170 protein-coding genes, 1 tRNA gene, 1 rRNA gene, 2 pseudogenes and 1 other annotated feature (1 of these 175 cut by a window edge) are annotated in these 230,686 nt (G+C 49.7%); of the genes and pseudogenes, 155 read left to right on the forward strand and 19 right to left on the reverse strand.

Annotated elements, in window-relative coordinates:
- Together AC6B99_RS06275 and AC6B99_RS06280 are read left to right on the forward strand one after the other, a co-directional pair.
- Positions 1-110: ribosomal RNA gene (locus AC6B99_RS06275) — 23S ribosomal RNA — on the forward strand; the annotation flags it as partial.
- Between the two features lie 360 nt (positions 111-470).
- Positions 471-1,742, forward strand: coding sequence for an MFS transporter (locus AC6B99_RS06280; protein ID WP_496663015.1), 1,272 nt, complete (start codon positions 471-473; stop codon positions 1,740-1,742).
- Between the two features lie 34 nt (positions 1,743-1,776).
- On the opposite strand, the gene AC6B99_RS06285 is transcribed toward AC6B99_RS06280, so the two are convergent.
- Positions 1,777-2,556 (reverse strand): YheC/YheD family protein, encoded by a 780-nt coding sequence (locus AC6B99_RS06285; RefSeq protein WP_496663016.1) that lies wholly within the window; start codon positions 2,554-2,556, stop codon positions 1,777-1,779.
- Positions 2,557-3,347: 791 nt separating this feature from the next.
- Here AC6B99_RS06285 and AC6B99_RS06290 point away from each other — a divergent pair.
- From AC6B99_RS06290 to AC6B99_RS06325, 8 genes are all read left to right on the forward strand, one after another.
- Positions 3,348-4,367 (forward strand): beta-ketoacyl-ACP synthase III, encoded by a 1,020-nt coding sequence (locus tag AC6B99_RS06290; RefSeq protein WP_056037527.1) that lies wholly within the window; start codon positions 3,348-3,350, stop codon positions 4,365-4,367.
- A complete protein-coding gene (locus AC6B99_RS06295) occupies positions 4,357-5,568 on the forward strand; it encodes an ATP-grasp domain-containing protein (protein WP_496663017.1) in 1,212 nt (403 codons plus the stop codon). Before AC6B99_RS06290 ends, AC6B99_RS06295 begins: the two co-directional genes overlap by 11 nt.
- Before the next feature lie 17 nt (positions 5,569-5,585).
- Positions 5,586-6,584, forward strand: a complete 999-nt coding sequence (locus tag AC6B99_RS06300) for an NAD-dependent epimerase/dehydratase family protein (protein WP_081418895.1) — start codon at positions 5,586-5,588, stop codon at positions 6,582-6,584.
- On the forward strand, positions 6,581-7,426 hold the full coding sequence (locus AC6B99_RS06305; protein ID WP_496663018.1) for an MBL fold metallo-hydrolase: 846 nt from the start codon (positions 6,581-6,583) through the stop codon (positions 7,424-7,426). The genes AC6B99_RS06300 and AC6B99_RS06305 overlap by 4 nt, the downstream gene beginning before the upstream one ends.
- Entirely contained in the window at positions 7,423-8,736 is a 1,314-nt protein-coding gene (locus AC6B99_RS06310) for a F390 synthetase-related protein (RefSeq protein ID WP_496663019.1), read from the forward strand. The genes AC6B99_RS06305 and AC6B99_RS06310 overlap by 4 nt, the downstream gene beginning before the upstream one ends.
- Positions 8,737-8,767: 31 nt before the next feature.
- On the forward strand, positions 8,768-9,925 hold the full coding sequence (locus AC6B99_RS06315) for a GNAT family N-acetyltransferase (protein ID WP_496663020.1): 1,158 nt from the start codon (positions 8,768-8,770) through the stop codon (positions 9,923-9,925).
- Positions 9,926-10,051: 126 nt separating this feature from the next.
- Entirely contained in the window at positions 10,052-11,065 is a 1,014-nt protein-coding gene (locus AC6B99_RS06320; RefSeq protein ID WP_056037515.1) for an HD-GYP domain-containing protein, read from the forward strand.
- A gap of 61 nt (positions 11,066-11,126) precedes the next feature.
- Entirely contained in the window at positions 11,127-12,212 is a 1,086-nt protein-coding gene (locus tag AC6B99_RS06325; RefSeq protein ID WP_056037512.1) for a GGDEF domain-containing protein, read from the forward strand.
- A gap of 64 nt (positions 12,213-12,276) precedes the next feature.
- On the opposite strand, the gene pdxR is transcribed toward AC6B99_RS06325, so the two are convergent.
- Positions 12,277-13,722 carry a MocR-like pyridoxine biosynthesis transcription factor PdxR gene (gene pdxR / locus AC6B99_RS06330; RefSeq protein ID WP_496663021.1) on the reverse strand — a complete coding sequence of 482 codons (1,446 nt, stop codon included), beginning with the start codon at positions 13,720-13,722 and terminating at the stop codon, positions 12,277-12,279.
- Positions 13,723-13,913: 191 nt separating this feature from the next.
- Between pdxR and AC6B99_RS06335 the strand changes: the two genes are divergently transcribed.
- From AC6B99_RS06335 to pckA, 23 genes are all read left to right on the forward strand, one after another.
- On the forward strand, positions 13,914-14,870 hold the full coding sequence (locus tag AC6B99_RS06335) for a nitrilase-related carbon-nitrogen hydrolase (RefSeq protein WP_494862283.1): 957 nt from the start codon (positions 13,914-13,916) through the stop codon (positions 14,868-14,870).
- A gap of 38 nt (positions 14,871-14,908) precedes the next feature.
- Entirely contained in the window at positions 14,909-15,043 is a 135-nt protein-coding gene (locus AC6B99_RS06340) for a hypothetical protein (RefSeq protein WP_257790757.1), read from the forward strand.
- 270 nt (positions 15,044-15,313) lie between these two features.
- Complete coding sequence (locus tag AC6B99_RS06345; RefSeq protein ID WP_496663022.1) at positions 15,314-15,880, forward strand: nucleotidyltransferase family protein; 567 nt, start codon at positions 15,314-15,316, stop codon at positions 15,878-15,880.
- Positions 15,881-16,001: 121 nt separating this feature from the next.
- On the forward strand, positions 16,002-16,586 hold the full coding sequence (locus tag AC6B99_RS06350) for an LmrA/YxaF family transcription factor (RefSeq protein ID WP_494862278.1): 585 nt from the start codon (positions 16,002-16,004) through the stop codon (positions 16,584-16,586).
- A gap of 66 nt (positions 16,587-16,652) precedes the next feature.
- Positions 16,653-18,110, forward strand: a complete 1,458-nt coding sequence (locus AC6B99_RS06355) for a DHA2 family efflux MFS transporter permease subunit (RefSeq protein WP_056037554.1) — start codon at positions 16,653-16,655, stop codon at positions 18,108-18,110.
- Positions 18,111-18,221: 111 nt separating this feature from the next.
- Positions 18,222-18,303: transfer RNA gene (locus AC6B99_RS06360), tRNA-Leu, on the forward strand.
- 192 nt (positions 18,304-18,495) lie between these two features.
- Positions 18,496-19,545: a LacI family DNA-binding transcriptional regulator gene (locus tag AC6B99_RS06365; protein WP_496663023.1), complete on the forward strand. Its 1,050-nt coding sequence runs from the start codon at positions 18,496-18,498 to the stop codon at positions 19,543-19,545.
- Between the two features lie 31 nt (positions 19,546-19,576).
- Entirely contained in the window at positions 19,577-19,771 is a 195-nt protein-coding gene (locus tag AC6B99_RS06370; RefSeq protein ID WP_056037493.1) for a hypothetical protein, read from the forward strand.
- Positions 19,772-19,808: 37 nt separating this feature from the next.
- Positions 19,809-21,218, forward strand: a complete 1,410-nt coding sequence (locus tag AC6B99_RS06375; protein WP_496663132.1) for an ABC transporter substrate-binding protein — start codon at positions 19,809-19,811, stop codon at positions 21,216-21,218.
- A gap of 161 nt (positions 21,219-21,379) precedes the next feature.
- The gene (locus AC6B99_RS06380; RefSeq protein ID WP_496663133.1) at positions 21,380-24,244 is read left to right on the forward strand and encodes an extracellular solute-binding protein; all 2,865 of its coding nucleotides are present in this window, start codon (positions 21,380-21,382) and stop codon (positions 24,242-24,244) included.
- 115 nt (positions 24,245-24,359) lie between these two features.
- Entirely contained in the window at positions 24,360-25,232 is an 873-nt protein-coding gene (locus AC6B99_RS06385; RefSeq protein WP_442952539.1) for a carbohydrate ABC transporter permease, read from the forward strand.
- A gap of 5 nt (positions 25,233-25,237) precedes the next feature.
- Positions 25,238-26,101 carry a carbohydrate ABC transporter permease gene (locus tag AC6B99_RS06390; RefSeq protein ID WP_056037486.1) on the forward strand — a complete coding sequence of 288 codons (864 nt, stop codon included), beginning with the start codon at positions 25,238-25,240 and terminating at the stop codon, positions 26,099-26,101.
- Positions 26,102-26,120: 19 nt separating this feature from the next.
- On the forward strand, positions 26,121-27,569 hold the full coding sequence (locus tag AC6B99_RS06395) for an SMP-30/gluconolactonase/LRE family protein (protein WP_162241909.1): 1,449 nt from the start codon (positions 26,121-26,123) through the stop codon (positions 27,567-27,569).
- Positions 27,547-28,170 (forward strand): YIP1 family protein, encoded by a 624-nt coding sequence (locus AC6B99_RS06400; protein WP_494862273.1) that lies wholly within the window; start codon positions 27,547-27,549, stop codon positions 28,168-28,170. Before AC6B99_RS06395 ends, AC6B99_RS06400 begins: the two co-directional genes overlap by 23 nt.
- Before the next feature lie 16 nt (positions 28,171-28,186).
- Positions 28,187-30,748, forward strand: coding sequence for a DUF5696 domain-containing protein (locus tag AC6B99_RS06405; RefSeq protein WP_496663024.1), 2,562 nt, complete (start codon positions 28,187-28,189; stop codon positions 30,746-30,748).
- Positions 30,745-31,644 (forward strand): ABC transporter permease subunit, encoded by a 900-nt coding sequence (locus tag AC6B99_RS06410; RefSeq protein ID WP_494862266.1) that lies wholly within the window; start codon positions 30,745-30,747, stop codon positions 31,642-31,644. The genes AC6B99_RS06405 and AC6B99_RS06410 overlap by 4 nt, the downstream gene beginning before the upstream one ends.
- Positions 31,645-31,664: 20 nt before the next feature.
- On the forward strand, positions 31,665-32,681 hold the full coding sequence (locus AC6B99_RS06415) for a carbohydrate ABC transporter permease (RefSeq protein ID WP_496663025.1): 1,017 nt from the start codon (positions 31,665-31,667) through the stop codon (positions 32,679-32,681).
- Between the two features lie 9 nt (positions 32,682-32,690).
- Complete coding sequence (locus AC6B99_RS06420; RefSeq protein ID WP_496663026.1) at positions 32,691-34,361, forward strand: glycoside hydrolase; 1,671 nt, start codon at positions 32,691-32,693, stop codon at positions 34,359-34,361.
- Between the two features lie 254 nt (positions 34,362-34,615).
- A complete protein-coding gene (locus tag AC6B99_RS06425) occupies positions 34,616-35,251 on the forward strand; it encodes a spore coat protein (protein ID WP_056037540.1) in 636 nt (211 codons plus the stop codon).
- 118 nt (positions 35,252-35,369) lie between these two features.
- Positions 35,370-37,043: a ribonuclease J gene (locus AC6B99_RS06430; RefSeq protein ID WP_496663027.1), complete on the forward strand. Its 1,674-nt coding sequence runs from the start codon at positions 35,370-35,372 to the stop codon at positions 37,041-37,043.
- A gap of 452 nt (positions 37,044-37,495) precedes the next feature.
- Positions 37,496-38,527 (forward strand): type I glyceraldehyde-3-phosphate dehydrogenase, encoded by a 1,032-nt coding sequence (gene gap, locus AC6B99_RS06435; protein ID WP_496663028.1) that lies wholly within the window; start codon positions 37,496-37,498, stop codon positions 38,525-38,527.
- Positions 38,509-38,730: a hypothetical protein gene (locus tag AC6B99_RS06440; RefSeq protein WP_496663029.1), complete on the forward strand. Its 222-nt coding sequence runs from the start codon at positions 38,509-38,511 to the stop codon at positions 38,728-38,730. Before gap ends, AC6B99_RS06440 begins: the two co-directional genes overlap by 19 nt.
- A gap of 5 nt (positions 38,731-38,735) precedes the next feature.
- Positions 38,736-40,304, forward strand: coding sequence for a phosphoenolpyruvate carboxykinase (ATP) (pckA, locus tag AC6B99_RS06445; protein WP_081418896.1), 1,569 nt, complete (start codon positions 38,736-38,738; stop codon positions 40,302-40,304).
- Between the two features lie 87 nt (positions 40,305-40,391).
- On the opposite strand, the gene aroC is transcribed toward pckA, so the two are convergent.
- Entirely contained in the window at positions 40,392-41,447 is a 1,056-nt protein-coding gene (aroC, locus tag AC6B99_RS06450; protein WP_056037458.1) for a chorismate synthase, read from the reverse strand.
- Positions 41,448-41,466: 19 nt separating this feature from the next.
- The gene (gene aroA / locus AC6B99_RS06455) at positions 41,467-42,819 is read right to left on the reverse strand and encodes a 3-phosphoshikimate 1-carboxyvinyltransferase (protein WP_056037455.1); all 1,353 of its coding nucleotides are present in this window, start codon (positions 42,817-42,819) and stop codon (positions 41,467-41,469) included.
- 105 nt (positions 42,820-42,924) lie between these two features.
- Between aroA and AC6B99_RS06460 the strand changes: the two genes are divergently transcribed.
- From AC6B99_RS06460 to AC6B99_RS06505, 10 genes and pseudogenes are all read left to right on the forward strand, one after another.
- A complete protein-coding gene (locus AC6B99_RS06460; RefSeq protein WP_496663030.1) occupies positions 42,925-43,836 on the forward strand; it encodes a LysR family transcriptional regulator in 912 nt (303 codons plus the stop codon).
- Between the two features lie 208 nt (positions 43,837-44,044).
- Positions 44,045-45,328, forward strand: a complete 1,284-nt coding sequence (locus AC6B99_RS06465; protein ID WP_496663134.1) for a cellulase-like family protein — start codon at positions 44,045-44,047, stop codon at positions 45,326-45,328.
- Positions 45,329-45,513: 185 nt separating this feature from the next.
- A pseudogene (locus AC6B99_RS06470) lies at positions 45,514-46,047 on the forward strand (TerD family protein); the annotation flags it as partial.
- A 147-nt stretch (positions 46,048-46,194) separates the two neighbouring features.
- Positions 46,195-46,857 carry a VWA domain-containing protein gene (locus AC6B99_RS06475; RefSeq protein WP_494862337.1) on the forward strand — a complete coding sequence of 221 codons (663 nt, stop codon included), beginning with the start codon at positions 46,195-46,197 and terminating at the stop codon, positions 46,855-46,857.
- 287 nt (positions 46,858-47,144) lie between these two features.
- Positions 47,145-50,036 carry a cellulose binding domain-containing protein gene (locus AC6B99_RS06480; protein WP_496663135.1) on the forward strand — a complete coding sequence of 964 codons (2,892 nt, stop codon included), beginning with the start codon at positions 47,145-47,147 and terminating at the stop codon, positions 50,034-50,036.
- A 196-nt stretch (positions 50,037-50,232) separates the two neighbouring features.
- Positions 50,233-51,375, forward strand: a pseudogene (locus AC6B99_RS06485) (glycoside hydrolase 5 family protein); the annotation flags it as partial.
- Positions 51,361-52,146: a cellulose binding domain-containing protein gene (locus AC6B99_RS06490; RefSeq protein WP_496663136.1), complete on the forward strand. Its 786-nt coding sequence runs from the start codon at positions 51,361-51,363 to the stop codon at positions 52,144-52,146. The pseudogene AC6B99_RS06485 and the gene AC6B99_RS06490, both read left to right, overlap by 15 nt.
- A 195-nt stretch (positions 52,147-52,341) precedes the next feature.
- Positions 52,342-55,431 (forward strand): hybrid sensor histidine kinase/response regulator, encoded by a 3,090-nt coding sequence (locus AC6B99_RS06495; RefSeq protein ID WP_496663031.1) that lies wholly within the window; start codon positions 52,342-52,344, stop codon positions 55,429-55,431.
- A 16-nt stretch (positions 55,432-55,447) separates the two neighbouring features.
- A complete protein-coding gene (locus tag AC6B99_RS06500) occupies positions 55,448-56,575 on the forward strand; it encodes a response regulator (RefSeq protein WP_496663032.1) in 1,128 nt (375 codons plus the stop codon).
- 1,093 nt (positions 56,576-57,668) lie between these two features.
- A complete protein-coding gene (locus AC6B99_RS06505; RefSeq protein ID WP_496663033.1) occupies positions 57,669-62,264 on the forward strand; it encodes a rhamnogalacturonan lyase family protein in 4,596 nt (1,531 codons plus the stop codon).
- Between the two features lie 367 nt (positions 62,265-62,631).
- Here AC6B99_RS06505 and AC6B99_RS06510 read toward each other — a convergent pair whose 3' ends face one another.
- Complete coding sequence (locus AC6B99_RS06510; protein WP_494862247.1) at positions 62,632-63,327, reverse strand: uracil-DNA glycosylase; 696 nt, start codon at positions 63,325-63,327, stop codon at positions 62,632-62,634.
- An 824-nt stretch (positions 63,328-64,151) separates the two neighbouring features.
- On the opposite strand from AC6B99_RS06510, the gene AC6B99_RS06515 reads away from it, so the two are divergent.
- From AC6B99_RS06515 to AC6B99_RS06695, 37 genes are all read left to right on the forward strand, one after another.
- Positions 64,152-65,498, forward strand: coding sequence for an extracellular solute-binding protein (locus tag AC6B99_RS06515; protein ID WP_494862245.1), 1,347 nt, complete (start codon positions 64,152-64,154; stop codon positions 65,496-65,498).
- 198 nt (positions 65,499-65,696) lie between these two features.
- Positions 65,697-66,641: a carbohydrate ABC transporter permease gene (locus AC6B99_RS06520; protein WP_496663034.1), complete on the forward strand. Its 945-nt coding sequence runs from the start codon at positions 65,697-65,699 to the stop codon at positions 66,639-66,641.
- A 3-nt stretch (positions 66,642-66,644) separates the two neighbouring features.
- On the forward strand, positions 66,645-67,487 hold the full coding sequence (locus AC6B99_RS06525; RefSeq protein WP_056035437.1) for a carbohydrate ABC transporter permease: 843 nt from the start codon (positions 66,645-66,647) through the stop codon (positions 67,485-67,487).
- Between the two features lie 39 nt (positions 67,488-67,526).
- The gene (locus AC6B99_RS06530) at positions 67,527-69,332 is read left to right on the forward strand and encodes a cache domain-containing sensor histidine kinase (RefSeq protein ID WP_496663035.1); all 1,806 of its coding nucleotides are present in this window, start codon (positions 67,527-67,529) and stop codon (positions 69,330-69,332) included.
- Positions 69,333-69,334: 2 nt separating this feature from the next.
- Positions 69,335-70,954, forward strand: coding sequence for a response regulator (locus AC6B99_RS06535; RefSeq protein ID WP_056035431.1), 1,620 nt, complete (start codon positions 69,335-69,337; stop codon positions 70,952-70,954).
- Between the two features lie 131 nt (positions 70,955-71,085).
- Complete coding sequence (locus tag AC6B99_RS06540) at positions 71,086-71,379, forward strand: hypothetical protein (protein ID WP_155973143.1); 294 nt, start codon at positions 71,086-71,088, stop codon at positions 71,377-71,379.
- A 542-nt stretch (positions 71,380-71,921) separates the two neighbouring features.
- Complete coding sequence (locus AC6B99_RS06545; RefSeq protein ID WP_496663036.1) at positions 71,922-74,597, forward strand: YhgE/Pip domain-containing protein; 2,676 nt, start codon at positions 71,922-71,924, stop codon at positions 74,595-74,597.
- A gap of 17 nt (positions 74,598-74,614) precedes the next feature.
- Complete coding sequence (locus AC6B99_RS06550) at positions 74,615-75,208, forward strand: hypothetical protein (protein ID WP_496663037.1); 594 nt, start codon at positions 74,615-74,617, stop codon at positions 75,206-75,208.
- A gap of 260 nt (positions 75,209-75,468) precedes the next feature.
- Positions 75,469-76,167, forward strand: coding sequence for an RNA polymerase sporulation sigma factor SigK (gene sigK, locus AC6B99_RS06555; protein WP_056035418.1), 699 nt, complete (start codon positions 75,469-75,471; stop codon positions 76,165-76,167).
- 553 nt (positions 76,168-76,720) lie between these two features.
- Positions 76,721-78,508 carry a sensor histidine kinase gene (locus AC6B99_RS06560; protein WP_056035416.1) on the forward strand — a complete coding sequence of 596 codons (1,788 nt, stop codon included), beginning with the start codon at positions 76,721-76,723 and terminating at the stop codon, positions 78,506-78,508.
- The gene (locus AC6B99_RS06565; RefSeq protein WP_496663038.1) at positions 78,508-80,106 is read left to right on the forward strand and encodes a response regulator transcription factor; all 1,599 of its coding nucleotides are present in this window, start codon (positions 78,508-78,510) and stop codon (positions 80,104-80,106) included. The genes AC6B99_RS06560 and AC6B99_RS06565 overlap by 1 nt, the downstream gene beginning before the upstream one ends.
- Positions 80,107-80,252: 146 nt before the next feature.
- Positions 80,253-81,767 (forward strand): ABC transporter substrate-binding protein, encoded by a 1,515-nt coding sequence (locus AC6B99_RS06570; protein ID WP_056035410.1) that lies wholly within the window; start codon positions 80,253-80,255, stop codon positions 81,765-81,767.
- 90 nt (positions 81,768-81,857) lie between these two features.
- Complete coding sequence (locus AC6B99_RS06575; RefSeq protein WP_056035407.1) at positions 81,858-82,784, forward strand: ABC transporter permease; 927 nt, start codon at positions 81,858-81,860, stop codon at positions 82,782-82,784.
- 24 nt (positions 82,785-82,808) lie between these two features.
- Positions 82,809-83,699: an ABC transporter permease subunit gene (locus AC6B99_RS06580; RefSeq protein WP_494862227.1), complete on the forward strand. Its 891-nt coding sequence runs from the start codon at positions 82,809-82,811 to the stop codon at positions 83,697-83,699.
- Positions 83,700-83,750: 51 nt separating this feature from the next.
- Positions 83,751-85,289: a glycoside hydrolase family 43 protein gene (locus AC6B99_RS06585; protein WP_496663039.1), complete on the forward strand. Its 1,539-nt coding sequence runs from the start codon at positions 83,751-83,753 to the stop codon at positions 85,287-85,289.
- A gap of 429 nt (positions 85,290-85,718) precedes the next feature.
- Positions 85,719-86,750: a hypothetical protein gene (locus tag AC6B99_RS06590; RefSeq protein WP_056035396.1), complete on the forward strand. Its 1,032-nt coding sequence runs from the start codon at positions 85,719-85,721 to the stop codon at positions 86,748-86,750.
- Between the two features lie 196 nt (positions 86,751-86,946).
- Positions 86,947-87,789, forward strand: a complete 843-nt coding sequence (locus tag AC6B99_RS06595; RefSeq protein WP_235533158.1) for a class I SAM-dependent methyltransferase — start codon at positions 86,947-86,949, stop codon at positions 87,787-87,789.
- A 2-nt stretch (positions 87,790-87,791) separates the two neighbouring features.
- The gene (locus AC6B99_RS06600) at positions 87,792-88,031 is read left to right on the forward strand and encodes an acyl carrier protein (protein ID WP_056035458.1); all 240 of its coding nucleotides are present in this window, start codon (positions 87,792-87,794) and stop codon (positions 88,029-88,031) included.
- Positions 88,028-89,362, forward strand: coding sequence for an ATP-grasp domain-containing protein (locus tag AC6B99_RS06605; RefSeq protein WP_056035390.1), 1,335 nt, complete (start codon positions 88,028-88,030; stop codon positions 89,360-89,362). Before AC6B99_RS06600 ends, AC6B99_RS06605 begins: the two co-directional genes overlap by 4 nt.
- Positions 89,363-89,392: 30 nt before the next feature.
- Positions 89,393-90,523: a UDP-glucuronosyltransferase gene (locus AC6B99_RS06610; protein WP_496663040.1), complete on the forward strand. Its 1,131-nt coding sequence runs from the start codon at positions 89,393-89,395 to the stop codon at positions 90,521-90,523.
- 35 nt (positions 90,524-90,558) lie between these two features.
- Complete coding sequence (locus AC6B99_RS06615; RefSeq protein ID WP_235533156.1) at positions 90,559-91,668, forward strand: radical SAM protein; 1,110 nt, start codon at positions 90,559-90,561, stop codon at positions 91,666-91,668.
- A gap of 79 nt (positions 91,669-91,747) precedes the next feature.
- Positions 91,748-92,938: a radical SAM protein gene (locus tag AC6B99_RS06620; protein WP_496663041.1), complete on the forward strand. Its 1,191-nt coding sequence runs from the start codon at positions 91,748-91,750 to the stop codon at positions 92,936-92,938.
- Positions 92,939-92,952: 14 nt separating this feature from the next.
- Positions 92,953-93,999: a Gfo/Idh/MocA family protein gene (locus AC6B99_RS06625; protein ID WP_496663042.1), complete on the forward strand. Its 1,047-nt coding sequence runs from the start codon at positions 92,953-92,955 to the stop codon at positions 93,997-93,999.
- Positions 94,000-94,013: 14 nt separating this feature from the next.
- Positions 94,014-95,006, forward strand: coding sequence for an ATP-binding cassette domain-containing protein (locus AC6B99_RS06630; RefSeq protein ID WP_494883289.1), 993 nt, complete (start codon positions 94,014-94,016; stop codon positions 95,004-95,006).
- Positions 94,993-95,802 (forward strand): ABC transporter permease, encoded by an 810-nt coding sequence (locus AC6B99_RS06635; RefSeq protein ID WP_496663043.1) that lies wholly within the window; start codon positions 94,993-94,995, stop codon positions 95,800-95,802. Before AC6B99_RS06630 ends, AC6B99_RS06635 begins: the two co-directional genes overlap by 14 nt.
- Before the next feature lie 5 nt (positions 95,803-95,807).
- The gene (locus AC6B99_RS06640; protein WP_056035370.1) at positions 95,808-96,611 is read left to right on the forward strand and encodes an ABC transporter permease; all 804 of its coding nucleotides are present in this window, start codon (positions 95,808-95,810) and stop codon (positions 96,609-96,611) included.
- 151 nt (positions 96,612-96,762) lie between these two features.
- Complete coding sequence (rfbF, locus tag AC6B99_RS06645) at positions 96,763-97,545, forward strand: glucose-1-phosphate cytidylyltransferase (RefSeq protein WP_496663044.1); 783 nt, start codon at positions 96,763-96,765, stop codon at positions 97,543-97,545.
- Positions 97,546-97,562: 17 nt separating this feature from the next.
- Entirely contained in the window at positions 97,563-98,657 is a 1,095-nt protein-coding gene (locus AC6B99_RS06650) for an NAD-dependent epimerase/dehydratase family protein (RefSeq protein ID WP_496663045.1), read from the forward strand.
- Positions 98,654-99,949 carry a nucleotide sugar dehydrogenase gene (locus AC6B99_RS06655; RefSeq protein WP_494883297.1) on the forward strand — a complete coding sequence of 432 codons (1,296 nt, stop codon included), beginning with the start codon at positions 98,654-98,656 and terminating at the stop codon, positions 99,947-99,949. Before AC6B99_RS06650 ends, AC6B99_RS06655 begins: the two co-directional genes overlap by 4 nt.
- Positions 99,936-100,202: a phosphopantetheine-binding protein gene (locus AC6B99_RS06660; protein ID WP_494862213.1), complete on the forward strand. Its 267-nt coding sequence runs from the start codon at positions 99,936-99,938 to the stop codon at positions 100,200-100,202. The genes AC6B99_RS06655 and AC6B99_RS06660 overlap by 14 nt, the downstream gene beginning before the upstream one ends.
- 5 nt (positions 100,203-100,207) lie before the next feature.
- Positions 100,208-101,266 carry an LLM class flavin-dependent oxidoreductase gene (locus AC6B99_RS06665; RefSeq protein WP_494862211.1) on the forward strand — a complete coding sequence of 353 codons (1,059 nt, stop codon included), beginning with the start codon at positions 100,208-100,210 and terminating at the stop codon, positions 101,264-101,266.
- Complete coding sequence (locus AC6B99_RS06670; protein ID WP_056035357.1) at positions 101,250-102,293, forward strand: hypothetical protein; 1,044 nt, start codon at positions 101,250-101,252, stop codon at positions 102,291-102,293. The genes AC6B99_RS06665 and AC6B99_RS06670 overlap by 17 nt, the downstream gene beginning before the upstream one ends.
- Entirely contained in the window at positions 102,290-103,345 is a 1,056-nt protein-coding gene (locus AC6B99_RS06675) for a phosphotransferase enzyme family protein (RefSeq protein ID WP_496663046.1), read from the forward strand. The genes AC6B99_RS06670 and AC6B99_RS06675 overlap by 4 nt, the downstream gene beginning before the upstream one ends.
- A gap of 40 nt (positions 103,346-103,385) precedes the next feature.
- Complete coding sequence (locus AC6B99_RS06680) at positions 103,386-103,646, forward strand: phosphopantetheine-binding protein (RefSeq protein WP_494862207.1); 261 nt, start codon at positions 103,386-103,388, stop codon at positions 103,644-103,646.
- Positions 103,643-104,527 (forward strand): cysteine peptidase family C39 domain-containing protein, encoded by an 885-nt coding sequence (locus AC6B99_RS06685; protein ID WP_494862205.1) that lies wholly within the window; start codon positions 103,643-103,645, stop codon positions 104,525-104,527. The genes AC6B99_RS06680 and AC6B99_RS06685 overlap by 4 nt, the downstream gene beginning before the upstream one ends.
- A gap of 195 nt (positions 104,528-104,722) precedes the next feature.
- Positions 104,723-106,732, forward strand: a complete 2,010-nt coding sequence (locus tag AC6B99_RS06690; protein ID WP_496663047.1) for an amino acid adenylation domain-containing protein — start codon at positions 104,723-104,725, stop codon at positions 106,730-106,732.
- A gap of 187 nt (positions 106,733-106,919) precedes the next feature.
- A complete protein-coding gene (locus AC6B99_RS06695; RefSeq protein WP_056035342.1) occupies positions 106,920-107,843 on the forward strand; it encodes a nicotianamine synthase family protein in 924 nt (307 codons plus the stop codon).
- Between the two features lie 174 nt (positions 107,844-108,017).
- On the opposite strand, the gene AC6B99_RS06700 is transcribed toward AC6B99_RS06695, so the two are convergent.
- The 4 genes from AC6B99_RS06700 to AC6B99_RS06715 all read right to left on the reverse strand — a co-directional run bounded on the left by AC6B99_RS06700 (position 108,018) and on the right by AC6B99_RS06715 (position 118,530).
- Positions 108,018-109,334, reverse strand: coding sequence for a hypothetical protein (locus AC6B99_RS06700; RefSeq protein WP_496663048.1), 1,317 nt, complete (start codon positions 109,332-109,334; stop codon positions 108,018-108,020).
- Positions 109,331-115,567, reverse strand: coding sequence for a CLIPPER-2 domain-containing protein (locus tag AC6B99_RS06705; protein ID WP_496663049.1), 6,237 nt, complete (start codon positions 115,565-115,567; stop codon positions 109,331-109,333). Before AC6B99_RS06705 ends, AC6B99_RS06700 begins: the two co-directional genes overlap by 4 nt.
- Positions 115,568-115,762: 195 nt before the next feature.
- A complete protein-coding gene (locus AC6B99_RS06710; RefSeq protein WP_496663050.1) occupies positions 115,763-116,551 on the reverse strand; it encodes a class I SAM-dependent methyltransferase in 789 nt (262 codons plus the stop codon).
- A gap of 251 nt (positions 116,552-116,802) precedes the next feature.
- Complete coding sequence (locus AC6B99_RS06715) at positions 116,803-118,530, reverse strand: glycoside hydrolase family 2 protein (RefSeq protein ID WP_496663051.1); 1,728 nt, start codon at positions 118,528-118,530, stop codon at positions 116,803-116,805.
- Positions 118,531-118,690: 160 nt separating this feature from the next.
- On the opposite strand from AC6B99_RS06715, the gene AC6B99_RS06720 reads away from it, so the two are divergent.
- The 5 genes from AC6B99_RS06720 (at position 118,691) to AC6B99_RS06740 (ending at position 123,629) form a co-directional block, all read left to right on the forward strand.
- The gene (locus AC6B99_RS06720; protein WP_494862193.1) at positions 118,691-119,554 is read left to right on the forward strand and encodes a helix-turn-helix domain-containing protein; all 864 of its coding nucleotides are present in this window, start codon (positions 118,691-118,693) and stop codon (positions 119,552-119,554) included.
- Positions 119,555-119,638: 84 nt separating this feature from the next.
- On the forward strand, positions 119,639-120,652 hold the full coding sequence (locus AC6B99_RS06725; protein WP_496663052.1) for a LacI family DNA-binding transcriptional regulator: 1,014 nt from the start codon (positions 119,639-119,641) through the stop codon (positions 120,650-120,652).
- Between the two features lie 290 nt (positions 120,653-120,942).
- Positions 120,943-121,455, forward strand: coding sequence for a VOC family protein (locus tag AC6B99_RS06730; RefSeq protein WP_496663053.1), 513 nt, complete (start codon positions 120,943-120,945; stop codon positions 121,453-121,455).
- Between the two features lie 63 nt (positions 121,456-121,518).
- Positions 121,519-122,403 (forward strand): TolB family protein, encoded by an 885-nt coding sequence (locus tag AC6B99_RS06735; RefSeq protein ID WP_496663054.1) that lies wholly within the window; start codon positions 121,519-121,521, stop codon positions 122,401-122,403.
- Between the two features lie 83 nt (positions 122,404-122,486).
- A complete protein-coding gene (locus AC6B99_RS06740) occupies positions 122,487-123,629 on the forward strand; it encodes a Gfo/Idh/MocA family protein (RefSeq protein WP_056035320.1) in 1,143 nt (380 codons plus the stop codon).
- 98 nt (positions 123,630-123,727) lie between these two features.
- On the opposite strand, the gene AC6B99_RS06745 is transcribed toward AC6B99_RS06740, so the two are convergent.
- On the reverse strand, positions 123,728-124,276 hold the full coding sequence (locus tag AC6B99_RS06745; protein WP_496663055.1) for a GNAT family N-acetyltransferase: 549 nt from the start codon (positions 124,274-124,276) through the stop codon (positions 123,728-123,730).
- A 399-nt stretch (positions 124,277-124,675) separates the two neighbouring features.
- Between AC6B99_RS06745 and AC6B99_RS06750 the strand changes: the two genes are divergently transcribed.
- Positions 124,676-125,749: a hypothetical protein gene (locus AC6B99_RS06750; protein ID WP_056035312.1), complete on the forward strand. Its 1,074-nt coding sequence runs from the start codon at positions 124,676-124,678 to the stop codon at positions 125,747-125,749.
- Between the two features lie 122 nt (positions 125,750-125,871).
- Here AC6B99_RS06750 and AC6B99_RS06755 read toward each other — a convergent pair whose 3' ends face one another.
- Positions 125,872-127,173 carry a hypothetical protein gene (locus AC6B99_RS06755; protein ID WP_494883322.1) on the reverse strand — a complete coding sequence of 434 codons (1,302 nt, stop codon included), beginning with the start codon at positions 127,171-127,173 and terminating at the stop codon, positions 125,872-125,874.
- Between the two features lie 245 nt (positions 127,174-127,418).
- Between AC6B99_RS06755 and AC6B99_RS06760 the strand changes: the two genes are divergently transcribed.
- The 8 genes from AC6B99_RS06760 to thiM all read left to right on the forward strand — a co-directional run bounded on the left by AC6B99_RS06760 (position 127,419) and on the right by thiM (position 137,169).
- Positions 127,419-128,306, forward strand: a complete 888-nt coding sequence (locus tag AC6B99_RS06760) for a glycoside hydrolase family 43 protein (protein ID WP_056035308.1) — start codon at positions 127,419-127,421, stop codon at positions 128,304-128,306.
- Between the two features lie 255 nt (positions 128,307-128,561).
- Entirely contained in the window at positions 128,562-130,490 is a 1,929-nt protein-coding gene (locus AC6B99_RS06765; protein WP_056035305.1) for a beta-glucoside-specific PTS transporter subunit IIABC, read from the forward strand.
- A gap of 32 nt (positions 130,491-130,522) precedes the next feature.
- Positions 130,523-131,359: a BglG family transcription antiterminator LicT gene (gene licT / locus AC6B99_RS06770; protein ID WP_056035302.1), complete on the forward strand. Its 837-nt coding sequence runs from the start codon at positions 130,523-130,525 to the stop codon at positions 131,357-131,359.
- A 38-nt stretch (positions 131,360-131,397) separates the two neighbouring features.
- Positions 131,398-132,855, forward strand: coding sequence for a glycoside hydrolase family 1 protein (locus AC6B99_RS06775; RefSeq protein WP_496663056.1), 1,458 nt, complete (start codon positions 131,398-131,400; stop codon positions 132,853-132,855).
- Positions 132,856-132,890: 35 nt separating this feature from the next.
- Entirely contained in the window at positions 132,891-133,163 is a 273-nt protein-coding gene (locus AC6B99_RS06780; protein ID WP_496663057.1) for an HPr family phosphocarrier protein, read from the forward strand.
- Positions 133,156-134,868 (forward strand): phosphoenolpyruvate--protein phosphotransferase, encoded by a 1,713-nt coding sequence (gene ptsP, locus AC6B99_RS06785; protein ID WP_494862156.1) that lies wholly within the window; start codon positions 133,156-133,158, stop codon positions 134,866-134,868. The genes AC6B99_RS06780 and ptsP (AC6B99_RS06785) overlap by 8 nt, the downstream gene beginning before the upstream one ends.
- 98 nt (positions 134,869-134,966) lie before the next feature.
- Positions 134,967-136,139 (forward strand): benzoate/H(+) symporter BenE family transporter, encoded by a 1,173-nt coding sequence (locus AC6B99_RS06790; RefSeq protein ID WP_496663058.1) that lies wholly within the window; start codon positions 134,967-134,969, stop codon positions 136,137-136,139.
- A gap of 193 nt (positions 136,140-136,332) precedes the next feature.
- Positions 136,333-137,169: a hydroxyethylthiazole kinase gene (gene thiM, locus AC6B99_RS06795; protein WP_056035291.1), complete on the forward strand. Its 837-nt coding sequence runs from the start codon at positions 136,333-136,335 to the stop codon at positions 137,167-137,169.
- Between the two features lie 134 nt (positions 137,170-137,303).
- Here the strand turns inward: thiM and AC6B99_RS06800 are convergent, their stop codons facing one another.
- A complete protein-coding gene (locus AC6B99_RS06800) occupies positions 137,304-137,441 on the reverse strand; it encodes a hypothetical protein (RefSeq protein ID WP_200931617.1) in 138 nt (45 codons plus the stop codon).
- A 169-nt stretch (positions 137,442-137,610) separates the two neighbouring features.
- Here AC6B99_RS06800 and AC6B99_RS06805 point away from each other — a divergent pair, with 169 nt between their 5' ends.
- The 8 genes from AC6B99_RS06805 (at position 137,611) to tyrS (ending at position 152,513) form a co-directional block, all read left to right on the forward strand.
- The gene (locus AC6B99_RS06805; protein WP_496663059.1) at positions 137,611-140,187 is read left to right on the forward strand and encodes a glycosyl hydrolase; all 2,577 of its coding nucleotides are present in this window, start codon (positions 137,611-137,613) and stop codon (positions 140,185-140,187) included.
- Positions 140,188-140,363: 176 nt separating this feature from the next.
- A complete protein-coding gene (locus AC6B99_RS06810; protein ID WP_496663060.1) occupies positions 140,364-143,162 on the forward strand; it encodes an endo-beta-N-acetylglucosaminidase in 2,799 nt (932 codons plus the stop codon).
- Between the two features lie 119 nt (positions 143,163-143,281).
- Positions 143,282-145,120, forward strand: coding sequence for a sensor histidine kinase (locus tag AC6B99_RS06815; RefSeq protein WP_056035282.1), 1,839 nt, complete (start codon positions 143,282-143,284; stop codon positions 145,118-145,120).
- Complete coding sequence (locus AC6B99_RS06820; protein WP_056035280.1) at positions 145,095-146,657, forward strand: response regulator transcription factor; 1,563 nt, start codon at positions 145,095-145,097, stop codon at positions 146,655-146,657. The genes AC6B99_RS06815 and AC6B99_RS06820 overlap by 26 nt, the downstream gene beginning before the upstream one ends.
- Positions 146,658-146,791: 134 nt before the next feature.
- On the forward strand, positions 146,792-148,306 hold the full coding sequence (locus AC6B99_RS06825; protein WP_496663061.1) for an ABC transporter substrate-binding protein: 1,515 nt from the start codon (positions 146,792-146,794) through the stop codon (positions 148,304-148,306).
- A gap of 96 nt (positions 148,307-148,402) precedes the next feature.
- A complete protein-coding gene (locus tag AC6B99_RS06830) occupies positions 148,403-149,344 on the forward strand; it encodes an ABC transporter permease (protein ID WP_056035275.1) in 942 nt (313 codons plus the stop codon).
- Between the two features lie 51 nt (positions 149,345-149,395).
- Positions 149,396-150,274 carry a carbohydrate ABC transporter permease gene (locus tag AC6B99_RS06835; protein WP_235533157.1) on the forward strand — a complete coding sequence of 293 codons (879 nt, stop codon included), beginning with the start codon at positions 149,396-149,398 and terminating at the stop codon, positions 150,272-150,274.
- 235 nt (positions 150,275-150,509) lie between these two features.
- Positions 150,510-150,732: a binding site (T-box leader), on the forward strand.
- Positions 150,733-151,253: 521 nt separating this feature from the next.
- Positions 151,254-152,513 (forward strand): tyrosine--tRNA ligase, encoded by a 1,260-nt coding sequence (gene tyrS / locus AC6B99_RS06840; RefSeq protein ID WP_099521102.1) that lies wholly within the window; start codon positions 151,254-151,256, stop codon positions 152,511-152,513.
- Positions 152,514-152,837: 324 nt separating this feature from the next.
- Here tyrS and AC6B99_RS06845 read toward each other — a convergent pair whose 3' ends face one another.
- On the reverse strand, positions 152,838-153,065 hold the full coding sequence (locus AC6B99_RS06845) for an HIT family protein (protein WP_496663062.1): 228 nt from the start codon (positions 153,063-153,065) through the stop codon (positions 152,838-152,840).
- Between the two features lie 440 nt (positions 153,066-153,505).
- Here AC6B99_RS06845 and AC6B99_RS06850 point away from each other — a divergent pair, with 440 nt between their 5' ends.
- From AC6B99_RS06850 to AC6B99_RS06865, 4 genes are all read left to right on the forward strand, one after another.
- Positions 153,506-154,201 carry a DNA alkylation repair protein gene (locus tag AC6B99_RS06850; RefSeq protein ID WP_496663063.1) on the forward strand — a complete coding sequence of 232 codons (696 nt, stop codon included), beginning with the start codon at positions 153,506-153,508 and terminating at the stop codon, positions 154,199-154,201.
- An 84-nt stretch (positions 154,202-154,285) separates the two neighbouring features.
- On the forward strand, positions 154,286-155,104 hold the full coding sequence (locus tag AC6B99_RS06855) for an SPL family radical SAM protein (RefSeq protein WP_496663064.1): 819 nt from the start codon (positions 154,286-154,288) through the stop codon (positions 155,102-155,104).
- Positions 155,105-155,794: 690 nt separating this feature from the next.
- The gene (locus tag AC6B99_RS06860) at positions 155,795-156,313 is read left to right on the forward strand and encodes a matrixin family metalloprotease (protein ID WP_496663065.1); all 519 of its coding nucleotides are present in this window, start codon (positions 155,795-155,797) and stop codon (positions 156,311-156,313) included.
- Positions 156,314-156,329: 16 nt separating this feature from the next.
- Positions 156,330-156,893: a hypothetical protein gene (locus AC6B99_RS06865; RefSeq protein ID WP_496663066.1), complete on the forward strand. Its 564-nt coding sequence runs from the start codon at positions 156,330-156,332 to the stop codon at positions 156,891-156,893.
- 1,000 nt (positions 156,894-157,893) lie between these two features.
- Here the strand turns inward: AC6B99_RS06865 and AC6B99_RS06870 are convergent.
- Positions 157,894-159,888: a DUF4832 domain-containing protein gene (locus AC6B99_RS06870; RefSeq protein ID WP_496663067.1), complete on the reverse strand. Its 1,995-nt coding sequence runs from the start codon at positions 159,886-159,888 to the stop codon at positions 157,894-157,896.
- A gap of 667 nt (positions 159,889-160,555) precedes the next feature.
- On the opposite strand from AC6B99_RS06870, the gene AC6B99_RS06875 reads away from it, so the two are divergent.
- The 6 genes from AC6B99_RS06875 to AC6B99_RS06900 all read left to right on the forward strand — a co-directional run bounded on the left by AC6B99_RS06875 (position 160,556) and on the right by AC6B99_RS06900 (position 167,841).
- Positions 160,556-161,656 (forward strand): Gfo/Idh/MocA family protein, encoded by a 1,101-nt coding sequence (locus AC6B99_RS06875; RefSeq protein WP_496663068.1) that lies wholly within the window; start codon positions 160,556-160,558, stop codon positions 161,654-161,656.
- A gap of 8 nt (positions 161,657-161,664) precedes the next feature.
- Positions 161,665-162,558, forward strand: coding sequence for a carbohydrate ABC transporter permease (locus tag AC6B99_RS06880; RefSeq protein ID WP_496663069.1), 894 nt, complete (start codon positions 161,665-161,667; stop codon positions 162,556-162,558).
- A 10-nt stretch (positions 162,559-162,568) separates the two neighbouring features.
- Positions 162,569-163,411 (forward strand): carbohydrate ABC transporter permease, encoded by an 843-nt coding sequence (locus tag AC6B99_RS06885; protein WP_496663070.1) that lies wholly within the window; start codon positions 162,569-162,571, stop codon positions 163,409-163,411.
- A gap of 58 nt (positions 163,412-163,469) precedes the next feature.
- Entirely contained in the window at positions 163,470-164,834 is a 1,365-nt protein-coding gene (locus AC6B99_RS06890; protein WP_496663071.1) for an ABC transporter substrate-binding protein, read from the forward strand.
- A gap of 238 nt (positions 164,835-165,072) precedes the next feature.
- Entirely contained in the window at positions 165,073-166,578 is a 1,506-nt protein-coding gene (locus AC6B99_RS06895) for a right-handed parallel beta-helix repeat-containing protein (RefSeq protein WP_496663137.1), read from the forward strand.
- A gap of 222 nt (positions 166,579-166,800) precedes the next feature.
- Complete coding sequence (locus AC6B99_RS06900; RefSeq protein ID WP_494862129.1) at positions 166,801-167,841, forward strand: substrate-binding domain-containing protein; 1,041 nt, start codon at positions 166,801-166,803, stop codon at positions 167,839-167,841.
- A 116-nt stretch (positions 167,842-167,957) separates the two neighbouring features.
- On the opposite strand, the gene AC6B99_RS06905 is transcribed toward AC6B99_RS06900, so the two are convergent.
- Complete coding sequence (locus AC6B99_RS06905) at positions 167,958-168,863, reverse strand: AraC family transcriptional regulator (RefSeq protein ID WP_496663072.1); 906 nt, start codon at positions 168,861-168,863, stop codon at positions 167,958-167,960.
- A 172-nt stretch (positions 168,864-169,035) separates the two neighbouring features.
- Between AC6B99_RS06905 and AC6B99_RS06910 the strand changes: the two genes are divergently transcribed.
- The 8 genes from AC6B99_RS06910 to pflA all read left to right on the forward strand — a co-directional run bounded on the left by AC6B99_RS06910 (position 169,036) and on the right by pflA (position 178,564).
- Entirely contained in the window at positions 169,036-169,677 is a 642-nt protein-coding gene (locus AC6B99_RS06910) for a carbohydrate-binding family 9-like protein (protein ID WP_496663073.1), read from the forward strand.
- 164 nt (positions 169,678-169,841) lie between these two features.
- Positions 169,842-170,690, forward strand: coding sequence for a sugar phosphate isomerase/epimerase family protein (locus AC6B99_RS06915; protein ID WP_496663074.1), 849 nt, complete (start codon positions 169,842-169,844; stop codon positions 170,688-170,690).
- A gap of 42 nt (positions 170,691-170,732) precedes the next feature.
- Positions 170,733-171,743 carry a Gfo/Idh/MocA family oxidoreductase gene (locus AC6B99_RS06920; RefSeq protein ID WP_494862119.1) on the forward strand — a complete coding sequence of 337 codons (1,011 nt, stop codon included), beginning with the start codon at positions 170,733-170,735 and terminating at the stop codon, positions 171,741-171,743.
- Positions 171,744-171,938: 195 nt separating this feature from the next.
- Positions 171,939-174,365 (forward strand): nitrite reductase large subunit NirB, encoded by a 2,427-nt coding sequence (gene nirB, locus AC6B99_RS06925; RefSeq protein ID WP_496663075.1) that lies wholly within the window; start codon positions 171,939-171,941, stop codon positions 174,363-174,365.
- A 15-nt stretch (positions 174,366-174,380) separates the two neighbouring features.
- Entirely contained in the window at positions 174,381-174,749 is a 369-nt protein-coding gene (gene nirD, locus AC6B99_RS06930; RefSeq protein WP_099521083.1) for a nitrite reductase small subunit NirD, read from the forward strand.
- Between the two features lie 37 nt (positions 174,750-174,786).
- Complete coding sequence (locus tag AC6B99_RS06935) at positions 174,787-175,416, forward strand: hemerythrin domain-containing protein (RefSeq protein ID WP_056042018.1); 630 nt, start codon at positions 174,787-174,789, stop codon at positions 175,414-175,416.
- A 69-nt stretch (positions 175,417-175,485) separates the two neighbouring features.
- Positions 175,486-177,759, forward strand: coding sequence for a formate C-acetyltransferase (gene pflB / locus AC6B99_RS06940; protein WP_496663076.1), 2,274 nt, complete (start codon positions 175,486-175,488; stop codon positions 177,757-177,759).
- A 16-nt stretch (positions 177,760-177,775) separates the two neighbouring features.
- Entirely contained in the window at positions 177,776-178,564 is a 789-nt protein-coding gene (pflA, locus tag AC6B99_RS06945) for a pyruvate formate-lyase-activating protein (RefSeq protein ID WP_496663077.1), read from the forward strand.
- Between the two features lie 128 nt (positions 178,565-178,692).
- Here pflA and AC6B99_RS06950 read toward each other — a convergent pair whose 3' ends face one another.
- Entirely contained in the window at positions 178,693-179,091 is a 399-nt protein-coding gene (locus AC6B99_RS06950) for an SET domain-containing protein (RefSeq protein WP_430162813.1), read from the reverse strand.
- A gap of 288 nt (positions 179,092-179,379) precedes the next feature.
- Here AC6B99_RS06950 and AC6B99_RS06955 point away from each other — a divergent pair, with 288 nt between their 5' ends.
- Positions 179,380-179,640 carry a hypothetical protein gene (locus AC6B99_RS06955; RefSeq protein ID WP_496663078.1) on the forward strand — a complete coding sequence of 87 codons (261 nt, stop codon included), beginning with the start codon at positions 179,380-179,382 and terminating at the stop codon, positions 179,638-179,640.
- 67 nt (positions 179,641-179,707) lie between these two features.
- Here AC6B99_RS06955 and arfA read toward each other — a convergent pair whose 3' ends face one another.
- Positions 179,708-181,219: an arabinosylfuranosidase ArfA gene (arfA, locus tag AC6B99_RS06960; protein ID WP_099521075.1), complete on the reverse strand. Its 1,512-nt coding sequence runs from the start codon at positions 181,217-181,219 to the stop codon at positions 179,708-179,710.
- A gap of 161 nt (positions 181,220-181,380) precedes the next feature.
- Between arfA and AC6B99_RS06965 the strand changes: the two genes are divergently transcribed.
- From AC6B99_RS06965 to AC6B99_RS07000, 8 genes are all read left to right on the forward strand, one after another.
- Positions 181,381-182,283, forward strand: a complete 903-nt coding sequence (locus AC6B99_RS06965; protein ID WP_056042007.1) for an ArsR/SmtB family transcription factor — start codon at positions 181,381-181,383, stop codon at positions 182,281-182,283.
- Between the two features lie 49 nt (positions 182,284-182,332).
- Entirely contained in the window at positions 182,333-183,904 is a 1,572-nt protein-coding gene (locus AC6B99_RS06970) for a response regulator (protein WP_494880519.1), read from the forward strand.
- A gap of 3 nt (positions 183,905-183,907) precedes the next feature.
- A complete protein-coding gene (locus AC6B99_RS06975; RefSeq protein ID WP_494880521.1) occupies positions 183,908-185,710 on the forward strand; it encodes a histidine kinase in 1,803 nt (600 codons plus the stop codon).
- Between the two features lie 420 nt (positions 185,711-186,130).
- Positions 186,131-187,426, forward strand: coding sequence for an ABC transporter substrate-binding protein (locus AC6B99_RS06980; protein ID WP_056042002.1), 1,296 nt, complete (start codon positions 186,131-186,133; stop codon positions 187,424-187,426).
- Positions 187,427-187,557: 131 nt separating this feature from the next.
- Positions 187,558-188,454, forward strand: coding sequence for a carbohydrate ABC transporter permease (locus AC6B99_RS06985; protein ID WP_046233756.1), 897 nt, complete (start codon positions 187,558-187,560; stop codon positions 188,452-188,454).
- The gene (locus AC6B99_RS06990; protein ID WP_046233755.1) at positions 188,447-189,271 is read left to right on the forward strand and encodes a carbohydrate ABC transporter permease; all 825 of its coding nucleotides are present in this window, start codon (positions 188,447-188,449) and stop codon (positions 189,269-189,271) included. The genes AC6B99_RS06985 and AC6B99_RS06990 overlap by 8 nt, the downstream gene beginning before the upstream one ends.
- A gap of 93 nt (positions 189,272-189,364) precedes the next feature.
- Positions 189,365-192,400 carry a beta-galactosidase, LacZ type gene (gene lacZ, locus AC6B99_RS06995; protein WP_496663079.1) on the forward strand — a complete coding sequence of 1,012 codons (3,036 nt, stop codon included), beginning with the start codon at positions 189,365-189,367 and terminating at the stop codon, positions 192,398-192,400.
- A 229-nt stretch (positions 192,401-192,629) separates the two neighbouring features.
- On the forward strand, positions 192,630-193,040 hold the full coding sequence (locus tag AC6B99_RS07000) for a hypothetical protein (protein WP_494862098.1): 411 nt from the start codon (positions 192,630-192,632) through the stop codon (positions 193,038-193,040).
- A gap of 111 nt (positions 193,041-193,151) precedes the next feature.
- Here the strand turns inward: AC6B99_RS07000 and AC6B99_RS07005 are convergent, their stop codons facing one another.
- Positions 193,152-193,700, reverse strand: coding sequence for a GNAT family N-acetyltransferase (locus tag AC6B99_RS07005; RefSeq protein ID WP_056041996.1), 549 nt, complete (start codon positions 193,698-193,700; stop codon positions 193,152-193,154).
- Positions 193,701-194,070: 370 nt separating this feature from the next.
- Between AC6B99_RS07005 and AC6B99_RS07010 the strand changes: the two genes are divergently transcribed.
- The 14 genes from AC6B99_RS07010 to AC6B99_RS07075 all read left to right on the forward strand — a co-directional run bounded on the left by AC6B99_RS07010 (position 194,071) and on the right by AC6B99_RS07075 (position 209,393).
- Positions 194,071-194,859, forward strand: a complete 789-nt coding sequence (locus AC6B99_RS07010) for a DeoR/GlpR family DNA-binding transcription regulator (protein ID WP_235533312.1) — start codon at positions 194,071-194,073, stop codon at positions 194,857-194,859.
- 4 nt (positions 194,860-194,863) lie between these two features.
- Positions 194,864-195,805 (forward strand): 1-phosphofructokinase, encoded by a 942-nt coding sequence (gene pfkB / locus AC6B99_RS07015; RefSeq protein ID WP_496663080.1) that lies wholly within the window; start codon positions 194,864-194,866, stop codon positions 195,803-195,805.
- Positions 195,806-195,847: 42 nt separating this feature from the next.
- Positions 195,848-197,227 carry a PTS fructose transporter subunit IIC gene (locus AC6B99_RS07020; protein ID WP_056041993.1) on the forward strand — a complete coding sequence of 460 codons (1,380 nt, stop codon included), beginning with the start codon at positions 195,848-195,850 and terminating at the stop codon, positions 197,225-197,227.
- A 25-nt stretch (positions 197,228-197,252) separates the two neighbouring features.
- Positions 197,253-197,708 carry a PTS sugar transporter subunit IIA gene (locus AC6B99_RS07025; protein WP_056041992.1) on the forward strand — a complete coding sequence of 152 codons (456 nt, stop codon included), beginning with the start codon at positions 197,253-197,255 and terminating at the stop codon, positions 197,706-197,708.
- 31 nt (positions 197,709-197,739) lie between these two features.
- The gene (locus tag AC6B99_RS07030; protein WP_056041989.1) at positions 197,740-198,009 is read left to right on the forward strand and encodes an HPr family phosphocarrier protein; all 270 of its coding nucleotides are present in this window, start codon (positions 197,740-197,742) and stop codon (positions 198,007-198,009) included.
- A complete protein-coding gene (gene ptsP / locus AC6B99_RS07035; protein ID WP_496663081.1) occupies positions 198,006-199,748 on the forward strand; it encodes a phosphoenolpyruvate--protein phosphotransferase in 1,743 nt (580 codons plus the stop codon). The genes AC6B99_RS07030 and ptsP (AC6B99_RS07035) overlap by 4 nt, the downstream gene beginning before the upstream one ends.
- 351 nt (positions 199,749-200,099) lie before the next feature.
- Positions 200,100-200,768: a deoxyribose-phosphate aldolase gene (gene deoC, locus AC6B99_RS07040; RefSeq protein WP_494862082.1), complete on the forward strand. Its 669-nt coding sequence runs from the start codon at positions 200,100-200,102 to the stop codon at positions 200,766-200,768.
- A 152-nt stretch (positions 200,769-200,920) separates the two neighbouring features.
- Entirely contained in the window at positions 200,921-202,102 is a 1,182-nt protein-coding gene (locus tag AC6B99_RS07045; protein WP_056041983.1) for a NupC/NupG family nucleoside CNT transporter, read from the forward strand.
- 116 nt (positions 202,103-202,218) lie between these two features.
- Complete coding sequence (deoB, locus tag AC6B99_RS07050; RefSeq protein WP_496663082.1) at positions 202,219-203,424, forward strand: phosphopentomutase; 1,206 nt, start codon at positions 202,219-202,221, stop codon at positions 203,422-203,424.
- 30 nt (positions 203,425-203,454) lie between these two features.
- On the forward strand, positions 203,455-204,162 hold the full coding sequence (gene deoD, locus AC6B99_RS07055) for a purine-nucleoside phosphorylase (protein WP_046233744.1): 708 nt from the start codon (positions 203,455-203,457) through the stop codon (positions 204,160-204,162).
- 54 nt (positions 204,163-204,216) lie between these two features.
- Positions 204,217-205,518: a pyrimidine-nucleoside phosphorylase gene (locus tag AC6B99_RS07060; protein ID WP_496663083.1), complete on the forward strand. Its 1,302-nt coding sequence runs from the start codon at positions 204,217-204,219 to the stop codon at positions 205,516-205,518.
- Between the two features lie 278 nt (positions 205,519-205,796).
- Positions 205,797-207,305: a DHA2 family efflux MFS transporter permease subunit gene (locus tag AC6B99_RS07065; protein ID WP_494862069.1), complete on the forward strand. Its 1,509-nt coding sequence runs from the start codon at positions 205,797-205,799 to the stop codon at positions 207,303-207,305.
- 154 nt (positions 207,306-207,459) lie between these two features.
- On the forward strand, positions 207,460-207,822 hold the full coding sequence (locus AC6B99_RS07070) for a BlaI/MecI/CopY family transcriptional regulator (protein WP_056041975.1): 363 nt from the start codon (positions 207,460-207,462) through the stop codon (positions 207,820-207,822).
- A gap of 2 nt (positions 207,823-207,824) precedes the next feature.
- A complete protein-coding gene (locus tag AC6B99_RS07075; protein ID WP_496663084.1) occupies positions 207,825-209,393 on the forward strand; it encodes a M56 family metallopeptidase in 1,569 nt (522 codons plus the stop codon).
- Between the two features lie 357 nt (positions 209,394-209,750).
- On the opposite strand, the gene AC6B99_RS07080 is transcribed toward AC6B99_RS07075, so the two are convergent.
- Positions 209,751-210,635, reverse strand: coding sequence for a helix-turn-helix domain-containing protein (locus AC6B99_RS07080; RefSeq protein WP_496663085.1), 885 nt, complete (start codon positions 210,633-210,635; stop codon positions 209,751-209,753).
- A gap of 175 nt (positions 210,636-210,810) precedes the next feature.
- Here AC6B99_RS07080 and AC6B99_RS07085 point away from each other — a divergent pair, with 175 nt between their 5' ends.
- From AC6B99_RS07085 to spoVAD, 12 genes are all read left to right on the forward strand, one after another.
- Positions 210,811-213,132, forward strand: coding sequence for a beta-galactosidase (locus tag AC6B99_RS07085; RefSeq protein ID WP_494880549.1), 2,322 nt, complete (start codon positions 210,811-210,813; stop codon positions 213,130-213,132).
- A 256-nt stretch (positions 213,133-213,388) separates the two neighbouring features.
- Positions 213,389-215,797: a glycoside hydrolase family 95 protein gene (locus AC6B99_RS07090; protein ID WP_496663086.1), complete on the forward strand. Its 2,409-nt coding sequence runs from the start codon at positions 213,389-213,391 to the stop codon at positions 215,795-215,797.
- Between the two features lie 57 nt (positions 215,798-215,854).
- Positions 215,855-218,752 carry a glycoside hydrolase family 3 C-terminal domain-containing protein gene (locus AC6B99_RS07095; RefSeq protein WP_496663087.1) on the forward strand — a complete coding sequence of 966 codons (2,898 nt, stop codon included), beginning with the start codon at positions 215,855-215,857 and terminating at the stop codon, positions 218,750-218,752.
- Between the two features lie 367 nt (positions 218,753-219,119).
- Positions 219,120-220,928, forward strand: coding sequence for a histidine kinase (locus tag AC6B99_RS07100; RefSeq protein WP_494880555.1), 1,809 nt, complete (start codon positions 219,120-219,122; stop codon positions 220,926-220,928).
- Positions 220,921-222,489, forward strand: a complete 1,569-nt coding sequence (locus AC6B99_RS07105) for a response regulator transcription factor (RefSeq protein ID WP_496663088.1) — start codon at positions 220,921-220,923, stop codon at positions 222,487-222,489. Before AC6B99_RS07100 ends, AC6B99_RS07105 begins: the two co-directional genes overlap by 8 nt.
- A gap of 37 nt (positions 222,490-222,526) precedes the next feature.
- Complete coding sequence (locus tag AC6B99_RS07110; protein ID WP_056042099.1) at positions 222,527-223,174, forward strand: cyclase family protein; 648 nt, start codon at positions 222,527-222,529, stop codon at positions 223,172-223,174.
- Positions 223,175-223,484: 310 nt separating this feature from the next.
- Positions 223,485-224,447 carry an ABC transporter permease gene (locus tag AC6B99_RS07115; RefSeq protein WP_056041968.1) on the forward strand — a complete coding sequence of 321 codons (963 nt, stop codon included), beginning with the start codon at positions 223,485-223,487 and terminating at the stop codon, positions 224,445-224,447.
- A 12-nt stretch (positions 224,448-224,459) separates the two neighbouring features.
- Positions 224,460-225,350 (forward strand): carbohydrate ABC transporter permease, encoded by an 891-nt coding sequence (locus AC6B99_RS07120; RefSeq protein ID WP_056041966.1) that lies wholly within the window; start codon positions 224,460-224,462, stop codon positions 225,348-225,350.
- Positions 225,351-225,453: 103 nt separating this feature from the next.
- Positions 225,454-227,148, forward strand: coding sequence for an extracellular solute-binding protein (locus tag AC6B99_RS07125; RefSeq protein WP_494862057.1), 1,695 nt, complete (start codon positions 225,454-225,456; stop codon positions 227,146-227,148).
- Positions 227,149-227,259: 111 nt separating this feature from the next.
- Positions 227,260-229,290: a beta-galactosidase gene (locus AC6B99_RS07130; protein WP_056041961.1), complete on the forward strand. Its 2,031-nt coding sequence runs from the start codon at positions 227,260-227,262 to the stop codon at positions 229,288-229,290.
- Between the two features lie 426 nt (positions 229,291-229,716).
- Entirely contained in the window at positions 229,717-230,208 is a 492-nt protein-coding gene (gene spoVAC, locus AC6B99_RS07135; RefSeq protein ID WP_056041958.1) for a stage V sporulation protein AC, read from the forward strand.
- 1 nt (position 230,209) lies between these two features.
- Positions 230,210-230,686, forward strand: the 5' portion of a protein-coding gene (gene spoVAD, locus AC6B99_RS07140) for a stage V sporulation protein AD (RefSeq protein WP_056041955.1). Its footprint extends 537 nt past the window's final position; only the first 477 of its 1,014 coding nucleotides appear in the window; it begins with the start codon at positions 230,210-230,212; the stop codon falls past the right edge of the window.

Genomic DNA, 230,686 nt, shown 5'->3' on the forward strand with positions numbered 1-230,686 from the left:
ATTTCCCAATTTAGTAAGACCCCTTGAAGACGACGAGGTTGATAGGTTCGGGGTGGAAGCGCAGCAATGCGTGCAGCTGACGAATACTAATCGGTCGAGGGCTTATCCTAATAACACGCTAAAGTTTCAGACTTTGTCTTTCGCATCCAGTTTTCAGTGTGCAACACACATAGGAAACTTTAGCTTCATATTACAAGCCTGCCACTAATCATGTGGCAGGCTTGTTTATTTTTACACAAAAACGAATATACCATTTGCCTAACTTTATACATAGCCGATATTGTATGAAAACACTCGTTAACGTTCAATAAATAGCTTAAACCCCCTTGAAACGGGCGTACAACAGCATTTAAGGCTGTTTTCCAAACCGTTAACGCTTTCAGGCAACGGCTGACCGTCTAGCCCTTGTGCTAAAATGAACGGGAAAGATGAAGTTCATGTAAATAGAGAGAGGCAGGGGCAGTATACATATGCGAACATGGCCGAGATTGGACTATTTTTTCAGCAGGGGAGCGGCTATTCCACCAGAGAGAAGGCTAGGCAGGGAGGCTATTATCTCGATTGTCATTCATGGTTGTTTTCAATTTGGTGCATCCATGTCTGGATTGTTTCTTAATTTGTACTTGTGGCGGTTAACGCAGGATTTAACGGTAAATGCGCTCTACAACATTATTGTATTTCTAATGACACCAATTACGTTTGCAGTTGGGGGTTGGATCGCGAAACGCAAAGACCGAATGGTGACGTACAGGATTGGCATCGTTTTAATAGCTGTCTTTTATTTAATGGTCGTTATTACGGGTGAGCAGGTCGTTAATTATTATGTTTTGTTCGCCATATGTAATGGTATTGCAGGGGGACTATATTGGACCGGATATTTAATCATCCAATATGATGTTTCTACAGAGGCGAATCGGATTCGTTTTCTAGCGCTGAATATGATTGTGTTCAACACGGCGGGATTGCTGGGCCCGGCGCTGGCCGGATTTATTATTTCTCGTAATGAAGGGCTGCAGGGATATGTTATTATTTTTTTACTCGCCTTCGTTATGTTTGTTATAGCGGCCATCGTGAGCTTCCGGATTCCCATTGTGAAATCGCATCACCGTGCTTATTATTTAAAATTTATGGGGCTTGCGATGAATAAAAACAGGCGGTGGTTCAAGGCGCTCGTCAGCTTTTTTATACTTGGGCTTTTTCAAGGGATTATGTTGTTTTTACCGAATATTTTATTGTTTCAGACGGTGGGGCGTGAGGATCGGGTCGGTTACTTAGGCGTAGCCTTTTCAGCACTTACCGTTATGACGGGGTATGTCATATCTAGGAAAGCACAGAAGGAGCAAGTCCAGAAATATGTGCTATTTTCTACAACAGGAGTCGCCATAGGGGCTGCGCTGCTGCTAATTGCAGTTGATTTTTGGTCCGTGCTTTTGTTTATGATTTTGTTCTCCATCTGTAATCCGCTTGCAGTCAATACATTGACCTCTTATTATTATCGGCTAATTGGCACACTTCCTCTTAAAGGACAACTGCGTGTAGAATGCGTCGTTATGCGTGAGTTGTTTCTGAATGTCGGCAGAGTTGTGTCGATTGGCTGCTTGATCTTGTTTGCTGGCGATGTGACGTCTGTCTGGCTGCCGGTCGTACTGTTCGGGGCTGCACTCGCACAATATTTGCTATCTTTATTAATTAGCGAGAAGCAGCCCGATCAAGCAAAGGTATCTGAACGCGCAGGAGGCTAGACTGCCTTTCAACAACAGGCAAACGTAGCATAAGCTAATCGTCCTTTCGGCCATAGCTTTGGGCAAATCGCATAATCCGGTTGTAGGCGCGGCGATCAATCCATTTTAACGGACGGAATTGGGGATGGTTGGAATTGACCTCCAATATCCACAGGTGCGTGTTGCGGTCCAAGGCAAAATCGATGCCCATTTCAAACATGCCCGCTTTACGCTTGCTGAGGGCACGGGCTACTGTCAATGAGTGCTGTGTCAAATGGCCAATGAGCTCGCTGCTTTTGGCATCTTCATATCCTTTGCGCTGCACCAGCTTATGCATCGTCCAAATTTCGCCGCCCTGATGGTAGTTGGTGACGATTTTACCTTTGGCGCCTACTTTAATAAGGAAGCCGGTAAGATGCCATATGCCGCCCGGTTTTCGCTGAACCATGGCACGAATATCGTAGGGACGATTTTCGACTTGATCGAGGCTGACTGCTTGTTGAATAATAAGGCGGGAAGGCTTGGCAGGCAGCAAATGCTCATAAACGTCATCTAGACTGTGAAAAAATTTGGAAAGCTGCTTTTTGCTTTTTGTATAAAGGAGCTTGTAGCCGTCGTTTAGGGGCTCAAGCTTATGCACACCGACGCCAAGCGAGCCGATATTTGGCTTAATGTATAGCGCGTGATGGGCAGCAGCCATCATCTTCAGATTGGATAAGGTGAAGCTGGTGGTGCTTGGTATGAGCGGTTTAGTTGAAGCATTTTTTTGCAAAAAACGGCACACCTTCAGCTTGCCACGAATGGTCGCGCTGCGATACGTTTTCGTATACATCATTGTCACCTCGTAGCCAGTGTATGATAGCAGGAAACAACGAAATTGTACGGATAACTAGAATGTTTACGAAAAATAATGAAATCAGCAAAAGCCCTCAATCGCTTGTATCAAGCGGCGGAGGGCTTTTGCCTGAAGGGAGAAGGGCCCAAGGCTCATCCTTATATAGGCCGAATGACGAAAAGCTCACTCGAGGTTGTTGGAAATATGAGCTGCCCAGCAGTCGATTTAGGGTTGGAGATGAAAAGTTAAGCGCTTAGCTCCAAATCCACCTTAAGCATGAGCACATGGCTGACAATCGTTGCGCCGAATAGAGGAACGGAAAGTATTTCCTCGGCAATATTTTTGATTGCAAACAGTTGCTTAAATTCGGCGCTGTCTTCTGGCTGGACTAGGGAATATCAATTATGTAGCTGAGCCGTTCCTCGAAACAAAACGTTTGGTTCATCACCTAGCTGCTCATGATTTCAATTTCCTCAGCAAGGGTAATAATAGGCTGCTTGAGTTTAATGGATGAGCTTAGTAGAGCACAACTATGAGAGTGATTAATATAGAAAGCTTGGTATAGGCTCGAAGCCGCGCGTGCATAGCGGTAAAGCTCGTAAAGCTCGTAAAGCTACATTCCAGTAATAAGTGGCAATAGATTGGATTTTAAAAGAAAATATGTAAATTAAATGTAATTTAAAAGGGTACTAATAAAATTTGGTACTATGTCCAGCTATGCACCATCTAGTAAGATAAAGTAGCAATACACATTAAGATAGACAACAAGCTAATAGATGGCGGTGAGGGTTATGCATGCAAGAAACAAGCATAAGCAACAACGGAATGTACGAATATGGGGGACAGGCTCCTACTTGCCATCCCAAATGGTGACAGCGGAGCAGTTGGACGAAAAACTGAATAAGCCGCAAGGCTGGGTATATAAGAAATCAGGCGTGAAAATCAGGCATTACGCAGCTGGCGAAGCCGCGTCAGTCATGGGCGCAAAGGCTGCCTTTGCGGCTTTGGAGGATGCAGGACTTGAGCTTGACGACATGGACTGCATCATTTGTGCCAATGCGATTCCTGAGCAGCTTATCCCGTGCACAGCGGCGCTCATCCAAGATGAGATGTGGGCAGGCGAATCAGGTATTCCTTGTTTCGACATTAATACGACCTGCTTGTCGTTTCTAGCGGCGCTTGATATGGTGTCTTATATGATAGAAGCGGGCAGATATGACACAGTGCTGCTTGTATCGCCGGAAATTGCATCAAGCGGCCTTAATGACAAGCATCCCGAAAGCGCGACGCTGTTCGGCGACGGGGCAGCAGCGGTAGTCATTGGCAGAAGTGGTGAAGGCGAAAGCTCATCCATTATCGCCTCCCGTATGGAGACGTACGGATCGGGACGCGAGCTGTCGGAAATTCGCGGAGGCGGCTCAGGATTGCCTTCCACACAGTACGGGGCGGCAAATGCGGAGCAATATTTGTTTGCAATGCAGGGCGAGGCGCTGTTTCGCAAAACGTCTAAGCTGCTGCCCGACTTTATCAAGCGGCTGTTTCAGGAGGCGAGCATCGACATGTCCGAGCTGAAGCTCGTAGTTCCGCATCAAGGCAGCGCCCTTGCCATGCGGCTGCTTCAGAAAAAGCTTGGCATTGCGCCCGAGCAGTTCATGAACATTATTGAAAATCACGGCAATATGATTGCGGCTTCTCTGCCGATGGGCATTCATCTGGCCATCCAGCAGGGCCGCTTGCAGCGTGGTGACCGCTTTGCGCTCATTGGCATTTCAGCGGGCATTTCGTTAGGCGGGATGATTATTGAATATTAAAACAGGCCAAGAGCAGGGAATACACACCGGGCGGCGCATCCTTATTACGGGAGGCAGAGCGCCAGCTGCGCTGGATTTAGCCCGTCAGCTGGCGGAGCAGGGTTATGAGGTTTATGCAGCGGACAGTATGGCGAGTCCGCTCATTCGCTTTTCAACCTGCATTAAGCGTTATGAGATGCTTCCAGCGCCACGAGTGGACGAGGCAGCATTTGGCACAGCGCTTGCGGTAATGGTGGAAAAGTACAGCATCGAGCTGCTTATTCCAACCTGCGAGGAAATTTATTATATTGCCAAGCTGCGCGGCAAGCTTGGAAGCTGCATGGTTTTCACCGATGAAGCGGAGAAGCTCACCGCCCTGCATAGCAAATGGGCGTTCATTGAAATGGTTCGGGAGGCGGGGCTTGCCGCCCCAGAGACAAAGCAGCTGCGTTCCTACACTGAGCTAAAACAGCTGCATAATCCCGCTTCAGAGCAAATATGGGTGCTGAAGCCGGTCTATTCCCGCTTTGCAACGAAAGTGCATATATGGCATGCAAACGAGTCGCCGCCTCCTGCTGCGGAACTGCAGCTATCCGCAGATTCCCCTTGGGTAGCCCAAGCATTCGTAGCAGGACAGGAATATTGCACGTATTCAATTGCAAAGGATGGCAAGCTGCTTGCCTATTCCGATTATGCAGTCGACTTTACTGCTGGACGGGGAGCCAGCACCTTCTTTAAGCCATGCCATCAGCCGCAGCTGCGGCAATGGGTGGAGACGTTTGCCGCACATACGCAGTTTACAGGCCAAATCGCTTTTGATTTTATAATAGACGAGAGCGGCGCGGTATGGCCGCTTGAGTGCAATCCGCGAGCGACGAGCGGATTGCATCTGTTCGACAGGCGCGACCGGCTCGGCCGCGCCTTGTGGGGGACTGGCCAGCCCAGCAGCATCATTATGCCGCAGCAATCGCGGGGCAAAATGATCGCGGCAGCGATGCTGGCCTATGGGCTTTCGCAGCAGCGGCGCCAGCGTGGGCTATGGCGGGGCTCTTGGCACTGGCTGGCGAGCATGGCAGGCGGCCGGGATGTTATTTTCAGCTGGAAGGACCCTGGTCCATTTCTGATGCAAGGTTATGTTTGGTTTGATTTATGGCGGCGGGCACGCAAGGCGGAGCAGCCGCTTATTGCTTTTACAACTGCTGATATTGAATGGAATGGATGAGAAAGGAGAAGGCGAGGATGAACATACTGGTAACAGGGGCTACCGGATTTTTAGGAGAAAATGCGGTATATCGACTGCTGAAGGAAGGCCATACGGTGACCGCGGCCGGGCGTAATCAAGAGGCAGGCGGGCGGCTCAGCGAGGCGGGGGCGGCATTTTTACAGCTGGATTTAGCCTCCAGTGCAATGAGCGAAGCGATTGCCGGTCATGACGCCGTGTTTCATTGCGGCGCCTTGTCTTCGCCTTGGGGCAAGTATCGCGACTTTTATGCATCCAATGTCAGGGGCACGCGCCATGTCATACAAGGCTGCCTTGAGCACGGCGTCCAGCGGCTGGTGCATGTGTCGACGCCTTCGATCTATTTTGACTATCGCCATCGCTTTAATATTGCAGAGCATGAGCCGCTGCCGAAAGCAGCGGTCAATCATTATGCGGCGACGAAGCTGCTTGCCGAGCAAGAGGTTGACCACGCTTATCGTGAGCAGGGGCTGCGCGTTGTGACGATCCGGCCGCGAGCGTTGTTCGGACCTGGCGATAAGGCGATTTTTCCAAGGCTGCTGCGGGCAAATGACAAACGGTTTATACCAGTGTTCGGAAGCGGTCAGCCGCTTGTCGATATTACGTATGTGGATAATGTGACGGAGGCGCTCATGCGCTGTCTGTACGCCGATCCGATTGTGCTTGGACAGAAATACAATATTACGAATGGCGAGCCTATTCAGCTGTGGGAAGCTATGGCGAGGCTGTTTGAAATGCTGAATAAACCGATCCGGACCAAGAAGATTGCATACCCCGCGGCGTATAGTGCGGCCTCTTTGCTGGAGCTGGCGGCGAAGCTGCCGGGGCTTGCCAAAGAACCGCTGCTGACCCGTTATACGGTCGGCATTCTTGCGTTCAGCCAAACGCTTTCTATTGAGAAGGCGCAGCGGGAGCTGGGTTATCGGCCTCTCGTGAGCGTCGAGGAAGGGCTTAGGAGGTTCGCGGCCTGGTGGAAAGAGCAGGAGGAGACACGATGAAAATTACCTTTCATAATACGGGCTACTGCAAGCAGTTGGAGGCGCTAGCGATTAGCGGGGGGCGCTGGCGGCAGCAAGCATTTCCAGGTATTTTTGCTATAATGGAACATCCTGTGCTAGGGCCGGTATTATTTGATACCGGCTATTCGCCGCGCTTTCTCGAAGCGACGAAGCGGCTGCCTTATGCGCTTTACCGCTGGACGACCCCCGTTACGCTTGCCGGGGAACGCTCTGCGGCGGAGCATGTGCATGCGGCAGGCTATTCGCTGCGCGAGGTTAAGCATATTATCGTCTCGCATTTCCATGCCGACCATGTTTGCGGCTTGCGAGATTTTTCCGAGGCGACGTTTATTTGCTCGCAGCAGGCATATGAGGCTGTCCAGCCGCTGAACGGATTTGCAGCGGTGAAAAAAGCTTTTTTGCCCGAGCTGCTGCCGCCTGATTTCGCCAAGCGGGCACGCTGGATCGAGCAGTCGAACGAGGTGGACCTGCCAGCGAAATATGCCCCCTTCCATAAGGGGTACGATTTATTTAATGATGGAAGCGTAACGGCTATCCGTTTGTCTGGCCATGCGGCCGACCAATTCGGACTGCTGCTGCAGGGAGATACGGGGCAGGAGCTGCTGCTCGGCGCAGACGCTAGCTGGTCGGAGGCGGCGGTGCGGGAAAATCGCCCTCCTCATGCGCTAGCCTCCATTGTGTTCGACAACCGGGTGGAGTTTAAGGAAACGTTCGACCGTCTCGTCGAGCTGAAGCGGAGAAATCCGGAGCTCCAGCAAGTTTTCACGCATTGCGGGGAAACGTGGAAACGCTGCACCGCGTGGCAGGGGGCGAGAGCATGAGAGTATTAAGGCTGCTGGTTTATTATGTGCTGACACGGGTGCGCGCCCGGCGCTTTCGCAGCCGGAAGGCGCTGGAAGCCTGGCAGCACCGCAAAGTTGTGGCACTTGTGAGGCGGGTACGCCAGCAATCGCCCTTTTACCGAAGCTATTATCAAGGGCTGGATGCACAAAATTGGCGCAGCTTCCCGACGATCGATAAAGCGTTAATGATGGACCATTTTGACCGGCTGAACACAGCGGGTATTACGAAGGAGGAAGCATTCCGAATCGCGCTGCGCGCCGAGCGGGAACGGGACTTCTCCGCGCAGATCGGCGATATTGCGGTCGGACTGTCGTCAGGCACATCAGGCAGCCGCGGCTTGTTTCTGGTCAGTGCCAAGGAACGCGCAGCGTGGGCGGGAACGGTACTGGCAAAGGCGCTGCCAGCCTCGCTGCTTGTGCGGCAGCGGATCGCTTTTTTTCTGCGGGCGGACAGCCATTTGTACCAAAGCGTGCGTTCCAAGCGGCTGCAATTCCGTTTTTACGACATGATCCATCCAGTAGAGGACAATGTGCGATTGTTAAGCGAGCAGCAGCCGACGCTGCTGGTTGCACCGCCGTCCATGCTGCGACTGCTCGCTGAAGCGCAGCTTGCCGGAGAGCTGTTCATTGCGCCGGGTAAAGTGATCTCGGTTGCAGAAGTGCTTGAGCCGCTGGACAAGCGGCTTATCGAGCAGGCTTTTGGGGTGCGCGTCGATCAAATTTATCAATGCACAGAAGGCTTCCTCGCTGCCACCTGCTCACAGGGCACCCTGCATCTGAACGAGGATATACTCGTCATTGAGAAGGAGTATGTGGACGAGGAGCAGCGTATCTTCTCGCCAATCATCACTGACTTTTCACGGGAAACCCAGCCTATCATGCGATATCGGCTTAATGATTTGCTGACGGAGGCGACGCAGCCTTGTGCCTGTGGCTCCACTTTTACGGCGATTGCCTCCATTGAAGGCAGGACGGATGATTTATTTTATGGACGCGATGCGGATACACAGCGGCTTGTGCCGATTTTTCCCGATTTTATAAGGCGGGCGGTCATTATGTCCTCGGAGCGTATAAAGGAATACAAGGTCGTTCAGCAATCGGATCGGCAGCTGGAAGTAGCTCTGCGCGTCGATGGAGCGCCTGAGGAGCTGCAGCCGGAGCTTGCCGCTGCGCTGTCCAAGCTGTTTACTTCACGCGGCTGCATGGCGCCGCTGATTGCATTTGTCCCGTATGAAGCGGATGAGGGGCTGCGCAAGCTGCGGCGGGTGGAGCGAAAGTGGAAGGTTTAGAACAGATGAAGGAAAGAAAGGAGGGTCAGCTTTGCCCCTATCTAAGACGGTCGTTAAAGAGCTGAACCTTACAGAATTAACAGAGCTTGATGCAATAAAAAAGGGGAAGCGAAATAAAGCGGCTGAATATATGCTTCCTTTGATGCAAAATGGGGTAAATTTATTTATCCGCAACGTGCGCACGGAGCTGCGACTGCTGCAGGCGGGCCAAGCATGGCTGCCCATGACGGTTAATGAGCAGGAATATGATAATTCCTATGTGTGCTCCCCTTATGGAACGTATGTCAAGTATGCGGAAGAAGAGCTTTATTTGTTGGAAAATCCACTGCTGCGCTTCCTGTGCGGCTCCTTGCTTAAGGCAATTGCACCGCTGCTCCGCTGGGCTCAAATTGATCGAAACGTTCATGTGAACAACTGGCTGCTTTCAACGAATTTGTATACCGAAATAAGCGCGGATGAGCTGGAGGGGGCTACAAATACGTTAACAGCAAGCTATCCGAAGCATGCGATTATTTATCGTTCGCTTAACCGGCGCACGAATGGGGAGCTGCTTACGCAATTGCTGCAGCAGGGCTATGTGCTGGTCCCGAGCAGGCAGGTTTATTTTTTCAATGGAGCCGCTCCGTTGTACTTGAAGAAAAAAAATACGAAGTGGGACGGCAAGCTGCTCGCCCAGTCTGACTATCGTATCGTACCGCATGCTGAACTTGGCGAGCCGGACTATGAGCGTATTGCAGAGCTGTATGACCTGCTGTATGTAGGCAAATATTCGGCGCTCAATCCCCAGTTTACCGCTGAATATATTCGCCACTGCCATCAGAAGGGGCTGCTGGAAATGACCGGACTCCGCGATGAGCAAGGGGTTTTGCAAGGCGTGATGGGCTGCTTTATTCATGGCGAGGTCATATCGGTACCGCTGGTCGGCTACAATACGGCGCTTGCCCAAAGTAACGGCCTCTACCGGATGCTGATGCATTTGGCGATGCAGGCTGCAGCGGATCGCGGACAGCTGCTGCATCTCAGCTCTGGCGCAGCTGAATTCAAGCGCGTTCGCGGGGCAGAAGCGGAAATTGAATACAGCGCAGTGTACATTAAGCATCTGTCGGCAGGGAGGAGAGCGGTTTGGCGCGGACTTAGCAAGCTTTTATTGACGGCTGGCGTTCCGCTTATGAGAAAATATAAACTGTAAGAAGAAATTTTTCGCTGTTTGAGGAGATAATACAATAAAATTCAAAAAAGTTTCAAACCTGTAAAGTATAATGGAAGAGTACGTATAAATACATATTCTTCATTTGAGAGCGCAGGTGTTTTGAGGGTGGACAACGGCAATCAATTGTTTTTGGGAAAACAGCTGGCTCAGGATTTGTTTAATCATAACGGAGTGCTTGTTGCTCCTGCCCATACCGTATTGGATCAGGAACAGCTCGACTTGATTTATCGCCATGCGATCGAACTGGAAGAAAGGGAGATTAAGCGGGATAAGGAGAAATCGCAGGCACAGGAAAAAATGGACGGCTGTACGCTGTACATGGCGGAGCTGTTTGAGCAAATTCGTTATGCCAAGCAAATTCCAGTGCTGCAAATCCGTGAAAAAATTATTCCTTCGATTAATGAGCTGACGGAGCTTCCTGATTTTTACGAATTGCTGGGCGCTTTGCAATCCAAAGATGATTATTCTTACCGCCATAATATAGGGGTAGGTGTATTATCTGCTTTAATTGGAAAATGGATGGATATGGATGAGCGCGATCTCATGCAGCTTACGATGGCGGCTACTCTCCACGATATTGGCAAAACGAAAATTTCAAATGAAATTTTGAACAAGCCGGCATTGCTTGATCCGAAAGAGTTTGACCTGATGAAAAAGCATACGATTTTTGGCTATGAGCTGCTCAAAGGGACCGTTGGCATTAATCATGTCCAAGCTTTGGTAGCGCTTCAGCATCATGAACGGCAAGATGGCAGCGGATACCCGCTCGGCTTGCGCTCTGAGCAAATCGCCCCGCTTAGCAAAATCGTAGCGGTAGCTGATGTTTTTCATGCGATGACCTCAGATCGGCCATATCGCAAAGCACTGCCCTTTTATGAGACGCTTATCCAAATGAACAATAATATTTTTGGCGAGTTTGATCCGCAAATCAGCAAGCTGTTTATGGACAAAATGATGCAGTCGATGCTTGGGCATCAGGTGCTGCTCACCAACAATCAAATCGGCTCCATCGTATTGATCAATCCGCAAAATGCACTTAGGCCGTTAGTGAAAATGAATGACAACTTTATTGATTTAAGCAGAGATACGAGTTTGCATATTCTCAAAGTTGCGCCTTAAGGCAAGCCGCATGCTATTTCTATGGAAAACGCCGTTGCAGCAAGGCAGGTAAAGGACATTTATGATAATAATAATAACGATTTTATCCGTTACATTCACATTATTTTTTTTCAGCAAGCAGCTCATAAATGCTCTGCTTCGTTTGAATTTATTGCGCTTCGAAGTTAGAAAGAAACTTTTGTTTGGCGTGGTATACGGCGTTTGCGGCATCTTAATCATGTGGTTTGGAGTGCCGGTATCCGATCACGGCATCATTGATTTTAGATATTTCTTTATTATAATTGCTGCGTACTACGGGGGCCTGCATGCTTCTATGCTGGCATCTGCTCTTATTGCAGGGGGACGAATACTGCTGTTTGGCGGCTTAAATGACGCCTCCATCGCCTCTGCGGCATTTATTTTGTTGCTAGGGGTATTATCAGGCATTATTTTTGTGAACAAGCGCCTAGGTGGATTTTGGACAAAATGGAGCGTTTCTTTGCTGGTGTTAATGGCATTGCTTTATGGAAATGCTTGTTATACATATGGTATGGAATGGTCCAGCCCGACTATAAAATTTCTATTCCCGCCGCTGCTTGCCAGCGGCCTTGTCGTCGCATATTGCGTGCGTAATTTGACGCAGCGCGACGAAATGTTCCAGCAAAAGGAACAGGAAGCGACAACGGATTTTCTTACTCAGCTGGCTAATGTCAGAGCTTTCGATGCGGCGTTTAACCGCTTGTTTATTCAGGCAGAGAGTGGAAAGGAGCCGCTTGCTCTCCTGTTTCTGGATATTGATTATTTCAAAAAAATAAATGACACCTACGGCCATCCCGCAGGAGATGCTGTTTTGCGCGAGCTAGCGGCTATTGTAAGGCGCACGGTTAGGGCAGAGGATGTTGCCTCGCGCTATGGCGGTGAGGAGTTTTCCATTTTGCTGCCTAATTGTTCACCGTCCGGCGCTTATGCTTTGGCTGAAAATTTACGCAGCAAAATTGAGAATTGCCAAATTGCCGTTAATGACAAGCAAAAGGTAGGCGTGACCGTCTCGATCGGCATTGCCTGCTATCCGGAGGTTGAGCAGGAGTTTCTAATTGATTATGCCGATCAGGCTTTGTATCAGGCTAAGCTCTCTGGCAGAAACAAGACGATATTGTGGCGCTCTTAAAGCAGCATGGCTTTATGTTTACCGTCTTGTTGCAAGCTTGCTTCATGGCGCCAGCCTTATGGCTTCAGTTTTTCGAGGCCAAGCTGGCGCGCAGTGCGGCTGCTAATCTTTCGATTCCTATTTCTATTTGCTCCGGCTCCGGCCGGGCATAGCTTAGACGAATGAAACCTTCCTCCGAGCCATACACACTGCCAGGAACGAACACGAGCCCTCTCTGAATACTTTCTTCCAGCAGGCGATGATCGCTGATGTTCTCTTTGGATTTACACCATAGATTAAGCCCTCCTGGGTGCGCGGTAAATGAAAGTTTTTCTGAAAAATAATGCTCCAGCGCACCGATCATTCGCTGCTGCTTGGCCTCGAGCGCCTTTCGCAACATTTGCAAATGCAGCGGAAATTCGTTTGAAGCGAGCAGGCGGCCAGCCAGCCACTGAGGCAAAATGCTAAGGCCAAAGTCCATTTGCTGCCTGGCATCGGCGAGGCGGCTCACGACCGTTTGCGGTGCGACCAGCCAGCCGATTCGCAGGCCCGATGCGGCGATTTTGGATAATGTGCCAATATAGAGCACGATATCCTCCTTGTCCAGCGCCTTTAGTGATGGCAAAGCCTGATTGTGAAAGGAAGTCAGGCTGAACGGGTCGTCCTCTACAATCGGAATACGCAGCTCGGCAGCTATGGCTAATACGCGCTGCCTTTTTTCCATGCTCAAAGAAGTGCCTGTCGGATTTTGATAGTTCGGATTGAGAAAAAGCATGCGAATGCGATGCTCGCGGTACAATCGCGTTATATCATCCGGATCAATGCCGTCATGATGAACCGGAAGACGGCAAATACGCAGTCCTGCAGATTGGAACATCGGCAGCGAATAGCAGTAGGAGGGATCTTCGATCGCAACGGCATCTCCTGGGGCAAGCAAACATTGCGTTATTAAATAGAGCGATTGCTGCGAGCCGGAAGTAACGAGAATAGAAGCTTCAGGAGCCGCAATGCCCTGTTTCCGCAAAAAAGCGCTTAGCTCCACCCGCAGCTGCGGATTGCCCTGTGGATGATCATAGCCGAGCGGCTCCATGAATGGCTGCTCCTGCATAATGGACTGGAGGAGCCGGCTCGGAAACAGCGGCTCCGCCAGTTCGCCGCTCGCCATGTCAATCATTTGGCCATGGTGGCGCATGGATGAACGAATGCGCCTCATAAAGGGCAAATTAGGCAGGAAGCTGCCTCCTTCTGCATATTGCCGCCAATTCGGCGTATGCGAAGGGGATATCCCCCATTTACTGCGGCTCACGGTTGTGCCGCTCCCTACTTTGCTTTCCACCAAGCCGGCTGAGCGCAGCTCGGCATACGCCTGTACAATCGTGCTGCGATTAACGCCTAATTGCTCCGCCAGTTTGCGTTCGGAGGGAAGCGGGCTGCCTGGCGGATATTCGCCGGAGGCAATGCTGCGTTCCAGCAGCTCGGCAATTTGCAAGTAAACAGGCGTTTTTAATGTTCGATCCAGCTTCCACGTCATACGTACACCCCGTTCATTATCGATTTGTCTAATTCGGATTATTCCATTCATTATAGTACATTTTAGCGAATTGGATGGTCATTTTAGTGGATAAATGGATGGTTACATGATCAGCCAATCCATTTATGATTGTTAATAAGAGAGGTGGCTGCCCATGTAAGGGCAGTTGTCTTAGGGTGGGGGATGAACATATGGAGCACCGCAAGGTGAAAGTTGGTGTTGTGCAGGCTGCGCCTAGTTTATTGGATAAGCAATCGGCGTTCAAGCAAATAGCTGCCTATGCCGGCGAAGCAAGCAGACAAGGGGTCAAGCTGCTGGTGTTTCCTGAAGTATTTATCTCCGGTTACCCGCGCGGCATGACGTTTGGGAATCGCGTTGGAAGCCGAACAGCGGAGGGACGGGAAGACTTTCGCCGTTATGCGGAAAGTGCAATAACGATTCCGGGCGAGGATACCGACCTGTTAGGGGAAATTGCTGCCGCACATGGCTTATATCTAATCGTTGGTGCACTGGAGCGCGATCAGGAATATAGCGGTGCGACTTTATATAATTCAATCGTGTATGTAGGTCCTGATGGCAGGCTGCTTGGCAAACATCGAAAGCTTATTCCTACAGCTGCGGAGCGTCTGCTCTGGGGGCAAGGCGATGGCAGCACATTAACGGTTATCCAAACCCCTTTTGGACGAATAGGCGGCTTGATATGCTGGGAAAACTATATGCCGCTAGCTCGGACCGCCATGTATGCGAAAGGTATAGACCTTTTTATAACGCCTACAGCGGATGCCCGCGATACATGGCAATCGACGATTCGTCATATTGCCTGCGAAGGCCGCTGCTATGTGCTGTCGAGCAATCAGTTTGCTACAAAGTCTTTATATCCGAAGGATTTGGCGAGTTTTGCCGAGCTGGAGCAGATGGATGAGGTGCTGAGCAGGGGCGGCAGCGCTATCGTTGGGCCGCTAGGGGAATATATAGCAGAGCCTGTTTATGGGCGGGAGGCGCTGCTCGTGGCAGAGCTGGATATGTCGAAAATCGCCGAAAGCCGATTTGACTTTGATGTGGTCGGGCATTACAGCCGGCCGGACGTGTTTCAGCTGCATGTTAATGAATCCACGCAGTCTAATGTATTTTTTAAGAGCACATTGTAAAGGGAAAGAGCAGCTGTACAGCAGAAGGGAGCATTATAATGGATGTACCAGTTGGCGTATGGATTTCAGCGGTTGTTATCGTTGGCATTTTAGCATGGATTACTTTTTGGATTACGAACAAGGCTTACTCCAGAAAATGGGATGAAAATGACGAAGACAAGCTGAAAAATTAAAGCAGTGCAGTTAAAGCTTCAGCAGAACATGGTTTCCTATATTTCAAGTTTTTCGAACGCTTTGCCGGGGTGTGGTCAGCCTGGCAAGGCGTTTTTTTGCATTTATGAAATATAGGAAAGTATAGCATTGCGCGATACCTTCCCTATATTTCTCGGAATGAAACGCGCCGCCAAAGGACGATCCCAGCCGTTTCATCTTGTAAAAGCTCTTCCCAATAAGCGGTTTTTCAGTTAATATGAGAATATATGTTCGATATTGGGGGCGGATTGATGAATCAAGAGTCATACATAATGGATATTATTCGGGGAGACGATTGGATGATGGACATCTTGCATACGGTGAGGGGGCTCGATTTGCCGGACTGGTGGGTATGCGCCGGGTTTGTGCGTTCTAAATTGTGGGATGTGCTGCATGATTTTAAGAAGCGGACGCCGCTTGCGGATGTGGACGTTATTTATTACGATGCCGCTTCTCTAAGTGAGCATATCGAGAAGCAGCTGGAGCAGCAACTGCGGAGTTTGAGACCTGAAATTCCTTGGTCAGTGAAAAATCAGGCGAGAATGCATGTCGTCAGCGGCTTGCCGCCTTATTCCTGCTCAGTGGATGCGATTTCCAAATTTCCTGAAACGGCGACTTCGCTTGGCGTGGCACTGGATTCGAACGACGAGCTTCAGCTGGCGGCTCCATGGGGAGCAGCTGATGTCCTACAAGCTGTGCTTAGGCCTACCGCTTATTATGAGCAGGGGACGGACAATTACCACGTATACGAACAAAGAATCGTTAAGAAAAATTGGCAGGCGACATGGCCAAAGGTTCATAAAGCAGAGCAGCAGTAGTAACGTCAACATCAAATCTTCACAAAAAATAGTGCTGCCAATAAGAGATTTTGCATTGACAGCCTGCCTTTTTTCACGTTTAATTAAATAGACCGTTCTCTATAATTAAGGTGGTGAAAAGGTGGCTTCAAAGCCGAATGCCCGCCAGCAGATCATAGATACAGCAATGAAGCTGTTTTGTGTGCAAGGGTATCATGCAACGGGGTTAAATCAAATTATTAAGGAAAGCTCTTGTCCGAAGGGGTCCTTGTACTACTATTTTCCTGAAGGCAAGGAGGAACTGGCGGTTGAATGTATTTCAACGATTAAGAATTTTGTGCTGGAAAAATGGCGGATGAATTTTGAACAGACTTCTAGTCCTGTAGCAGCCATCCAGGCCCATATTTCCGACATCATTCACGATGGGAAGCAATCGCAGTTTAGAGGATTTATGCCATTCAGCTTTTGGATGGCTGCTGAGACATGCCTGATTAGCGAAAGACTGAGAGCAGCGTGCCAAGTCGTTTTTATTGAATGGCAGCAGTATATTGCCCAGCAGCTCGTTGCCAATGGAGCGAATGACAACAGCGCTGCTGAAATAAGCAATGTGATTCTTTCCTTAGTGGAAGGTGCGCTTATTTTGGCCATCACTCATGGCGATGAGAAGCCGCTCGTCCATATTTCGCGTCTCGTGCCGTCAATTGTTAATGGTGGCCCAGCAAGCTAGAACAACAGGTTACAGCAAAATGAATTTTTAATTCGCAGGAGGATGACATAAGTGCAAGCAGGAACGATGCAAGAGACTTCAACATCACCCAATAAGACTTACAAAGTAATGCCGATTATGATTTCGCTATTGCTTAGCGGATTTATCGGTTTTTTTAGTGAGACCGCTCTAAATGTAGCATTGACTGATTTAATGAGAGATTTGAGCGTTAACGAGGCCACTGTACAATGGCTTACGACTATATTTTTGCTGACGCTGGGAGTACTGGTGCCGGTTTCAGGCATGCTGCTGCAATGGTTTACAACACGGCAACTGTTTGTATGGTCATTGATTTTTTCTATTATAGGAACATTCGTAGCGGCTCTTGCACCGAACTTTGAAACGCTGCTTATTGCGCGTGTGCTTCAAGCAACGGGAACAGGGCTGCTGCTGCCGTTATTATTTAATACGATTCTCGTCATTATCCCGATTGAGAAGCGTGGCGCAGCGATGGGGATTATCGGCCTCATTATGATGTTCGCACCAGCAACGGGGCCCACTTTTGCCGGTATTTTGATCGCAAACTTAAGCTGGCACTGGATTTTCTGGGTGTCCTTGCCGTTTTTGATTATTTCGTTATTTGTAGGGCTTGTCTATTTGCAAAATGTTTCTACCTTGACTAGGCCGCGTATCGACATATTGTCGATTTGCTTGTCTACCCTCGGCTTTGGCGGTGTCGTTTACGGCTTTAGCAGCGCGGGAGAAGGAGAGGATGGATGGGGCAGCGCGAAGGTCATTATCGCGATGACCGTAGGTATCGTTGCACTCATTTTATTTGTTATCCGCCAGCTTAAAATGAAAGAGCCAATGATTAATTTGACGACGTTTAAATACCCCATGTTTACGATCGGCTTAATTATGGTGTTTATTTGCATGATGGTTATTTTGTCCTCCATGCTGATATTGCCTATGTATTTGCAGCGCGGCCTAATGATGAGTCCGTTGACCGTTGGGCTTCTTCTCCTCCCAGGTGGGCTTATTAATGGCTTCTTGTCTCCTGTAATGGGAGGACTGTTTGATAAGTATGGACCAAAATGGCTCGTTCTTCCGGGCCTGTTGGTTGTAGCGGTTGTACTATGGTTTTTCTCTGATATTTCTACCGCGTCGACGACTGCATTGATCATCGTGCTGCATTCCCTGCTAATGATTGGGATTTCGATGATTATGATGCCTGCGCAAACGAATGGTTTGAATCAGCTTCCGCCTGAGCTGTATCCGCATGGAACAGCGATTATGAACACCTTGCAGCAGGTTGCGGGTGCCATTGGTACAGCGCTGGCAGTAAGTATTATGACAGCAGGAATGGAAAAATTCCTCAAGACAGCAGAAGGAAACCCGGAATCGCCAGCCAACTTGGTTAGCGGATTGACCGTTGGCGTGCAAAATGCTTTTATATTTGCCATGGTGCTTGCCCTTGTTGGGCTTGCCATTGCTTTCTTTATTAAGCGAGTGAAGGTGACGGCAGCAGGTGAACAAGGAGCTTAATTTCGGCTCTAAATAGAAGCCCAAATTATTTTTGAAACTTTTTTTGAAAATTGCTTGCGTGTTGCGATGTTTTCTGATATATTATGTTTATTCGCTGTTAGCGAACATCGCGCGCGTGTGGCGGAATTGGCAGACGCACTAGACTTAGGATCTAGCGTTTCACGACGTGGGGGTTCAAGTCCCTCCACGCGCATTATGAATGGAAGAGTAAGGACTGTTTCAAGTAGTTTTTAACTACTGAGAAACAGTCCTTTTCTTTTATGTTTGTTTATTTGTTATCCGCCCCTTTTTTCTCTATTAGCAGCAAGGGATGTCATCTATTACATAACATGTCCGATTTTGCTATAATGGGACGATATATGATAGCAGAAGGGAAGCGTTGGGCTTGAAACAGGTCACCATTTATGATATTGCCAAAGAGGCCAAAGTATCGGTTGCCACCGTATCCAGGGTATTGAACGATACCGCCCCGGTAAAGGGATCTACACGAGCCAAGATTGAAGAGCTTATTCAAAAATACAACTTTCAGCCTAACGCAATGGCCAGAAGCTTACTAAAAAAAGAAACCGGCATTATTGGTGTCATTGTTCCTGACCTAACCAATCCCTTTTTCCCGGAAGTGTTCGCTGGAGCGGAGGAGGAGGGACAGCAGTCGGGGCATACTTTTTTGCTTAGCAATTCTATCGGGGATTACGCGAAAGAATCGGAGTATCTCAGCATTATGCGGGAGAAACGCGTCGATGGTGTTATTTTTTTAGGGGGAAGAATTAATTTAAAAAACTGCGATGAGCATTTGGTGCAGGAGCTCGTGCAGCATGCCAGCATCATTCCGACTGTGCTCGTTAACGGCGGGCTGCGCAATACGAACTTGATTAGAGTTGCTACGGACGAAGCGGTAGGTACTGCTCTCGCAGTCCGGCACCTGATCGAACTGGGTCATACCGAAATCGGCTTCATTGGCGGGGAAAGCCATATGACGACAACTTCAATCAAGCTGCGGGCCTTCCGAAAGACGATGAAGGATGAGGGGCTTAGAATTCGGGACTATTGGCTGCTGCCGGACAGCTTCTCCATCGATTCGGGCAAGCGCCAAATGCTGAAGCTGCTCGACATGGAAGAGAGACCAACCGCTGTTTTCTGCGTCAACGATTATACCGCGATCGGGGCAATTAAGGCGGCGACGGAGGCTGGACTTACCATTCCAACTGACATTTCGATTGTTGGATTTGATGATATTCCGCTGGCGCATCATTTTATCCCTGAGCTCACTACCGTTTCCCAGCAGGCGCATGAGCTTGGGCGAATGGCGGTTCAAGTGCTTAAAGCGATCATGAAGAAGGAAAAGGTCAAACAGCTTACTTCTTTGGCACCACAGCTTATTGTTCGGCAAAGTACGGAAGCGCGGAGCGGCCAAAAGAAGGTCAGCTCGAATTAGAAGGCTGCATGAGGGGAGCTTTCCGCGCCTGATGCAAGAACGCCCTGAAAGAGCAGCAAGCCAGATGTTTATGGCTTGCTGCTCTTTTTTTAGGCCTAATGGAATGAGCGAGACAGCGATTATTCGCATCGATCCATATCTGGAAGATCTAAACTTTAATGTTGACCATAGTAAGGATGCGAGCTATACTGAAATGGGTTTCATGAAAGCCTTTACATTTAATTGACCATCAATTAAGGGGAGCGTGCTGAACAGTGAAACAGATGAAAAAGATGAAATCGATGTTGCTTATTTTATTAACGGCTGGATTGATGATTCTGTCTGCTTGCAGTAGCAACAATGCGGGAAATGCAATAGCTACCCAAGCGCCTGCCGCAACGGCAACGGCAACAGATGCGGAGGAAACGATTGCTCCTAGCCAGGAGCCTGAGCCTCCAGCCGCCGATTTGGGCGGCAGAGAAATTCGCATCTCGCATTGGTGGGATGCTGCCCCTGACGGAGATTCCGAAGCGGATGAATTGGCACGTGAAAGAATCAAAAAAGTGGAAGAAAAATATAACGTGAAAATCAAATACTTAAATACGGAATATTGGTCGACTACAGAGAAGCTGTCTTCCTCTGTGATGTCCAACGATCCTTTCGCTGAAATTGTCCGACTGCCTGACGGCTTCATATGGGGCCTGATGCAAGGGGGATTTTTGACGCCATTGGAAGATTACCTTAAAGATACGCGAATTGCACCGGATGTCGTTGAAGCGATGCGCTTTGGCGGGGATCATGTATTTGGACTAGAAAGCTGGTATAACCCGAATGACACCGGGATGTTCTATAACAAAAGGATTTTCAAGGAAGCGGGCTTAAAAGATCCGCAGCAGCTAATGGACGAGGACAATTGGAGTTGGACGACGATGCTGGATGCCGCGAAGAAGCTGACCGTAGACAATAATGGTGACGGAAAAGCAGACCAATATGGCCTTGCCGGTGCGCATTATGTGTTCTCGGAGCTGCTCATTGCCAGCAACGGCGGCATTATTTACGACGAGGCGAACAAAAAAGTAGCTTTTGATTCACCCGCTTCTATGGAAGCGCTTAACTTCCTGTATAGCCTGTATAACGAGCATAAAGTTGTGAAGAAAAATGAAGGAAACGACTGGGAGGATCCGGCGAAATATTTTGCAGAAGGTACGATTGCGATGTATCCGGGCGGCTTGTGGGAAATCGAAGGACGCCTCCAGGATAAGATGAAGGATGAGTGGGGATACGTTTATCTTCCTAAGGGACCGCAGGCAGATACCTATTTAGATCCGCTTGGTCAAACGGCAGCTTACGTCATACCTAAAGGGGTCAAGGATGCCGATGTCATCGTGAAAATTTGGGAGGAGCTTCAGGATTTCGATAACTGGCAGGAAAATCGCAGGTTATGGCAGGAAAATGTGCTGCCGGATGAAAGCTCCATCGCTAACGCCATGAATGACGATGGAAAGGTACAGCGTGTGTTCGGCGGACGCTTCGGGGGGCTCGGTATTAAGGATCAGCTCGACTCCGTAACCGGCAAATTCGTCAAAGGCGAAATTACGCCGGCAACAGGCGTCGCCCAAGTCATTGGGCCTGCGCAAGCGGCTGCTGAAAAAGTGCTTAGAGGCGAGCAAGACAAGAAAGACGACAAAAAGTAAATGCCGAAAGCTTTGCCCATAAAAAAGCGGCCTGCCCGGCTTTCCGATTGGGAAAACCGGGCGGTTGCCGTCAAACAAAATTTCGCCAGTTTATAAAAGGGGGGAATTAGGTGGAAATCGTATTTACCAGAAAAACGGCCGCTAGGATAATAGTTATCGCTATGCTGATTTCGATATTGGTTTTCCCTATATCTCAGTCCGGCGCAGCGAGTGTTCAAGCTGACTCAACGACAGCAGCCGATCCAAACGGCGACCAGAGCTTTTTGACAAATGAATCGGAAAACAGCTACGGCCATTACATGCAGCGCTACAAGGACGAAGAACGGCCTCAAGAGGAGATTGTCATTCAAGGGGCGGATTATACAAGAGCAAGCGAAATGGAACCTGAGATCATCCATGAGCTCGGCGGCGTATCGGGCGACTTCGTCAAGACGGGAGAAAGCGGCTCCATGGAGTGGGAACTTGAGGTGCCGAAATCCGGCCTGTATCATATCGCCATTCGCTATTTTCCAATCGAAGGAAAAAGCTCGGCAATCGAGCGGGAGCTGTTGATCGACGGAGTGCTGCCGTTCGCCAGCGCCAGAAATTTGACCTTTCAGCGCATATGGAAAAATGAAAGTGATCAGATTTTGCAGGATAACCGGGGAAATGAGCTGCGGCCGCGCCAGGTAGAATCGCCGATGTGGCAGGAAGCGCTGCTGCGGGATACAGAGGGCTATTACGAGGAGCCGTATGTCTTTTATTTTTCGGCTGGCAAGCACACGATGACGCTGGTATCTTCCAGAGAGCCGATGGCGATCGACTATTTGAAAGTGTACCGCTATGATGAGCCTTCATCTTACGAGGAGGTAGAGCTGGGCTACAAGTCCAAGGGCTATGCGGAGACTAGCGGACATTTGATTAAGCTGCAAGGCGAATATGCCGCTTACAAATCGTCTCCGACCTTATATCCAATTTCCGACCGTTCAAGCCCGTCTACAGAGCCTTATGACGTATCCAAGATTAAGATGAATACGATTGGCGGCAACAATTGGCGGGTGCCGGGCCAATGGATCGCATGGGATGTTGAAGCGCCAGAGGATGGATTATACCGGATTGCGATCAAGAATAGGCAAGAATTGCTGCGGGGCATTTATTCCACTCGCTCGCTATGGATTGATGGGGCCATTCCGTTTCAAGAAATGACGCAAATTCCGTTTTATTATGATTCGGACTGGCAGATGAATGTGCTCGGCAGCGAGGAAAAGCCCTATTTATTTTATATGACGAAAGGGAAGCATGAGTTGAAGCTTGAGGTGAGCTTAGGCGCAATGGCTCCTTTGATTCGCCAAGTAGAAGCAAGCCTGCTCGACATCAATGCGATGTATCGCAAAATCCTGATGATTACCGGCAATGTGCCCGATCCTTATAGGGATTATCAATTAGATAAACAAATACCCGACATGGTCGGCGTGTTTCAGGAGCAAAGCGACATTTTGTATGCCGTGTCGCAGGAGCTAGTACGCTTGACAGGAGAGAAGAGCGACAAGACGGCCATATTGGACAAAACCGCCTATCAATTAGCAGATTTGGCCAAAAAACCGGAAACGGTCCAGAAGCGGCTGTCTCAATTCAAAATCAATGTTGGCAGCGTCGGGGCTTGGATTTTGCAAGTGAGGGAGCAGCCGCTTGAAATCGATTACCTCGCCTTGGCTTCTTCTGATGTAGAGCTGCCCGATGCGAATGCTTCAGCTTCTAAAAAAATCGTTCATGAGGTATCTTCCTTCTTTCATTCCTTCTTTGAAGATTACGATACGATTGGAAACATGGCGCAGGATGAGCAATCGATAACAGTATGGATTGGAACCGGCCGCGATCAGGCTCAAGTGCTGAAAGCGATGATCGACGATACCTTTACGCCGCTAACCGGTGTGGGAGTGAACCTTAAGCTTGTCAATCAGGATGTGCTGCTGCGTGCGTCTCTGGCGGGGGAAGGACCCGATGTAGCTATGCAGGTCGGCAACGATGTGCCGGTAAATTTCGGCATGCGGAACGCAGCGGAGGATTTGTCGCAATTTTCAGGCTATAGGGCGGTCGTGCAGCAGTTCAGGGACAGCGCTATAGTGCCTTACCGCTATGAGGACAAGGTGTTTGCTCTGCCTGAGCAGCAAATTTTCAATATGCTTTTTTACCGGAAGGATATACTCGAGGAGCTGAAGCTTGAGCCGCCGCAAACGTGGGATGATGTGTACGCCATGATTCCGGTGCTGCAAAAGCATCATATGGATTTCGCGCTGCCGATTGCCCAGACGACGGGTGTTCCTGTGCTGGAAGCGAATCGGGCGTTTGCCATGCTTTTGTACCAGATGGACGGCTCCTTCTATTTGAACAACGGGGCAAAAAGTGGACTCGATACAGAGGTCGGGCTAGATGCATTCAAAAAATGGACCGACTTCTATACAAGCTACAAGCTGCCGCTCATCTTTGATTTTCCAATGCGCTTTCGCACAGGCGAAATGCCGGTAGGCATACAGGATTACACCTTCTACAATTATTTGAGCGTATCCGCGCCAGAAATTAAAGGCTTATGGGAGTTTATTCCCGTTCCGGGCACCGTGCAGCAGGACGGTTACATTCGCCGGGATGTGGCTAGCGGCGGGACGGCCGCCATTATGCTTAAGCAGGCTAAAAACAAGGACGCAGCCTGGGAATTTATGAAATGGTGGGTGGGCAAGGATGCCCAGGTTCGTTTCGGCAGAGAGATGGAGGGATTGATGGGCGCTGCAGCGCGTTATCCGACCGCCAATATCGAAGCGCTCAAGGAGCTGCCATGGCCGGCTCGCAATTATCGCAGCCTCGAAGAACAATGGCAATGGGTGCAGGGCGTGCCGGAGGTGCCGGGGGGGTATTTTACAGGAAGGCACTTAGACAATGCTTTGCGGGAAGTCATTAACAATGGAACGAATACAGCCGACTCCTTATACGATTATGTCCAAGAAATCGACTATGAAATTGAGCAAAAAAGAGACGAATTTCATTTGAAATGAGGGGACTTAAGGAGGAACTCTTTTGCAGAAAACGAAAATCGCGGCTGAGATCATGCTCCAGCCGAAGGGCCGCCTTGCTAGGCCGCAGCGGAAATGGGAGCTGTTCATCAAGGATATGAAGCGGGATAAGCATTTGTTTGTTCTGCTGGCTCCTTATATGGTGCTGTTTCTGTTATTTACGGTGCTGCCGGTCGTCATTTCAATCTTTTTCAGCTTTACGCATTTTAATATGCTTGAATTTCCGCGCTGGGTCGGATGGGAAAACTATTCCAAGCTGCTTTGGAACGACGATGTATTTCTCATTGGACTTAAAAATACGCTTATTTTTGCAGTCATAACCGGCCCGGTCAGCTATATTGCTTGTTTTGTATTCGCGTGGCTTATTAATGAGCTTAATCCGAAAATTAGGGCATTTATGACGCTCGTGTTTTTTGCGCCTTCGATTTCGGGCAACGTCTTCTTTATTTGGCAAATTATTTTTTCGAGCGATTCGTATGGCATTATGAACGGCTTTCTGATGAAGATCGGGTTTATTTACGAGCCGATTCAATGGCTGCAGAATCCTGACTATATGCTCAAAATTATTATTATCGTCCAGCTGTGGCTCAGCCTTGGAACCAGCTTTCTCGCGTTTATTGCCGGCTTGCAGACGGTTGACCGCACATTGTATGAGGCAGGGGCGGTGGATGGCGTGAAAAATCGCTGGCAGGAGCTGTGGTTTATTACCCTTCCTTCCATGAGGCCGCAGCTGATGTTTGGCGCCGTCATCCAGATTACGTCTTCCCTTGCAGTAGCCGACGTGGCGATGGCTTTGGCTGGCTTTCCAAGCGTGCAGTACGGAGCACATACGGTCGTGACCCATTTGGTCGATTACGGGACAATTCGTTTTGAAATGGGCTATGCGTCTGCTATCGCAACGGTATTGTTTATGCTCATGCTGGGCACCAATCTGGCCGTTCAAAAGTTGCTGAAGAGGGTGGGGGAATAGGCGAAATGAAGCTGGCCATGCGTCTGAAAAAAAGAGTGAACCGGTCCTGGCAGGTGGATATAATGCTGCTCCTCGTACTGGGCTTGTTCGGTTCCTTTATGGCAGTTCCGTTGATTTATGTCATGAATAATGCTTTTAAGCCGCTTGATGAGTTGTTTATATTCCCGCCTACGTTGTTCGTCAGGAATGCAACGCTTGAAAATTTCGCGGATTTGTTTCAAGTTATGAAAAACTCATGGGTTCCATTTTCCAGATACATTTTCAATACCGTTTTTATTACGGCGGCAGGAACGGCAGGACATATTTTGCTGGCATCGGCGGCGGCTTACCCGCTGGCCAAGCATAAGTTTCGCGGACATAAAGTGCTGTTCACGGTTATTGTCCTGTCGCTGATGTTTTCCCCGCATGTGACGGCGATTCCCAATTATATGATTATGTCCGTGCTGGGATGGATGGATTCGTACCAAGCGGTAATCGTTCCGGCGTTTGCTTATCCGCTTGGCCTGTACTTAATGAAGCAGTTCATGGAGCAAATACCGGATGCTTTGCTGGAGGCTGCCAAGATCGACGGCGCCAGCGAATACCGGATATTTTGGCAGGTTGTTATGCCGCTCGTCAAGCCTGCCTGGCTGACACTGTTAATTCTAATGATGCAAATGCTTTGGGGAACGGATGGAGGCAGCTTCATTTACAGCGAACAGCTCAAGACGATGCATTATGCGATGGGGCAAATCATTCAAGGCGGTATTGCCCGCGCAGGGGTAGGCGCCGCAGTTGCAGTCATTATGATGACCGTGCCGATCGTGACGTTTGTTTTTTCACAGAGCAATGTCATTCAGACGATGGCTTCATCTGGAATGAAGGACTAAAGCGATGGGGGCGTATGGATTGAAAATAAAGCGAGCGATTCTGTTTTTGGCAGCTGTGCTGCTTTTCGCCGGCTTAAGTCCGAAGCTGGCCCACGCGTCGCCGTATGAGGGGTATACCTATTCCTATTGGGGGGAGACCGTTCATTCGCCAATTGCGTATCTTCCATCCAAGACGATAACGGGGCAAGAAATAGGGGTAGGGCCATGGAGCTCTCCCGCTGATATGTTTGTTGCGCCTGACGGCCATTTGTACGTTCTGGATTCAGGAAACGGGCGAATTGTCGTGCTTGACAGCCAGTGGAAGGCAGTCCGTCAAATTAAGAGCTTTCAGAATAACGGCAAGCAGGACGGTTTCAATAATCCGGAAGGCCTTTTCGTAACGGAGGGCGGTCATATTTTTGTGGCGGATACTGAAAATAGGCGTGTCGTCGAGCTGGACGGCAGCGGATCGTTCGTCAGAGAAATTTCCGCTCCAAAGTCGGAGGTCATCAGCAGCAATTTTGAATATTTCCCGCGAAAGGTCATCGTGGATAAAGCCGGACGTATTTACGTTGTCGCCAGAGGCGTCTTCGAGGGCATTATCGAATTTGACAGCGAGGGCGGCTTTACTGGATTTATGGGGACGAACCGGGTGCAGTTTGATCCTGTAGATTTATTCTGGAAGACGGTATCGACTAAAGAACAGCGGGAAAAGCTCATCCGGTTTGTTCCCATTGAATTTAACAATGTAGATGTTGATTTGGATGGTTTCATCTTTACGACTACAGCCGACAAGCAAACCTCGGCCCCTGTCAAAAGGCTGAACCCATCCGGCATTGACGTTATTCGGATAAATGGGAATATAGGTCCGGTAGGCGATTTGAGCAGAAATCGCTCGGCCTTCATTGACATCGATGTTAGCGGCAATGGCGTTTACCGGACGCTTGATTCGACCCGGGGACGGATTTTTACTTATAACGAAGACGGCAATTTATTATATGTATTTGGCCAGCTGGGCAATCAGCAGGGCACGTTTAAAAATCCGGTTGCGGTTGAAAGCTCCGGCAATCGGGTGTTTGTTCTGGACCGCGATCAGGGGAGAATTACCGAGTTTGCAGCGACCAAATTCGGAAGCCTCGTTAATGAAGCCAACGGATTATACAGCATAGGCAAGCACGATGATGCAGCAAAGCTGTGGAAGGAAGTGCTTCGGCTCGATGCGAACTACGAAATGGCCTATATCGGCATTGGCAAGTCGATGCTGCGCCAAGGCGAATATAAGCAAGCGATGACTTTTCTAAAACTGGGCAACGACAGGGAATATTATTCCAAAGCATTAACGAAATATCGCAGGGAATATATGCGTGAGCACTTTGGGATCTATATGACGGTACTGATCCCGCTGATTTTGGTCGTTATCGCCGTTCGCCGAAGCATGAGGCTCAGAAAGGGGGAACTGAAACAGGATGCAGTTTCTCAAGGAGGCTAGGTACTCGCTGCACGTTGCATTCCATCCCTTTGACGGGTTTTGGGATCTGAAATACGAGAATAAAGGAAAGCTCCGGATCGCGCTTGCCATTTTGCTCGCGGTGACGGTTACGATGATTCTGAAACGCCAGTATGCTGGCTATGTCGTCAACTATAATCATCCGCTGGAATTAAACAGCTTTGATGAATTAAAGTACATTGTGCTTCCTTTCCTTCTGTGGTGTGTCGCGAACTGGTCGCTCACTACGCTGATGGACGGAGAAGGGAAATTCAAAGAAATCGTCATCGCTACTGGCTATGCGCTGCTTCCTTTGATTTTGATTTATTTGCCCAATATGCTGCTCAGCAATGTGATTACGCTGCGCGAGGCTTCATTCTATTACTTGCTGGAATCGGCGGCAGCGCTATGGTTCGTTTGGCTGCTGTTTATTGGAACGATGACGGTTCATCAATATACGGTTACGAAGACGATCATGACGATGCTGTTAACGGTTGTAGTGATGGGCGTAATTATTTTTCTTGGGCTGCTCTTCTTCAGCTTGATCCAGCAAATCGTTAGTTTTGTGTACACGATTTATCAGGAACTATCATTGCGAGCCTAAGAAAGGGGGCCAAACGGTGAAGCGGAAGCTTGCGATCATCATGACGGCAGTCTTTATTGGCTGCTTGCTTATAGCTCAAGGCACCAATTTCGCGGAATATGCGTCCGAGGTTGTAGCCGAGCCAGTACCAAGCAATGGACAACATAGCGGGCTTGCAGCCGCAAGCGGCCAGTCCGGCAAGCTGTCTGCATTGCCTGAAGGGATGGAATCGGCGGCTGAAAATGAATTTTTAGTCTTGTACGTCAATCCCGAAACGACGGAAATTGCCGTTCGGGACAAGCGCAGCCAAGCGATTTGGTATTCCAATCCGCAAAATCGCGAAGACGATCCGGTCGCAACCGGCTATAACAAGACGAAGCTGAGCGTGCAGGTCGAGATCGCTTATTTTGACAGCGCGGGAAATGCATTGAAGTATGACAATTACACCCATAGCGTTCAGAACGGCCAATATGCCATAGAGAAGGCAAGCGGTGGATTGGACATCGTCTATACGCTAGGGGAGGTCAAAAGCGATATGGATGCGATCCCTAAATATATTAGCGCGGATCGCTTTCAAACCGTCATTTTGGATAAAATCGAACAGTCTGTGGACAAAAGAGAAGTTGAAAAGCGCTTTAAATTTGATGAGGAAAAGCAGCGTTACGAACGAAGGGACTCCTCCTTGAAAGGAATCGGATTAGCAAAGGTTACCGAAATCTTTAATCGGATCGGCTATGACGAGGAGCAGAAAGCAATCGATAAGGCGGCATATGGCGAAGCGTCCACTGGCAGCGCCAATGTTCGGATTCCTTTGCATTATCGGCTGGATGGTGAGCATCTGACGGTGACAGTTGCGGCGGGCGAAATCGAATATCCGGCTAGTATGAAAATTCAGACGCTGTCGCTGCTACCGTTTTTTGGCGCAAGCGGACGCGAGGATGAAGGTTATACGTTCGTGCCGGATGGATCGGGTTCGCTGATCCGTTTCAACAATGGAAAAACCTACGACGCGCCGTTCCGGACGGCCCTTTACGGTTCCGACGCATCCATTAGCCAGCTCATTAAAATTCAGAAAGAGGAAGCTGCGCGCTTGCCTGTATTCGGAATGAAATATGAGAACCGGGCATTTGTTGGGATTATAGAAAAGGGTGATGCGGTCGCCGCGGTTGAAGCGGACGTAAGCGGCAGGCTGAACGATTACAATACCGTATTTCCCAGCTTTACGCTGACTAATTTGGAGGAGGTTACCTTGACGAACGGGTGGCGCTCCAGCACGGTCAAAAAGTTTCAAGCGGAGCCTTTTGCCGGGGAAATGACGGTTCGTTACGGCTTTCTCGGCACGGGGGAGGCTAGCTATTCGGGCATGGCGGCGCATTACCGCCATTATTTGATCAAGCAAACGGGCCTAACGAAGCTGCCGGATGAAGGGGATGTGCCGATCTATGTCGAGCTGATTGGCGGCATACCGAAAAAGAAATTTTTCTTGGGCATTCCTTATAACGCCTATGAGCCGCTTACGACTTTCGATCAGGCGGAGTCTATTATGAGCCAAATGCTGGATAAGAAAATCAGCGGCATCAAGCTGCGTTATACGGGTTGGTTTAACGAGGGCCTAAACCATAATCTGCCGAAGTCGATTGCCGTTGACAAGCAGCTCGGCGGAAGCAAAGGTTTAAGCGAGCTAAAGGCATATGCCGATGCCAATGGCATATCGCTGTTTCCTGATGCGGCTTTTCTTGAGGCAGCTCCGCAAGCGGAAGGTTTTAAAAAGTCGAGCGAAGCTTCCCGATTCATTACGGGCAGGCTGGCGGAAATTTATCCTTACAGCGCGGCCAGCTTCAGTCAAGAGGATGAACGCGAGCCCGGTTATGTAGTCAGTCCGAAGTCGCTGCCGAAAATGACAGCAGCATTTATGGACGATTACGGGAAGCTGCAGCTATCTGGTTTGTCACTGCGGGATCTTGGCAGCGAGCTGAACTCCGATTTCAATCGTTCCGAGGTCATCGATCGGGAGGAAGCGAAAGAGATCGTAAAGCAACAGCTGAAGCAAATGAGCGGCTCCGTCCAGGAAGTGCTGGTGGAAGGCGGAAACGCCTATTCGATCCCCTATGCGCGGCATATTGTGAATGCGCCGTTAACGAGCAGCGGCTTTAATATTACCGATGAGAGCGTTCCTTTCTTTCAACTGGTTTATCACGGTTATGTGCATACCGCTGGAAGCGCCTGGAACATGGCAGATGACCAGGATTCCACCTACAACTTTCTAAAAGCGCTCGAAACAGGCTCTTCATTGCATTACACGTGGTTTTTTGCTGATTCATCCGCGATCAAAATGACGGAGTTCGACTATTTGTATTCCGCCGATTACCGGGGCTGGATCGACGAAGCAGCGCAAAGATACGGAGAACTTAACGACGTTCTCCATGATGTGCAAGACCAAGCGATTATTGATCATCGGGCACTGGCAGATGGGGTGTACCAGACCACGTTCGAACAAGGGAAAACCATTATCGTCAATTATACCGATGCGCTAGCTCAAGTAGGCGGAATTACAGTTAAGGCAAAGGATTATTGGGTTGGGGGTGAAGCACAGCGATGAGGTTCAGGAAGCTTTCGCTTGAACAAAAAAACAGGTATTACGGACTGTATTTCATTCTTCCCTGGTTTGCAGGCTTTGTGTTCCTGTTTATGGTGCCGCTGCTGTCATCGCTCAGGTACAGCTTTAGCAATCTGCAAGTTACGAATGACGGCTTTAGCCTGGACTTTATCGGACTGTCCAATTACCGGGAAGCGTTGTTCTCGCATGAATCGTACGTCAGAATATTGACGGAATCGGTCGTAGATATCGCCGTTAATACACCGCTCATCATCATATTCAGCTTGTTTTTTGCGGTGCTGCTTAATCAGCGGTTTAGAGGACGGGTGCTGGCCCGGGCGATCTTCTTCCTTCCCGTTATTTTGGCATCGGGCATTATCGCCAGCATTGAGAACGGAGATTTGATGCAATCCGTCGTTCGCAGCGCAAACGATACAACCGGCGGCGGCTTGTCCATTATGAAAAATCTAGAGCTCGCTGCCCTGCTCATCGAATCAGGGGTGAGCATCACCTTTGTGGAGTATTTGACAGGTGCCGTCAGCCGAATTTATGAAATCATCAGCCAATCGGGTGTCCAAATTTTGATTTTTCTGGCGGGTCTGCAGTCGATTTCTCCTTCTTTGTACGAGGCGGCTAAAATCGAAGGCTCAACTGGCTACGAGGCGTTCTGGAAAATTACATTTCCGATGATCAGCCCGTTAATTTTGACGAATCTCGTTTATACGATTATTGACAGCTTCATTAGTGATGAAACGAGCCGGCTTGTTGTAGATACGGCATTCAAAAGCTATGATTTTGGCCTCAGCGCGGCGATGGCGTGGATGTATTTTGCTGTCATTGCACTTGTGCTGTGGATTACGACATCGATTGTTTCACGCAAGGTGTTTTATCAAGATTAGCGGTTTGAAGGAGGAAGGACATGGAGAAGGAAACCGCTGCGGTGGGGCAGCGAGCCAAAGGGAAATTGCAGCATCGAATGGCGTTCGCTGCCTACTGGTTTGAATTTGCAAAAAAATGGCTGTGGATGGCCGTCCGATTCGTACTCATTTTTGGCATATCGTTTGTCATCGTCTACCCGATTCTATTAAAGCTGTCGATTGCATTCAAAAGCATGGATGATTTGTATGACTCTACAGTCATTTGGGTGCCGCATACGCTGACGCTTGACAATTTCAAGCTTGTATTCCAAGCGATGAACTACCCGCAAGTGCTGCTCAATACGCTGCTGTTATCTTCTGCGGTCATGCTGCTGCAGACGGTTACATGCGTGCTTGCTGGCTATGGCTTTGCCCGGGTGAAATTCAGAGGAAGCGGCCTTTTGTTCGCAGGCGTTATTTTTACCATTTTGGTGCCGGCCCAAACGATTATGGTTCCGCTTTATTTGCAATTTAAAAATTTTGATCTTTTCGGGCTGATGAAGCTGATTCAAGGCGAGCCCGCCAATCTGATCAACACCTACTGGCCGTTTATTATTTCGGCAGCGCTAGGCATGGGCGTCAAGACCGGCTTGTATGTGTATATTTTTCGCCAATTTTTCAAAGGGATTCCGCGAGAGATTGAAGAAGCCGCCTATGTGGATGGGGCTGGCTACTTTACAACCTTCAGAAGCGTCATCTTGCCTAATGCGCTCCCGTCCATGGTGACCGTCATGCTGTTCTCGTTTGTGTGGCAGTGGAACGACTCTTTTTTTACAAACATGTATTTGAATGAGCCTAAGGTGATGTCGTCGATGATGGCTTCTTCCGGCTATGCGATTGCTACTTTCCTTAGCGGAGGGGGGCAGGCGGAAACGGCTTCCTATGTTCAGGATCCGTTCTTTATGTCCATGATGATGAATACCAGCGTCCTGATGGCTATACTGCCGCTTATTATTTTGTATTTGTTTGTGCAAAGGCATTTTGTAGAGAGTGTTGAACGATCAGGCTTGGTCGGATAGGAGAGGCGGATGAAAAAGAAATTGACAGTTGTAATCGTTTTGGCGTTCACGTCAGCTGTAGGCTTGTATTTCAATTTCGCATCGAATCGTTCGGATAGCGCAGGCAGCCCGAAAAAGGAGGAAGCACAGGTCCAGCAGCTGACGCCGCCGGATGTAAATGTATCGCTCGACGCAGCGGTCCGCTATCAAACGATCGATAATTTCGGGGCGTCCGACGCATGGTCGATGGAGCCCTTGGGCAAGCATTGGACGGAAGAAAATAAAAATCGCGTTGCGGATTTGCTTTTTTCAAGAGAGAAAGGAATTGGCCTGTCGGCCTGGCGCTTCAATATCGGTGCAGGCTCGATTGACACGGACCAGACGCGTATTCCAGATCCATGGAGGCGGGCGGAATCGTTCAAGCTTGCGGAGGAAGGGGAATATGATTGGAGCAGCCAGTCGGGTCAGCAATGGTTTCTTCAGGCGGCAAAGGATCGGGGCGTGGACACATTAATCGCATTCGTGAACAGCCCGCCGGTCTGGATGACAAAAAATGGTCATGCCCAGCCGGATTCAGAAGTCGGCTCTACCAATCTGAAAGAGGGTTATGAGGAAAAATTTTCGGCATTTTTAATCGATGTTTTGGAGCATTTTAGAAAGGAAGGCTTGGCATTCCAATATATAAGCCCGATTAATGAGCCGACCTGGGATTGGAATTTGGCCCAGCAAGAAAGCAACCGTTATAACAACGACGATCTTAAGCGTGTCATCCTTGAATTGCACCGGCAGTTGAAAGCAAGCGGCCTTGAGGCGCAAATCAGCGCCCCAGACGGCGTAGAAATTACAGCGCTGCTGGATGATGAATATTATGGGCAGTATGCAGGGAGCGGGACCTATTCGGGCGGGGCCAATAGTCTCGGAACAGGGAAATACCGGGAATATATTAAGGAGTTGCTCGGCGATCCCGTACTCCAGGAAGCGATTGGGAATAAAATCGCTTCGCATTCCTATTGGTCTGATTACAGCAAGCCGGGCGACGACCGGCTGGGCAAGCTGAGGCAATTGCTGGCTGCCAATCTGAAAAAATACGACGAAAAGGCTAAATATTGGGTAACGGAATATTGTATTCTTGGCGAATATGGTCCGGGGCGTGACCTTGGCATGGAGCCTGCATTGCATGTGGCGCGTACGATTCATTTTGATTTGACGGAAGCAAATGCAGCTGCTTGGCAGTGGTGGACCGCAGTGTCCAAGGTCGATTACAAGGATGGCCTGATCTATACGGATTTTAGCGAAGCGGGTGACGAGCAAAATATTCTGACCTCCAAAATGATGTGGGCGCTCGGCAATTACAGCAAATTTATTCGTCCCGGTGCGCAGCGCATCTCGCTTGCAGGACTGGATGAAGAAGCGCGCAGCGGCTTGCTGGGATCAGCTTATGTACATGAAGGAGAGCAGACGGTTACGGCTGTATTCGTCAATGACAGCGAGGATGACAAGCGCGTTCGGGTTTCATTGAATGGCGTGGATCAGCACCATTCCATTGCATTCATGGAACCGTATATTACGTCGGCGGGTCGAGATCTTGTCCGAGGGGAGAGCATTCCTGTACAAGGCGATTATTCGTTTGAAGCGATTATTCCAGCGAAGTCTGTCGTCACGTTGACGGGAGGCGGGGCAGAAGGCACGGCCGAACATTAAGTCAAAATAATAATCAAAACAATAAGTGAAATCAATAAGCAGGAAGCAGTAGGCGTTGATGGCCGATCATCAACGCTTTTTTTTGTTGTACGCCCAGCATGATCGTCATCTCTAGGGTGGAGTTCCCGAACGGGGCTGGAAAACAGCCATTGAGTTGGTAATATGTCTCGTAGAAATCTGGGATGTATAAATTCAGCCTCCAGCTTTCATATTAACAATTATAAATGGAGAAATAACAAGGAGGAGAATTGATGATGCAGCAGCAAACTACAGCGAATAACGATACACAGAATTCAATGAACAAAAATCACGGAGGACATGAGCTTTTTGATTTGCAGGAGGTATTGAATTGCAGCATTAGCGCAATGGATCAATTTATGATTTTCAGACAATATGCACAGGATCAGGAACTGCTTAATCTTATCGACAAGCAATATCAATTTATGCAATCGCAATATAATTTGACGGCCGAATGCTTTAAGACCGGGCAGGAGCCAAGCCAAAAAACTTCAACCTATTTGATTAAAGAGGTAACACCGACCATATTCGGCATGAAGCAAAGCTCGCCGAAAAAACCGATACAATCACTAGCCGATGTCAACGATGCCGGAGTATGCGGTTTTATGCAAGGCATCGTTAAAAGCCATGCTTCGCTGTTAACGACGTCTGCTCTTGAAGCAACGAACCCGGTTGTCCGTCGTGTACTCGCTTCCCAAGTGCAAAATTTTATTGAAATGTCCTATGAGCTCTTTCTGTATCAAAATAAAAATGCTTATTATCAGGTGCCGCAATTAAATGATGCTGATATGCAGCAAATTTTGAATACATTTTCACCAACCTCCGAAACACCGCAAATGCCAGAGCCTAATAAAGGAACAGCCCTTCATTAACAGCAACATTTAGAAAAAAATAAAAGTTTACTGTTGAATTAAGTTCCCCTATGCAACTAAAAAGACGCCCGGTCCCCATTCCGGGCGTCTTTCTACTAAATAGAACTGGAGGCTGATTGTGGTGAAAGAGCGGAATAAACTATCGGTTGCTGCATTAGGCGGGGTTAATGAGATCGGCAAAAATATGTACATTTTACAATACGCGGACGATATCATCATTATTGACTGTGGATCTAAATTTCCTGATGAGAGTTTTTTGGGTATTGACCTCATTATTCCGGATGTAACCTATTTGTTAAATAATACAGAAAAGGTAAAGGCTCTAATCATAACACATGGACATGAGGATCATATTGGCGGCATTCCTTATTTTTTGAAACAACTGAATATCCCGATTTATGCCTCAAGATTAACCATTGGCCTGATTGAAATAAAGCTGAAGGAGCATGGCCTTCTTCGTACAACGCAGCTAAATTTAATTGATTCGAATTCGCGTATCGCCTTTGGTCCGATTCAGGTGTCATTTTTCAGCACTAACCATAGTATTCCGGATTGCTTGGGAATTGCCCTGCATACACCTGAAGGAACAGTTGTACATACAGGCGATTTTAAATTTGATATGTCACCTGTCAATCATCAATATCCTGATCTTCATCGAATGGCTGATATTGGTAAAAGTGGCGTGCTGCTGCTGCTGTCAGAAAGCACGAATGCCGAACGGCCTGGTTTTACGCCATCGGAACGGCTTGTTGGGGATCACATTACAGAAGCATTCAGCAAAGCTCAGCAGAAGGTGTTTATTTCAACTTTCGCGTCTAACGTCCATCGGGTTCAGCAAATCGTTGACGCGGCCGCTAAAACGGGCCGAAAGCTTGTCCTGCTTGGCCGAAGCATGGTGAATGTAACTTCTGTAGCCAAGGAGTTAGGCTATTTAACCATTCCAGAGGATATGCTTATAGATGCTGGAGATACGGATCGTTATGCCCCTGAAAATATTGCTGTCCTATGTACAGGAAGCCAGGGAGAGCCTATGGCTGTACTCTCGCGTTTGGCAAGCTCGAATCATCGGCAAATCGAAATTATGCCGGGCGATACGGTTATTATTGCCGCAACCGCTATTCCGGGTAATGAGCGCAATGTTGCGCGCATCATTGACAATCTTTATTTGCTTGGCGCGAATGTTATATATGGCTCGGGGAGCGCAACAGGTATGCACGTATCCGGTCACGGTAACCAAGAAGAGCTGAAATTAATGCTTACCTTAATGAAGCCCAAATATTTTATTCCGGTTCATGGCGAATTCCGCATGCTTTATCAACACCAGCAGCTTGCGAGGTCGGTGGGAGTTGCCGAGGAGAACATTTTTATCGTGAACAATGGAGAGACCGTGGAAATCGAAAACCAAATTGCACGTAAAGGTAGTAAAATCCCTGTGGGCAATATGTTGGTGGACGGATTAGGGATTGGAGATATTGGGAATGTTGTACTCCGCGACCGCAAACAGCTCTCGGCTGACGGCATTCTTGTTATTGTCATCACGCTTAGTAAAACGGAAGGGCATATTCTTTCTGGTCCGGACATCATTTCCCGGGGATTTGTTTATGTTCGGGACTCCGAAGCGCTCATGCGAGAGATCAATCAACTTGTGGAATCGACAGTTGAAAAACTGCTGGAGGAGCACGGAAGCCAGTGGAATATGATGAAGAAGACGTTAAGAGACACCTTGGGACGGTTCTTATTTGCCCAAACCAAAAGAAGGCCAATGATTCTCCCGATCATTATAGAGGTGTGAATAATAATGCTTGTTTTGTAAATCATATAGGGATGTTTTTCGAAAGGAGGGATATGAATTGGCTAAGCAGCAAGGGCATGGCGCGCAAAATACAACTACTCGCACCTCGGACAAGCAAGGCAGTAAAGCGAGCAAAGGCGGAAATAAATCATAGTAAAAAGAGTTTAGTTGCTATCGACCATTAATCAACCATTGTAGCCTTTGGATCAGCGATGATCTAAGGGCTAATTTGTATTTCATAAATACAGGTGCGTAAGGGCAAGAGATTGGTGGCCATCGAAAGCTTTATCTCTGTGATGCATCATATAGCGGTATTCCCTGATTAATTCGACATATATGTGACAATTAAAGGTGATAAAAATTTATTTAGTGCGTCATAAAAATATTTATGTTGTATTATAAAAGTGTAATGATGTATGCTATTAGCAAATAAGCGAAGGGGGAATGAGGAAATGCACCGCGGGGTTGGCATTAGCGGAATGGGGAGAATCGGACGGCTGCTCGTTAGGAAAATGTTGTCTGATCCGAATCCAGCAGTTGAGTTGAGGGCGATTAACAGCGTTTATCCAGTGGAGACCATTGCTCATCTATTGAAATACGATTCGGTACATGGGAGCTGGAAGGCAGATATACGGACTCGCGATCAGCAGCTGGTCATTAACGGACATCCCATACAGGTCGTATATGAAAGAGCGCCGGAAAACATTAAGTGGCATCGTTATGGCGTCGAGCTGGCCATTGACGCAACCGGGAAATTCAATGATCGGCAAGGTGCGCTGAAGCATATTGCTTCAGGGGCTGATCGGGTGCTGATTACAGCGCCTGGCAAGCAAATGGACTTGACGATTGTGATGGGTGTTAATGAGCACCTTTATCGCCCGGAGGAGCATCAGCTGTTATCAGCCGCCTCCTGTACGACAAACTGTGTGGCTCCGGTCCTTCATGTACTGGATCAAGCGTTCCGTGTCCAGTCTGGCTGGATGACGACGGTGCATTCCTATACTTCTGATCAAAATCATTTGGACAATCCGCACGAGGATTTGCGCAGAGCTAGATCCTGCACCCAGTCTATTGTGCCTACGACGACAGGAGTCGGCAAGGCGCTTGCAGATGTGCTGCCGCATTTGTCCTCGCGCATTCAGGGCATGTCGCTGCGTGTTCCGACGCAGGATGTATCGTTAATTGACCTCACCGTTCAAACGGAGCGCCATACGACAGCCGCGGAAGTAAATGCAGTTTTGAAAGCGGCTGCAGAAGGCAGCAAGTCTTCTTATATCGGCTTTGCACAGGAGCCGCTCGTATCGGCCGACTATATTGGCTGTTCGAAATCGGCTATGGTAGACGGGCTTTCGACGATGGTCATGGACAATCAGATTAAAGTAATTGCTTGGTATGACAATGAATGGGCATATGCATGCCGCGTAATGGATGTAGCCAATCTAATGATGGAAAGGGTGAAGGATTCATGCGAAATCACGGTATAGAAATGGGAGCCATTTATTGCAAGCACTGCATGACGCTGATTGATACACAACCAACGAAGAAGGTAACTAATTATTATTCGGAATGCAAGGAAGAGGCATGTGTGGTGTCGAGGTCTGGGGGCGGACTAGTCAGCTGGGGGCACATGCAAGTAAGTGGAAATGGGGCAGGCGGATACACACAGACGGGAGGAAGTCAGGCATGAGCATCATGGAGTCGAGACTGCGTCAGCAAGGCGTACATTATCAAATGACGACAGAGCAGCTAATGGAACAAGCGATTAAACGCGGCGAAGGAACGAAGCTGGAATCGGGAGCGCTTCGGGTGCTGACAGGGCAATATACAGGCCGTTCGCCCAAAGACAAGTTTATTGTATGCGAGCCGTCTTCGCTGCCGCAAGTGGCTTGGGGCAAAGTGAACCAGCCGCTTTCGCCGGAGCATTTTAACCAATTGTATGAAAAAGCAAAGCGTTATATGGAGCAGCAAGAGCTGTTCATCTTTGACGGCTATGCTGGTGCGGATGAAGCGTACCGCCTGCCGATTCGCGTTATTAATGAATATGCCTGGCATAATCTATTTGCCCGCCAGCTGTTTATTCGTCCAAGCGAGGAGCAGCTTGCCTCCCATAAGCCTGAATTTACCGTCATCGCCCTTCCGGGGCTCAAGGCAGATCCTGCATGTGACGGTACAGCGTCCGAAACGTTTATTTGCATCTCTTTTGAGCAAAAAATCGTGCTGATTGGCGGAACGGAATATGCGGGCGAGATGAAAAAGTCGATTTTCAGCGTGCTTAACTACTTGCTGCCTCTGCAGGGCGTCCTGTCGATGCATTGCTCGGCGAATGTAGGCGAGCAGGGCGATACGGCGCTGTTCTTCGGCCTATCGGGCACGGGCAAGACGACGCTTTCTGCCGATCCTTCGCGCCGCCTCATCGGAGATGACGAGCATGGCTGGTCGGAGGATGGCGTGTTCAACTTCGAAGGCGGCTGCTATGCGAAATGCATTGGGCTGAGCGAAGAGAAGGAGCCGCAAATTTGGCAGGCCATCCGCAGCGGAGCTGTGCTGGAAAATGTAGCGCTAGATGCGCAGACAGGGCAGCCTGATTATAACAGCAATATTCTGACGGAAAATACGCGTGCTGCTTATCCATTGGAGCATATTCCAGGAGCGGTGCTGGCCGGAAAAGCAGGCCATCCGAACGTTATTTTGTTTCTGACCGCCGACGCTTGCGGCGTATTGCCACCGATCTCCAGGCTGACGAAGGAGCAGGCTATGTATCATTTTCTATCGGGCTATACGTCCAAGCTTGCGGGTACGGAGCGTGGTGTAACGGAGCCGGAAGCGACGTTTTCCGCTTGCTTCGGAGCGCCGTTCCTGCCGCTCGAGCCAAGTGTATATGCAGAAATGCTCGGTGAAAAAATCGCCCAGCATGATGCCAAAGTGTATTTGGTAAATACAGGCTGGTCCGGTGGGCCGCACGGCATAGGGCAGCGGATGAACCTGCGATATACGCGGGCGATGGTAACGGCCGCGATTAATGGCAGCATTGAGCAGGCTGAATTTATCGCCGATCCGGTGTTTGGCCTGAGCTGCCCGCTCACGGTAGAAGGCGTGCCGGATGCGGTGCTCCTGCCCCGTGAAGCATGGCAGGATAAGGCGGCCTATGATCAGCAGGCGGCCAAGCTTGCCGCACAATTTGAGAATAATTTCCGCAAATTCGTTGGCGTAAGCGCGGAAATTGCCGCCGCTGGTCCAGTGGGACTGCCAGACGAGCGCTGATAGAAGAACGGGATAGTGGTAAAACGAGGGACTGCTTTTAGGCTGTAGAAGCCTTGAAGCAGTCCCTTGTTATTTTTCAGTTAAGTTCTACCCTAGCATGGCGGCTTGCCGCTTGTACTGATCCTCTAATACGAGGCAGACCATCGCTTCCACAACGGGGACAATTCTCGGACAAATGCAAGGGTCGTGCCGCCCCTCGGTTCTAATTTCCTGCTCCTCGCCGTGAATGTTGACCGTTTGCTGCGGGACCGAAATGGAGGAGGTCGGCTTAACGCTTATACGAAAAATAATATCCTGTCCCGTGCTGATGCCCCCTATGATGCCGCCCGAATGATTGCTGAGAAATCCGTCGCCGCTCATCCCGTCATTATGCTCGCTGCCGAGCATGGAGGCGGCAGCGAAGCCAGCGCCAAATTCAATGCCTTTCACGGCGCCAATCGATAGCATCGCTTTCGCAAGCTCCGCATCCAATTTGTCAAATACCGGCTCTCCAAGACCAGGCACTACGCCACGAATCCGGCATTCTACAATGCCGCCGCAGCTGTCGCCAATGGCTGCGAGCTGTTCAATCTTGCTGATCATTTTCGCTCCGGCGGTGGCGTCACAGGCACGCACGGCATTTTGTTCTATGATGCTCTCATCGAAGGTTTCGCATTCAATGCCTCCGATAGCCTGCGTATAGGCAAGCACCTGCACGCCCCTTTGCTCCAGCAGCTTGCGGGCAATGGCGCCGCCCGCTACTCTTCCCGCCGTTTCTCTGCCAGAAGCCCGTCCACTTCCTCTGTGATCGCGAATGCCATACTTTTGCAAATAAGTGAAATCGGCATGGCCCGGGCGAAAGGAATGCTGGATATCGCTATACGCATCCGGCCTCATATCCTGATTATGCAAAATAACGAAGAGCGGCGTTCCAGTCGTTTTTCCCTCGAACATGCCCGACAAAATATGAACGATATCATATTCCTTGCGCGGGGAAGTGACGGACGATTGCCCGGGCTTGCGCCGGTCCATTTGCCGCTGAATGTAGGCTTCATCAAGTTCGATGCCCGGCGTTACGCCATCGACAATGACACCAACCGCCTCGCCATGGGACTCGCCAAAGGTTGTGATTTTAAAAGCTTCTCCGAATGTGTTTCCTGCCATAATGGATCATCCTCTGCGTCTATTCGTTTATTTGAAAGCCTAGTGCAGCCAATTGCTCAAAATAATTCGGGTTTGTTTTGGAGACACAGCCCGGATCGGAAATTTGTAGATTAGAAACTTTCGAAGCCATTAAGGAAAGGGCCATAGCCATGCGATGGTCATCATGGCTATTTAATAAAGCGGCTTGCGGCTTGCCGGGAAAAACGGTTAGGCCATCTTCATATTCCAATACGCGAATGCCTAGTTTACCCAATTCCGTGCAAATAGCAGCTATCCGGTCACATTCGTGATGTCTAATATGAGCGGCATCTTTAAGTGTAATGGGGCCATCTGTAAAAATAGCAAGGACAGCGAGCGTCAGCGTTTGATCCGACCATTTTTGCATGCTGACGGTAAAGCCGCCCTTCAAACGCTCTGGTCCTTGGACTTCAATAAAGCTTGCGCCGCGGACAATCGTACAACCCATCTGCTCCAGCACGCCGAGCATTGCAATATCTGGCTGGCTTGTACGGCTGGCGTCAATGCCTTCCGTTCTTATGCGCCCTGCGGAAAGCGCGGCGAGAGCCCAGAAATAACAGCAGGTCGATACATCAGGCTCCAGAAGGACGGAGCGCGCTTCATATTTTCCCGTAGGTATCGTAATGCAGGGGGCGTCTGTGTCCAGAGATGCAACAGGTGCTGCACCAAACAAAGCCATCATCGCAAGGGTCATTTCGACATAATCTTTTTGCACGACTTCCCCATCTATGCGCACTGTAATCGGCGCTTTCGCATAAGGGGCGGCTAACAGCAAACCGCTTATGAATTGACTTGATGTAGAGCCAGGCAGCAGCACCGTCCCGCCCTGCAATCCGTTTGCCCGAAGGACGAAGGGGAGTGAACGCTCGGCTTGCTCGTATTCAAACGCTGCTCCTAAATGCGTCAGTGCATCCAGCAAGGGAGCCAGCGGCCGCTCGTGCAACCGTCTAGTGCCTTTGATCGCCCAAACGCCGTCTCCAATGGCTAAAGCTCCGGGCAAAAAACGCGCAATCGTGCCGGCAGCTCCGACGTACAGCTCGCCAGATGAGATAGGCCAGTTTCCTCCGCAGCCATCGACATAAGCGGTGTCTCCTTCGATAGTGATCTTAACTCCGAGCTGCTTTAATGCGGCAATGCACCAGTAGGAATCATCGCTTAATAATAAACCGTCAATTTGCGATTTTCCTACGGCAAGCGCGGCTATAATGAGGGCACGGTTAGTTAAGCTTTTGCTTCCCGGTATGCGCACCGTTCCTTCCAATGCTCCGCTTGGAGGATTCAGGGTCACCTGCTGTTTATCGCTATGGGCCGACCATGGGGAGCGTGCAGCTAGATCGGGCTGGAATCCGTCCATATTTCCACCTCTTTTGTTTTCTTGTCTAAACCCGATTATAATGAAGAAAGTGAAATAAGTGAAATCGGATTTTATCGAAAATGATATAGAGGTGATCTATACCAAATGTTCAATCTGGAATGGTATCGCATTTTTCTGCATACAGCACGCTGCAAAAATTTAACAAGAGCGGCGCAGGAGCTGCATATTACGCAGCCATCGGTCAGCTATGCGATTAAGCAGATGGAGGAGGCTTTGCAGCTCAAGCTTTTTCATCGGCTGTCGAAGGGCGTCGAGCTTACCGAAGAAGGGCAAGCGCTGCTGGGCTATGTAGAGCAATCCTTTTCCATGCTGGATTCTGCGCAAAAGCATTTGCAAAATATGAAGCTGCTGAATGAGGGGGAAATCCGCATCGGAGCGAGCGATTCGCTGATTAAGCATCTTTTGCTGCCGCAATTAAATACCTTTCATCGCGATTATCCGGGTATCCGAATCCGGCTTTCGCATGGGAAAACGCCTGATATTACGCAGCGCTTAAGGGAAGGCGAAATCGATTGTGCCATTATCCATCTGCCCATAAACGATTCACAGCTGAATATTCAGACGCTGGCGGTACTGGAGGATTGTTTTGTAGTTGGGGAGGCTTATGCAGATCTAGCCCGCCGTTCGGCCGCATGTGAAGCTTTGTCGATGCAGCAGCTGGCTGAGCTGCCGCTCCTGTTATTATCTCCGGGCAGCAGCACGAGGGAGTTTATTGAACAATGGTTCGCGGGCAAGGGACAGGTGGTAAAGCCTGATATCGAGCTTGGCAGCATTGATTTGCTCGCCCAGTTCGCCAGGCTCGGTTACGGGGCCGCCTTCATTAGCCGTTCTTTTGTGCAGGAAGAATTAAATAATGGCATGTTGTTTGAATTATTAGTAGAAGACCCGCTTCCACCGCGCAGCATCGGACTTGCCGTACGTCAGGACAGAAAGCTGTCGGTTGCGGCTGAACGCTTCGTCGAGCTGTTTATGCCAGCTGGCGATGAGGGAAATTAAATAAGTTCTGATCAGATTAGACTTGCCAAGCTTACTCGGTACATCACTCGGTAAATCCGAATATGTTCCATCAGCATCCGTACATTGTTCATGGCGCCTGCTGGTGTGAACCATGTACCATAAAGAAAAAGCGTTCTCTGCACAACCTAGTGTGGTAGCGGATGATGAGATGATCACCCTATCCATAGAGGACAGAAAAGGTGGCCATATGAGCACAGCGAGCAGGCAGCTGCCCCGTAAACTGACAATTACAATGTGGGATTTCTCTTGGTATACGATGACGACGCCGGGGGAGCCTTACAGCGATTTAGCTGCAAGATATAAAGAAGCGGTAGAGCGGGGCTACAATACGATTCGCATTTGTGCAATGCCACTCATGCTGTTTACGGAATCGGGCGTTCGCCCTGGACCGCTGCGCTTCGGCAATTTGGGCGAGGTGGGGCAGCGGACGCGCTGGTACAATTGCAAAGGCGGAGCAGAGCTGGACGGGCATGCGCAGCTATTGGAGCTATTCAAGCAAGCGAAGGCTCACAACTGCTATATTATTCTTTCCTCGTGGGAATACCAGCAAAGTCCGAGCTTTCTGGCGGAGCCCTATTTGCGCGATTTGCTGGCGGATATTCCGCCGGACCAGCGGTTTATGGCACTGGCGAAGTCGATGGATCAGCTCATTTCATATGTGAAGGCAGCGGGCTATGGCGAGCAAATCGCTTATGCCGAGCTGCATAATGAGGTCGAATTTGGACAATTGACCGACATTGCAACTGAGCAGGGCGTTGCTGGCTCCAATACGCCGGGCCTTGTGCAAATTATGCAGCCCTACATCGAAGAAGCGGTTGCGTTTTTGCGCGAGCAGCATCCTGAGCTGTTAATGACGGCAAGCTATACGCTGAATGAGGCTTACCCGAAAGCTTATGTGGCGCGAAATATGCAGGTGGCCCATTTTCATCTGTACATTAAAGGCGTGCTGCAGGAGCTGATGGATCAGGCAGGAATCGACAATGAAGCGGTGCCGTTTCCAAATGAGCTGGTGCAATCGCTGCTGCGGGAGGACGCGCCGCCGTTCGAGAGCTGGCAGCTTCCGGCAGGGCAGGAATGGCGGATGCAGGGCAATCCGGTCGGCATGAAGCTGCTTTATCTGCATGATTGGGCTGATCCGGATCAATGGGATTTGTATTTGTACGACCATTATGGCAGCCACAAGCTGGCGATGCTCCAGAAGGCGGATTTTCGTTTTGAGGAGCTGCATGAATGGGCGGGGCAAACGGAGCTGCCTATTGTCATTGGCGAAGGTTATGTGGGCTACACGCCGCTGCATGCGGGCTTTGAGGAAGGGCCGGTCGGCAAATTTATTGCCGAATATGCGATTCGCAAAGGGATGAAGCTGGGCTTCTGGGGGATGGTGCTCTGCTCCAATTGCGCGCCCCATCATCCGTTCTGGGACGATATAGCGTGGCAGCAAAAGTGGAACCGGTTTATTTTGGAATCGTAAATAAATTCATGAGGCAATGATAGCGCAAGCAAAAATCACATAGAGACGAGATAAAGCTTCTTTTTCGAGCATGCCGATGGCGTGCGGGGAAAGAGGCTTTTTCTCTCCATTCGCCCGCCCTATTTGCTATAATCGGTATAGATGATCTTATTTACCAATCTAATAGGCGAGAGGAAGATACATATATGCCATTGCTGAAAGGGCAAAAAGCGGACGTGACCAAGGGGAAAAGCTTCGGCAAGCTGGCTGTGCAGTTTGGCTGGATAGCTGGAAAAAGCGAGCTTGGCATCGATGCTGCGGCGTTTCTGCTGTCAGAGCGCGGCCGCTGTGAGCGGGATGAGGATTTTATTTTTTATGGCAATCCATTGGCGGCGAATGGCGCGGCCGAGCATAAATCAAGCAGCCAGCAGCATGGCATGGAAGCGGGCGATCAAGAAGGAATCGAGCTAGTGCTTGGGCGCCTGCCAGAGCAAATAGCGAAAGCGGCCTTTACGGTGACGATCTATGATGGCGAGCAGCTCGGACATGCTTTTCAGGATGTAACGGGGCTTTATGTGCGGCTGGTTAACCTGGACACGGGGGAAGAGCTGCTGCGCTACGAATACGGTGCGGATTTGGTGAAGGAGACGGCGGTCGTAGCTGGGGAGCTGTATCGTCACAATGGCGAGTGGAAGTTTAGCGCGATTGGCAGCGGGTTTTACGGCGGACTTGCTGCATTATGCTTGAATTATGGGCTGGAGCTGGAAGGAAATGCGTCGGCGGGCGAGAATGAGTCATCCCAAGCTCTAGCTCATGACCAAGCTCGGGCAGAGGCAGCTGCGTCGGCGACATTGGAAGCACCTGTACAAACCGCCTCCCTTAGCAAAATTGATTTCCGCAAAAAGCTCGTGCAATACACACTGGAGAAAAAGCAGCTGACGAACGTCGTGGCCAGAGTAGGCATCGTGCTGGATATTTCCGGGTCTATGCAGACGCTGTATAAAAACGGCACCGTTCAGGAAGTCGTGGAGCGGATTTTGGCCGTTGCCAGCAAGTTCGATGATAACGGCACGCTCGACGTGTGGGTATACGATAATGAATACAGCCGTTTGCCGTCGGTAACGGAGCGCGATTTTGGCCAATATGTCGATAAAAATATTTTAAACAATGACCTTATTCATAAGTTTGGACGCAATAATGAGCCTCCGGTGATGGAGGATGTCATTCGCAAATATACGGTAGAGGAAAATGATCCTACACCTGTGTTCATTATTTTTATTAACGACGGCGGGGTAGTCAAGTCGATTAAGCATACGATTACCCATTCGGCGGTGCAGCCGATTTTCTGGCAGTTTGTCGGCATCGGAAACTCCAATTTCGAAGTATTAAAGCGGCTGGATACGATGGAGGGGCGAATCGTAGATAATGCGAGCTTCTTCCATTTGGATGATATTGCAGCTGTTTCGGATGAGAATTTGTATGATCAGCTGCTGAATGAGTTCCCGATGTGGATAAAAGCGGCGAAGGAACAACGCATTATTCGGCCATAACCAAAAGGGAATTATGCACTGCTCTGAACCAGGACGAAGCGACTCAAAGGCTATTGCAGCTGGCTAGAGCGCCCGGGTTCAGAGCTTTTTTTGCGTGCGGCGAGTTTCAAATAACTGATTTTCATATGAAAATATATCCATTTTATATAGTGCTTGGCTTAAAATTTATGTGCTAAAATGAAAGCGTATACATTTGGGAGAGAGTGGGTGCTCATCCATATTTATATTTTAGGTGTTTGCGTTATATCATTCCAATTGAGGAGGGTATTCATTTGATCAAACATTCAATGCGCAAGCTGGGCACGCTGGCCCTAGCGATCACAGTTGTCGCCGGCACCGTAATAATCGGCAACCCGCTAGAGGCGCAAGCGGCACCAAGTGAAGCGTACACGTGGAAAAATGTAGTGACTGGCGGGGGCGGAGGTTTCGTTCCGGGATTTGTTTTTAATAAAAAAGAGCCTGGGCTGCTGTATGCCCGTACGGATGTGGGCGGTGCTTATCGTTACAACGCAGCAACTGGCAGCTGGAAGGCGCTGCTGGACCACGTGAGCTGGGATGAGTGGAATAAGACCGGCGTGGATGCGCTGGCAACCGATCCGATTGATCCGAATCGCCTGTATATTGCGGCTGGCTCCTATACGAATGAATGGGACCCGCATAACGGCTATATTATGCGTTCCACGGATAAAGGAGACACTTGGCAGGAAACGCAGCTGCCTTTCAAGGTTGGCGGCAATATGCCAGGGCGATCCATGGGCGAGCGGCTGATGGTAGACCCGAATAAAAACAATATTTTGTATTTTGGCGCACGCAGCGGCAACGGCCTGTGGAAAAGTACCGACTATGGCGTAACGTGGAGCAAAGTAACGGCATTCCCGAATCCGGGCAATTTTGTGGAGGACCCGACGTATCCTTATTTGGCGGATAAAATGGGGCTCGCCTGGATTACGTTTGACGAATCGACGGGCTCGCCTGGAACGGCGACGCAAACGATTTATGTCGGTGTAGCAGATACAGCGAGCAGCATTTACCGCAGTACGAATGGCGGCACAACCTGGTCTGCCGTGGCAGGACAGCCGACGGGCTATTTGCCGCATCATGGCGAGCTGGATTCAAATGGACAGCTGTATGTTACATATAGCAACGGCACAGGTCCATATAACGGTTCGAAGGGCGATGTTTGGAGGTTGAATACAGCCACTGGCGTATGGACGAACATTAGCCCAGTCCCTTCAAGCAGCGCGGATAATTATTTCGGCTATGGCGGCCTTGCGGTTGATGCCCAACAACCTGGCACGCTGATCGTCGCAACGCTAAATTCATGGTACCCGGACGCCAACCTTTATCGCAGTACGGATAGCGGCGCAACGTGGAAGCCGATTTGGCAGTATGGCTCTTACCCGAACCGCACTTTCTCCTACACGCAGGATATTTCGGCTGCTCCATGGCTCGATTGGGGCGTAAGTTCTGCGCCGCCGGAGGTATCGCCTAAGCTTGGCTGGATGATTGGCGATATTGAAATTGATCCTTTCAACTCTGACCGCATGCTATATGGCACAGGCGCTACGGTGTACGGCACGACGAACTTGACGGCTTGGGATAGCGGCGGCAAAGTGGCATTGTCTGTTATGGCCAAGGGCATTGAGGAAACGTCAATCAAAGAATTGATTAGCCCGCCGACTGGCGCTCACCTGTTAAGCGCCATGCTTGATGTATCAGGCTACCGACATAATGATTTAACGGCGGCACCTGCAAAAATGTTCATCAGTCCAAGCAGCTCCACGAGCATAGACTTCGCTGAACTAAACCCTGGATTCATTGCGCGCGTTGGAAATGCAGATAAGGCGAAATATCCTAATGAAAAATCGATTGCTCTGTCCTACGATGGCGGAACGAACTGGTATAGCCCGAATGCAGAGCCATCCAATACAACGGGCGGCGGTTTCATAGCCGTTGCGGCTGATAACAGCTCGCTCGTATGGAGCACCTCTGATGTCGGCGTTTATTATTCCAAAACGACCGGTAACTCATGGACAGCAAGCACAGGCGTTCCAGCCGGTGCGAGAGTGGTTTCAGACCGCGTCAACAAAAACAAATTTTATGCGGCAGCGGCAGGCAAGTTCTATGTCAGCACCGACGGCGGCGCGACGTTCACGATGTCGGCAGCAGCAGGGCTTCCAGCTGAAGGCAATATGAAATTTAAAGCGCTTCCAGGCGTGGAAGGCGATATTTGGCTGGCTGGCGGCAACGAGGACAGCGGCGTGTATGGATTGTGGCATTCGACGAACTCGGGCGCATCGTTTACGAAGCTTAGCAACGTCGAGGAAGCAGATGTCGTTGGCTTCGGTATGGCAGCGCCGGGCCAGACGTATCCTGCACTTTATGTATCCGCGCAAATCGATCAGGTCAGAGGATTTTTCCGCTCCGATAATGGCGGGGCAAATTGGGTGAGAATTAATGATGACCAGCATCAATATGCGTTTACAGGCGAAACGATCACGGGCGATCCGCGCATCTTCGGACGCGTATATATCGGCACGAATGGCCGTGGTATTGTCTACGGCGATACGGTGAATGGTCCAACGCCAACACCTACGCCGACAGCTACACCAACACCAACAGTGACACCAACGCCAACACCAACGCCGACAGCGACACCAACAGCGACGCCAACACCAACAGTGACACCGACGCCGACGTCAACGCCAACACCGTCCCCAGCAGGCAGCTTTAAAGTGCAGCTGTTTAACGGCGGTACAGCGGCAACGACAAACACGCTAAGTCCAAAAATCAAACTGGTGAACACAGGCACAAGTTCACTCAATCTGGCTGATGTAAAGCTCCGTTATTATTACACGATTGACGGCGAGCAAGCCCAAAGCTTCTGGTGCGACTGGTCGACCGTTGGCAGCGCCAACGTTCTCGCTTCCTTCGTCAAGCTGCCGACGGCCGTAACGGGAGCAGACTATTATGTAGAAATTAGCTTTGCCAGCGCTGCGGGCTCAGTGGCAGCAGGCCAAAGCATCGAGCTGCAAACGCGGATTTCGAAGGACAATTGGAGCAACTATACACAAACAGGCGATTATTCGTTCAATTCCAGCGCGACAAGCTATGTAGACTGGAACAAAACAACCGGCTATGCAGCGGGCAGCCTGCAATGGGGCGTAGAGCCATCTTAATTTAAAAAAAAGCAAAGGGCTCATGCACCAGTTTGTAAGGTGCATGGGCCTTTTATGCTGGCGCTGCCGTCGTTTTTGGTCACCAAAGTGATATTAAAGAGGTAACGATTCGACTAGTTTCGAGGCGGCTCCTTGCTTGATAATATAAGTAAGCGTTTCCATTGCAGATAAAAAAACGAAAAGGAGGCTATTACGCATGAAGCAGCAGCTCAAACGGTTCATGATTTTTTCACTGGCGCTAGCTATCGTTTGCGGGTGGATGACAGCCGATACGAAGGCCAGCGCCGCAGATAGCAATGCTTTCGTTACGACATCAGGAAGCAAGTTTCAGCTGGACGGCGAGGACTTTTATTTTGCCGGAACGAACAACTATTATTTCCACTATAAGTCGCAAAAAATGGTCGATGACGTGTTTGCGGACATGGTGGCGATGAATCTCAAGGTGATCCGAATTTGGGGCTTCCATAATGGACAGCCGCAGGATAATGCCGTCCTGCAGCCGACTCCCGGCGTATATGACGAATCGGGATTTACCAAGCTGGATTATGCGATTTATAAGGCTGGACAATCGGGCGTTAAGCTGGTTATTCCATTCGTAAACAACTGGGATGATTTTGGCGGCATGAATCAGTATGTTGCATGGTTTAATGCTGGCTCGCATGATGCTTTTTATACGAATGCTTCTATTAAACAAGCTTATAAAAACTATGTAAACTACATGCTCAACCGGGTGAATACGTACACAGGCGTTAAATATAAAGATGATCCTGCCATTATGGCATGGGAGCTGGCGAATGAGCCGCGGGCCCAATCCGACACAACGGGCAACAAGCTTGTTAATTGGGCGGATGAGATGAGCACCTACGTCAAATCGCTCGATGCGAATCATTTGGTCGCTGTAGGGGATGAAGGCTTTTATAACATTCCGGGGCATTCGGATTGGATGTATGGCGGCGGGGAAGGCGTTGATTGGGAAAGGCTGATTGCGCTGCCGAATATTGATTACGGCACGTTTCACCTATATCCGGATCATTGGAACCGTACAGCGCAGTGGGGCACGCAGTGGATTATCGACCATATCGAGGACGGCAATGCGGCGCAGAAGCCAGTCGTGCTGGAGGAATTCGGCTATCAAAATCAAGCGACCCGCAATCAGGTTTATGCTGCTTGGCTCGGTGCGGTTGAGCAATATGGCGGTTCGGGCAGCCAGTTTTGGATTTTAACAGGCATTCAGGATGATAATACGCTGTATCCCGATTATGACGGCTTCCGCATCATATATCCAAGCGCGACGGCTACACTGCTGACTAATCACGCAAATGTGATGAATGCCAAATCGGGCGGGGGTACTGGGCCGATACCGACAGTGCCGGCAGCGCCGCAAGGCGTAACAGCTACGGCAGGCAATAGCCAGGCGGCGCTGTCCTGGCAGGCGGTCAGCGGAGCGACCAGCTACAACATTAAGCGCGCAGCTTCAAGTGCGGGCCCCTTTGCCACAGTAGGCACGACAAGCAGCACCAGCTATGTGAACACGGGGCTGGTCAATGGGACGACTTATTATTATGCCGTTAGCGCGGTGAACACCGTGGGCGAATCGGTAAATTCCTTGCAGGCAAGTGCAACGCCAGCCCTCCCGAATACAGGCCCAAGCGAGCTTAAGGTCCAATACAAGAACGGCGATTCTGCCGCTCTGGACAATCAATTAAAGCCGCAATTCCGCATCATCAATTCGGGTACATCAGCGGTGCCGCTTCATGAGCTCACTATTCGTTATTGGTATTCGGCAGATGGCTCGCAGCCGCAAATTTTCGATTGTGACTATGCAACCGTAGGCTGCTCCAATCTTAGTGGCAGCATTGCCGCGTCAGGCAAGACGAGCGCAAATGCCGACACTTATTTGGAAATCAGCTTTGGTACGGGAGCTGGGAATATTTCAGCTGGCGGCGGCCATACCGGCGAAATGCAGAACCGCATCCATAAAAATAGCTGGACCAACTATGATGAGACCAATGACTATTCGTATAATGCGGCGAATACAGCTTTTGCCGATGCCAGCCGTGTCACCTTGTATCGCAGCGGGGTGCTCGTATGTGGGGAAGAGCCGTCGTAATGACGGCTCTTTCTTTTCTATTTTTTCTTCGAAATATGTTCAGAAAAGGTTCAGAATAGAAGTTATAATAGGAGATAGAAACGAAAACGATAGCTTGCACGAATAAGCAGTGCCTGGTGAGTACGACTCAGCAGGCTTTTATATTGTATAGACGATACATAAGAGGCATCGTAACGCTGCGGGGAGAGACTATGAATGCTTAATCGAAAGAACATCGGCATGTTCCTGATGATTTTAGGAATTACGGGCACGATTTTTGTGCTTATGTTCCTTAAGCTGGCGGATAAACAGGATGTACGTGCTGTAAATGGCGTATTGGACTTGAGTAATTGGAGTTTTGTAGAAAATGGGGCAGTCAAGCTGGATGGCGAGTGGGAGTTTTATCCGAACCAGCTGCTGACGCCGAAAGATTTTGCGATTGCTAGCCAGCTGCCAGCGGAGCAGGCTCTACCGAGCAAGCTGGTGAATGTACCGGGGAAATGGAATGCTTATTTGTCTGGAGAAGGCAGCAGGGCGGGCATTGGCTACGGCACTTATCGTTTGAAAATTCAGCTCCCCAGCCATTTGCGCGAAATATATGGAATCTACACCTCGAACATTCGCATGGCCAATCGCATTTATTTAAACAATCAAATGATTGGTGCCAGCGGTGCCCCAGCTGCCAATGAATACGATGGCGTTCAAAACAATGTGCCTTATATTGCTCTTGGCACCGTTGCGGGCGATTCGGTCGAGCTTATTGTGCAGGTAGCCAATTACAGCTATGCTACAGGCGGCATCATTTATTCCATTACCTTCGGAGATCAGCATACGATTATTAAAAACCGGGAAATGGATATTTTACGTGGGGCGTTGATTATTTCCGGATTTCTAATCCCTGGCCTCTTTTGCCTGCTGTTATACGTGCTTAGAAGGCAAGAGAGGGGGCTGATGTTTCTCGGGCTTTTTTGCCTCTCGTCAATGATTTTTATGATGACTCAAGGGGAACGAATCATTGTCCAGCTGTTGCCTGATCTGCCTTATTCCTTCGTGCTGAAGCTGCAGCCCATCTCATCGGTGTTTGTGTATTATTTTTTATTATGCATCGTGAATGAAATGCTGCCAGGCATCGTGCATTCCAAAGTGATGCGGTTTTTAAAATGGTTTGCGGGATTTACGATTGTGCTGGAGCTCGTGGCAACGCCGTTATTTATTTCGAAGCTGGAAATTTTAATTATGGCTCAAGGTCTTGTGATGATTGTTTATTATATTTATGTTATTATCCGGGGTGTCGGACGCAAGGTGTATGCGGACCCTTACTGGTTTTTGAGTCTTCAGAGCATCGTCATGATGATGCTGGCTTCCATGATGCGGGCATACGGATTTATGGAAAGCGCAATGTTGATTTCTTTCGAAATGCTGCTGTTTGTGTTCGCCCATGCGGGCTTGTTCGCGAAACGCTTTACAAAATCGATCCGCGAGGTGGAGCAGCTGTCGGAGAAGCTGCTGACGCTTGATGGGCTCAAGGATGAATTTATGACGATGACCTCGCACGAGCTGAGGACGCCGCTGCATGGCATTATTAATATGGCAGCCTCCATGCTGGAAGGCGCTGCCGGACCGCTCAACAATACGAAGCAGGCGGAGCATTTATCAATGATTGTTTCGACCGGAAAGCAGCTGTCCGCCCTTATTCAGGATATTTTGGAGTTTGCGGAGCTGCGGGGCGGTGTAATGAAGCTTGCGAAGCGAAAGATTTATTTTCAGCCCGTGCTTCATGCGGTTGTAGAGGTTGTGGAGCATTTGCTCATCGACAAGCAAGTTCAGATTCAACAGCGGCTGCCTGCCAATTTGCCTTTGCTTGATGCGGATGAAGATCGGCTGCGGCAAATTTTGTACAATTTGCTTGGAAATGCGGCGAAGGCGACCATTCAGGGGAAAATAACCATCAGTGCGGTGACGCAGGAAAATAAGGTGAGGGTGGACATTGCGGATACGGGTATCGGTATGCCGCCCGAGCAGCTCGAAACGATTTTTTTATCTGAACGAAAAACAAAGGCGGGGCAGGCGATCTTTCAAGGCTCGGGCTTCGGACTGCGTATTACAAAGCAGCTTGTGGAGTTGGGTGGTGGAACCATCAGCGTCCATTCTATTGCCGGACAAGGGACAACGTTCAGCTTTACCATTCCGATCGCCCAAGGCCAGCAAATAGACGAAGCTGATATCGCCTACCAGGAGCAGGCCGCCGCAATCGAGCTTACCGCTATGCTGAATGTGCCGCCGCCAGCAGCTGAATTCCGCGTGCTCGTCGTTGACGATGATCCGATTAATTTGCAGGTGCTCATTAATTTGCTTTCCATTGAGCGCTGCGAGGTAACGGCGGTAAGAAGCGGAGATGAAGCGCTGGAAGAGGCGTTTGCTGCTCCGGCCAGTTACGATTTGGTCATTACGGATTGGATGATGCCGAAAATGTCGGGTATTGAGCTTTGCCGCAAAATTCGCGAACGCTTCCTGCTGTCGGAGCTTCCGGTGCTGCTGCTCACGGCCAGAACGAAGCCGGAGGACATTAAGCTCGGCTTTGAGGCAGGGGTCAACGATTATATAGGCAAGCCCGTTGATGCCGGCGAGCTGCGTGCCCGCGTTCAGACGCTGCTGGCACTGCGCAAGTCAGTTAAGCTGGCCGTACAGGCGGAAATGGCGTTTTTGCAGGCGCAAATCAAGCCCCATTTTTTATACAATGCCTTGAATACGATTATAGCCATTTGTCCGGTAGATCCGTATAAAGCGATGGAGCTGCTCATTGAATTAAGCCAGTTTTTGCGCAGCAGCTTTGATTTCCATAATCGCGACAAAATGACGACGATCGAGCGCGAGTTGGAGCTGGTCAAGTCATATTTGACGCTGGAAAAAGCGCGTTTTGATGAAAGGCTGAAAATTGAATACGAAATTAGCTGCGATGCGCTTGCGCTTATTCCTCCGCTAACCATTCAGCCGATAGTGGAAAATGCAGTTAATCACGGTGTCATGAAAAAAGAAGAAGGCGGCACGATTAAGCTGAAAATTTCTGAAATAGACAACTGTATTATGGTTCTTGTAGAGGACGATGGTGTAGGCTTTACTCCAGAACGATTATCGCAGGTGCTCTCGGACAAAGGGACAGGCCGCGTAGGCTTGAGCAACATTCACCAGAGGCTGGTTAATTTGTACGGCAGCGGCTTGGTCATTGATGGGCAAAGGCAGCTCGGGGCAGAGGTAAGCTTCCGCTATCCGAAGGAGCTGCGGGCAGGCACGTATAACGAAGCATAAAAGGGAGTCGGTGGCGATGAGAGTCATTTTAATTGATGATGAAAAGCCGGCGCTCGCTCACATTGAATGGTTGTTCGAGCGGGACGGACGCTTGCAGGTGGCAGAAAAATTCACTTCGGCCAGGGATGGCATTCAAAGTGTACGGGCTACGCCCGTACACATCGTTTTTCTGGACATTAATATGCCGGGGCTCAACGGTCTTGAGGCGGCGGAGCATATCCGCAGCATTAACCCTGACATACGCATCGTATACATAACGGCCTATTCGGAATACGCGATTGAAGCGTTTGAGCTCAATGCACTCGATTATTTGCTGAAGCCGGTTCATCCGGAACGGTTTAAGAAGACGATTACTCGCATTATAGAAGATTACAGTCGGGGCAAGCCGGAGCAGCAGAAGCTGCCCGGCAGGCAGGTGCTCTGCTTCAAGCGGCTGGCATTTCATGACGATGGAAAAACGAATACGAGCCTCCGGCTGCGGACGCTGAAAGCGCAGGAGCTGTTTGCTTTTTTACTGCATTATAAAGATCAATGGGTCGCCAAGCAGCAGCTTCTGGACACGTTATGGCCTGATTCGGATTATGAGAAAGCGATGATGCTGCTGCATACGTCCGTCTATCAAATTCGCAAGCTGATGAAAGATTGGAAAGTAGTGGCGCTCGTTGAGTTTGCGCTCGACAGCTATCGTCTGACAAGCAATGGATTAAAGCTGGATGTCGAGCAGTTTGAGCAGGGAGCTGCCGCGATCCGCGCCATTGAGACGGAGCAGCAGCGTATTGCGGCGGAACAGACGCTCAGCCTGTATGCGGGAGACTATTTTGAAGAGCATGATTTTCTGTGGGCGAGGCAGCGCCGGGATGAGCTTAGAGCGAAATATGTGCGGCTTGTCCGCAGCCTTATCCATTATGAGATGAATGCTGGTCACGAGCAGGAGGCGCTCAAAAGGCTGCTGCTGCTGCATGAGCAGGAGCCATATTCGGATGAGCTGTGCCGGCAAATATTAAATCTGCTAGGCCAGATGGGCGACCAGGAGGCACTTGTTCTCTATTACGATGATTTTGCAAGATTGCTTCATGAAGAATTAAATTGCGAGCCGGAGCCGGAGACACAGCTTGTGATGAAGCATTTTAAAGGCACTATATAAAAGAAAACGGTGGTTCAGCTGGATTTGCCTTTCCTTTTTTTGGAGGGCAGTGCGGCTGGGCCGCTTTTTTTAATTTGAACTAGGAGGTGTATGCAAACGGGAGCCCTTCCTGATGCTGCACCTAGCTTGGCGCTAATTCGAGGCGACTTTCAACTGTTTATTTAAGTCATAAGACACAAGTTCATGCAATTGTTACGGAGTTCGTTGTGGCTGGGAAGACTGCTGCTGATACTGTCGTTGTTGATACTGCCGTTGCAGAAACTGCCGTTGCTGATACTGCTGTTGTTGAGACTGCCGTTGCTCAGAGTACTGTTGGCTGAGTCCACAGTTGCTGAGAACACGCAGCTTGGGACGCACAACTCCATTTTTTAGGACAGAGATTCCGCTATTTTGGCTTTTGCTTCGATTTTGGGCCTTAAGCGGACAGGAGATCCGCTATTGCCTTCGTAATCCCTTCAAAATGACGACTTTCAGCACATTAGCGGCTCCTGAGTCCGCAGCCTGTGCAAAACCCTCGATTCTGTTGAAATAGCGGCTGCTGTGTCCGCCGAATTGTGTCCACGAAGTCTACCTTTCGTCTTGGTCTTCGTCTTTGTGTTTTGTGTCTTTCTGTTTTTGTGTCCTAGGTGCAGGGAGCGAACCATTGAACGAAGTGCATGAAGCAGACCTTCGGTAGATAGTTTTAGATTCATAAGTTGTGACATTCCCGGTAGTAGAAGGAGAATGTTTGACGCAGGCATCTATCGGGTTCAGGTTCGGGCGCGGACTCGCTTACGTTTGCATACACGCCCTAGGACGGAGTTGGAATCGGTACAATCCAGATAAAAATTTAAATGCAATTGGATAAAATGTCTAGTTTTTAATCAAACAGCTCTGTTTTTTGGCGTGGTTTATTTCGGGAAATTCCCTATAATTGGAGAAGTATTCTCCAGACAGGCAATGGTGGGTAGCTTTGCCGCCAGATGACGGCGAAAGCCGTTTACGCTTGGCAGGTTTGCCTATTTTGGAAAGCGTTTTATTTCCGCGTGGGAGATAGCAGCCCTGCTGGAGAAAGGCGGAATACAAACCTAATTTCAGGGAGGTCATAACGGTAATGCTCATGCGCAAGAAGGGGAAAGGAACCGCAGCGATGTCGAAGTTCCTGTCATGTCTTTTAGCACTTACTCTCTTAGTCCCAGCCTTTTCTATGCCTGCCGCAGCAGCTGATTCGGTGCTTGTAGCCGATGATTTCAGCAGCTATGCGCTTGGCGATTTAACAATTGGAAGCGGTAACACTTGGACGAAGGAAGGCGCTGCGCCAGCTTTTATAGTTAAGCAGGATTCCGTTACAGGTTCTACTTATGGGGCGGTTACGAATGAATCGACTGGCTCCTCTTATATTGGCCAACGTTTTGCCGGAGAAAGCGGCGGTTTAATCGTCGAGTTTGATGTCAATCTGCCAACGGGGAAAGGCGGCTCGCTATGGGTAATGGATGGCAAGGTGAATGCAACCAATGCAGCCGCTGCTCGCTACCAGCTTGATGCTGGCGTTATCAAGCAGCATAACGCAGCTGCGGATAAGCAGATTGCTTATGATGTGACGCATTGGTACCGTTTCAAAATGGTATTTAATGTGCCAAGCAAGCAATATCATGTAAGCGTTACCGATTTGACGACGGACGAGACGGTGAATTGGCCATCCGCTTTTTACAGCAATCGGGAGCGGATCAGCAGCTTTGGCTTCTATGTCAACCCGAATGGCGGTCAAATCAATGTGACGAATGTGCGTGTAACCGCGCTTGACGTGAAGCTCGCTAGCCTAGTGCTTGGCTCAGGCGACTTTGCACCTGTGCTTAATCCGCCATTTGATCCAGGCGTGTACGATTATTCGGTAGAGGTGCCGTATTCGGCGACTTCGCTGGATGTAACACCAACGGCAAGCAACGCTGGATTTGTTGGACTGAAATTGGATGCCAATTCGATAGCCAGCGGACAGCAGAGCACCATACCTTTGACAGGCGACGAGACGGAGTTTGGCATTTCGGTAGGCTCGTCTGCTTTTACAGACATTAGCCGTACGTACAAGGTGAAAGTCAATAAGCTGGAAAAGTCACCTAATGTGACGTATGTCGTCACCGAAGCACATGATCAAACAGTCAAAATCGGCTGGGAACAGCCTCAGGACCCTGCTTTTAAGGAAACTCGCGTTTATTTGAAAAATGAAGACGGTTCCTTGACACTGGCCGATACGGTGCCAGCGGGCAAATACATTTCGACTATAGCGGGGCTATCGAATGGAACGACCTATTCATTCGTGGTCAAAGGCGCTTATGAATATGCGGGTGAAGCGGTTAGCGAGGCAAGCGGCGTGGAAATAAGCGAAACGCCAATCAAGCTGGCACCTCGCCAAATGGAAGCGCTCGACCGCGGCCTCGTTGCTGTAAAGGAAACCGATCATGTGTATGTAGGCTGGCGCCTGCTGGGCACCGATGCAGAGGATATTGCCTTCAACCTGTACCGTGATGGCGCGAAGCTGAACAGCACGCCAATTACAGGCAGCACGAACTACGCGGATGCGAGCGGAAGCAGCAGCTCAACGTATTATGTGCGGGCCATTACAGGTGGAGTGGAGCAGCCGCAATCGGAATCGGTTGACGTATGGGATACGAATTATTTGAATATTCCGCTTGAGAAGCCGGAAGGCGGCGTAACCCCAGATGGCGTAGCTTATACGTATTCGGCGAATGATGCTTCCGTTGGCGATTTGGACGGAGACGGGCAATACGAAATTATTATGAGCTGGATGCCTAGCAATGCGAAGGACAATTCACAGGCTGGCTATACAGGCAATGTGTATGTTGATGCTTATAAGCTTGACGGCACACGTCTGTGGCGAATGGATTTAGGCAAAAATATGCGCGCAGGCGCCCACTATCTCGACATAATGGTCTACGATCTGGATGGTGACGGCAAAGCCGAGGTGACGTTCCGCACAGCGGATGGCACGATTGACGGAAGCGGCGTTGTCATTGGCGATGCCAATGCGGATCACCGCAACGCCAGCGGATATATTTTGACCGGACCGGAGTTCCATACGGTGTTTGAAGGTGCGACAGGCAAAGCGCTGGCAACGGATGCTTATGAGCCGGAGCGGGGCAATGTCGCGGATTGGGGCGATGCTTACGGCAATCGCGTTGACCGTTTCCTAGCGGCGATTGCCTATCTCGATGGCGAGCGTCCAAGCATCGTCATGCAGCGCGGTTATTACACGCGGATGGTGCTTGTCGCGTACAACTATCGCGATGGCGAGCTGACGAAGGTATGGACGTTCGATTCCAAAACGCCAGGCAATGAAGATTATTACGGCCAAGGCAATCACCAGCTAAGCGTTGCTGATGTGGATAATGATGGACGGGATGAAATTATTACAGGCGCGGCAGCTATTGACGATAATGGAAAGGGGCTGTGGAGCTCCAAGCTTGGTCATGGCGATGCGATGCATCTGAGCAATCTTAATCCGGATCGACTGGGACTTGAATTGTTTGCGGTGCAAGAGGATACCGCCGTTAAATATTCCTACGATATGAAGGATGCGCGAACAGGCCGTGTATTATGGGGACAGCTGCAGCTCGGCATAGATGCTGGACGCGGTTTGTCAGCCGACATTGACCCAAGGCATAAAGGCGCGGAATCATGGGCAATCGACGGCGCATGGAACAGCTCGACAGGTGGCCTGTTTAATGCGAAAGGGGAAAAGCTGTCCGCGAGCATTCCAACGTCCAACTTTGCGATTTGGTGGGATGGCGACCTCAGCCGCGAGCTGCTTGATCATAATTGGCTCGGCGATCCTCGTGTAGGCGTGCCAAAAATCGACAAGTGGGATTATGAGAACGAGACACTCGTTAACTTAGAAACATTTACAGGCACTTATTCCAATAATGATACGAAAGGCAATCCGAACCTGCAGGCCGATCTACTTGGAGACTGGCGCGAGGAGGTGGTGCTGCGGACGGAAGACAGCAGCGCGCTGCGCATTTATACCACGACTGCTGTAACGGAGCATCGGATTCATACGCTCATGCATGATCCAGTGTACAGACTCGGCATCGCCTGGCAAAATACGGGCTACAACCAGCCGCCGCATACAAGCTTCTATCTAGGCACAGATATGGAGATGCCAGCAAGACCGAATATTCGTACGAACGCGATTGCAGCAACCGGCCTTAGTATTTCCGCTCCTTCGCAGGAGGTAACGGCAGGACAACAGATGCAGCTTAGCCCGGTATTCTCGCCTAGCGGAGCGACGAACAAGTCGGTAACGTGGGCCGTTGCAAATGAAGATGGCTCAGCCACAACGCTTGCAACGATTCATACAAATGGTTTGCTGTCGGCAGTGGCGGCAGGCAAAGTGAAGGTGACGGCGACCGCAAATGACGGCTCAGCAGTGAGCGGCGAGCTCGTTGTAACGATAAAGGCGGCTGGAACGGTGAACCCTGGATCAGGCTCTGGATCGGGTGGAACGGGGACAACGACTCCACCGACGTTAGCTCCGGCTCCTGCCCATGTTGAGCTTAAGCCTGTCGTAACGGTAGATGCTGGCGGCAAAGCATCGGCAGAAGTGACTTCGGCTGAGCTGACGAAAGGACTGGACGAAGCAGCAGGCAAAAAACTTGCGATTACCGCTGTGCCAACTGGTGAAGCAAGCTCCATTCAAGTAACGCTTCCAGCGCAGGCGCTGAAAGCGGCTTCCGGCAAACAAGTGAGCCAATTAGAAGTGAATCTAGGGCTAGCGAGTTTTGTGCTGGATACAGCTTGGCTTTCCGGACAAATAGGGGCTGGTGCAGGGAAGCTGGAAATATCCGCCGCTGAGGCCGATATAAGCAATCTTTCCTCCGAAGCGAAAGCTCAGCTCGGGAATGCAAAAGTGTATGATTTGACGTTGACGATTGATGGCAAAGCGATTTCCTCTTTCGGGGGCCATGTTAAAGTGGCTTTGGACTACAGCCTGAAAGCAGGAGAAAGTCCGAATAAAGTGGTCGTCTATTACATCGATGCTAATGGCGAATTGCAAATTGTGAAAAATAGCAAATATGATGCATCGGCAGGCCTCGTCACCTTTAGACCCGAGCATTTCAGCAAATATGCAGCAGCGCACGTCAACATTCAATTTAAAGATATTGACCGTGTAGCATGGGCAAAGGACAGCATTGAATCGCTTGCTGCCAGAGGCATTATTGATGGCATGGGCAATCAGGCCTTTAAGCCGGATCAGCAAGTAACGCGTGCGCAATTTCTGAAAATGCTGCTGCAAACGTTCGATTTGGAGCAGGTGGATGCAGCGAGCACGTTTAGCGATGTGCAGCCAGGCAGCTGGTATTACAGCTCCGTGGCAAGCGCCCAGGCGCTCGGAATTGTTGAAGGCAAAGCCAATGGCACCTTTGGCTTTAATGATGAGATTACGCGTGAGGATATGGCCGTTATGGCCCACCGCGTCATTCAGAAGCTTGAGCTGAAGCTGAATGCACAAGGTCAGCTAAGTGAATTCAAAGACAGTTCGGCGATTTCCAGCTATGCGAAGCAGGCAGTAGATGCGATGCAAAGCGCAGGCATCATTAAAGGAACAGGCAATGGCAGCTTCGAGCCGAAGAGCCATGCAACGAGGGCGCAAGCGGCGGTTATCATTAACCAGCTACTTGGGGCGAACAATTAAGCAGACTGCGGACAGGGAATAACAGGAAACAGGATATGGATGGTAGAAAGTAGAAAAGGGGAAGAGGCGGCGCAGCGATGCGCAGCCTTTTCCCTTTATTTGCAAAATAGCTTAAATCGATTGAAGGAGAGGGGATGGGGAGATGAGCGTAGGATTCGGAACCCAGCTGTTGATGGTGCTGGTTATTTTTGCTGCGCTGCTGCTTGTGCTGTCTATATGAAGGCGGTGTGCGGTTATTCATGATAAGCAGCAATAGTAATGTAAACACAAAGCAGACGCTCCATCTGGCTGTACGGCCGGACGAGCGCCTGCTTTATGTTTTTTAGGCATGTTGTTGTTGAAGCTGTTCGTTGTGCTGGCGAAAAGCCTATCCCTCCAGCTGCTCCGCCGTCATGGGCAGCTGCCAGTCAATTTCCTCGCTGCCGATGCTGCGAAGGAAGGCGTTGGCGCGGGAAAAGGGCTTGCTCCCGAAAAATCCACGCTCCGCCGAATAAGGGCTTGGATGGGGAGAAGCGATGAGGTGATGCCGGGAACGGTCAATACGAGATGCTTTATCCTGAGCATGCTTGCCCCACAGTATAAATACGATGGGCTGCTCCCGCTCGTTCAGCACCTCAATGATTCGGTCGGTAAATCGCTCCCAGCCCATGCCTTGATGCGAACCCGCGCTGCCGGCTCTTACGGTGAGCACGGCGTTAAGCAGAAGTACACCCTGCTTGGCCCATGAGGCGAGATAGCCGTGGGCGGGAGGCGTGCAGCCGAGATCATTTGCCAGCTCCTCATAAATATTTTGCAGCGATGGGGGAATGCGCACGCCGGGTTGGACGGAGAAGCTGAGGCCATGCGCCTGGTTGGCGCCATGATAAGGGTCCTGTCCTAAAATGACGACCCGCGTATTTTCAAAAGAAGTATAATGAAGGGCATTATAAATATGATGCATATTAGGATAAATGGTAGTGGTACGGTATTGCTGGGCGAGCTGTGAGCGCATTTCCCGGTAATAGGGCTCCGCAAGCTCAGCGTTCAGCAGCTCCGCCCAATCATTATGAAAAATAGCCACCATGGTAAAATCCTCCTTAATTACGTATGATTCTTATTCTAGCATAAATGAATAATTGCATAAAAATAGCGATTGAAGAGTGTGTATGTAAACCAAAGTCTGCCTGATGCGGCTTGCTTAGTACTTATTTGAGGACAGTCTCATCTGACGATTCAAGACTTGGGAACCGCAGCATACGGTTGTTGCTGGGATCATTGTTGCAGAGATTCCTGTTGCGGAGATTACTGCTGCTGAGATTGCTGTTGCAGAGATCGCTGCTGCGGAGATTGCTGTTGCAGAGATCACTGCTGCTGAGATCACGCAGCTCGGCACGTTCCCTCGTGCTTTTTTGACGGACTGAGATTCCGCTATTCTGGCTTTTGATCCGATTTCGGGTCTTACGCGGACAGGAAATCCGTTATTGCCCTCTTTTTCCTGTCAAAATGGCTTTTGGCAGCGCATTAGCGTCTCCTGAGTCCGCCACCCCTCCCTTAACCCGTGATTTCGTTAAAATAGCGTCTCCTGAGTCCAGCAAATCTTTCTGTGTGTGGTGAGAATACTTCTGAAACGAAGAGCATGAAGCTGCCTTTCGGTATGTAGGTACACATTGTGGAATGACATTCCCGGTAGCAGAGGAAATTCGTTTGACGCTGGCTTCGATAAGGAACTGGAATTGGATCAGCAGCTGGCTCCCTAACATTTGCAGACACGTCTTAGTAGGGCAACTGGGAAAGGGGCATTACCTTTTTGATGATTTAGATTACCATAGTTAATTCTTTGTTGCGGAAAAATCGTCTACAATGGTTTTTGTAAGCACTTACAAAAAGAATGGTTACAGGAGGTCAAGCATGATTAAAAACAAGTTTGGTATCGTAATGGTCCTTTCCCTGTCGCTAATCTTTGGGGGATGCTCGGCACAAGGCAGCAAGGAACAGCCAGGGGCTCAGGCCAGCACAGATAATGGAAGCGGAAGCAGCAGCAACTCGAAGAAGATCGAGCTGAGAATGACCTGGTGGGGCTCGCAAACCCGTCATGATCTGACCATTAAAGCGCTTGAGCTGTTCCAGCAAAAACATCCTGATATCGTCATTAAGCCGGAGTATTCCGGATGGGATGGGTATTTTGACAAGCTGTCCACGCAGGTGGCTGGAGCGAACGCGCCTGATCTCATTCAAATGGATTACGCTTTCCTGACTGATTATGCGAACCGCGATGCGCTTCTTGATTTGGATACGTATACGCAAAGCGGAGACCTGAAAATTGACAAGCATGATCCGAGCATGATTACAGCCGGTACGGTAAATGACAAGCTTTACGCGATCACGCTTGGGGTGAATGCGCCAGGTGTCGTATATAGCTCAAAGGTTTTCAAGGAACTGAATATTGCAGACCCGGATACAAGCTGGACGTGGGAGGACTTCGCGAAAATCGCACAGCAAATTAAAGATGCCAAGGGCGACGGTTACGTCGGGGCGGCTGACAATTCCGGCACTTTTAATATTTTTCAAATTATGGTTCGCCAGAACGGACGCGCTTTGTTTGAAGACGGCAAGTTCGGCGCGACGAAGGAGGATTTCACAAGCTGGTTCCAGCTATGGAACGATTTGCGGGCGGGCGGGGCTATTACTTCACCGGAAGCAACGGCAACCATGACGACGGCTTTGGAGACGAGGCCGCTGGCACTTGGCACGGGGGCAATGGACTTTACATGGTCAAATCAGTTAATCGCGTTCCAGAAAGCGATGAAGGATGCGGATGATGTGTTGAAAATTCAAGTGCTGCCCCATTTGAAGGGCGAGGTGAAAAGCGGAGAATACCTCAAGCCAGGCCAATTTATGTCCGGTTACTCCAAAACCCAGCACCCGAAAGAGGTAGCTATGGTTATTGATTTCCTGGTGAATGACCCGGAAGCGACGGCTATTCTTGGCTCGGAGCGCGGCGTTCCTGTCAACTCGGATATTCGGACACAGATGGCGTCCACGCTGTCGGAAACTGACCAAATGATTTTCAACTTCGTCGATACGGTAGCAAAAGATAAAAGCGACATTGACCCGCCTTATCCGCAAGGCTTCTCGGAAGTGGATAAAAGCTTTAGAACGCTTAGCGAGCAGATTGCCTTCGGCCAAGGCGAGCTCAGCAGCAACATCGACGAGTTTATGACCAGCTCCAATGCGGTGCTCAGCAAAGCTAAATAACAAGTAAATGAAGCGATAACGCAAAATAGCAGCAGCCAAGGAGGCCGCCCGCAAAAGAGGCGGCCTTTCCTTGGATATAAAAGCCATTATAGGCTTCATGCCCGATAATCGGCGTATCTTTCACCGCGAAACGTGTGTTTGCCGCCCAACGATGGCGATAGCCGTTTACGCATGAAGCAAGGGAAGAGGGGAAACGCGATGACAGCAACATCGATGACGAAGCTGCAAAAACGCAGCAAACGAGCTAAAAAATCGGCAGCCAGCCAAAATAACCGCGCCGCCTTATTTTTTCTCGCGCCATGGCTGATCGGCCTCATTTGTCTTACGCTCGGCCCTGTGCTGGCGTCGCTCTATTTTTCACTGACGGATTACAGCATTCTAGCAAGCCCCAATTGGGTGGGACTCAGCAATTATAAGGAAATGCTTACGACTGATAAGCTGTTTGGAACGTCGCTCAAGGTTACTTTCACATATGTATTCGCATCGGTGCCGCTTAAGCTGATTTTCGCACTCGGCGTGGCGCTGCTGCTTAACAAAGGAATCAAAGGTTTGGGCATCTACCGGACCATCTATTATATCCCGTCCTTGCTGGGGGGCAGCATTGCCATTTCCATGTTATGGCGGAAAATGCTTGGCGGCGACGGCCTGGTGAATCAGGTGCTGCTTAAGGTAGGCATTCACGCACCGGATTGGGTCGCGAACCCGAAATATGCGCTTTATTCCATCGTGTTGCTCTCGGTATGGCAGTTTGGCTCCTCGATGATTATTTTTCTATCGGGACTTAAGCAAATTCCAACCGATTATTACGAGGCTTCCTCGGTCGATGGAGCGGGAAAAACCCGCCAGTTTTGGAGCATTACGCTGCCCATTTTGACGCCGGTTATTTTCTTCAATTTGGTCATGCAAATTATTACGTCGTTTCAATCGTTTACGCAGGCATTCGTCATCAGCAACGGCTCTGGCGGCCCGCTGAATTCGACGCTCATGTATTCGCTCTATTTGTACAAAAAAGGCTTCGCTTTTTTCCAAATGGGCTACGCATCGGCGATGGCCTGGGTGCTGCTGCTCATTATCGGCTGCTTCACCTTCATTATATTTCGCTCCAGCAGAGGCTGGGTGCATTACGAGGACGGGGGGAAATAAGCGATGGCAGAGACGCTGCGCAAAACGGTATGGCTCAAGCATTTGGCGATTATGCTGATCGCCTTCGTCATGTTATATCCGGTATTATGGATGGTCGGCAGCTCGTTTAAGCCCAATAATGTGATTTTCACGGAAATCGGCATTTGGCCTCAGCAGTGGCAATGGAGCAATTATTTAGCGGGCTGGAGCGGCATTCAGGGCAATCCATTCTCGCGCTTTCTCGGCAACTCGATGATCGTCTCAATCGGGGCGGTTCTTGGAAATGTCCTGTCCTGCTCGATGGCGGCCTATGCGTTCGCCCGCCTAAGCTTCCGATTTAAGGCGGCCGCTTTCGGGCTGATGCTGCTGACCATTATGCTGCCGCATCATGTGACGCTCATTCCGCAATATATTTTGTTTAATCAGCTTGGCTGGGTCAACAGCTTCCTGCCGCTGATTGCGCCAAAATGGCTGGCGACCGATGGCTTCTTTATTTTTCTGACAGTGCAATTTATTCGCGGCTTGCCGAAGGAGCTGGATGAAGCGGCGACGATTGACGGCTGCGGGCTCATTCAAATTTATTGGCGCATTGTGCTGCCGCTCGCAGTACCGGCGCTCATTACGACGACCATTTTCACCTTCCTTTGGACGTGGGATGACTTTTTCAGCCAATTGATTTATTTGAGCGATGTGACGAAGTTCACGGTTCCGCTCGGCCTGAGGCTGTTCCTTGATTCCAGCTCGCAATCTGACTGGGGTCCCATGTTTGCGATGTCGGTGCTGTCGCTGCTGCCTTGCTTTATCATTTTCATCATCTGTCAAAAATACTTTGTTGAAGGTATTGCGACCTCCGGCATTAAAGGGTAAGCTTCATTTACTCCAAACGGTCAGGGTGATGACATTACGATGCGTACGATAGATTTTTCATTACGGCAATCGATTTTGCGAAGAAGCAAGCTGTCCACTTTGATGGTCGCTTGCTTCGTGCTGTTGAACCTATTGTTTTTACTTGTGATTATTTGGCTGTCCTACCGTTCCTTCTCGGATGTGACCTTTAGCGAAATTAGCAAGGCGCGGCTGGCTTTGCTTAATGAAAGCACGAATCGCGGCTTCGATTTCATGACCGATATGACGAATACGGCCTATTCCGTCGTCAGCAACAAGGATGTGAAGGAAATGCTGGAGGCTGGCGCCATATCCAAATACGATATGCTCGTCAAACGGCGGGCCATTTCGGATTTGCTGCATCATACGCTGGTCGTCAATTCCGGCATCAGCTCGATTGAAATTTACACGGATAAATTTAATGATGTTCCGTATAGCTCAACCGATTTAGTGTTTCCCGTCAGCAAAATCGCTGATCAAAACTGGTTTTCAGCCTTAGAGAAGGCGGATGCTATTTGGATTCCGGAAGAAGAAAACGCTTCCTCGAAATCGTTGATCGGGTATGCCCAGCATATGTTCGACAGCAAAGGACGGACGATGGGCTATCTGGTCATCAGCATGTCGCAGCAGGATGTATTGCGTAATTTTGCCGATGTGCCGATGGTGCTGGAGGGGCAAGTGCTCGTTGTGGATACGGCGGGCAACATTATTGTGAAGGTGAACGACTCGCAGGTGGAGGGCGAGGAGGTCATCCTCGATGCCGAATGGCTGGGTGACCGCTCGAAAACGCTCAGTGATGGATATGAGCTGCTGCGCAGGGATGATCAATCGTATTTGGTCGTGTTCTCCAAGCCTAGCTCGGTGCAGTGGCGGCTCGTACAGACGATCCCGACCAGAACGCTGCTGAAGGCGACCTATCAGGCGGGCTGGTATGTGCTAGGCATCGGAATATTAAGCTTATTGCTTTCTGCGATTTTGACCTATTGGTTTGTGAAAAGCATCATCAAGCCGCTGCGCCGATTGATGGCGGAGATGAAGCGGCTGGAGCGCGGCGACTTCCAGGCGAAAGCGACAAGCGCCTTCACCGAGGAATATGTGCAGCTTTCCTACAGCTTCAACCATATGGTGTCGCGCCTGAAAGAGTCGATGGACGACGTGAAGACGGAGAGCAAGGCGAAGCGAGATGCGCAGACAAGCTTGCTGGAAGCGCAGATTAAGCCGCATTTTCTGTATAATACGCTCGATATGATTCATTGGCGGGCGCTTGATTATAAAGCTGAGGATATCAGCTTTATGATTACCCAGCTCGGCAAGCTGCTGCGAATTGGCCTGAGCGGCGGCAAGCTGTTCATCCGCGTGCGCGATGAGCTGGAGCATGCCCGCTGCTACCTAAGCATTCAGAAGGAGCGGATGACATTTCCGATCGCTTATACCGAGCAGGTGATGGACCCGCAAATGCGCGGTTATTATATTCCGAAAATTATTTTGCAGCCGCTAATTGAGAACGCGGTCATTCATGGCAGCCCTGCGGACAGCTCGTCGGAGCTGGCGCTGGCACTGGATATTCGCGAGCAGCATGTGCCGGGGCAAGCACCTTATTTGGAGATTAGCCTGACCGACAATGGGCGGGGCTTGCCAGACGATTGGCATATGGACAAGGCGACAGGCATCGGCATTCGCAATGTGCATACGCGCTTGCAGCTTTATTGCGGGCCATGGTATGGCTTGCAGCTTGCAAATAGCGAGCAGGGAGGCGTGAAGGTGACAGTAAAGCTGCCGATTATTGAAACGGAAGCCCAATTAAAACGGTTGCTGGACGGTGAATAAGGATGAAATCAGTGCTTCTTGTAGACGATGAGCCGCATATTATTGCGGCGCTGACGCGGCATGTGGGCTGGGAGAAGCTGGGGCTGCGCATTGCAGGAACGGCCGCGAATGGCGTGCAGGCGCTGGCGAGCTACCGCGAGCTTCAACCGGATCTGGTTATTACCGATGTGAATATGCCGCAGATGAACGGACTTGCGCTTGTCGAAGCGCTGCGGCAGGAGGATGCGGGCCTGCCGATCGTTATTTTGAGCGGCTTCGATGAGTTTGAAAATGCGCGGCAGGCGATGCGCTGGGGCGTTCATCATTTTTTGCTGAAGCCGGCTGCTGTAGCGGAAATTGAAGGCGTGCTCGCTGAAATTATAGGCGAGCTCGATTTGCAGGCGGAGAAGCTGCGGCTGGAGGAGCATTACAAGTTGGAGCTCGACCGGCTGCTGCCGTATTTGCGCGAGCGATTATTCACCGAGCTGCTGACGACGCGCTATCAGCCGCATGAGCTGCATGAGGAGCGGCTCGCTTATTTGAACATTCCTTCGCCAAAGCACGTGGCGGCGGTAAGCTTGCAAATGACGCGCCCTGCGCTGCTTACGAAGCTGAAGGAGCGAGACTGGCAGCTGCTTAAATTCGGCGCGAACAACATCATTCGCGAAATGCTGGCAGGCAAAATGGGCGGCTCGCCCATCTACGGCTACGCGATTGATTATTCCGACCGGCTGTTCGTGCTCGTTCTGCTGTCGGAGCAGGCGCAGGAGGGCGAGCTGTACCAGGCATGTGAGGAGCTTGCTTACAGCGTAACGGAGAAAATAACGGCGCTGCTCAAGCTGGAGGCTACCGCAGGCATCGGTTCAGTACGCAGCAGCTTGCATGAGCTGATCGATTCGTATTTGGAAAGCCGCGTGGCGCTGGAGGCAGCGGAATTTCAAGGGACGAGCCAGGTGTATCCTTATGCGGAATGGGCACAGCTGGATACGACGTATGACCAATATGCACCGCTGCTCAAGCAGTGGAATGAGGCGCTGTCAGACAAGGATTTGGAGCGGGCAGCCCAGCAGTGGGAAGCGATTTATAATCAGCTGCAAAAGGAAGCGAGCGGCTCGCTCACGGATATTCAGACGATTTGCGTCGGCTTGTTCAGCTCGCTGACTTTTTTCTGGAATGAGGCGTTCGCCCAGCATCAGCTGCCGCGTACGCTGTCGCAATTTTTGCAGGGCATCCAGCAGCATTTGACGCTTGGCGACTTGGCACGCTGGATGAATGAGCTCGTAGAGGAATGGCTGCAAAGCGCGGCACAGGAAATTTCCGGCCGGAAAAGCAATCGGCTTGTCGATAGCGTGAAGCAGTATGTGGCGGCGAATTTCAGCCAGGAAATCAGCTTTGCGGCGATTGCCAAGGAGCTGTTCGTGCACCCGAAATATTTAAGCCAGCTGTTCAAGCGGGTAACAGGGCAAAACTTTGTGCATTATTTGAACGATTACCGCATTCATAAAGCCATCGACTATTTGCAATCGGGCCATCATATGGTGTACGAGGTCAGCGAGATGGTCGGCTTCAATAATCCGACCTATTTCAGCCAAGTGTTCAAAATGAGCACGGGCAAAAGCCCTTCGGATTATTTTCGGATGTGAGGGGATAGGAGACGTGTAGCCTAAAGAAAGCAGAAAGGCCCACATCGTTATTGTGGGCTGTTTTTGCTTTTTTCCTAATCCATTGGGTTAACGGGCAGTTGTATACAGCTACACAACAGGATATTTGGATAATGATGTGGAATTTTATGCACTTGTTTAAGTATGAACCATTCGAATATCCTACTATAATAAACAAGTTCATTCAAATGGATATGGTGCTGATATTAATCCAATTACATGGTGGAGTGATACCTCAACAGTGGCATGGGTTAATCTATGAGGCAATTAATATAAAGCGGCTTCGTCCTGACCGCTGTTATTATTCAAATGAAAAGCGATTGGCTGACCTAGTAGCATTGCTTCGTTACATTCATCTAGAAGCTAATCGGATTTTTGATGATTCGATTGATTTGATGAACGAATGAATAGCAGCAGTACAATGCATAAAGAGAAATTTGGCGGACACAGCAGCAGCTATTTCAACCGAATTACGGGTTAAGGGAGATGTGGCGGACTCAGAAGCCGCTTTTATGCTGCAAAAAGCCATTTTGACGAGCTGATGAGGGCAATAACGGATTTCCTGTCCGCTTACGGCCTAAAATCGGGTAAATAGCCAGAATAGCGGAATCTCAGTCCTCGAAAAAAGGAGTGAGCATGCCGAGCTCCGTCGCCTCAGCCGCAGTGGTCTGTTTCTGCAACAATCACATGACGTTAAAGAGTGGGCATCCATTCATAACGCTAAAGAACCTTCCACAATGAATGGAAGAAATAATGGATGTAATCCGTACGTAATATCCCCCACAATTTCCTGCCCCTTTTATATGCTATTCCAAGCCATACTCCCCGAAAAAAATCATCATGATATTTCTTCTTTTCCCTGTTAATGCTAAACTAAGGTCTGATTAGCGGCAATCGGGTGTTGCAAAGGCCGCTCCACAACTTCTGATATAGCAAAGGCGGTCTACTTATGCGCAATATTTGGCATATTTATAAAACAGATTGGCTCCATATTTTACGTGTGCCTACCGGCATTTTTCTTATTTTAGCGATTATATTGCTCCCCGGCTTGTACGATTGGGTCAATATTAAATCGGTGTGGGACCCTTACAACAACACGCAGGGCATTAAAATTGCAGTCACGAGCCTCGATGCGGGAGCGAGCGTGCAAGGCAAGACGGTTAATATCGGTGAGGACCTAGTGACAAGCCTGCAAACGAACGAGAAGCTGGGCTGGACGTTTGTAAGTGAGCAGGAAGCGATGGATGGCGTTGAAAAAGGCACCTATTATGCAAGCCTGCTTATTCCAGCTGATTTCTCTGCCAAAATAACTGGCATTATCGAAGGCAAAATCGAGCGGCCGGAAGTGGTTTATACGGTCAATGAAAAGGTGAATGCCATTGCGCCGAAAATAACCGGCTCCGGCGTTTCCGCCATCACGAAGCAAATTAATGAAGGCTTCACAGAAGCTGTAAGCGAAACGGTGCTGACGAAGCTGAAGGAAGCGGGCGTAGAAGTGGAAGCGGAGCTGCCGACGATACGCAAGGTCGAGAACGGCATTTTCAGTCTGGAAAGCCATTTGCCTGAAATTGAAGCGGCTGGACAGAAGGTGCTGGAAGTCGAGAGCAAGCTGCCGGAAATCAACGAGAAGGCGCAAAAAATAATCGAGCTCCAGCAGAAGCTGCCGGAGATTAATCAAGCTGCGCAATATGTGCTAAAGCTGCAGCAATATTGGCCGAAAATCAGCGATGCCGCTTCGGAGGTGCTCATCATTCAGGAGAAGCTCCCTGAAATCCAGAAAGCGGCGCAGCGCATTCAGGAGGTCGATGCCAATTTCGACCGCGTGAGCGAGGTGGTCGACACGGCGCTGGACAAAACGAATACAGCGCTTGGCATTGTGACGACGGCTGAGGAGCAGCTGCCGAAGCTTGAGGCGCTGGGGGGAGACGCGATCGCTTTCGCGGATGGACTGAACGAATTTTTAGCGTCGAGCCAGGAGGTATTTCAGGCGATTAGCCCGACTTTGAAGCAAAATTTGCTGCTGGTCAAGCAAATTGCTGATGCTGCCGAGCTGCTGACAGCAAGGCTGCAGGAGGCTGATCTTACCAAGCTGCCGACCGCGGCGGAAGTTCAGACGCTCTCTGAGCGGCTCAGTACAGCAGCAGGCGTAATCGGCAGCATAACCAAGGTGATGTCGACGATTAACAGCCATCTGCCGGATGGGCAGCTAAGCGGGACCATTCAGCGGCTGAGCGGTCTCACCGAAAAGCTGAATACGCAAATTCAGCTGCTTGGCATCATTAAGGATGCGATGGACCGAGGAACCGCGCCGCCAGAGGAGATTGTAGCGCGTCTGCATGCGGTAACCGAGCAGGTGAACAGCGATCTTGGCTATGTGCTGGAGCATTACGACAGCGATATTGCGCCTGCGATTACCGAAGGCTTGAGCAAATTGCAGCAGCTTGGAGCGGCATCGTCCGATGTGCTGCAAACGGCCAAGAGCAAGCTGCCGGATATCGCCGAGCTGCTCAAGGCTGCGCGTGAAGGACTGACGTTCGGGCAGCAGGAGCTGACCCGCATTCAGGCAGAGCTACCGGAAATCCGCACGAAGGTGCATGAAATAGCGACGACTTTGCAAAGCAAGACGGACGCCTTCGTGAACGCGATTAACACGGCAGCGCCGTTTATCCGCAATGACTTGCCAGCCATCGGCAAAAAAATCGACGCAGCTGCGGCTTTTGTCCAGAACGATTTGCCTGAGGCGGAAAAAGAGCTGGCAAAGCTGGCCGATTTCGTCAAATACCAGCTCCCGGAGCTTACGGACAGCGTGAAACGCGTTGCCGGACTTGTTCGCGACGACTTGCCGCAGCTGGAGGAAGCGATTCGTAAAGCGGCAGACAAACTGCGCGAAGTGAAGGCTGATAACAGCTTTGCCGAGCTTGCGAAGCTGCTGCGCGGTGATATTGAGAAGGAAAGCGAGTTTTTGGCGAGCCCCGTGCTTATTAAGGAAAATCAGCTGTATGCGATTCCTAACTATGGCTCGGCGATGTCGCCATTTTACGGTGTGCTGTCGCTTTGGGTTGGAGCCACGCTGCTCATCTCGATGCTGCGCTCGGAGGCAGACAATCCGAATGGAAGCTATCGCGGCTACCAGCTGTATTTGGGGCGCCTCGGCACCTTTTTAACGATTGGACTATTGCAGGCATTATGCGTAACGCTGGGAGACTTTTTTATCTTAGGCGCATACGTCGCAGATAAGCTGTGGTTTGTTTTATTCGCGATGCTCGTCAGCATCGTATTTGTCACCATTACGTACACGCTGCTGTCTGTGTTCGGCAATGCGGGCAAGGGAATTGCGATAATTTTCATGGTGTTTCAATTTTCCAGCTCAGGCGGGACCTTTCCGATCAGCATGACGTCGCCTTTTTTCCAGGCGCTGAATCCGTTTATGCCATTTACGTATGCGATTAGCTTGCTGCGCGAAGCGGTTGGCGGCATTTTATGGGAAACGGTGCTGAAGGATATGCTGTTCCTGCTCGGCTTTATTGCCATTAGCCTTTTCATTGCCCTCGTGCTCAAACGCCCGCTTAGCGGCATCATTAAGCGCTCGTCCGACAATGCGAAGAAGACCAAAATTATAGCATAGAGATTAAGGGGAAACGTATGAAAACGTATGAACAGTTCGTGGGAGAAATTATTGCGGCGGCGCAGGCTGCGGGGCTGCATATTTATCAAAATAAAAACCGACTGGAAACAAGGTCGCTGGATCGCGAGTTTTCATTTTTTTGTACGCCAAGGGCACACCAGCAGCCATATCAGACGAGTGCCTATATGTATTTTGAATGGAGCAGCGTGCTGACGGCGGAATCGCTGCGTGAGCGGGAGGAGGAGCCACTGTCTCCGGTGCTCAGCATATCTCGTAACGCTGATGAGGCCGCTGAGGATGAGCCTTGTACACAGCTGCATATTCAGTACGAGTTCGAGGTGGCAGAAAATTTTCAAACGATGACGGATGAAATCAATCAGCAGCTGCTGACGATTTTTCGCAAGTCTATGGGCCACACCAACGTTCCGGTTATAAAATGGGAGCTGATTATTCAAGCCAGCGGCGAAAACCATATTTCTAAAATATCGGCGCAGCAGCACTGGAGCATTCCCCTGCTGTCGGATTCGGGTATTGGCCCGATTATGGCTGAGGTTAATGATGTTTTGATCGCAATAGGCGAGCTGCCGTTTATCAAAAAGGATTCAAAGTAGCCTGCGGCATGGTTGTAGTGCCAGACGGTTAAGGTTGAAGGAACTAACCATATTGGTTTTATTCATACCAATTTTCGAGGCAAAGAGAGCTATGTGCTGACGAAGCAATATTAAGCTATTGCGAGTTCCAACTGGTTTATTTATTCTAATTCCTTGTACATGCACATATAGGCCCCCGCCTACATAGAATGTAAAATTGATGTTGGTGTACGCTGAGGCTGATTAGGATGCCCGGTAATACAGCATAGGGGGGCCAGACGATGGGATTATTTGCTGCAATCGCTTTGTTTATTAAACAGTTAACGCTACTTGTATCGTACGTGAAAAATAACGCTTTTCCACAGCCACTTCGCGAAGAAGAAGAAGCGAAGCATCTCGCACTAATGGCCGAAGGCAATACACATTCTCGCAATTTACTTATTGAACATAATTTGCGCCTTGTTGCACATATCGTCAAAAAATTTGATAACACCGGCGAAGATTTGGAGGACTTGATTTCTATTGGTACAATCGGGCTGATCAAAGCCATTGAGAGCTTCCAGACGGGCAAAGGCACGAAGCTGGCGACATTTGCTGCCCGTTGTATTGAAAACGAGATTTTAATGCATCTACGTTCCTTGAAAAAAACGCGCAAGGACGTATCGCTGCATGATCCAATCGGCACCGACAAAGAAGGCAATGAAATTACGCTCGTCGATATTCTGGGAAGCGATCCAAATGAAATTGTGGAAACCGTGCAGCTAAAAATGGAAAAAAGTAAAATTTATAAAAATTTAGTCATTCTTGATGAACGTGAAAAGGAAGTCATCATGGGCAGATTTGGCTTGGAGCATGGCGGGGAAGAACGGACTCAGCGAGAGATTGCTAAGGAGTTGGGAATTAGCCGCAGTTATGTATCGAGGATTGAGAAAAGGGCGCTGATGAAGCTTTATCATGAGTTTTATAAGGTGAAGAAATAGGTGCCTTACCTGAAGGCTTTTTGATTCAGTAATGGATTGTCAACATTATAAAATGTACTTCTCGCGATTTGCAGGATGTCGCACATGGCTGATACCGAGTATTTATCACGGTTGCTGTGGATGATAGCTACTTTCGTCCCATGATCGATGTGGATGGCGTATCAGAAGCTCAGCAGAATGACTGGAGAAGCTTTTGATAATCAAATTTAAGGTACGTAATGCACGAAAGGGCTGGGGACGAATTTTGTCTCCAGCCCTTTTGAATTTTACCCGTACCTCTAGGTTTCGATTACTTGATTATATATTTGCTTACGCATACTTACAATTCTAGAGTATGCTCTCACTCCTATCCGGCATGTGTGCATGCTAGATTGGACGTCAGGAGCTGATTTATTAACGGTCTTTTTTTTATTGCAATGCTATTAATGGGGTATTAATATCGAGATTTCCCGATAAATGCAAAAGGTTTTATTCATCTTGGATCTGAAGTACAATAGCTCTCATAGTAATTGTGAATTTGAATCATGGATAGTAAGGAAAGGAGATATACGAAATGAATCGTTCTTTGCAAATAGACCGATGGGGCAGCATACACTCCATTAGGATGAAGATGATAGCAGGCTTGTTTCTTATCGTTTTGCCGCTGATTGGATTCCTGATTTATATGAATGGCTATGCAATCGACGTCGTCCGCAACCAGGTGGCTGCCTCTAGCAAGGACTTATTAACGCTGTATCGTGACCAGGTGGACGCACGCCTTGTCGAAGCAGATAATTATTTAATCGGGCTCATGCAGGACCCGGATCTCTCGAACATCGATTTTTCCCCGCAGCCCGAGGATCGCATTTTCGCGTCGCAGCGTATCGCGTCGAACTTAACAAATTCTATCCTTCGGTATCCCGTTTTGGACGGGTTATTCGTCTATCTACCCTCAGATGATCAATACTTATACTCCTTCCGCGACCGTTCCACCATGATCGACCGCATGTACATTAAATCCTATATATCGGATAACGTAAGTAAGAATTCTGACATGAGGATGATCACCCAAAAAAGGATGTGGTATGTTCAAAAGAATGGCGACCGCGTTTACCTTCTCCGCTTCTTTGTGCTCGACAACGACTCCATCGTCGGTGCGTGGACTAACGCGGAGTCGCTGCAGACACCGCTTGATCTGCTAGGCATCGGCGAAGAAGGAGCGGCGCTGCTAGGCGACGGGCGCGGCAACGCGATTGTCAATCAAGGTTTTGTCAGTGAACACGGCATTACGATTGAGCCGCAAGCGGAAAGCTATTATCTCACTGGCTCGACGGAGAAATTCCTAGCAGTTAGCGAAGATTCCCGCGAAGGAGAGTTCAGCCTACATGCGTTTATCCCGGAGGATGTGATGCTCCAGCATCTCTCCACATACAAGCTTATTTCCTACTCCCTTCCGTTCGTCGCGGTCCTGATTCTGGCAGCGGCGTTGCTCTTGCTTCGGAAGACGCTCTTACTTCCGCTCAATCGCTTGCTCAAGGTTATGAACCGAATTCAGCAAGGCAATCTCGACACTCAGATCAAGGATTATCCAACTTCTTTGGAGTTCAAGGTCGTTAATGATACGTTCAACAACATGATGGAGCAGATCAAGCATTTGCGAATCAGCGTGTATGAAGAGCAGCTGAATAAGCAGAAAGCGGAACTTCAGCATCTTCAGTTGCAGATTAGGCCGCATTTTTTTATTAATACCCTTAACATGATGTATATGCTAGCCCGTACGAAGGACGTTACGCGCATGGAGGAAATGTCACTGTGTCTGGTGAGGTACTTCAGGTACATGTTCCAAAGCAATCTGAGCTTCGTTGCGCTTAAAGACGAATTGCAGCATATTCGCAATTACTTGCGAATACAAGAACTACGGTATCCCGACCAGTTGACATACGAAATCGAAGCCCCTTCTTTTCTGTTGTCTACACCGGTTCCGCCTCTGATTGTGCACACCTTTGTTGAGAATGCCATCAAACATGCCATGACAATGGATGAACAGTTGTCCTTATCAGTAACAATTGAGATGCTCGAGACGCCACAAGCTGCCCTTCATATTGAAATAAGGGATAACGGTCCCGGCTTCAGCCCTACTGTGGTGGAGAGTATAGATCGTGGTGAGCGAATCGTGGACGACGAAGGGGATCATATCGGCATTTGGAACGTGAAGAGACGGTTGCAATTGATATATGGAGAGCGGACGCAGGTTGTCTTAAGAGACGGGGAGCTGTGTGGCGCCGTAGTGGACGTGACGATTCCTCTCTCGCCCCGAAATGACAAAGAGAAGGACAAGCTTGACCCAGGAGGTATGGACTAATGCTTACGCTGATCATCGTAGATGACGAGAAACTGCTTACAGATTCATTGAAAGGTGACATAGATTGGACTTCTCTCGGATTCGATAAAGTATTCACTGCTTATAATTCGCGCCAAGCAAAAGAGATCTTCGAGCGGGAAAGAATCCATCTTATGGTATGTGATATCGAGATGCCTCAGGGAAGCGGACTAGAGCTTCTAGCTTGGGTGCGCGAGAATCATCCCGACACAGAGACAGTTTTCATGACCTGCCATGCCGAGTTCAAACTGGCACAGCGAGCGATGCAACTGGGGAGCTTCGACTACTTGCTGAAACCGGTTCCGCCGGACGAATTGCTGAGCGTAGGAGGTAAGGTAGTTGCGAAGATTATGAAGGAGAGCAAGGAGAAGCAATACAGTCGGATCGGGCAATTCTGGTCGCTCCGGCAACCGCTAATTGCTGAACAATTCTGGTTAGATCTGCTTCATCATGTTATCCCCTCGAATCCAGATTCCATTAAGCGGGAGGCAGGAGAGAGAGGTATTCCATTCGATGAGAAGCTACAGTTGTTACCATTGTTAATCTCTGTGAAACGTTATCACAAGGATTTCTCTCCCCGGGATCAGAAGGTTTTGGAATATGCGCTAAAGAACAGTGGCGAGGAGACGCTTGGGCTGGAGGGTCAGGGACTTCTGTTTACAACTACAGACCGCGAATTGATGGCACTCATTCCTATCGAAGGAGATGCGGCCCCGCTGCGGGAGCAGTTCAAGGAGAAGGCACGACCGTTAATCGATTATGCGTCTGAGTACTTCTATTGCGACATTGCTATTTATATCGGAAATGCCGTTCAAGGTCATGAATTGAATGGCATGGTAGGAAGACTGCGGGAGCTAGACAAGGAAAATATCGCACTTGCAAAGGACGTATTTCTCTACGATAGTGCTCGTAAGACGCGGGAAACGATCACGTTTCCCGACATGCATGCCTGGTCGATTATGCTTAAGGAAGGACAAGGAGGCCGCGTACTCGATGAGGCTAAGGCATTCCTGTGGACAGCGACAGCGAGTATGGACGTGGATTCGCTGTACCGATTCCATCATAACTTTCTCCAAATGGTGTTCTACGTTTTGAAAATAGAGGGAATTGATGCGCAGCTTTTGTTCGGTGATGATAAGTCTGCCGACCTATTCCGCAACGCGTCCCGATCCGTTCCCGACATGGTGGGCTGGATGACGCATATAATCGGCAAGTCAATGGATCAGGTCCGGAGCATAAGGGAATCGCCTTCCATTCTGGACAAGGTCGAGCAATACGTGAACGCACGGCTGGATTCGGAGCAGCTTTCGCGGGAAGACGTTGCTGCCTACATGTTCTTAAATCCTGATTATTTGGACAGGCTGCTGAAGAAGCAGACGGGTCATTCCGTCACAGAGTTAATTATAAACAAGCGGATGGCGCTTGCGTTGGAGCTTCTGCTCAAGACGGAGCTTCCCATTGGCACCATAGCGGTGCAATCGGGTTATTCCAACCTTGCCCATTTCTCACGGAGGTTCAAACGGTTTGCGGGACTCAGTCCCCATGAGTACCGTAAAAAAAACGTTGCCAATTCCAAATAGATGGCTTCCATGTAAGATGAACGAATAGTCGATAATAGTCAACTGGCATGTCGATTTCGGAGTAGTGGCTATTCTGCCATTGACCGTACAATGAGATCAGGCTCGCGAACATAAGAGTCCACGACACTAGATACGGGGGATGACACATGAACAAAAAGATTGGTTGGACAGGCGCGCTAGTTGCCTTGTCGATGCTGATGTCCGCATGCTCGGGCGGCGGCAGTAATGCTGGAAACGCTTCGAACGGAGCGACTTCTGCAGGGAGTAACGAGGAGAAGCCTTACGAAATCGTATACGCATACCCAACATTTGACAACGTTCCTGCGGACATTCAGCTCGTCCAAGACGAGGTTAATAAGATCGCCAAAGAGAAGATTAATGTCACAGTCAAGCTGCTGCCAATCAGCAACAGCGCCTACACAAACCAGATCAACTTGATGATGTCGAGCGGAGAGAAGCTGGACATGATCGCCATGCTGGGCAACTATAGCACACAAGTCACACGCGGTGTTTTATATCCTCTGGGCGATATCATGGAGGAAAACGCGCAGGGCATTATCGACGCGCTTGGTGAGGACTATTACAATGCGACCAAGGTCGGCGGCATTAGCTACGGCGTGCCGAGCATCCGGGACTTGGCACAAAATTTCGGGTTCGTCATGCGCAAGGATCTCGTGGACCAATACAATATCGAGTTAGGAACGATTAAGAACTTCGAGGAATTCGGCAAGGCGTTCAAGACGTTGAAGGAGAATGAACCTGATATGGTTAGTGCGACAAATCTCGCTGGTGGCACGATACTTGGCACTTACCGGACCTACGATCCGTTGGGCAACGAGCTTGGCGTCCTTTTGAATAGCGGACTTGCCGACTTGAACGTCGTAAACTGGTTTGCGACGGAAGAATACGAGAAAATGGTGCGTCAACTTCGTGAATGGTACTTAGCGGGTTACATTCTCAAGGACGCCGCGACGAATCCGGAATCAAACCACGCCATCGTGAAGTCCGGCAAAGCGGCAGGTTATTTCACCCAGATGAAGCCTGGCTTTGATGCCCAGGAAAGCCGTATGACCAGCCATCCCATGGTGTCGGTGCAGACGGTTGAGCCTGTAGCGAAGACCGATACGGTCACGAACGTGGCCATTGGTGTGGCAGCCAAGTCAGCGAATCCGGCGAAGACTCTACAATTCCTGAATCTGATGTATACCGACAAGGAGATTGTTAACCTGATTGACTGGGGGATTGAAGGCAAGCATTACGTGAAGATGGAAGGCCAGGATAATATGATTAAGTATCCCGATGGTATAACAGGCGATAACGTGGGGTACAAGAACTATGGCTGGATGCACGGTAACCAATTCCTGTCCTACGTATTTGAAGGTGACGAACCCGACGTCTACGTCAAAATGGAGGCATTCAACCAGAACGCTGCTAAATCCAAGGCGCTTGGTTTCTCGTTCAACGGCGACAACGTGAAGAATGAAATTGCCGCTAGTAACGCAGTCTTATTACAATACAAAGGCGTTCTTGAGAGTGGCTCGGTTGATGTTGACAAGGTGTTGCCTGAATTCCTCAAGAAGCTTGAGGAATCGGGCATCAACAAGATTATTGCAGAGAAGCAGAGCCAACTGAATGAGTGGGCGGCTACGAACGGCACATAGGATGAGAACGTACAACGATCCAACCGGACGTCAGAGCCGATTGGATCGTTTCTTAAAGAAGAGACCTTTCGGGAAAGGGACGAGATAGGAATGGATTATACAAAAAAAAGACACCGTACGTTCTTTAAATATTTACCGCTTACACTGCTCATGCTTCCGGGTCTTGCTTACCTGCTGATCAATAACTACTTACCGCTGCTTGGCATGTTCATTGCATTCAAGAACATCAATTACTCTCAGGGTATTTTCGCGAGCGACTGGGTAGGTTTTAGCAATTTCGAGTATCTGTTCAAGACGAGTGACGCCTTTATTATTACAAGAAATACGATTCTGTATAATGCCGTTTTCATTATTCTCGGAACGGTCCTCGCCATCGCGTTCGCTATTCTGCTAAATGAAGTGAGGAAAAAGGTACTGTCGCGCTTCTATCAGAGCGTCATCGTTCTACCGCATCTCATTTCATTCGTAGTCGTTGGCTATCTGGCTTACGCCGCGTTCAGCATGGAGACGGGCTTCATGAACAAGACGATACTGCCGCTTCTGGGCATTGACGAAATATCTTGGTACACAGAGCCCAAGTATTGGCCATACATTCTGACCATCGTGCATCTATGGAAGTCGGTAGGATTCTCTTGTATCATTTATCTGGCTTCTATTATCAGCATCGATACCGAATATTACGAGGCGGCAACACTCGATGGGGCGAGTAAGTGGCAGCAGATCCGTGCGATCACCATCCCCCTTATTACGCCAGTCATCGTGATGTTGATGCTTCTTGGCATCGGACGTATCTTTTATTCCGACTTCGGCCTATTCTATCAGGTGCCAATGAACGCTGGAGCGATCGCCGATACGACCAATGTCATCGACACCTACGTTTACCGCGGTCTTATGGTGCTGGGCGACATCGGCATGGCATCCGCCGCAGGCGTCTACCAGTCGCTCGTCGGATTCGTGCTCGTATTGGGCGCGAACTATATCGTCCGGAAAATCAACAGGGAGAACGCCTTGTTCTAGGGCGAGTGGAGGAGCATAACAACCATGGCTATCGAAAATAAAGCTATAAACTGGATCGCTAATGTAACGCTGTCGGTGTTCGCGTTGGCCTGTATCATACCATTCGCGCTACTGATCATGGCATCGCTTAGCAGCGAAGCAAGCATTATTCGGAACGGCTATACATTCTTTCCGGAGCAATTCAGTTTGTCTGCTTACGAATACTTGTGGACACATCATCTTGAGCTGGGCCGAGCATACGGCATTACCGTGTTCATCACAGTTGTCGGTACGGCGGTTAGTCTTGCGATTACCTCGGCGCTTGCCTATCCGTTATCGCGCAGGGATATGCCGTTGCGCAACTTCTGGACGTTTCTCGTGTTCTTTACTATGCTATTCAATGGCGGGCTGGTACCGACTTATCTGGTGTACACTCAACTCTTCGATATCAAGAACACCATATTCGGACTGTTACTGCCGGGGTTGCTCATGAGCGGCTTCAACGTCCTGCTTGTCCGTACATTCTTCATAACGTCCATTCCACCTGCCTTGATCGAAGCGGCTAACATTGACGGCGCGGGTGAGATCAAAACGTTCTATCGGATTGTGCTTCCGCTGTCGCTGCCCATCATGGCGACGATCGGGCTGTTCCAAGCTATTAACTATTGGAATGATTGGTTTAACGGTCTTATCTACCTGACCGATTCACGTCTGTTCGGTATACAGACTATTTTGACAAAGATGATCACGGACATCCAGTTTCTGACGAGCAACAGCAACGCGGCCGGCACGGGCGCGAGCCAAGCGATTTCTGAGCTGCCAAGCACCTCCGTGCGAATGGCGATTGCGGCGGTCGGCGTGCTTCCGATCCTCATTGCGTACCCGTTCTTCCAGAAATATTTTGTCAAGGGCATTACGATCGGAGCTGTCAAATAAACCTGGCAGGGCCGTCATTATCAGCTATTCGGACTATAGGAGTTGAAGACAATGAAATTCTCCAATCCCGTCTTGAGCGGTTGTTATCCCGATCCCAGCATATGCAGGGTCGGAAACGATTATTATTTAGTCAACAGCTCATTCAACTATTACCCCGGCATTCCGATCTTTCACAGCAGCGACTTGGTCAATTGGACTCAGATCGGGCACGTGCTGACTAGGGAAAGCCAATTGCCTCTAGGGACTAAAACTAGCGGCGGCGGGGCCTTCAGCTTCACGGGAATCTATGCACCTACTCTGCGTTATCGCGGCGGTCGCTTTTATTTAATCACCACGAACGTACAGCATGGTGGGAACTTCATTGTGACAGCAGATCGGCCGGAAGGGCCTTGGTCAGAGCCCGTTTGGCTGGAGTGGGGCGGTATTGATCCTTCGCTCATGTTCGATGAAGATGGAAAGGTGTACGTGACTGGTACCGGAGGAGGAGATGAGCTTCCGGGCATCTATCAGGCGGAGATGGATCCCGATACGGGAGCCATTCTTACGGAGCGCAGGCTGATCTGGGAGGGAACGGGAGGCAGCTACCCCGAAGGTCCGCACTTGTATCGTATAGCCGATTGGTATTACTTGCTTATTGCGGAAGGTGGTACTGAGTTCGGTCATATGGTGACAATTGCAAGAAGCAAGGAGCCTTACGGTCCATTCCAGTCTTGTCCGAGCAATCCTATCTTGAGTAACCGCAGTACCGGCTTACCGATTCAGGCAACGGGTCATGCCGATTTCGTCGAAGCGCATGATGGAAGCTGGTGGGCAGTCTACCTGGGTATCCGTCCTCTTGGTTATCCGTTCTATCATCATTTAGGTAGGGAAACGTTTTTAATTCAAATTACGTGGTCGGATGATGGTTGGCCTGTTATCGGATATGATGGCAAGGCTCAATTAGAAATTGAGGGCCCATCCTTTTATGAAGGAAGTCTAGGTAAATGCGAAGGCATTTGTCGTGATGATTTTAACAGCGAGTCGCTCAACCTGCATTGGAATTACCTTCGCAATCCGGTGCCAGAGGCGTATTCGCTCACGCGCCGGCCAGGTTGGCTAACGCTCCTCGGTATGGAACAGGGACTTGATGGGACCGAACGTCAGACGTTCGTCGGCCAGCGGCAGCGTCATTTGGAATGTCAGGTATCTGCCTTGCTGGATTTCGAGCCTTCTCGAGATGGAGAGGAAGCTGGCTTAACCATTTATATGAATGAGAAGGGGCATTATGAGATTGCCGTAACTCGCATTGACGGGGTTAAGACGGTACTGTTTCGCCGGAGAATAGGCTCCTTGTGGAAAGTGGAGCGGGAGGAGACCATTCCCGTAGGTTCCATCCTTCTAAGCATCGCAGCAGATGCGACTACTTATGTCTTTGCCTTTACATTGAACGGTAAGGAGGAGACGGAGCTCGGACGGGGAGAATGTTTCTATCTGTCAAGCGAAGTGGCCGGCGGTTTTACAGGAGTCTACGTTGGCTTGTATGCTTCCGGCAATGGGATACCAAGTGACTCACCGGCACAGTTCGATTATTTTGATTATAGAACTAATTAAATTTCAGGATTAATTTTCAAATCTGTACGACCAAGATTGGACGTAGGCCGCTAATTGATTAGCGGTCTTTTTTATTTTTATATCGCACTTTACTGATAATGGTTAATTTTTTTAAAACCAAGCCTGCTTCATCTTCTGCACCAAATTGCTTACCGTAGATGATGCGGGATATTCATACTGTTCAAGCTATTATGGAAATTCTGGCTTACCCACAACAGATAGTCAGAGGCCCCGCATGATAACCACAGTAAATTAAGATCATTCGATGACCGCGATGTGGTGAAATACTTGAAGTTCTGCACATTCCTGAGCAAAGCGGAAACGGAAGCGCCAATCGCTTTGATTTTTCCTAATTTCAAAAAAGTGCAATTGCAGGAAAAAAGAGATTAACCTATGGTGGGATTATCCCACTGAAAAGAGGCGATCTATTTGGAAGCTGTGAACACCGCACATATCCTTCCGCTTCGCAAGCCGATCATTGATGTCAATTCGTACCATGCTTTCTCCCAAGCAATTGTGCTGACGGACGAAGCGTTGTCGCTGCCGTGGCTCTTTAGCCACTACATCCATCTGTTTGGCGTTCCCGAATTTGATAAGGGCAACTTTATTCATTTCGCATCCTATTCTTTTTTTCACGAACTGCCCTATACCTTTGTGTCAAAGCTGCATATCGATCAATTGAGGTCATGGTTTCATGACCCGTTATCCTTCTTCATCGACTGCTTGCACAAAAATCAATATTTAGCCATCGCGCTAGACGAATATTATATTCCCGGCACTTCCTCTTACCAAACCAAGCAGCAGGTGCATCATTTGCTCATTCACGGCGTCGATGTTTCGCAGCAGCTGTTCTATGTTGCCGGCTACTTTTCGAATCCGCCGGTCTATGACTCGGGTCGACCAGTCAGCTTCGATCTGCTGCGAGAATCGCTTCGGCATGCAGGGCCCATCAGGCAGCGTATCAGCCAGACACTAGAGATTATCCAGTATCCATACCGGGATTTAAGTACGCCAGCTTTTGAGCTTGACGTTCATTTTATCGCAAGGTCATTGGAGGAGTATTTGCTGTCCAAGCCGTTGACTGAAAAAAATCCGCAAAGGATTCACTTTTGGTTCGGCCTGCGCGTGTATGATTTGCTTGAGCAATTCCTCGAAAGGGAGCTGGAATCAGAGCAGCCAATCATTCATATGAAAGCGCTTCAGACGCTCGTCAATCATAAGCAATGGATGATGAAAAGAATCGAGTACTTGCATGCTCACAAGCTGATTTCCGATAACGGTCTGTTTGCGATGGGGCAGGATGTGCTTAAGCAAACCGTAATCCTTCATCAATGGTGTGTGAAGCAGCGGGTCAGAAGGGACCCGAGCAACATCGTTAAGGCCATTCGCTGCACGCAGCAGTTAAAGCGTAGTGAGGCGTTATTTTTGGAAAAATGCTTGAATCAATTGGTTATTACTTAACGATTTCTAAAAAGTGCAAATGTTTAAAAAAAGTGCAATAGAAGGAAATAACACTTATTCAAAGCAAGAAACCGTTCATCAAAAAAGTCTTATTGCACAGCGAACACCGATGTCTATAAAGTTGAGGAAGGCCATTGACTCACAGAAGCTACATCGACCATGTTGTAGATGAGAGGAGTTGTTCACCCGCTTGGCAATGAAGACAACGCTTACAACCTCACCGATTCAGCATCAGGTCAGTCGACACACAAGTCTGCTTGGCGTTATGCTGCTGCGATTGATTTACCTCATGTATTACGCCTTGCTGTACCCGCCTTATTATTTCTGGAACAAACGCGATTTCAAAAAGCAAACGAAAAAAAATCCCTTCTACGTCAGCAAGCTCGTGCGATTGGTAGAAAAGCATCCCCGGCTGTATGAGCTGTCGATGTTTGTGCTGAACTTTCCAAGACCGACAGCGGTTTATCATTTTTTGCCTGAATTACAAGGAAGAGTGCTGCAGGTTGGCTGCGGGACGGGGCTTCTGAACAAGCATGCGAAAGGATGGAGGCATGCCGAGTTTTTTAATCTCGATATTAATGAAAAATATCTGCAATTCGGCATGAAGAAGGGCCGGCTGCACAATTGCATCCATTCTGGCATTTATCAGGTGGACAAGGCGGATGAAAGCTTTGACAAGATCGTCTTCGCCAGGTGCTTCCATCACATCCGGCATCATAAAAAAGCGTTTAAGGAATGTGCAAGACTACTAAATAAAGGAGGGGAATTGTGGATTCTGGATCCTGTTATTTTGGAGGAGCAGGGCTCAGGCAAACAAATGAGCGCGGGTTATATGGCCAATTCGTCTATTGACGGCGTCATTTGGCGTTTTACGAAGCAAGCCTTCATCGAGCACGTGCTGGCTTCACTACCTGGGGAATTGGAGCTCATTTCGATCACGGAAAATCGGCAGCCGCACTTAACCAATTATAATTTGAAATACCCGCAAACCGATATTTTGGCGGTTATTCGAAAACGAAACGAAGGGGAGAACAAGTAATGCTGCAGACGCAAATTATTACGATTATTTCCGAAATCAAGAACGAGCCCGACCTGGCAGCTACGCTGACGGGAGCTTCCGACATGCTGAACGATGCGGGGCTGGACTCGCTCCAGCTGATTAATTTCATACTCCGGATTGAAGACGAATTCGAAATCGAAATCGATTTTGACCAATTTGATATGGAGCACCTGCAGTCTATCGATATATTTTGCGACTTTATTCAAGCCAAGAGCGCATGAGGCGGGCTGGAGGCGTAACGACGATCCATTGCGGCGCCTTCGATGCGGAGACGCTGTGGCGGGATGAGACGCTGGCGAAGCTGCCAGCCCTGCCTGACCCGCAGGCGAAGGCGATAGTTGGCGCCATGGACGAGCTGTTATTTTTATTTTGCAAAAGCTCGGACGTGCTGCTTACCCGGAATCCGGTGGCTCCGGCGCAGCTTCGGTATTTGAGCGACATCGGCTTGACGTTCAGGACTAGCGACGAGCCACTTGAGGATAGCGGCGGAGCGCAGGACGCAAATCCCTTCCAGCAAATGCTGAATAAAGGGGCAGTGCGCAAGTATAAGGAGCTGCTTCCGCCAGGCGGCTTTATAGAGCCGTTTGCCGTACTGGACGGCTTGCAGGAGCTGTCCTCGCTTTATCGGCTCGATGGGCGTTATCCAGCTATGGAGACGATTCGGCACGTGAATTCCAAGCTGTATTCGGCAGAGCTGAGAGAAAGTTTGGGGTATGGCCCGCCTACGAGGATTGTGAGGAGTCATACGGAGCTGAGGCACGCCGCCGAAGCTATGCTGCTTGCTGGCCCCGTGCTTGCTAAAGATACGTTTGGGGTATCTGGCAAGGGAAACTTGCTGATCCAAAGCACGGCGACGCTGGAGCGTATAGCCGGGTATGTCGCTGTCCAGGAGCAGAAGGGAAAATCAACCTTGTTTCTGCTCGAGCCACTGCTGGACAAGGAAGCTGATTTTTCATGCCAATTCCATATTGATGCGGACGGCGGCTATGAGCTCATTTCCGTACAGCAGGTTTTGAACGCCGAATTTGCCTATCAGGGCACGTTCAGTGCAAGTGTGGAGCTCATAGAGAAGCTGGAGCGCGAAGGCTATTTCAAGCTGATGCAAAAAACGGCCGAGCTGCTTTATGAGAGCGGTTACAACGGCCACGTCTGTGTCGATTCGATGCTGCTGGAGGAGGGCGGTCTCGTGCCTATTGTAGAAATTAACGCGCGCAAGTCGATGAGTCTGATCAAAAAACGACTGGACGATTATTTGGCCGAATTTTCGCTTCAGGGGAACCTTACCTATTTGTCCGTCATCTGCCTTGGAATCGTGGAGTACGCCGATCTGCTTGCGGCTATGGACCGCGAAGGGCTGCTCTTCCGGCCTGAACGGGGAGAGGGAATTCTCCCGCTTAGTGCTGGTACGTTCACGATTAATCAAGCACCCGGTTTAAAGCGCAAGGGAAGGCTCTATTTGTCCGCGGTCGCGGGGCGGATAGAATGCTGCAGCGAGCTGCTTGCCCGCATGCGAGCCCTCCTGAAGTCTCGCGGTATTGCCGTAACCAATTAAGCGCCTAAAGGGAATGAGGAGGAAAATAAGATGGGCAATAGGGCTAATCGGGACAATCACTTTACCACGATTCTTTGCTCAGGCTTCGGTCTTGGTTTCTATAACCCTGGTTTAATTGTGAACTATCAATTGAGACAGCGCGGCATACCGACCGAGGTGCTGGTATTCGAAAGGTTCATGCAATTAGAAAAGCAAGCAAAAATCGTAGACAGCAGGAAGGCTTATCATGCCAATTTCGCACTTGCGAAAATCGCCACTAAGCTGCCTAAGGATATTCGGGACAGCTTCGATCCGGAGCAAATCTTTGACCTGCTAAACAGCTGGGCGGCGGAGGGACGAAGGAGGTTTATTTCCTTGTCTGGGCATTGGGTGTACATCCTGGAGCTGTACAGAGAGAAGCTTGGTGCCGCCGCCGCCGAGCTGGAGGTGGATCTGCTGTATGTGGATTCGGATCTGTCACCTTCTTGGAAAAGCCTCAAAAAATATATGCCCGATTATCCGGACCGTTACCGAGAGGTGTGGCTGTATGCGTCGTCAACGTTGTCTATTCATCTGCAAATTCGTGTTGGCGACGGAGAACCGCTGCCTTTCGCAGGTAGAGCGCCGAGGTATGTCATTCACGGCGGAGGCTGGGGGATGGGGACGTATCAAGGGAAAATACCGGAGCTTGCGCAGCTGGGGTTTGCCCTTGATGTCGTTGCTTATGAGCCGGCGGAGGCTCAGGGGCAGCAGCTTGGCAATCGTTATTACATGAACGATCCCGAGTGGACGGCTTGGAATAAAGGAGAATCCGGGGAGCATGAATTTCCAAGGTTCGGCGAGATTAGGCCGGATACTGCACCGTCATTTTCCAATTTGCCGTCCCACCACGGTCTCTATGATGTCATTCGTCAGGCGAAGGGCATCATTAGCAAGCCCGGTGCAGGGACGCTGATGGATTCGCTGGCCTCGGCCACGCCGGTCATTATGCTTGAACCGTTCGGCGAGCATGAGAAGAGAAACCTGGAAGTATGGCTGGAGCACGGACTCGGAATTACCTATGAGGATTGGGAGCGGGCGGGATTTGCAGAGGAGGCGCTAGCGACGATTCATGAACGGCTGCTCGCGAAACGAGCGGCTACGAGATCGTATACGGACGACTATTTGGAACGAATCGTTTGAGGGTGAAGGACGGTAACCTCAGGGAAGAGGGCGAGATGATGGCAATCAGAACGGAGTCCGCGCCTGCCGCGGCTCAAGCGTTAGACCTGCACAGTCCCAAGTGGATTTTTCTGCAGCTGATCGAATCGTGCAATTTGCGCTGCAAAATGTGCTTCGAGTGGGGGGAGAACGGCTCTTACAAGGAGAAGCCGGAGCTGAAAAAGCTCGATATCGGCGTGGTGAAACGGATTATTGAGGATTGCAAGGATACACGTCCCTATTATGAGCTTTACGGGGGAGAGCCGCTGCTTTACCCATGGATCGACGAAGTATTGGAGCTCATTCATACAACGGGGAGCAAAGCACATTTTCCTACAAACGGTACTTTGCTGGAGCGGCATGCGGAGATGATTATGGCCTTTCCGCCAGAGCGCATTTGGGTGTCGCTTGATGGTCCTGAGGAAATTAATGACGCACAGCGGGGAGCAGGCGTCTTCCGCAAAGCAATGAAAGGCATCCGCAAGCTCTATGAGCTTAGGGAAGCGATGGGCAGCGAATACCCGAAAATTGGCATCAGTACGACCGTCACGCCGACGAATTACAGGCATTTGGAGCGATTCTACTTTGAAAGCGTAGACCTTGCGATGCTGGATTGTATTAGCGTCGAGCTGCAGCAGTATGTCACCCGGGAGCGCTACGATCACTACGCAGGCGTGCTGCGGGAGCATTTCGATATTGCCGCCGCGCCGATTGCCAGAGGCTTCATCGCTGATCCTGCGCAGTTCGCGGAAGTCGATGCAGCGGAGCTATGCCGGCAGTTGAAGCGAATCGAGCGCCACTGTGCGGAGCACGGCATGTACTTCAATGCGTATCCGAAGGTAATCAGCGAGGAAAATATCCGCCATTATTTTAATGCGGAATGGTCCAAGGTTACCAATATGAAGAAGCGCTGCGTTTTCCCATGGATCAGCACGGAGGTGAGTGCTAGAGGCGAGGTAACCTCCTGCCACAATTTCTACGATCTGTCGCTCGGGAACGTCAATGAGCTCAGCTTAAAGGAGATTTGGAACGGCACGAAATACAAGCAGTACAGGGATTATTTGCGCAAGCAGCTGTTTTCTATTTGTCCGGGCTGCTGCTTGTATTATAACGAGAAGCCGCGCTGAGCGGCCTTACCAAAGTTGAGGCGGCAGAGCCTCGCTCCGCGCAGAAGTCTCTGCTGAGCTTAAGGGGAGGGAAATAAGCGTGCAGCCTAAAACAAATATCCGAATGGATGAGAAGTCGTTCGAGATCCTGAAGCGAACGATCCGAAACGCAGCAATCCCGATGAGGCAGAAGAGGGAAAACCCGAAGTACAAGACGGAGCTTCCCGAGGTTGTTGCCATTAAGCTGACCAACCGCTGCAATTTGCGCTGCAAGCATTGCTACCAATGGAACGAGGATGGCTACCATCATCAGATGGAAACGGCGGAGCAAAATTTGGATATCGACGTGGCCATTGTGAAAAGATTGTTCGAGGATACGAAGCAGGCGAAATCCCGCTTGTATTTGTGGGGCGGCGAGCCGATGTTCCACCGGCAGTTCGGCGACATTTTGACGATGCTGGAGGAGGATCCCCGAGAGGTCACGATTTGCTCGAACGGCTTGCTCTTCGATCAATATATGGAGCAAATGCTGCGCATTTCTGAACAGCTGGAGCTGCTTATCGCCGTGGAAGGGTTTGAGAAGGACCACGATCTCATCCGGGGAAAGGGCTCTTACAGCAAGGTGATGAAAGGCATCGACCAGCTGCTGGCGCTTCGATCGGAGGGCCGATTCCATGGACGGATTTCGGTCCATTGCGTCATTAATAACGCAAACATCTATTATTTATACGATTTGATGGAGAGCTTTGAGCAGCGGGGAATTGATCTCGTGCTGCTGACGTTCCCCTGGTACATTGCTCAGGATACGTCGCTTGCGATGGATGATTATTTTCGCGAGCAATTTGACTGGCTGCGCCATATTGAAGAGGGAGAGAAGAGCAGCTGGCATGCCTTCAAATACCGGATAGAGCCGCATCATCTTCCCTCCCTTCTGGAGCAGCTTCGCAAAATGAACGAGCGGGTCTGGCACACCCGTCTGCGCTACCAGCCGGGGCTCGAATTTGACGAAATTGAGCGTTTCGTCACAGGCGAGGTCATGACGAGCCGCTGTGCGACCGATTGTCTGGCGCTGGCTACACGCATTGATGTAACGCCGACGGGAAACATTTCGGCCTGCAAATTTTTCTCCGAGTTCACGGTAGGCAATTTAAAAGAAAAAAGCCTTGAGGAAATATGGAATTCCGCGGAATACGATCGGCTTCGGGAAACCATCAACAACGGCTTGACCCCGGCATGCTCCAAGTGCAATGTGCTTTATCTGCATGGCGTCTCGGCGCTAAAGCACATATAGGAGCTGATGCAGGCATGAGAACTTTAGCTCTAGGCATCATCGGCTGCGCGTCCATCGTTCGCAGGGCGGTATTCCAGCCGCTGCCTTTCGTCGAAGGCATTAGGGTGGTGGGCATTGCCAACCGAACTAGGTCGCGAGCGGAGGCGATAGCCTTGGAATTCGGCATACCGCGCGTATTTGAGCAGCTTGAGGACGTGTTGGCAAGCCCGGATGTGGACGCCGTGTATATCGCGCTGAGTAATGATCTTCATAACGAATGGGTGCTGCGCGCGGTCGAGGCGGGCAAGCACGTGCTCGTGGAGAAGCCGATCGCGATGAATGCGGCGGAGTGCGCAAAGCTTGCGGAGCGGCTAGCCGGCCACTCGGCGGTCGTGCTGGAGGGGCTGATGATCCAGCATCACCCGTGGCAAAGCGCCCTCCGGGAGCTGATTCAGGGGCAGCGTTATGGCAAGCTGCTGCAGATGCGCACGGAGATGCATATACCGATGAGCGATCTGCCGTTGACGAGCTATCGCTGCGATCCGGGCAGAGGCGGCGGCGTCTTCGCCGACCTTGGCTGCTACTGGCTGCAAATGCTGCAGCAGCTGCCTGGCTTTGAGGCAGCCAAGCCCACGAAGCTGAAGGCGGAGTCAGCGTTCGACGGTCCACGGGGCTGCGACTGGTCATTCGACGCATCGCTCGCCTATGCCAGCGGGTTCGCTGCGGAACTGTCGGCTTCCTTCGAACGCCCTTACCGCACGCGGCATGTGTTGAGGCTGGAGCATGCTGCCCTGGTAGTAAACGATTTTTTTCGCGCCAACGTCGGGAGATATAAAATCACGATTAAGATCGAGGAGCCCGGAACCGGCCGTCCGCTCGGCAGCATAAGCTTTGATCGGCAGCATTATTACGAGAAGCAGCTGGAGTATTTCCGCGACAGCGTCTTGACTGGGACTGGGACTGGCAATGGCAAAGGAAGTCGCGAGCTTCTTCGTGAATCGCTGGAGCGGGTCAGATTCCAGGAGCGGATTCATGCGGACGCTGTGTACCGCAAGCGCCATGTCGAGGAACGTATGAAGTAAAGGAGACAACAGGGATGATCATTGAGGTTGACGGCTTATCCAAATCCTTCACTTACCATAAGAAGGAGTTGGGACTTAAAAGTTCGATCCAAAATTTGTTCCGCCGCGAGCAGCAAACGAAACATGCGGTGTCGGATATTTCCTTTAGCATCGAGGAGGGAGAGGTCGTCGGGTTCCTCGGGCCCAATGGTGCCGGCAAGACGACGACGCTCAAGATGCTGTCGGGCATTTTGCATCCGACGAGCGGCAGCGCCAAAGTGTTCGGCTACACGCCATGGGAGCGGAAAAATGAATTTAAACGGCAATTTTCCATCGTCATGGGACAGAAAAATCAGCTATGGTGGGACCTGCCTGCGAATGAGTCGCTGTTTCTGAACAAATGCATCTACGAGGTGGACGATGCGGAGTATGCGCGGACGCTGGGAGAGCTGACCGAGCTGCTTGACGTGAAGGAGCTGTTGAAGGTGCAGGTGCGCAGATTGTCGCTAGGCGAACGGATGAAGATGGAGCTGATTGCCGCTCTCATTCATAAGCCGAGAATCCTCCTCTTAGATGAGCCGACCATTGGTCTCGATATTATTTCGCAGCGCAAAATAAGGGAGTTTTTCAAATATTACAATCGCGACAAAAAAACGACCATCGTCCTGACCAGCCATTACATGCACGATATTGAGGAACTGTGCGATCGGTCCATTATTATCAACCACGGAAGAATCGTATTTGACGGTGGGCTGAATGAGGTCAATGAACGGCTTGGGCATAAAAAAATTATGAAGCTGGTGCTTTCCGAGCCCGTTGAAGAATGGGTGCTGAATCAAGTCGGAGAGGTCAAGGAATTCAAGGATACACATGTGAAGTTCGTGTTCGAGCAGTCGGAAATTAAAAAAATGTCGCGCTGGGTGCTTGACCACCTGCCCGTAATTGATTTCACCATCGAGGATATTCCGATTGAGGAGGGCATCGCCCTGCTGTACCAAAGTGGCGGTGAGAAGCATGAGACTGCATAGCATGTATTCGAAAACCTTCTCACTGGGCGTGCAAAATTCGCTGGAATACCGGACGAACTTTTTTCTGAATCTGTTTGGCGCGGTTTTTCCGATTTTAATTCAGTACTTCTACTGGAGAGCGGTGTTTACTAGCTCGGGGCAACAAATTGTATTCGGATTTTCGTATAACCAGATGATTGCTTATTCCGTTCTGGCGGTCTTGATGTCCAAGCTGATCGGCACCACGTTCCAGTACGAAATTGCCCGGGACATCAAGGACGGCGGATTGAATAAGTACCTCGTCAAGCCGATAGGGTATTTATCATACCGGATTTTTTGTTTTCTTGGGGAAAAAAGCGTGCAAATGCTCGTTGTACTCGCCCTTTCGGTGATCGTCATGCTGCTGCTGAACGCGTGGCTGGACTTTCCGGTCAACCTGTCCCATATTTTGCTGTTTCTATGCGTCGTGCCCAGCGCCTTAATGCTGAATTTCTTCATCTATTATAGCTTAAGTGCCGTCGCTTTCTGGTTTACGGAAGCGAATGGCGCGTTTCGGACGTTTGCGCTGCTCGCCAATATTGCGGGCGGGGGTTTGTTCCCGCTGGATATTTACGGCCCGGTTACCAAGGCTATTCTGCTGGCGCTGCCATTCAATTATGTGATTTATTTTCCCATCCGTCTGCTCAGCGGCATGTTGACCGGCCCGGAGATTGCTGCCGGGGTAATGATGCAGTTGGTCTGGATTGGGGTATTCGCCGCGCTCTCGACCTTGCTGTGGAGGCAGGGTCTCACGAAGTATATTGCGGTGGGAGGGTAGGCCCCTTGTTAAAGACATTAAAAAAATACGCATTGATCTACAAGGTTTTCGTCAAAAACTGCTTTATCGCCCAGATGGAATACCGGATCAATTTTTTGTTCGCGAACACGATCGAAATCGCTTATTTATTCATCAAGCTGCTTTATGTGATGGTTGCGTTCCGCGTCGGGGTCGTCATTAACGGCTATACACCGGATATGATGATGATGTTTGTCGGGTCCTTTACGATGATGACGGGCTTTTATTGTCTTTTCTTTTATTCGAACTTCATGAATTTGAGCAATCATGTTCGAAACGGCACGCTGGATCTGCTCATCACAAAGCCGGTTTCGCTGCAGTTTATCGCTACGCTTCGCAATGTAGACTTCGGCTTTTCATTTACAAACGTGGTGGCTGGGGCAGGGATGATTATCCTTGCCTGGTCGCGCATGGGCATTCCGGTCACACTTTCGCGGGTAGTGATGTTTTTGCTGTTCATTTTCCTCGGCATCGTGCTCAAATATGCCATCTTCCTGATGCCATCCTTGATCTCGTTCTGGACGGTACAGACGGCGGCGGTCAATCAGATGTCAACCGCCATATGGGATATGAACCATGTGCCGATGCACATATATGGCCGCTCGGTTCGGCATGCAGGCACGTTTTTGTTCCCGGTGTTTGTCATTACTAATTTTCCGCCGCTGTTCGTGCTCGACCGGCTGACCTGGGTGCATATGGTCTGGTTCCTGATCGCTCCGCTGCTGTTTTTATTCCTCTCGCGGAAGCTGTGGAACGTAGCCATCCGCAATTACTCCAGCGCGAGCAGCTAGCGGTGGGGGTGCGGTGTGGAGCCTAGTCGAGTCGAATCGAGTCAGGTATGCCCAATTACGGGCTGCGAATGCCAAGAAACCGCCATAGCAGCGAGGACGCCAAAAGCATGACCATTACATGATACAAGTTCATAACAGAGGAGCGTCGGAGATGGAGAAAACAAAGGTCGTCTTATTGTCCGGCGGCTTCGGTACCCGTCTGGGTGAAGAAACGGTTCTGCGGCCGAAGCCGATGGTAGAGATCGGAGGCATGCCGATTTTATGCCATATTATGAACATTTACGATGCTTGCGGCTTCAATGAGTTTATTATCGCTTTAGGCTATAAGAAGGAAATGATCAAGCAATATTTTCTCAATTATATGTATTTGCAAAACGATTTCTCCATCCATATGAGCCAAGCGACCGTCGATATTGTCAGGCACAGGCAGCCGGATTGGACGGTGCATCTGCTCGATACAGGGCTGAGCACCATGACGGGCGGGCGGCTGCACAGGCTTCGGGATCAGCTTTGCGATAATACCTTCATGACGACCTATGGGGATGGAGTAGGCGATATCGACGTCAAGAGCTTGCTCGATTACCACAAATCCCATGGGAAATTGGCCACGGTCACGCTCGTCAAGCCCCGCGCCCGATTTGGCACCGTGGATCTGATAGGCGATCAGGTTGTCTGTTTCAAGGAGAAGGCCGATACCGGTGGTTGGATTAACGGCGGCTTTTTTGTTTTTGAGCCAGGCGTGCTTGAATATATCGGTCACGATACGGATGTGCTTGAAAGCGATGTCCTTCCACGACTGGCTGAGGAAGGACAACTTATGGCTTACAGACACGACGGGTTCTGGGACTGTATGGACACGATGCGCGACAAGCAATATCTCGAGAGCCTTTGGGCTTCCGGGGAAGCCCCCTGGAAGCGCTGGCACGAGAATTAAGGGAGGCTGAAGCGTCTATGGATGCGATGAATAATCCGATCATGCAGGAAGATATGGCGTATATTCAGGATAAAATGGTCAACCCTGCCTGCTTCTCCGGCATGAGGATTCTAATTACCGGCTGCGGCGGCTTTATCGGCTTTTATCTGACTCACTTGTTCGTTCATCTGAAGCGGCAGGGCTATGCCTATGACAAGCTGCTGCTGCTCGATACATTCCGTTCCGGCATCCCGGAGTGGCTTTCCTCCCTAGCGGCGGAGCATCAGGATATCGAGGTGCACACGTTCGATATTGCCAGAGACAGCCTTGAGCTTGTAAAGGGTGCCGAGTGTGCGGATTACGTCTTTCATATGGCTTCCATCGCCTCGCCCACCTTTTATCGGCAGTTTCCAGTCGAAACGATCGAAGCGAATGTCATGGGACTCCAGCGGCTGCTCGACTTCTATAAGCGTCGCCCGCTGAAGGGCCTTCTGTTTTTTTCCAGCAGCGAAATATACGGCGATCCGGACCAAAATTTCATACCGACCCCTGAGTCGTACTGGGGACATGTGCCGAGCATTGGACCGCGCGCATGCTACGATGAGTCGAAACGAATGGGCGAGACGTTGTGCTACGTCTATCATCAGACATTCGGCATGCCGGTCCGTATTGTGCGGCCGTTCAACAATTTCGGTCCCGGCATGTCGCTTATGGACCGAAGGGTGCCTGCCGACTTTGCGCTTTCTGTGCTCCGGGATGACCCGATTGTGATTCATTCGGACGGCAAGCCGACCCGGACGTTTTGCTATATTGCCGACGCGATTGACGGCTACCTCCGCGTCCTGCTGCATGACGAATTCGACTGCTTTAATATCGGCATGGACGGCGGCGAGCTGTCCGTTGAGCAGTTGGCTGGCATATACCGTGAGGCTGCCTCCGAGCTGCAAGGCTACACGGGCGATATCCACTATGCTGCATCCCCGGAGAAGGATTACTTGCTGCATAACCCGTCCAGGCGCTGTCCAGATTTGTCCAAAGCCCGGGGTGTGCTCGGTTACCGGCCCGAGATTGAAGTGTCCGAAGGAGTCAGACGTTACTTGAGGTTTCTGCAGAAGGAGCTGATCTCCGTATGATCGCGGTGATCGGACTAGGCTTCGTCGGTCTGACGACCGGGCTTGGACTTGCCCATCGTCTCGGCTGTACCCTATTCGCATACGATTGCGATTCGAACAAAAGGGAGCTGTACCAAGCGGGAAAGATCCCGTTTCACGAGCCGGAGCTGCAGGAGCATCTTGGCCGCTATCTGGGCAATCGATTCATCGTTTGCGATACGCTTGAAGAAGCTTTGCGCAGGGCGGAATATATTTTTTACTGCGTTGGCACTCCCGCTCTTGCCGATGGCGGCACGGACCTGAACGCTTTGCTGGATGGGCTGAAGGCAAGCCGCGAGGTGTTGTCGGACGGACGGTTTCGCGTGCTGGTCATAAAGTCCACAGTACCGCCGGGTACGACCTCCCGCGTAATTGCGCCTCTGCTCGAGCAGTTCGGATTACGCCCTGGGGAACATGTCGGCCTAGCAGCAAACCCGGAGTTTCTAAGAGAAGGCTCGGCGTGGCGCGATGTGATGGAGCCAGACCGGATCGTCATTGGGGAAGCTGAGCCGATCGGCGGAAGGATGCTTGCGGAGCTGTATGCTTTGGGCTTTGATGCTCCCGTCCGCCGCGTATCAGCCACAGCCGCCGAATTTGTTAAATACATGTCCAATTCGCTGCTAGCCACGCTGATCAGTTTCGCGAATGAGATGGCGATGATTGCAGAGCGGACTGGCGACATCGATATTCCTCAGGCGTTCGATTTGCTTCACGAGGACAAGCGCTGGCAAGGCACGCCGGCCAAGATGACCGATTACGTGTATCCGGGCTGCGGTTACGGAGGGTATTGCTTGCCTAAGGACATCGCTTCAATGATTCATCATGCTTCCGCTATTGGCGAACAAGCTGGTCTGCTGCAGGCTGCGGTTGACGTGAACCAAAAGGCACAGATGAGAATGGCGGAGCGGATTGCCGCTGCTGCCGGACACGATAAGAATCGAAAGATTGGTCTTCTGGGTCTTTCATTCAAGCCGGGCAGCGACGATGTACGCGGCGCCGTTTCTTTCGAAATCATACGTCTAATGCTCGGGATGGGATATTTGAACATCGCTGTTTATGACCCGCTATCGATGCAGGCGTTCGACCATGCTTATGGACTGCCCATTTCTTATGCGCAAACGATGGAGGAGCTGGTTTCGGGGAGCGAGGTTATCGCGATCATTACCAGCTGGGAGGAATTTAAAGAGAAAAGGCATCTGCTCTCGGGCAAGCTCGTCATCGACGGCAGATATACGGAAGAGCAAAGCGGGGTGATTGTTCATGCTGGACAATAAGGAACATATCGTGAATATTTTGGCGAAGCTGCTGAACCTAGAGCCGGAGCTGCTGGTGGCGCTTGGAGAGGATGCGGATTTAACGGAGCAGTATTTAAGCTCTGTTCTTGTGGTCGAGCTTGTGGTCGAGCTGGAGCAATATTTTGACCTGATGATCGATGATGAAGATTTATTGACGGAAAACGTCTCCACGATGCGAAAAATCGGGGAGCTGATCTCGAAATACAAGGAGATGCAGCCTTCGAAGGAGTGAGCGAAATGGCTTTTTGCTGGATGCTTCCGCACGGTGACCTTCAGCGGATAACGGAGCAGGCTAGAGCGGCCGAAGGGTACGGCTTTGATTCCGTATTGTTGATCAACGCGAACGAATACATGGACCCTTGGCTTGCTGCCGCGTATTTGGCCGAGCGAACCGGGAAGCTGCGATTTCTGATCGCGCAAAATACGAGCTATATTCTGCCAACGGCAGCAGCAAAAGCGCTAAGCACATTAAATCTGCTTACTGGCGGCCGAGCGGATATAAATGTGGTAACCGGCAGCTCGGCCATTGAGATGGGGCGCATGACGAAAGCGCTTAGCCACGAGCAGCGCTATGAGCGGACGAAGGAATTTGTAGAGCTGTTTCACCGGCTGCAAGAAGGCGGGACTGTCCACTTTAGAGGCTCATGGTTCGAGGTAAATCAAGGAGAGCTGTATCCGAAGCCGCCTGCTCGCGGCAGCGTGTTCATTTCCGGCAGCTCCCCAGAGGCTATGCGAATCGCGGCTGCCAGCGGACACCATTATTTAACGTACGGGCATGATTATCCGGTTGTCAGCAATCGGCTTGAAACGTTTCGCGGATATATCCCTAAGGCAAGTCTGCATCGTCCTAAGTGCGGCATTATGATCGATATTATAGCCAGAGAGACGACTGAATCGGCTTGGGCCGCAGCAGAGCGTTTTCTTGGCGGAGCGAGCGCTTTAGAGAAGCGCACGAACCGGCTGTTCCGCAATAATTGCGATGCTGCAGGGATTCAGAGCTACAAAGCGCATTATGCAGACCCGATGGCAAAAGTATCCGAGCACTTATGGGCAGGACTCGTGCAGCTGAATACATCAAACGGGTTTTCCATCGTCGGATCGTACGAGGAGGTGCGGCAGTCGATTCGGAAGTTCCAACAGCTAGGCGTAGACTATTTTATTCTAAGCGGGCTCGCGGGGCCCGATGAACAGCTGCGCATCGGCGAGTACATTCTCCCCTATGTAAGAGGAAATGGGGAACCTGCGAGACTCTCGCCGGCGGTAAAGGAGGCCACAACCCATGGAAATGGACATTAAGCATAAAAAACCTTTTGCCATACGCGCGGGCCTGCACTGCTTGTTCTCCGGTTTGTACCACATCTTGGAGCGAGAACGGCCGGAAGCGGCAGCGGAGAGCGATGAAGCGGATATTTATTTCGAGACGAACGGGCAGAATTTGGAGTACTACGGCGATCTGAACAGGGTTTGGCTTGCGTCTCAGCAGGACATTGTAGAACGATTCGCCCAAACTTACGGACTTAAGCCGCATGCCTCGTTCGAGGTGGAGCTGAATCCGGGTGCCGCGCTGCTGCGCCTGCGGGAGGCTGTGCTGCGAGGCCGCATGCCGCTGCTGTTTATACGTACGACATCGCTCGACTACCATGAGGTATTCAGAGACGGAGAAGAGAGAAATCACCTTGTCCTTCTGCTTGGCTGGGACGATGGCAGCGATTCGGTGCTGATCGGCGACAGCTCCTTTCTCGATCAGGCGGGGCATGTCACTACCTATGAAGGAGTGTTGACGGTCGATGCGCTGCGAAGAGGATTATGGGGGTACGCTTGGTTCGAGACTGATGCGGAGCAGAAGCTTTTCTCAGGCTTAGAACGATTTAATGAGGTGCTCCAAAACATTCGCTCATTTAATCAAGGCTTAGAATTGCCTGACCAAAGGTACCAAGGCAGTCTTGCCTACCGTATGTATGTAAGGGACTACGCTAAGCTGCCTGCGTTAGATGCTCCGGCGTTCTCTGCTGTGTGCCGGAACGTGTATTATTGCTTCCGGGTCGGGGGGATGCTTCATCAGCTTGAATACCTTGCTGCATATATCGGGCGCTATGAAGGGCGATGGCCACAAGAGGGCCAAGAGCTTCTATACCGCGTGGAAGGATTGCGGGAGAAATGGCGCAAAGCACTGATGCAGTTATACAAGGTTGGCTTATCCGTCCAGCGCGATAAGATCGGCCTGCTGCAGGATCGATTCACTCTGCTTCTTGACGAGCACGAAAAATTGCTGTGTGATCTGCTGAAAGCGGTAGACGAGGAACAAGGAACTGCCAGCCGATGAAAGCTAATTTGTTTGTACAAGACGACAACAGACTCGTTCAAGAAGCGATCGGACGCTTCGCTCTAGAACGGGTCGCATTCGTTCCGCTGGAGAGCTATGAGAGCGGAGTATACGCATGGGAATTGAAGGGTCGCAAATTTATTTTAAAAATGACCCGGAAAAGCCGTCGAACTCGGGAACAGCTGATGGGAGAAATCGATTTTATTCAATTTGTTGCCTTTCATGGCGTTTCCGTGGCTAGGCCCATCGTTGCAAGGAGCGGGCAATACGTAGAAAACATCAGCGGCAGCATCAATAGCATGAATGGCATGGATGCCATTGACGGCAAAGTGGACGGCGAAGGAAGTGGCGGAAGCTCGGGATACTGGGCGTATGCTTTCGAGTGGGCAGAGGGCGAGCGCGTCGGTCCCGGCCACTATGGCCCCAAGCTTTACAAAGTATGGGGGATGGCCATGGGAAGGCTGCACAGCCTTGCCGAGCTTTACGCGCCGAAGCAGCCCGAATGGATTCGTCCCAGCTGGGAGGAATCTGAGCTGCTGCCAACGTTAGACGTGTGTGCCCTCAGCTCGTTCCCGGAGCTTCGATCAGCGGCTGACACCTGGATAACCAAAGTAAGACTGATTCCCGAGCGTACGGGGGAGTTCGGTTTAATCCACAACGATATGCATCCTCGCAATTTTCATTGGACCGGGGAAGGCATCGTAATGTTCGATTTCGACGGGTTGACGCATCATCATTATGCGAGCGACATTGCGGTTGCCTTATATTACGGATTGGCGGAACATAGCCGGGCGAGTGAGAGCAGTTGGTCTCCGGAGTTATTCCTGCATGATTTTTTGGAAGGCTATACCGTTTGCCGGACCGTCTCAGCAGAGCTTCAGCGCCATATTCCCGATTGGATGATGTTTCGTCATATCCAGCTTTATATGTCGTATTTCCGGTCTTGGGGGGAGCGGCCTGCTGGAATTACAGAGAGATGGACCTTGAGCCGTTATAGGAAAGATATTATAGGAGGCACCTTGTTTGGCAGGAAGCCTGAGGATTTGGCATGAACAAGCTAATCGCATCCTAAGCCTAGAAAGGAGATCCATTATGAACGGTACGGAATGGACCAAGGAACATATCGCGGGTTATGTGCAGTCGCAAATCAAGGAACAGCTTCAACTGGAGGAAGATGTCGCGCCAGATGATGAGCTGGCAAGCTATGGGATGGACTCGTTTGCTTCGATGAGTCTTGTTGTAGCGTTCGAAACGAATTTTGATATCGTCTTTGAGGACGAGGAGTTGCTTTTCGAAAATTTTGCCACCTTGCAGCATATGGTCGATAGCATTTGCGGAAAGCTGCAGCCATGAATCTCGCGTGGGTGGATTGCTCCATCGACAAGCTGCTTACCCTCTATCCAGGCATTCACCCTTATGCGGCAATGATAGACCGCTGGGCGTTCAAGCCGGTATGGGACGAGGAAGGCGAGGAGGTAGATTTGAGCCGGGTGCTGGCTACGGAGGAACAGCTCCTTGCACACTATGGAATTGAGCGGAGTTATGAAAACAACTGGATCGATGAGGCACTGCGAAGCGGGCATCTGGTACTGCTCCCTTGCGATCTGTTCTACATGCCGCATGCGAAGGTATTTTACGGCAAAGAGCATGCAGGACACTACATTGTTGTGCGTGAGCTTCTGCCGGACGGAAGCTACTTGATCTTCGACGATCATCCCGCGTTTTGCGGGGGGATGGATCGGACAGCACTAAAGACGGCCCATGATGCATTGGGCTTGCCGTATCAGAGGTTTGTGCCAGGCATGCTTCAGGTGACGGATGCTTCTGCGATTGGCTACGTATCCCGCATGCTCAAGGCGGATTCCTTCTACTTAAGCAACTTTGCACAGCGATTATTGGCCTCGGAGGAGACGGTGCTGCGCAAATGTATGATCCTGAAGGCAACGCGCCATTTCCATCATCGGCTGTACGGCTTTATCCGAATGGTGGATGCTGCGCCGCTGCCTTTAGGAGAAGGAGAGGCCGTGTCGGAGCTGAGGCAAAGCATTGTTCAGTATATAGACGACTGGAGAGTGACGGTCAATCTCGCTACAAGGGTTTTGCTTCAGCCGGCGCTGCCGATATGGGATCGTCTACAGAACCGGCTTGAGAACCATCAGGAGAGCGAGGCGCTGCTTCCGAATGCAGCTGATCGTTTTCTTGAGCTGCTGCATGCAGCTGAGACGAAGGGTTAGCTGGTGCGCATGGCGACGAAGATGTGATGGCACGCTGTGACCGACAGGGATTTCAAGGGAAATCGGAAATGGGCTGCAAACGATTTGCAAGCTAGAGAAGGAGGTTCTTGCCTCCATGCTCGAAGCTCTGCAACGAAGAAGATTAAGCTGACAAATCCTTCTACTAAAACCTTCTACAAGGGAGGGCAGATGTCGATGACGCTCGCTAGCCATGATAGTGTACAATTAACGAGTTTACGGCTGGCTTGGGGGCTTGTGCTGGTGAAATACCACGAGCCCGAGCAGCTTCAGCTGTACGTGGAGGAGCAAGGGAGCCCGCCATTGTGGAGCTGCAAGCGAACTGGCAAAGCTCCAGAAGAACCAGACTCCGGCAATAGGACTTTTTTGGAACTAGACTGCTCTGTGGACGAAACGGTTGAAAAATGGCTGCAGCGGCTGGAGGCCATGCTTGGCATTCCTTCAATAAACGAGGTTATTAAAGCTTCTCCGCAGCGATATTCCTCGGAATGGCAGGATGAGCTAGAACAAATCGTGTATGACGATGCGAGATGGAATGGGCATTTGCACGAAAGTATTTCTATGGAGCGTTTCAAGTCCCATGTGACCAGCTTGGAGGAGGCGATGTTTCACAAGCGCAATCAACTGCTTAGGGATGTACCCATGCTGCTAGCCGATGAATATATTCAGCTCGCAAGGGACTTCAACGAGACTACGCTTGCGTTTCCACGGGAGAGGACGATACACGGACTGTTCTCGGAACGCGCGGCGCTGCATTCGGAGCACATAGCGGTTGTTTCAAACGCTGGCAGCTTGACTTACGGGGAGCTGGAGAGAGAATCCAGCAGACTTGCTGCATCGCTGCGCAAGAGGGGAGCAGGCAAGGGACAGATCGTTGCCATTACGGCCGACCGCACGCCGGAAATGCTGATCGGTTTATTGGCGATATTGAAAGCGGGCGCCGCATACTTGCCCATCGATCTCCGTGCACCGGAGGCGCATAACCGTATCATTTTGGAAGACTGCAAAGCCCAAATCGCGATCTCTCGCACGCCGCTGCAGGGACTCCAGACGCTGAACCCATATGAGGCTTCGTCTTACTCGGACGAGTCGGATTTTGAGAAGAGCTTTAACACGTCGACCGATTCAGAACTTCTGGCGTATATCATCTATACATCGGGAACGACGGGAGCCTCTAAGGGGGTGATGATCCGGCATCGGAACGTCGTCAATTATGCAGCTTGGTTTAACGCCCAATATGGCAGAGAGGCGCCGCTTCGTGTGCTTCTAGCCGCCAACTTGACGTTTGATGCATCGGTAGAGTCGATCTTTTGCACCTTGCTAGGGGGTGGCAGCGTCGTTTTGATTCAAACCGAGCTGTTGGTGCATCAGCGCGCGTTCCGGCAGTTTATTGACAAGCATCAGGTACAGGTTATTCATCTTGTCCCTACGCTGCTCAATCGGCTGCTGTCGGAAGGAGAGCGGCTCGCTAGCGTGCAAATTGTCATTTCCGGAGGAGAAGCCCTTGAGCAGGGGCTGAAGGATCGTCTTGTGCACAAGGGATATCGGGTTTTTAATCACTACGGTCCGACTGAGGCGACGGTCGTGTCCGTAACCACCGAGCTGAAGGAAGGCTTGCCTGTAACGATTGGCAAGCCGATTGGAAATACAAGCATATACATCGTTAATTCACACATGCAGCTATGCCCGATCGGTGTAATTGGGGAAATCTGCATCGCCGGAGAAGGCTTGGCTATGGGATACCTGCAGCGCGAGGAGCTGACAAAGCAAAGATTTGTTCCGAACCCCTTCGAACAAGGAGCTATGTTGTACCGCACCGGAGACTTTGGAAAATGGCTGCCAGAGGGGCTAGTCGAATATGCCGGCAGGGTCGACGATCAGCTGAAAATTAATGGCATACTCGTTCATCCTGAAACAATTCGTAAAGCAGTTGAAGCTCATCAGGCGATTCAAGCCGCTATTGTCCTTTTTTCACCGGAAGATGAAGGAGGAAAGCTGATCGTTTATTATCGCTTGGCGCAGCCGGGAGCGGCAACGGTGTCGGTAACCGAACTGCGAGCTTTTTTGCTTCAGAGGCTGCCGCCCTCGATTATCCCTAAGCAGTTTGTCGAGCTGCAGGAATTCCCGCTTAATTCAAATGGAAAGGTGGATAAAAAACGACTGCTTGCGAAGCAGGAGTGCGTCTAAGTGCAATGCTGACCTGTGCGGCCATGCAGCATGCGGCTGGCGACGACTCTTCATATTTGATGAGCGTCGGTTCGTTTGCTAAAGATGATTTGCTGAATACCCAGTCCTAACCTTCGTCTACATTGCTAACCATTCGAATATATTCGAAGTGGGAACGCGGATGCAGATTGAAGGAGGAATTGGGCAAATGGAGGACTTTTCTACAAATACTACTATTCATACAGCGAGAGCGCCAAGCATTCAAAAGGTTGATGATTTTATCGATTTTATTCGTGAAATAAATGAGCTTCTTCAAAAAGAAGAGGATCTTTCTCCTGCCAATCTACGGGTGGCGAACATGATCGGGCGCCTTTCACAGCAATTGCGCATTTGCTACTCGCCCGAAGAAATCAAGGCTGTTCTAAGCGATGAATATATGGTCATGAACCAGCGAATGCTGCAGGATAAGCTGTCAAAAGCCGAATTTCAAGTAGAGCTGGCTGATTCTCAGCATATTTGCAGGGCGGAGGCTGCCGCAATGGATATCGTCACACAGCTGCCCTACTGGACGATTTATATGGCTTTAGTTAGCGAGGAGCTGTCCACCCTGCGTCCGTTTAATCGGCAAGATGGTCAGATAGAGAATTCGCCGATTGTATTTGTTGGCAGCGGGCCGATGCCGCTTAGCGCGATTATTCTTCATCTATTAGCTGATGTGGAGGTCATCTGCCTTGATATCGACCCAGCGGCCTGTGAAACCTCGTGCTCTTTTCTCGAAAAAATGGGGTTAGGAACGAAAGTGAATGTCATGATGAAAGATGGGGCAGAGTTCGATTACAGCTGCTATAGCCGGATCTTTGTAGCTAGTCTCGTGCAAAATAAACTGGCGGTGCTTGAACAAATAGCTCGTACATCCCAAAGTCCTCTCGTAGCTGTTCGTACGGCCGTAGGCATGAGGCAAATCATGTATGAAGCGATTGATGAATTACAGCTGAATAAGCGGGGTTGGCGGATTTTGGCACGGACTTGGCCTGATGTTAATCTGGTCATCAATTCAACGTTGTTTCTGGATCGTGCGACTAATCCTGATGCAAGGAGTGAGGAGGGAGAAAGGAGAAGGGCAGGGCATTAGTTGGAGTAGGTCTCGCGGACTGAGCAGAGAACACTCATGACGTTTGATCATGAGTTTTATAAGGCGAAGCGGTAGCTTCATTAAAACAAGCTGGAATTCTGGCAATAGCCTGAATTCCAGCTTGTTTTTGCAATGATTGTTTTACATATGGAACAGTTCATGTGCCCAAGCTCCTCATTCATACGAGTATTCAATGTAAATCACATTACCGTTGGAGGCCGCTTCTCCATTGTGCTGAACTCCGTTCAGTTCATACGCATATTGAGCTGTGGCTATTCCTTGCAGTACAGGGCTCGTTACCAGCGAGCTTACCCTAGCCTGATAGTAGATTTGAACTGTGCTTCCGGGCGATACATTCCCTATATTAATGGAGCCAGAGGCGTCAGGATCTGCGGAGGGTATCCCATTTATGAGGATGGACCCGCGCACTAGAACCGTTTGCCTGATCGTAAGGCGGGTCAGCGTAACATCAGCAGCCCAATTCCCGGAATTCGTCAGCAGGCCGGTATAATTAACAACAGCGTCGGGCTCTACGATAGAGGGATTCGTGCTAACCTCAAGTTGAAAGAGCGGACAGCATACCTCTGTTGAAACGGTGCTTGATACCGAGGGCTCCAGCCGTATAACGCTGCCGTCAGAGCTTCTATAGGTGCCTTCTGTGCGGGTTTCGTTGATTAAAAGCTGCCCTGGTGATACAGCATTGCTGCCTGTGACCATCACCTCAAAGGTTACGATAGACTGGGTTCTGGGGGCAACTGATCCTAGTGCGATGCCCGTGGCCACAAGCTCCCCGCTTTGCATGATTCCATTTAAGGTAATGCTGTTGCGGACGAAGAGCGTGCCGCTCGGAATAGTGGATAGCAGGAGAACATCTGCGGCGACGTCTCCTATGTTGGCTACACGTGCGGTGTAACGAAGGATTTCCCCCGGACTGGCGCGGGTTTTGTTCACCGAAAAGGTAATCGTAATCTCCGGCTTGCCGATTCGGACTACAGGAAGTGTGACCGTATTGGAAAAAACGCTATCCTCGACGAGCCGCCCATTGGTCGTCTGGAATGTATAATCTGCCCGCACTCGGTTACTCAGTTGCTCGCTGGTCATTTGCAGGGCGGTCATAAGCTGGAAGGTAATGTGAATGCTCTGATGCAGGCCGAGCCTGCCAAGGTGCAAACCGGACACGGGATTGGCGCCCGGAAGCGGAATGCCATCCCGGTGTACGCTGTTAGGGACAAATTCAGTTCCTTCTTGCAGCAAATCATAGATGGCAATATCTGCGTCCCGATTGCCCGAATTAGTTATGGATACAGCGAAAATGACCGGGAGGCCAGGAAATGCCTGAGATGATTCAGAGCTTTTGACTAGGGTGATGACAGGGCCTACGATGGGTGTGTTCACCGTATTGGAATAAGTAACAAATTCCGTTCCACCTGCGCTATAGAGGATGCGGGATTGGTTTAGCAGGCTTTCTTCCTTGGCTGTGCCGGGCGTCATGATACAGTCACCTGGAAGGTAACGGTAGACGTGGCACCTGCTGCTATTGAACCGACGGCTATGCCGACAGAAGGATTTGCTGCCGGAAACGATACGGTGTCCACGGTGACGCTGCCTGCGACAAAGGTGCTGCCGACTGGAATCGGGTCAATAACGACAACATTGTTGACAGTAGAAATGCCGTTGTTCGTCACAAGAATCGTATAAGTGATAGTATCTCCAGAAACGGCATCAATGGCAGGCGTACTCTTAACCACACTGACATCTGGAGAGGAAACCGGAATGACGACCGTATTGGATGGAGCCGATCCGGTACCGGTTCTTCCATCGGGAAGCAAGAAGGAGAAGGTGGCTACGGCCGAGTTGACCAACTGCTGTGGTGATGGCAGCGATCCAATGGTCACTTGCAGGGTTACCGTAACGGTAATCGTACCTCCTGACGGAACTGTTCCGACTACGATGCCCTGGTCAGGATCGACTCCGGGCTGGGGCATACCATTGATAATGACACTGTTGGGGACAAATTCGGCGCCTGCGGGCACCGGGTCTGAGAGCGTAACGGTTGCCGCCGTATTTCCAGTATTAGTGATGTTCAAATAGTAAATGACTGTATCGCCTACCGTAGCGACAGTCACATTGGAGCCCTTTAGTACGCCAATTATCGCTTGAGCTACAGGCAGTGTGACAATGTTGGACAAGGATGTACCTGAGAACGCGCCGGAAGTGAAGCTGACGGTAGCCTGGTTGCTGAAGGAGCCAGACGTTGGCAAGGTTGTAACTGTGACGCTGAAGGTAACCACAACGCTGCCGGCAGGAGCTATCGTTCCAAGCTGAATGCCAGATGCTGGATTGCTGCCAGGACGAGGCACGCCGTCAACGCTAACACTGCCTGTAACAAACGAGGTATTGGCAGGAATCGGGTCAGTTAAAGTTGTCGTTGCGCCAATATTCCCTGAGTTCGTAATCGTGGATGTATACACGATGGTATCTCCAACAGTAGCATTCGTGCTGCTGACGGTTTTGACTACGGACAAAGCAGGCTGAAACACAGGCGTGACTACATTGTCAGAGAAGGCCGTAGCCGAGAGAGCACCAGAAGTAAAGCTGACAAACGACTGGTTGTTGACGAAAGCCGGATTCGGAACCGAATTAACCGTTACGCTGAAGGTCACTGGTACAGATGCTCCAGGCGCAATATCGCCGAGCGGTATGCCGGCAGCTGGAACTGCCGCAGGCTGTGATACTCCGTTTACGGTTACGCTTCCCGGAACCAAAGCCGTACCTACAGGAATCGGATCGGTAAGCAGCGTGTTGCTGATCGCTGCAATTCCGTTATTTGTCACATTGATGCTGTACGCAATGGTATCGCCAACCGTAGAAGCGGTGGTAGTCGTGGCTTTGACAATAGAAACGTTAGGGGCCGTTACGCTTACTACAACCGTGTTGGAGGTTACAGAGCTGCTGAACGGACGCCCGTCAGGCAGCGTAAAATCGAAGCTGGTTGTGGCTTGATTTAGAAGCTGCTGCGGCGTAGGAAGGAATTCGATAAGGACAGAGAAAATGACCTGAACGGTTGCTCCTGGTGCAACGACGCCGATAGGGATTCCTGTTAAAGGCGAAGCGGCAGCTTGAGGCACGCCGCCCACGATAACGCTGTTCGGAATGAAGGAGGTCCCTGTCGGGATGGTGTCCGTGACGGTTGCCGAAGCGCTATAGTTTCCGGAATTTGTAACGGCTATTGTATAATTCAGCGTATCGCCTACTGTTGCAGCGACAACGCCTGCTGATTTCACGGCCGTCAGAATCGGCTGGTTAATTGGTGTTACTGAGACGTTGGAGAAGGTTGATCCCGAAAAAGCTCCAGAAGTAAAGGTTGCAGACGATTGGTTAATGAGCGAGCCGGATGGTGGGAGTGAATCCACCAGGACGTTAAAGGTAACGATAACCGTTGCTCCCGGCGCGATCGTTCCGAGTGGAATCCCGCCGGCTGGAACAGCGGCAGAGCTTGGTACGCCATTGATTGTAACCGAGCCTGGTACGAAGGACGAGCCTTCGGGAGTAGGATCCGAAAATATGGTGTTGGTTACTGACGCAATACCTGTATTGGTCACGCTGACGGAATAGGGGACCGTGTCTCCGATTGTTGTATTAGCCGTCGTGGAGCTTTTGACTATCGAAACATTGGGGGCGGACACAGAAATACTTAATGTATTGGACAAAGCGCTGCCTGACAGTGTACGTCCATCTGGCGGTACAAAGGTGTAGGCTGCTGCGGCCTGGTTGGCAAGCTGCTGAGGACTCGGCAGGGAAGTCACCAGCGCACTAAAGGTGACAAGGACCGTTGCCCCGGCAGCCACAGACCCTACTGGAATGCCTGTAGCAGGATCAGCTCCAGCCACAGGCAAGCCTCCAACCACCACGCTGTTCGGAATAAAGGCTGTGCCGTTAGGCAGGATGTCGGTCAAGGTGACCTGTGCGGCCAGATTGCCTGTGTTGGAAACAGCGACGGAATATGTAACCGAGCCTCCAACAGAAGCGTTGGTCGTATCCGAAGTTTTCACCAGATTGATGACAGGCTGCGTAACTGGCGTATTCACGTTGTTGGATTGGGACGTTGACGAGAAAGCGCCAGAGGTAAAGCTGACCGTGGACTGATTTGAAATTACGGATGGAGCTGGCATGTTGACCATCACCTCGAAGGTTACGGTAGCAGAAGCGCTGGGGGCTAATGTACCGATTGGAATGCCGATAGCCGGATTTGCAAGTGGTACGGACGCACCATTTACAAACACGCTCCCGGAAATAAAGCTGGTGCCCTGAGGCATCATGTCGCTTATGACCGCATTGTTAATTGGAGCTAAACCATTGTTGGCGACCAGTACGCTATAGGTGAGCGTGTCGCCGCTGGCTACTGATGAGCTGCTGCTGCTTTTGAGCACGGATACATTGGGTGTGGATACAGAGATTGTAACTGTGTTGGATAAGGAATTTTTCGCAAACATTCTGCCGTCAGGCAGGGTATAGGTGTAGAGCGCATTCGACTGATTGACAAGCTGCTGTGGATTCGGCAAGGAAACGACGATAACCGAGAAGCTGACGACGTTGATTTCGGCTGCGGACACCGTGTCCAGAGCGATGCCTGTAAGTGGATCGACACCCGGATTCGGAAATCCGTTAATGACAACGCTATTGGGCACAAACACAACCTCAGGAGGCAACGCATCCTCTAATCGAACTTCAGCCGGATAATTGCCGGTATTGCTGACGGTTAATGTATACGTAAAGGTGTCTCCTACAGTTAATGTACTGACGCTGCTGTTTTTCACCACGTTAATGACGGGGAGGTAAGTGGCCGTTGTGACCAGCGCTGAGGAGGAGGATCCGGTAAAACTCCCTGAAGTAAAGCTCACATTAGCCCGATTGCTGAGCAGTGCCGGGATAGTTGACGCAACGGCTGCCACACGGACGTTGAAGCTGATCGGCACGATACTCCCAGCGTTAATGGTTCCAAGCAGTATGCCGCCGCTGGGGTCTGCATTAGGCAAGGCTGTGCCGTTCACGACGATACTGCCCGCTACAAAAACCGTTCCGGAGGGAAGGTTATCTGAAAATACAGCATTAGTTACCGCTTCTACACCGTTGTTCGTGACGGATATCGTATACGTCAGAATATCGCCTATGGTGGCAATCGTGCTGTTAACCGCTTTGGTTACAGTCACACTAGGCGAGGTGGCCGGGATATCGACAACATTGGACGGAGCTGTAAAGCCTGTAAATGAGCGTCCGCTTGGCAATTGATACGAATACGACGTTGTTGCCTGATTCACGAGCCGTGGCGGTGAGGGCAGCGTGCTCAGAAGGAACTGAAATGTAATAGGAACGGAGCTGCCGGGCGCAATCAAGCCGAGAGAAATACCCGCTAGCGGAGAAGCCCCCGGGACGGAAACCGTGTTAACCGTGACACTTCCAGGCACAAAGGAGGTGCCTGCCGGAAGCGTATCCGTTAAGGTCGCTTGTGCAGCCAAATTGCCGGTATTTGAGACGAACACCGTATAAGTTAAAGTATCTCCAACGGTGGCAACGTTCCGGTTCACCGATTTCACTGTACGTACAATCGGCTGATAGACCGGAATGGTTACGGTATTGGACAGCGATACACCGCTGAATGCTCCGGAGCTGTACGCGACTGAAGCTCTGTTGACAAATTGAGCCGGAGAGGGCAGCGATGATGATGTTACTTGGAAGGTGATGGTTGCTGAACTGCCCGCATTCAAAGTGCCAATAGCAATGCCGCTTGCAGGATTAGCCGACGGCTGAGGGGCTCCGTTCAGGGTCACGCTGCCGGCTACAAGAACAGAACCGCTCGGCATGGCATCGGTCAAAGTTACATTCGTGACGGGATCAGTGCCATTGTTGGCTATTATTGCGGTATAGGTATAAGCCTCTCCGACAGAAGCATCAGGTACGCTGGCGCTTTTGACGACTGCTACATTCGGCAGGGCAACAGGCAACGTTACGGTGTTCGAGGCTGCCGAGCCGGAAGAGGCTCGGCCGTCGGGAACCGTGAACGTATACGCGGCGGTAGCCTGGTTTACCAGCTGTGGAGGAGAGGGCAGATTTTGAACCAATACCCGAAAGGTGACGGTGGCCGAGCCGCCTGCCGGAATGGAGCCAACCGGAACCCCTGCAGCAATATTGGCTCCCGGCACGGTCGCACCTCCCACGGTCACGCTGTTCGGCACAAACGAAGTGCCCGCAGGTATCGGGTCCGTTACGGTTGTCGTGCCAGCGATATTGCCTGAGTTGGTCACAACAATCGTGTAAGTGACGGTGCTTCCCACAGTTGCATTAGCTGTGCTTGCTGTTTTTTTCATCGCTAGAATCGGCGAATATACGGGGACCGTGACGCCGTTTGACGGTATAACAGCAGGTGTGATCGGGCCTCCGGCTATGCTTTGGAAATTGAAGGAGGCACTGGCTGTGTTGACGAGCAGCTGTGTGCCGGGCATGGAAGTTACCCGTGTGCTGTAGGCCACGGCAATAGAGGCACCTGGCGCTAAAGTACCGACCGGTACGCCAGCCGTAATATCGTTGGTCGGCCTTGCAGCACCCGCAACCGTGACGCTGCCCGCAACGAAGGTTAATCCGGCCGGAAGGCTGTCGGTCACAATCATATCGGTGGCATTGGCTGTTCCCGTATTGGTGACGGTAACGGTATAACGAATCGTATCACCGGTCAGGGAGCCGGATACATTAGCCGATTTGGTCACACCGACTCTCGGTGCGTTAATATCGATTTGCAGGGCATTGGCATTCAGGACATAGGCATCGCCAGAGGTCGTTAATTGAAGTACAGCCGAGGTCTGATTATTGACCAATCTGGCCGATATATCCACGTTGGTAATGTCCCAGCCCTGTCTTCCTCCCGCAATATTGCTTCCAGGCGCACCGTTGGTCTGGTTGCGGCTCCCGAAGGTGCCCGTTGTATCCAACGCGCCGGCATTATTATTGATCTGGGAGGCAAAAAAGTTGTTGGCGAAATTGTTCGTACCCGACAAAGCAACCAAGGTTGCAGTTGTAGGGCCGAACAGCGCCTGATCACCGTTTCGGTTGGCATCCCCCTCTTGAGCGCTGAATAACGCTCTACCTCCAAGAGCCCCAGATACAGGCGTAGAGAATCCAGTAAGTGTAGTATTAACAGCTGATGAGGTGCTTTGAACGAGAATGGCCCCTGCCCTCAGAGACATATTGCGAAAGGGAAGGGAGGCATTTTGATAAATGACGCCGAGTGTCCATCCGGCATTGTTGGCGGTTGGATCACTGCTGATCGTCAGGGTGCCTACGACCCGTCCCGTTGTATAGGTTCCTGCACCGCCCTGCTGAACCAGCGAGGTCACATTTGCCGTTCTCACATATCCAAGCGCCCCTCCGCCCAGATCAAAGATGTTGCTAGTAGCCGAGTCAGGCGATACGTCAGAGGTGGCCAAGGGGGTGGCGAAGGACACCGAATTATTAATGGCTGCCGTCAGATTGGTGGTGCCGTTGACGTAAGTGCCGCCCCAGATCAGCTCTGCGTAAAGCACGGTGCTTCCTGCTGGAAGATTCAGGACGGCTGACGAGCTGTTGAGCAGATAATTATCCGTGGTGCCAAAAGGATAGGTGCCATATCGCAGGGCGGTATTGGTTGTAGTGAATGCGCCAATGCTGTCGGCAGTTCCGGGTATGCCAGACACCTCGGAACGACTGAGGCCGAGGGTGTTTCCCGTAAAGGTAATGGCGCCTGTTGCATTAACAGTTGCCCGAACGATAAGTGGAATGTTGATTCACCTCCATTTCGGAAAGACAACTCCATAAAAGTTTCTATCAACTCATGAGTATGAGCCTAAACTCTTGAATTTGTCTGTCCACATTCGGGCAAGGCAAATAAATTATCGATAATAACGGGATCGTTTCCTGGGGTTGCCTGAAAATCGCGGCGCTTTTTTGTGGAGGCGTCTCCGAGCCAAAGAACGCTTGGGGGGGATTGGCGGAACGGCATCGGTTTCTTCTGGAAAGCGATGCTCGGCTTTTTCTATCGGATCCGCAGGAGGCTCAAGTTTGCGCAATGCGTTTACGCAGAAGGGCTCCATTTGGGATTGCCGTGACAATTGATCAAGCTCGGATGCCGAGATATGCTCTTTGACGACGACGAAATGATACATGATTTCATCCACGACATTGGCCTGAAGCCGTTGAAGTTCTTCCAGTTCTTCCGATTCATACATAGGGGAGCGAAAGATTTCGTTGTAGAAGTATTCCATGCGAAGCAAGCGGAAATCAAATGGAATTTCCTCCAAGTCATTATAAAATTTGATTTCTGGAGATTCTGGTCCGTGTGGCGGCTGATAAAAATGCTTCGTTAAATAACGAGGGGTATGCTCGTCAAAGCGATGCCGGAGCAGAGGATTTGTTGCGTTTCTGAAGCTGTGGGCATAAGGGGCCAGTATGCATACGACGGATTTATGAATAGAAATACGATAGATTTCCTTCAATACGGCATGTAAATCTTGGACATAAGGTAGACTGCGGGATGCCAACACCCATTCTATCGAATTATCAGGCAGAGGAATGCCGTTGTTCACATCCCATACCAAATCCACGCCATCCAGAGGACGGCGGTCAATTCCGTAAAAGTCAGGGTGCTTGCTAGCGCCGCAGCCCAAATCCAGTTTCATCATCGATCCCTCCTGGGTATGTGTAAATTCAACGGCTCCCACTCTATAAAGTATCCTAGGGAAGGTCAAGATGTGACTGGAAGGATAGCACGGACAAAGCAGGAACAGCTTTGGACTAAGGCAAGGTACATATCTATGGTCTCCATATTCCGCTCTGCAAAAAAACGCCGAAAAATACTCCTGCTTGGCAGGGAATTGTTCGGCGGTAGTTATTCCTACTTTTGTAGATGAGAGCTTGGAACGTTATCGTTAGGCTATTCGTGCAGATCCGCAGTATCGTTCCAAGATTGGTATATGCGCCGCACCTCGCGGAACGCTTGTTTAGGCTTGCGGTATTCGTTCAGCAGGCCTTTATTGTTGAAGCTGCGCGCACGGTCGCGAAAATGCTTGCCGTCGCTCTTCAGATCGCCCCGGATATCGGCGAATTGCCAAATATAGGTGCCGCCGATTTTAGCATCGTTGCGGAAGATGTCCAGCGCCTCCGTTACGATTTGCGCCTGGTAGTCCTCGCTGAACAATCGTGGCTCCCAGCCGACGTCTCCAAAGATGCCCGCTCCCCCGAACTCGGTCATGAGCACCGGACGATCGCCCGCCCCTAGCATTTCCGCCCGCTCGTGGAACTGCTGGAGCATTTGCCGAAAGCCGCTTATATCGCCTTCGTACCAGCCATAATATTTGTTGATGCCAATGACATCAAAAAGCGGAAGCAGAACATCCTCCAGCGGGTGCATCGTGGCGTAAGTAACAAGTCTGGACGTATCCATTTGCTTGACTAAGGAAACGAGCCGCTTCGTCATCTCATAGGCATCCTGCGTACGGGAGTCGATCTCATTATGAACCGACCAGAACACGACCGATGGATGATGGTAGTGCAGGCTAACCATCTCTGAAATCATAGTGAGCGCACGATCCTGGAACAATGGCTCGCAGACCGTTTCGTTTGGCAAAAAGGCTCCCCACATCGGGATTTCACTCCAGAAAAGGATGCCATGCTCATCCAGCAGGTCAAGCCAATAAGGGCTTTGGGGATAATGGGAACCCCGCACGGTGTTGCAGCCAAGCTCCCGGATGATATCGAGGTCCTTCTGCATCAGCTTTGGCGGAAAAGCAAAGCCCCACTCCGGGTGCTCCTCATGGCGGTTCACACCCTTCAAATAAATTGCAGAGCCATTAATGAGAATCCGGTGGTCCTTTGTTTCTATTCGGCGGAAGCCGATTCGATCGATTTTGTCGTCAAAATCGGTACGAGCCTCTATTTTATACAATTCCGGCTTACCGACATTCCACAACCGAACGTCGCTCCAATGCAGCTTCACTCTGCAATCTACAGACTGGCCTGCCTCTAGCTTAACTTTCTCAGAGTGAAAAACATGTCCGCCTTCGGAAAGCTTCAATGTCGTGGTGATAGCTTGCTGCGAGAGGGAGTTAAGCCTTACTTGAATGGAGAGGTCTGCCTCTGCTCCTTCCAACAAGTAGTCGATTTTGAGCTGCTCAATATACAGATCCGGCAAAAGCTGCAGTTCAACGGAACGGATAATGCCGCCGTAGTGGAACCAATCGACGTGCTCCGTTGGAATTGTAAGGCGATCCAATGTGCTGTCTGTCCGCACGATAAGCTCATGCTCTCCCGCACTTAACGAAGGAACGACAAAGTTAAATGGGGTGTAGCCGCCATAGTGATAACCGAGATGACGTCCGTTCAAATAAACATCGCAATGGCCTAGCACGGCATGGAAAATCAGTCTGACATGCTGCGCATCTGCAAGCCGAATCTTTTTTCTATACCAGGCAACGCCCTCGTAATGGAACAGAGACAGCTCGTTATTCCAGCAGGATGGAATGTATAAAGCTTTTGAATCATGTGGAAATCGATCGAACCATTTTTCATGGAGTCCTTCATTGCCTGAATCTGTTACAAAGTCCCATGGCCCGTCCAATAATGCTGTCTTGCGAATATGATGCTCGCGAAAAGTCCTTAACAACAGTATTCCTCCTTCTTCGCTAGGAAGCATTAGTCAGCTTGGCTATCGTTTGATAATATGGATAATAGCATGCGGCGTTTTGAGGCGGAATGGAATAAACCTGCAATCGCATGTAAAAATCGATCCTCTATTGAAGCGGGATCGAAGAGGGGGTATAGAGATGGAGCTAATGCCCTATCACACGAATAACCTAGTGCTGCACATTCATTTCGTCCTCGATAAAATAACGTATCCGGGCTGGGAGGATGTTCGCAATCTTGTGAATGTGCACAGCTTGTACTGGATTCATGGGGGAGAGGGGACCTTTCTGACGAACACGGAGCATAAGGTGCAGGCGGGCATGCTCGCTTATTTAAAGCCCGGTCTTGAGATGTCCATGCGCTCAGAGCCGCATGCTCCGCTCCGCATGACGATGGTTCTCTTCGATTGCGCGGAGCTTATCTATGATGTGATGTGGGGGGAGGTTAAACCAATAAACAAGCTTACGCTCCCTTTTTTAAGTCAATATCAGCCAAAGCAAGCGGAAGAGCTAGGGGAGTTGTTTCGTGAAGCACATGAGGATTGGTTCGCAGGAATTGCGGCTGGCGCTAGCGTTGCCCAATCCAAACTGCAAATATTGCTGCATAGACTCCACCAGATTGAACAGCCGGACTGGAACTTGGCTGAATCGGGAGCCATCGCCGCCTTTGAACAAATAAAAAAGCATTTGGAGGGCAGCTATAGGGAAAACTTGCGAATTGAGCAGCTGGCTAAGGAATACAGCATTTCCGCTTCCTATCTGCGAAAGCTTTTTCTCAAATATACAGGCATGGGACCGAAAGAATATTTGAACCATCTGCGCAACCAGCAGGCTTGCGGCTATTTGCAATTTACAGATTATCCGGTTAAAGAGGTTGGCAGGCTATGCGGCTATTTCGAGGAGTTTCACTTCAGCAAAATGTTTAAGCTGCTAAACGGCGTCTCTCCCAGCGCCTACCGAGCGATGCAGAGAAGGGGGGAACAGCATCCCGAAAAGAAAGATTAAAAAAAGCGTTTTCAATCATATTGCCCTAACGAATTTAACATGTTAATATGTTAACGATAACACATGGGAATCTGGAGACTGAAAATGAATATTAAGATGTCGGATGTGGCTAAGGCAGCTGGTGTTTCGCTTGCGACCGTCGGCAGAGTTTTGCATAACAACGGTTATGTATCTGAGGATAAGCGCCGGGAAATCGAGCGCATCATCAAAGAATTGGGATATATTCCAAACCGAATTGCACAGGGGCTGAAAAGCAGCCGCAGCAACATTATTGGACATTTGACACTATTCAACACCAATATGCAGTTCAAGGAGATCAGCTCCGCGATTAATACGGCAGCGGCAAGCAGCGGTTACCATGTGCTGACGCTGACGAGCCATATGGGCCTCGGCGAGGAAGAGCAGCAAATTAACGACTTGATCGGTCACCGGGTGGATGGAGTCATTCTGACTTCCTATCCTTCCATTTCCAAAGACTTAATTGGGCGTTTAATTGAAAATCATATTCCTGTTGTGATGATCGAACGAACCTATGATATGCCGATGGTAGACCGCATTGTCGTTAATGATCGTGCGAGTTCATTAGGTGCCGTCCGGCATATGCTGCAAAAGGGCCATCGGCGAATTGCCTTTATCGGCTCCAAGCTGGGACATCAGGTGGAAGAGGATCGTTATGCCGGTTATTTGGATGCGCTGAACGAGGCGGGAATTGCCCCTCATGAAGAGTGGGTGCAGGTGATGCCCGAATATTCGATCGAGGCAGGCCGAATGGCAATCGACCAGCTGTTAAGGGCTGGACAGCCGCCTACGGCGATTTTTATGACCTCTGATATTTACGCCTGCGGAGTATTACAGATATTGTATGAACGCGGTCTTCGCGTACCTGATGATCTATCGCTGATCGGATATGACAACACGCTGTCCGCTTTGCTGTCACCGCCGATTACTTCCGTCGGCTTGCCATTTAAGGAAATTGGCGATCATGCTTTGCAGCTGCTTTTGCAGCGAATGAATGATCAGGAAGCCACATCTTGCACAATCGGGATAGACCCTTTTCTGATGGATCGCCATACGGTGCGAGAATGGAAGGGCGACTAAAGCCATATGGTCTGAAAAGGTAGGCGGCGGCCTTCCCTTCGGCCCGGCGGGTTTTCCCATCGGGCTCCCTGCTCCTTGCTTTTTAGCGTCCGCACCGCGGTAGCTGGAAGATTTTTCGAGTGAGCACGGTTAAGCATTGCCTAGTTATATAGCCAATGTGTTAACGTTAACACATTGGCTGTGATTGATATGTTAACGTTAACATATTGTATGAACACCAGCTAGCTTCATGTTTTTGCATCGTTATTCATCTGCATGGCTTTTAAACGAATCGAAGGAGTGGAAAAAAAATGATGACTCAATCGCCACCTGTAATGACCCAGATCTGCCTTGTCGTTCATGATGCGAAGCAGGCCAGCGCCAATTGGTCCAAGGTGCTCGGCGTCCAGCAGGCGCCTGTAGAAATATTCCCAACGGAAGGCTTGCTTCACTATACGCATGAGAAGGCCTCTGAATATAGCGGCTGCAAGGTCGCCAAATATGAGCTGGGGAATTTCATACTAGAGCTTATGCAGCCAGCGGAAACGCCGAGTCCATGGAGAACCTTCTTGGACAATAACGGACAAGGCGTATTCCATTTCTGCCTGTTTGTAGATGACCGGAAGGCAATGTATGACACGCTGGAGGGCATCGGAGCAGAACAGCCATATCATGTCGGCTATTTCGGCAAAGGCTCATACAGCTATGTAGACACGAAAGCGCAGCTTGGGTTAGAGCTCAGCATTAACAACTTGGCTGACACTAGCCAATTAATGGAGCTCCTGGTCAAAGGGCTGGCCAAGCCTTTAGACGAAGTGAAATAAGCGGATTAATCGCATCAGACATGAAATCACAAGCTATTTTAAATATCAGAGGGGGATTGAAAAGTGGACATTCATGCGCTCAGAGCTTTGATGAAGCAGCGGGATAGCTACAGCCTATTGGAAACGCTCGATATCGTTACGGGGGAACGGACGGTTTTACGAGAATTCGACTACGTCATTGAAGCTCCGAATTGGACGCAGGACGGCCGATTTCTAGTTTATAACGGCAATGGCCGCATGTACGCCTATGAATTGGACAGCCAAACGGTTAAGCAGATTGAAACCGGATTTGCGATCGATTGCAACAACGATCATTTGCTTTCTCCCGACGGCACGAGGCTTGCGGTCAGCCATTTTACGGAAGAGGATGCAAGCTCCCGAATTTACGTGCTGCCACTCGAAGGAGGAACGCCGGAACTTGTAACGCCGAATGCTCCTAGCTATTTGCATGGATGGTCTCCTGACGGCTCGACGCTTGCTTATTGTGCGGAAAGAAAGGGTCAATACGATATTTATACGATTGCTGTGAGCGGCGGCGACGAAACACAGCTGACCGATGTTCCAGGAAGCTTGGATGATGGACCTGAATATTCCCCATGCGGCCGTTGGATCTGGTTCAATTCGACGCGAAGCGGCCTCATGCAAATTTGGCGGATGGACGCTGACGGGGAAAATCAGGAGCAAATGACTTTTGACGATGCGAACAGCTGGTTCCCGCATGTGTCTCCCGATGGCAAATGGGTATGTTATGTGGCCTACCGCACCGAAGATGTTGCCCCCGGCGAGCACCCGCCGAACAAACAAGTGGAGCTTCGCTTAATGCCTGCCGAAGGCGGAGCGTCCCGCACGATTGCCAAGCTGTTCGGCGGTCAAGGCACGATTAACGTCAATTCATGGGCGCCGGACAGCCGCAGGCTTGCCTTTGTTTCGTACCGCTTGAAGGCTTAACGTTCTAATCCCGGATGAACAAAGGACGATTCTCTTTTTCTGGGCGTGAGCTATTTTTTATAATATAGAAGGGGTTGACTAGGATGACAGCTTTGAAACCTGTAAAAGTAGCTACTATTGGATGCGGAGCGATTAGCGACGCCTATTTAAGCACGATGATTAACCAGTTTCGTATATTAGAGGTCGTCGGCTGCTATGATCGTAATTTGGACAAGACCGAGCGCACTGCCGAAAAATACAACATTAAAGCGCTCACCATGCAACAAATTTTGGAAGATGACTCTATTGAGCTCGTTGTTAATTTGACTGCTTCGACCGCCCATTACAGTGTCGTCAAGCAGCTGCTGGAAGCTGGCAAGCATGTTTATACCGAGAAGGTGCTGGCGCTGGAGCTGGAGGAAGCGGCCGAGCTCGTGAGAATTGCGGATGAAAAAAACCTATACCTTGGCGTCGCCCCGGATACGTTCCTTGGAGCTAGCATTCAGACCGCCAGATATGTAGTCGAAAGCGGGATGATCGGAACGATTACATCCGCTCACTGCGCCTTAAGCAGGGATGTATCCCTCTTCGCGGAGCTGTCTCCGAATGCGATTAAGCCCGGCGCGGGTATTGGTTTTGACGTGGGCATTTATTATATTACCGCTTTGCTGAGCCTTTTGGGACCTGTGGCGGAGGTTTCCGGAATTGCGAAGACGCTGAACAAGGAACGGCAGCATTATTATATGGAGAAGCTCGATGAGTCCTACGAAATCCAGTGTGAAAATCTAATGGCCGGCACGCTGCAATTTGCGAGCGGGGCGGTCGGCAGCATGCTGTTTGACTCCAATTCCATACTGATTGTCCCAGAGAAGCCTACGCTGGTGCTGTACGGCACGGATGGCGTGATGTATATGTCAGATCCTAACCTTTTTGGAGGGGAAGTCAACGTTATATTGAAGGGGAACACGGAGCCGATGGTGATGCAGCAATCCCATAGCTTCACGCAGGAGAGCAGAGGACTTGGCGTTGCAGAAATGGCATGGTCCATGCGCAAGGGCAGAGCGAACCGGGCCAGCAAGGAGATGGGCTATCATGCGCTGGAAATTTTACACAGCATCGTAAAAAGCGGCGAGACGAAGCGGCACATCGCTCTGCAATCGACCTTTACGAACATGCCGGCTTTGCCGAGAGGCTATGTGACTAATTCCCATTTTAAATTTCAGGAAGAGTCTGGACTTGCTTATTAAAGCAGCCGGGCAGTAGGAAAATAGCAAATAGTAAAAGATTGTAATGTAAAAGGGGCGCTCTTTGTTGAGTGCTCCTTTCATATATGATTCATATTGACTCAACTATCGTACTTCTTTAGCCCAATTAGTCGTTTTGAATAGCAATGTCTATTCTTGCCTCCGTACATCAGTCGTGTAAACTGAAGAGTAAAACCTGCAGCTTCTAGATTATGAATACTTGTATGGTTCTGAGGATGCACAGTTGAATATAGGTACAGGCATTCTTTTTCCACCGCACGCTTTTCTCTCAGCTCATGAAAGAAGCTTTGTAGACCAAGCCCGCGAGCGGATTCATGGACTACAGTTGAATCCAATACTGCAACAAAGGGCAATTCTTTTTCTGGTACTCCAAATTCAGTTCCTAGGTTACTCTCACTTACACCGGGAAATGCCAAAACTGAATAAGCAACTAATTTCCCATTATGAAAAGCACCGTATACCTCACCCTTTCCATTCATAAGCTCGAGGAAGTAATCTTCGTCATTCATTGCAGAAAGATCCTGGAAAGGCAGCCGTGAAATTACCTCAAGCATAAGCGCTCGTATATCTTGAAGTTCTTGATGATATAAACGTCGTATCTCAAATGGGTAACCTTCTTTTATACGCAATGTTAGAGTCCCCCTGACGGATTTTTGTTTTGCTCTGTTGAAATTACAAGTTCTTCGTTTATCCTATACAAAATCATTATTGTTGTAAATACAATAAAAAACGACTGGTAGGTGACCGAACAACAGAAAAAGGTAAGCAAGCGTCCTCTTTTCTGTAAAGAGTTAGAAAAATGATTGTGGTAGAGCGGGAATGGTTGGATGGAGGCTGTTTAGTGGGGCTACTCGAACCAATTGGTCGAAAAGGATTGCAGCCTGTTAACTAATACGTTACAATTATAGGATAATTATTACAAATAAGGATGCAAGAAGGGGTGTTTTGCTGCGGTTTATTCTTCATCTAGAGTTTCTCAAAAAATAATTGTGACAAGCCCTCAATTATAATGAGAAAGGAAGGATCGTTTGACAAAAAAGATGCTGCCTGTAACGATACCAATAGTTGTGGGGTACAAAAGATATTCCCATTTTTTAGCAGTAATGAGTAATGATGAAAAGTCTCAAGCCTGGATATTGAATCATTTTATACAGCTGTATACAGATAAGCCCTTCGATAAAGACATTCATTGGCTGAGCTTTTATTTAGGGGAGCCCCTCATTTGGAGGCACAACAATAACCCGTGGATTTATACGCAAGAAATAGAATTGAGTCTAATTAACCAATTGACTCCATTAGATGAGTTCATTATTAGCTGCATTGACAACAATCAATATGTTTATATAAATTGCGATTATTTTTATGTGCCTTATTCGAATTTTTATGGGAAGGCCAATAGAAGAAGCCAATTGCTTATTACGGGCTATGATTTGGAGAAAAATGAATTTACGCTGATGGATTATTTCAACGCCCAGTACATGGCTGTCACCATCTCCATCCCGGCGCTTGTTCATGCTGCGAAACAGGGGATTTATGGACAAGTGTTAAATCGCTCCAAAATCGTGGTCATTGAATTAAATCAAGTCGAGCATTATGAATTTAATTTTTCGTTAGCGAGCAAGCTGCTGAAGGATTATTTGTACGCTAGAAATTCATACGAACGAATGCCTTTATTCACGAAGCCGAGGGAGCAGGCCTCATACGGCATCGATGTTTATACGGATTTACAGCATTTTCTTGATCGGATTGAACAACAGAGCACCGCGCATTCAAGCTTGCCTTTTCATATTTTGTATGAGCATAAAAAATGCATGCGCTTACTTTTTGACTATTTAAGCAAGACAGGAAGGATTAAGCCGTCAGCTGCGTTAGCTGATGAATTTGCACTTTTAGTCGACAAAACGCTTGTGCTGCGCAATCTCTATCTGAAACTCGAAATTAGTGAGGACCTGCTCCTCATTGGCAAAATGAAGCAATGTGTGGAAACGATTAAAGCTTTGGAAATTTCAGCGCTTGAGAAGCTGATTGGGTTCATTGATGACGCGGGCAGCATTAATTTGAAGCAGGAGACGCTGGATGAAGCGTCCTCCGTGCATAGCTGAGGCTTTGGTTTGAAAAATGCAAGGCTGACGATGGGCATTAATCCATCGTCAGCCTTTTGCAATTCATAAAGATTGAGAGGCTGCTCTGCTGCTGCAGAGTGCCCGCTTATTACGCCCCATTTTTAACCTTGTTCATATATAAGGGTTCGCCCATCCTCGGAAATGCGCGGTTCCGCCTTGGCGGCCGAATCCTTGACCGGTGCTGCTGGCGCTGCATCAGCGGGCTTTTTCACTTTATGAATGACATCATAGCTGTAGTAGCTAATATCCGTTTCTTCTATGTCATAATTCGTAGTGTTTTTTAGTGCATAGGTATAGGCTTTGATGAGAGCGACGTTAGAATCAAGCCACCGAACGACTTCTATCGCTGAATGATCGCCTGCCGCGGCTTTCAACGAAGCAATAGGCAGTCCATCATGGTCATAAAAATGAATTTGCTGAGGAGCCAGCTTTAAGTAATCAATATCGATGCCTGTAATGCGATGCCGCTGCTCTGGAGCCGTATCCATCCAGGCCACGGTGCCTGCCGGATTCCATTTCATCAATTCGGAGGCGACATAGCGTTTTTCCGGAAGTTTAACACTTTTAAGCGGTTGTCCGTCAGCCGTGTAAAAAGTAACCTCCCCGCTTTCATCGTTGTGGGCGAAACGTTCAAAGTCAGGTGAAACGAACAAGGAAGGGGCTCCGGTCGTCGAATGAGGGATGACGCGGAGCAACTTTTCCGGCACCCGATCCTGGTTGTCCTCGCCTTGCAGGTCGAAAAACCACACTTTCCCCAAATAGCTCTGCATAAACAGCTGCTGCTTCTCTTCGTTCCATTGATATTGATAAATGTAATCGTAGTCGTCAGCCAGCGGCCAAAAATCCTCTCTAATCCGTGCCATTTCACCTGATTTTGCATTTAAAGTGGACAGGTGGTAGCGACCACTGTCGCCAATGATTTCCGGTTCAAGAAACACGAGCCGTTCCTCGTCCAGTTTGAGAAGCTGCCGCTCCTTCCCGGGATGAAAAGAATTGTACCAGCGATTGTTGGAATCGGTAATCGTCTCGCTCCATTCGACCTTTACCTCGTCCTGTCCGGGGCGGTGGGAAAGAAGCGCATTTGTAACGTTATCGTCGCCGCGGTACAGATTGACCATGTGATAGATGCTTCCTTGAAGCTCGACAGGAGGGCTGCTGCTCATTGAATAATGGCCGAAAGAAGCGGGTAAAGCTGCACTTAGGCTGCCATCGGCGTTGCGGCTCGTTGTAAAGCTCAGGCTGCTCAGCTCAGCAGCCGAATTCGTAACGGCAGCCGCAGGCTGAGCCGTTGAAATGGGCTTCTCGGTTGCTGTGGGTGTCCCTATTTGGCTATCATTCGAACAACCACTTATTAAGAGGCTGAATAAAATACAGCCTTGAACGGTTATATGTTTTGCTTTCATGTTTGCACTTCCCTTAGTGAAATAAACGATTAATTATTTTCCTGCATTTTCATTTCAGACGAATATACGCACAATTTGTTGCATGCTGGGTCACAATTAGCACAGAGTTGTCTCCTTCAAAAAAAGATTGCGATCAGGCCCTTCAAATTATATGATGAGGTAAGGTTAATTTATATGCTCTTTAATTAATGATTTCATTAATTCATTTGTGAATACGATTAAAATAGCGCAAAGGGGCGTTTCATTTGAGCAAAAAACAGCTGGGAGATATTCATTTTCGCGATCCATATATACTAGTCGACCAAACACGCCAAAAATATTATTTGTACGGCTCCACCGGGCAAAATGTATGGAGCGGCAAAGCGCTAGGCTTTGACGTTTATGAGAGCGACGATCTCGCTGAGTGGGAGGGGCCCATTGCGTGCTTCCGGCCTGAGCCGGACTTCTGGTCGGACCATCACTATTGGGCACCGGAGGTGTACGAGTGGGAAGGCCGCTATTATATGTTCGCCAGCTTCAAAGCGGACGGCATTCCGCGGGTAACGGGCGTTCTGGCGGCAGACCAGCCGCAAGGGCCGTTCGAGCCATGGAGCCGGGCGCTGACCCCGCCGGATTGGGAATGCCTGGATGGCACGCTGTTCATCGACAATGATGGCGATCCGTGGATGGTGTTCTGCAAGGAGTGGGTGCAGGTACAGGACGGCGAAATGTATGCGGTGCGGATTACTCGTGATTTCAAGCAAGCTATTGGCGAGCCGGTCTTATTGTTCAAAGCTTCGGATGCTGTGTGGTCGGTCGGCGGTGGCGACAATCAGCAAAACTACGTCACGGACGGCCCTTTCCTATATCGCATGGCAAATGGCGAGCTGGTCATGATGTGGTCGACGTCTGGTCAGGAAGGCTATACGATGGGTATTGCCCGCTCGGCTTCCGGGCAAATTACAGGGCCATGGATTCAGGACGCCGAGCCATTGTTTGCGAAGGACGGGGGCCATGGCATGCTGTTTAGAACGTTTGAAGGCCAGCTATGCCTGACCATTCATGCGCCTAACAAGCACCCGCAGGAGCGTCCCGTCATTTTCCGCTTGGAAGAAGCGGATGGCCAATTTATTTTGCTTGATCAAATGGAATAAACGGCATGTCGGCAAAAAAGATTTGCAATTTCTAAACATCTGGCTATAATAGGGCTAAGCGCTTATTTACCAAACAGCTCGAGACTAAACAATCAAGCTTCACAACCAATAACTTCATATTTTATCCAATACAGGCATGTTACTGTTCGGCAGGCAAGACCTAGATTGGGTAGGTAATCTTTACTTTTACCTGCCCGTCTTAGGTCTTTTTTTGTTGCCTATATTTGCATGCTTACAATCTCTGGAGGGAACATTATGAACTACAAAGAGACGGCGAAGTCCATCCTGGACAAGGTTGGCGGCGAAAGCAACATTTCCAGCGTCATCCACTGCTCGACCCGGCTGAGAATGACCTTGAAAACCCCGGCGAAAGCGCAGACAGAGGCGATTAAACAGCTGGATGGCGTTTTGGATGTCGTCAATAGCAGCGGGCAATATCAAATTATTATTGGCAATGATGTAGGTTATGTGTACAGGGAGCTAGCCCAAATGACCACTATTGATGCAGAATCTGGCAGCGTTAAACGGGAAAAAGGGTTTAAAGCGGGGTTCAACCTGTTCGCCGGCACCATTTCGGGCATTATCCAGCCAGTCATTCCGGCGATTGCCGCTGCCGGGATGTTGAAAGCGCTTTTAGTGCTTGTTACTTCGTTAGGCTGGTTGGCTAAAGAGAATCAAGTGTATGTGATTCTATCGATTGTCGGCGATGCAGCGTTTTATTTCCTGCCGATTTTACTCGCATTCACGAGTGCGCAGAAGTTCAAAGTTAATCCGTATGTGGCGGTATCGATTGCGGGCGTGCTGCTTCATCCGAATTTGACGGCTTTGTTCAACAGCAAGGTGCCGATCGCTTTTCTCGGCATGCCAATACCTGTCGTCCAATATGCTTCGACGGTGATCCCGATTATTCTTATTGTGTGGTTCATGTCCTACATTGAGCGATTTGCCGATAAGGTATCGCCAGGGCCCGTTAAAATTTTTCTGAAGCCGTTAATTGTCCTGCTTATCGTTGTGCCTGTCGGCTTGATCGTCATTGGGCCGCTCGGAACTTATGTAGGCAATGGCTTATCTACGGGAGTCTATTGGATTCAGGATCGGGCTGGTTGGCTGACGGTTGCGCTCATGGCGATTATTTTGCCATTCATCGTCATGTTCGGCATGCACAAAGTATTTTATCCCGTCGTATTTACATCTCTTGCTTCGCCGGGTTATGACACATTGCTGCTGGTTGCAATGCTTTCCTACAATATTGCTCAAGGCTCTGGTGCTTTGGCGGTTGCTTTCAAGACGAAGGATGCCAAGCTCAAGTCGCTGGCAATTTCAGCAGGCATTTCAGGTTTGTTCGGCATTACAGAGCCAGCGTTGTATGGCGTTCATTTGCGCTTAAAGAAAACGATGATCGGCTGTATGATCGGTGCGGGAATAGCCGGAGCTTACTCCGGTATTGTCCAGCTAAAAGCTTATGCAGCGGTCGGTCCTGGACTTGCTTCGCTTCCCATGTACATTAGCTCGGATTCTTCGGCTAACATAATAAATGCAATTGTCACATTGATCATTTCGGCAGTAATTACGTTCCTTGCGGTTTATTTCATTGGTTTTCAGGATACGGCTCAATCAGCTGCAGCTGGAAATGGAACGGTTGTCCCACCCGCTTCCTCCACTACGCTAACGCAGCAGGCTGGAGCGTCTGAGCAAGCAAAACAGACACCGCAAACGATTAAATCCAATGCAAAAAGCTATATTTACAGCCCGCTGGAAGGAACAAGCGTCGCTCTTCGCAACATTAAAGACGAGGCGTTCTCCAAAGAGCTGATGGGCAAAGGCATGGCCGTTCGTCCTAGTGCCGGAAGGGTAGTCGCTCCTTTTGACGGCACGCTGGAGACACTGACTCGTTCGAAGCATGCTTTAGGGTTAAAGTCTGCTTCCGGCGTGGAATTGCTTATTCATATCGGCCTCGACACGGTGAAGCTGAAAGGCCAGCATTTTACGGCTCATGCAGCAGCGGGTGACGTCATTAAACAAGGGCAGCTTCTCGTTGAATTTGACCTTGAGGCCATCAAGCAAGCTGGCTATGATACGACGACTCCGGTCATTGTAACGAATACCGCGGATTATTTGGAAATTGTGACCCAGGATGAAAATAGTCCGGCAGGTCCCGATACGCGGCTGGTGACCGTTATATAAATTAAATATTATCAACGACGGGGTGCTCGCAGATGAAAGTAATCAAAATCCTCAACAGCAGCGTTGTTCTCGCCAAACGCGACGATCAGAAGGAAGTGATTGTGCTTGGGAAGGGAATCGGCTACAACAGCAAGGCTGGCGATAAAATCAGGGAGAGCGACATTGAAAAAATCTATGTGCCGCAAAGCGACGATATTTTCGCTAACCTGTCCAAGCTGATGAAGGAAATTCCCGAGGACTATCTTTTTCTGGCAGATGAAATTATAACGTTTGCGAAGGGGCGTTTGAACAAGCCGCTCAGCGAGCATCTCTACGTTGCTTTAACCGATCATCTGCATATGGCGGTCAAACGGTTCAAGGTTAATATGACGATTCAAAACCGGCTGCTGTGGGAAGTGAAAAAGTTTTACCCGTTTGAATTCAGCATTGGCGAATATGCGCTAGGGTTGATAGAGCAGCGGCTGGGTGTTGCTCTGCCTGAGGAGGAAGCGGCGAATATTGCTTTCCACTTGGTCAATGCCCAGCAAACGGAAGATAATATGAGCCAGGTTATTTTAATGACGGATACGTATAAAGATATTCTTCAAATGATTAAGCAATATTTCGATATTGAGCTGGAACCGCAGTCGATCAGTTATTCGCGATTTATGACGCATTTGCAATTTTTCATTCAGCGGCTGACGGAGAACAAAATGCTCGATTCTGACGATCACGCATTGGCTGACCAAATCGTAGGCATGTACCCCGAAGTGAATAAATGCGTGCTGAAAATCAAGCAGTATATAGAAAAGAAGTTTGGCTATTCGATTTCGGACGAAGAGAAAATGTATCTCATTTTGCATATTAAACGGGTCGTTTCAAGAGGCTAGCCGTTATAAACAGGCAATAGAAGATAGGAGTGGAACAGATGAGCAGCAATTTTCGCAAATTTCCTGAAGGTTTTTTATGGGGCGGCGCCATCGCCGCCAATCAGGTCGAGGGCGGCTGGAACGAAGGCGGCAAAGGGCTTTCGACCGCCGATGTAGCGATGTATCGGAAGCATTTAAGCAAAGCGGATTATAAGAAGCATAACTCGATCAGCGAGGAGCAGATTAAAGAGGCGATGGAGACGGCGGATGCCTCAGAGTATCCGAAGCGCAGAGGCATTGATTTTTATCATCGTTATCCCGAAGATATCGCTTTGTTTGCCGAAATGGGCTTCAAGGTGCTGCGGGTATCCATTGCCTGGTCGCGGATTTTTCCAAATGGCAATGAAACGGAGCCGAATGAGGCGGGGCTGCAATTTTATGACGATTTGTTCGATGAGCTGATCAAGCATGGCATAGAACCGCTCGTGACCTTGTCCCACTATGAAATGCCGCTTTATCTTGTCAACGAGTATGGCGGCTGGACGAGCCGGGAAGTGGTCGACTTTTTTGTCCGGTTCTGCCAAACGGTGTTCGAGCGTTATAAACATAAGGTCAAGCAATGGATTACGTTTAATGAAATTGACAGCATTATCCGCCATCCGTTTACGAGCGGAGGAATGGTTCCGGACCGTTTCGAAAATTTGGAGCAATCCGTTTATCAGGCTTTGCATCATCAATTTATTGCTAGCGCCCTTGCCGTCAAGTATTGCCATGAGATTGTGGCAGACTCGCAAATTGGCTGTATGCTGACCTGCCTGATCAAATATCCGAATACGCCCAACCCGAAAGATGTGCTCGTCGCGTATCAGGACAACCAGTTTAATTTATTTTTCACCGACGTTCAGGTGCGCGGCGCTTATCCGAAATATATTGAGCGCTTGTTCCGGGAGAAGGGCATACAGCTTGAAAAGCATGCGGGCGACGATGAGCTGCTAAAAGCACATACCGTAGATTTTATTTCCTTCAGCTACTACATGTCTCTCGTGACGAGTGTGGATAGCGAACGTATGGAGCAGGTTAGCGGCAATACAATCGGCGGGGTTAAAAATCCGTATTTGGAAACGAGTGAATGGGGCTGGCAAATTGATGCTGTCGGTTTAAGGATTTTTCTCAATGACTTGTACAATCGCTATCAGGTGCCCTTATTCATCGTGGAAAATGGGATGGGCGCTCACGATAAAGTGGAAGAGGACGGCAGCATCCAGGACGATTACCGCATCTCTTATTTCCAGCAGCATCTAGAGCAAATGCATGAGGCAATACTCGACGGTGTTGAACTCATCGGATATACGAGCTGGGGCTGTATTGATCTAATCAGCTATTCGTCCTCCGAAATGGAAAAACGCTACGGCTTTATTCACGTTGACCAGGATAATGACGGAAATGGAACACTTGCTAGAACACCGAAGAAAAGCTTTTATTGGTACAAGGACGTTATCTCGAATAACGGGCTTTAATATAAATATAAACAATGGATGAGGAGCGAGAAATCATGCAAAAAACATTTAAAATTACAGACGAAGACGGAATCCACGCAAGACCGGCGACAGCGCTTGTCAATACGGCGAGCAAGTTTGAAACGGAAGTCTACGCAGAAGCAAATGGTAAAAAGGTAACGCTGAAATCCATTCTCGGCCTATTGTCCTTCGATCTTGAAGCGGGTGAGCTGATTACCTTTAGTGCAGACGGAGCAGACGCGGCAGAAGCGATTTCAGCTTTGGAAGATGTAATGACGCAAGCGGAGCTTGGTGTTGTTCATGCTTAAAATAACGGGCATCGCGGCAGCGGATGGCATTGCTATCGCCAAAGCGATGATATTAAAATCGGCATCGCTCATTGTAGAAAAGCGGAAGGTGGATGATCTGGCTTTGGAAATGACCCGCCTTCATGAAGCGCTGGGCAAATCCAAGATCGAGCTCCAGCAAATTAAGCAGCGGGCGCTTGAAGAGCTGGGCGAGGAGAAGGCGGAAATATTTGAAGCGCATCTGCTTGTGCTCAGCGATCCCGAACTGGTAGGCCCGATCGAGGAGAAAATCCAAAGCGAGCGTGTCAACGCGGAATTTGCGCTGCAAGAGGTATCGGCGATTCTCGTACAGATGTTCGAAAATATGAAAAGCGCCTACCTTCGCGAGCGTGCCGCTGATATGCGCGATGTATCGAAACGCGTACTTTCCCATTTGCTTGGTGTGGAGCTTCAGGATTTGACCGCCATTCATGAGGAGGTTATTTTGGTAGCCGAGGACTTGACGCCGTCGGATACGGCGCAGCTCAATCCAAGCTTCGTTAAAGGCTTCGCGACGAATATTGGAGGACGGACCTCCCACTCCGCCATTATGGCGCGAACGCTGCAAATTCCGGCTGTTGTCGGCACGAAGGAAATTATGGAGCAGGTGCAAAGCGGAGATTTGCTCATTATTGATGGCTTGGCAGGGGAAGTTATTTTGCATCCTGATGCGGCCACCATTGAAGGCTACAAAATCAAGCAAGCCGAGTATGAAGCGAGGCGGGCGGAATGGGCGAAGCTGCGGAATGAACCAACCGTAACCAAGGACGGTATTCATGTCGAGCTGGCGGCAAACATCGGAACACCGGCGGATGTGGCAGCTGTTCTAGGCAACGGCGGCGAAGCAGTGGGGCTGTTCCGCACCGAGTTTTTGTATATGGGCAGAGAAAGCATGCCTTCGGAGAAGGAGCAATTTAACGCTTATAAAGCTGTGCTGCAAAAAATGGAAGGGAAGCCGGTCGTCGTGCGTACGCTCGACATTGGCGGTGACAAGGAGCTTCCTTATTTGAATATGCCAAAGGAAATGAATCCGTTTCTGGGCTTCCGTGCGGTAAGGCTTTGCCTCGAGCAGCAGGATATGTTCCGCACGCAGCTGCGAGCTTTATTGCGCGCCAGCGTCTTCGGCAATCTGCGCATTATGTTTCCCATGATTGCGACGCTGGAGGAGTTCCGGTCAGCGAAAGCGATTCTCGAAGAAGAGCGGGCAAAGCTTCTTTCCGAAGAAAAAGCGGTGTCGGATGACATCCAGGTCGGCATTATGGTGGAAATTCCGTCAACAGCAGTACTTGCAGACCAGTTTGCGAAGGAAGTTGATTTTTTCAGCATCGGCACGAATGATTTGATTCAATATACGATGGCGGCGGACCGAATGAATGAGCGGGTTTCCTATTTGTATCAACCGTATAATCCTGCCGTGCTGCGTCTGATCAAAAATGTCATTGATGCTGCCCATGCAGCGGGCAAATGGACGGGCATGTGCGGTGAAATGGCTGGCGATCAAACCGCTATTCCGCTGCTGCTCGGGCTCGGACTGGATGAATTCAGCATGAGCGCAAGCTCGATTCTTCCCGCTCGCAGCCTCATGGCGAAGCTGAATCAGGAAGAGATGAAGCAGCTTGCTGCGAAGGCGCTGATGTGCGGGACAGGACATGAGGTTGTACAATTAGTAGAAGAAATACTAGAATAAGAGGATGTGTGTAAAGCTGGCTGTCATTTCAGCCAGCTTTATGCTGTTATTTTTCCTTGCAGCAGGAGTGTTAGGGAAGGGAGCATGAAGGAAAACGTATGCTGAACACAAAAAATATTTCGAGCGGACTCGCGACAGCGATTATGGCCTGTACAGGCGGCGCGGTGCTCATTATACAAGCTGCCGATGCGCTTGGACTTAGCCGGGCGGAAGCTTTATCGTGGCTGTTTGCGGTTTATGTGATTGGCGGGGCACTGAATTTGTGGCTTATCCTCCGCTATAAAATGCCGTTTGCGGGCTGCCATTCGCTGACCGCGGTCGCTTTTCTAAGCGCGTCGGCGCTGCATTATCCGATAAAGGAGCTGGCGGGCAGCTTTATTATGGCAGGCGCGCTTATTGTCGTGCTTGGCGCCACCGGCTTATTCGGCAAGCTTCTAGGACTCATTCCAAAGCCGATGCTGGACGCGATGCTGGCGGGAATTGTCCTGCATTATGTCGTGGCGATTATTCCGGCTATTAAAGAGCTTCCAATGATCGGCTTAGTATCTTTTCTGGGCTTTCTTATCGTGCCTAGGCTGCATAAATCAATTCCGCCCTTGCTGGGAATGCTGGCATTTGGCGTCATCGGCCTGCTCATTTGGTATGACTTTCCTGCGGCTCAGGCAGCTGAATTCAGTATGCCGCACTGGATTAGTCCGTCCTTTACGACGGGCAGCTTTATCTCTATATCCGTCCCGGTTGCGATATTGATTTTGAGCAACGATATTGCGGTATCGCTGGCTGCCCTTAAGAAAAATGGCTACAATCCGCCAGTGAACAAGACGGTCGTCTTTTCGGGTCTCGGTACGCTGCTCGTAGGCTTTTTCGGCGGGCATGCCGTCAACGTCGGGGGCATGATGACCGCTTTATGCAGCAGCGAAGAAGCAGGCGAGAGGAAAAGCCGCATCTGGGCGGGGATCGTATGCAGCGTGCTGGTCATTATTTTCGGCCTGTTTGCCGGAGCGATGCTTGTGCTGATTAATCGGCTGCCATCGACGTTTATTGTACTTCTGTCAGGCTTTTCGCTGGCTGGGGTGCTGATTGGCAATCTGCAAGCTGTTTTTTCCGAAACGACGTACCGGTTTTCGACCTTGTTTGCCTTCATTATCGCGATTGCTAATGTATCTTTTTTTGGCATTTCATCCCCAGTCTGGTCTTTGCTGATTGGCTGTCTTATCGCCAAAGTATTGAAGGAAGGCAAGCCGAAACCATTAAATGGAGCAAGCGTTTAGAAGGAGCAGTAATAACGAGCAGCAATAAAGAGCACCGCCACAAACGGATGGGCAGAGAGAGCAGCAGATGCTCCGTGCCGATCCGTTTTTTTTATGCAGCTGTGCCAATCCTCATAGGTGTTCGCCCCAGCTTTGTGGTATATATAAGATTAAAAGGCCGCTCTAGTCATGCGGCAGAGAGGGATGTTTCTACATGGAAATCATACAAACGATTGCTGAATCATTGGAGGCGGTGCGCCGCAATAAGCCGCTCGTTCATCATATTACGAACTACGTGACGGTCAATGACTGCGCGAATATTGCGCTCGCTGTTGGCGCTTCGCCGATTATGGCGGATGAGCTGGAGGAAATGAACGATATCGTCGCCATTGCTTCGGCACTTGTCATTAATATCGGCACGCTGAACCGCCGCACGATCGAGTCAATGGTCGCCGCCGGGAAGCGGGCGAATGAGCGGGGCATTCCGGTTGTGCTCGATCCGGTGGGAGCGGGAGCCTCGGCCTTGCGCAATGCCGCGGTGGAGCAGCTGCTGCGCGAGGTGGAAATTAGCGTGCTGCGCGGCAATTTATCGGAAATCCGCTTTGCAGCAGGACTGGAATCGCTGACGAAGGGCGTCGACGCTTCAGAGGCCGACCTGGCCAGAAGCGAAGTGACCGCGCAGGAGGTTGCGGAGCGTGCAGCGAGCAAGCTTGGCTGCATCGTGGCACTTACCGGAGCGACCGATGTCATTAGCGATGGCGAGCGAACGCTGCTTATTCGCAACGGCGTACCGCAGCTGTCCGGTGTAACGGGCACCGGCTGTATGTGCTCCACGCTGATCGGCGCATTTTGCGGCGCCAAGCAGGAGGGGGATTTGCTGCTCGCGGCCGCGGCGGGCGTAGCTGCAATGGGCATTGCCGGCGAGCTTGCCGCAGAAGCAACGGAAGGCAAAGGCAGCGGCTCGTTCCACATTGCGATTATCGATGCGGTTAGCCGGATGGACGGCGAGCTGCTTGCTGGCCGAGCAATAATAGAAGCTGCTGAACTATAGCAGTTGAACTATAGCAGTTTTACGTTAATCGGATTCGAGCAAGTTTAAGAGGAGATGGATGCAGTCTAGACGTCGAAGGACGACGGACCGTCCATCTTTTTTTGTTAAATGTCCGTAAATGGACAGCTGCTGCTTTAACCGCTTCTATGCTCATCCCTATGCGCCGGAAGCTGCCAGCTTGGCTTTTCTCTCCGAAGCATAATGCCTTGGAACTGATACGCTTCAAGCTGCAAGTCCGTATCATAGACCACTATCCGCACTTCACGGGTCACTGTCTGCACCTTCTTCTTTATAATTATGGAAAAATGAAGGCCAAAAATTTTCAATATAGATAGGATTTACATAATATGGGGATTATGATATGGTTGCTATGAAAGCGCATTCAATATCTTGTATATTGAACTTGCAATTACCATTTTTGACATGGGAGGAAGGGAAAGGATGAAAAATTTAATCAAGAAGGCAAGCGTAATGATGCTGGCATTTACTCTGCTGCTTGGATTAATGACAGCACCGCCCGTTCATGCAGACAACGCACTTTTCACAATTGAAAGCGAAAATGCTCAGCTCACCTCCGATCTTCAAGTGACGACCCAAATTTACGGACAACAGAAGCCCGGATACTCCGGAAGTGGATTTGTCTGGATGCAGAATTCCGGTACCATTACCTTTACAGTGACTGTCCCTGAAACCGGAATGTATACGATCTCCACCCGCTATATGCAGGAGCTTAGTCCTGACGGCAGGCAGCAATCTTTAACCGTTAATGGCGTTACGAAGGGTTCGTATATGCTGCCCTATACGACCAATTGGGCGGATTTCGATTTTGGCTATCACAAGCTGAATCAAGGAAGCAACACCATTCAGTTGAAGGCAGGTTGGGGATTCGCTTATTTTGATACCTTCACTGTGGATTATGCTGCTCTTGATCCTTTGAATGTGCAGCCTGTCCTCGCCGACTCTGAGGCCACAGCGGAAACACAACTTCTGATGAATTATTTAACAGAGGTTTACGGCAATCATATGCTCTCCGGCCAGCAGGAGATATACGGAGGCGGAAATGACGGCAATTCCGAGCTGGAGTTTGATTGGATTCACAATTTAACCGGAAAGTATCCGGCCATTCGCGGGTTCGATTTTCTGAACTATAATCCGCTTTACGGCTGGGAGGATGGTACAACCGCCCGGATGATCGATTGGGTGAACAACCGGGGCGGGATCGCAACAAGCAGCTGGCATATTACTGTACCCCGAAATTTCACGGCCTATCAGCTTGGAGAGTTTGTGGAATGGAAAGAAGCCACCTACAAACCGACGGAAACCAATTTCAATACAGCGAGTGCGGTGATTCCCGGCACGAAAGAATATCAATACGTGATGATGGCCATTGAGGATTTGGCAGAGCAACTGGAGATTCTGCAAAATAACAATGTGCCGGTGATCTTCCGACCCTTCCATGAGGCGGAGGGCAACGGCGGATTGAATGGGGAAGGTGCATGGTTCTGGTGGGCTTCGGCAGGCGCGGAGGTGTATAAGCAGCTATGGGATCTGATCTATACCGAGCTTACAGAGACATACGACTTGCACAACTTGATCTGGACCTACAACAGTTATGTGTATAGCACTTCTCCCGCATGGTATCCCGGCGGCGATCAGGTGGATATTATCGGATACGATAAATACAATACCATTTACAACCGCTATGACGGCTTGTCCGGTGTCCCCAATGAGGATGCTATTACCTCTATTTTTTATCAGCTTGTTGATTTGACGGGCGGCACGAAAATGGTGGCCATGACGGAGAACGACACCGTCCCAAGCGTAATGAATCTGACAGATGAGAAAGCAGGATGGCTCTACTTCTTGCCTTGGTATGGGGAACATCTCATGAGCTCTGCCTTCAATTACCCAGCGACCTTAACAACACTGTACCAAAGCGACTATGTCATTACGCTCGATGAGCTGCCCGATTTAAAGGTTGAAAATCCAATTCCAAACGCGTCCATCACACCAGCAACCGTCGAATTTGACAAGTATGCCCCCAATCAAATCGACCCAGCGATAACCGTGAATTCAAATGGAAATACGTTAATCGCTCTCCGCGCAGGAGCCAATGCCTTGTTAGCGAATCAGGATTATACCTTGAGTGGAAATACGCTGCTGCTGAAAAAAGCATTTCTGGCGACGCTGCCGATTGGCGAGCATTCGATTGTCTTTGATTTCAATCAAGGTCAAGATCCCGTATTAAAAGTCAAAATTGTTGACACAACACCGAGCGCATCCATTGCACCCGTGAGTGCAGCATTTGATAAAGCGGCAACTCTAGCGCAGGATATTATCGTCGCCCTTACCTTAAACGGGCACCAGCTTGTAAGTATCTCAAATGGAAATTATACCCTTCTATCGGGCCAGGATTATACGGCATCAAGCGCTGGTGTCGTTCTGAGCAAATCTTATCTTTCCACACTGCCGCTGGGCCAGAATGCCATAACCTTTCATTTCAGCGGAGGAAATCAAGCTATATTAACGCTAAATGTTGTGGACAGCGGTGTTTCCGTACCCGCGGGAGAGCTGACGGTCCAAGCCTTTAACGGCAATACGAGTGCCTCCACCAACGGAATTTCACCCAAATTCAAAGTAGTTAACACCGGTGATGCAGCCATTCAGCTCAGTGATGTGTTGCTCCGGTATTATTATACGATTGACGGGGAGAGAAATCAGAGTTTCTGGATCGACTGGGCCAGTATCGGAAATGCGAATGTAACCGGCAAATTCGTCAAACTGGCGACTCCGGTTGAGGGTGCCGATTATGCTTTGGAAATTGGCTTTACGACCTCAGCTGGAACACTGAATCCCGGCCAGAGCGCAGAAATTCAAGCACGCTTCTCCAAAACCGACTGGTCCAATTACAACCAAGCGGGCGATTACTCGTTCAAGGCATCCAGCAATCAGTTCGTAAACAATGAACAGGTTGTCGGCTATATGAATGGTCAGCTCGTATGGGGAATTGAGCCGTAAGTAGGTAACAAAAGGGTTGGATCGGGGATATCCCTGCTCGAACCCTTTTTGTTGTGTGTTAAAAAGAGCTGTTTCTTTATTTTGAACAGCCAATGTTTAATTTATCTGCTTATGGAAAGGGCTTTCATCGGTTATGGTTACATTGTAAATCGAATCGTGCGAGGAGAGATGGAACGATGCCATTAACAAGAGGAACAAAAGCAGCTGTCCGTAAATGGACAGCCGTTGCTTTAACCGCTTCTATGCTCGTCACCATGATGCCGCTTGCTGCATATGCCGGCGACACATGGCCATTCAAGGGGGAAAGCGCACACGGCAGCAATCAGCCAAGCGTCCACGGCTACACGAGTGGCCAAATTGCGAATTGGAGCCCGGCAACAGACCCGGGTGCCGAGAAGCTGCGTTCAAAGGTGCCGCTGCAAAACCGGATTTTGCCGTTTGCCAGCACACAGGCAAAGCCGACGCTGAGCACCAATGTGAAGATGATGAATGTCGCAGGGGATTATGGCAATGCTTTTATCGAAAATGCGCCATATACGAACAAGTTTGCCCAGTATCATTTCAACTTCTGGCAATACATTGACTATTATTCTTATTGGCATGGAACTGCAAGCGCTTACACTCCGCCTGAATATTACGATGATTTGGCCCAATCGAATTGGCAGCAAAAATGGTTTGAATTCGGCATGCTGAACATCCCTAACCCAACGTATACGGATGCCGCGCATAAAAACGGCGTCCTCTCCCTCGCTGGCGTTTTTTTCTCCAACAATGACCGCGGCCAGCAAACCTACAAACAAATGATTGTAAAAGACAGCAGCGGAAATTTCCCAGTCGCCCAAAAAATGATTGAAATGGCCGATTACTTTGGCTATGACGGTTATTTTATGAACCAGGAGGAATTGTCGCCCAACGTTGCGACAGCGGACATTCCTGCGTATATCGAATTTCTGAAAGTGCTGCAAAGCGGCGGCCTTTACGTGCAATGGTATGACTCGCTGAGTACGTCTACAGGGGCAAATACGTTTACCCGCACGTTCAACAATAACAATATTTCGATGCTGCATGACAAGGTGAATCACCAAGCGGTCACCAATTCCTTTTTCTTTGACTACGGGGTGGGAAATACGCAAATTAATAGCGCGAACTCTTATTTGGCCAGCTATAATGCCGCGAATGGTACAGCCTATACGATTTTTGATATCGGCTTTGCGGGCCTAGAGGCAGGCAGAGACCGTTTTTCTTCTGCACAGGGAACGGCACTTTCGAGCAAGCTGAGCAGCGGGCTGCCCCGTCTAAGTCTGGCTACGCTCGGTGCGGACTTTGTCCATGCGGGCCTGGATGAGGATATGGGGCAAAGCTGGCCGGTGAGCCACCGATCGGAAAACAACTACCAATGGATGACGAATGTGCGTGATCAGCTGTGGTGGTCGGGCCCGAATTTGAATCCGAAAAATACGACGGTTTCCGCTGCTAACACGGCAGCCGACGTCTATGCGGACAACCGCTATTGGCCGGGAATCGCCTCGGTCATTGCGGAGCGCTCCGTTATTGGCAGTACGAACTTTTACACGAATTTCAATACGGGCCATGGCCTTTCCTATTACAAGGACGGTGCGGTCTCGGGTAATAGCGAGTGGTCCAATATGAGTCTGCAGGATGTGCCCGTCACTTGGCAGTGGTGGCAGGATACGACAGGCAATCGTCTGACCGTGGACTATGACTACGGCACAAAATATGATTTTTCGGCTACGCAGCGTTATCAATATGAAAAGCTGGGCGGCTACAATGGCGGCAGCTCGCTTGTGCTGAACGGCAACCTAAACGCCGAAAATTTCCTGCGTCTGTTCAAAACCGATTTGAGCGTAAATGCAAACTCCAAGCTGTCGATCACATATAACAAGCCATCGGCTAATGATGCATCGGCTGCTTATATCGGCCTTATTTTTAAAGATAATCCGAGTCAGGTCGTGAAGGTTGCCATTCCAAATGCCGGCAGCAAGACGAATGGCTGGATTACGCAGCAGCTTGAGCTTGGCGCCTATGCGGGCAAATCGCTTGCTGCTTTCGGGCTTGTCGTTGCTCCAGGGTCAAGCGCGATTGCGGGTTATCAGCTCAATGTGGGGCAAATTCGCATTTTCGACGGTTCGGCGATTAAGCCTGCAGCTCCTTCTGGCCTTGCCATTACGGAAGCCTTTGTGGACACAGGGGAAATGAACATTAAGTGGAATATGGATACCGACTACAGCAAGGTCAAGCAATACGATATCTATATCAATGACGTCTATGTAGGCGGCAAATATGATGAAGTGTTTTATATAAAAGCTCTTCCGTCGACAGCAGGCACGCTGAAGGTCGTTCCGATTGGGGCGGACGGATTGGAGGGCTTTGCCGCAACGCTTCCTTTTAATTTGAATGCGGCAGCTTCCGGCATTAGCGTGAATTCTCAGGAAAATGGCCAGTTGTCGGTGAGCTGGGTAAATCCGCCGAATGCAGCGGGAAATACGACGGTAAGCTTGCGTTCACTGAACTGGATTACGACAGCGCAGCCTATTGTTGCCCAGCAGACGGCCGCGGCAGGAGCCACTAGCGTGACCTTCAGCAATATGCCAATTAACGGCGATGATTTTCTCGTTACGGTTACGACGGGAGGCGGGAGCTCCGTCAGCAAAAGCGGCCATTTTATTGATAAAATAGCCGAGCCTTACAGCGAGCAATGGTCCTGGAACGGCAATACGCTGAATTTGCCGATGCCAAATACGAGGGACTGGCGCTATATGTACGTGTATGAAAATGGCGTGGCGAAGTCGTTCCCGGTCACGTACATTTCCGGCAGCGCGGGCAGCTTTGCGAAAATCATTCGCGGCAGAACGACGAAGGCAAGCCTGAGCTTCACGTCGACAGCTGCCACTGTCTATATTGTAATGGAGGATTATGCGGGAAATAAATCGCAGCCGCTCTATGTTCGCAGCTAAAAATAAATTCATTTGTTAATCAGATCATCTTATACTAGTAGAAGCGGGAGGACAGGGCGATACCCTGTCTTCCTTTTCCTGTTAACGTCGATGAAGGAGCAAGCGGCAAGGGGGAAGGGATGAAGAAGCTGTATATTGATGCGATCAAAAATAATTTGTTTGTCAAAATCATGCTTGTTTTTGCTGTTATTATTGTTTGCGCCACGGCGACTCTCGCTTATTTTACAGTCGATTATATGTCCCAGTCGGTGGCTGACAATGAGCTGGAGAAGCAGAAAATGTCCATGGAGCGCGTCAATCAGCAGCTTGCTGGCAAGGCTCACGTCGTTCAGCAGCAGGTGCAGGACATTTATCGCGACCCGTCCTTTTCCTATTCCTTATCCTATTTGCTGAAGCACTCTTTTTCCGAATATATGAATTTCAAAATGGACAGCTATTACAATAATTTGGGCAGCGGTGTCGATGATTTGGATTTTTTTAAAAAAATGATTGAAAACGATGTTGATATTGCGAATATGCTGCTGTTCAGCTCCGAGAAGCAGTTTCTTTATATGTTCGGACAAAGCAATTTGACGAAGCTGTATCAGACGCAAGCGTCTAAATCCTATGTCCCGGATGCGATGGCGCTGGAAAGCAGCGTCGTATCTACGCCCAACCCGTGGGTTCGCAGGACGATTGGCCAATGGGACGACAAGCTTTTTTCCGTCAGAGTACATATTAATGAAGTAGGCACGCTGAGCAATGTCGGGCAGCTGCTCGTCTTTTTTCAAGCGGATGCATTAAAAACGGCGCTGGCGAGCGAGGGGCGGGACCGACGGGGCAATATTTTGATTTTGTCTGGAGACGGACAGGTCATTTTTGACTCTTCGGACCGATATTACGGCAAGCTCTATCCCTATGTGGACAAAATCAAATCGGTGGACAGCATCGCTTTATTGGAGGAGGAGTCCTACATTTCCATGCTTCCGTCCAGCAGCCTCGGCTACACCGTATTTGGCATCATGCCGAAGCGGGAAGTGGAAGCGATTTATGCGCCTATGAAAAATGCGGTTATTGCAGCGAGCTTTGCGTTTATTTTGATCACGATTTCCATTCCGTCCTTTGTCGTCTTTAATTTTTCACGCCGGACGAACCGGATTATCCGCTCCATGAGGCGGGTAGAGACGGGCGATTTGACGATTCGGATTGTCGACGAGAAGGAGGATGAAATCGGGCAGCTCTCGCAAGGCTTCAACAAAATGCTCGATGAGCTTTCGCGCCATATCGACCGGGTGTATGTGGCCGAACTGAAGCAAAAGCATACGGAGTTTGCAGCGCTGCAGGCGAGAATTAATCCTCATTTTCTCTACAATACACTTGAGGTCATTCGGATGAGAGCCCTTTCCCATGGCGCTGCCGATGTCAGCGAGATGATTTATAGTTTGGCCGTATTGTTCAAGAGCTTTGTACAGCAGCAGACCGTCGTGACGATGGAGGAGGAGCTGGAAAATTGCCGTCTTTATTTGGAGCTGTTTCGCATTCGTTACAAGGATCGTTTTGCCTATTTTATTGCCTGTGATCCCGAGCTGAAGGACCGCATGATGATTAAAATGTCGCTGCAGCCGATTGTGGAAAATTATATTGTCCATGGCCTGCGCTCGGAGGAGGAGGACAACTTGATTAAAGTAACCGCCACTCTGGAAAACGACATGGTGACGATTGTAGCGGAGGACAACGGAACAGGCATTAGCAAGGAACGGTTGGAGCAGATTAAACGGTCGCTTGGCAAGTATACGGTTCAGGAGCAGGAGGATTCACTTGGACTGCGAAGTGTGAAAGAAAGGCTTGAATTGATTTATGGCAAAGACGGTAGATTCGACATCGAGAGCGTCCAAGGAAAAGGGACGAAGATTATTTTCAGCTTCCCGGCTTTAAGGAAAGGAGAGATGGAAAATGTACCGCGTATTTCTAGTCGATGACGAGCCGTTTATACTAGAGGGCTTATACGATGCCATAGATTGGGCAGACCATGGCCTGGAGCTGACGGGCAAAGCAGAAAATGGCCGCAAGGCGCTCGAGCTGCTGCAGCAGGTTCCCGCTGATTTGCTCATTACCGATATTTCCATGCCCATTATGAATGGGCTGGAGCTGATTCGGGCTGCGCGAGCGATCAGGCCGGAGCTGAAGGTTATTATTTTGAGCGGCTACAATGATTTTGAATATTTAAAGGAAGGCATGCAGCTAGGCATTGAAAACTATTTGCTGAAGCCGCTTAATTTCGCCGAGCTGGCCGCAACGCTTGCCCATACGGTCAAGAAGCTGGATGAAACAAGGCGAAGCAGCGCTCTTGAAGCTGAGAAAATTGATATTTTAAAAGATACGATTCTTTATCGCTGGCTGACCGCTGCGATCGATTCCATTCAATTGCAGGAGCGGGCGGCGCTGCTGGATATCCATTTCAGCGGCCGTTATATGACGACGATGCTGCTCAGAGGGGGCGGCGAGCGGGAGGACGGACTCATGCAGGAGCTGCGGCAAACGGCAAATGCCAGCCATGACAGGCTGTTTCTGCGAAATGTAGAGGGTGATGCCGTGCTTGTGTTTATGGCGGAGGAGGAAGCGGATTGCGCTGCCATGGCCCTGCAATTTGCTTTGCAGCTGAGGCAGAGAGAGGAGGCGTGCCCTTATCGGATTTCCATCGGCGCTCCTCAGGCAAGAGGAGTGCAGGAGGCGCTCAGCTATGAGCAGGCGCTGCGGGCACAGGACTATTTTTTGCTGCTGCATAAGGAAGAGATTGCTTTGTATGAGGATTATGCGGCAAAAAAGGACGAGCTGCTGCCTGATACGGAATTAAACTGGGCCAGCTACAGGAAGAAAGTTTCCGCTGCGGATACGGAGGCGCTTGTCACCGAGCTGACAGGCGACTTCCAGGCGATTCAAGCATCCGACGCGGCAACGCCAAGCAGGCTTCGCATGCTGGTGATGCAAACGCTTCTCTGGCTGCATCAGGAGATGGGAGGCGCCAATACGGTTAATGCTATTATTGCGGACCATATGAACGCTTCCTTTAACAAGGCGGCGAAGGCTTCGGAATGGGAGGAGCTGCTTGCCATTATGACAGGAACGATCCGCGACATGTCCACGATGCTTGTTAAAGAGGAGACGAACCCTACGGTCAAGCAGGTGCTGAATTACGTGGAGCAATATTTTGCCACCGATTTGTCCCTCAAGCAGCTGGCGCACAAATACCATATTCACCCGGTTTATTTAGGCAAGCTGTTTCTGAAGGAAACCGGGGAGAGCTTTACGGAATACGTCAACAAATACCGGATCGAGCAGTCCAAGCTGCTGCTCCGCACAACGGCGCAGAAGGTACACGAAATTTCCCGAAACGTCGGCTATTGGGACAGCGGTTATTTTCATAAACAGTTTAAAAAATATGTTGGCGTAACGCCAGCCGATTATAAAAGCATGTTATTTGCAGCAAGCGGCGAATCGGGTGACTCTCCTACATAAAGAGCAGCGTTGTATATGTTTATTTTGAACAGCGTTTGTTTAGTTTCTTCTCTATTTGAAAGTGCTTACATCCGTTAATCTACAAGTAAGTGTTAAGCGTTAGTAAAGGGGCTACAAAAAAAGGGAGGTAACGATTGATGAGACAAAACAAAAGCTGGATGATGCTGCTCGGGGTGCTGCTTTCATTTTCGCTGCTGCTAGGGGCATGCAGCACAAACGGCGGCGCAAAAGAAACAGGTGCAACGGCGGAGAGCAGCGGCAGCGGCAACGGCGGCAATGCGGGCAAAGAGGAAACGGTGGAGCTGAGCTGGTACACAATCGGTACCCCGCAAAAGGATGTCAACCGTGTCATGGAGGAGGTCAGCAAATATACGGCTGAGAAAATTGGCGTAACGATCAAAATGACCCAAATTGATTGGGGCGACTACACGCAAAAAATGCAAATCGCTACCTCATCAGGAACGCCGATGGACATCATGTTTACTTCTTCATGGGCCTTCGATTACGTGCAAAATGCCCGTAAAGGAGCCTTTTATGAAATTGACGATTTGCTGAAGGAGCAGGGCAAAGGAATTGTGGAGACGCTTGATCCAGCCTTCCTCGAAGGCTCCAAAGTAGACGGCCACAACTACGGCATTCCGGCGAAAAAAGAGCTCCCGGCGCTTGAAGTATGGCGCTTTAACAAAACCCTGCTCGATAAATACAATCTGAGCATGGACGGCATTTATACGCTGGAAAGCATAGAGCCGCTGCTGAAGACGATTAAAGACAGCGAGCCGGACATTACCCCATTCGCCATAACGAAGGACTATATGCCGGTGCTGCCGTACGATTATTTGATTACCAACCTGCCAATGGTCGTAAGCTTGGATAAAGGCGACTACAAAGTCTTAAATGTGCTGGAGACGCCGGAGCTTAAAGCAGCGCTTGATACGATGCACAGCTATTACAAGAAGGGCTACATTTCGCCAGAGGCGGCAACGACAAATGGGCTGGATGACACGCAAAAATCCGGCAAATGGTTCCTTGACCGCGCAGCGACGACGCCATTCGCCGATAATCTGTGGAGCGCAAGCTATGGCTATCCTGTCGTGTCGACGCCAGCGAGCGAATCGATCATTTTCAACTGGTCCGTCATGGGCTCGCTGCAGGCGATTTCGGCTAATTCGGAGCATCCAGAGAAAGCGATGGCATTTTTAAACTTGCTGAACACTGATCCGGTATTGCGCAATATGATCGATTCCGGCATCGAAAACGTTCATTATAAGAAAACGGCTGACAACGCAATGGAAAACTTGGATGATTCGAAAAACTATGATATGCCAACCTTCTCGCTAGGCAATGTCACGTTGACGTATCTCAATACGGGCGATCCTGAGAACAAATGGGATGAATACAAAGTATTCAACGAAGCGGGCAAAGCAGCGCCAACGCTGGGCTTCAACTTCGATTCAACGAGCGTCACGACCGAGCTGGCATCGATTCAGAACGTCAAAGGCGAGTTCTGGTCGGCGTTAATGACGGGTACAGTTGATCCAAATGAATATTTGCCAAAAGCGATTGAGAAGTTTAAAGCAGCCGGACTGGATAAGGTAATTGCCGAAGCCCAGACCCAGCTTGATGCGTGGAAAGCGGCTAATCCTAAATAATCCGCGGAGAGGGAGAGGCGAATTTTCGGATTTGCCTCTCTTTTTTTATAACGATAATGAGTATTGAGAAGCTGGCGGTTTAAGGAGAGGAACGATATGAGCGACAAGCTGAAAATATTTTTGCGGGACATCTTTCGCAATCGGGCGATGCTCCTGATGGTACTGCCGGGCGCCCTATGGTTTTTGCTGTTTTCCTACCTGCCGATGGCGGGCACGATTATTTCCTTTAAGCAGTACAGATACAGCAAGGATGGCTTTTTTGCCAGCATCATGAATAGCAAATGGGTGGGCCTGGACAACTTCAAGTTTTTGTTCAGCACCTCGGATGCCTATATCATTACGCGCAATACGGTGCTTTATAATGCGGCTTTTATTATTTTAGGGCTCATATTGGCCGTAGCGATGGCGATTATTTTAGTTGAATTGACGAACAGGCGGCTGAGCAAGTTTTTTCAAACGGCGATGTTTATGCCTTATTTTTTATCGTGGGTTATTGTCGGCTATTTTGTATTCAGCTTTCTCAGCTTTGATAAAGGGCTGATTAATAAAACGTTCGAATGGATGGGCATGGAGCGGATCAATTGGTATTCGGAGCCTGCCAAATGGCCATTTATCCTCATATTGGTCAACCTGTGGAAGCTCGTCGGCTACAACAGCGTCGTGTATTTGGCGGCTATTATGGGAATTGACCGCTCGCTTTATGAGGCTGCGATGATTGACGGTGCAGGCAAATGGAAGCAAATTACGAATATTACGATTCCGCTGCTCGCTCCGGTCATATCGATTATGACGCTGCTCGCTGTCGGAAAAATCTTTTACGCGGATTTTGGACTCTTTTATCAGGTGCCAAGGGATTCGGGCCTGCTCTATTCGATGACCAACGTCATTGATACGTATGTGTTCCGAGGCTTGAAAGTGAACGGCGAAATCGGCATGAGCACGGCTGCCGGGCTGTATCAGTCCTTCGTCGGTTTTCTGCTTGTTCTGCTATCTAACTACATCGTCAGAAGAAAAAATAAGGATAATGCCTTGTTTTAAACGAAGGAGGAGCTATAGGTGCCCGTAAAAAAATCAAAGCGTTTCGATCAAATCTCACCTGCTGCCAACTTTCTCCTGAGCCTGCTGACAGGTGCTATTGCGATTGCCTGCGTCTTTCCTTTTCTGTTCGTCGTCATCATTTCATTTACGAATGAAAAATCGCTTGCCTCGAACGGCTACCGGATTATTCCGAAGGAATGGAGCCTGGAGGCGTACCAATATATATTCCGGACAGGCGAGGCGCTGCTGCGCTCGTATGGCGTTACGATTTTTGTAACGGTCGTCGGGACACTGCTGAGCCTTGTCATTATTACGCTTTATGCGTATGCCATTTTTCAGAGAAGCTTTAAATATCGCCGCTTTTTCAGCTTTTTTGCGATTTTTACGATGCTGTTCAACGGCGGCATGGTGCCGACCTTTATCGTCGTTACGCAGCTGCTGCATATGAAGGATACGATATGGGCGCTCATTATGCCGATGCTCGTCAATGCGTTTTATATTCTCATTATGCGAACATTTTTCAGTACGATGGTGCCAACCGCCATTATTGAATCGGGAAAAATCGATGGGGCGAGCGAGCTGCAAACGTTTATTCGGCTCGTGCTGCCGCTGTCGCTTCCCGGCCTTGCGACGATTGGCCTATTCAATACGCTCGGCTATTGGAATGACTGGTTTAATGCGCTCTTGTACATCGACACGCCTAATCTGGTGCCGCTGCAATCGATGCTGATGCGAATTGAAACGAGCATGCAGTTTATTATGCAAAACTCAACCAATGCTTCGCTCAGCACCGGCATTTTGCAGGACATGCCGCAGGATACGTCGCGGATGGCGATGGTCGTGCTGGCGACGGGACCGATTGTGCTGGCTTATCCTTTTTTCCAGCGCTACTTCGTTCAAGGGCTGACTATAGGGGCGGTAAAGGAATAAAAGGGCGGTGAAAAAAGCGTAGCGGAATGAAAAGGTTGAGCGGAAGAAGCGTCAGCGTTCGCTTTTACCCTTGAAATTTCACCTATTGTAGCTGATTCAAAGAAATTCAAGGGTAATGGCGATCGTAAGCCCAGCTTTTCATGCAGCGCAGCTTCTTTTTTACCATACGTTTTCACTAGACGTTTAGGCTTGCAATGATTTTCACGTTCCGCTATACTGTCTATAATCTAATACATGTTATACGTTGATAGAGCGCAGTAGCAGCTTTGTCCCTGTTGCAGAAAGTCAGGGGTTGATGAGACCTGACACATACATGGGCTGCGAATTACACTCTGGAGTATCTTGGGTAATGCCAAGCGGCAGGGCGAACGATATTTCGCCAAAAGCGGTATGAGCAGCTTTTTTTTAAGCTGTTTGTGCAAGTTGGGTGGTACCACGGTTATTCAATCGTCCCTATGTCTCCAGTAGACGAGGGGCGATTTTTTGTTGCCCACGCAAAAACGACTTCGTCGTCCTTCTGGGACGTGCGAAGAGCTTTGTCGGAGAAATATAAGCCCATTTATAAGTGCAAAACTTATAAATTTTTATATTTCAAGGTGAAACGGCTGTCGCCGTCCTCTGGCGGCGCGGCGCGTTTCAGTCCGAGAAATATAAGCCTATTTATAAGTGCAAAACTTATAAATTCTTATATTTCAAGCAAAAACGACTTCGTCGTCCTTCTGGGACGTGCGAAGAGCTTTGTCGGAGAAATATAAGCCTATTTATACGTGAAAAACTTATAAATTTTTATATTTCAAGGTGAAACGGCTATCGCCGTTCTTTGGCGGCGCGGCTCGTTTCATTCCGAGAAATTTAAGCCCATTTATAAGTGCAAAACTTATAAATTCTTATATTTTGAAAAAGCCTAGCCCAGTGCGTTATTGTGCTCATTAACGTAAATCATGACCATTATTATCGAATAGAAAAGGGGTTGTTTGCTTTGAATATTATGGATGAACTCGAATGGCGCGATGCCATTAACCAGCAGACGGATGCGGAGGGACTTCGCGAGCTGACGAATACGAAGGCGGTATCGCTGTACTGCGGCGTTGACCCGACAGGCGACAGCATGCATATCGGCCACTTAATTCCGTTTATGATGCTCAAGCGTTTCCAACTGGCAGGCCATCGCCCGGTCATTCTGATTGGCGGAGCGACCGGAACGATCGGCGATCCGAGCGGACGCCAGACGGAGCGCTCGCTGCAAACGCTGGAGCAGGTACAGGCGAATGTCGATGCTTTGAGTGCTCAGCTGAAAAAGCTTTTTATGACCGACGGCGACAATCAGGTGCGCATGGTCAACAACTACGACTGGACGCACAAAATCAATGTCATTGAATTTTTGCGCGACTTCGGTAAAAACTTCAGCATCAATACGATGCTGGCGAAGGACGTCGTCTCCAGCAGACTCGATAGTGGCATCTCGTTTACCGAGTTTTCGTACCAAATTTTGCAGTCGCTCGACTACTTGCACCTGTTCCAGAACGAGGATGTGCAGCTGCAAATCGGCGGTTCCGATCAATGGGGCAACATTACGAGCGGCCTTGACCTCATCCGGAAAAAAGAAGGCGCAGAAGCGAAAGCGTTCGGCCTGACAATTCCGCTCATGCTGAAAGCCGACGGCACGAAATTCGGCAAAACGGCGGGCGGCGCGATCTGGCTTGACCCGAATAAAACGACGCCATTCGAATTTTACCAGTTCTGGGCGAATACCGATGACCGCGATGTCGTGAAATACTTGAAGTTCTTCACGTTCCTGAGCAAAGCGGAAATTGAAGCGCTTGAGGAGAAGGTGCAAACCGAGCCTCATAAACGCGAGGCGCAGAAGGCGCTGGCAGAGGAAATGACGAAATTCGTGCACGGCGAGGACATGCTGGAGCAGGCGAAGCGCATAACAGCGGCGCTGTTCAGCGGTGACATTCGCTCGCTCACAGCGGATGAAATTGAGCAGGGCTTTAAAGAAATGCCGACCTTCACAGCGGACGGGGAGCCGAAAAACATCGTCGACTGGCTCGTCGATCTCGGCATTGAGCCTTCGAAGCGCCAAGCGCGCGAGGATATTACGAAGGGCGCTATCTCCATGAACGGCGAGAAGGTGACGGAGCTGGAGTTTACCGTTACAGCCGAGCATGCGATTGGCGGTCGGTTCATCATTATCCGCAAAGGCAAGAAAAGCTACAGCTTAGTGAAGCTGAGCTAGAAGCAAGAAGCAAGAAGCAAGAAGCATGGAGCATGAAGCATACTTCTTTTTCGCGGACTGACGATCCGCTATTTTAAGCTTTTGGTTGATTTCAGCGCTTGAGCGGACAGGAATTCCGTTATCCCTGAGAATTTTGCACAAAAGCGGGGCATTCGCAGCCATTAGCGGCTCCTGAGTCCGCGAACCTCTCCATAAAGCGTTGTTTTGGGAAAATAGCGGCATCTCTGTCCGCCAAAGTTTCGGATTGAACCATTGCCCGGCCAAATAGGGTCGGCGTAAATATAGCCAAACAGCGTAAGGAAGCTGTTTGGCTATATTTTTTAACTATTTATGAGGAATTTCGTGCTGGAAGTCATTGGCCGCCAAGCTGGGCCTGCGATTATCCTCTTTACCCAGAAAGCTGCGCAAATCCTTGCCCGCCAGCGGCTCGTCGGCAAATCTCGGAATGATATGCAAATGAGAGTGAAACAGATGCTGCCCTGCTGCGCCTTGCGTATTCCACTGCAAATTGTAGCCATCGGGCTGATGCAGCTCATCCAAATGCGCCTTCACCTTATGTACAAGCTGATACGTATCAGCCCATTCCTGCTCCGTCAGCTCAAAAACATTTTCCCGGTGCTAGCCGCGGAACAATTAAACCCGAACCAATCAAAATGTCCTGCGGCATTTGGTAAAAAATACAGCTTTCATTGCTTAATATAGCTCGCTGCCGCGCCTCCAGTTCTGGCCTGCAAAATACACATGAATCGTGATTCGTCAATGGAATCGCTCCTTTGAAGGATAGAATGATAAGGCAATAGCTGATCGTGCGCACAGCTCTATTTTACCAAACGCTAGCCTATCTAGGTAATGAAATTGAAAACTATAGGAGTTGAAATAAGCTGTGATATAGATTTCGTTATCTTGCTCTTTCATTCTCTTAGGCTCACAGCCTTGGCCGCTTGAGGTATAGTAAGGATAAGACGAACGAAATGGAATAGCGGGGGATGGAAATGGCCAAAACGATAAGGGAAGAGCTGCTTATGCGTGCGGAGGCGGATTATCAGAAGTTCGCTGCGTCGCTGATTCCGAATATCAGCAATGTAATGGGTGTTCGGCTGCCGGAGCTGCGCAAGCTTGCAGCGGAAATTGTGAAGGGCGACTGGCGCGCCTATTTGGCGGATGCGGATGATGAATTTTTCGAGGAGGTCATGCTGCAAGGTATGGTCATAGGCCTCGTGAAGACGGATATGAAGGAGCTTCAGCGCTATATCGCTGATTTTGTGCCGAAAATCGATAACTGGTCCGTCTGCGACAGCTTCTGTGCGGGGCTGAAGGTGACCAAAAACCATATGCAGGAAATGTGGGATTTTATCCAGCCGTATTTTGCTTCGGAGCAGGAGTATGATTTGCGTTTTGCCGCGGTTATGCTGCTTAATTTTTATGTAACGGAGGAATATATGGAGCGGGTGCTTCAGCGGCTCGATCAGATTGACCATCCTGCGTATTATGTGAAAATGGCCGTCGCATGGGCGCTATCCATTTGCTACATCAAGCAACCGGAGCCGACGATGGCCTATTTGAAAAATAATGCGCTCGACACTTTCACGTATAACAAAGCGCTGCAAAAAATAACCGAATCGTACCGCATCGATCCGGATACGAAAGCGATTATCCGCAGCATGAAGCGGAAAGTCGTGAAGAGCTAATCAGGCAAGGCTGATTGAAGTAGAGTAAGTATAGTAGATGGCATACAGCGCATGCTTATTATTTAGAATGCCGGAGGGGGCACGATGAAAAACGAACTTTTATACAAGCAGCCGAAGACGCTGCTCAATAAAGGGACCGGCTTTCTGTCAGGCTACAGCCATTCGCTCAATCCTTATACGGGCTGCGCCTTCGCTTGCTCCTATTGCTATGTGCGGGGCATGCCGGTGTCCATCTTCCGTGGACAGGAGTGGGGAAGCTGGGTTGATGTTAAGCTTGGCGCCGCCGAGCTGCTTAAGAAAGAGCTGCGAAAAGCAAAGGTGAAGGGGCCCGTGACGATTTTTATGTCCTCCAGTACGGACCCGTATCAGCCAGCCGAATATAAGGAGCAGGTGACGCGCTCCTTGCTGGAGGCGATGACGGAGGAGCCGCCGGAGTTTTTGCTTGTTCAGACGAGAAGCCCGCTCGTTACTCGCGACATCGACTTGCTGTTGCGCCTGGGAAGCCGGGTGCGCGTCAGTATGACGGTGGAGACGGATTTGGAGGCGATCCGGAAGCATTTTTCACCGATGGCTCCGCCCATTCAAGCTCGATTGAAAGCTTTGCGATTACTGAAAGAAGCGGGAGTGCCGACTCAGGCGGCGGTTGCACCATTGCTGCCGAGCAGCGAGGCGTTTGCGGGCAAGCTTGCCACGCTCGTGGATCGGGTGTGCATAGACGATTATTTTATGGGTGATGGAAGCGGCGGTAAACGAACGAGGCGACTTGGTCTTGAGACACTGTATGCGCAGCTAGGAGCTGAGGAATGGTATGAGCCTTCGGCTTACGAGACGGTTTATCGGCAGTTCCGTGAGGTTTTTGCGGAGGAGCAGCTGTTTATAAGTCAGGCGGGGTTTGAGCCTTGAGGGTAACGAATTTTATGGGATGCGTAAGATGGAGATTATATTTTTGTAGGATATGCATATGCAGTCGCTCTCTGTGCGAGAGATCATTTACGGCCTTGTGAAGACAGCAAGAGCGAAATCGTACAATCTGCACATGCACCTGAAGCCAGTATTTGAATGCCCAATAACCGCTCTCCTTCAATGGATAGAGGTTATTGGGCATTCGTCTGTTTTTCTGCATGCGTACAATAATAAAAAGTGACACATAGAAAGAAATAAAGACGACCACTTTAGGTAGTGCAACAAATCCAGACTAGCTATTATAGTCGCGCAGAATGTCTGATCAAAGAAAATTTATAGGTTAAGGGGTGTTAAATGTAGATATAGAAAAATTAGTTCCTTTAGTACTTCATAATTTTAAAAATAATACAACAAAACCATTTTCAAACAATTTTAAACTTTTTGGGAAGTGAGATCGTCAGGGTACATACAAGTGACTTTTAACTGATATGTAGCGCAATAGACAATTTGGACTGCTAGTATCAATCATTAAGAAGGTCGCTTGTAACAACATGAGACTAATTACACATTAAATGAGCAATTGCCCTCAAGCAGAATGAATATTTTCAATTCATTGGAGTGGGTTTTAAAGAAAGAGAGGCGACCAGCGTTAATGCTGCAAATTACTGGGGAGGAAGCAGTAAGTATAGAATGACAAACGGAATTGATGATGGGATATTTTCTAATAATGCAAATCCCAGTGTAACGATCGGTAATGTGACATATAATATGCAACAAGCTGCGGAAGGTGCAATGAATGCATGGAATAACTCAACAGAAGCCTATTATGCAGATTATACAGTTAATCCGACCTATGACTCATATATCACAGCATACGGTGTAAATTACGGCAACAATGGTCTTAATGGTTGGTGTGAAATGTATAAAACTCAATCAAGTTCAGAACCTATGAATCCAACTCAAGGGTCACCGACTAGTAATTATTATTATGCCGTAGTCTATGGAAATGCATACCATATGGCCGACGGCACTCCGATGACCTATGATCAAAGAAAAGCTGTTTACGCACATGAAATTGGGCATGCATTAGGATTAGCTCATGCCTCGGTAGGTGTTGCATCTGTAATGAGAGATGAAGCACAACGTCATGCAAATAACTGGCTAACCCCTCAAACCGATGATATTGATGGTGTAAATGCTCTATACTAAAGAAGGAGTGATAAAAATGAAGAAGATTAATTCCATGCTTACTCTTATTCTTACCTTTATTTTATTGTTTGGTTGCTCGAATGCGACAACTGGTAACACGGAATCATTAACAGAAGTTGATTACGGATTAATGGATCTTGCGGAGATATATCCAACTCTGGATGAACTGGCTGCTGCTTCGCCACTAATTGCTGAAGTTAAATTAGTTAATGATACCGAAAAAATTCAGTATGAGGGCGCAAGGTTTACATTTACTAATGCTGAAGTAAAAGATGTCATTAAGGGTGAAAAAAAATATATTGGGAAGGTAATAAAAATTTTAGAGGTTACATCATTTAATATTAATTTAACGAAGAAAAATGATAAATTCCTCTTGTTTTTGGATAAATACGAAGGCCCGGTAACTTCTGAAGAAGCGTATGTTATTACTGGTGTCTATCAAGGTAAATTTGGTATAGATGGTCAGAATAAGATTAGTTATGATGCCGCTAAATACAATGGAGAAGTTACATTTCAAAACGAATTCAATAATAGAGATATTAATTCGATCAAACAAACAATTAAAGAAAAAAATAATTAAATTAGGCTTAATCTAAAAAACGGTGCTTGACAAATCATTCAAAAGTCGGTGCAGATAGCACTCGATTAAAATACCCACTTTGTGCTGGGTGTAATGTTGTTTTTAGGCCAACGGTTCGGCATGAATATGAAGTTCATTCTTATCGATGTAGAATTTGAATAACATTTAGTTCTGGCAAGCCATGCACCAATTTCGGTGTTGAGCCGTTATTTTATCAGAAAAATAATTGTATGAAACGCTATACCTCAAAGAGAACTGGCACATTCCAGTTCCCTTCTTTACCTAGTCCCAACATGAGAGCGATTGGTATTGATTTCGCAACATTATCCAATATTTTATCCGTCTAATATTATATTCAAACTAGGTGGTGGATTATGGATGGTGAAATCATGGAAGATCGCCTTATTTAGCTTCACCGGAATGATTGTTTTTCTAGTAATACTGGCTGCTGTATCTATCAATAATATTGGGTACAACAACGTAAAATAAATGTATCGATTGCAAACAACGGATCAATCCATTGTGCAGATCGATAGCGTCACAGAAGAGAGGGAGCGATATCTTACAAAGGCAAAGCAACCTCATGAACTGCTAAAGACACGTATGGAAAAGGAGTGATGGATTTCTACTAAACAGGAAGAGTCAGGTTACTTTTTTGAAAAGGATTGTAGGCAAGAGATTGTGTCAATGTAAAAATGGAAACATTCTTATATAGTTTACGATTTGAAAAATGAATTCGCCAACATCGCAGATTAAATAGATGAAAAAATTCAAGCAACAAAATATGCTGTTGCTATATGTATGCGAGCAAAAATTGAATGTATTTTTATTTGTAAGTCATACAATTTTCTTTTGAGCAGAAGGAAGTGTAACAGTCGTACTTGTAGATTAGAATCGAAAAAAGTTTATTGAATAAACCATATATTAAAAAAACGGCTGTCGAGCATCCTCGACAGCCGTTTTAACATTCATTACCGCATTTCATTCCTCAATCCATCTACTATTTCGTCACACTACTCAGCTTATAAGCCCCATCAGCGAGCCTGTTCATATTTGCAAAATCGACGCCCGGCGCATTCGTTTGCGGGCTGATGATCGCAATGGCGATATCATAGGTTCCCGCAGCAAGTCCGGTGACGGGGATCGAATCGGTAATCGTATAAGTGCCTGTTTTCCACGTGCGCAAATCAACGGTTGTCGTCTTCTTCGCGACGATCGTATTGCCGCTGCGCAGCTGGATTTCGACTGGCCAGCCGAATGGGAAGTGCTGAACACCTTTATTTTCTACCTTAATCGTTGTCGCAAGCGAGCTTCCGGTTATGGCAGATGGATGCGAAATTTCCTTCACGACAAAATGATAGCCCATCCGTTTTTTCAGGGTGTCTATATTGCTTTGCAGCGTATTGCCTACGGCGAGCGAAGCGGGCGAGTTGGGACCGAGCCAGCTTGGCTTGCTCAGCTCCGTCTGGCGTTGCGTTTCCGTAAAGCCGCTGCCCGTAGTGAGCGCGGCAGTCATGCCGGACGCTCCGCCATAAAATTCCCCGCCAGAAATGCGCGTCTCCCAAAAGTTAGCGTGCGCAGGCTGCTGCTGGCCGATGTCGTCCCAGTAGCCATTTTGCGTGCCGGTATACCAGCCCCAATCCGCATCGAAGCTGTCTTTATGTCCGAACACATCGTTAAACATGCCCATTACCATGCCTTTATTGTTCGTTTTGGCAAGCGCAATGCTGCGTCTGATCAGCACCTGCATTTTGTCCTCTTTGCCGGCGAAGGCATCAATATAATGCTGCACATATTGATTCGAAATCGCATTTGGTGGGAAAGCGCCCGTGTAATTGGCTTCGCCATTTGGCCCTACATAAGGCCATGTGTGAAATTCCGCCCAATGGCCAATCGAGCCAATTTGCACAAAAGCGACCGGACGTTCATTTGTATTATACCGGGCGGCGATCGCTTCAATAGCGAGCTTATGCCGCTCTATTAAATAAGCAGAGCTGTAGTTGGGCGAAAAGCCCATATTGTTGCCGGTGCCCATTCCGCCTGTCGTATCGTTATAAGCGGTGCCTGGAGATTGGCCGAGGGCGACCATCTCATTATAAAGCCAATCGGGAATATCCCGGTGCGCTGCGCCAGTTGGGCTGTCTAGAATAAACCGCAGCACAACTTTTACGCCTAGGCTGTTCCAATGAGCAAAATTGTTCGTCGCTTCAATGGCAGCGAAATTATACGTTCCCTTCGTCGATTCAAGCTCCTTCCAAGTTACCCCAGCATAAACGAGCTTGTGCTGCTGGGGGTAGCCAGTCGTTTTAGCCGATGGAGCCCAGCCTTTAAACGGGTTATTAAGCGGGCTGTCGAGCTCAACCGGGTATGCGACCGTTGTCGCTCCGCCAGGGTCGCCCGAACCGCCGCTGGAAGTAAGTAAATAAGAGGGCAGCGTCTGGCTTGCCGCAGGCAGCCGCGAGGTTGTGGAGTTGTTATCAATATAGCCAGCTTGAATGGTGCTGCCAGCGCTGATCTGTAAAGTGGCCAGAGGTATGGCGACTTCAATAACGGTTGAGCTGCGGAAAAATTGGGAGGAGGAGAGGGTGGTATTGGCATTCCAGCTCCAGTTGCTGCCGGTTCCTGCATAGCGGTATAACCCGGCATTTTCCAGCAGCCATTCGATGCCAGTAGCGCCCCAGCCTGATGCCTGATAGCCCGTTGCGGTATTGTTGTCGATATTCAGCCAAAAGCTGCCCGTTGCCGTGCTTAAGCCTGAGCCTTGAATGAGCAAATAAAGATTTGTTCCATCGTTTGTCATTTTGAAGCTTTGAGCGGCTCCCGTACCTGTAGCGAGCGCGTTAATGCTGCTCCAATCGCTTACATTGCCATCGACCGTAATGGTAGCGGCTTGTGCTCCCGGAACGGTGCCAATCGGTTGAAAGATCGCGAAGATGAGCGCAAAAATCAAAAATAAATGAACCAATAGCTTTTTGTTGCCGGCTGCTTTAAACATGGTAAACCTCCTTGGGTATAGGGTTGTCCCGTTAGGACTTTCAAGCGAACGAATGGCCGTCTATCCTTCCATTTTACAGGTAAATCACCTCCCTTCAGCAGAAAAGCGGCTTGTCCAAAGCTTGTCTAAATCTGCCTTTAATTTGTTACCTTCATGAGAGCATTGTAAGCGGGATCATCTAGATGATGGATTTTTAAAAGTAAAAATTTGCGGCAAATAATTCGAGGGATTTTCATGATGCAGAAGTCGGTTATATGTTGCATTATAGGCGATATGAACATACAGAACAAGAGAAAATTTCCAATTCCCACATGAAATTTGCCTAAATATAAAGCAGTTGACAAACTTCAATTCCATGTAATAATCTATATCAAATGAAATAAATTTGCGGCAAATACTTAACGGGATGAAAAGAGAGGTGTGACAAACAGTATCTTGTAAGCGTTTTATAACTATGAAAAACTGATGAAACCTCAGTTAATTCAAGGTTTTTAGCGAATATCAATCTATTTGCCGCAAATATAGCGAAAAATTAGCCAAAAATTAATTGACAACATAGGCGAACTGTTTTACTATCGTAACAGAAGCAAAACTTTGTTAGATAACCTAACATGAGACGCGGTGAATAACGAATACCGCTAAATTAATGACAACGGAGTGTGTAGACATGGGGAACATTAGAATGGCTTTTATCGGTGTCGGCGATATGGGGTCGCATCATTGCATCGGTTTTGATTTGCTTCCGGATAGTGATGTTCGTTATATCTGTGATATGAACGAAGCTAACGTAGCGCGTACCGTTGCTGAGCTTAAAAACAGCAGCCCGGCTATTGTGACGGATTACCGTGAGCTGCTGCATAAAGAAGATGTGGATGCGGTTGTCATCAGCGTTCCGAACTATTTGCACCGCGAGGTCGCCGTTGCTTTTCTGGAGGCAGGCAAGCATGTGTTTCTGGAGAAGCCGGTTGCCCACACGATTGAAGATTGCGATGCCATTATTGAAGCAGCGGAAAAATCCGGTCGCATTTTGCAAATCGGACTCGTTTACCGTTATTCCAACTTGTACCGCCGGATGGCCAAGGAGCTGGAAAATGGGCGTCTGGGCGATGTGAAGCTAATGTGGTGCAAGGAGTTCCGTGATCCATTCCCGCCAACCGAATGGTTTTATGACAAGTCGAAGTCGGGTGGTGCGATCGTCGAGAAGGATTGCCACCACTTTGATATTTTCAACTGGATGATTCAGGCGAATCCGGTACGCGTATTTGCTTCCGGCGGCCAGCATGTGATGAAGCAAGGACAAGAGAACATCATTACCAATTCCTACAGCCATTATCCAGCGAAAAATATTTCCGATACGTCGATCGTCGATCACGCCTTTATTACGATTGATTATGACAACGGCAGCAAGGCGAACCTCGGCCTTTGCATGTATTTGAAGCCAAGAAACTTGCTTGGCGAAGGACTTGAAATCGGCTTAATTGGCGACAATGGCGGACAGATGGTCGCGCGCAATGACAAGACGATTGATATCGTCGGCGGCGAGGATTGGACGAAGGACCATCTCGATATTGATGTATCCTCGGATTCCATTATGGGCGGCCATACGGGCGGCCAAACGCAGCGTATCGATTTCCTGAAATGTGTAAGGGAAGGCAAGCAGCCGTTTGCAACGGCACAGGTTGGACGTAATGCGCTGCTGATCGCGCTCGCTGCCGAAAAATCTATTTTAGAAGAACGGTACGTCTATTTAGAAGAAATCACTGGCTAAGGGGTGTCATGATGAATAGCTTGCGAAAATATGACACATTGCTGTTTTTCCTATTTATTATGCCGTGGATCATTGGCTTTACGATTTTCTTCCTGATTCCATTCGGCACTTCGGTGTTTTACGCGTTTACGGATGCGAAGCTGCCGGGCGCGGTCCATTATAACTTTGTCGGCTTCGATAACTTCATTCATATGATTGATGATCCGATTTTTCTGAAAAGCTTGCTCAACACGATGTATTTCGTCGTTTTCGGTGTTCCGATCGTAACGGCGGGCATGCTGGTGCTGGCGATGCTGCTTAATTTTAATGTGAAGGGCATTGCGTTGTTCCGTACCTTCTATTACTTGCCTACGCTTGTTCCCATTGTGGCAACCGTCATTATTTGGCGGCTCGTCTTCAATGCGGAATTTGGCATCTTGAATGCGGGGCTAGGTTTGCTCGGCTTTGACAAAACCGATTGGCTCGGCAGCGAGCATACGATTAAGCCGGTTATTATCCTGCTGCAGGTATGGATTTCGGGAAGCGGAGTGCTGATCTTTCTGGCGGCGCTCAAAAATGTGCCAAGGCATTTGTATGAGGCGGCTGAAATTGATGGAGCGGCTGGTGTCCGCAAATTTTTAGCCATCACGCTGCCGATGATCAGCCCTTCGATTTTGTTCGTCATCATTATTCAAACGATGTACAACTTTCAAATGTTTACGGAGGCGCTGCTGCTCTCCAAGGGCGGCCCGAACTACGCAGCTTATACATTTGTCTACAATATTTACAAATCGGCCTTTACCGACTTGAAGTTCAGCATGGCGATGTCACAATCGATTTTCCTGTTTGCGCTGATCTCGCTCGTCACCTTTGTGCTGATGAAAATATCGAATCGCTTCGTTTATTACGAAGGAGAGAGATAGGGGGATCTATATGAATGGCGGGCAAAAGAGCAGCATTACAGCAACGGTCTCCAAGTATGTATTGCTTCTCGTAGCGTTGGTGTTATTTGTAGGGCCTCTCGTGTGGATGCTCTCAACCATGATGAAGACGAAGGCGGAGACGTACAAGGTGCCGCCGACTATTTTTCCAGAACATATGAACTTTGATGCGTTTGAACGATTGTTCGCCGTCCAGCCCATGATGTGGCAGTGGATTCAAAACTCATTTGCGATTTCGTTTTTCGTCGCCTTGGGCGCTGTCGTTTCCAGCTCCATTGTGGCTTATGGATTTTCGCGTTTTGCGACGAAATACCGGGATAAGCTTTTTCCGATCGTGCTGCTGACGCTGATGATTCCGCCGTCTATTATGATGATTCCATCGTATGTGCTGTTTGCGAAGCTGGGGTGGATCGATACGTGGCTGCCGCTGATCGTTCCGGCATGGCTCGGAGGCGCCTATTACATTTTTTTATTCCGGCAATTTTTTCTTACAATTCCGCAGGAGCTCGATGAGGCGACTTATCTGGATGGCGGCAATCGCTGGACCGTATATGCGAGAGTCATTATGCCGCTGTCCAAGCCGATTATTATTACGACGATCATTTTCGCTTTCGTCAACTCTTGGCTCGATTTTCTCGGACCGTTTCTGTATATCAAAAATAATGAGCTGTTCACGCTGAGTGTTGGCCTGCAGCTGCTGATTGGACAAACGAGCCAGGATTTCCCGGCGCTTGCTGCTGGTGCTTTTATTAGCATCATTCCGATTGGCCTGCTTTATTTCTTCGCACAACGCTATATTGTGGAAGGGGTGGTGCTGACGGGCTCCAAAGGATAGTCGCGCGTTCTGGTTCTGGTTTTCTTGCTTTCTACATGACGTAAAAGGGGAACTGTATATGAAAACGAAGAGCAAATGGAAGTTGAGTGTAGGTACTACGTTGTTGGCTGCGTCTATTCTTGTAACGGGCTGCGGAGGCGGCAATGCAGGCGGACAGACGAATACGGCGAATCCAGCAAGTGCGGGCGGCAATTCCAGCGCGCCAGCTGAAGAGGCTGTAACGATTACCTATTCCCAGTGGGGAACGGCGGAGGAGCTTCAGCGCACACAGGAACTGCTGAACAAGTTTACGGAGGCTAATCCGAGCATTACCGTTAAGCTGGAAGGCAAAGACTGGGGCAGCTACTGGGACGGACTGACGGCGAATGCCGCTGGCGGTACGCTTCCAGACGTATTCAAAACCAGCTATGCTTATGTAGAGAAATATGCGGAGCTGGGCATTTTTAAAGAGCTGGACGGCTTGCTCGCCGATAATAAATTTGATTTGAACAATGTGGATCCGAGCTTGCTGGGTCTTCATAAGTATCAGGGCAAGCAGGTGTCGCTGCCCATTGATGCGAACGTTATCGTATGGTACTACAATAAAGCATTGTTCTCTGATGAAAAAACAAACCCGCTGAAGGCACCGATGCCATCGCTTGAGCCAACTTGGGATGAAATTACCGATATCGCAACGAAGCTGACGTTTGATAAAAACGGCAAAAACGCAGGCGAAGCGGGCTTTGATGGCAAAAACATCGTGCAATGGGGCCTTTCGATTTCCCCAGGCTCGACGATGGACTGGTTCCTGGAACCTGAGCTGTGGTCGAATGGCGGCAAGCTCGTCAATGATGACGGAACGCTTGCGCTCGATACGCCAGAATCGATTGAAGTGCTGCAATATTTTATTGATTTGACGAAAAATAAAAAGATCAACACAACGCCTGCGCAAATCGAAGGGCTTGGCGGCCAAGTCAACCTTGCGATTACAACGGGCAAGGTTGCAATGAATCCGGGCGGCAGCTGGAACACCGCCAACTATAAAGAAGCGGGCATCGATTACGGCATCTCTTATTTGCCGAAATTCAAGACGAACCAAACGGTTGTCCAGCCAGCGGGCATGGCAATCAGCGCTAATACGAAGCATGAAGCGGCAGCTTACAAGCTGCTGGCATGGCTTGCGGGCCCAGAAGGGCAGACGGAGCTGGCGAAGCAAGGGTATTCGATTCCGGCTAATAAAGCGGCTTCGGACGCTTATATCGAAACGATGGGCGAAGCGAACAAAATCTTCCTTGACGCCCAGCAATACGGCATCGTATCGCCGTTCACGGCGAAGAAAACCGATCTCGTATGGACGTATGGCGAGCAATCGCTTAAGCTTCCACTTGCGGGCGAAGGCGACCTAATGGCGGCGATTAAGGAATTGACTTCCAAAGTAAACTAAGACGAAAAATAACAGCAGCATTGGAACCGAGCTTAAGGTTCCGAGCTGCTGTTGTTTTGTGTTTGTGTAAGGTATGGCCTATAGAATGCCGATATAATAGAAAAGGTAGCCACGGGGCCATCTATCTGGCAAAATAACAGAGGTCTACAGCATACTGGCTGCCACGAAAGTGGAGCATACCTCAAGGAGAGGATCGTTCGCCATGAAAATGAATAAATATGTAACAGCCATGCTCGGCATGGCGGTATTTACCTTGCTTGTCATCGGTGTTTCGGGACCGGACGTTTCGGCGGAGGGAGCCGAATATTATGTCGCAACGATGGGCAATGATTCCAATGCCGGTACGATAACCGCGCCATGGAAAACGCTGCAGCATGCAGCTGATGTGGTGCCAGTTGGAAGCACAGTTTACGTTCGGGGCGGCGTGTACAACCAGAAGCTGAACATAACCCGTTCCGGCTCGGCTGCGGCAGGGCCAATCATCTTCACGAATTACGCAGAAGAGGTGGCTGTTATTGATGGCACGGGTCTGACGGCGAGTGGTGCGGAAGGGCTCGTTAGCTTGACCGATGTCAGCCATGTGACTATTAAAGGCTTGGAAATCCGCAATTTTACAAGCACTTCGAAAAATGAGGTGCCAATAGGCATCTATGTAAGCGGAGCTGGAAGCTATATCGGCTTGCTGAACAATAAAATTCATGATATTAAAAATACTTCGACGCCGACAGGCAGCGATTTGCTGGGCCGCGATGCTCATGGCATTGCCGTATATGGGACGAAATCGCCGGCTTCGCTGAACAATCTGACGATTGACGGCAATGAGCTGTACAATCTGGTGCTGGGCTCCAGCGAATCGCTAGTGCTCAATGGCAATGTGGATACGTTCTCGGTCACGAACAACCTGATCCATGATAATGATAATATCGGCATTGATCTCATTGGCTTTGAAGGCACAGCGCCAAGCACCACTTATGATCAAGCGCGTAATGGTCTTGTGAAGGGCAACAGAGTTTACAATATTACGTCAAATAACAACCCTTCTTACGGCAAGAAGCTGCCAAACAACAGCAACGCAGCGGACGGCATTTATGTCGATGGCGGCAAAGACAGCATCATTGAGCAAAACTACAGCTATAACAACGATATTGGCATCGAAATTGCTTCCGAGCATAAAGGCAAATCAACGAGCAATATTACCGTTCGCAGCAATATCATTTACAACAACCGTCTAACCGGTATTGCAATGGGCGGCTACGATAAGCAGCGGGGCTCCACGACAGACAGCAAAATCGTCAACAATACGCTGTACAAAAACGATACGCTCGGCGATGGCAGCGGCCAGCTTTACGTTCAATTCGATACGAAAAATAACATTATTAAAAATAACATTATGGTGGCCAGCTCGTCAGGCGTCCTCATTTATAACGAATATACGCAAAACTCCGGCAACATCGTCGATTACAATTTGTATTTCACGCCAGGCGGAAGCTCGGATGCCTACTGGGTTTGGAAAAATGTCGAGTATGACGGCTACGCTGCATATAAAGCCAATTCCGGCAACGATTCGCATTCCTTATTTGTTGATCCTAAGTTCGTAAATGTCTCATTGAATGATTTCCATCTGCAAGCGACGTCCCCAGCTATTGATGCTGGCGATACAGATGCCGCAATTATCGGGTTACTGGATATGGATGGCCAGCCGCGTGTACAGGGGGCTGCCGTTAATATTGGTGCAGACGAGTAACGGAAGAACTTAAGCAGGCAAACGGTTAAAAAGACGCAAAAAACGCCAGGGAAAGCAAGCTTCCCTGGTGTTTTTTTGCTGTTAAGAAACGGCGATTTCCTTGACTTCCCCGGGGCTGGACTATAAAATTATATTTGCCGCAAATTATTGTTAGACAAATAAAATTTGCCCCAATTATATTCGGGCTTATATCTATTGCTTGGGTGAAGAGAGGAATCAGGAATGGCTAAACTGAAAGATATAGCGGATCGCGTTGGCGTATCCATCTCGACGGTTTCACGCGTAATGAAGAACGATGCGAATCGCTCCGTTAGCGACGAGACCCGTAAAAAAATTTGGGAAACCGCCGAGCAGCTTGGCTATCGCACGCTTCGACCGGCAAAGAAGAAAAAGGCAGAAGCCAAAACAGCCTACAGAATTGGCTGCGTAGTTGCGATTCCGCAAAACAAATACAACAACCCGTATTTTTCCGTCATATTGGAAGGGATAGAGAAGGAGCTTGCCGCCTCGGGTATGCGCCTCGAATTCGTATACAGCATTGAGAAGGAAACCGATACCGAGCAGCTGCAAGCGCTGGTGAAGGAGCATCAAATCGACGGCATGCTCGTGGTGGAGAGGATTGATCCTGAAGCGTACCGCTGGATTAAAGCGAATGTCCGGGCGGTCGTCGGCGTCGATATTGCCGATCGGGAGATTCCCGTGGTTAGCTACGACCGGGAGGCGGCTGCGAAGGAAGCTGTGAACCATCTTATCGCGCAAGGCCACCGTCATATCGCCTATATTGGCGGCTCGGAATACAAGGACGACTTCCGTGCGGAAAAACGTTTTCTCGGGTATCAAAGCGCCTTGAAGGAAGCGGGCTTGCCGATTGATGATGAATGGGTCATTAATGTGAAATGGGATGTGGCGCTCAGCTACGAGCTGACGAAGCAGGCTTTTGCGAACAATGCGCAGCGGCCGACGGCTATTTTTGCCGCCAGTGACATGATGGCCATTGCGGCGATGCGCGCAGCGACGGAGCGCGAGCTGAAAATTCCCGATGACATTGCTTTTTTTGGCGTCGATAACATTGAAATATCCGAATTTACTTCGCCGCCGCTTTCGACCATTCATGTGCCCAAGCTGGAGATGGGCATGTTCGCAGTCAAGCTGCTGATTGATTATTTGGAAAATCAATATGAAATCGCCGTCAAAATGGTCATACCTTATCGCTGCCTGCTCCGCCATTCCACCAGCAGCAAGCTTACACATGCAACCCCATAACACGGCTTCGTAAGCAGCTATAGTCAAGCTTTAGGGGCCCGCAATAGCAACATTGAGAGGACTTCTGATGTAAATCAGGCGTCCTCTTTTTTGTTTGCTTGTTACGGGGTTGCGGCTTATAAAATGTTCGACAGCTTGCGGTATTCGCGCGGCGAGATGCCTTCATGGCGGCGGAAAATACGGCTGAAATAATGGATATCGGGGTAGCCAACGCTTTCGCCGATGCTTTCAATCGATAGCCCGGATTCACGCAGCAGCCTTCTCGCCTCCCGGTGGCGGATCGATTGCACGAATTCGCTCGGCGGCATTCCCGCCATTTGCTTAAACAGCTTCGCCATATGGTCGACGCTCAAATTCAGCCGTTTCGCAAGGCTCGTATTCGTCCACCGCTCCGCGGGTGCTTCTTCAATTTGCTTCATGACCTCCAGCAGCTTGTCCCCGTGCACAGAACCCTGCGCAACGGAGCTTGAAAAGGAGGATCGCAGCAGATAGGTGAGAATTTGCAGCATATACGCTTTGCAGGCGAGCTCATAGCCTGGCGGACGCATCGTAAACTCGTGCACGAGCTGCTCCATGAGCTGGACACATACGAGGGAAGGCGTATAGACGATGCTTGCCGATAACGGAGCGAGCTGCTCTGCGCAAGCCTCCACCGCAAATTTATCTGCCTGAGCCTCCTCTGTATAGACGACCATATCCGCCTCGGTCTGAACGTCCAGCTCATCGAAAAAATCAAAGTGAATACCGAGAAACCTCGCTTCAGGAGTCGATATAATCTCATTTTGGTGATAGACGCCCGAGGGCAAAAAAATAAGCTGGCCCGCTGTAAGCGTGTAGCGCTGCCCTTGCATATGCGTCGCTGCTTCTCCATGGGTCACATACAGCAGCTCAAAATCATACAGCCTTCGCCTCGGCATAGCCCCCGGCGGCAGGCTTTGAAATTGAGCGTAATGGACGCTTGGCGACCATTCCCGAAAAGGAGCTATCCTTTGCAGTGGGTAGTGTGCAGCTAGGTTGTCCACAGAGTCAACCGCCTTTCCTATATTTGCATGTGCAACAAAACGGATTTGTGCAAATAATCTCTTTTTCGACTAAATAAAAATCTGATTAAATCGGCTATTATAAATGTATTATCACATGTTTGCTAAAGGGTTTCAACATAACGGATTTTGCTAAAAAAGGAGCATGAAGCTGATGGATTCCGCTATAGCTGCCATTGGCGGCAGCTACATTTGCAAGCGGCTTGAGCCCGCTGTGTCTGGCGCTTCATCCGCCTCGCTGGATTGGGGACGTTGTGAGGCGTTGGAGCTGGTAGATACAGTAACGGGCGCGCCGCCACGGGAGCGGACAGAGGTAAGGATAGGCTGGAGTTCGGAGCAATTGCATATCCGTTTCGCATGCAAGGATTCGCATATCGTTTCAGATTTTACGCAGCGGGATGAGCCGCTTTATGAGCAGGATGTTGTCGAGGTGTTTATTGACGAGGAGGGGGAGGGCCGGCGTTATATGGAGCTGGAGGTTAGCCCTCATAACGTCGTATTTGATGCCATCATCGAAAATGACGGCTCAGGCGGCATCAGCTCCTCTGATCTAAAATGGCAATTTTCCCGCCTCCAGACGTCCGTACAATCAGACGGTCAAGGAAATGTGCTCTATTTCATTGATATTCCAGCATCCAATTTCAAGCGTCCATTCGCCCCTGGTTTATCGATGCGGATGAATCTATACCGCATTGATCAAGATGTTCAGGGTATACGCGAGTATCAAGCATGGCGACCTACGCGAGCAGTAAATTTCCATCTGCCGCAGCATTTCGGCAAGCTCATTTTTAATTAAAGTTTTTTAAAAGTTGGGTGAGCAAGGCAAGTGTAGTAAAAGGTTTGGATTTGAGAAGCGGAGCGTTCGTAGGCAATAACGATCGAAAACCAAATCTTTTACGCAGCGCCGATCCTTGTTCACCCAGCTTTTAATCTGAATTTATTTAACAGGAGGTTTCTCAAATGAAAAAAGGGATTAATATTTGGTCATTCAACAGCAATACCACCATCGCAAGCTGCATCCAAACGGCGAAAAAAGCCGGCTTCGACGGTATCGAGCTGTCGCTTAACGGCTCAGGCGAGCTGAGCCTCGCGGCAACGGATCAGGAAATTCGCGACATTAAGGCGCGTCTAGAGGAAGCGGAGCTGGAAATCGCGGGCCTAGCAACGGGGCTGTATTGGGATTATGCGATGACGAGCGCGAACCCGGAGACGCAAAGCAAAGCGATAGATATATGCAAAAAACAGCTGGAGCTTGCGGCGGCGCTTGGCGTCGATACGATTTTGGTCATCCCTGGCGCCGTTGGCGTTGATTTTATTCCCGGCAGCGAAGTAACGGATTACGAATATGCGTATAACCGTGCCCAAGAGTCGATTGCGAAGCTCGTTCCTTTTGCGCAAAGCGCGAACGTATCGATTGGCATTGAAAATGTATGGAATAAATTTCTGCTGTCGCCGCTTGAGCTGCGCGGGTTTATCGATTCATTCGGCTCCAGCTTCGTAGGCTCTTATTTCGATGTCGGAAACGTCGTGCAAAATGGTTATCCAGAGCAGTGGGTACGCATTTTGGGCAACCGGATCAAGAAGGTTCATTTCAAGGATTACCGACGCCAAGCGGGCGGACTCCATGGCTTTGTCGACCTGCTTGCAGGCGATGTAAACTATCCAGCTGTCATGGAGGCGCTGCAGGCGATCGGCTATGACAATTACGTCACGGCCGAAATGATTCCGCCGTACACGCATCATGCGGAGCAAATTATTTTCAATACTTCCAAAGCGATGGATGCGATTTTGGGCCGCGGAAACGGCTAACTCATTTCGCCAAAAGCTTTTATTTGATAAGGGGGATTCACGATGTTAAAAGTAGGTCTTATCGGATTCGGTTTTATGGGACGCATGCATTTCGACAACTATGTTCGTCTTACAGAAGAGGGCGCGCAAGTAAAACTGGCAGCGATTTGCGATCTGATGATCGAGGAATTGAAAAATGGCAAAGCTTCCGGCAATATGGCGACGGGCCAAGAGGTTTATGATCTATCGCCGTACAACCTGTATGACAGCATTGAGAAAATGCTCGAAAACGAGGAGCTCGACATCATCGACATTACGCTGCCGACTTATTTGCATGCCGAGCTGACCTGCAGGCTGCTGGAAAAGGGGCTGCATGTGCTCTGCGAGAAGCCGGTAGCCGGAAATTCCGCTGATGGCTGGAAAATGGTGCAAGCAGCTGAGCGCACAGGCAAAACGCTGATGATCGGCCAATGCTTGCGCTTCTGGCCAGCCTATGAATATTTGAAATCCGTTGTGGAGGATAACCGTTTTGGCGCGGTAACGGGCGGTTATTTCTTCAGAGGCTCTGCCGCCCCTAAAGGCTGGTTCCTTGACGGCAGCAAGAGCGGCGGGGCTGTACTGGATATGCATATCCATGATACCGACATGATCCACTGGCTGTTTGGCAAGCCGGAGCAAGTCTCGACGCTCGCTCGCAACGTCATTCCAGGCAGCGGCTACGATACGGTATCAACAAATTACGTCTACCCGGACGGCAAAGTGCTGAATGCGCAAGCAGACTGGACGCTCGAAGGCGATTTCGGCTTTGCGATGACGTATCGCGTCAATTTTGAAGGCGGCAATCTGCTGTTTGAGAACGGACAGGTTAAAGTGAATCCCAACAACGAGCCGGGCTTTGTAGCTGATCTATCGCCGGACATGGGCTATTACCGCCAAATCAAATATTTCCTTGAATCGGTAAACGCAGGTACGCCCGTATCCGTCTGTATGCCGGAAAGCGCTGTAGGCACGCTGGAAATTATTGAAGCAGAGCTTCGCTCGGCTGATGAGCGCGGCGCATTAATCCGTCTGTAAGCATGCATTCGGCGGCAAGTCGGCCAACTTGAAGGCGCATGAAAACATAGGCTAGCCCCTTACGCTATAGACAATGGCGGCAAGGGGCTATTTTTATAATAATCGCTTTTTTGTGAAAAATATCACATAACTCCCGAGCATTGTTGTTTATACTGTTGGTGAGTACGATGAAAGCTGTACAGGGAGGCGTTTGCAATGGGAATCATACGGCAGAAGCTTGTGCTGATTGGCAATGGGATGGCGGGGATAAACACGCTGGAGCATATACTCAAGCTGTCCCCGGAGCAATATGACATCACGGTATTCGGCAGCGAGCCGCATCCAAACTATAACCGGATCATGCTTTCTTATGTATTGGAAGGCAGCAAAACGATGGACGATATTATTTTAAACAGCTGGGCCTGGTATGAGGAGCATCAGATTACGCTGCATACGGGAACAACCATAACATCTATTGATACGCAGCAAAAAATCGTTTTTGCGGACAATGGGCTGTTCGCAGCCTATGACCGTCTAATTATAGCAACAGGCTCGAATCCCATTATACTGCCCGTTCCTGGGCATCAGAAGCAGGGCGTCGTAGGCTTCCGCGACATGGCGGATTGCAGCGTCATGCTGGAGACAGCGAAGCAATATCGCAATGCGGCCGTTATTGGCGGCGGGCTGCTTGGATTGGAAGCTGCCAAGGGCTTGCTCAATTTGGGCATGAATGTGACGGTCATCCATTTGATGGCGGATTTAATGGAGCGCCAGCTTGACCCGAGCGCTTCGGCGATGCTGAAGGCGGAGCTGGAGCGGCAGGGACTGCATTTTCTCATGGAAAAGCAGACGGCGGAAATTTATGGCGGCGAGCGAGTTGAGGGGCTGACCTTCAGCGATGGAACGAAGCTGGAATCGGATTTTATCGTCATGGCAGCGGGCATACGGCCTAATACGGCTTTAGCTAGCGCGAGCGGCATTGAAGTGAAGCGAGGCATCGTTGTCGATGATTACATGCAAACGTCGGCGGAAGGCGTGTACGCTGTTGGCGAATGCGCCGAGCACCGCGGCATTTGCTATGGCTTGGTTGCCCCGCTGTTTGAGCAGGGGGCCGTACTCGCGAAGCAGCTATGCGGCGTGCAAACGAAGCCTTACGAGGGGACGCAATTGTCGACGAAGCTGAAAATTTCGGGCGTAGATGTATTTTCGACTGGCGTATTCTTGGATCAGCCAGAGCTGACGGTTATTCGCAAGCAGGATGACTGGAAACAGCAATATAAGAAGCTGCTGCTTAAGGGCGATACAATCGTTGGCGGTGTGCTTTATGGCGATGTCAGCGATTCGAGCCGAATTCAGCAGTGGGTGCGCGAAGGTGCGGCGATGACGGACGCTATTTATGCGGAGCTGATGGGAACGGCCGGCACTGCGCTGTCAGCCGCTGATCGCGTAGCGCAAATGGCCGACGATGAAATCGTATGCGGCTGCAACGGCGTATCGAAGGGGAGCATCGTAAAGGCGATTAAGGACAACTCGCTCACCACGGTTGATGAGGTTAAGGCATGCACTGGGGCTGGGCGTTCGTGCGGCGGCTGTGTGCCGACGGTTAGCCATTTGCTGCAATATGTGCTAGGAGACGAATATGCTGGGCAGAAAACCAAGACTGGCATTTGTGGCTGCACCGACCTGAGCCGCGATGAGATCGTAGCTGCGATAAAAGAGAAGCATTTGACGACTGTGAAAGAGGTCATGCATGTACTAGAGTGGCATCATTCGGAGGGCTGCTCGAAATGCCGTCCAGCGGTCAATTATTATTTGGGCATGCTGTGGCCGCAAGAGCATGAGGACGAGAAGGATTCGCGCTTCGTCAATGAGCGGATGAACGCCAACATTCAGAAGGATGGCACCTACACCGTCGTGCCGCGGATGTACGGCGGCGTGACGACGCCGGAGGATTTGAAGAAAATTGCCGATGTGGCCGTGAAATATGAGGTGAAAATGGTCAAAGTGACCGGAGGCCAGCGGCTTGATTTAATTGGGGTCGCGAAAGAGGATTTGCCGCTCGTATGGAAAGAGCTGGATATGCCTTCGGGCTATGCGTATGCGAAGGCGCTGCGCACAGTGAAAACCTGCGTCGGCCAGCAATTTTGCCGCTTCGGTACGCAGGATTCGATCGGCATGGGCATTCGGCTGGAAAAAACGTTCGAGCGGATCGATATGCCCGCCAAGTTCAAAATGGCCGTGAACGGCTGTCCGCGCAACTGCGCGGAGTCGTGTACGAAAGATATCGGCATCGTCGGCAATGACGGCGGCTGGGAAATGTTCGTTGGCGGCAATGGCGGAATCAAGCCGCGCATCGCCGAGCTGCTGTGCAAAGTGAAAACGGATGAAGAGCTTGTGCAGATGGTGGGCGCTTTTACCCAATATTATCGGTTGACGGCGAACTATTTGGAGCGCACCTCGGAGTGGGTGGAGCGTTTGGGCATTGAGGCGATTAAAGCAGAAGTCGTTGACAATATGGACCGCCGCCGCGAGCTGTATCAGGATATTTTAGCCGTGCTAGCCGAGCTTCAGGAGCCGTGGAGCGCAGCTCTAGAGGAGCAGGGGGAAAGCAGCTATCTGTTCGAAGCCATTCAATTGAAATAGGAGAGGAGCAGCCAAATGACTACACAGGTAAACAAGGATTTGACCTATATTAAAATCGGCACGCTTGAAGATTTTCGCGAACGGATGGGGCGGGTCATCCGCTTGAACGAGAAGGAAATTGTTGTGTTTCGTACAACGGACGGCACCTTGTATGCCCTGGACAATCGCAGTCCTCATCGCAGGGGAGGCCCACTCGCGGAAGGCATGGTATCGGGACATTTTGTTCTGGACCCGCTATACGATTGGAAGATCGCACTGGATACCGGGCAGGTGCAGGCGCCTGATACTGGCATGGTGCCAACCTATCCTTTGAAGATAGAAGGCGAGGATGTACAACTGGGGCTAACGCTGGAGCAAGCGGGCCAGCTGGCACTGGAACGATAGAAGCTCGTATTTTAAGCGAATAAAGGAGGTTTATCTATTGAATACGGCAACGGTTAACAAGGAAGGCGGTCAAGGCAAGAAGGGTTTTGGCGAATGTGCTTGCTGCAGCGGCAACCATCTATTGCATGCGCTTTTGGAGCAGAAGGAGAGGCAGGACGTCGGCATTCAGCCGGAGAAGCTGAAACCGGCAGATTGGAGCAAGCAGTCCATTGCCGGGATGGTGCGCCAGCTCATGTTCGGCTATCATCTGTTTCTCAGAGCCGAGCTGCCGCTGCTGCATGAACTGACCACGCTTATTACGAGCGTTCATGGCAGCGAGCACCGTCAGCTGATTGAGCTGCAGCAGCGCTTTCATGCTTTAAAGGTTTTGCTGGAGCAGCATTTGATCGACGAGGAGGAATGCTTTTTCCCGCTCATTCTGAAATATGAGCGGCGCCATTCCGCTACCGCGTTCAGGCAGGCGAAGCAAATGGTCGAGAAGCTTGAAGGCGACCATAGGCGTATCGGCAATATGCTGCTGCATCTTAGGCTGGCTTCGGCGCATTATGTGCTGCCGGATGATGCGTGCGAGGCTTTCGCTTATACGTACACGAGGCTGAAGCAGCTGGAAGCGAAGCTGCTGGAGCATATCCGGCTGGAAAATCATTATTTATTTTATAGATTGTGATAATATTCACATTTTAAAAAAGAACCCGGTTTTATACTGAAGCTATAAAGGATATGGGAGGCGAAGAAGATGGCTGTCAATCAAACCGATCGCATTAAAGTGGCAGAATCTGCGGGCGCTTGGCGGGGCTTTGCAGCAGGCAAGTGGCAGGAACGCATTGATGTAAAGGATTTTCTGGATCATAACATTCAGCCTTATACTGGCAATGAGGAATTTTTGGCGGGAGCCACCGAGGCTACTGTCGAGCTTTGGCAAAAAATCCAGCAGCTCGTCAAGCAGGAGCGGGCAAACGGCGGTGTGCTGGATATTGACCTGCATACGGTTTCCAGCATTACCGCCCATGCGCCCGGCTACATTGACCAGAAGAAGGAGCAGATTGTCGGGCTGCAAACCGACGCACCATTGAAGCGCTCGATTCAGCCATTCGGCGGCATCAAAATGGTCGTAGATGCTTGCGAGGCCTACGGCTTCGAGCTTCCTGGCGAAATGGTCAAAATGTTTACCGAGGTTCGCAAAACCCATAACCAAGGCGTATTCGACGCCTATACATCAGAGATGCGGGCAGCGCGCAAAGCGGGCATTATTACAGGACTGCCGGATGCTTACGGACGCGGCAGAATCATTGGCGATTACCGCCGGGTAGCCTTGTATGGGGCCGATCGTCTCATCGCCGGGAAGAAGCAGGAGCTGCTGCTGCTGGAAACAGGCACGATGACGGAGGAGACGATTCGCGACCGGGAGGAAATATCCGAGCAAATCCGTTCGCTGCAAGAGCTTAAGCAGATGAGCCTTGCCTACGGCTGCAACATCTCCCGTCCAGCAGCTACGGCGAAGGAAGCGTTCCAATGGCTGTATTTTGCTTATCTGGGGGCGATTAAAGAGCAGAACGGCGCGGCGATGAGTCTTGGGCGCGTTTCCAGCTTTCTCGATATTTATATCGAGCGCGATCGGCTGGAAGGAAGGCTGACGGAGGAGCAGGCACAGGAGCTGATGGATCATTTTGTCATGAAGCTGCGGATCGTGAAGTTTTTGCGGACGCCAGACTATAATGAGCTGTTCAGCGGTGACCCGACCTGGGTGACAGAGTCGATTGGCGGCATGGCGGTCAATGGCCAGACGCGGGTGACACGCAGCTCCTTCCGTATTCTTCATACCCTGTATAATTTAGGGCCGGCACCGGAGCCGAATTTGACCGTGCTGTGGTCAGCCAGCCTACCGGAAGCGTTCAAAAAATATTGCGCCAAGGTGTCGATTGAAACGAGCTCGATTCAATATGAAAATGATGACATTATGCGCCCGCAGTTCGGCGATGATTATGGCATTGCCTGCTGCGTCTCCGCGATGCGGATCGGCAAGCAGATGCAATTTTTCGGAGCGCGGGCGAATTTGGCAAAGGCGCTGCTCTATGCCATCAATGGTGGTGTGGATGAGGTTTCCGGAGCGCAGGTTGGGCCGGCATTTGCCCCGATAACGAGCGATTTGCGCCTCGATTATAAAGAGGTGATGGGCAAATATGACGCCATGCTGGAATGGCTGGCTGGACTGTACATGAACACGCTGAACATTATCCATTACATGCATGATAAATATGCATATGAGCGGCTGGAAATGGCGCTGCATGACCGCGAGATTTTGCGTACGATGGCATGCGGCATTGCGGGCTTGTCAGTTGTGGCGGATAGCTTGAGCGCAATCAAGCATGCGGTTGTTATACCGATTCGCAATGAAAATGGCATCGTGGTCGATTTTGACATTCAGGGCGAATACCCGATGTACGGCAACAATGACGAGCGGGTAGACCGGATCGCCGTGCAGCTGACCGAAACGTTTATGAATAAGCTGCGCAAGCATCGCACTTACCGCGGCGCATTGCCAACGATGTCGGTGCTGACAATTACATCGAACGTCGTGTATGGGAAGAAAACGGGCAGCACGCCGGATGGCAGAAAAGCAGGAGAGCCTTTTGCCCCAGGAGCAAATCCAATGCATGGCAGAGATCGCAAGGGCGCGCTTGCTTCGCTCGCATCCGTTGCCAAAATTCCGTACGAGGATTGTCTCGACGGCATTTCCAATACGTTCTCGATCATTCCGAAGGCGCTCGGCAAGGAGCCTCAGACTCGCATTAACAATCTGGTGTCGCTGCTCGACGGTTATGCGGATAGCTCCGGCCATCATTTGAATGTTAATGTGTTTGAACGGGAGCAGCTGCTTGATGCGATGGAGCATCCGGAAAATTATCCGCAGCTGACGATTCGCGTATCGGGCTATGCCGTCAATTTTATTAAGCTGACCCGCGAGCAGCAGCTCGATGTCATAAACCGTACGTTCCACGGCGCAGTATAGAAAGGAGGCCCTAAGCATGTTAGGCAGAATCCATTCCTTTGATACGTTTGGAACCGTCGATGGACCGGGCATCCGCTTCGTGCTTTTTATGCAGGGCTGCGCATTGCAATGCCAGTTTTGCCACAACCCGGATACGTGGGATACTGGAGCGGGAAAACAGGTGACGATCGACGATATATTGCAGGAAATAGAGCCTTATGTACCGTATTACCGCCGCTCCGGCGGCGGCATTACGGTTACGGGCGGGGAGCCGACGCTGCAAGCGCCCTTCGTAACCGAGCTGTTCAAAGCGTGCAAGCAGCGCTGGGGACTGCATACGACGCTTGATTCCTCCGGTTTTTGCGAATCGAATCACGCCGAGCCGCTTATGGCGGTTACCGATTTGGTGCTGTTGGATTTGAAAATGATCGATTCCGCCAAGCACGAGCAGTTGACCAGCCGTCCAAATGAGCGGATTTTGCGTTTCGCAGATGCTTTGAGCTCGTGGAAGCAGCCGGTATGGATTCGGCATGTGCTCATTCCGCAGGTGACCGATGGCGGCGACGATTTGCGCGCGCTTGGCGCTTATATTAGCGGGCTTCAATCGGTTGAGAAGTTTGAGATTTTGCCCTATCACCGAATGGGCGTGTACAAGTGGCAGCAGCTCGGACGTGAATATCCGCTGGAGGGCGTTCCGAGCCCGACGGAGCAGGAGGTCGCGCGGGCATACCGCCTCGTGCAGGAGGGTGGTGTCCATGCCGCCTCGCAAATACTAGAAGCAGCGGGCATAGAAAAGAAGCAGCCTGTCAGCCGATTGCTCGGCTGATGAGCTGCTTCTTTTTTTCTTTAAATGGCTATGTGACCTTAGCGATTGCAGCATAAAAAGCCCGAAAGGCGAGCACTAATTCCATAGTGCCTATCTTTCGGGCTTCAATTCTTCTATTCAGCGTTCAGCTAATCTGCTTTATTCGTGTCCTGCTCCTCATTAAACCATAGAGGATCCTCGCAATCGACTTCACCGTTATAGTTAATGAGCAGTTCTTCTCCTGCCTTAATATCGGTAAAGGCAAAAAAGTCTACCGTCAAATTGTCAAAATTAAGCTCATAGAACGTGTTCGGCGTATAGGAGTGATTAAACAGCATGCCATAGCCAAGCAAAAGAGCGGAATGATTCGCGCCATATTCGAAGGCATAGTCGCCAATAATCGTTTTCTCAATATGGACATGCTCCTCGTTGTCGTAAGGAATAACCGGTGCTTCGTGAATAAGCGCGCCCTCGGCGATGTCCTGGGTGGCGAATACGCCGCGGTTCAGCTCGCCATTGCTGAGCTGGGAAGTACGAATTTCAATCATGAAAGTATCCTCTGTCCACTAAATCATATAATGGAATTCTTTTTCTCAACATTATAGCCCGCTTTCGCTGAAAATAGCAATGCCGCTGTTTCCTGCCCATACAAGGGCGCCCAGTCGGAGGGGCTGTACGGAGGTACTATAAAAACATGGTACTATTGCAGGCAAGCAACCTCTTGTATAGTTGAGTTAGACATATATGGCAAACATACATACTGCTGTTTCCCCTCTTAATAATATTTATATCGTTATCAGGAACATTCGCCAGGAGCAGGGAGGTGACTTGACGCCATGAACAGAGTTTTGACAAGGCAGCAGGAGCTGCAGCATAAAGCTGCTGTACTCAAGCAATATGAGGTTTATGGTTATCAGGTTGCCTTCTATGTGTTGGCGGATGAAGCGCTGGCGGCTCAGGCAGTGATGCAGGCTTTTAAGCAATTGTTTCAGGAGGGGCCGTTTTTCGAGCAGCCACAGCCTGTGCAAAAGCAGCAAATGAAACGAGCCGTCATGAAGCAATCCTTGCTTAGCAAATCCGCTGCTATGCTTCAATAAAAAACCTCCGAAATCCCTTAAACAGGCGAATTTCGGAGGTTTTTTGGTTCGGCTGGCTAGCAGCGAATTAGTTTGCAGTAACTTTCAGGCGGATCATATTCCATGAAGCTTTGCCCAGTACGGCGCTAACTTGACCGCCATCGACTTTGGCTGTGCCATTGTTATGCGGCAGAACTTGATTAGGGCGGGCTTTCGTATTACAAGCCTTAATATCGTCATTTTCCAGCACGACATGCTCAATTAGGCTGACGGCGCCGAAGCTGCGAACATCAACATCCAGATCAAGCGATTCCTTCAAATGACGGTTGACAGCGAAAATTGTAATTTCGCCTTGTTCTTCATTGTGAACGCTGATCGCTTCTAAATAAGGCACATCAGTGAAATCCTTCGAATCGTATTTAGGCGATGAAGTAATGGGTTGAAGCACGGTGCCTCTTCCATACAGCGAAGCGTGCTTGTAAGGGAAATACGTCGTTTGCAGCCAAAGCGGACCGCCATTTTCCGTCATAATCGGAGCGATAACGTTAATGAGCTGGGCCAGGCAGGCAATTTTCACCCGGTCTGCATGCTTAAGCAGCGTAATGACGAAGCAGCCGACAGCAAGCGCATCCTCAAGCGTATATACATCTTCAAATTCCGGCGGTGCAATATGCCAGCGCTCCTCTGCACGGCTTGTGCCGATGGAGTTCCATACATTCCACTCATCGAGCGACAGCATGAGCTTCTTCTTGCTGCGCTTCTTCGCTTTCATGTAATCTGCAATCGCGGTTACGCTGTAAATGAATTGATCCATATCGAGCGATTTCGCAAGGAAGTTTTCCGAGTTGTTTTCATTGTTGTTGTAATACGTATGCAGCGACAGGTAGTCGACCTGATCATAGGTCAAATCCAGTACAGTCGCTTCCCAATCGGCAAATGTGCTCATGCCGCTCGACGAGCTGCCGCAGGCAACAAGCTCGATCGATGGATCAACCCAGCGCATGACTTTAGCTGTTTCATTCGCAAGCCTTCCGTATTCGACTGCTGTTTTGGCACCGATCTGCCAAGGGCCGTCCATTTCATTGCCGAGGCACCACGTTTTGAACTTATGCGGTTCTTTGTAGCCATGAGAAATTCGCAGATCGCTATAATAGGAGCCGGATGGATGATTGCAATATTCGACGAGATTGCGGGCCGCATCGACGCCGCGTGTGCCGAGATTGACTGCCATCATGACTTCGGAGCCTACGAGCTTCGCCCAATCGGCGAATTCGTTAGTGCCGACCTCATTCGTTTCGGTCGTCCACCAAGCCAGCTCAAGCAGACGCTTGCGCTCTTCTTTCGGGCCAACGCCATCTTCCCAATTGTAGCCAGAGACGAAATTTCCGCCCGGATAGCGTATAATAGGAACGTTCAGCGCTTGAATCGCTTCGAGCGCATCGCGGCGGAAGCCATTTTCATCGGCAGTCGGATGCCCTGGCTCATAAATGCCGCCGTATACGGCACGTCCCAGATGCTCGATGAATGATCCATATAGACGCGGGTCAACCTCGGCAATTTTAAAATGTTTATCAATAAGCATCGTTGATTTCAAAGACATATTGGTAAAACCTCCTGTTTAATGAATTAGCCAAAAAATGAATTCATATACTTGCTATCTCCTTATATTTTTAACATAATGAATAAATACAAGCAATAAATAAGGTCCGTAATAATGAAGGATTAGCTAAATTGATAATCCTGTAAATAGGATGTGACAGAATGTACTTAACGACGAATGCGGAATCGCTTCGGGTATATGAGGCGCTGGCAAGCGAGGTTCGCCTGCAAATTATCGATTTGCTGGACGAGCGGGAGCGGCATATTAAGGAGCTGGCAGCCGAGCTTTTTTTGAGCAGCGCAATTGTCAGCACCCATGTGAACAAGCTTCAGCAGGCTGGCATTGTGACCAGCAAAATGAAACGGGTAGGCGGCGGCACCTATAAATATTGCTCGCTGTCAGCGGAATATTTGCAAATCAGGCTGTCGAGGCCAAACGATCAGAAGCGGAAAAACATTGAAACGATGCTCCCAGTCGGCCATTATACCGATGTAGCCGCCTTTCCGACCTGCGGCATTGCAACTACGGAAAAGCTGATCGGGCAATATGATAACCCGAAATATTTTTTGGACCCGGAGCGAATGAATGCCGGCATTTTATGGTTTGCCAGAGGGTATGTCGAGTATAAGGTGCCCAATCATCTTTTTGTTGATCAACGGGTTCAGGAATTGGAAATATCATTGGAAATTGGTTCGGAAGCGCCGCAAATTAATGAAAATTGGCCGTCGGATATCCGTTTTTTCATCAATGGCTTGTATGTAGGCGAGTGGACGAGTCCAGGCGATTTTGGACGTGTGCGCGGGAGGCTGTCTCCAGACTGGTGGCGGGGCGACGTGAATCAATATGGCTTATTGAAGGTGCTGCGCCTGAATGAGAACGGCACCTTCATTGATGGCTTGCAAATATCAGAGCTGACCATTCATGATCTGGATTGGGAAAGCCCGTTTTTGACGCTGCGCATCAGCGCGGAGGAAAGTGTGCCGGGCAGGGGAGGATTAACCTTGTACGGCAAGGGGTTTGGCAATTACAATCAGGATATAAGAATTCGCACCTATTATGAATAAGCCCCAGACACTTCAAAGGGAATAGCAAGATGATAATGGAGGGATCGTAATGGCGCCTTTTTGCCGCGTGCTCATTGTAGATGATGAACTATTAGTCAGGCAAGGCATCAAGCATTTATTGAATTGGGAAAAGGAAGGCTTTCAAATTGTCGGCGAGGCTGCGAGCGGAACGGAAGCTTTGGAGCTGATTCAGCAGCTGGAGCCGCATATCGTCATAACGGATATCGTCATGCCTGTCATGGATGGCGCGGAGCTGACCCGGATCGTTAAAGCGAGATTTCCGGAAATCGAAGTCATTGTGCTCAGCAGCTTTGGGGAATTCGATTATGTCAGATCAACCTTTCAAAGCGGCGTTGCCGATTATATATTGAAGCCTAAGCTGGAGGCGACCCATCTGCTTGAGGTTTTGAAGCGCACCGCGCAGCGAATTCCTTCATTGAAGCTGGAGCTTGCCCCCACGGATAAAAATACAACGGTCCAGGTGCTGCTGGATATGCTGATGGATGGGTTTGGCGTAGAGCTTGATGAGGAAGATGCAACTTTTCCTTACGACAGCTTTCGAATGCTAGGTGCAGAGTGCAAGCCGTCTGGAGACAAAAATGCGGTGCTCGCCACAGCCGAGCTGCTGAAAAAAAGAATGCAGGCGGAGCTTGTCGTTTCGCTGGAGCAGTCGGTCTATTTTCCACTTAGGTCGGAGGCGGGACGCGTCGTGCTGCTCATTAATATGAACGAGCAGGAGAGCCCGCAGCTTGCTGCCGCCGCACGCAGGCTTGACGAGTGGACAAGCGAGCAGAAGCTTGAGGCGAGATGGACGCTGGGCGAGCCGTTCAGCAATTATACCGAGGTGGGGGATCATTTCAAGCTTCATTTTCTCAAAATGAGCGATTACCGCTTTTTTCTAGCGGACCCGGATCGTTTGCTTATTGCAGGGGAACTGCCCTATATGCCGCCTGTAGAGGATAAGTTTGATTTGCCGCGTTTTTCCGAGCAGCTGAGCAAGCAGCAGTTTGAGAGCGCTTTTAGCGAACTGCTCGCCTATGTGCAGGGCGCTTCGCATTTTTATAAGAAGGATGTATTTGAGTTTAAATCGTTCCTTAGCAATGTTATTTTTAATATGACGATTGTATTGGGCCGTCTGGAGGTGGATGCATCGCACCTAGAGGAGGCGAAATACCGCTACTTCAAGGAAATTGGCGATGCAGCGCATATAAGCGAAGCGATTGTTTTAATGGAAGCATTCGTGAGCGATGCGGAGGCTGTGCTGGCAACTCGAAAGCAAGGAGCTGGCAATCCGAATATGGCGATGCTGCTTGCCTATATTGGCGAGCATTATGCTGAGCCGCTTAGCCTGACGGAGCTGGCGAAGCATTTTCATTTTAACCCGTCGTATTTGTCTACGTATTTCAGTGCGCATAATAATGAGGGCTTTAGCGAATATTTGAACAAAATCCGGGTGGAGAAGGCAGCGGAGCTGCTGCTTGCCGATACGGCGTCCATTTCGGAAATCAGCGGCATGGTAGGGTACTCGGATCACAGCTATTTTACAAAAGTGTTTAAAAAAATAACGGGCTTGTCGCCCAGCCATTACCGCAAACAATATGTCAACCAGAAAAGGGACTAATGCATGAAGGCGTTTTTAGCAAAATTTAAATATCACGGCTTGTTTATTAAAATGTTTACCGTCACCTTAGTCAGCATCATTTCCGTTTCGCTGCTTACTACGCTTGTGATGATGCAGATGTCGCAGCGTCTGTTCATGGATACGTTCAGCATTACGAATGGAAAAATCATTAATCAGGTCCAGACCAATTTCGAGTCGTTCAGCTATTCCATTGTGACCGCGACCAATGATGTGCAGCAAAGCGGAACACTCAAGTCGTTTCTGAAGGAGCCCGATCAGAGCACCGCTCAGTCGCTGAAAAGATATTATGAAGCCAATACGCAGATGAAGCGGATTCAATCGAACGTTTCCGCTTATTCGGTGAACATTACGATAACGGGCATTAATGGCCGCAGCCATTCGTCTGACAGCACCTATTGGCCTCGCTCTATTGAAAAGCTTCGCAGCAGCGAGCTTACGAAGCATGCTTTGCAGGAGCCGCGGCGTATTTTATATGAGCTGGATCAGGAAAGCATGAAGGCTGGAGACAGCTCAAATGCGGTTGTTGTAGCCTCGAAAACGCTGCTGGAGCGGACGAGCGGCCAGCCTTACGGCCAGCTTTATTTTGCCATAAAAGAGAAGGATTTTCGGAAGTTTTATACGAGCTTCACGAGCATCGGTAATGATGTTGTAATCATTAATAAAGCGGGCATGATCGTTTCGAGCAACCAGGAGCAGCTTGTAGGGACAACGGTACCAGAGCTTTTGACCTATGCCAAGAAAATTGAAGAGCAGCAGCTGGACGTTATGGATACAACGGCATTGGGAAAAAGCAGCCTCGTGCTGTCGAAATATTTGCCGACCTATGACTTTTATTTGGTGAACTTGATTGATAAGCAGCAGGTCATGAGCCAAATGGTTGATTTCAAAATGGTTGCCCTCATCTCCCTTGCGATCGTACTGCTGGCGCTCATTATCGTCTTTGTGATTTCAAGGCGGCTAACGAGGTCGCTTACGCTGCTGGCGCGGCAAATTTCTAGAGTGACGAAAAATGATTTCAACAATTATACGTCGGTAACCGGAAGCTACGAAATTAAGCAATTGGGCAATGCCTACAACTATATGCTGGATGAGCTGAACGATTACATTAAGCGGCTTATTCAGACGCAAAAGGATCAGCGCAATGCCGAGCTGTCTGCCCTGCAAATGCAGATCAATCCTCATTTTCTGTATAATACGCTGGCGTCGATTAAAATTTTGGTGCAGCAGGGCAACAAGGACAAGGCTGCGGACACGATAAACGCACTGATTTCCTTGCTGCAAAATACAGTGAGCAACATAAGCGAGACGATTCCGGTTTCGCAGGAGCTCGTCAACCTGAAAAATTACGTATTTATTAACCATGTGCGTTATGGCGAGCAGATACGGGTCAATTATTTTGCGGACAAGGACTGTATGGGGGCGCATTTGCCGAAGCTGGTCATCCAGCCATTTATGGAAAATGCCTTTTTCCATGCCTTTCATGAGCGCAGCGAAGGTTATATTTATGTACTCATCTCCCGTGAGGGCGATTCGCTCATTTGTGAGGTCGTTGACAACGGCGTCGGCATTAGCGGGCTTGGTAAAGCGGGTGATAATTTAGGAGCAGCTGAGACAGATCGTGAGCGCGGCGTGCATTCGGCCAGCCATTTTTTCTCGGGCATTGGCATTCGCAATGTGCATGACCGTCTGATGCTGCTTTATGGCGAAGGCTACGGGGTGACGATATTCAGCGATCCGGGCCAAGGGACACGCGTGAAAATCAAGCTTCCGTTGTTGTTTGAGTAATGGGGAATTTTAAAACAGTGGCTGTCAGGTTAAACCTGCATTGCCGCTGTTTTTTTATTGAGCAGCCTTAAATTGTCGAATTCAGTATAATAGTAGCCCTTGAAGCACAAAATTCAAATAAATCATTTTCAATATGAAGGATGGTGACAGGGAAATAAGAAATAGGAAATCAGCCTCATTGACACACTCAATCCAGTACTTAGAAGAAAAACCTTGATCTTTCCAAATGACGCCTAAATATATTACCAATAAGCAAATTAATTACTATTGGTAAAAAATCACTGTTGTATATCAAATAAAAGAATGACAAATCCCTATAAAGATATTGCTATCGAATGCAATAAACAGATTGTTATAATGAATAATGTTAGCCGGCAAACGCTTTCAGTTACGCAGACAATAAAAAAGGGGTTGGGTTCAGTGAAAAAAATGCTTGCCATCCTATTGGCCAGCTTCGTGCTGCTCACAGCATGTTCAGCTAAAACAAATGATTCTACAAACACAGGCAGCGGAGAAGCTACAAAAGAACTTACCGTTTGGGCTTGGGACAAAACGTTTAACATCGGCGCTATGGAGCGTGCGGGTGAGGCTTATGCCGCTAAGCACCCTGATGCAGGCGTAAAACTTAACATTGTTGAAAATGCACAAGCTGACATTATCCAAAAGCTGAATGCAGGTCTTAACTCGGGCACAACAAAAGGTCTTCCAACCATTATTTTGATTGAAGATTACCGTGCGCAAAGCTTCTTGCAAGCTTACCCGGATGCTTTCTTTGACCTAACGGATTACATCAAACCGGCAGACTTTGCCGATTACAAAATCGGGCCGACAAGCCTTGATGGCAAACAATACGGCGTACCATTCGACTCCGGTGTAACTGGTCTTTATGTAAGAACAGACTACTTGGAGCAAGCTGGCTACAAAGTAGCTGATCTGCAAGAGCTGGACTGGAACCAATTGATCGAAATCGGCAAAGCAGTAAAAGCTAAAACAGGCAAACAACTGCTGACACAAGATCCTAACGATCTTGGCCTGATTCGTATGATGATTCAATCCGCTGGCTCGTGGTATTTGAAAGATGACGGCGTAACGCCGGATCTGGCAGGCAACCCGGCTTTGAAAGAAGCGTTTGAAACGTACAAGAAACTGATGGAAGCGGACATTGTAAAAGTGACTTCCGACTGGAGCCAGTTTGTAGGCGCGTTTAACAGCGGCGAAGTAGCAAGCGTTCCAACGGGCAACTGGATTACCGCTTCGGTTAAAGCAGAAGCATCGCAGTCCGGCAAATGGGCGGTTGTACCGTTCCCTAAACTGGCGAACAACGCTGATTCCGTTCGCGCTTCGAACCTTGGCGGCAGCTCGTGGTATGTAATGAACGTTGATGGCAAGGAAGCGGCAGCTGAATTTTTGAAAGAAACATTCGGTTCCGATGTGGATCTGTACCAGAAGCTTGCTACAGATATCGGCGCAATCGGCACACTGAAAGCAGCAGCTGACGGCGAAGCTTACAAAGCAGCTGACGATTTCTTCGGCGGACAAAAAGTTGTAGCTGATTTTGCAAAATGGACAGCTGAAATTCCAAGAGTTAACTACGGTATGCATACGTATGCAATCGAGGACATTCTTGTTGTAGAAATGCAAAACTTCATGGGCGGCAAAGCAATCGATCAAGTATTGGCTGATGCTCAAGCTCAAGCAGAAACACAAGTTAAATAAATTCGACCATACGGCAGATGAATAAAATCTTGGGCGATCATAAGCCCTCGCCAGAAAAGCTCGTGCTTGGATGGGCGGGGGCGGCGATTGCCCCGAGATTTTATTTCCGTGAAGAAAGGGGTTAGGCTTTCGTGAAATCAGCGCAGCCTGGCATAAAAATTCGTAATCGAGCTAACTTGACGGGATGGCTGTTCGTCATCGTTGCCGTCGTGCTAATCGCATCCTTTTATTTTTACCCAATGATTCAAGCGCTTCTTCTCTCGTTCAAATCCGGCAAAGGGATGAACCTCCACTACGTTGGTTTTGACAACTACATTCGTCTATTCAGTGATCAGACGTTCCGTGTGGCGTTAAAGAATACCTTTATTTATCTGATCATTCAAGTACCGGTTATGATTGTGCTGGCCATGTTTATTTCCGTACTGCTCAATGACAGCAAGCTGAAGCTGAAGGGCTTTTTCCGCACAGCGATATTCCTGCCGGCGGTTACTTCACTTGTTGCCTACTCGGTTATATTCAAATACTTATTCGCAGGCGACGGCCTTGTGAACCAATTGCTGCTCAAGCTGCATCTGATTGGCACGCCTATTCAATGGATAACAGATCCATTTTGGGCTAAAATTACGGTTATTATTGCCATTACATGGCGCTGGACAGGCTACAATATGATTTTCTACTTATCAGCTCTGCAAAATATTGACCATTCGATTTATGAGGCTGCCAAAATCGACGGAGCTTCTTCGACGAGACAGTTTTTCGGCATTACGATGCCTTTGCTGAAGCCTATTATTTTATTTACATCCATTACATCGACTATCGGTACACTGCAGCTGTTCGACGAGGTTGTGAACATTACGAAGGGTGGTCCGGGCAACGCATCTATGTCCATCTCCCAGTACATTTACAATCTGTCCTTCAAATATTCCGCAGACTTCGGATATGCAGCAACGGTGTCTTATTCTATCGTAATTATGATTATTATTTTGGCATTTGTTCAGTTTAAAGCGGCAGGTGATAAAAATGGATAAGCTAAAACGGGTATCGGTTTATATTTTTCTCAGCGTCGCAGCGTTCATTTCCATTTTCCCGTTTCTGTGGATGATCGTCAGCGCGACGAACAGCTCCTCAGATGTAACGCAGGGCAGACTGCTTCCAGGCAGCAAGCTTATTGAAAATATTAATAACTTGTTCAGCTCGGTTGACATTGTGCCGGCGCTCATGAATTCGGCTAAAATTTCGATCTCGACGACGCTGCTGGCGATGCTGATTGCTTCGCTTGCAGGGTACGGCTTTGAAATTTATAAAAGCAAGGCGAAGGACATCGTCTTCACGATTTTGCTGCTGTCGATGATGATTCCGTTCGCGGCGATTATGGTTCCGCTGTATCAAATGTTCGCGGGAATATCGAGCAGCGTTCCGTTTTTAGGGCTTGATACCCTATCGGGCGTCGTGCTGCCGACGATGACGACAGCGTTTCTCATCTTCTTTTTCCGTCAAAACACTAAAATGTTCCCGAAAGAGCTGCTTGAAGCAGGCCGTATTGATGGCTTGAACGAGCTGGCCTTGTTCTTCCGCATTTATGTGCCGACGATGAAGACGACGTATGCGGCAGCGGGAATTATTACGTTTATGTCGAGCTGGAACAACTACTTGTGGCCGCTTATCGTGCTGCAATCGCCAGACAAGCGTACGATTCCAATGCTGATCTCTAATTTGGGCTCCAGCTACACGCCAGATTACGGCATGATTATGATGGCAATTGTGATTTCGACGATTCCGACAGCGCTTGTGTTCTTCCTGATGCAAAGACATTTTGTAGCGGGTATGACCGGTTCGGTCAAATAATGATTTCGATTGTAAAATAAGCAAGGGATAGGCGGCTGCATGCCATGCATGCAGCCGCCTGACTTATCATCTACGTTATGGAGGAATTATTTTATGACTACTACAAAGCCGAGCCTCGACTGGCTAACTGATGTAAGTGTATTTGCTGTTAACCGAGTGCCAGCTCATTCCGATCACCGTTATTATGAAACTGCAGCAGAGGCGGAGGCAGATGGCGGCATGAAGCTGCGCCACAGCCTGAATGGCAGCTGGAAGTTCAACTATGCCGTAAGACCTGCTGATCGTCCGGCTTCTTTTTACGAACAAAATTTTAATAGTGACAGCTGGGGCGCAATAGAGGTGCCAGGCCATATTCAGCTTCAAGGCTTTGGCAAGCCGCAATATGTAAATACAATGTATCCATGGGATGGACATCATGAGCTTCGCCCGCCGGCTATTTCGGAAAATGACAATCCGGTGGGAAGCTATGTGAAGCATTTTAACGTGCCACAAAACATGCTTGGCAAGCCCGTATACATTTCCTTCCAAGGCGTAGAATCTGCCTTCTATGTTTGGCTGAACGGAAAGTTCGTTGGCTATAGCGAGGATAGCTTTACACCGGCCGAATTTGATTTGACTCCTTATTTGCTGGAAGGTGAAAACAGGCTGGCCGTTGAGGTTTATCAGCGCTGCACGGGAAGCTGGCTCGAGGATCAAGATTTTTGGCGTTTTTCTGGTATTTTCCGCGATGTGTATTTGTATACCGTTCCAGCAATCCATGTTCGTGATCTGTTTGTAAAAACAGAGCTGGATGCGGCTTATAAGCAAGGCAAGCTATTGGTGGACTTGAAGCTGAGCGGTGCAGTTGACAGCGCAAGCATCAAGCTTGTCCTAAAGGATGCAGATGGACAGGCGGTTGTGGCTGGAGCTGCTGAGGCAACGGAAGCTGGGGTATGGACGGCGTCGCTTGATGCTGGAGCAGTGTCGCTGTGGAATGCGGAAAATCCGTATTTATATAAATTGTATGTAGAAGTTTATAATGCGGCAGGCGAACTTCTTGAAGTGGTTCCGCAGCGCGTAGGCTTCCGCAAATTCGAGATGATCGACAAAGTGATGCATATCAACGGCAAACGAATTGTTTTCAAAGGCGTTAACCGCCATGAATTTAATCCTCGCAGAGGACGTGCCATTACGGCAGGCGATATGCTGTGGGATATTAAGACGATGAAGCAAAACAATTTGAATGCGGTTCGCACCTCCCATTACCCGAACCAATCGTTATGGTATGAGCTGTGTGACGTGTATGGATTGTATGTCATTGACGAGATGAATTTGGAAACGCATGGCTCATGGCAAAAAATGGGCGCTGTGGAGCCGTCGTGGAACGTTCCTGCGAATAAGCTGGAATGGCAGGATATCGTCATGGATCGGGCGATTTCTATGGTCGAGCGGGACAAAAACCATCCGTCCATCTTAATCTGGTCGGTCGGCAATGAAGCTTATGCAGGCGAGGTGCTGCTGAACGTATCGAACTATTTCCGCAGCGCTGACCCTAGCCGCCTCGTTCATTATGAAGGTGTATTCCATAATCGCGACTATGACGCCACGAGCGACATGGAAAGCCGCATGTATGCGAAGCCGGCAGATATCGAGCTTTATTTGAACGATAATCCGCAAAAGCCGTACATCAGCTGCGAGTACATGCATGCAATGGGCAACTCGGTTGGCGGCATGCACAAATATACGGAGCTTGAGCAAAAATATGCGTTGTACCAAGGCGGCTTTATTTGGGATTACATCGATCAGGTCATTGTGAAAAAAGACCGCTTCGGCAAGGAATTCCTCGCTTATGGCGGCGACTTCGACGACCGTGCGACCGATTATAATTTCTGTACGAACGGTATCGTCTATGCCGATCGCAAAGTATCGCCGAAAATGCAGGAAGTGAAGTTCCTTTATCAGAACATTAAGCTGCTTCCTGACCGCGAAGGCGTGAAAATCGTCAATGAAAATCTGTTTGAAGGAACAGATGCTTATGAGCTGGTCATTAAGCTGCATTTGGAAGGTGCAGAAATTTTCCGCAGCGTAAGCGAAGTTCAAGTAGCTGCACAAAGCGAAGCTTATATTCCGGTCGTTCTTCCAGCGGCAGAGCAAGCAGGCGAATATGTTATTCATGTGTCCTTGCAGCTGAAAGCAAGCACGCTTTGGGCGGATGCAGGACATGAGCTGTCGTTTGGACAATTCGTATTTTTAGTGGAGCAAAAGGTAGCAGCTTCGCTTCCGGCAGGAGAACTGCGCGTCGTAGAAGGCGATGTCAACATCGGTGTGCATGGCCGCGATTTCAGCATTATGTTCTCCAAGCAGGCGGGCACGCTGACCTCGGTCAACTATTCGGGCAAAGAGATGATTGCACTGCCACCAGCTCCATTGTTCTGGCGGGCAACGACGGATAATGACAAAGGTTTTTCACTTGGCTTTGATTCCGGCATATGGTTTGCTGCCAGCTTGACACGCAAATGCATTAGCGTTGTTTTGACCGAGCAGGAGGGAACGGCAACGGTAACGTTCCAATATCGCCTTAGCATTAGTGCCGATGTATTGGTGACAGTAGCCTATACGGTGCTGGGTGACGGAAGCGTGCAGGTGAAATCGCGTTATGAGGGAGCGGCGAACTTGCCGAAGCTGCCGATTTTCGCTCTTTCGTTCAAGGTGCCTGCTGATTATCAGCATCTGGACTGGTATGCAATGGGTCCGGATGAAAACTACATTGACCGTGCGTTTGGGGCGCGTCTTGGCGAATTCCAAAACGTTGCCGCAGATAATGTATCCGGTTATGTTGTGCCGCAAGAGTCGGGCAATCGTACAGGTGTCCGTCGTGTAAGCATTACGAATGATCTCGGACGAGGCATTCGCATTTCAGCGCCGGCAACTCAGCCTGTAGAATGCAACATTGCGCCTTATACTGCATTTGAGCTGGAGAGCGCGCAGCATCACCATGAGCTTCCAAACGTTCATTATACAGTCGTGACGGTAGCAGGCAGACAAATGGGTGTCGGCGGTGACGACAGCTGGGGCGCTCCTGTCCACGATGAATATTTGATCCCAGCGGATCAGGAGCTGGCTTTTGAGTTCCTTATCAGCCGGGTATAAGCGTTAAAGTAAAGAGCAGTTTGTGCTTGAATGGCTGTACAACGAGAGTGGAGATAAGAGGAGGGCAGCTGCCCTTCTCTTATTTTTTTATAGTGGGGTCTTCATAGCTTGTAAACCACGCAAACACATTAATGCTATTTTGTCAAATTTGCAGAGGCAGTGGCAATTTGACGTCTTCCAAATCTTCCATCATACTAAACTTAATTAAAGCGAAAGGTCGGTTGACTTGATGGAAAACAACATTATTGAATCTACTTTGAAGGAATTGCTTTCTGTCGTTAAGATCATCAACGAACGGGTCGGAACGTTGGAAGAAGGTCAGCAAGCCCTTACTGAAAGTCACCAGGTGCTTGTTAGTGGTCAACAATCGCTTGCTGAAAGTCATCAGGCACTTGCTGAAAGTCATCAGGCGCTTGCTGAAAGTCATCAAGCGCTTGCTGAAAGTCAGCGCGAAGGCTTTAGAAAAGTGAATGAGCAGCTGGAACGTATGGAATTAAAGCTTGAAGCGACCTTTGAGCAGACAGCGCGCATTACCGAGGTGGTATCATCTGTAATCGTTGATCGGCTTGACGCCCATCGGAACATGATTGCGAAGGTCGAAGAAGAGGTTGAAATTTTAAAAAGTCGTCATAAATCATAAGCTCGTAAGCAGAAGAAGAGGAGGGCTGCTGCCCTCCTCTTCTTTCGTTGCATGAAAGATTTTTTATTTTTTCAGATATGCTTTCATCGCAGACTTGCTTTTATTCAAAAATCAACGATTAAGCTCCTCGTAATCCGCCCTCGTCAAGCCGTAAAAGACCAAGTCCTCAAATTCGCCCCATTTGAAAATATGCTGCTTGAATTCGCCTTCATATTTCATGCCAACTTTTTTCATGACATTGGAGGAAGAAGGGTTTTTGGCCATAGCTGCTGCCATAATTTTATTCAACTCCAGCTGCTCAAAGCCGAATTGGATGACACGCTTTGCCGCTTCTGTGGCGTAGCCATGCCCCCAATAAGGCTTGCCTGACCAGTAAGATAGCTCGCCTCGCTGATCGGGCTTGCTCAGATTCAAGCTCATACAGCCGATTAAGGCATCGTCTTTTTTGCGGGTCACTGCGAAAGGGAAGCCCTCTCCATTGCTTGCTCTAATTGTATTGTTGCTAATCCAATCCTCGGCTGCTCCATCAGGATAGGGGTAAGGAATAGACAGTGTTGTACTTGCTACTTCAATATTGCCGGCCAGTTTCTGGACTCTGCTTGCATCGTCTAAATTAAACGCTCTCAAAATCAATCGTTCTGTTTCTAGTGTTGGCTGCATAAGGAAACACCTCGCAATAATTGATTTTTTTGAAATATTAGGAAAGGATAGGATTTTCCCATCCTCCCTCTATATTTCTCGGAATGAAACGCGCTGCGCCGCCAGAGGACGGCAAAGCCGTTTACGCTTGTCTTATCCTATTTTATAGGCTTAACCTTCTAAATAGCAATGTGTGAATGGTCATGGGCATGCGCAGACCATTTGCCTTGAATATGTTCATGGAATGACTGAGTATGACCGTTTGTGAAAATAATAGTTAAATAAACCAATTGACATCACGTCAATGACTGAATATAATCGGTTTATAAATAAAACGATCACAATCATTCATTTGAATGGTTGAATGATTTCATAAACGATCAACTAGGCGGTGAGGAACATTTTTGGTGAAGAACGCAAAAATTTAATTTTAGCTTTAGTAGAGGATCAGAAGCGTGTTGACCTGCAGGCACTATGTGAAAAGTTTCAAGTATCGGAGTCGACGATTCGCCGGGATTTGCGGGAGATGGAGGAAGCTGGGCTGCTTAAGCGCACGCATGGCGGAGCGATCTCCATTCGCAGTGTTAACTTTGAACCGAGCTTTTCGGAGCGAGAGATTACATCAACGCAGCAAAAGAAAGCGATTGCAGCTAAAGCGGTTCAATGGATTAGCAACGGAGATACCATTTTGCTGGACTCCGGCACAACAACTTTTTATTTAATGCAGCAATTGACAGCGTTTACGAAGCTGACGGTTGTGACCAATTCGCTCATGCTTCCGCAGGATTTGGAGCTTCCGCCAGGCATCGATGTGATCGTACTTGGCGGGGCTTACCGGCCTGGCGTATTGTCACTGGTCGGGCCGATTACCGAGCGCAGCCTGGATTTCATTAAGGTTGACAAGGCGTTTATGGCAACGAACGGCATGGATTTGGAGGAAGGGCTCAGCACGCCGAACGTGGTCGAAGGAGATATCAAGCGCAAAATGATCAAGCGCGCTGACCGCATTATTTTACTCAGCGACAGCAGCAAGGTGAATCAGATCAGCTTCGCGCGCTTCGCTGATTGGAGCGATATTGACGTGTGCATTACCGATTCGGATATGCCGGAGGAATTTGCCCGGAAGCTGGAAGAGCGAGGCGTCGAGGTATATCGAACCTCGGCAGGAAAGGAGGCGTAACAGCATGTCCAAGCAGCAAGTCATTACACTTACTTTGAATCCTTCCATGGACAAGACGATTATGCTTCAGGAGCTGAAGCTGGGCGGGCTCAACCGGGCGGAGGACATTCGCCTTGATCCCGGCGGGAAAGGCATTAATGTGGCGCGAATCGTACACACCTTTGGAGCCAGCGTTACCGCCGCTGGATTCATCGCTGGCGACATTGGCAAGCGAATTAAAGATGAGCTGGATCGTTCAGGCATTCATACGGCATTTGTTGAAGTACCGGGCGAGACGCGGACGAATATGAAGCTTGTAGATCAGAAGCAGCGAACGACGACCGAGGTGAATGAGCCGGGCTTTGCGGTCAGCGAAAGCCAGCTTTCCGAGCTGGATCAGCTGCTGGATGAGCTGCTGCCGAAAGCGTCGGTTCTCGTCCTTGGAGGCAGTCTGCCGAAGGGGGCGCCGCCACAGCTGTATCATGATTATATTTTGAAAGCGCGCAAGCTAGGCGTACGTACGATTCTGGATGCGGATGGCGAGGCGATGGTTTCTGGCATCAAAGCGATTCCTTACGCGGTCAAGCCCAATCATTATGAGCTGGAGCAGCTCGCTCAGCGCAAGCTGGACTCGGAAGAGGAAATCGTACAGGCGGGAAGACAGCTGCTTGCTCAGGGGATAACGCTCGTTATGATATCGATGGGCGCAGATGGGGCCATCGTCATGAGCGGCAACGAAGCCTACTTGGCAAAGCCGTTTCCTATTGAGGCGCTGAGCACTGTTGGCGCAGGAGATTCAATGGTAGCCGTGCTTGCGCAGGCGCTATTGCAAAATAGCAGCCTCGAAAATGTGGCAAGGTGGAGTACGGCCGCTGGAACGATAACGGCTTCCAAAGCAGGCACCCAAGTATGCGAGTTTGAAGAAATTCGCAGCCGGGCGGGCGATATAAATATTCAGGCATTGTGATTATATTGAAGCGACTGGCGACATCATAAGGGAGGAATTGACATGAAGAAATTGCTGGCTGTAACTTCTTGTCCGACCGGCATTGCCCATACGTATATGGCCGCGGAATCATTGCTAAAAATGGCAGAGGAGAAAGGTGTTCCGCTGAAGGTTGAAAAGCGCGGCGCGCTTGGCGTAGAGGATGAGCTTACGCCGGAGGAAATCGCCGAAGCACACGCGATTATTTTGGCAGCGGATACCGATGTACTGGAAGCTCGATTTGCAGGCAAGCCGATTATTAAAGTTGGCGTGGCCGAAGGCATCCGCAATCCAGCAGGCTTGATTGAGCAGGCGCTGGCGAAAGAAGGGGCTCAAGCTGGGGCGGCCGCGCCTGCACAGGAGCAGACGAAGAAAGAGGGCAGCTCTGTGCGAACAGGAGCCTATAAGCACTTGATGACAGGTGTGTCGAATATGCTGCCGCTCGTTGTCGCTGGCGGAATCATTATTGCGATTTCGTTTATTTTCGGTATAAAAGCGTTTCAAGAGGAAGGTACGCTCCCAGCAGCGCTGATGAACATTGGCAGCGGGGCGGCATTCGCCTTAATGATTCCGATTTTGTCCGGCTTTATTTCCTTCTCGATCGCAGACCGGATCGGTCTTGCACCTGGACTTGTAGGCGGAATGCTGGCCAGCCAGCTGGGAGCCGGCTTCCTGGGCGGTATTATTTCGGGCTTTCTTGCCGGCTATGTGGCAAAATGGCTGCGGCATGCAATCAAGCTCCCGAAATCGCTGGAAGGCATTAAGCCAATCCTCATTATCCCCGTGCTATCTACGCTCATAGTCGGGCTGATCATGATTTATGTCGTAGGAACGCCAGTGAAGACATTGATGGATATTTTGACGACATGGCTGACAGGTCTAAATTCAACGAATGCGATTTTGCTCGGCTTGCTGCTTGGAGCCATGATGGCGTTCGATATGGGCGGTCCGCTTAATAAGGCAGCGTATACATTTGCTGTCGGCTTGCTTGCAAGCCATGTGTATGGCCCAATGGCAGCCGTGATGGCAGCGGGAATGACTCCGCCGCTTGGCTTGTGGCTTGCCACCGTCATACGCAAAAACAAATTTTCCAAAGAAGAGCGCGACGCGGGAAAAGTTGCAGGAGTCATGGGGCTGGCCTTTATTACCGAAGGCGCTATTCCTTTCGCGGCCGCTGATCCGCTTCGTGTCATCCCAGGTACGGTGCTTGGTTCCGCAGTAGCGGGCGCGCTGTCGATGGTGTTTGGCGCGACGCTTCAAGCGCCGCATGGCGGGGCATTCGTACTCGCTATTCCCAATGCAGTAACGCATCTCGGCGCTTATGCCGCAGCTATTGTCATCGGTTCTGTTGTTACAGCCGTAACGGTATCCTTGCTCAAAAAAAATAAGCTGGCAGCAGCTTAAATCCCACTCCATGGAGGTAATGACCATGTCATCCCAAACCTTATTAAATATTGAAACAATCATTCTCGATTCATCCGCTGGTGACCGTCAAGCCGTTATTAAAGAGCTTGCTGAGCGACTGCAATCGGCTGGTTATTTGAACGATGAGGCTGCTTTTCTAGCTTCGGTTGAAGCGCGTGAGCAGCATGCGTCAACAGGCATCGGCTTTGGCGTTGCGATTCCGCATGGCAAATCCGCGGGGGTCATCAAGCCGGGCTTAGCCTTTGCCCGTCTCGCACAGCCAATTGATTGGGGCTCCCTTGATGGCAAGCCGGTCACATCGATTATTTTGCTGGCTATTCCGGAATCGGAGGCAGGCAAGGAGCATTTGCGGATTTTGGCTTCGGTATCGCGCAAGCTCATACACGAGAGCTTTCGCCAAGAGCTGCTGGTTGGCCAAAGTGCAGCAGATATTTTGAAAACATTGGAAAGCGCCCTGTAAGCACAGCGAGATTAAAGGAGGAAACAGAGCGATGCAAACACGTGTATTGACAATCATAAATGAAGAAGGGCTGCATTTGCGTCCGGCCCAAGTGCTGGCTAATGCTGCAGGACAATTCACAGCGGATATTTACGTAGAGGTGGTTGGCGGCGGGGAGGCAAATGCGAAAAGCGTGCTTGGCATCATTGCGCTTGGTTTGGAAAAAGGTGCTGAAGTCAAGCTGTCGGCAGACGGTGAAGATGAGGAGCAGGCTGTCGCCAAGCTTGCTGAATTATTCGAGCAAGGTTTCGGAGAGCAATGAGCGAGCAGCGCATCAAAGGCATCGGCGTTTCGGAAGGTATCCGCTTCGGGAAAGCATTCATCTATGGCGCACCTGCTGTAGAGGCGGCTTATCCTCAGCGGATTGAGCCGGAGCAGGTGGAGGCGGAGCTTGAACGTCTGGAGCAGGCGAAGCGCCAGTCGGCAGCAGAGCTGAATACGATCATTGCCAAAACCGAGGCGAAGCTGGGGAAGGACAAAACGGCAATTATCGAGGGGCAGCTGAGCTTTCTGGATGATCCCGCCTTTTACGGCGATATTCGCGGTCAAATTAAGCGCAAGCAGGCGTCCGCTGAACAAGCGGTACAAACCGTGCTGGCCCAGCTTTCCGCATTGTTTGAGAAGATGAACAATGCATACGTAAAGGAACGCATTCATGATGTGAAGGACGTTGCGGATCGGCTCATGAGCCATTTGCAGCAGGTTTTTTATCCGGATCTGGCGAGTATTACAGAGCCTGTTATTTTAGTAGCGGAAGATTTAACGCCTCCCGTTACCGTGCAGCTTGATCGCAGCATTGTGCTTGGCTTTGTGACACGGGTTGGCGGAGAAACGACGCATACAGCGATTTTGTCCCGTTCGCTCGGCATTCCTGCGGTTGTGGGCACGGGTGCTGCTTTCGAGCAGCTGAGCCATGGTGATGAGCTGATTCTGGACGGTACGGAGGGCGTTATCGTGCTGAATGCCGATCAGGCTACCCGCTCGAACTATGAAGCGCGGCAGCAGGAGGAGCAATCCGCAGCAGGGAAGCTTGAGAAATACAGGCTGCTGCCAGCACAGACGGAAGATGGCAAGCTGATCGAGCTCGCTGTTAACGTCGGCATGCCGGAGGAAATGCGAGATGGTCTTGTGGAAGAGTCCCATGGGGCCGGCTTGTTCCGAACGGAATTTCTGTTCATGAACGCTGACCGCTTCCCGGACGAAGAAAAGCAATTTGCTGTATATAAACAGCTTGCTGAAGCTTGGAGAGGCAAGCCTATCGTCATCCGCACGCTGGATATTGGCGGAGACAAGGAGCTGTCCTATTGGGATTTGCCGCATGAGGACAATCCATTTCTCGGCAATCGCGCTATCCGCCTTTGTCTGAATGAGCGGGAGCTCTTCCGCACCCAACTGAGGGCGATCGTTCGTGCCAGCGCCTTCGGCACCGTTAAAATCATGTTCCCGATGATATCCTCCATGCAGGAGTTCCGCGCTGCCAAGCAGTTGACGCTTGAAATCATGGACGAGCTGAAGGAGCAGGCCATCGCCTTTGATGAAAAACTGGAAATCGGCATTATGGCCGAGGTTCCGTCTGTCATTCAGCTGGCGGACCGTTTCGCCAAAGAGGTTGACTTTTTCAGCATTGGCACAAACGATTTGGTGCAATATACGCTTGCCGTTGACCGCATGAACGAGAAGGTCGCGCACTTATATGATTATTTCCATCCGGCGGTTATCCGCTCGATTCGCAGCTTGATACAAGCGGCGCACAAGGAAGGCAAATGGGTTGGCATGTGCGGTAAAATGGCGGGCGATCCACTCGCAGCACCGCTGCTGCTCGGGATGGAGCTGGATGAATGGAGTATGGATGCCGCTTCTCTGATGAAGCAAAAGTTTACGCTGTCTAGACTAAATGTGCAGGATAGCGCCCAACTGCTAAGCGATGTGCTTGATCTCGACACGGCTGAGGAAGTTCGGCAGCACATTAAAGCTTTCCATGCTTCCAAATTTAGTGATTAGCATATGTATGGCAAATAGGTTTGGGCATTATGCCGCCCATTCTACCCATACTGACCAGTAAGAAGCCATTTAGGACGCTTTCGTAATCTTCGATTCCTTCAGCAGGAGCGAAGTTGCGGAGGCGTTTTTCTTTTTGTTAAAAAAATTAATTTTACATATGTTCATAATTTGATGAGTGATAGACAGCGAAAATGGGTGATTTATTAAAGGAATTGACGAAAAAACGTAATATCAGCATTGAAACGCTTCATTTAGTGAACATAAGTCCAAATGTTTGTTTACATATGACCAAATGCATGTTAAACTGAGTGTGTATTTGAGGAACTCGTATATGGGGAAGGGGAACAGGTCATGTTAAATTTGTCTGGAATGATTGATCATACGCTGCTGCGTGCTGACGCGACGAAAGCAGAGATCGCTAAGCTGACGGAGGAAGCGAAACAATATGAATTTGCTTCGGTCTGTGTAAATCCGACTTGGGTCGCTTTTGCCGCTGAGCAGCTGGCAGGAAGCAAGTCCAAAGTTTGCACCGTTATCGGCTTTCCATTAGGAGCATCGACGAGCGCCGTTAAAGCTTTTGAAACGGGCAATGCGATTGCAAATGGTGCAGACGAAATTGATATGGTTATCAACATTGGCGCTTTGAAAGACGGCAACGATGATTACGTGGAGCAGGACATTAAAGCGGTTGTTGATGCGGCAGCAGGCAAAGCGATTGTGAAGGTCATTATTGAGACAAGCCTGCTCACCGATGAAGAAAAGGTTCGTGCTTGCGAGCGTTCGTTGAAAGCCGGAGCCGATTTTGTAAAAACCTCGACGGGCTTCTCTACTGGCGGAGCAACAGCTGAAGATGTAGCGCTTATGCGCAAAACAGTCGGAGACAAGCTTGGCGTTAAAGCATCGGGCGGCGTTCGCGGTCTTGAGGATATGAAAAAAATGATCGAAGCAGGCGCAACGCGCATTGGAGCAAGCTCCGGCGTGAAAATTATGCAGGGCGAGCAATCCAGCGCCGCTTATTAATGAAGTAACCATAGAACACGGTGCTGCTCCTTTCCGAAGGAGCGGCCCGCTTTTCTCGATAAACGAAAGAGCGGCGGCATCAGCATAACTTTGTAAGCGCTCTATTCGGCCAATCAACTTCCATAATGATGAAAAAATAGGAGGCGGCAACTATGAAATACATCGTAGCTTTATTAGGCCTGCTTGTTGTGCTAGGATTGTCCTATATCGTCAGCAACAATAAGAAAAATATTCGTTTCAAGCCGATTGCCATCATGATCGTTTTGCAGGTGGTTCTTGCCTTTGTCCTATTAAATACGTTTGCGGGCGCGACCTTGATTAAAGGTTTTTCCGGCGTGTTCGAGCAGCTGCTTTCCTACGCGCAGGAAGGAATCAACTTTGTATTTGGCGGCATTTTAAATGAAGGACAATTTTCCTTTTTCCTGTCGGTTCTGCTGCCGATCGTCTTCATTTCCGCGCTAATTGGTATTTTGCAATATTTGAAAATCCTTCCCTTTATCGTAAAGGGCATCGGATATGTGTTAAGCAAAGTCAATGGCATGGGCAAGCTGGAGTCGTATAATGCGGTCGCATCAGCCATTTTGGGCCAATCGGAAGTATTCATTTCGGTCAAAAAACAAATTGGCCTGCTGCCGAAGCATCGCCTGTATACGCTGTGCGCCTCGGCAATGTCCACCGTATCGATGTCGATTGTCGGCTCGTATATGCAAATTTTAGACCCGAAATATGTGGTGACCGCGCTCGTCCTCAACCTGTTCGGCGGCTTTATTATCGCTTCCATTCTTAACCCGTATACGGTGGAGGAAGGCGAGGACGTGCTGCAAGTACAGGAGGAAGGGGAGAAGCAGACCTTTTTCGAAATGCTGGGCGAATATATTATGGATGGCTTCAAGGTTGCGATTATTGTCGCGGCGATGCTGATCGGTTTTATTGCTCTCATCGGCATGATTAATGGATTGTTTCTTGGCATTCTCGGCATTTCCTTTCAGCAAATACTTGGATTTATTTTCGCTCCTTTCGCTTTTATTATGGGGGTGCCGTGGAAAGATGCCGTTGATGCGGGAAGCATTATGGCCACGAAAATGGTTTCGAATGAATTTGTAGCGATGCTGGAAATTAGCAAATATCCTAATCTTTCGGCCAAAGCAGTCGGCGTCGTGTCGGTGTTTCTCGTCTCTTTTGCTAATTTCTCCTCCATTGGCATCATTGCAGGCGCGGTCAAAGGCTTGCATGAGAAGCAGGGCAATGCCGTTGCACGCTTCGGCATGAAGCTGCTGTATGGTGCAACGCTGGTCAGCGTGCTGTCGGCGACGATTGCAGGGATTTTCATTTAAAATATTAGGAAGGATATGATTTTTCTATCCTTTCTCTATATTGCAACGCGAAACGGCAGCTTTGCCGCCAGAGGACGGCGAAAGCCGTTTACGCTTGAGGAGAGGCGGTGCCAGGCATGGCAGCATTTGAACGGATACATTTAATTGTAATGGACTCGGTAGGCATCGGCGAAGCGCCGGATGCTGCCGCGTTCGGAGACTTTGGCGTCCATACGCTCTCGCATATTGCCCGCGAGATGGGCGGACTGCATATGCCGAATATGGCTGCGCTTGGACTGTCGAATATTGAACCGATTGCCGGAGTTCCGGCTGCGGATCATCCGCTTGCTTTTTATACGAAAATGCAGGAGGCGTCCAGCGGCAAGGATACGATGACAGGGCACTGGGAGATGATGGGCCTTCATATCGAGACGCCATTCCGCGTCTTTGCAGATGGCTTTCCAGATGAGCTGATTGCCCGCATTGAGAAGAAGACAGGCCGCAAGGTCATCGGCAATAAAGCGGCTAGTGGAACGGAAATTATTGAAGAGCTGGGCGAAGAGCATGTGAAGACAGGAGCGCTCATTATTTACACCTCGGCGGATTCGGTGCTGCAAATTGCTGCGCACGAAGAAATTGTACCGCTTAAAGAGCTGTACGACATATGCGAATACTGCCGGGAAATTACGCTGGAGGACCCGTATATGCTGGGGCGGATTATTGCCCGGCCGTTTGTAGGGGAGATCGGACATTTCAAGCGTACCGCTAATCGCCATGATTATGCGCTTAAGCCTTTTCAGCCAACGGTGATGAATACGCTGAGGGATGCGGGTCTAGCTGTCATATCGCTTGGCAAAATTGCCGATATATTTGATGGAGAAGGGGTTACGAAGGCCATTCGCACCGTCTCGAATGAAGATGGCATGGATAAGCTTGTTGAGGTGCTGGATGAGCCATTCAAGGGCCTCAGCTTCCTAAACCTTGTCGATTTTGATGCGCTGTACGGCCACCGCCGCGATCCGCAAGGGTACGGACAGGCTTTGGAGCAATATGATGCCAGACTGCCAGAAGTATTCGCCAAGCTGACGGAGCAGGATTTGCTCATCATTACGGCTGATCATGGCAATGATCCGACTTATGAAGGAACGGATCACACCCGCGAATATGTGCCGCTACTCGTCTATTCGCCGCGTTTCAAGCAAGGCGGCAGGCAGCTCGCGATTAGAAGCACCTTCGCTGATGTCGGAGCATCCATTGCCGATAATTTCGGCGTTACATTGCCTGATCACGGAACCAGCTTCATGCCGTCGTTAAATGAACCAATGAACGAATCAACTAACTAACTAAATGAACGAAGCAGAGGAGATATTATAATGAGTGTTCATATTAATGCAAAGCAAGGCGACATCGCTGAAACGATTTTATTGCCAGGCGACCCGCTAAGAGCGAAATATATTGCGGATACGTATTTGGAAAATGTAACGTGCTACAACGAAGTGCGCGGTATGCTGGGCTTTACAGGGACGTACCAAGGCAAGCGTATTTCGGTGCAAGGAACAGGTATGGGCGTACCGTCCATCAGCATTTACGTCAATGAACTCATTCGCGAATATGGCGTGAAAAATCTCGTTCGTGTCGGCACATGCGGCGCCATGCAAAAAAGCGTAAACGTGCGCGAGGTTATTTTGGCGCAAGCGGCTTGTACAGATTCTAGCATGAATCGCCACGTATTCGGCGGCTATGACTTCTCGCCAATTGCCAGCTTCGAGCTGCTGAAGGCGGCTTACGAGCGCGGCGTAGCCAAAGGCCTCAAGCTGCATGTCGGCAATATTTTCTGCTCGGACAGCTTCTATCGGGATGATAAGTCCATTGTCGAGAAGCTGATGGAGCATAATGTGCTTGGCGTTGAAATGGAAACGACGGCGCTTTATACGCTGGCTGCAAAATATGGCGTCAATGCCCTGACGATTTTGACCGTAAGCGACCACCTGTTGACCGGCGAGGAAACGACTTCTGCCGAAAGACAAAGCACATTCAATGACATGATGGAAGTAGCGCTGGAAACGGTAACTTCCCTGTAATAGGCAAGGTAGCCTAGCTAATAAATTTATTTAAAACCGTGAGGAGAATGCAGCATGAGAATGGTAGACCTGATTGAGAAAAAACGCGATGGTGAAGTGCTGAGCGCTGAAGAAATTAACTTCTTCATTCAAGGGTATACGAAAGGCGAAATTCCTGATTATCAGGCCAGCGCAATGGCAATGGCGATTTTCTTCAAGGATATGACGGAGCAGGAGCGCGCTGATTTGACGATGGCGATGGTGAATTCCGGCGATACGATCGATCTGTCAGCCATTGAAGGCGTGAAGGTAGACAAACACTCCACTGGCGGTGTTGGCGATACGACGACGCTTGTTTTAGCCCCGCTCGTTGCAGCGCTGGATATTCCTGTTGCGAAAATGTCGGGACGCGGCCTCGGCCACACCGGCGGGACGACAGATAAGCTTGAAGCAATTGCTGGCTTCCACGTTGAACTGGAGAAGGAAGAATTCGTTCGTCTCGTGAACAAGGATAAAATTGCGGTCGTTGGCCAATCCGGCAACCTGACGCCAGCTGACAAGAAGCTGTATGCGCTGCGCGATGTTACAGCTACCGTTAACTCCATTCCGCTTATCGCAAGCTCGATTATGAGCAAAAAAATCGCTGCCGGCTCCGACGCTATCGTGCTTGACGTGAAGACAGGCGCAGGCGCCTTCATGAAGACGGTAGACGATGCGAAGGAGCTTGCGCACGCAATGGTGAGCATCGGCAACAACGTGGGTCGCAAAACGATGGCGGTCATTTCCGACATGAGCCAGCCGCTGGGCTTTGCAATCGGCAACGCTTTGGAAGTGAAGGAAGCGATTGATACGCTGCAAGGAAAAGGTCCAAAGGACTTGGAGGAGCTTTGTCTGGCGTTAGGGCGTCAAATGGTCTATTTGGCGAACAAAGCAAGCTCGCTGGAAGAGGCGGAGGAAATGCTGAAGGAAGTCATTCGCAATGGCAAAGCGCTGGAGAAATTCAAAGTGTTTATTGCCAATCAGGGCGGAGATCCAACGGTTGTTGACCATCCAGAGAAGCTGCCGCAAGCGGCTTACTTAATTGAAGTGCCAGCGAAAACCGACGGTGTTGTAGCGGAGATTGTTGCTGACGAAATCGGTACGGCAGCGATGCTGCTCGGTGCAGGACGTGCGACGAAGGACTCGGAAATCAATCTGGCTGTAGGCTTAATGCTGAATAAAAAAGTGGGCGACACCGTCAAAGCCGGCGAATCGCTCGTAACCATTCATGCCAATCGTGAAAATGTGGACGATGTGCTCGCGAAAATTTATGACAATATCCGTATCGGCGATAAAGTCGAAGCTCCTGTCTTGATTTACGGAACTGTAACCGAGTAGTAATAAAGCCATTTGGGTATAAAATACAAGCCGCCATCCGGGTGCAATTGCTGCCGGGATGGCGGTTTTTGTGCTGCAAGGAAACGGCTGGCAAAGGTTTAAATAGGGTTTATTAAAGGTTTATAAGGTCATGAAACGGAAATGCTTAACCTACAAATACTTAACAACTAAAATATTTGACAATAAGGTAAAATGCCCTTATTATATGTGATGGGACAGCTGTCCATTGGGAAATGGGCACGTAAGTCATCTTGTGTAGATAGGCAGGGGGAGAACAAATGTCGCAAGCAGCATCGAAAGGCGGCGCAGAGCCTGAATTCCGCTTGGCAAGTATTATCGTACCGATGATCGCCATTATTTCAGGCATATTTATGGTTATTTTGGATTCAACGGCGATGAATGTGGCGTTGTCTAGACTCGTCATTGATTTTAAAACCGATTTGCCAACGATTCAGTGGACGGTAACGGGCTATATGCTGGCGACGGCGGCGGTTATTCCGCTTTCAGGCTGGCTTTCGGATCGCTTTGGAGCCAAAAATATATTTTTAGGCTCGGTTGTAGCCTTCACCTTGGCATCATTGCTATGCGCATTGCCTAGCAGCGCCGAGTGGCTCATCGTATTTCGGATTATTCAAGGCTTGGGCGGCGGTTTCGTTATGCCGGTCGCTATGGCTTATGTGTTTCGTTTAAGCCCGCCGAATAAGGTAGGGCAAGTCATGGGGATGATGGGCGTGCCGATTTTGCTCGCGCCCGCGGTTGGTCCGATTTTGGCGGGCTGGCTCGTGGAATATCACTCCTGGCACTGGATTTTCCTGATAAACATTCCGGTCGGCATTTTCAGCATTATATTCGGCCTTTGGAAGCTGCCGAAGACGGAGCGCAAGCAGGTCACCGGCATTGATATTCCGGGCATGATTTTAGGGCCGCTTGCATTTGCTGCCTTATCCTACGGGGTTACGCAAGGCGCGGAAAGCTGGTCTTCGGATAAAACGATTGGCGGGCTCGTTATCGGCGGCATTGCGCTCATTGCATTTATTATCGTAGAGCTGCGTTCAAAAACACCGCTGCTGGAGCTTCGCGTGTTCCGCTCGGTCGACTTTTCATTCAGCATTTTTGTGCAGTGGCTGCTGCAATTTTCGCTTTTCGGCGCGATTTTCCTGCTTCCGCAATTTCTGCAGCAGGCACGCGGCTACGGCGCCTTTGATACGGGGCTGACCTTGTTCCCGCAGGCGCTAGCTTCCGCATTTATGATGCCGATTGGCGGCTATTTGTTTGATAAAATCGGGGTGCGATGGCTTGTCGTTATTGGCCTCAGCCTTGTATCCGGTGCGATTTTTCAATATACGCAGGTCGATTTGACGACTGAAGGCAGCGACTTGCTGCTTCCGCTCATTATGGCGGGCATGGGCTCCGGCCTCATGATGATGCCGCTCAACTCGCATTTGCTGCAAAAAGCGCCGCGCGAGCTCGTCAGCCGGGTCACGTCGCTAACAAGCGCTTTGCAGCAAGTTGTCAGCTCCTTCGCGGTTGCTACTTTAGTTACGGTGCTCTCTTCACGAGTGAAGACGCTCATTGTGGATCAGCAGCTGCCGCTTACGACGCCTGCCGAAGTGCAGAAAGCGACGCTAGCCGTTGCGCCGGAAGCATTCGGCTATACGTTCGGCATTATGCTCGTTATTGCCATCGTCGGCATTTTCCTCGGCTTGTTTCTGCGCAGAGGGAAAGTGCAAGCGGGAGCGGAAGAGCAGAAGAGCAAGCAGGAATTGGGGCTTGAAGGACTGCATTAATTTAATTCAATCAAACTTACGTCAGACGCCTGGTTCGCCAGCGGCGGTCTGGCGTATTTTTTTATTGTTCAGGTCAGCTTACTATTGACATTTGGTCTATAAGTTATAGACTACAGATATGAGGTCGATAACTTATAGACCAAGGAGTGGGAAAATGAAAGGCTATAAGCTTACAGAAAGCGAAATTAAGTTTACCGATTTAATCTGGAAAAACGAACCCATAAGTTCTGGTGATCTTGTGAAACGATGTCAAGAGGAAATGAATTGGAAAAAGTCCACAACCTATACTGTGCTGAAAAAAATGTGTGAAAAAGGTTTATTACAAAATGAAAATTCAGTCGTTTCTTCTTTGATTACAAGGGATGAATATTACGCAAATCAAAGCCAACGTTTTGTTGAAGATACGTATGGAGGGTCCTTGCCCAAATTTTTAACAGCGTTTATGGGCGGAAGAAAATTAAATAACCGCCAAGCAGAGGAGCTGAAAAAGCTGATTGATGAACACAAGGAGGGGTAATCATGAGCGAGCTATTTCTGTCTGTTTTAAACATGAGCCTTACAGCAAGCTATGTCATTCTTGTTGTCATATTAATCAGGCTGCTGCTTAAAAAAGCCCCGAAGGTCATCTCTTATGCTTTATGGGGAGTGGTAGCTTTCCGGCTTGTCGTTCCAGTCACCTTTGAGAGTGTATATAGTCTGTTGCCAAGGAATGGGGAACGAAATCCAATACCTCAAGCTAGTATGCCTCAGCAAAGTCCGCAGATTAATAGTGGGATAGAAGTGGTCGATTCAATTGCAGGCGGGACAATACCAGCAATGGCTGCACAGGATAGTGTGAATCCATGGCAGATTTACATACAAATTGGTTCATATATTTGGATTTTATGTATGCTGGTTTTGCTTATTTATAGTCTTGCATCTGTATTTCTCTTAAAAAAACAGCTCAAAGATGCCCAACGGGTAGAGCGGAATATCTACGAAGCTGGGAATTTGAAAACACCTTTTGTACTTGGCTTTATACGACCAAAAATTTATTTGCCCGTTGGACTCGATGCCACGGAGCGCAGCTACATCCTGCTGCACGAGCAGACTCACATTAAACGATTGGATCATATCATTAAGCCAGCAGCCTTCTTACTATTATCCGTGCACTGGTTTAATCCTCTTGTATGGGTAGCCTTCATGTTAATGAGTAGGGATATGGAATTTTCCTGTGATGAACGTGTATTGAAAAAGATGGATTTTGATGTGGCTATAAAAAAATCTTACGCGTCCTCCTTATTATCACTTGCTGCGGATAGACCTATTTTGAATGGAAATCCGCTTGCTTTTGGTGAGGGAAATGTGAAGGGGAGGATTAAAAACGTATTAAATTATAGAAAGCCAAAATTCTGGCTGCTTGCTTTCTCAATCATCATTTTGCTAGCAGTTGGGATTGGATTGATAGCAAATCCTGTAATAAAGGGGAGAGATGCATTAGAACAAATAACTGACTTAGAGAATATACCATCAGGTGAAGAAGTTTCGTTGGAACGACCAGAGAAATCAGCAGCAGAAATATTAAAAGAACTAGCCAATCAACCATTTTCAATTAGTGGGAATCAAATTGGTGATGACGATCAAGAAACCGTAGTCACATTTGGAAAAGCTTTTGTGAATTTGTATACCGGTGCTGTTGCAGAACAAGAAACAGTAACCTTTAGAAATTACATATCTAATGAAAATCTTCTTAAATACACAAATAAAATGTTAGAGCTAGAACAAAGAAAAGAACTAAAGGGAGCAATCAGTGTCCATTTCGGTTTGGAAAATGAATTCAAGGAAGCAGAGCTCAAGAAACTGGACGTAAATCTCTACTACGTAAGTTTGCCATTTTCGAACCAAGGGTCTGGAATGAACCTTCAGATGTTAGTTCAAGCTGAAAACAAGGCATTAAAAATCGTTGATTATTATTTTGGAAACAAAGATGGTGTAGATACGATTGCAACAGGACATCCCGCTGATAGAAAGCTTCATGATCCAAAACGATGGGATGACCAAGTATGGGTTGATGGAGTTTTTGAAAAGCTTGATAAAATAGAAATTTGAACGGAATTTTAATCTAAACGTCATTTTACAAGGAATGAAGCGTTAGCAAATAGCCATACCAAAAGCGCCTTGCCTGCATAACGCAGGGCAAGGCGCTTTTCCCGCTGGTGTCTCCCATTCAGCCTAACGGTTTTGCCCTGGTTCCCGCAATAACCTCTTTGTTACCCGATTGGATGCTTGCGAGAGCAAAGCAGCGGTATGTGCACGCAATAGCTCCCGGATAAGCTCCATAAATGCAATCCCCCTTCTGCTTCGGTTCATACATTCTATTAAAATGCCAGAGAGATGTGCTAGTCTCTTAATCTATCAGGCGAAAGTTGATGAATATATCGGTTAAGGACAATGGACTATAGCGTTCTAACCTTTCAGCTGCTTGCGGTAATCCGTAGGTGACACGCCGATAATCTTCTTGAACAGCCGGGAAAAATAATACGGGTCCTTAAAGCCGAGCGACAGGCTGACCGCTTTCACGCTTTGGTCGGTAAGGTCAAAAAGCTGTCCGGCGCGCTGCATTTTCAGCCGCAAATAATAGTCAATGGGAGCGTAGCCAGTAGATTGCTTAAAAAGATGATTAAGATGCTGCTTGGAAATACGCGTTCGCGTAACCAAATCGTCCAAGGTCAAATGGCCTTCCAGCTGTTCCTTCATATATTGGATAGCCTGCTCAATATAAGCGAGCATCTTCTCATCCTGCTTGCGCTTTGGAATGAGCGAAATGAAGCTGAGCAAATAACGAACCGTTTGCGAAATATGCAGCTGATGAATGACCGAATAGGATTTGGCCGAAAGCAGCTCGTAGCATTGGTTGAATAGCTCGACGATTTTCTCCGCCTCTGGCAGGGATACGTGGAGCAGCTCAGCCTCAAGGCCAAGGCTTTCCAGCAGCTGCACGAGCTCCTCGCCCCGAAAGTGAAACCAGTAGATGCTCCATGGATTCGCTGTGTTGGCCCCGTAGCTATGAGGGGTAAAGGCGGGAATGATGGTGACGGTTTTTTCCGTTACTTGAATCGTCTCCTCGCCGCCGAGCTTGATCCAGCCTTCCCCGTTCGTGCAATAGATGAAAATGTAAGAATCGCAGCCTTTGGGCCGCTCCCGGTAATGGTGCTTGGCCCGGTGAAAATAGCCGATATCCGTTACGTAGGCTTGGCGAATAATCGGGTGGCTGGTCATCTCCTCCAGTTGGTAGGAGGGCAAAACAATCAGCTTCTCCGTCTCAAAGCCTTGTGTTTTTTTGTTGAGCATGGTGAAGCAAGCCTCCTCGTTCCTTATGGCTATATTGTAAGCGGAGAGAGCTTCCAGCCGCAAGCGCTGCATTCGCGAAAAATCAGAATATGATCCATTAGGAACAGATGATTGTTAATGGAAAAGCGGGCATAGGCGCGGTACAGTGTAGGAAGATAAAGGAGGTAATGGCTTTATGAGTAAGCACCAAATAGCTGTAAAACTGAATGAGCGCAATAAGGAGATTACGACAGGCACATTGTCCGGCAATAAAGGAAGCAATCCGAAAGGAGAAAGCTTCGGTTTTACGAATTTTTACATGACGCGCAATGGCGAGCCTTTTATTCCTGTCGTCGGTGAGTTTCATTTTTCCAGATTTTCTTATTTGTACTGGGAGGAAGAGCTGCTCAAGATGAAGGCAGGCGGGGTGCACATAATCGCTACCTATATATTTTGGAATTACCACGAGGAGAAGGAAGGGCGCTTTAATTGGAATGGCAACCGCAATCTCCGCCATTTTATAGATTTATGCGCCAAGCTGGAGCTGCCGCTCGTGCTTCGAATCGGCCCTTTCTGCCACGGCGAGGTGCGTAATGGCGGCATTCCGGATTGGGTGTTCGACAAGCCGCTCGTCATTCGCTCGAATGATGAGCTGTATTTGAACTACGCAGCGCGCCTGTACCGCGAAATTGCAAGGCAGATGAAAGGCTCGCTGTTTCAAGAAGGCGGCCCGGTTATTGCAATTCAGCTCGAAAATGAATTTATGCACTGCGGCGCTCCGCTGGACTCATGGGGCTACAAAACCGGAATATTCATGTCTTCGGGCACGGGCGGCAATGCGCATTTGGACAAGCTCAAAGCGATTGCGGCAGAAGCGGGCATTCGCCCGCTGTTCTTTACGGCAACGGCATGGGGAGGAGCGGCGGTGCCGGAAACGGATACGCTCCCGATGCTTGCAGGCTATGCGTATACGCCTTGGATTCCTAATCAGCCGCCAAGCGGCGAATATATTTTCCGCGATCTTCATGTAACACCGATGGAGAAGGTCAATTATCCTTCTGCACAATATCCCGTCGCATATTGCGAGATGGCAGGAGGCATGCAGGTCAGCTATACGGCAAGGCCGCATGTGAGCCCAGACAGTGTGGAAGCGATGACGCTTGTAAAGCTGGCTAGCGGCAGCAATCTGCTCGGCTATTACATGTATCATGGCGGCTCGAATCCGCGCGGTGAAAATGGTTTTCTCAACGAATACGGCTTGCCGAAAATAACGTATGATTACCAGTCTCCGCTAGGCGAGTTTGGACGCATTGGCGAATCGTACGACCGCATCCGCACGCTCAGCTTGTTCATGGAAGCTTACGGTGCAATTTTGGCACCGATGGGAACGGTGCTGCCGGAAGGACAAGCGGAGCTGCATCCTGAAAATACGGAGGAGCTGCGCTATTGCCTGCGGCAGAAGGATGGCTCGGGCTTCCTATTCCTGAACAATTTTCAGGATCATGTAGACATGCCAGACCGGGAGGAAGTAACGGTGACGCTGGATACGTCCAGAGGACAGGCGAGATTTCCGCATACCGGGAGCTTGCGGCTCAAGCAGGGAATTAGCGCGGTGCTGCCGTTCCACTTGGAAGCAGCAGGCATTCGCATCGTTTCCGCTACGGTTCAGCCATTGACGAAGCTTGCGGATTTAGAGGAGCCTCTGCTTGTCTTTTATGCGCATGAGGGACTGAGCCCAGAGCTTGTTATAGCTGTTGACACGGTCGCGGGCGTAACTAGCGATGGTGGCGGCACTGTGGAGCAGCAGGACGGGGTTTATATAGTGCGTCCGGCAGTGGGCAAGCAGCATGTCGCTGAAGTGAAGCGTAAAGACGGGAACGTCGTTCGTATACTCGTCCTTTCCAGAGAAGAGGCGCTGAACACCTATCGCCTCCGCGTGTGGGGAGAAGAACGCCTGCTGATCAGCGACAGCCACCTTTATGCAGCGGGCGGGCAGCTCATTTGCACCTCGCCAGGCAAGGCGGAATGGCAAGTTGCCATGTATCCGGCAGCTGAAGCCGAGCTCAAATCAAGCCAAGGCAGCCTTTCTCCTGCTGCCGGAGGCTTGCTCCAGACATATACGGTGAAGGTTGCGGCCTATGAACCTCAGCTTCTCATCAAGAATACGTCAAGTCGTCATGCGGCCGTGCAAATCGATGCTTATTGGCCAGAGCAGGTAGCAGACTTGTTTCTTCATATTGAATATGATGGCGATGTAGCCGCTGCTTATTTGAATAATGAGCTGTTGACGGACCATATCCATTATGGCCAAGCTTGGCCGATTGGGCTGAAGGGCTTCCAAAATGAACTGCTGGATAATGAGCTTCAGCTCGCGATTACTCCGATTCGAAAAGGTACGACGCATACGTTCGTAAATCAGGCGTTCGTGGAGCGCTTTGAAGGTGTGGAAATGGCAGCGTTTCATGAGATCAAAGCGGTGCCGCATTATGTGACGGCATTGTCTCAAGTGTTCAAATAAGCCGCTAATTGAAGGGAGAAGCAGGCACGCCAGTGCCCGGCAAGCAGCAAGCGCCGGGAAACAGGCGTGTTTGCTGTCGTTTTTATGCGTTTTTTGACGAGAAAGGTACTAATTTATATATGACTTTGTCCGCAATATTGAGGGTACTGCAAAGGAAGAGGTCTGGCTTATGATGAATATATAAGCTTGGCGACGGATTTGAGCCACGGCGCTGCAAGAGCGACGAACCATAAAAACTAAAGGAGTGACCATCGCAGTGACAACACAGCAACAGCAAAATATTCAGCCATGGAAGCTATGGTACAAGCAGCCAGCGAGCCGTTGGGAGGAAGCGCTGCCGATCGGCAATGGCCGACTGGGCGGCATGGTATTTGGAGATGCGCGCAAGGAGAGAGTGCAGCTTAACGAGGATACGTTATGGTCTGGATTTCCACGCGACACCAACAATTATGAAGCATTGCGGTATTTGAAAAAATCGCGCGAGCTCATTTTTGCTGGGCAATACGGCGAGGCCGAGACGCTTGTGCAGGATAAAATGCTAGGTATGAACACGGAGGCTTACCAGCCTCTGGGCGATCTTTATATGGAACATCGCCAGTTGGGAAGCGATAGCGGAACTTCTGCTTTTCGCCGTGAGCTTGACCTTGATACAGGAATTGCTTCGTCTGCGTATACAGTAGATGGCCGATCATTTCGCCACGAAATATTCGTAAGCGCCGTCCATCAAGTGATGTGCATTCGCTATGAGGCGCTGGACGGAGGGGAGATTTCTCTAACGGCAGGGCTGGAGTCGCCGCATCCGGTGCAGCTGGCGGAAGGTAGCGGCGGCGCGCTTGTACTGAGCGGGACATGCCCATCCCATATTGCCGACAACTATCGTCAGGATCATCCGAAGTCGGTGCTTTATGAGCAGGGCCGGGGTGTTTCCTTCGAGGCAAGGCTGCAATTGCTAGGTGCAGGCGCGACTAACATCGTAGGTGGAGTAGATGGCTCCAGCAGCTCGCTTACTGTAAGCGGACACGGCACGGTTACGCTGCTGCTTGGGGCTGCTTCCAACTTTGCCGGCTATCAGGTGATGCCGGTTAATGATTCCGCGGCATTGGCGCTTAAAAATGAGCAGCCACTAGCGATTGCATCGGCGCTCGGCTATGAGGAGCTGCGCAGCCAGCATATTGCCGAGCATCAGCGGCTTTTCCGCCGGGTAGCTATCGATCTCGGTACTAGCCCGAATGCGCTGCTTCCAACAGATGAGCGGCTTGAAGGCTATAAGCGGGGCGAGGCAGATCCGCAGCTGGAGGCTTTATATTTTCAATATGGTCGGTATTTGCTAATGCAGAGCTCAAGGCCCGGTACGCAGCCAGCCAACTTGCAGGGCATATGGAATGACCGGGTACAGCCGCCATGGAACAGCAACTATACGACGAATATCAATACGCAAATGAACTATTGGCATGCGGAAATTTGCGGGCTGGGCGAATGCCATGAGCCGTTGATTGATATGATTGGCGAGCTTAGCCAGACCGGCAGCCGAACAGCGTCTATTCATTATAATGCGCGCGGCTGGGTCGCCCATCACAATGTGGATCTATGGCGGGCCTCGACTCCTTCGGGCGGGCATCCAAGCTGGGCTTTCTGGCCATTCGGCGGCATTTGGCTTTGTCTGCATCTCTGGGAGCATTATGCGTTTAATCCAGATCTGGCCTACTTGCGCGAACGTGCGTATCCGGTCATGAAGCAAGCTGCTCTGTTCTGTCTGGACTGGCTGCAGGAGACAGAGGATGGCGTACTTGTAACGGTTCCGGCAACTTCGCCGGAAAATATGTACAAGCTGCCAGATGGCAGCGGCGGCACAAGCAGCGTTTCTCTGGCAACGACTATGGATATTTCGCTTATTAAAGAGCTATTCACGCTTTGCCTGCACGCAGCCGATTTGCTAGGCGAGGATGAAGCGCTGCGCAGCGAGTGGCAGGACGCGCTTGTGAAGCTGCCCCCATTTCAGGTTGGTTCGGATGGCAGGCTGATGGAATGGGTTGAGGAATATGAGGATCATGAGCCGGGACATCGCCATGTATCGCATTTAATTAGCCTGTACCCGGGTTTTCTGATTAATGCGGAGAAGGAGCCAAAGCTGCTGGAGGCTGGCCGGGAATCGCTGAGACAGCGAATCGCGAGCGGCGGCGGCCATACGGGCTGGAGCTGCGCTTGGCTGATTAACTTATATGCAAGGCTGGGCGAGCCGGAGCAGGCGCATCATTTTATCGAGACGCTGCTTTCCCGCTCGACGCATCCGAATTTGTTCGACGATCATCCACCGTTCCAAATTGATGGAAATTTCGGCGGGACAGCAGGTATTGCTGAACTGCTGCTTCAAAGCCATACGCAGGAGCTTGCGCTGCTGCCCGCACTGCCAAAAGCATGGCCGGACGGTTCCGTACGAGGACTGCGGGCGCGCGGCGGCTTCATTATCGATATGGAATGGAAAAATGGACGTCTGGCGTCTGCCCGCATCGAGTCATTGGCAGGCTCGCTATGCACGCTGCGCAGCGGCGATCTGGAGCTGGCCGTACAAATGGAAGGCGAAGGCACGCTAGTCGCAATGCAGGGCGAGCGGTTTGAAACGTCGGCTGGCGCTGTATATACCGTCTTGCCGAAGGAAGCACTGTAAGCTTAAATCATACACCTATATATAGAAGATATAGCATAAGGGAGAAGTGGAAAAACCATGACAGAACAGCAGTATCCATTTTTAGACGGCAAGCTGGACATAGAGGAGCGTGTGCGCGATCTCGTATCGCGGCTGACGCTGGAGGAAAAAGTAGAGCTAATGGTTCAATATCAGCCTGCCGTTGAGCGGCTCGGCGTAAAACCATACAAGCATGGAACGGAAGCAGCGCATGGTCTAGCTTGGCTCGGCGAAGCGACCTCGTTCCCACAGCCCCTCGGTCTTGGCTGCACCTGGAACCCGGAGCTGCTGAAAGCTATTGGTTCTGTCATCGGTGATGAAGCCCGCGTCTATTATCAGCGCGACCCAGAAGTAAATGGCCTCACGCTGTGGGCGCCTACCGTCGATATGGAACGCGATCCGCGTTGGGGACGGACGGAGGAGGCTTATGGCGAAGACCCGAAGCTGACGGGCGAGCTTACTACGGCACTCGTGCAAGGCATTCAAGGCGACGACCCGGTTTTTTTCAAAGCGGTCGCGACGCTGAAGCATTTTATCGCCAACAATAATGAAATTGATCGCGGCAGCTGCTCGGCGAGCATTGATCCGCGCAATATGAAGGAATATTACCAGCGTGCTTTTCAGCCTGCGTTCGTCAAGGGCGGCGCGCAATCGATGATGACGTCGTACAATTCGGTAAACGGCATCCCGACGATATTGCATGAGGATGTGAACAAGGTCGTTAAGGGCGAATGGGGCATGAATGGGTTTATCGTCAGCGATGCTGGCGATTTGATCGGCCTGGTGAAGGATCATCATTATTATGATACGTACAAGGAAGCGGTAGCCCATTCGATTAAAGCGGGAATCGACAGCATTACCGACGATAAGGAAATTAGCTGCGGGGCGATCCATGAGGCATTGTCCGAAGGCTTGCTTGCGGAAGCAGATCTTGACCAAGCGCTGACCAATACGTTCCGCGTGCGTTTCCGTCTTGGCGAATTTGATGCGGATAATCCGTATGCGAATGTGCCAGATTCCGTCTTATGCGCTCCAGCCCACGGCGACCTGTCGCTTCAGGCTGCCCGCGAGTCGATCGTTTTGCTCAAAAATGAAAAGGCCACGCTTCCGCTGAGCAGCAGCAAGCTGGGCAGCGTAGCGGTCATCGGGCCGCTCGGCGATGTTGTGTATCGCGATTGGTACTCCGGCACTTTCCCTTATACGGTTACGCCGTTCGCTGCCATCCAGCAGAAGATGGCTGGCAAAAAGGTAACGTTTACGAGCGGCAGCAATCAGGTGGTATTGAGATCTGCCGCAGATGGAGCACCTGTCTCGCTTGGTGACAACGGTGTACTGCAGGTCGCCGCTGGCAGCGCTGCGGAGACGTTTGAGGTATGCGATTGGGGCTGGAACAGCTTGACGCTGCAAAGCCAATCGACGGGCAAATTCGCGACGAGCGCAGATGATGTCCACATTGCGGCTGCAGCGGATGAGGCCTATGGCTGGTATGTGAAGGAAGTGCTGCGTCTGGATGCGAAAGCGGATGGCACGACGGACATTGTTACATGGGATGATAAACCAGTTGTGCTGAAGGAGCAGGATGGCAAGCAGCTGCTTACTGTAACCGAGGAAGTTACCGAGGAAGATCGTGCGCCAGAAGCAGCTGGAGACAACGCGGGCGGCGCAGCTAACAGCGGAAGCGGCAACAATCGTGACAAAGAGCATAAAGGTGCCTTTAGGTTAGACGTTACCGTTGATGGAATTGCCGCAGCAGTAGCGGCAGCCCGCGAAGCAGAAACAGCGATTGTATTCGTTGGCAACAACCCGCTTATTAACGGCAAGGAAGAAACGGACCGTCCGGGCTTTACGCTTGCAGCAGCGCAAGAGCAGCTGCTGAGGGAAGTATACGCGGTTAATCGAAACGTAATTGCCGTCGTCATCGGCAGCTACCCGTTTGAGCTTAATTGGGCGCAGGAGCATCTTCCAGCCGTTGTCTATTTGGCGCATGCCGGACAAGAGCTTGGCAATGCGGTCGCTGATGTGCTGTTCGGCGATTTTGCTCCGGCAGGCAAGCTGAATATGACTTGGTACAGCCAAATGGAGCAGCAGCTAACCGATATTTTGGATTATGACATTATTAAAGGAAAACGTACCTATTTGTATTTTGAGGATACGCCGCTATATCCTTTCGGCCATGGTCTGACGTATGCGCCATTTTCCTTCGACAGCCTGCAAATTTCCCCGGCTGAAACGGGCGAAGGCTGGACAGCCAGCATTCGAGTAACGAATACGGGCAGTGTGGAGGCCGGCGAAGTCGTGCAGCTGTATGCCCATGCGAATGCCTCGCGAGTTAAACGTCCGGTGAAGCAGCTCGTTGGCTTCGAGCGCGTTTACTTGCAGCCGCAGGAAAGCATTACGGTTCAGATCGCGATTAGCGCAGCTGAGCTTTCCATGTGGGATGTGACGCGGGACCGCTTCTGTCTGGAGTCAGGCGTTTACAGCCTGATGGCCGGCAGCTCGTCAAGCGACATCCGCTTGACAGCCGAGCTTTCCATCGAAGGCGAGAGCATTCCGCCAAGAGCGCTGATGCAGCTGACGCGCGCGGAAAACTATGATGATTATTCCGGCGTGCTGCTTGATGAGAGCAAGGAAAGCGGCACCTGCGTGCGGCTGGCGGACGCGTCTACTGCTGGCTGGATACGCCTTGCAGATGTGCAATGGAGCGCTGCTCCAGCAGCCATCGAGGCGCGGGTTAGCGGAGGCCCGGCTGGCGGCACGCTGACGGTGCGCTTTGGCGCGGCTGAGGCTGAGCAAGCAGCTGTTCTGACGGTGCCGGCTGGCGGCGAGCAGCAGTGGCAGACCGTTTCGGCATCGCTTGCAGCGGGCATTTCCCCGCAGGCGGACGTATATCTTTCGTTGAGCGGCAGCGTGCGGTTGAGCAGCTTTATTTTTTCCTAAAAGCATATTAAGGATCGTTAGGCCGCAGGCTCTTTATGAACTTGCGGTCTTTTTTAAATATAGGAAAGGATATGATTTCGCCATACTTTCTCTATATTTCTCGGACTGAAACGCACCGCGCCGCCAGAGGACGGCGGAAGCCGTTTCACCTTGCCAGTCGCGGCAAAAGCATGCGCAAGCCAAACCCTTTGTTTGCTGCAGGTGGGCAGGCTTATTTGGCTCGTTACCCGGGCGGGAGGAGCAGGGTGTACATCTGGGGTGCTGCATTTTATAATAGAAGCGGGGCTTTCGAGAACGCTTTCTTACATTTTTACCACGAATTGACGCTAGAGATATAAGAAGTAATAGAAGAAGGGGCATTTGCCGAGTGAAGAAACAATCTGCCTTCGTCAGAAGGATGAACGATGTTCGCATTAAGCATAAGCTGATGATTTCATTTTTGCTCGTCGTCTGCATTCCGGTGCTGCTTGTCGGCATTATTTTAACGGCGGCCTTTCGTCAAAATGTGCTGAATCAGGCGACGCAGCAGACGCTGAACAATGTAGAGAAAATCAAGAAGCAGACGGATGACATTATTCGGATGCCCATTACAATTTCGGATAAAATGCTGTTTGACAATGCGCTGCGAAGCACGGTGAACACCAATTATGAATCTACGTTTGAGGCTGTAAGCGCATTGTGGGAATTTCGGGCGTTTAAAGATTATATGCAGCTGTATTCAGAAATCAATAATATCCGCTTTTATACGACGAACGAAACGATTCTTGATAACTGGGAATTCATCAAAACAAGCAAAGCCACTGAAGAGGCTTCCTGGTACAAAAGTGCGATGGGGGAAGTCGGCATCCACTGGATGTACATCAAGGATGAGACGAAGAAAAATAAAAATTATCTCAGCCTTGTACGAAAAATACCGTTTCCTACCTATCGGACAAGCGGCGTGCTAGTCATTGGCATCAATCAAGAGAAGCTGAATGCGCTGCTTAGCCAGGAGCCTTTCGATACGATGATCTTTGATGATTCCGGCTATATTGTGGCGGCCAGCAATCCGAAGCAGGTGGGGCTGAATTTAACCAATCTCGATTTTTCCAATCAATTGTCCGGGAAAGGGCCGGGTACCTTTGAAATTTTGTATGAAGGCAAGCGTTCGCGGCTTGTCATGGAGGAGCTCACCCCACAATCGAGCCGCAATGGTTTGCGCATCGTATCCGTCTTTTCAATCGACAGCATCGTCAGCGAAGCGAATCGCATTAGTATTTTGGGACTGACGATTATGGGCATTAGTTTGGCAATTGCGTTTTTGCTCATTTATTTTTTCTCGGGACTACTTGCGACGCGCATGCTGCTGCTGCATAAAAACCTCAACAAAGTAGCAATGGGCGATTTGACGACGGTGGCTACGGTGGACGGCAATGATGAGATTGGGCTGCTCTCGCGGCAGTTCAACAATATGGTGGTCAGCATTCGCGGGCTGATGGACGAGGTTTCTGAGTCCCAGCGGCAGCAGGATCAGCTGGAACTGAGGCAGAAGGATATTAAGCTTAAAATGATGGCGAGCCAAATCAATCCCCATTTTTTGTTTAATGCGCTGGAGTCCATTCGCATGAAAGCGCATGTAAACGGCCAGACGGAAATTTCCTCGATTGTCCATATGCTGGGCAAGCTCATTCGCCGCAATTTGGAAATTGGCGCTGGTAAAATAAGACTTAAGGATGAGCTGGAAATTGTCCGCTGTTATTTGGAAATTCAGAAGTTTCGCTACGGCAATGACCGCCTCACCTTTAATTTGGAGCTGGACCCGCATGCACAGTCATTGGACATTCCGCCACTGATCATTCAGCCGTTGATCGAAAATGCGGTCATTCATGGTTTGGAAAACATCGATGAAGGCGGCTGCGTGACCGTGACGACGCTGCTTCGGGATCGGGTGCTGCATGTGAAAGTGTCGGATAACGGCATTGGCATTGACGAGGCTAGAATGGATGAAATTATGCTGGCGCTGGGGGATATGGACGATGAGCAGGAATATCGCATTGGACTGCGCAATGTTCATCAGCGACTGGTGCTGCTCTATGGACAGGCTTCCGGATTGCAGATTATGAGCGGCGGGGAAGATGGCGGAACGACCATTACGTTTCAAATCCCGCAAGCGCAAGGAGGGCAAGAAGATGCATAAGCTGCTTATCGTTGATGATGAGCCGATGATTCGCGCAGGTCTGCGTACAATTATTGATTGGGAAAGTCTTGGGTTTGTCTGGGTAGGGGAAGCGGCCAGCGGCCCAGAAGCCCTTATTAAGCACGGCCAGTTGGCGCCCGATTTAATTTTAATGGATATACGCATGCCGAGAATGGATGGCTTGCAGGTGATAGAGGAAATTCGCAAAATTGACACCTCCTGCCATTTTCTTGTTTTGAGCGGACATGCTGATTTCAGCTACGCGCAGCGGGCGATCCAGTTCGGCATTGACGCTTATATATTAAAACCGGTTGACGATTACGAGCTCTATGAGAATGTTGTGCGTATCGCGGGGATTTTGGACAAGCGTTCCGAGCAGGCGGCAAGTCTTGGCCATAGAGAGACGCTGCGCCGGGAGGAGCTGCTGCAACTTGCTGTATCGGGCGACGCGGCCAGCTATCCGGAAATATGGAAGGAGCTGGAGCAGCTTACTGGCGTTACGGCGAAGAGCTTCCAGCTGCTGCTCATTGAGTGGTCAAGAACGGAGGAGCATACGTCTGCTGCAAGCATTGCGGCGAGGCGTAGATTGACAAGTGCGGTACAGAGCAACCGGGCAGGCTGGACGTTTAGCTCGGGCGCATATACGGCTGTGCTGCTGAAAGATTACGTCGTGCAGGAAGGCACGGGCGAGCTGCTTCGGCAGTGGGTGCAGCAGGCGGCGCAGGAGCAGCGTTATATCGCTGTCGTTGGCGAGGCGGTGCCTGCGCTTGTACAGCTGCCGAGCAGCTATGAAGCCATACTTGCGGCGATTAAGCATAGCTTCCGGCTGTCAAGCGGCGAGCTTCATCTCGTCGGAGGCGAGGAGCAGGCTCTGCATGCAGAGGCGGATGAGGAGCAGCTCCAATTACGGCTCCAGGAGCTGGCCCAGAAGCTGTATTATATGCTCGACATCGGCAGCCAGGATGGCGTGCGGCTGATGCTGCAGGAATCGGGGGAGCTGGCGAGCACGAGCCGGCTTTCCGAGCAGCGCATTAAAACCAGCTTTGCGCAAATGCTGACGATTGTATTGAACAAGCTGACGGCGGTTCATGTACAGCTTGCGATTCAGGACGAGCTGCGCATTGTAACGGATTTATACAAACAGACGAACTATGATGAGATGATGGCGCTGCTGGAGGACCGTCTGTCGCAGCTCGCGTTCCGTCTCGGAAATTCGAGCAATGTATCGGTCATTAAGCAAATTACCGGTTTTATTGAGCGCCATTATGCGGAAAATTTAAAGCTGGAAACGCTGGCAGAGCTGTTTAATTATAATAGCGGCTATTTGGGCAAAATGTTTAAAAATTTCACCGGCGAGCATTTCAACACCTATCTCGATCAGGTGCGGCTGCGCCATGCGGTAGAGCTGCTTCAGCAAGGGCTTAAGGTCCATCAAGTATCCGAGCTGGTCGGCTATGCGAACGTCGATTATTTTCACGCTAAATTTAAAAAATATAAAGGCATGTCGCCTTCGTCGTTTAAAGGCATGGTGAAATCAGATGCCGAGCGGCAGGAGTCTTAAAGCGAAAGTTAAATCTAAATCGAAAGGGGAACGTGGATTGAAAGTCATCGATTTGACGCATACCATTTTTGAACAGACGCCCGTTTATCCCGGCACGCCGCAGCCAACGCTGGAATCGCTGAGCACGTATGAGAAGGACGGCTTTAGAGAAACGCTGCTGACGCTTGCTTCTCACACCGGCACACATATGGATGCGCCTGCGCATATATTTGCGGGTGGAAAGACGCTGGAGCATATTCCAGCGCAGCAGTTCGTGGGGACGGCGCTCGTCATTTCATGCAGCGATCTGCAGGCTGGCGAGCAAATTACGATGGACTATATTGAGCGGGTACGCGCGCTTGCCGACTCGGTTGATTTTCTGCTATTTTACACAGGCTGGTCGAAGTATTGGGGGACGGATTCATATTTTGGCGAGTATCCCTATATGAAGGAGGAAGTAGCCGACTATTTAATCAAAAGTGGTAAAAAAGGGGTCGGCCTCGACGTTATTGGCGTTGACCCGATTTCGGATGCGAATTTGACCATTCACAAAAAAATCTTTTCGCAATCCGAAATGGTTATCGTCGAAAATTTAATTCATTTGGATCAAATAGGCGGCGGAGTATTTACCTTTTGCGCTTTGCCGCTCAAATTTCGGAATGCCGATGGAGCGCCGGCGCGGGCGATTGCCATCGTAGAATCATAACGAAGCGGGTAAATAAACTTCCAATTACATATTTTATTTTCCAAAAATGCCCTCGGCTTGTTTTCAAGCGGAGGGCATTTTTTTGCGAAATCCGTCATTTTTAGCTAATGATCCGGCCGGAATCCCTCATTTTTTGCAGAAAAATCATATCAAAATCACATAAATAGCAGCCTGTACGTATTTTTATATGATTTTAGGTGGAATTTGTCGGGTGCCTAGCTGAAAATGCTATCGGTTATGATGGGAACATAATAAAGAGAGAAATTCACGGATATGTTGAGTGAAAGTGAAGTTTTTAGGAGGAGCAGAGATGAAATCGTTACCAACCGCAGAACACCCGCTTAATGTGAACAAAAGCAAAGCCAATCGTTTCTGGGACCGGATGAAGCAGCAGAAATACTTGTATTTTATGTCCGTCCCGTTTGTCATCTGGGTTTTCGTATTCAGCTATGTACCGCTTTGGGGCTGGGTGATGGCATTCCAGAATTATAAACCGGCCAAAGGATTTTTTGAACAAAAATGGGTCGGCTTCGACAACTTCATTCAGTTGTTTGGAGATGAACGCTTTTATCTCGTCCTGCGCAATACGCTGGGCATGAGTATTATGGGACTGATCGTCTCGTTTACCGTTCCCGTTATTTTTGCCCTGTTTCTCAATGAGATCAGAGGCCAATTTTTCAAACGCTCCATCCAGACGATTTCGTATTTGCCCCACTTTGTATCCTGGGTTGTCGTCGCTGGCCTTGTTAGCAAAATGTTGTCCACGGATAGCGGCGGTGTCAACGACCTGCTTATGTGGCTAAATCTGATAGACGAGCCGATTCAATTTATGACGAAAGGCAGCTGGTTCTGGGGCATTGTAACGATGTCCGATATGTGGAAGGAAACGGGCTGGAACTCGATCATATTCCTGGCGGCTATGGCGGGCATTGATCCCGAGCAATATGAAGCGGCAACCGTTGACGGAGCAGGAAGATTCCGTAAAATGTGGAATATTACATTGCCCGGCATTCGCACCACCTTTATGGTATTGTTTATTTTGTCCATCGGACATTTGATCAGCATTGGCTTTGAAAAGCAATTCCTCCTCGGCAACCCGCTCGTTGTCGATTATTCCGAGGTACTCGATTTATATGCGCTGAAGTATGGCATTCAAATGACCCGCTTCTCTTACGGTACGGCGATCGGCATATTCAACTCCGTCGTCAGCATTATACTCGTGTTTAGCGCTAACGCCATCTACAAACGCATTACGAAAGAATCGGTTATTTAGGAGGAGAAAAGCATGCAGGGAACGATTAGACCAAAGTCAGAAATCATTACAGACGTCATCATATATATTGTGATGGGGCTTGCTGGATTAATTACGATTTACCCGTTTTTGAACGTACTCGCTATTTCATTCAATGAATCCATGGATACGGTGAAAGGCGGCATTACGGTGCTGCCTAGAAAATTCACCTTGGAAAACTATATTACGATTTTTCAGTATAAAACCTTGCTGACCGGTTTCCAAAACTCGGTGCTGCGTACCATTATCGGTACGATTATCGGGGTGCTGTCGGCTTCAATGATGGCATTTGTGCTTAGCCGCCGCGAATTTCAGGCGCGCAAGCTGATTTCACCGCTTTTCGCGATGACGATGTATTTCTCCGGCGGTATGATCCCTATTTATTTGCTGATTAAGAATCTAAATTTGATGAGCAGCTTCTGGGTATATATTATTCCGCTTATTTTGAGCGTTTGGAACATTTTCGTCGTCCGCTCCTACATTGATGGGCTGCCATACGCTCTGCAAGAGTCTGCAAAAATCGATGGCGCCAATGACTTTACGATTTTCTGGCGGGTCATCCTGCCGCTTTGCCAGCCTGTGTTGGCGACAATTGCACTGTTCATTGCGGTACAACACTGGAATGCTTGGTTAGATACGTATTTGTACAATCCGCAGGCCCCGCAGTTTACAACGCTGCAATATGAGCTGATGAAGGTGCTGCAATCGACGCAGTCCGGCTCTAATTACCGTGATGCGAGCGTACAGCAAAACTTGGCTGCGGTATCGCCAGAATCCATCCGGATGGCCATTACGATGGTCGTTACGGTACCGATTTTAGTCGTCTATCCTTTCCTGCAAAAATATTTTGTCAAAGGGATGACGCTTGGCTCCGTCAAGAGCTAGTGGACGGGCCTTAAGGCTTCCATATGGTAATAGCAGGTTTCCTGTTATATACAAGTTTATCGCTTCATAATTTAATACCGATTAAAAGGGAGGCAACACGAAGATGAAGAAAAAGAAAACCGCTCTAATGGGCTTGCTGCTTGCAACGGCTTTGACTTTCACAGCATGCGGCTCGGGCAACAATAACGAAGCAGGCACAGGCAATACTGGCAATGCAGGCGATGGAAGCTCTACTGAGCCTATTACGGTACGACTGGTATCGGGCGATAACAATCCAGACTGGGATAACATGCAAAGCGACATCGGTAAATTCCTCCAAGAAAAAACAGGCATTACGATGCAGCAGGAGTTCCCGGTTGGCGGATCAGATACGGACATGTTCGCTCTGATGGCAGCAAGCGGAGAGTATCCGGATATGGTTATGGCGAAGGGCAGCGTAAAAAGCTTGGTTGACGCTGGCGCGCTTCTTGACCTGACGGATCTCATTGAAGAACATGCCCCTAATATTAAAAAAGTGTATGGCGATTATTTAACCCGCCTTCGTTACAGCAAAGATGATCCAGCTATTTATGAGCTTCCTTCTTCCGGTGTAGGCCAAACTTATTTTGATGCCGAAGGCGGCTTCGAAATTCAGCATCAGGCGCTTGAGGCGCTGGGCTACCCTGAAATCAAAACCGTTAAAGATTATGAAAATGCCATTAAATCGTACATTGAGAAAAATCCGACGACTGAGGATGGACAAAAAAGAATCGGCTTGTCGCTTAACGGCGGCGAATGGCAAATTCTGATTTCCGTAACAAACCCTGCATTTTATGCAACAGGCTTGCCGGATAATGGCGAGTTCGCTATCGACGAGAAAACATTCGAAACGAAGCTTCACTACCAACGTGAGGAAGAAAGAGAATATTTCCGCTGGCTGAACCACATGAACGATATCGGCCTTCTGGACAAAGAAAGCTTCGTTCAAAAATATGACCAGTACAAATCTAAAATTGCAACAGGCCGAGTAGTCGGCATTATCGATCAGAAGTGGGACTACATGCAAGCGGAAAATTCCCTGAAAGCGGAAGGAAAGTTCGATGCGACGTATGCGCGCTTCCCTGTAACGCTTGATGAAAGCTTCCAAGATCATTCGTATCAAGGTACAGGCTACATGGCAGGACACGGTCTTGCGATTACGAAATCGGCCAAAGATCCTGTCCGTCTGATCAAGTTCCTGGATTACTTGGCTTCTGAAGAAGGTCAAATTCTCGTTAACTGGGGCATTGAAGGCAAGCATTATGATGTTGTGGACGGCAAACGCGTATTCAAGCAAGAAATTCAAGATCTCAAAACAAACGATGGCAACAAATTTAAGAAAACGACAGGTATTGAAAATTACTTCATATCGGCTCGTTACGGCGATGGCGTTAAAGATTCCACAGGCAACTATTTTACGACGAAATTCCCAGAGCAGTTCAAAGCTGAATATTCGGAAGCGGACAAAAAGACGCTTGCCGCTTACAAAGTGGAGATGTACAAAGAATTCTGGCCTGCAGACGATGCTTTCCCTGAGCGTCCTTACGGCGCAGCATGGAACTTGAATTTTGAAACAGGCTCGGAAGCGGATGTCATTTTCCAAAAAACACAAGATATTATGAAGAAACGTGTTCCGGAAGCGATTTTGGCGAAGCCGGAAAACTTCGACAAAATATGGGATGATTTCATGGCGGATCTGGACAAAGCAGGCGCTAGCAAGCTGAATGAACAGTTTACGCAAATGGTTAAAGACCGCGTGGAGTTCTGGTCGCAAAAGTAAGGGGATGCAATGGAGGGGAGAACTCTTAAATGAGTTCTCTCCTTCATTTCTGTCAATAGGCATGTTATGGTAATTAAAGACTAGTCGAAATGGAAGAGGAGCTGTTTTACAGTGATTAATGAAAAATTGCCGAAAATTTGGTACGGTGGCGACTACAATCCGGAGCAGTGGGATGAGTCTGTTATGGAAGAGGATATTCGGATGTTCAAGCTAGCGGGCATTGATGTAGCGACCGTCAACGTCTTTTCGTGGGCGCGCATTCAGCCTGATGAGGACACTTATGATCTCGAATGGCTGGACCGCATCATTGACCGACTATACAAGGACGGCATTTATGTCTGTCTGGCGACGAGTACAGGTGCACACCCGGCATGGCTGGCGAAAAAGCACCCCGATGTGCTGCGTGTCGATTACGACGGACGCAAGCGCAAATTCGGCGGACGCCACAATTCCTGTCCGAACAGCCCGGCTTACCGCAAGCTGTCCGAGCGTTTGGCTGGCACGATTGCACAGCGCTATAAAGATCACCCCGCTGTGCTCGTATGGCATGTATCGAATGAATACGGCGGCTATTGCTACTGTGACAACTGCGAGGCGTCATTCCGCGTTTGGCTGGAGCAGCGATATGGCACGCTTGAGAAGCTGAACAAGGCGTGGAATACCGCATTTTGGGGCCATACCTTTTACGATTGGGATGAGATCGTTGCTCCCAGTGCCCTCAGCGAGGAGTGGGGCCACAACCGGACCAATTTCCAGGGCATTTCCATCGACTACCGCCGCTTTCAGTCGGCAAGCATGCTTGCTTGCTATAAGCTGGAATATGAAGCGATTAAGCAGCATTCGCCTAATCTGCAAGTGACAACGAACTTAATGGGTACTTACTCCGAGCTGGATTATTTCGAATGGGCAAAATATATGGATGTCGTCTCTTGGGACAACTATCCTGCGATGGATACGCCATTCAGCCTGACGGCAATGACGCATGATCTGATGCGCGGCCTCAAAAGCGGCCAGCCGTTTATGCTGATGGAGCAAACGCCAAGCCAGCAAAACTGGCAGCCGTACAACTCGCTTAAACGTCCTGGCATTATGAAGCTATGGAGCTATCAGGCGGTGGCGCGCGGCGCGGATACGGTGCTGTTTTTCCAGCTTCGCCGCTCGGTTGGTGCTTGTGAAAAATACCATGGCGCCGTTATTGAGCATGTCGGCCATGAAAATACCCGCGTATTCCGCGAATGTGCCGAGTTGGGTGCTGAGCTTCAGCAGTTGTCTGGCCGCATCCTCGATTCGCGTGTTCATTCCAAGGCAGCGATCGTCTACGATTGGGAAAATCGCTGGGCGGTCGAGCTGTCGAGCGGTCCGACCGTCGCGCTTAAATATCTCGATGAGGTTCATAAATATTATGACGCCTTGTTCCAAATGAACGTGCAGACGGATATGATCAGCGTGGAGGAGCAGCTCGATCGTTACGATCTCGTCATCGCTCCTGTGATGTATATGGTGAAGCCTGGCTTTGCGGAGAAGGTTGAAGCTTTCGTTGCGCGCGGCGGCACTTTCGTCACGACGTTTTTCAGCGGCATCGTCAATGAAAATGATATCGTGACGCTGGGCGGATATCCGGGCAAGCTGCGCAAGGTGCTGGGCATTTGGGCCGAGGAAATCGATGCCCTGCTGCCGGGCAAGCAAAATGATATTATCCTTAATAAACCGCTTGGCGCGCTTGATAGCGGGACATACTCCGGCAGCATTTTGTGCGATCTGATTCATACAGAGGGCGCTGAAGTGGTTGCCGAATATGGTTCAGACTTCTATAAAGGCATGCCTGCGGTAACGGTTAATTCGTTTGGCGAAGGCAAAGCCTGGTATGTGGCGACCAGCCCGGATAAAACGTTCCTCGAAGGCTTCATGGCCCATTTGTGCTGTTCTGCCGGCATTAAACCGCTGCTTGCGACTCCAGACGGCGTTGAAGTGTCGCAGCGGGCCATTAACGGCAGCACCTTTACGTTCATTTTGAATCACAATGCGGAAGCGGTGCAGCTCTCGGAGCTGCCTAGCACGTTCACGAAAGAGCTGCTGAGCGGGGAAGCTGTAAACGGATCGCTTGCCATCGCAGCGAAAGGCGTAGCGATTTTGGAAAGCTAGAAGAACCGCTGCGGACAAGCTCCGCATTTGCCCCTGCCCGCATATGCTGAACGTATAGAAGCATAGCTAAAGGGAGGGCCGCCTGTGAGGAAAGCCAATGCATTAAGCAGCCGCAAGCAATTGGAGCTGATTTTACTTGTGCTGGCGCTGTATGTGCTGCTCGTTCTGCTGTTGATTTTGCTATTATTTTAAGCTGGATGTCCGTGCTGGCTCACGGACCAGGAATATAAAGGAGCATTCGACTGTTTTGGCTGCGGCTAAAGCGGGCGAATGCTCTTTTTTTCCGAATATAAGCATTTGAAAGGAAAACGATGTGCTGCATACATAATAGCCCCTTAGGTGGCAAATAATGATCAAGAACTGGTGCGTCCGCGCATCTCGTGTTTAGCATTTTGCAGCAGCGTATAACGGAAAGGGGGGCAAGCTATGACAGCAAGCAGCTCAGACAAAGGGAAATACAAGAAGATGGCGATGTCGTCAAAGGAATACCAGAACTTTGCCAAAACGCGGGAGCCTGCCCGCTCCATAGGAACGAATTGTTTGAGAGCCTTCATTATTGGCGGCGGTATTTGTGTGCTTGGGCAAGTGATTCAGGAGCTGTTTATGCATTTGCTTCATATGAAGGCGGAGGATGCGAGCAATCCGACGGTTGCTGTGCTCATTATTATTTCAGTGATTTTGACGAGCATTGGGGTGTACGATAAAATCGCCCAGTGGGCAGGAGCCGGCACAGCCGTGCCTGTCACAGGCTTCGCCAATTCGATGTGCTCGGCGGCGCTGGAGCACCGTGCTGAAGGGCTTGTCCTTGGCGTTGGCGCCAATATGTTCAAGCTGGCGGGCTCCGTTATCGTGTTCGGCGTTGTGGCAGCATTCTTCGTCGGCATCGTCCATCTCATTCTCGGCACAGGAGGGCAATAATATGCTGCGCGGCAAACAGACCTGGTGGTTCGAGAAGCGCCCCGTCATCATCGGCGCGGCAACGGTAGTAGGGCCAGACGAAGGCGACGGCCCGCTGGCCGAGGATTTTGACCTTGTGCATCCCGAGCTGGATATGCAGCAGAAAAGCTGGGAGAAGGCCGAGCGGCTGCTGCTGGAGCAGGCAGCGGACTTCGCGCTTCAGCATGCCCGGATCGACAAGGAAATGGTGCAGTTTTTTGTGGGCGGCGATTTAATGAACCAAATCATAAGCAGCAGCTTTGCAGCGCGGTCGCTGGGCGTGCCTTATCTTGGCGTCTTCGGCGCCTGCTCCACGTCGATGGAGTCGCTGTCGATTGCCGCAATGCTCGTCAACTCCGGCTCTGCCGATTATGTGCTGGCGGGCACATGCAGCCATAACTGCACGGCGGAGAAGCAGTTCAGATACCCGACCGAATACGGCTCGCAGAAGCCGCCGACG

The organism is Paenibacillus liaoningensis (assembly GCF_059609455.1).

What these genes read in the sequence shown, in the direction of transcription:
- AC6B99_RS06280 (WP_496663015.1), top strand. Translation starts at nt 471, where the DNA reads ATGCGAACATGGCCGAGATTGGACTATTTTTTCAGCAGGGGAGCGGCT.
- AC6B99_RS06285 (WP_496663016.1), bottom strand. Translation starts at nt 2,556, where the DNA reads ATGATGTATACGAAAACGTATCGCAGCGCGACCATTCGTGGCAAGCTG.
- AC6B99_RS06290 (WP_056037527.1), top strand. Translation starts at nt 3,348, where the DNA reads ATGCATGCAAGAAACAAGCATAAGCAACAACGGAATGTACGAATATGG.
- AC6B99_RS06300 (WP_081418895.1), top strand. Translation starts at nt 5,586, where the DNA reads ATGAACATACTGGTAACAGGGGCTACCGGATTTTTAGGAGAAAATGCG.
- AC6B99_RS06305 (WP_496663018.1), top strand. Translation starts at nt 6,581, where the DNA reads ATGAAAATTACCTTTCATAATACGGGCTACTGCAAGCAGTTGGAGGCG.
- AC6B99_RS06310 (WP_496663019.1), top strand. Translation starts at nt 7,423, where the DNA reads ATGAGAGTATTAAGGCTGCTGGTTTATTATGTGCTGACACGGGTGCGC.
- AC6B99_RS06325 (WP_056037512.1), top strand. Translation starts at nt 11,127, where the DNA reads ATGATAATAATAATAACGATTTTATCCGTTACATTCACATTATTTTTT.
- pdxR (WP_496663021.1), bottom strand. Translation starts at nt 13,722, where the DNA reads ATGACGTGGAAGCTGGATCGAACATTAAAAACGCCTGTTTACTTGCAA.
- AC6B99_RS06335 (WP_494862283.1), top strand. Translation starts at nt 13,914, where the DNA reads ATGGAGCACCGCAAGGTGAAAGTTGGTGTTGTGCAGGCTGCGCCTAGT.
- AC6B99_RS06340 (WP_257790757.1), top strand. Translation starts at nt 14,909, where the DNA reads ATGGATGTACCAGTTGGCGTATGGATTTCAGCGGTTGTTATCGTTGGC.
- AC6B99_RS06345 (WP_496663022.1), top strand. Translation starts at nt 15,314, where the DNA reads ATGAATCAAGAGTCATACATAATGGATATTATTCGGGGAGACGATTGG.
- AC6B99_RS06355 (WP_056037554.1), top strand. Translation starts at nt 16,653, where the DNA reads ATGCAAGAGACTTCAACATCACCCAATAAGACTTACAAAGTAATGCCG.
- AC6B99_RS06370 (WP_056037493.1), top strand. Translation starts at nt 19,577, where the DNA reads ATGCAAGAACGCCCTGAAAGAGCAGCAAGCCAGATGTTTATGGCTTGC.
- AC6B99_RS06375 (WP_496663132.1), top strand. Translation starts at nt 19,809, where the DNA reads ATGAAAAAGATGAAATCGATGTTGCTTATTTTATTAACGGCTGGATTG.
- AC6B99_RS06380 (WP_496663133.1), top strand. Translation starts at nt 21,380, where the DNA reads ATGCTGATTTCGATATTGGTTTTCCCTATATCTCAGTCCGGCGCAGCG.
- AC6B99_RS06385 (WP_442952539.1), top strand. Translation starts at nt 24,360, where the DNA reads ATGAAGCGGGATAAGCATTTGTTTGTTCTGCTGGCTCCTTATATGGTG.
- AC6B99_RS06390 (WP_056037486.1), top strand. Translation starts at nt 25,238, where the DNA reads ATGAAGCTGGCCATGCGTCTGAAAAAAAGAGTGAACCGGTCCTGGCAG.
- AC6B99_RS06400 (WP_494862273.1), top strand. Translation starts at nt 27,547, where the DNA reads ATGCAGTTTCTCAAGGAGGCTAGGTACTCGCTGCACGTTGCATTCCAT.
- AC6B99_RS06410 (WP_494862266.1), top strand. Translation starts at nt 30,745, where the DNA reads ATGAGGTTCAGGAAGCTTTCGCTTGAACAAAAAAACAGGTATTACGGA.
- AC6B99_RS06415 (WP_496663025.1), top strand. Translation starts at nt 31,665, where the DNA reads ATGGAGAAGGAAACCGCTGCGGTGGGGCAGCGAGCCAAAGGGAAATTG.
- AC6B99_RS06420 (WP_496663026.1), top strand. Translation starts at nt 32,691, where the DNA reads ATGAAAAAGAAATTGACAGTTGTAATCGTTTTGGCGTTCACGTCAGCT.
- AC6B99_RS06425 (WP_056037540.1), top strand. Translation starts at nt 34,616, where the DNA reads ATGCAGCAGCAAACTACAGCGAATAACGATACACAGAATTCAATGAAC.
- gap (WP_496663028.1), top strand. Translation starts at nt 37,496, where the DNA reads ATGCACCGCGGGGTTGGCATTAGCGGAATGGGGAGAATCGGACGGCTG.
- AC6B99_RS06440 (WP_496663029.1), top strand. Translation starts at nt 38,509, where the DNA reads ATGCGAAATCACGGTATAGAAATGGGAGCCATTTATTGCAAGCACTGC.
- pckA (WP_081418896.1), top strand. Translation starts at nt 38,736, where the DNA reads ATGGAGTCGAGACTGCGTCAGCAAGGCGTACATTATCAAATGACGACA.
- aroC (WP_056037458.1), bottom strand. Translation starts at nt 41,447, where the DNA reads ATGGCAGGAAACACATTCGGAGAAGCTTTTAAAATCACAACCTTTGGC.
- aroA (WP_056037455.1), bottom strand. Translation starts at nt 42,819, where the DNA reads ATGGACGGATTCCAGCCCGATCTAGCTGCACGCTCCCCATGGTCGGCC.
- AC6B99_RS06460 (WP_496663030.1), top strand. Translation starts at nt 42,925, where the DNA reads ATGTTCAATCTGGAATGGTATCGCATTTTTCTGCATACAGCACGCTGC.
- AC6B99_RS06465 (WP_496663134.1), top strand. Translation starts at nt 44,045, where the DNA reads ATGAGCACAGCGAGCAGGCAGCTGCCCCGTAAACTGACAATTACAATG.
- AC6B99_RS06480 (WP_496663135.1), top strand. Translation starts at nt 47,145, where the DNA reads ATGCGCAAGCTGGGCACGCTGGCCCTAGCGATCACAGTTGTCGCCGGC.
- AC6B99_RS06490 (WP_496663136.1), top strand. Translation starts at nt 51,361, where the DNA reads ATGAATGCCAAATCGGGCGGGGGTACTGGGCCGATACCGACAGTGCCG.
- AC6B99_RS06495 (WP_496663031.1), top strand. Translation starts at nt 52,342, where the DNA reads ATGCTTAATCGAAAGAACATCGGCATGTTCCTGATGATTTTAGGAATT.
- AC6B99_RS06500 (WP_496663032.1), top strand. Translation starts at nt 55,448, where the DNA reads ATGAGAGTCATTTTAATTGATGATGAAAAGCCGGCGCTCGCTCACATT.
- AC6B99_RS06505 (WP_496663033.1), top strand. Translation starts at nt 57,669, where the DNA reads ATGCTCATGCGCAAGAAGGGGAAAGGAACCGCAGCGATGTCGAAGTTC.
- AC6B99_RS06510 (WP_494862247.1), bottom strand. Translation starts at nt 63,327, where the DNA reads ATGGTGGCTATTTTTCATAATGATTGGGCGGAGCTGCTGAACGCTGAG.
- AC6B99_RS06515 (WP_494862245.1), top strand. Translation starts at nt 64,152, where the DNA reads ATGATTAAAAACAAGTTTGGTATCGTAATGGTCCTTTCCCTGTCGCTA.
- AC6B99_RS06520 (WP_496663034.1), top strand. Translation starts at nt 65,697, where the DNA reads ATGACAGCAACATCGATGACGAAGCTGCAAAAACGCAGCAAACGAGCT.
- AC6B99_RS06525 (WP_056035437.1), top strand. Translation starts at nt 66,645, where the DNA reads ATGGCAGAGACGCTGCGCAAAACGGTATGGCTCAAGCATTTGGCGATT.
- AC6B99_RS06530 (WP_496663035.1), top strand. Translation starts at nt 67,527, where the DNA reads ATGCGTACGATAGATTTTTCATTACGGCAATCGATTTTGCGAAGAAGC.
- AC6B99_RS06535 (WP_056035431.1), top strand. Translation starts at nt 69,335, where the DNA reads ATGAAATCAGTGCTTCTTGTAGACGATGAGCCGCATATTATTGCGGCG.
- AC6B99_RS06540 (WP_155973143.1), top strand. Translation starts at nt 71,086, where the DNA reads ATGATGTGGAATTTTATGCACTTGTTTAAGTATGAACCATTCGAATAT.
- AC6B99_RS06545 (WP_496663036.1), top strand. Translation starts at nt 71,922, where the DNA reads ATGCGCAATATTTGGCATATTTATAAAACAGATTGGCTCCATATTTTA.
- AC6B99_RS06550 (WP_496663037.1), top strand. Translation starts at nt 74,615, where the DNA reads ATGAAAACGTATGAACAGTTCGTGGGAGAAATTATTGCGGCGGCGCAG.
- sigK (WP_056035418.1), top strand. Translation starts at nt 75,469, where the DNA reads ATGGGATTATTTGCTGCAATCGCTTTGTTTATTAAACAGTTAACGCTA.
- AC6B99_RS06560 (WP_056035416.1), top strand. Translation starts at nt 76,721, where the DNA reads ATGAATCGTTCTTTGCAAATAGACCGATGGGGCAGCATACACTCCATT.
- AC6B99_RS06565 (WP_496663038.1), top strand. Translation starts at nt 78,508, where the DNA reads ATGCTTACGCTGATCATCGTAGATGACGAGAAACTGCTTACAGATTCA.
- AC6B99_RS06570 (WP_056035410.1), top strand. Translation starts at nt 80,253, where the DNA reads ATGAACAAAAAGATTGGTTGGACAGGCGCGCTAGTTGCCTTGTCGATG.
- AC6B99_RS06575 (WP_056035407.1), top strand. Translation starts at nt 81,858, where the DNA reads ATGGATTATACAAAAAAAAGACACCGTACGTTCTTTAAATATTTACCG.
- AC6B99_RS06580 (WP_494862227.1), top strand. Translation starts at nt 82,809, where the DNA reads ATGGCTATCGAAAATAAAGCTATAAACTGGATCGCTAATGTAACGCTG.
- AC6B99_RS06585 (WP_496663039.1), top strand. Translation starts at nt 83,751, where the DNA reads ATGAAATTCTCCAATCCCGTCTTGAGCGGTTGTTATCCCGATCCCAGC.
- AC6B99_RS06595 (WP_235533158.1), top strand. Translation starts at nt 86,947, where the DNA reads ATGAAGACAACGCTTACAACCTCACCGATTCAGCATCAGGTCAGTCGA.
- AC6B99_RS06605 (WP_056035390.1), top strand. Translation starts at nt 88,028, where the DNA reads ATGAGGCGGGCTGGAGGCGTAACGACGATCCATTGCGGCGCCTTCGAT.
- AC6B99_RS06610 (WP_496663040.1), top strand. Translation starts at nt 89,393, where the DNA reads ATGGGCAATAGGGCTAATCGGGACAATCACTTTACCACGATTCTTTGC.
- AC6B99_RS06615 (WP_235533156.1), top strand. Translation starts at nt 90,559, where the DNA reads ATGATGGCAATCAGAACGGAGTCCGCGCCTGCCGCGGCTCAAGCGTTA.
- AC6B99_RS06625 (WP_496663042.1), top strand. Translation starts at nt 92,953, where the DNA reads ATGAGAACTTTAGCTCTAGGCATCATCGGCTGCGCGTCCATCGTTCGC.
- AC6B99_RS06630 (WP_494883289.1), top strand. Translation starts at nt 94,014, where the DNA reads ATGATCATTGAGGTTGACGGCTTATCCAAATCCTTCACTTACCATAAG.
- AC6B99_RS06635 (WP_496663043.1), top strand. Translation starts at nt 94,993, where the DNA reads ATGAGACTGCATAGCATGTATTCGAAAACCTTCTCACTGGGCGTGCAA.
- rfbF (WP_496663044.1), top strand. Translation starts at nt 96,763, where the DNA reads ATGGAGAAAACAAAGGTCGTCTTATTGTCCGGCGGCTTCGGTACCCGT.
- AC6B99_RS06650 (WP_496663045.1), top strand. Translation starts at nt 97,563, where the DNA reads ATGGATGCGATGAATAATCCGATCATGCAGGAAGATATGGCGTATATT.
- AC6B99_RS06655 (WP_494883297.1), top strand. Translation starts at nt 98,654, where the DNA reads ATGATCGCGGTGATCGGACTAGGCTTCGTCGGTCTGACGACCGGGCTT.
- AC6B99_RS06660 (WP_494862213.1), top strand. Translation starts at nt 99,936, where the DNA reads ATGCTGGACAATAAGGAACATATCGTGAATATTTTGGCGAAGCTGCTG.
- AC6B99_RS06665 (WP_494862211.1), top strand. Translation starts at nt 100,208, where the DNA reads ATGGCTTTTTGCTGGATGCTTCCGCACGGTGACCTTCAGCGGATAACG.
- AC6B99_RS06670 (WP_056035357.1), top strand. Translation starts at nt 101,250, where the DNA reads ATGGAAATGGACATTAAGCATAAAAAACCTTTTGCCATACGCGCGGGC.
- AC6B99_RS06675 (WP_496663046.1), top strand. Translation starts at nt 102,290, where the DNA reads ATGAAAGCTAATTTGTTTGTACAAGACGACAACAGACTCGTTCAAGAA.
- AC6B99_RS06680 (WP_494862207.1), top strand. Translation starts at nt 103,386, where the DNA reads ATGAACGGTACGGAATGGACCAAGGAACATATCGCGGGTTATGTGCAG.
- AC6B99_RS06685 (WP_494862205.1), top strand. Translation starts at nt 103,643, where the DNA reads ATGAATCTCGCGTGGGTGGATTGCTCCATCGACAAGCTGCTTACCCTC.
- AC6B99_RS06690 (WP_496663047.1), top strand. Translation starts at nt 104,723, where the DNA reads ATGACGCTCGCTAGCCATGATAGTGTACAATTAACGAGTTTACGGCTG.
- AC6B99_RS06695 (WP_056035342.1), top strand. Translation starts at nt 106,920, where the DNA reads ATGGAGGACTTTTCTACAAATACTACTATTCATACAGCGAGAGCGCCA.
- AC6B99_RS06700 (WP_496663048.1), bottom strand. Translation starts at nt 109,334, where the DNA reads ATGACGCCCGGCACAGCCAAGGAAGAAAGCCTGCTAAACCAATCCCGC.
- AC6B99_RS06710 (WP_496663050.1), bottom strand. Translation starts at nt 116,551, where the DNA reads ATGATGAAACTGGATTTGGGCTGCGGCGCTAGCAAGCACCCTGACTTT.
- AC6B99_RS06720 (WP_494862193.1), top strand. Translation starts at nt 118,691, where the DNA reads ATGGAGCTAATGCCCTATCACACGAATAACCTAGTGCTGCACATTCAT.
- AC6B99_RS06725 (WP_496663052.1), top strand. Translation starts at nt 119,639, where the DNA reads ATGAATATTAAGATGTCGGATGTGGCTAAGGCAGCTGGTGTTTCGCTT.
- AC6B99_RS06730 (WP_496663053.1), top strand. Translation starts at nt 120,943, where the DNA reads ATGATGACTCAATCGCCACCTGTAATGACCCAGATCTGCCTTGTCGTT.
- AC6B99_RS06740 (WP_056035320.1), top strand. Translation starts at nt 122,487, where the DNA reads ATGACAGCTTTGAAACCTGTAAAAGTAGCTACTATTGGATGCGGAGCG.
- AC6B99_RS06755 (WP_494883322.1), bottom strand. Translation starts at nt 127,173, where the DNA reads ATGAAAGCAAAACATATAACCGTTCAAGGCTGTATTTTATTCAGCCTC.
- AC6B99_RS06765 (WP_056035305.1), top strand. Translation starts at nt 128,562, where the DNA reads ATGAACTACAAAGAGACGGCGAAGTCCATCCTGGACAAGGTTGGCGGC.
- licT (WP_056035302.1), top strand. Translation starts at nt 130,523, where the DNA reads ATGAAAGTAATCAAAATCCTCAACAGCAGCGTTGTTCTCGCCAAACGC.
- AC6B99_RS06775 (WP_496663056.1), top strand. Translation starts at nt 131,398, where the DNA reads ATGAGCAGCAATTTTCGCAAATTTCCTGAAGGTTTTTTATGGGGCGGC.
- AC6B99_RS06780 (WP_496663057.1), top strand. Translation starts at nt 132,891, where the DNA reads ATGCAAAAAACATTTAAAATTACAGACGAAGACGGAATCCACGCAAGA.
- ptsP (WP_494862156.1), top strand. Translation starts at nt 133,156, where the DNA reads ATGCTTAAAATAACGGGCATCGCGGCAGCGGATGGCATTGCTATCGCC.
- AC6B99_RS06790 (WP_496663058.1), top strand. Translation starts at nt 134,967, where the DNA reads ATGCTGAACACAAAAAATATTTCGAGCGGACTCGCGACAGCGATTATG.
- thiM (WP_056035291.1), top strand. Translation starts at nt 136,333, where the DNA reads ATGGAAATCATACAAACGATTGCTGAATCATTGGAGGCGGTGCGCCGC.
- AC6B99_RS06805 (WP_496663059.1), top strand. Translation starts at nt 137,611, where the DNA reads ATGAAAAATTTAATCAAGAAGGCAAGCGTAATGATGCTGGCATTTACT.
- AC6B99_RS06810 (WP_496663060.1), top strand. Translation starts at nt 140,364, where the DNA reads ATGCCATTAACAAGAGGAACAAAAGCAGCTGTCCGTAAATGGACAGCC.
- AC6B99_RS06815 (WP_056035282.1), top strand. Translation starts at nt 143,282, where the DNA reads ATGAAGAAGCTGTATATTGATGCGATCAAAAATAATTTGTTTGTCAAA.
- AC6B99_RS06820 (WP_056035280.1), top strand. Translation starts at nt 145,095, where the DNA reads ATGTACCGCGTATTTCTAGTCGATGACGAGCCGTTTATACTAGAGGGC.
- AC6B99_RS06830 (WP_056035275.1), top strand. Translation starts at nt 148,403, where the DNA reads ATGAGCGACAAGCTGAAAATATTTTTGCGGGACATCTTTCGCAATCGG.
- AC6B99_RS06850 (WP_496663063.1), top strand. Translation starts at nt 153,506, where the DNA reads ATGGCCAAAACGATAAGGGAAGAGCTGCTTATGCGTGCGGAGGCGGAT.
- AC6B99_RS06855 (WP_496663064.1), top strand. Translation starts at nt 154,286, where the DNA reads ATGAAAAACGAACTTTTATACAAGCAGCCGAAGACGCTGCTCAATAAA.
- AC6B99_RS06860 (WP_496663065.1), top strand. Translation starts at nt 155,795, where the DNA reads ATGACAAACGGAATTGATGATGGGATATTTTCTAATAATGCAAATCCC.
- AC6B99_RS06865 (WP_496663066.1), top strand. Translation starts at nt 156,330, where the DNA reads ATGAAGAAGATTAATTCCATGCTTACTCTTATTCTTACCTTTATTTTA.
- AC6B99_RS06870 (WP_496663067.1), bottom strand. Translation starts at nt 159,888, where the DNA reads ATGTTTAAAGCAGCCGGCAACAAAAAGCTATTGGTTCATTTATTTTTG.
- AC6B99_RS06875 (WP_496663068.1), top strand. Translation starts at nt 160,556, where the DNA reads ATGGGGAACATTAGAATGGCTTTTATCGGTGTCGGCGATATGGGGTCG.
- AC6B99_RS06880 (WP_496663069.1), top strand. Translation starts at nt 161,665, where the DNA reads ATGATGAATAGCTTGCGAAAATATGACACATTGCTGTTTTTCCTATTT.
- AC6B99_RS06885 (WP_496663070.1), top strand. Translation starts at nt 162,569, where the DNA reads ATGAATGGCGGGCAAAAGAGCAGCATTACAGCAACGGTCTCCAAGTAT.
- AC6B99_RS06890 (WP_496663071.1), top strand. Translation starts at nt 163,470, where the DNA reads ATGAAAACGAAGAGCAAATGGAAGTTGAGTGTAGGTACTACGTTGTTG.
- AC6B99_RS06895 (WP_496663137.1), top strand. Translation starts at nt 165,073, where the DNA reads ATGGCGGTATTTACCTTGCTTGTCATCGGTGTTTCGGGACCGGACGTT.
- AC6B99_RS06900 (WP_494862129.1), top strand. Translation starts at nt 166,801, where the DNA reads ATGGCTAAACTGAAAGATATAGCGGATCGCGTTGGCGTATCCATCTCG.
- AC6B99_RS06910 (WP_496663073.1), top strand. Translation starts at nt 169,036, where the DNA reads ATGGATTCCGCTATAGCTGCCATTGGCGGCAGCTACATTTGCAAGCGG.
- AC6B99_RS06915 (WP_496663074.1), top strand. Translation starts at nt 169,842, where the DNA reads ATGAAAAAAGGGATTAATATTTGGTCATTCAACAGCAATACCACCATC.
- AC6B99_RS06920 (WP_494862119.1), top strand. Translation starts at nt 170,733, where the DNA reads ATGTTAAAAGTAGGTCTTATCGGATTCGGTTTTATGGGACGCATGCAT.
- nirB (WP_496663075.1), top strand. Translation starts at nt 171,939, where the DNA reads ATGGGAATCATACGGCAGAAGCTTGTGCTGATTGGCAATGGGATGGCG.
- nirD (WP_099521083.1), top strand. Translation starts at nt 174,381, where the DNA reads ATGACTACACAGGTAAACAAGGATTTGACCTATATTAAAATCGGCACG.
- pflB (WP_496663076.1), top strand. Translation starts at nt 175,486, where the DNA reads ATGGCTGTCAATCAAACCGATCGCATTAAAGTGGCAGAATCTGCGGGC.
- pflA (WP_496663077.1), top strand. Translation starts at nt 177,776, where the DNA reads ATGTTAGGCAGAATCCATTCCTTTGATACGTTTGGAACCGTCGATGGA.
- AC6B99_RS06950 (WP_430162813.1), bottom strand. Translation starts at nt 179,091, where the DNA reads ATGATTGAAATTCGTACTTCCCAGCTCAGCAATGGCGAGCTGAACCGC.
- AC6B99_RS06955 (WP_496663078.1), top strand. Translation starts at nt 179,380, where the DNA reads ATGAACAGAGTTTTGACAAGGCAGCAGGAGCTGCAGCATAAAGCTGCT.
- arfA (WP_099521075.1), bottom strand. Translation starts at nt 181,219, where the DNA reads ATGTCTTTGAAATCAACGATGCTTATTGATAAACATTTTAAAATTGCC.
- AC6B99_RS06965 (WP_056042007.1), top strand. Translation starts at nt 181,381, where the DNA reads ATGTACTTAACGACGAATGCGGAATCGCTTCGGGTATATGAGGCGCTG.
- AC6B99_RS06970 (WP_494880519.1), top strand. Translation starts at nt 182,333, where the DNA reads ATGGCGCCTTTTTGCCGCGTGCTCATTGTAGATGATGAACTATTAGTC.
- AC6B99_RS06975 (WP_494880521.1), top strand. Translation starts at nt 183,908, where the DNA reads ATGAAGGCGTTTTTAGCAAAATTTAAATATCACGGCTTGTTTATTAAA.
- AC6B99_RS06990 (WP_046233755.1), top strand. Translation starts at nt 188,447, where the DNA reads ATGGATAAGCTAAAACGGGTATCGGTTTATATTTTTCTCAGCGTCGCA.
- lacZ (WP_496663079.1), top strand. Translation starts at nt 189,365, where the DNA reads ATGACTACTACAAAGCCGAGCCTCGACTGGCTAACTGATGTAAGTGTA.
- AC6B99_RS07000 (WP_494862098.1), top strand. Translation starts at nt 192,630, where the DNA reads ATGGAAAACAACATTATTGAATCTACTTTGAAGGAATTGCTTTCTGTC.
- AC6B99_RS07005 (WP_056041996.1), bottom strand. Translation starts at nt 193,700, where the DNA reads ATGCAGCCAACACTAGAAACAGAACGATTGATTTTGAGAGCGTTTAAT.
- pfkB (WP_496663080.1), top strand. Translation starts at nt 194,864, where the DNA reads ATGTCCAAGCAGCAAGTCATTACACTTACTTTGAATCCTTCCATGGAC.
- AC6B99_RS07020 (WP_056041993.1), top strand. Translation starts at nt 195,848, where the DNA reads ATGAAGAAATTGCTGGCTGTAACTTCTTGTCCGACCGGCATTGCCCAT.
- AC6B99_RS07025 (WP_056041992.1), top strand. Translation starts at nt 197,253, where the DNA reads ATGTCATCCCAAACCTTATTAAATATTGAAACAATCATTCTCGATTCA.
- AC6B99_RS07030 (WP_056041989.1), top strand. Translation starts at nt 197,740, where the DNA reads ATGCAAACACGTGTATTGACAATCATAAATGAAGAAGGGCTGCATTTG.
- ptsP (WP_496663081.1), top strand. Translation starts at nt 198,006, where the DNA reads ATGAGCGAGCAGCGCATCAAAGGCATCGGCGTTTCGGAAGGTATCCGC.
- deoC (WP_494862082.1), top strand. Translation starts at nt 200,100, where the DNA reads ATGTTAAATTTGTCTGGAATGATTGATCATACGCTGCTGCGTGCTGAC.
- AC6B99_RS07045 (WP_056041983.1), top strand. Translation starts at nt 200,921, where the DNA reads ATGAAATACATCGTAGCTTTATTAGGCCTGCTTGTTGTGCTAGGATTG.
- deoB (WP_496663082.1), top strand. Translation starts at nt 202,219, where the DNA reads ATGGCAGCATTTGAACGGATACATTTAATTGTAATGGACTCGGTAGGC.
- deoD (WP_046233744.1), top strand. Translation starts at nt 203,455, where the DNA reads ATGAGTGTTCATATTAATGCAAAGCAAGGCGACATCGCTGAAACGATT.
- AC6B99_RS07060 (WP_496663083.1), top strand. Translation starts at nt 204,217, where the DNA reads ATGAGAATGGTAGACCTGATTGAGAAAAAACGCGATGGTGAAGTGCTG.
- AC6B99_RS07065 (WP_494862069.1), top strand. Translation starts at nt 205,797, where the DNA reads ATGTCGCAAGCAGCATCGAAAGGCGGCGCAGAGCCTGAATTCCGCTTG.
- AC6B99_RS07070 (WP_056041975.1), top strand. Translation starts at nt 207,460, where the DNA reads ATGAAAGGCTATAAGCTTACAGAAAGCGAAATTAAGTTTACCGATTTA.
- AC6B99_RS07075 (WP_496663084.1), top strand. Translation starts at nt 207,825, where the DNA reads ATGAGCGAGCTATTTCTGTCTGTTTTAAACATGAGCCTTACAGCAAGC.
- AC6B99_RS07080 (WP_496663085.1), bottom strand. Translation starts at nt 210,635, where the DNA reads ATGCTCAACAAAAAAACACAAGGCTTTGAGACGGAGAAGCTGATTGTT.
- AC6B99_RS07085 (WP_494880549.1), top strand. Translation starts at nt 210,811, where the DNA reads ATGAGTAAGCACCAAATAGCTGTAAAACTGAATGAGCGCAATAAGGAG.
- AC6B99_RS07095 (WP_496663087.1), top strand. Translation starts at nt 215,855, where the DNA reads ATGACAGAACAGCAGTATCCATTTTTAGACGGCAAGCTGGACATAGAG.
- AC6B99_RS07105 (WP_496663088.1), top strand. Translation starts at nt 220,921, where the DNA reads ATGCATAAGCTGCTTATCGTTGATGATGAGCCGATGATTCGCGCAGGT.
- AC6B99_RS07115 (WP_056041968.1), top strand. Translation starts at nt 223,485, where the DNA reads ATGAAATCGTTACCAACCGCAGAACACCCGCTTAATGTGAACAAAAGC.
- AC6B99_RS07120 (WP_056041966.1), top strand. Translation starts at nt 224,460, where the DNA reads ATGCAGGGAACGATTAGACCAAAGTCAGAAATCATTACAGACGTCATC.
- AC6B99_RS07125 (WP_494862057.1), top strand. Translation starts at nt 225,454, where the DNA reads ATGAAGAAAAAGAAAACCGCTCTAATGGGCTTGCTGCTTGCAACGGCT.
- spoVAC (WP_056041958.1), top strand. Translation starts at nt 229,717, where the DNA reads ATGACAGCAAGCAGCTCAGACAAAGGGAAATACAAGAAGATGGCGATG.